The sequence below is a fragment of the Rhodanobacter sp. C01 genome (genome assembly GCF_002001045.1).
GTDB lineage: Bacteria > Pseudomonadota > Gammaproteobacteria > Xanthomonadales > Rhodanobacteraceae > Rhodanobacter.
Genome location: NZ_MUNR01000009.1, coordinates 1 through 228,293 on the forward strand (window position 1 = coordinate 1; position 228,293 = coordinate 228,293).

The 228,293-nt window shown below is 62.0% G+C and carries 216 protein-coding genes and 12 tRNA genes (1 of these 228 running past the window's edge); 82 read left to right on the top strand and 146 right to left on the bottom strand.

All coding sequences use genetic code 11. The annotated features are described in order from the left end of the window. From B0E50_RS05990 to B0E50_RS06035, 10 genes are all read right to left on the bottom strand, one after another. Positions 1-202: hypothetical protein (locus B0E50_RS05990; RefSeq protein ID WP_217343241.1), on the bottom strand; the 202-nt coding region annotated here is incomplete at its 3' end. A gap of 288 nt (positions 203-490) precedes the next feature. Beyond that, a complete protein-coding gene (locus B0E50_RS18455) occupies positions 491-904 on the bottom strand; it encodes a response regulator transcription factor (protein WP_077440296.1) in 414 nt (137 codons plus the stop codon). 232 nt (positions 905-1,136) lie between these two features. Then, a complete protein-coding gene (locus B0E50_RS06000; RefSeq protein WP_077440297.1) occupies positions 1,137-2,273 on the bottom strand; it encodes a S41 family peptidase in 1,137 nt (378 codons plus the stop codon). A 186-nt stretch (positions 2,274-2,459) separates the two neighbouring features. Then, positions 2,460-3,317, bottom strand: coding sequence for a sigma-70 family RNA polymerase sigma factor (locus B0E50_RS06005; RefSeq protein ID WP_077440298.1), 858 nt, complete (start codon positions 3,315-3,317; stop codon positions 2,460-2,462). After that, entirely contained in the window at positions 3,314-4,207 is an 894-nt protein-coding gene (locus B0E50_RS06010) for an alpha/beta fold hydrolase (RefSeq protein WP_077440299.1), read from the bottom strand. Before B0E50_RS06010 ends, B0E50_RS06005 begins: the two co-directional genes overlap by 4 nt. Before the next feature lie 113 nt (positions 4,208-4,320). After that, entirely contained in the window at positions 4,321-4,635 is a 315-nt protein-coding gene (locus tag B0E50_RS06015; RefSeq protein WP_077440300.1) for an EthD family reductase, read from the bottom strand. 50 nt (positions 4,636-4,685) lie between these two features. Continuing rightward, on the bottom strand, positions 4,686-4,991 hold the full coding sequence (locus B0E50_RS06020) for an antibiotic biosynthesis monooxygenase family protein (protein WP_168170819.1): 306 nt from the start codon (positions 4,989-4,991) through the stop codon (positions 4,686-4,688). Positions 4,992-5,127: 136 nt separating this feature from the next. Further along, positions 5,128-5,760 (bottom strand): class I SAM-dependent methyltransferase, encoded by a 633-nt coding sequence (locus B0E50_RS06025; RefSeq protein WP_077440302.1) that lies wholly within the window; start codon positions 5,758-5,760, stop codon positions 5,128-5,130. 40 nt (positions 5,761-5,800) lie between these two features. Then, positions 5,801-6,568, bottom strand: coding sequence for a glucose 1-dehydrogenase (locus B0E50_RS06030; protein WP_077440303.1), 768 nt, complete (start codon positions 6,566-6,568; stop codon positions 5,801-5,803). Between the two features lie 84 nt (positions 6,569-6,652). Further along, entirely contained in the window at positions 6,653-7,387 is a 735-nt protein-coding gene (locus B0E50_RS06035; RefSeq protein ID WP_077440304.1) for an SDR family oxidoreductase, read from the bottom strand. A gap of 108 nt (positions 7,388-7,495) precedes the next feature. Between B0E50_RS06035 and B0E50_RS06040 the strand changes: the two genes are divergently transcribed. Together B0E50_RS06040 and B0E50_RS06045 are read left to right on the top strand one after the other, a co-directional pair. Then, positions 7,496-8,443 (top strand): LysR family transcriptional regulator, encoded by a 948-nt coding sequence (locus B0E50_RS06040; RefSeq protein ID WP_077440305.1) that lies wholly within the window; start codon positions 7,496-7,498, stop codon positions 8,441-8,443. A gap of 384 nt (positions 8,444-8,827) precedes the next feature. After that, positions 8,828-10,036, top strand: coding sequence for a DUF418 domain-containing protein (locus tag B0E50_RS06045; protein ID WP_217343242.1), 1,209 nt, complete (start codon positions 8,828-8,830; stop codon positions 10,034-10,036). A 436-nt stretch (positions 10,037-10,472) separates the two neighbouring features. Here the strand turns inward: B0E50_RS06045 and B0E50_RS06055 are convergent, their stop codons facing one another. The 6 genes from B0E50_RS06055 to B0E50_RS06080 all read right to left on the bottom strand — a co-directional run bounded on the left by B0E50_RS06055 (position 10,473) and on the right by B0E50_RS06080 (position 15,001). Next, the gene (locus B0E50_RS06055) at positions 10,473-10,781 is read right to left on the bottom strand and encodes a type II toxin-antitoxin system RelE/ParE family toxin (protein ID WP_077440308.1); all 309 of its coding nucleotides are present in this window, start codon (positions 10,779-10,781) and stop codon (positions 10,473-10,475) included. After that, the gene (locus B0E50_RS06060; RefSeq protein WP_077440309.1) at positions 10,778-11,047 is read right to left on the bottom strand and encodes a YlcI/YnfO family protein; all 270 of its coding nucleotides are present in this window, start codon (positions 11,045-11,047) and stop codon (positions 10,778-10,780) included. Before B0E50_RS06060 ends, B0E50_RS06055 begins: the two co-directional genes overlap by 4 nt. A 176-nt stretch (positions 11,048-11,223) precedes the next feature. Next, positions 11,224-11,739: a DUF2127 domain-containing protein gene (locus tag B0E50_RS06065; RefSeq protein ID WP_077440310.1), complete on the bottom strand. Its 516-nt coding sequence runs from the start codon at positions 11,737-11,739 to the stop codon at positions 11,224-11,226. A gap of 189 nt (positions 11,740-11,928) precedes the next feature. Further along, positions 11,929-12,969 (bottom strand): hypothetical protein, encoded by a 1,041-nt coding sequence (locus tag B0E50_RS06070; protein WP_077440311.1) that lies wholly within the window; start codon positions 12,967-12,969, stop codon positions 11,929-11,931. A 238-nt stretch (positions 12,970-13,207) separates the two neighbouring features. Continuing rightward, complete coding sequence (locus B0E50_RS06075; protein WP_077440312.1) at positions 13,208-14,074, bottom strand: AAC(3) family N-acetyltransferase; 867 nt, start codon at positions 14,072-14,074, stop codon at positions 13,208-13,210. Between the two features lie 231 nt (positions 14,075-14,305). Beyond that, positions 14,306-15,001: an alpha/beta hydrolase gene (locus tag B0E50_RS06080; RefSeq protein ID WP_077440313.1), complete on the bottom strand. Its 696-nt coding sequence runs from the start codon at positions 14,999-15,001 to the stop codon at positions 14,306-14,308. Positions 15,002-15,157: 156 nt separating this feature from the next. Here B0E50_RS06080 and B0E50_RS06085 point away from each other — a divergent pair, with 156 nt between their 5' ends. Beyond that, on the top strand, positions 15,158-16,075 hold the full coding sequence (locus B0E50_RS06085) for a LysR family transcriptional regulator (protein WP_077440314.1): 918 nt from the start codon (positions 15,158-15,160) through the stop codon (positions 16,073-16,075). A gap of 75 nt (positions 16,076-16,150) precedes the next feature. On the opposite strand, the gene B0E50_RS06090 is transcribed toward B0E50_RS06085, so the two are convergent. Together B0E50_RS06090 and B0E50_RS06095 are read right to left on the bottom strand one after the other, a co-directional pair. Then, positions 16,151-16,426, bottom strand: a complete 276-nt coding sequence (locus B0E50_RS06090; RefSeq protein WP_077440315.1) for a hypothetical protein — start codon at positions 16,424-16,426, stop codon at positions 16,151-16,153. Positions 16,427-16,570: 144 nt separating this feature from the next. Then, positions 16,571-17,278 carry a hypothetical protein gene (locus tag B0E50_RS06095; RefSeq protein ID WP_077440316.1) on the bottom strand — a complete coding sequence of 236 codons (708 nt, stop codon included), beginning with the start codon at positions 17,276-17,278 and terminating at the stop codon, positions 16,571-16,573. Between the two features lie 463 nt (positions 17,279-17,741). Between B0E50_RS06095 and B0E50_RS06100 the strand changes: the two genes are divergently transcribed. After that, positions 17,742-19,976, top strand: coding sequence for an AAA family ATPase (locus B0E50_RS06100; protein WP_077440317.1), 2,235 nt, complete (start codon positions 17,742-17,744; stop codon positions 19,974-19,976). A 94-nt stretch (positions 19,977-20,070) separates the two neighbouring features. Here the strand turns inward: B0E50_RS06100 and B0E50_RS06105 are convergent, their stop codons facing one another. The 13 genes from B0E50_RS06105 to B0E50_RS06165 form a co-directional block, all read right to left on the bottom strand. Continuing rightward, positions 20,071-23,118 carry an N-6 DNA methylase gene (locus B0E50_RS06105; RefSeq protein WP_077440318.1) on the bottom strand — a complete coding sequence of 1,016 codons (3,048 nt, stop codon included), beginning with the start codon at positions 23,116-23,118 and terminating at the stop codon, positions 20,071-20,073. 102 nt (positions 23,119-23,220) lie between these two features. After that, positions 23,221-24,423, bottom strand: a complete 1,203-nt coding sequence (gene fabV, locus B0E50_RS06110) for an enoyl-ACP reductase FabV (protein WP_077440319.1) — start codon at positions 24,421-24,423, stop codon at positions 23,221-23,223. 333 nt (positions 24,424-24,756) lie between these two features. Next, positions 24,757-26,274 carry an FAD-dependent oxidoreductase gene (locus B0E50_RS06115; protein WP_077440320.1) on the bottom strand — a complete coding sequence of 506 codons (1,518 nt, stop codon included), beginning with the start codon at positions 26,272-26,274 and terminating at the stop codon, positions 24,757-24,759. 67 nt (positions 26,275-26,341) lie between these two features. Then, positions 26,342-27,073 (bottom strand): copper homeostasis protein CutC, encoded by a 732-nt coding sequence (locus B0E50_RS06120; RefSeq protein WP_077440321.1) that lies wholly within the window; start codon positions 27,071-27,073, stop codon positions 26,342-26,344. A gap of 12 nt (positions 27,074-27,085) precedes the next feature. Beyond that, positions 27,086-28,144: a N(4)-(beta-N-acetylglucosaminyl)-L-asparaginase gene (locus B0E50_RS06125; RefSeq protein WP_077440566.1), complete on the bottom strand. Its 1,059-nt coding sequence runs from the start codon at positions 28,142-28,144 to the stop codon at positions 27,086-27,088. Between the two features lie 81 nt (positions 28,145-28,225). Further along, positions 28,226-28,429 carry a cold-shock protein gene (locus B0E50_RS06130; protein WP_077440322.1) on the bottom strand — a complete coding sequence of 68 codons (204 nt, stop codon included), beginning with the start codon at positions 28,427-28,429 and terminating at the stop codon, positions 28,226-28,228. 159 nt (positions 28,430-28,588) lie between these two features. Then, entirely contained in the window at positions 28,589-29,347 is a 759-nt protein-coding gene (locus tag B0E50_RS06135; protein WP_077440323.1) for an S-methyl-5'-thioinosine phosphorylase, read from the bottom strand. Between the two features lie 136 nt (positions 29,348-29,483). Then, positions 29,484-30,053 (bottom strand): hypoxanthine-guanine phosphoribosyltransferase, encoded by a 570-nt coding sequence (locus B0E50_RS06140; RefSeq protein WP_077440324.1) that lies wholly within the window; start codon positions 30,051-30,053, stop codon positions 29,484-29,486. Then, the gene (nagZ, locus tag B0E50_RS06145; RefSeq protein WP_077440325.1) at positions 30,050-31,072 is read right to left on the bottom strand and encodes a beta-N-acetylhexosaminidase; all 1,023 of its coding nucleotides are present in this window, start codon (positions 31,070-31,072) and stop codon (positions 30,050-30,052) included. The genes B0E50_RS06140 and nagZ overlap by 4 nt, the downstream gene beginning before the upstream one ends. Further along, on the bottom strand, positions 31,066-31,587 hold the full coding sequence (locus tag B0E50_RS06150) for a CYTH domain-containing protein (RefSeq protein ID WP_077440326.1): 522 nt from the start codon (positions 31,585-31,587) through the stop codon (positions 31,066-31,068). Before B0E50_RS06150 ends, nagZ begins: the two co-directional genes overlap by 7 nt. A gap of 69 nt (positions 31,588-31,656) precedes the next feature. Next, the gene (gene rlmD, locus B0E50_RS06155) at positions 31,657-32,994 is read right to left on the bottom strand and encodes a 23S rRNA (uracil(1939)-C(5))-methyltransferase RlmD (RefSeq protein WP_077440327.1); all 1,338 of its coding nucleotides are present in this window, start codon (positions 32,992-32,994) and stop codon (positions 31,657-31,659) included. 171 nt (positions 32,995-33,165) lie between these two features. Next, entirely contained in the window at positions 33,166-33,768 is a 603-nt protein-coding gene (locus B0E50_RS06160) for a YdbL family protein (RefSeq protein WP_077440328.1), read from the bottom strand. 49 nt (positions 33,769-33,817) lie between these two features. Next, a complete protein-coding gene (locus B0E50_RS06165) occupies positions 33,818-35,839 on the bottom strand; it encodes a hypothetical protein (protein ID WP_077440567.1) in 2,022 nt (673 codons plus the stop codon). A 45-nt stretch (positions 35,840-35,884) separates the two neighbouring features. Between B0E50_RS06165 and B0E50_RS06170 the strand changes: the two genes are divergently transcribed. Next, positions 35,885-36,622 (top strand): response regulator, encoded by a 738-nt coding sequence (locus B0E50_RS06170; protein ID WP_077440329.1) that lies wholly within the window; start codon positions 35,885-35,887, stop codon positions 36,620-36,622. 24 nt (positions 36,623-36,646) lie between these two features. Here the strand turns inward: B0E50_RS06170 and recO are convergent, their stop codons facing one another. The 11 genes from recO to B0E50_RS06225 all read right to left on the bottom strand — a co-directional run bounded on the left by recO (position 36,647) and on the right by B0E50_RS06225 (position 48,819). Next, entirely contained in the window at positions 36,647-37,357 is a 711-nt protein-coding gene (recO, locus tag B0E50_RS06175) for a DNA repair protein RecO (protein ID WP_077440330.1), read from the bottom strand. Between the two features lie 25 nt (positions 37,358-37,382). Then, positions 37,383-38,324 (bottom strand): GTPase Era, encoded by a 942-nt coding sequence (era, locus tag B0E50_RS06180; RefSeq protein ID WP_077440331.1) that lies wholly within the window; start codon positions 38,322-38,324, stop codon positions 37,383-37,385. Between the two features lie 132 nt (positions 38,325-38,456). Beyond that, positions 38,457-39,116 carry a ribonuclease III gene (gene rnc, locus B0E50_RS06185; RefSeq protein WP_077440332.1) on the bottom strand — a complete coding sequence of 220 codons (660 nt, stop codon included), beginning with the start codon at positions 39,114-39,116 and terminating at the stop codon, positions 38,457-38,459. Positions 39,117-39,119: 3 nt separating this feature from the next. Continuing rightward, positions 39,120-39,503 carry a DUF4845 domain-containing protein gene (locus tag B0E50_RS06190; RefSeq protein WP_077440333.1) on the bottom strand — a complete coding sequence of 128 codons (384 nt, stop codon included), beginning with the start codon at positions 39,501-39,503 and terminating at the stop codon, positions 39,120-39,122. 170 nt (positions 39,504-39,673) lie between these two features. Then, on the bottom strand, positions 39,674-40,585 hold the full coding sequence (gene lepB, locus B0E50_RS06195) for a signal peptidase I (RefSeq protein WP_077440334.1): 912 nt from the start codon (positions 40,583-40,585) through the stop codon (positions 39,674-39,676). Positions 40,586-40,630: 45 nt separating this feature from the next. Beyond that, a complete protein-coding gene (gene lepA / locus B0E50_RS06200) occupies positions 40,631-42,424 on the bottom strand; it encodes a translation elongation factor 4 (protein WP_077440335.1) in 1,794 nt (597 codons plus the stop codon). A 161-nt stretch (positions 42,425-42,585) separates the two neighbouring features. Beyond that, a complete protein-coding gene (locus B0E50_RS06205; RefSeq protein ID WP_077440336.1) occupies positions 42,586-44,058 on the bottom strand; it encodes a Do family serine endopeptidase in 1,473 nt (490 codons plus the stop codon). Between the two features lie 183 nt (positions 44,059-44,241). After that, positions 44,242-44,928: an RseA family anti-sigma factor gene (locus B0E50_RS06210; protein WP_077440337.1), complete on the bottom strand. Its 687-nt coding sequence runs from the start codon at positions 44,926-44,928 to the stop codon at positions 44,242-44,244. An 11-nt stretch (positions 44,929-44,939) separates the two neighbouring features. Beyond that, the gene (gene rpoE / locus B0E50_RS06215; protein WP_174575028.1) at positions 44,940-45,533 is read right to left on the bottom strand and encodes an RNA polymerase sigma factor RpoE; all 594 of its coding nucleotides are present in this window, start codon (positions 45,531-45,533) and stop codon (positions 44,940-44,942) included. 217 nt (positions 45,534-45,750) lie between these two features. Beyond that, entirely contained in the window at positions 45,751-48,312 is a 2,562-nt protein-coding gene (locus tag B0E50_RS06220) for a bifunctional diguanylate cyclase/phosphodiesterase (protein ID WP_077440339.1), read from the bottom strand. 12 nt (positions 48,313-48,324) lie between these two features. After that, positions 48,325-48,819 carry a hypothetical protein gene (locus tag B0E50_RS06225; protein WP_077440340.1) on the bottom strand — a complete coding sequence of 165 codons (495 nt, stop codon included), beginning with the start codon at positions 48,817-48,819 and terminating at the stop codon, positions 48,325-48,327. 311 nt (positions 48,820-49,130) lie between these two features. On the opposite strand from B0E50_RS06225, the gene B0E50_RS06230 reads away from it, so the two are divergent. Further along, the gene (locus B0E50_RS06230; protein WP_077440341.1) at positions 49,131-51,212 is read left to right on the top strand and encodes a 3-hydroxyacyl-CoA dehydrogenase NAD-binding domain-containing protein; all 2,082 of its coding nucleotides are present in this window, start codon (positions 49,131-49,133) and stop codon (positions 51,210-51,212) included. Positions 51,213-51,308: 96 nt separating this feature from the next. Here the strand turns inward: B0E50_RS06230 and B0E50_RS06235 are convergent, their stop codons facing one another. The 5 genes from B0E50_RS06235 to B0E50_RS06255 form a co-directional block, all read right to left on the bottom strand. Then, positions 51,309-51,905, bottom strand: a complete 597-nt coding sequence (locus tag B0E50_RS06235) for a DUF2058 family protein (RefSeq protein ID WP_077440342.1) — start codon at positions 51,903-51,905, stop codon at positions 51,309-51,311. A gap of 31 nt (positions 51,906-51,936) precedes the next feature. Further along, on the bottom strand, positions 51,937-52,155 hold the full coding sequence (locus B0E50_RS06240) for a SlyX family protein (protein ID WP_077440343.1): 219 nt from the start codon (positions 52,153-52,155) through the stop codon (positions 51,937-51,939). Beyond that, positions 52,152-53,495 (bottom strand): UDP-glucose/GDP-mannose dehydrogenase family protein, encoded by a 1,344-nt coding sequence (locus B0E50_RS06245; protein WP_077440568.1) that lies wholly within the window; start codon positions 53,493-53,495, stop codon positions 52,152-52,154. The genes B0E50_RS06240 and B0E50_RS06245 overlap by 4 nt, the downstream gene beginning before the upstream one ends. A gap of 141 nt (positions 53,496-53,636) precedes the next feature. Continuing rightward, positions 53,637-54,413: an FKBP-type peptidyl-prolyl cis-trans isomerase gene (locus B0E50_RS06250; protein WP_077440344.1), complete on the bottom strand. Its 777-nt coding sequence runs from the start codon at positions 54,411-54,413 to the stop codon at positions 53,637-53,639. A 162-nt stretch (positions 54,414-54,575) separates the two neighbouring features. Further along, positions 54,576-56,342, bottom strand: a complete 1,767-nt coding sequence (locus B0E50_RS06255) for a cation:proton antiporter (protein WP_077440345.1) — start codon at positions 56,340-56,342, stop codon at positions 54,576-54,578. A 168-nt stretch (positions 56,343-56,510) separates the two neighbouring features. Here B0E50_RS06255 and B0E50_RS06260 point away from each other — a divergent pair. The 3 genes from B0E50_RS06260 to B0E50_RS06270 all read left to right on the top strand — a co-directional run bounded on the left by B0E50_RS06260 (position 56,511) and on the right by B0E50_RS06270 (position 56,813). Beyond that, positions 56,511-56,586, top strand: a tRNA-Ala gene (locus B0E50_RS06260). Between the two features lie 9 nt (positions 56,587-56,595). Then, positions 56,596-56,671 (top strand) — tRNA-Glu (locus B0E50_RS06265). Between the two features lie 65 nt (positions 56,672-56,736). After that, positions 56,737-56,813 (top strand) — tRNA-Asp (locus tag B0E50_RS06270). 71 nt (positions 56,814-56,884) lie between these two features. Here B0E50_RS06270 and B0E50_RS06275 read toward each other — a convergent pair. Then, a complete protein-coding gene (locus tag B0E50_RS06275; RefSeq protein WP_077440346.1) occupies positions 56,885-57,346 on the bottom strand; it encodes a DUF1249 domain-containing protein in 462 nt (153 codons plus the stop codon). Between the two features lie 26 nt (positions 57,347-57,372). Continuing rightward, positions 57,373-58,188 carry a pyruvate, water dikinase regulatory protein gene (locus B0E50_RS06280; protein ID WP_077440347.1) on the bottom strand — a complete coding sequence of 272 codons (816 nt, stop codon included), beginning with the start codon at positions 58,186-58,188 and terminating at the stop codon, positions 57,373-57,375. A gap of 231 nt (positions 58,189-58,419) precedes the next feature. Between B0E50_RS06280 and ppsA the strand changes: the two genes are divergently transcribed. The 3 genes from ppsA (at position 58,420) to B0E50_RS06295 (ending at position 63,408) form a co-directional block, all read left to right on the top strand. After that, complete coding sequence (gene ppsA, locus B0E50_RS06285) at positions 58,420-60,792, top strand: phosphoenolpyruvate synthase (RefSeq protein ID WP_077440348.1); 2,373 nt, start codon at positions 58,420-58,422, stop codon at positions 60,790-60,792. Between the two features lie 352 nt (positions 60,793-61,144). After that, a complete protein-coding gene (locus tag B0E50_RS06290) occupies positions 61,145-61,900 on the top strand; it encodes a TetR/AcrR family transcriptional regulator (RefSeq protein ID WP_254427196.1) in 756 nt (251 codons plus the stop codon). 119 nt (positions 61,901-62,019) lie between these two features. Beyond that, positions 62,020-63,408 (top strand): outer membrane protein transport protein, encoded by a 1,389-nt coding sequence (locus B0E50_RS06295; protein ID WP_077440350.1) that lies wholly within the window; start codon positions 62,020-62,022, stop codon positions 63,406-63,408. A 100-nt stretch (positions 63,409-63,508) separates the two neighbouring features. On the opposite strand, the gene B0E50_RS06300 is transcribed toward B0E50_RS06295, so the two are convergent. Next, positions 63,509-64,210 (bottom strand): protein phosphatase 2C domain-containing protein, encoded by a 702-nt coding sequence (locus B0E50_RS06300; RefSeq protein WP_077440351.1) that lies wholly within the window; start codon positions 64,208-64,210, stop codon positions 63,509-63,511. 111 nt (positions 64,211-64,321) lie between these two features. Here B0E50_RS06300 and B0E50_RS06305 point away from each other — a divergent pair. Further along, a tRNA-Ser gene (locus B0E50_RS06305) sits at positions 64,322-64,411 on the top strand. A gap of 226 nt (positions 64,412-64,637) precedes the next feature. Here B0E50_RS06305 and dnaQ read toward each other — a convergent pair. Genes dnaQ through B0E50_RS06320 form a run of 3 tightly spaced genes read right to left on the bottom strand, consistent with a single transcriptional unit; the run spans position 64,638 to position 66,491 of the window. Then, positions 64,638-65,342 carry a DNA polymerase III subunit epsilon gene (dnaQ, locus tag B0E50_RS06310; RefSeq protein ID WP_077440352.1) on the bottom strand — a complete coding sequence of 235 codons (705 nt, stop codon included), beginning with the start codon at positions 65,340-65,342 and terminating at the stop codon, positions 64,638-64,640. After that, positions 65,339-65,782, bottom strand: a complete 444-nt coding sequence (gene rnhA, locus B0E50_RS06315; protein WP_077440353.1) for a ribonuclease HI — start codon at positions 65,780-65,782, stop codon at positions 65,339-65,341. The genes dnaQ and rnhA overlap by 4 nt, the downstream gene beginning before the upstream one ends. 25 nt (positions 65,783-65,807) lie before the next feature. Continuing rightward, positions 65,808-66,491 carry a class I SAM-dependent methyltransferase gene (locus B0E50_RS06320; RefSeq protein ID WP_077440354.1) on the bottom strand — a complete coding sequence of 228 codons (684 nt, stop codon included), beginning with the start codon at positions 66,489-66,491 and terminating at the stop codon, positions 65,808-65,810. 249 nt (positions 66,492-66,740) lie between these two features. On the opposite strand from B0E50_RS06320, the gene gloB reads away from it, so the two are divergent. Together gloB and B0E50_RS06330 are read left to right on the top strand one after the other, a co-directional pair. Then, positions 66,741-67,502, top strand: a complete 762-nt coding sequence (gloB, locus tag B0E50_RS06325; RefSeq protein ID WP_077440355.1) for a hydroxyacylglutathione hydrolase — start codon at positions 66,741-66,743, stop codon at positions 67,500-67,502. Then, entirely contained in the window at positions 67,502-68,728 is a 1,227-nt protein-coding gene (locus tag B0E50_RS06330; protein WP_343124515.1) for a transglycosylase SLT domain-containing protein, read from the top strand. The genes gloB and B0E50_RS06330 overlap by 1 nt, the downstream gene beginning before the upstream one ends. A 268-nt stretch (positions 68,729-68,996) precedes the next feature. Here the strand turns inward: B0E50_RS06330 and B0E50_RS06335 are convergent, their stop codons facing one another. The 16 genes from B0E50_RS06335 to rlmE form a co-directional block, all read right to left on the bottom strand. Next, a complete protein-coding gene (locus B0E50_RS06335; RefSeq protein ID WP_077440356.1) occupies positions 68,997-70,901 on the bottom strand; it encodes a SurA N-terminal domain-containing protein in 1,905 nt (634 codons plus the stop codon). Between the two features lie 138 nt (positions 70,902-71,039). Continuing rightward, positions 71,040-71,116: transfer RNA gene (locus tag B0E50_RS06340), tRNA-Asp, on the bottom strand. A 9-nt stretch (positions 71,117-71,125) separates the two neighbouring features. Then, positions 71,126-71,200: transfer RNA gene (locus B0E50_RS06345), tRNA-Val, on the bottom strand. 19 nt (positions 71,201-71,219) lie between these two features. Continuing rightward, complete coding sequence (locus tag B0E50_RS06350) at positions 71,220-71,492, bottom strand: HU family DNA-binding protein (protein WP_007511239.1); 273 nt, start codon at positions 71,490-71,492, stop codon at positions 71,220-71,222. A 340-nt stretch (positions 71,493-71,832) separates the two neighbouring features. After that, entirely contained in the window at positions 71,833-74,307 is a 2,475-nt protein-coding gene (lon, locus tag B0E50_RS06355) for an endopeptidase La (protein ID WP_077440357.1), read from the bottom strand. A gap of 174 nt (positions 74,308-74,481) precedes the next feature. Beyond that, positions 74,482-75,774 carry an ATP-dependent Clp protease ATP-binding subunit ClpX gene (gene clpX / locus B0E50_RS06360; RefSeq protein WP_077440358.1) on the bottom strand — a complete coding sequence of 431 codons (1,293 nt, stop codon included), beginning with the start codon at positions 75,772-75,774 and terminating at the stop codon, positions 74,482-74,484. Positions 75,775-75,883: 109 nt separating this feature from the next. After that, a complete protein-coding gene (gene clpP, locus B0E50_RS06365) occupies positions 75,884-76,513 on the bottom strand; it encodes an ATP-dependent Clp endopeptidase proteolytic subunit ClpP (RefSeq protein ID WP_077440359.1) in 630 nt (209 codons plus the stop codon). Positions 76,514-76,596: 83 nt separating this feature from the next. Continuing rightward, complete coding sequence (tig, locus tag B0E50_RS06370) at positions 76,597-77,889, bottom strand: trigger factor (RefSeq protein WP_077440360.1); 1,293 nt, start codon at positions 77,887-77,889, stop codon at positions 76,597-76,599. 92 nt (positions 77,890-77,981) lie between these two features. Continuing rightward, positions 77,982-78,066, bottom strand: a tRNA-Leu gene (locus tag B0E50_RS06375). A 306-nt stretch (positions 78,067-78,372) separates the two neighbouring features. Further along, positions 78,373-78,448, bottom strand: a tRNA-Lys gene (locus B0E50_RS06380). A 35-nt stretch (positions 78,449-78,483) separates the two neighbouring features. Beyond that, positions 78,484-78,560, bottom strand: a tRNA-His gene (locus tag B0E50_RS06385). A 15-nt stretch (positions 78,561-78,575) separates the two neighbouring features. After that, a tRNA-Arg gene (locus tag B0E50_RS06390) sits at positions 78,576-78,652 on the bottom strand. A 26-nt stretch (positions 78,653-78,678) separates the two neighbouring features. After that, positions 78,679-78,755, bottom strand: a tRNA-Pro gene (locus B0E50_RS06395). 177 nt (positions 78,756-78,932) lie between these two features. Further along, positions 78,933-79,009: transfer RNA gene (locus B0E50_RS06400), tRNA-Arg, on the bottom strand. Positions 79,010-79,295: 286 nt separating this feature from the next. Next, entirely contained in the window at positions 79,296-81,248 is a 1,953-nt protein-coding gene (ftsH, locus tag B0E50_RS06405) for an ATP-dependent zinc metalloprotease FtsH (RefSeq protein ID WP_168170820.1), read from the bottom strand. Next, positions 81,245-81,895, bottom strand: coding sequence for a 23S rRNA (uridine(2552)-2'-O)-methyltransferase RlmE (gene rlmE / locus B0E50_RS06410; RefSeq protein ID WP_077440361.1), 651 nt, complete (start codon positions 81,893-81,895; stop codon positions 81,245-81,247). The genes ftsH and rlmE overlap by 4 nt, the downstream gene beginning before the upstream one ends. An 81-nt stretch (positions 81,896-81,976) precedes the next feature. Here rlmE and yhbY point away from each other — a divergent pair, with 81 nt between their 5' ends. Further along, positions 81,977-82,273, top strand: a complete 297-nt coding sequence (yhbY, locus tag B0E50_RS06415) for a ribosome assembly RNA-binding protein YhbY (protein WP_077440362.1) — start codon at positions 81,977-81,979, stop codon at positions 82,271-82,273. A 10-nt stretch (positions 82,274-82,283) separates the two neighbouring features. Continuing rightward, the gene (locus tag B0E50_RS06420; RefSeq protein ID WP_077440363.1) at positions 82,284-82,661 is read left to right on the top strand and encodes an Mth938-like domain-containing protein; all 378 of its coding nucleotides are present in this window, start codon (positions 82,284-82,286) and stop codon (positions 82,659-82,661) included. Between the two features lie 42 nt (positions 82,662-82,703). On the opposite strand, the gene B0E50_RS06425 is transcribed toward B0E50_RS06420, so the two are convergent. The 4 genes from B0E50_RS06425 to surE form a co-directional block, all read right to left on the bottom strand. Beyond that, positions 82,704-83,705 (bottom strand): peptidoglycan DD-metalloendopeptidase family protein, encoded by a 1,002-nt coding sequence (locus tag B0E50_RS06425; RefSeq protein WP_077440364.1) that lies wholly within the window; start codon positions 83,703-83,705, stop codon positions 82,704-82,706. Positions 83,706-83,776: 71 nt separating this feature from the next. After that, positions 83,777-84,382, bottom strand: coding sequence for a VTT domain-containing protein (locus B0E50_RS06430; protein WP_077440365.1), 606 nt, complete (start codon positions 84,380-84,382; stop codon positions 83,777-83,779). Further along, positions 84,382-85,062, bottom strand: a complete 681-nt coding sequence (locus B0E50_RS06435; protein WP_077440366.1) for a protein-L-isoaspartate(D-aspartate) O-methyltransferase — start codon at positions 85,060-85,062, stop codon at positions 84,382-84,384. Before B0E50_RS06435 ends, B0E50_RS06430 begins: the two co-directional genes overlap by 1 nt. Before the next feature lie 3 nt (positions 85,063-85,065). Beyond that, entirely contained in the window at positions 85,066-85,863 is a 798-nt protein-coding gene (gene surE, locus B0E50_RS06440) for a 5'/3'-nucleotidase SurE (RefSeq protein WP_077440367.1), read from the bottom strand. A 183-nt stretch (positions 85,864-86,046) separates the two neighbouring features. Between surE and B0E50_RS06450 the strand changes: the two genes are divergently transcribed. Continuing rightward, positions 86,047-86,592, top strand: coding sequence for a Smr/MutS family protein (locus tag B0E50_RS06450; protein ID WP_077440369.1), 546 nt, complete (start codon positions 86,047-86,049; stop codon positions 86,590-86,592). Between the two features lie 31 nt (positions 86,593-86,623). On the opposite strand, the gene truD is transcribed toward B0E50_RS06450, so the two are convergent. The 7 genes from truD to B0E50_RS06485 all read right to left on the bottom strand — a co-directional run bounded on the left by truD (position 86,624) and on the right by B0E50_RS06485 (position 93,088). Further along, a complete protein-coding gene (gene truD / locus B0E50_RS06455; protein ID WP_077440370.1) occupies positions 86,624-87,649 on the bottom strand; it encodes a tRNA pseudouridine(13) synthase TruD in 1,026 nt (341 codons plus the stop codon). 46 nt (positions 87,650-87,695) lie between these two features. After that, the gene (gene ispF / locus B0E50_RS06460; protein ID WP_077440371.1) at positions 87,696-88,169 is read right to left on the bottom strand and encodes a 2-C-methyl-D-erythritol 2,4-cyclodiphosphate synthase; all 474 of its coding nucleotides are present in this window, start codon (positions 88,167-88,169) and stop codon (positions 87,696-87,698) included. 10 nt (positions 88,170-88,179) lie between these two features. Further along, complete coding sequence (gene ispD, locus B0E50_RS06465; RefSeq protein WP_077440372.1) at positions 88,180-88,878, bottom strand: 2-C-methyl-D-erythritol 4-phosphate cytidylyltransferase; 699 nt, start codon at positions 88,876-88,878, stop codon at positions 88,180-88,182. Continuing rightward, positions 88,875-89,204, bottom strand: coding sequence for a cell division protein FtsB (gene ftsB, locus B0E50_RS06470; protein WP_077440373.1), 330 nt, complete (start codon positions 89,202-89,204; stop codon positions 88,875-88,877). The genes ispD and ftsB overlap by 4 nt, the downstream gene beginning before the upstream one ends. A 19-nt stretch (positions 89,205-89,223) precedes the next feature. After that, the gene (gene eno / locus B0E50_RS06475; RefSeq protein ID WP_077440374.1) at positions 89,224-90,522 is read right to left on the bottom strand and encodes a phosphopyruvate hydratase; all 1,299 of its coding nucleotides are present in this window, start codon (positions 90,520-90,522) and stop codon (positions 89,224-89,226) included. 62 nt (positions 90,523-90,584) lie between these two features. After that, positions 90,585-91,421 (bottom strand): 3-deoxy-8-phosphooctulonate synthase, encoded by an 837-nt coding sequence (kdsA, locus tag B0E50_RS06480; protein WP_077440375.1) that lies wholly within the window; start codon positions 91,419-91,421, stop codon positions 90,585-90,587. Beyond that, positions 91,418-93,088: a CTP synthase gene (locus tag B0E50_RS06485; RefSeq protein WP_077440376.1), complete on the bottom strand. Its 1,671-nt coding sequence runs from the start codon at positions 93,086-93,088 to the stop codon at positions 91,418-91,420. The genes kdsA and B0E50_RS06485 overlap by 4 nt, the downstream gene beginning before the upstream one ends. A 145-nt stretch (positions 93,089-93,233) precedes the next feature. Between B0E50_RS06485 and B0E50_RS06490 the strand changes: the two genes are divergently transcribed. Further along, positions 93,234-95,033 (top strand): aminopeptidase P family protein, encoded by a 1,800-nt coding sequence (locus tag B0E50_RS06490; protein ID WP_077440377.1) that lies wholly within the window; start codon positions 93,234-93,236, stop codon positions 95,031-95,033. A gap of 21 nt (positions 95,034-95,054) precedes the next feature. Here the strand turns inward: B0E50_RS06490 and B0E50_RS06495 are convergent, their stop codons facing one another. From B0E50_RS06495 to B0E50_RS06510, 4 genes are all read right to left on the bottom strand, one after another. Continuing rightward, entirely contained in the window at positions 95,055-97,814 is a 2,760-nt protein-coding gene (locus B0E50_RS06495; protein ID WP_077440378.1) for an EAL domain-containing protein, read from the bottom strand. A 66-nt stretch (positions 97,815-97,880) separates the two neighbouring features. Beyond that, positions 97,881-98,657 (bottom strand): iron-containing redox enzyme family protein, encoded by a 777-nt coding sequence (locus B0E50_RS06500; protein WP_077440379.1) that lies wholly within the window; start codon positions 98,655-98,657, stop codon positions 97,881-97,883. Positions 98,658-99,136: 479 nt separating this feature from the next. After that, on the bottom strand, positions 99,137-99,805 hold the full coding sequence (locus B0E50_RS06505) for an NAD(P)H-binding protein (RefSeq protein WP_077440380.1): 669 nt from the start codon (positions 99,803-99,805) through the stop codon (positions 99,137-99,139). 82 nt (positions 99,806-99,887) lie between these two features. Beyond that, complete coding sequence (locus tag B0E50_RS06510) at positions 99,888-101,720, bottom strand: FAD-dependent oxidoreductase (RefSeq protein WP_077440381.1); 1,833 nt, start codon at positions 101,718-101,720, stop codon at positions 99,888-99,890. Between the two features lie 288 nt (positions 101,721-102,008). Here B0E50_RS06510 and B0E50_RS06515 point away from each other — a divergent pair, with 288 nt between their 5' ends. Next, positions 102,009-102,845, top strand: coding sequence for a DUF4097 family beta strand repeat-containing protein (locus tag B0E50_RS06515; protein ID WP_168170821.1), 837 nt, complete (start codon positions 102,009-102,011; stop codon positions 102,843-102,845). 159 nt (positions 102,846-103,004) lie between these two features. Here B0E50_RS06515 and bla read toward each other — a convergent pair whose 3' ends face one another. Continuing rightward, on the bottom strand, positions 103,005-103,877 hold the full coding sequence (bla, locus tag B0E50_RS06520; RefSeq protein WP_077440383.1) for a class A beta-lactamase: 873 nt from the start codon (positions 103,875-103,877) through the stop codon (positions 103,005-103,007). 145 nt (positions 103,878-104,022) lie between these two features. After that, positions 104,023-104,727: a glutathione S-transferase N-terminal domain-containing protein gene (locus tag B0E50_RS06525; protein WP_139350772.1), complete on the bottom strand. Its 705-nt coding sequence runs from the start codon at positions 104,725-104,727 to the stop codon at positions 104,023-104,025. A 138-nt stretch (positions 104,728-104,865) separates the two neighbouring features. On the opposite strand from B0E50_RS06525, the gene B0E50_RS06530 reads away from it, so the two are divergent. Beyond that, complete coding sequence (locus B0E50_RS06530) at positions 104,866-105,390, top strand: DUF1697 domain-containing protein (protein ID WP_077440384.1); 525 nt, start codon at positions 104,866-104,868, stop codon at positions 105,388-105,390. A 107-nt stretch (positions 105,391-105,497) separates the two neighbouring features. Next, entirely contained in the window at positions 105,498-107,696 is a 2,199-nt protein-coding gene (locus B0E50_RS06535; RefSeq protein WP_077440385.1) for a penicillin acylase family protein, read from the top strand. A gap of 61 nt (positions 107,697-107,757) precedes the next feature. Here the strand turns inward: B0E50_RS06535 and B0E50_RS06540 are convergent, their stop codons facing one another. Continuing rightward, positions 107,758-108,633 carry a class I SAM-dependent methyltransferase gene (locus tag B0E50_RS06540; protein ID WP_077440386.1) on the bottom strand — a complete coding sequence of 292 codons (876 nt, stop codon included), beginning with the start codon at positions 108,631-108,633 and terminating at the stop codon, positions 107,758-107,760. Positions 108,634-108,779: 146 nt separating this feature from the next. Then, positions 108,780-108,950 carry a hypothetical protein gene (locus B0E50_RS18150; protein ID WP_168170822.1) on the bottom strand — a complete coding sequence of 57 codons (171 nt, stop codon included), beginning with the start codon at positions 108,948-108,950 and terminating at the stop codon, positions 108,780-108,782. A 310-nt stretch (positions 108,951-109,260) separates the two neighbouring features. Here B0E50_RS18150 and msrB point away from each other — a divergent pair, with 310 nt between their 5' ends. After that, entirely contained in the window at positions 109,261-109,719 is a 459-nt protein-coding gene (gene msrB, locus B0E50_RS06545) for a peptide-methionine (R)-S-oxide reductase MsrB (protein ID WP_077440387.1), read from the top strand. Further along, positions 109,716-110,231, top strand: coding sequence for a peptide-methionine (S)-S-oxide reductase MsrA (gene msrA / locus B0E50_RS06550; RefSeq protein WP_077440388.1), 516 nt, complete (start codon positions 109,716-109,718; stop codon positions 110,229-110,231). Before msrB ends, msrA begins: the two co-directional genes overlap by 4 nt. Before the next feature lie 56 nt (positions 110,232-110,287). On the opposite strand, the gene B0E50_RS06555 is transcribed toward msrA, so the two are convergent. Next, positions 110,288-111,994, bottom strand: coding sequence for an FAD-dependent oxidoreductase (locus B0E50_RS06555; RefSeq protein ID WP_077440389.1), 1,707 nt, complete (start codon positions 111,992-111,994; stop codon positions 110,288-110,290). Between the two features lie 85 nt (positions 111,995-112,079). Continuing rightward, on the bottom strand, positions 112,080-112,226 hold the full coding sequence (locus B0E50_RS18155; RefSeq protein WP_168170823.1) for a hypothetical protein: 147 nt from the start codon (positions 112,224-112,226) through the stop codon (positions 112,080-112,082). A 390-nt stretch (positions 112,227-112,616) separates the two neighbouring features. Between B0E50_RS18155 and B0E50_RS06560 the strand changes: the two genes are divergently transcribed. Next, positions 112,617-114,146 (top strand): DHA2 family efflux MFS transporter permease subunit, encoded by a 1,530-nt coding sequence (locus tag B0E50_RS06560; protein ID WP_077440390.1) that lies wholly within the window; start codon positions 112,617-112,619, stop codon positions 114,144-114,146. Positions 114,147-114,338: 192 nt separating this feature from the next. Here the strand turns inward: B0E50_RS06560 and B0E50_RS06565 are convergent, their stop codons facing one another. The 3 genes from B0E50_RS06565 to B0E50_RS06575 form a co-directional block, all read right to left on the bottom strand. Further along, entirely contained in the window at positions 114,339-115,121 is a 783-nt protein-coding gene (locus B0E50_RS06565) for a hypothetical protein (protein ID WP_077440391.1), read from the bottom strand. Between the two features lie 159 nt (positions 115,122-115,280). After that, entirely contained in the window at positions 115,281-116,231 is a 951-nt protein-coding gene (locus B0E50_RS06570) for a hypothetical protein (RefSeq protein ID WP_077440392.1), read from the bottom strand. Positions 116,232-116,596: 365 nt separating this feature from the next. Continuing rightward, a complete protein-coding gene (locus tag B0E50_RS06575) occupies positions 116,597-117,376 on the bottom strand; it encodes a hypothetical protein (protein WP_077440393.1) in 780 nt (259 codons plus the stop codon). A 356-nt stretch (positions 117,377-117,732) separates the two neighbouring features. On the opposite strand from B0E50_RS06575, the gene B0E50_RS06580 reads away from it, so the two are divergent. The 4 genes from B0E50_RS06580 (at position 117,733) to B0E50_RS06595 (ending at position 124,700) form a co-directional block, all read left to right on the top strand. Beyond that, positions 117,733-118,659, top strand: a complete 927-nt coding sequence (locus B0E50_RS06580) for an aminotransferase class IV (protein ID WP_077440394.1) — start codon at positions 117,733-117,735, stop codon at positions 118,657-118,659. After that, positions 118,656-119,420 carry a sulfotransferase family protein gene (locus B0E50_RS06585; RefSeq protein ID WP_077440395.1) on the top strand — a complete coding sequence of 255 codons (765 nt, stop codon included), beginning with the start codon at positions 118,656-118,658 and terminating at the stop codon, positions 119,418-119,420. The genes B0E50_RS06580 and B0E50_RS06585 overlap by 4 nt, the downstream gene beginning before the upstream one ends. 186 nt (positions 119,421-119,606) lie before the next feature. Beyond that, positions 119,607-121,562, top strand: a complete 1,956-nt coding sequence (locus B0E50_RS06590; RefSeq protein ID WP_077440396.1) for an alpha/beta fold hydrolase — start codon at positions 119,607-119,609, stop codon at positions 121,560-121,562. Positions 121,563-121,937: 375 nt separating this feature from the next. After that, positions 121,938-124,700 carry a M14 family zinc carboxypeptidase gene (locus tag B0E50_RS06595; protein ID WP_077440397.1) on the top strand — a complete coding sequence of 921 codons (2,763 nt, stop codon included), beginning with the start codon at positions 121,938-121,940 and terminating at the stop codon, positions 124,698-124,700. An 82-nt stretch (positions 124,701-124,782) separates the two neighbouring features. Here the strand turns inward: B0E50_RS06595 and B0E50_RS06600 are convergent, their stop codons facing one another. After that, positions 124,783-125,925, bottom strand: coding sequence for an MBL fold metallo-hydrolase (locus tag B0E50_RS06600; RefSeq protein WP_254427197.1), 1,143 nt, complete (start codon positions 125,923-125,925; stop codon positions 124,783-124,785). A gap of 93 nt (positions 125,926-126,018) precedes the next feature. Here B0E50_RS06600 and B0E50_RS06605 point away from each other — a divergent pair, with 93 nt between their 5' ends. Further along, positions 126,019-126,627, top strand: a complete 609-nt coding sequence (locus tag B0E50_RS06605) for a TetR/AcrR family transcriptional regulator (protein ID WP_168170824.1) — start codon at positions 126,019-126,021, stop codon at positions 126,625-126,627. A 64-nt stretch (positions 126,628-126,691) separates the two neighbouring features. Here the strand turns inward: B0E50_RS06605 and B0E50_RS06610 are convergent, their stop codons facing one another. After that, the gene (locus tag B0E50_RS06610) at positions 126,692-128,395 is read right to left on the bottom strand and encodes a M28 family metallopeptidase (protein WP_077440399.1); all 1,704 of its coding nucleotides are present in this window, start codon (positions 128,393-128,395) and stop codon (positions 126,692-126,694) included. Between the two features lie 220 nt (positions 128,396-128,615). On the opposite strand from B0E50_RS06610, the gene B0E50_RS06615 reads away from it, so the two are divergent. Then, complete coding sequence (locus B0E50_RS06615; protein WP_077440400.1) at positions 128,616-129,086, top strand: cupin domain-containing protein; 471 nt, start codon at positions 128,616-128,618, stop codon at positions 129,084-129,086. 36 nt (positions 129,087-129,122) lie between these two features. On the opposite strand, the gene B0E50_RS06620 is transcribed toward B0E50_RS06615, so the two are convergent. The 7 genes from B0E50_RS06620 to B0E50_RS06650 form a co-directional block, all read right to left on the bottom strand. After that, entirely contained in the window at positions 129,123-130,910 is a 1,788-nt protein-coding gene (locus B0E50_RS06620) for a GGDEF domain-containing protein (RefSeq protein WP_077440401.1), read from the bottom strand. A 24-nt stretch (positions 130,911-130,934) separates the two neighbouring features. Then, on the bottom strand, positions 130,935-131,216 hold the full coding sequence (locus B0E50_RS06625) for a hypothetical protein (RefSeq protein WP_077440402.1): 282 nt from the start codon (positions 131,214-131,216) through the stop codon (positions 130,935-130,937). A gap of 288 nt (positions 131,217-131,504) precedes the next feature. Next, entirely contained in the window at positions 131,505-133,292 is a 1,788-nt protein-coding gene (locus tag B0E50_RS06630) for a GGDEF domain-containing protein (protein WP_077440403.1), read from the bottom strand. Between the two features lie 44 nt (positions 133,293-133,336). Beyond that, on the bottom strand, positions 133,337-133,642 hold the full coding sequence (locus B0E50_RS06635) for a hypothetical protein (protein WP_077440404.1): 306 nt from the start codon (positions 133,640-133,642) through the stop codon (positions 133,337-133,339). A gap of 104 nt (positions 133,643-133,746) precedes the next feature. Further along, positions 133,747-134,577, bottom strand: a complete 831-nt coding sequence (locus tag B0E50_RS06640) for an SAM-dependent methyltransferase (RefSeq protein WP_077440405.1) — start codon at positions 134,575-134,577, stop codon at positions 133,747-133,749. A gap of 201 nt (positions 134,578-134,778) precedes the next feature. Then, positions 134,779-135,369: an RNA 2',3'-cyclic phosphodiesterase gene (gene thpR, locus B0E50_RS06645; protein ID WP_139350773.1), complete on the bottom strand. Its 591-nt coding sequence runs from the start codon at positions 135,367-135,369 to the stop codon at positions 134,779-134,781. Between the two features lie 201 nt (positions 135,370-135,570). Further along, on the bottom strand, positions 135,571-136,401 hold the full coding sequence (locus B0E50_RS06650) for a DUF3014 domain-containing protein (protein WP_077440573.1): 831 nt from the start codon (positions 136,399-136,401) through the stop codon (positions 135,571-135,573). A 152-nt stretch (positions 136,402-136,553) separates the two neighbouring features. On the opposite strand from B0E50_RS06650, the gene B0E50_RS06655 reads away from it, so the two are divergent. Next, on the top strand, positions 136,554-136,859 hold the full coding sequence (locus B0E50_RS06655; protein WP_077440574.1) for a hypothetical protein: 306 nt from the start codon (positions 136,554-136,556) through the stop codon (positions 136,857-136,859). Between the two features lie 138 nt (positions 136,860-136,997). On the opposite strand, the gene B0E50_RS06660 is transcribed toward B0E50_RS06655, so the two are convergent. The 3 genes from B0E50_RS06660 to B0E50_RS06670 form a co-directional block, all read right to left on the bottom strand. Further along, entirely contained in the window at positions 136,998-137,759 is a 762-nt protein-coding gene (locus B0E50_RS06660; RefSeq protein ID WP_077440407.1) for an ABC transporter permease, read from the bottom strand. After that, a complete protein-coding gene (locus B0E50_RS06665; RefSeq protein WP_077440408.1) occupies positions 137,756-138,682 on the bottom strand; it encodes an ABC transporter ATP-binding protein in 927 nt (308 codons plus the stop codon). The genes B0E50_RS06660 and B0E50_RS06665 overlap by 4 nt, the downstream gene beginning before the upstream one ends. A 177-nt stretch (positions 138,683-138,859) precedes the next feature. Beyond that, the gene (locus tag B0E50_RS06670; RefSeq protein WP_077440409.1) at positions 138,860-139,048 is read right to left on the bottom strand and encodes a CsbD family protein; all 189 of its coding nucleotides are present in this window, start codon (positions 139,046-139,048) and stop codon (positions 138,860-138,862) included. Between the two features lie 341 nt (positions 139,049-139,389). On the opposite strand from B0E50_RS06670, the gene B0E50_RS06675 reads away from it, so the two are divergent. The 5 genes from B0E50_RS06675 to B0E50_RS06695 all read left to right on the top strand — a co-directional run bounded on the left by B0E50_RS06675 (position 139,390) and on the right by B0E50_RS06695 (position 144,256). Next, the gene (locus tag B0E50_RS06675; RefSeq protein WP_077440410.1) at positions 139,390-140,979 is read left to right on the top strand and encodes a phospholipase D family protein; all 1,590 of its coding nucleotides are present in this window, start codon (positions 139,390-139,392) and stop codon (positions 140,977-140,979) included. Between the two features lie 253 nt (positions 140,980-141,232). Beyond that, a complete protein-coding gene (locus B0E50_RS06680; protein WP_077440411.1) occupies positions 141,233-142,003 on the top strand; it encodes a TIGR00266 family protein in 771 nt (256 codons plus the stop codon). 205 nt (positions 142,004-142,208) lie between these two features. Next, complete coding sequence (locus tag B0E50_RS06685) at positions 142,209-142,865, top strand: PadR family transcriptional regulator (RefSeq protein WP_254427198.1); 657 nt, start codon at positions 142,209-142,211, stop codon at positions 142,863-142,865. Beyond that, on the top strand, positions 142,858-143,346 hold the full coding sequence (locus tag B0E50_RS06690) for a transcriptional repressor (RefSeq protein WP_077440412.1): 489 nt from the start codon (positions 142,858-142,860) through the stop codon (positions 143,344-143,346). Before B0E50_RS06685 ends, B0E50_RS06690 begins: the two co-directional genes overlap by 8 nt. 115 nt (positions 143,347-143,461) lie before the next feature. Further along, positions 143,462-144,256 (top strand): siderophore-interacting protein, encoded by a 795-nt coding sequence (locus B0E50_RS06695; protein ID WP_077440413.1) that lies wholly within the window; start codon positions 143,462-143,464, stop codon positions 144,254-144,256. A gap of 67 nt (positions 144,257-144,323) precedes the next feature. On the opposite strand, the gene B0E50_RS06700 is transcribed toward B0E50_RS06695, so the two are convergent. After that, positions 144,324-145,451 carry an FAD-dependent monooxygenase gene (locus tag B0E50_RS06700; RefSeq protein ID WP_168170825.1) on the bottom strand — a complete coding sequence of 376 codons (1,128 nt, stop codon included), beginning with the start codon at positions 145,449-145,451 and terminating at the stop codon, positions 144,324-144,326. A 141-nt stretch (positions 145,452-145,592) separates the two neighbouring features. On the opposite strand from B0E50_RS06700, the gene B0E50_RS06705 reads away from it, so the two are divergent. Both B0E50_RS06705 and B0E50_RS06710 read left to right on the top strand, forming a co-directional pair. Next, entirely contained in the window at positions 145,593-146,060 is a 468-nt protein-coding gene (locus B0E50_RS06705) for a MarR family transcriptional regulator (protein ID WP_077440415.1), read from the top strand. An 85-nt stretch (positions 146,061-146,145) separates the two neighbouring features. Further along, positions 146,146-146,571, top strand: coding sequence for an organic hydroperoxide resistance protein (locus B0E50_RS06710; RefSeq protein ID WP_077440416.1), 426 nt, complete (start codon positions 146,146-146,148; stop codon positions 146,569-146,571). A 73-nt stretch (positions 146,572-146,644) separates the two neighbouring features. Here the strand turns inward: B0E50_RS06710 and B0E50_RS06715 are convergent, their stop codons facing one another. After that, on the bottom strand, positions 146,645-147,175 hold the full coding sequence (locus B0E50_RS06715; RefSeq protein ID WP_077440417.1) for a PepSY domain-containing protein: 531 nt from the start codon (positions 147,173-147,175) through the stop codon (positions 146,645-146,647). Between the two features lie 272 nt (positions 147,176-147,447). Between B0E50_RS06715 and B0E50_RS06720 the strand changes: the two genes are divergently transcribed. From B0E50_RS06720 to B0E50_RS06730, 3 genes are all read left to right on the top strand, one after another. Beyond that, entirely contained in the window at positions 147,448-148,806 is a 1,359-nt protein-coding gene (locus B0E50_RS06720) for a GGDEF domain-containing protein (protein ID WP_254427199.1), read from the top strand. A gap of 213 nt (positions 148,807-149,019) precedes the next feature. Then, on the top strand, positions 149,020-149,976 hold the full coding sequence (locus B0E50_RS06725; protein ID WP_077440419.1) for a YXWGXW repeat-containing protein: 957 nt from the start codon (positions 149,020-149,022) through the stop codon (positions 149,974-149,976). A 266-nt stretch (positions 149,977-150,242) separates the two neighbouring features. Beyond that, positions 150,243-152,315 (top strand): EAL domain-containing protein, encoded by a 2,073-nt coding sequence (locus B0E50_RS06730; RefSeq protein WP_168170826.1) that lies wholly within the window; start codon positions 150,243-150,245, stop codon positions 152,313-152,315. Between the two features lie 65 nt (positions 152,316-152,380). On the opposite strand, the gene B0E50_RS06735 is transcribed toward B0E50_RS06730, so the two are convergent. Next, positions 152,381-153,019, bottom strand: coding sequence for a 2'-5' RNA ligase (locus B0E50_RS06735; protein WP_254427200.1), 639 nt, complete (start codon positions 153,017-153,019; stop codon positions 152,381-152,383). Between the two features lie 374 nt (positions 153,020-153,393). Here B0E50_RS06735 and B0E50_RS06740 point away from each other — a divergent pair, with 374 nt between their 5' ends. From B0E50_RS06740 to B0E50_RS06800, 14 genes are all read left to right on the top strand, one after another. Continuing rightward, a complete protein-coding gene (locus tag B0E50_RS06740; RefSeq protein ID WP_077440422.1) occupies positions 153,394-153,813 on the top strand; it encodes an OsmC family protein in 420 nt (139 codons plus the stop codon). Continuing rightward, complete coding sequence (locus tag B0E50_RS06745) at positions 153,810-154,367, top strand: NADPH-dependent FMN reductase (protein WP_077440423.1); 558 nt, start codon at positions 153,810-153,812, stop codon at positions 154,365-154,367. The genes B0E50_RS06740 and B0E50_RS06745 overlap by 4 nt, the downstream gene beginning before the upstream one ends. Positions 154,368-154,470: 103 nt before the next feature. Continuing rightward, entirely contained in the window at positions 154,471-154,932 is a 462-nt protein-coding gene (locus B0E50_RS06750; protein WP_077440424.1) for an SRPBCC family protein, read from the top strand. Then, positions 154,916-155,275, top strand: coding sequence for a metalloregulator ArsR/SmtB family transcription factor (locus tag B0E50_RS06755; protein WP_077440425.1), 360 nt, complete (start codon positions 154,916-154,918; stop codon positions 155,273-155,275). The genes B0E50_RS06750 and B0E50_RS06755 overlap by 17 nt, the downstream gene beginning before the upstream one ends. A gap of 267 nt (positions 155,276-155,542) precedes the next feature. Then, positions 155,543-155,902 carry a hypothetical protein gene (locus B0E50_RS06760; protein ID WP_077440576.1) on the top strand — a complete coding sequence of 120 codons (360 nt, stop codon included), beginning with the start codon at positions 155,543-155,545 and terminating at the stop codon, positions 155,900-155,902. Positions 155,903-155,966: 64 nt separating this feature from the next. Further along, entirely contained in the window at positions 155,967-156,491 is a 525-nt protein-coding gene (locus B0E50_RS06765) for a Spy/CpxP family protein refolding chaperone (RefSeq protein WP_077440426.1), read from the top strand. Positions 156,492-156,755: 264 nt separating this feature from the next. Next, complete coding sequence (locus tag B0E50_RS06770; RefSeq protein ID WP_077440427.1) at positions 156,756-157,964, top strand: MFS transporter; 1,209 nt, start codon at positions 156,756-156,758, stop codon at positions 157,962-157,964. Between the two features lie 211 nt (positions 157,965-158,175). Further along, entirely contained in the window at positions 158,176-158,682 is a 507-nt protein-coding gene (locus B0E50_RS06775) for an energy transducer TonB (RefSeq protein ID WP_168170827.1), read from the top strand. A gap of 172 nt (positions 158,683-158,854) precedes the next feature. Beyond that, positions 158,855-160,273 carry an FUSC family protein gene (locus B0E50_RS06780; protein ID WP_077440429.1) on the top strand — a complete coding sequence of 473 codons (1,419 nt, stop codon included), beginning with the start codon at positions 158,855-158,857 and terminating at the stop codon, positions 160,271-160,273. Positions 160,274-160,604: 331 nt separating this feature from the next. After that, the gene (locus B0E50_RS06785) at positions 160,605-162,086 is read left to right on the top strand and encodes a glycosyltransferase family 39 protein (RefSeq protein ID WP_077440430.1); all 1,482 of its coding nucleotides are present in this window, start codon (positions 160,605-160,607) and stop codon (positions 162,084-162,086) included. Positions 162,087-162,319: 233 nt separating this feature from the next. Then, entirely contained in the window at positions 162,320-162,979 is a 660-nt protein-coding gene (locus B0E50_RS06790; RefSeq protein ID WP_077440431.1) for a glutathione S-transferase family protein, read from the top strand. A gap of 28 nt (positions 162,980-163,007) precedes the next feature. Further along, on the top strand, positions 163,008-163,718 hold the full coding sequence (locus tag B0E50_RS06795; protein WP_077440432.1) for a DUF899 family protein: 711 nt from the start codon (positions 163,008-163,010) through the stop codon (positions 163,716-163,718). Between the two features lie 209 nt (positions 163,719-163,927). Continuing rightward, positions 163,928-164,083, top strand: coding sequence for a hypothetical protein (locus B0E50_RS18160; RefSeq protein WP_168170828.1), 156 nt, complete (start codon positions 163,928-163,930; stop codon positions 164,081-164,083). A gap of 136 nt (positions 164,084-164,219) precedes the next feature. Beyond that, positions 164,220-164,663, top strand: a complete 444-nt coding sequence (locus B0E50_RS06800) for an SRPBCC family protein (RefSeq protein ID WP_077440433.1) — start codon at positions 164,220-164,222, stop codon at positions 164,661-164,663. 21 nt (positions 164,664-164,684) lie between these two features. On the opposite strand, the gene B0E50_RS06805 is transcribed toward B0E50_RS06800, so the two are convergent. The 6 genes from B0E50_RS06805 to B0E50_RS06830 form a co-directional block, all read right to left on the bottom strand. Beyond that, the gene (locus tag B0E50_RS06805; RefSeq protein WP_139350776.1) at positions 164,685-165,401 is read right to left on the bottom strand and encodes a hypothetical protein; all 717 of its coding nucleotides are present in this window, start codon (positions 165,399-165,401) and stop codon (positions 164,685-164,687) included. A 159-nt stretch (positions 165,402-165,560) separates the two neighbouring features. Continuing rightward, the gene (locus B0E50_RS06810) at positions 165,561-166,487 is read right to left on the bottom strand and encodes a Dyp-type peroxidase (protein ID WP_077440577.1); all 927 of its coding nucleotides are present in this window, start codon (positions 166,485-166,487) and stop codon (positions 165,561-165,563) included. Positions 166,488-166,577: 90 nt separating this feature from the next. Continuing rightward, positions 166,578-167,897 (bottom strand): amidohydrolase family protein, encoded by a 1,320-nt coding sequence (locus B0E50_RS06815; protein WP_077440435.1) that lies wholly within the window; start codon positions 167,895-167,897, stop codon positions 166,578-166,580. A 133-nt stretch (positions 167,898-168,030) separates the two neighbouring features. Further along, on the bottom strand, positions 168,031-169,008 hold the full coding sequence (locus B0E50_RS06820) for a retroviral-like aspartic protease family protein (RefSeq protein WP_139350777.1): 978 nt from the start codon (positions 169,006-169,008) through the stop codon (positions 168,031-168,033). Beyond that, a complete protein-coding gene (locus B0E50_RS06825; protein ID WP_077440437.1) occupies positions 169,005-169,226 on the bottom strand; it encodes a helix-turn-helix transcriptional regulator in 222 nt (73 codons plus the stop codon). The genes B0E50_RS06820 and B0E50_RS06825 overlap by 4 nt, the downstream gene beginning before the upstream one ends. Further along, on the bottom strand, positions 169,226-169,816 hold the full coding sequence (locus B0E50_RS06830) for a DUF2975 domain-containing protein (protein ID WP_168170829.1): 591 nt from the start codon (positions 169,814-169,816) through the stop codon (positions 169,226-169,228). Before B0E50_RS06830 ends, B0E50_RS06825 begins: the two co-directional genes overlap by 1 nt. Before the next feature lie 248 nt (positions 169,817-170,064). Between B0E50_RS06830 and B0E50_RS06835 the strand changes: the two genes are divergently transcribed. After that, a complete protein-coding gene (locus tag B0E50_RS06835) occupies positions 170,065-171,510 on the top strand; it encodes an MFS transporter (RefSeq protein WP_077440578.1) in 1,446 nt (481 codons plus the stop codon). Between the two features lie 62 nt (positions 171,511-171,572). Further along, a complete protein-coding gene (locus B0E50_RS06840; protein ID WP_077440579.1) occupies positions 171,573-171,959 on the top strand; it encodes a MarR family transcriptional regulator in 387 nt (128 codons plus the stop codon). A 51-nt stretch (positions 171,960-172,010) separates the two neighbouring features. Here the strand turns inward: B0E50_RS06840 and B0E50_RS06845 are convergent, their stop codons facing one another. Both B0E50_RS06845 and B0E50_RS06850 read right to left on the bottom strand, forming a co-directional pair. After that, positions 172,011-172,268, bottom strand: coding sequence for a hypothetical protein (locus B0E50_RS06845; protein WP_139350778.1), 258 nt, complete (start codon positions 172,266-172,268; stop codon positions 172,011-172,013). A 39-nt stretch (positions 172,269-172,307) separates the two neighbouring features. Continuing rightward, the gene (locus tag B0E50_RS06850) at positions 172,308-173,303 is read right to left on the bottom strand and encodes an SDR family oxidoreductase (RefSeq protein ID WP_077440440.1); all 996 of its coding nucleotides are present in this window, start codon (positions 173,301-173,303) and stop codon (positions 172,308-172,310) included. Between the two features lie 94 nt (positions 173,304-173,397). On the opposite strand from B0E50_RS06850, the gene B0E50_RS06855 reads away from it, so the two are divergent. Beyond that, a complete protein-coding gene (locus tag B0E50_RS06855) occupies positions 173,398-174,291 on the top strand; it encodes a LysR family transcriptional regulator (RefSeq protein ID WP_077440441.1) in 894 nt (297 codons plus the stop codon). Positions 174,292-174,355: 64 nt separating this feature from the next. On the opposite strand, the gene B0E50_RS06860 is transcribed toward B0E50_RS06855, so the two are convergent. After that, positions 174,356-175,243: a LysR family transcriptional regulator gene (locus B0E50_RS06860; RefSeq protein WP_077440442.1), complete on the bottom strand. Its 888-nt coding sequence runs from the start codon at positions 175,241-175,243 to the stop codon at positions 174,356-174,358. 229 nt (positions 175,244-175,472) lie between these two features. On the opposite strand from B0E50_RS06860, the gene B0E50_RS06865 reads away from it, so the two are divergent. Then, the gene (locus B0E50_RS06865; protein ID WP_077440443.1) at positions 175,473-176,147 is read left to right on the top strand and encodes a peroxiredoxin-like family protein; all 675 of its coding nucleotides are present in this window, start codon (positions 175,473-175,475) and stop codon (positions 176,145-176,147) included. A gap of 67 nt (positions 176,148-176,214) precedes the next feature. On the opposite strand, the gene B0E50_RS06870 is transcribed toward B0E50_RS06865, so the two are convergent. Continuing rightward, complete coding sequence (locus B0E50_RS06870; protein WP_077440444.1) at positions 176,215-177,648, bottom strand: aldehyde dehydrogenase family protein; 1,434 nt, start codon at positions 177,646-177,648, stop codon at positions 176,215-176,217. A gap of 130 nt (positions 177,649-177,778) precedes the next feature. Between B0E50_RS06870 and B0E50_RS06875 the strand changes: the two genes are divergently transcribed. The 5 genes from B0E50_RS06875 to B0E50_RS17925 all read left to right on the top strand — a co-directional run bounded on the left by B0E50_RS06875 (position 177,779) and on the right by B0E50_RS17925 (position 181,318). After that, positions 177,779-178,690, top strand: coding sequence for a LysR family transcriptional regulator (locus B0E50_RS06875; protein ID WP_077440580.1), 912 nt, complete (start codon positions 177,779-177,781; stop codon positions 178,688-178,690). A 79-nt stretch (positions 178,691-178,769) separates the two neighbouring features. Next, complete coding sequence (locus B0E50_RS06880; RefSeq protein ID WP_077440445.1) at positions 178,770-179,249, top strand: VOC family protein; 480 nt, start codon at positions 178,770-178,772, stop codon at positions 179,247-179,249. A 10-nt stretch (positions 179,250-179,259) separates the two neighbouring features. After that, the gene (locus tag B0E50_RS06885) at positions 179,260-179,913 is read left to right on the top strand and encodes a glutathione S-transferase family protein (RefSeq protein ID WP_077440446.1); all 654 of its coding nucleotides are present in this window, start codon (positions 179,260-179,262) and stop codon (positions 179,911-179,913) included. Positions 179,914-180,036: 123 nt separating this feature from the next. After that, complete coding sequence (locus B0E50_RS06890) at positions 180,037-180,558, top strand: isoprenylcysteine carboxylmethyltransferase family protein (RefSeq protein WP_168170830.1); 522 nt, start codon at positions 180,037-180,039, stop codon at positions 180,556-180,558. 223 nt (positions 180,559-180,781) lie between these two features. After that, positions 180,782-181,318 (top strand): GNAT family N-acetyltransferase, encoded by a 537-nt coding sequence (locus B0E50_RS17925; RefSeq protein ID WP_139350780.1) that lies wholly within the window; start codon positions 180,782-180,784, stop codon positions 181,316-181,318. A gap of 141 nt (positions 181,319-181,459) precedes the next feature. On the opposite strand, the gene B0E50_RS06900 is transcribed toward B0E50_RS17925, so the two are convergent. Further along, positions 181,460-181,846 (bottom strand): hypothetical protein, encoded by a 387-nt coding sequence (locus B0E50_RS06900; protein WP_217343245.1) that lies wholly within the window; start codon positions 181,844-181,846, stop codon positions 181,460-181,462. A 48-nt stretch (positions 181,847-181,894) separates the two neighbouring features. Between B0E50_RS06900 and B0E50_RS06905 the strand changes: the two genes are divergently transcribed. Further along, entirely contained in the window at positions 181,895-182,506 is a 612-nt protein-coding gene (locus B0E50_RS06905) for a PadR family transcriptional regulator (protein WP_077440449.1), read from the top strand. 43 nt (positions 182,507-182,549) lie between these two features. Here B0E50_RS06905 and B0E50_RS06910 read toward each other — a convergent pair whose 3' ends face one another. The 3 genes from B0E50_RS06910 to B0E50_RS06920 form a co-directional block, all read right to left on the bottom strand. Further along, positions 182,550-182,936, bottom strand: a complete 387-nt coding sequence (locus B0E50_RS06910) for a DoxX family protein (RefSeq protein WP_077440450.1) — start codon at positions 182,934-182,936, stop codon at positions 182,550-182,552. Positions 182,937-183,026: 90 nt separating this feature from the next. After that, positions 183,027-183,899: an NmrA family NAD(P)-binding protein gene (locus B0E50_RS06915; RefSeq protein ID WP_077440451.1), complete on the bottom strand. Its 873-nt coding sequence runs from the start codon at positions 183,897-183,899 to the stop codon at positions 183,027-183,029. Positions 183,900-184,067: 168 nt separating this feature from the next. Beyond that, complete coding sequence (locus B0E50_RS06920) at positions 184,068-184,985, bottom strand: SDR family oxidoreductase (RefSeq protein WP_077440452.1); 918 nt, start codon at positions 184,983-184,985, stop codon at positions 184,068-184,070. Positions 184,986-185,297: 312 nt separating this feature from the next. Here B0E50_RS06920 and B0E50_RS06925 point away from each other — a divergent pair, with 312 nt between their 5' ends. After that, positions 185,298-185,765, top strand: a complete 468-nt coding sequence (locus tag B0E50_RS06925; protein ID WP_077440453.1) for a helix-turn-helix domain-containing protein — start codon at positions 185,298-185,300, stop codon at positions 185,763-185,765. 114 nt (positions 185,766-185,879) lie between these two features. Here the strand turns inward: B0E50_RS06925 and B0E50_RS06930 are convergent, their stop codons facing one another. The 3 genes from B0E50_RS06930 to B0E50_RS06940 form a co-directional block, all read right to left on the bottom strand. Beyond that, positions 185,880-186,590 carry a YceI family protein gene (locus B0E50_RS06930; protein ID WP_139350781.1) on the bottom strand — a complete coding sequence of 237 codons (711 nt, stop codon included), beginning with the start codon at positions 186,588-186,590 and terminating at the stop codon, positions 185,880-185,882. Between the two features lie 183 nt (positions 186,591-186,773). After that, complete coding sequence (locus tag B0E50_RS17930) at positions 186,774-187,091, bottom strand: hypothetical protein (RefSeq protein ID WP_254427201.1); 318 nt, start codon at positions 187,089-187,091, stop codon at positions 186,774-186,776. Between the two features lie 216 nt (positions 187,092-187,307). Further along, the gene (locus B0E50_RS06940) at positions 187,308-188,240 is read right to left on the bottom strand and encodes a LysR family transcriptional regulator (RefSeq protein ID WP_077440582.1); all 933 of its coding nucleotides are present in this window, start codon (positions 188,238-188,240) and stop codon (positions 187,308-187,310) included. 72 nt (positions 188,241-188,312) lie between these two features. Between B0E50_RS06940 and B0E50_RS06945 the strand changes: the two genes are divergently transcribed. Both B0E50_RS06945 and B0E50_RS06950 read left to right on the top strand, forming a co-directional pair. Beyond that, positions 188,313-188,540, top strand: coding sequence for a 4-oxalocrotonate tautomerase (locus B0E50_RS06945; protein WP_256364087.1), 228 nt, complete (start codon positions 188,313-188,315; stop codon positions 188,538-188,540). Between the two features lie 183 nt (positions 188,541-188,723). Further along, positions 188,724-189,119 (top strand): DOPA 4,5-dioxygenase family protein, encoded by a 396-nt coding sequence (locus B0E50_RS06950; RefSeq protein WP_077440456.1) that lies wholly within the window; start codon positions 188,724-188,726, stop codon positions 189,117-189,119. A gap of 382 nt (positions 189,120-189,501) precedes the next feature. Here the strand turns inward: B0E50_RS06950 and B0E50_RS06955 are convergent, their stop codons facing one another. The 4 genes from B0E50_RS06955 to B0E50_RS06970 form a co-directional block, all read right to left on the bottom strand. Continuing rightward, entirely contained in the window at positions 189,502-190,182 is a 681-nt protein-coding gene (locus B0E50_RS06955; RefSeq protein WP_077440457.1) for a hypothetical protein, read from the bottom strand. A gap of 301 nt (positions 190,183-190,483) precedes the next feature. After that, complete coding sequence (locus B0E50_RS06960) at positions 190,484-191,323, bottom strand: helix-turn-helix transcriptional regulator (RefSeq protein ID WP_077440458.1); 840 nt, start codon at positions 191,321-191,323, stop codon at positions 190,484-190,486. 119 nt (positions 191,324-191,442) lie between these two features. Further along, entirely contained in the window at positions 191,443-191,832 is a 390-nt protein-coding gene (locus tag B0E50_RS06965; RefSeq protein WP_077440459.1) for a nuclear transport factor 2 family protein, read from the bottom strand. A gap of 852 nt (positions 191,833-192,684) precedes the next feature. Then, positions 192,685-197,190 carry an RHS repeat-associated core domain-containing protein gene (locus tag B0E50_RS06970; RefSeq protein WP_077440460.1) on the bottom strand — a complete coding sequence of 1,502 codons (4,506 nt, stop codon included), beginning with the start codon at positions 197,188-197,190 and terminating at the stop codon, positions 192,685-192,687. Positions 197,191-197,903: 713 nt separating this feature from the next. On the opposite strand from B0E50_RS06970, the gene B0E50_RS06975 reads away from it, so the two are divergent. Continuing rightward, on the top strand, positions 197,904-200,183 hold the full coding sequence (locus B0E50_RS06975; RefSeq protein ID WP_168170831.1) for a choice-of-anchor tandem repeat GloVer-containing protein: 2,280 nt from the start codon (positions 197,904-197,906) through the stop codon (positions 200,181-200,183). A gap of 297 nt (positions 200,184-200,480) precedes the next feature. Here the strand turns inward: B0E50_RS06975 and B0E50_RS18445 are convergent, their stop codons facing one another. From B0E50_RS18445 to hutU, 11 genes are all read right to left on the bottom strand, one after another. Then, positions 200,481-200,609 carry a hypothetical protein gene (locus tag B0E50_RS18445; RefSeq protein ID WP_256364088.1) on the bottom strand — a complete coding sequence of 43 codons (129 nt, stop codon included), beginning with the start codon at positions 200,607-200,609 and terminating at the stop codon, positions 200,481-200,483. A 261-nt stretch (positions 200,610-200,870) separates the two neighbouring features. Then, the gene (locus tag B0E50_RS06980) at positions 200,871-201,080 is read right to left on the bottom strand and encodes a hypothetical protein (RefSeq protein ID WP_139350784.1); all 210 of its coding nucleotides are present in this window, start codon (positions 201,078-201,080) and stop codon (positions 200,871-200,873) included. A gap of 1 nt (position 201,081) precedes the next feature. Further along, complete coding sequence (locus tag B0E50_RS06985) at positions 201,082-201,996, bottom strand: RHS repeat-associated core domain-containing protein (protein ID WP_168170832.1); 915 nt, start codon at positions 201,994-201,996, stop codon at positions 201,082-201,084. A gap of 156 nt (positions 201,997-202,152) precedes the next feature. Continuing rightward, positions 202,153-202,335: a helix-turn-helix domain-containing protein gene (locus B0E50_RS06990; protein ID WP_077440464.1), complete on the bottom strand. Its 183-nt coding sequence runs from the start codon at positions 202,333-202,335 to the stop codon at positions 202,153-202,155. 161 nt (positions 202,336-202,496) lie between these two features. Continuing rightward, the gene (locus B0E50_RS06995) at positions 202,497-203,261 is read right to left on the bottom strand and encodes a hypothetical protein (protein ID WP_077440465.1); all 765 of its coding nucleotides are present in this window, start codon (positions 203,259-203,261) and stop codon (positions 202,497-202,499) included. Positions 203,262-203,817: 556 nt separating this feature from the next. Next, a complete protein-coding gene (locus tag B0E50_RS07000) occupies positions 203,818-204,861 on the bottom strand; it encodes a DUF3800 domain-containing protein (protein WP_077440466.1) in 1,044 nt (347 codons plus the stop codon). A gap of 160 nt (positions 204,862-205,021) precedes the next feature. Then, on the bottom strand, positions 205,022-205,639 hold the full coding sequence (locus B0E50_RS07005) for a hypothetical protein (RefSeq protein ID WP_217343247.1): 618 nt from the start codon (positions 205,637-205,639) through the stop codon (positions 205,022-205,024). Between the two features lie 96 nt (positions 205,640-205,735). After that, positions 205,736-206,374 (bottom strand): DarT ssDNA thymidine ADP-ribosyltransferase family protein, encoded by a 639-nt coding sequence (locus B0E50_RS07010; protein ID WP_077440468.1) that lies wholly within the window; start codon positions 206,372-206,374, stop codon positions 205,736-205,738. A gap of 106 nt (positions 206,375-206,480) precedes the next feature. Continuing rightward, positions 206,481-207,356 (bottom strand): Kiwa anti-phage protein KwaB-like domain-containing protein, encoded by an 876-nt coding sequence (locus B0E50_RS07015; protein WP_077440469.1) that lies wholly within the window; start codon positions 207,354-207,356, stop codon positions 206,481-206,483. A gap of 19 nt (positions 207,357-207,375) precedes the next feature. Then, a complete protein-coding gene (locus B0E50_RS17945) occupies positions 207,376-207,894 on the bottom strand; it encodes a hypothetical protein (protein WP_139350785.1) in 519 nt (172 codons plus the stop codon). 99 nt (positions 207,895-207,993) lie between these two features. Continuing rightward, positions 207,994-209,664 carry a urocanate hydratase gene (gene hutU, locus B0E50_RS07020; protein ID WP_077440470.1) on the bottom strand — a complete coding sequence of 557 codons (1,671 nt, stop codon included), beginning with the start codon at positions 209,662-209,664 and terminating at the stop codon, positions 207,994-207,996. A gap of 195 nt (positions 209,665-209,859) precedes the next feature. On the opposite strand from hutU, the gene B0E50_RS07025 reads away from it, so the two are divergent. Beyond that, on the top strand, positions 209,860-210,426 hold the full coding sequence (locus B0E50_RS07025) for a hypothetical protein (RefSeq protein ID WP_139350786.1): 567 nt from the start codon (positions 209,860-209,862) through the stop codon (positions 210,424-210,426). Positions 210,427-210,458: 32 nt separating this feature from the next. Here the strand turns inward: B0E50_RS07025 and B0E50_RS07030 are convergent, their stop codons facing one another. Then, entirely contained in the window at positions 210,459-211,766 is a 1,308-nt protein-coding gene (locus B0E50_RS07030; RefSeq protein WP_168170833.1) for a PAS domain-containing sensor histidine kinase, read from the bottom strand. Positions 211,767-211,880: 114 nt separating this feature from the next. On the opposite strand from B0E50_RS07030, the gene B0E50_RS07035 reads away from it, so the two are divergent. The 3 genes from B0E50_RS07035 to B0E50_RS07045 all read left to right on the top strand — a co-directional run bounded on the left by B0E50_RS07035 (position 211,881) and on the right by B0E50_RS07045 (position 214,143). Beyond that, on the top strand, positions 211,881-212,258 hold the full coding sequence (locus B0E50_RS07035; RefSeq protein ID WP_077440473.1) for a response regulator: 378 nt from the start codon (positions 211,881-211,883) through the stop codon (positions 212,256-212,258). Positions 212,259-212,452: 194 nt separating this feature from the next. Further along, positions 212,453-213,541: a catalase family peroxidase gene (locus tag B0E50_RS07040; protein ID WP_077440474.1), complete on the top strand. Its 1,089-nt coding sequence runs from the start codon at positions 212,453-212,455 to the stop codon at positions 213,539-213,541. Next, positions 213,541-214,143: a cytochrome b gene (locus B0E50_RS07045; RefSeq protein ID WP_077440475.1), complete on the top strand. Its 603-nt coding sequence runs from the start codon at positions 213,541-213,543 to the stop codon at positions 214,141-214,143. The genes B0E50_RS07040 and B0E50_RS07045 overlap by 1 nt, the downstream gene beginning before the upstream one ends. 47 nt (positions 214,144-214,190) lie before the next feature. Here the strand turns inward: B0E50_RS07045 and B0E50_RS07050 are convergent, their stop codons facing one another. Then, positions 214,191-215,750, bottom strand: coding sequence for a tetratricopeptide repeat protein (locus B0E50_RS07050; RefSeq protein WP_217343251.1), 1,560 nt, complete (start codon positions 215,748-215,750; stop codon positions 214,191-214,193). 424 nt (positions 215,751-216,174) lie between these two features. On the opposite strand from B0E50_RS07050, the gene B0E50_RS07055 reads away from it, so the two are divergent. Beyond that, positions 216,175-216,537 carry a response regulator gene (locus B0E50_RS07055; protein WP_168170834.1) on the top strand — a complete coding sequence of 121 codons (363 nt, stop codon included), beginning with the start codon at positions 216,175-216,177 and terminating at the stop codon, positions 216,535-216,537. 30 nt (positions 216,538-216,567) lie between these two features. Here the strand turns inward: B0E50_RS07055 and B0E50_RS07060 are convergent, their stop codons facing one another. Next, complete coding sequence (locus tag B0E50_RS07060; protein ID WP_077440478.1) at positions 216,568-217,761, bottom strand: GAF domain-containing sensor histidine kinase; 1,194 nt, start codon at positions 217,759-217,761, stop codon at positions 216,568-216,570. Positions 217,762-217,899: 138 nt separating this feature from the next. Here B0E50_RS07060 and B0E50_RS07065 point away from each other — a divergent pair, with 138 nt between their 5' ends. The 6 genes from B0E50_RS07065 (at position 217,900) to B0E50_RS07090 (ending at position 224,914) form a co-directional block, all read left to right on the top strand. After that, complete coding sequence (locus B0E50_RS07065) at positions 217,900-220,125, top strand: S41 family peptidase (protein WP_168170835.1); 2,226 nt, start codon at positions 217,900-217,902, stop codon at positions 220,123-220,125. An 80-nt stretch (positions 220,126-220,205) separates the two neighbouring features. After that, entirely contained in the window at positions 220,206-220,745 is a 540-nt protein-coding gene (locus B0E50_RS07070; RefSeq protein ID WP_077440480.1) for a nuclear transport factor 2 family protein, read from the top strand. Between the two features lie 67 nt (positions 220,746-220,812). After that, a complete protein-coding gene (locus B0E50_RS07075) occupies positions 220,813-222,309 on the top strand; it encodes a DNA-3-methyladenine glycosylase 2 (protein ID WP_077440481.1) in 1,497 nt (498 codons plus the stop codon). Beyond that, complete coding sequence (locus B0E50_RS07080; RefSeq protein ID WP_077440482.1) at positions 222,306-222,821, top strand: methylated-DNA--[protein]-cysteine S-methyltransferase; 516 nt, start codon at positions 222,306-222,308, stop codon at positions 222,819-222,821. Before B0E50_RS07075 ends, B0E50_RS07080 begins: the two co-directional genes overlap by 4 nt. Before the next feature lie 106 nt (positions 222,822-222,927). Continuing rightward, positions 222,928-223,509: a TetR/AcrR family transcriptional regulator gene (locus tag B0E50_RS07085; protein WP_077440483.1), complete on the top strand. Its 582-nt coding sequence runs from the start codon at positions 222,928-222,930 to the stop codon at positions 223,507-223,509. Beyond that, complete coding sequence (locus B0E50_RS07090; protein ID WP_077440484.1) at positions 223,493-224,914, top strand: nitrilase-related carbon-nitrogen hydrolase; 1,422 nt, start codon at positions 223,493-223,495, stop codon at positions 224,912-224,914. The genes B0E50_RS07085 and B0E50_RS07090 overlap by 17 nt, the downstream gene beginning before the upstream one ends. 24 nt (positions 224,915-224,938) lie before the next feature. Here B0E50_RS07090 and B0E50_RS07095 read toward each other — a convergent pair whose 3' ends face one another. Next, positions 224,939-225,331, bottom strand: a complete 393-nt coding sequence (locus B0E50_RS07095; RefSeq protein ID WP_077440485.1) for a hypothetical protein — start codon at positions 225,329-225,331, stop codon at positions 224,939-224,941. A 50-nt stretch (positions 225,332-225,381) separates the two neighbouring features. On the opposite strand from B0E50_RS07095, the gene B0E50_RS07100 reads away from it, so the two are divergent. Then, the gene (locus tag B0E50_RS07100) at positions 225,382-226,665 is read left to right on the top strand and encodes an ectonucleotide pyrophosphatase/phosphodiesterase (RefSeq protein WP_077440486.1); all 1,284 of its coding nucleotides are present in this window, start codon (positions 225,382-225,384) and stop codon (positions 226,663-226,665) included. Between the two features lies 1 nt (position 226,666). Here B0E50_RS07100 and B0E50_RS07105 read toward each other — a convergent pair whose 3' ends face one another. After that, the gene (locus tag B0E50_RS07105) at positions 226,667-227,056 is read right to left on the bottom strand and encodes a VOC family protein (protein WP_077440487.1); all 390 of its coding nucleotides are present in this window, start codon (positions 227,054-227,056) and stop codon (positions 226,667-226,669) included. After that, positions 227,053-228,293, bottom strand: the 3' portion of a protein-coding gene (locus tag B0E50_RS07110) for an MFS transporter (RefSeq protein WP_077440488.1). The gene runs 10 nt beyond the window's last position; 1,241 of the gene's 1,251 nt are visible here — the last part of the coding sequence; its start codon lies off the right edge, out of view; the stop codon is at positions 227,053-227,055. The genes B0E50_RS07105 and B0E50_RS07110 overlap by 4 nt, the downstream gene beginning before the upstream one ends.

Genomic DNA, 228,293 nt, shown 5'->3' on the forward strand with positions numbered 1-228,293 from the left:
CGATCACCCCGCCCCGGTCGACGTCCCGGTGCCGCTTGATCCCCGCGAACACCGCGCTCAGTGCGATCAGCATCGTCGTGTAGCCGATCACCATGCCGTACTTCAGCGGCGGCATCCCCGAGAACACGACGAAGGTGACGAGCTCGAAGCCGCCGACAACCAGGCCGGCGATCACGCCGTATTTAAGGATGGTGCGCAACATGGTGTACCCCTTAGTAGTGGATTGAGCCGCCATTGACCGCGATACGGCGCCGCCCGGCAATCGCCCGAACGGGTGATTTCGATGTTTTCACCCCGAAAGGAGCCTCGAATAACTGCTTTTTTGTTCGTCATTCCCGCGAAAGCAGGGATCCATCTTCGCTTTACAGCCCAAGGTCAAAATGGATGACCAGCTTCGCTGCTGTAAAAGCGCTTCCCGCTCTTGCCCCCCTGTTTTCGGGGTTCGCGGGAATGACGGCCTTGGGGGCAAGGTTCCCCGAATAGGGCCTCATCAGGGCACGATCCCCAGCTCGCGCGCCCGGCGGATCGCCTCGGTGCGCCGCTTCGCGCCCAGCTTCTCGAACAGCCGCGCCACGTGCGTCTTGACCGTGTTCGGCGAAATATGGAGGCGCGCGGCGATCTCCTTGTTGGAGTGGCCGGCGGCCAGTTCGTGCAACACCTCCAGCTCCCGCTCGCTCAGGCCCAGCGCCGCCTGCGCCTTCGGGTTGCCGTCGAAGGCGACCGGCGCCGGCGTGGCGAACACCCGCATGCCCAGCACGATGCCCAGCACCAGGAAAGCGGCCGCGACCAGAAACAGGTAGACGTCGCCCGAATGCATCCGCACCAGGCGCTGGTAGTCGAGCCACTGCAGGGCGAGCGTCCCCGCCGCCAGCAACGCGCCGTAGCCGACCACCCGCTTCCACATCCCCGCCTCCGCTCGCTCCCGTATAAGGTCATCTTAGCGCCGGTCCGCAAGCGGCAAGTAGAGGCCGCCCGGTTCGACACCGTGCGGCCTCGGTCCAGCTCGGAACGTCTCAGAGAGCTGCTGGATCAGGGCGTACTCGAAGAATCCGGCTTGTTAAAAAGCACACTCTGACCCCGGTTCTGGCTGTAAGGTCTAGAAAGTCTAGCGATCGATTGTCAGCATCGCGTCAGTGTCACGGGTAGTACGCGGGTAACTGGAACTTGCCCGATTGAACACTAGCCAGGATGTCATTCAACCCCGCTTGTTCGCTCGGGTCCTTCGACTTTTTCAGGAGGTCGTTGAGAATGGTGACGTAAGCAGTTTTCATGGCCGAACTCGCCGGTACTGCCACATCCGGCTTCACGCCCACATGTTCCCAGTTGGTTTTGGTGATCGGGTTGATGGCACGTGCCACGGGGATGAAGGCCATGAAGCCATGCCCGAGCGGCATCCAGCCGCCTGGATTGGCGGCACCCGCTGTGGTTTCACCGACCAGCGTGGCGCGCTTCTGGGTTTGCAGGTCGTAGGCGCATTCCTCGGCGCCGGAGCCCGTATGCTGCGAGGTGAGCACGTAAATCGGACCGGCGAAGCGGGGCATCGCAGATGGAACCGTCCAGAACTGGCGTGTGTCGTTGTCAGCACGGACATAAATATCATTGAGGTGTCGATCATCGCCCACAGCGAAAAAGTGACTGATCAGATAGGCCACGCCGTCCGGTTCGCCGCCGTGATTCTGCCGCAGGTCGAGTACCAGCGCCTTGGTTCCAGCGACTAGCGACATGGCCGCGTCGTAAGCGGCACCGACGATTTCCGTATGACCGAAGTTTCGAAGGTCGATGTAGCTGACATCGCCGGGCAACAATTGCACGCGGTTGATGCCATAGCTCTCGCGAGCCGAAACGGACCGCATCTGCGCGATCATTTCCGCCATCTCTTTGGCGGTCGCGTCTTTGTCATCCCCGCCTTTGTCATCCCGGCCTTTGTCATCGTCTTGCGGCGGCGGTGACAAGTCCGGCGCGAATTTGACGGCAAGATGCTTGTCGTTGCCGATGGACCTCAAGTCCTTGGACAACGCTTTGGCAAATGCCGTCGTAGTGTTGGCATCGCGGTAGTCACCATGCACCGCCTTGGCCGAGAGCGCGGCGGCTGTCTCGGCAGCAACGTCGGGGAAAACGTACTGAGACTTCAACTGCTGACCCAGGGTCGCGATGACCGCGGACTGCTCGGCAGCATTGATCGGTGTGTTTGATGGTGATGATGTCTGGGCGAACGCGGCGGAACTGAAAATCACAGTCAGCAGCGACAGAGGCAATGCATAGCGTAAGTACATGAGTATCTCGTCGGGCGGCCACGAAAGATGGCCGTTCGAACATAGAGATACGCGCAAGCTGGTCGCAGTTGCACCAGCGCACTTACCACCGGTGGGCTGCTGAAAGATCGGGGTCAGGTTCACTTTCTCACGGCAGCAAGTGAACCTGACCCCGATAGTCGTGGACCACCCAGACACCTTTTTCCTTCAGCCCAACCGCGCCCAATCCATGCCTTCGAGCACATAGGGCGCGAACAGGAAATCCCGGATGCCGATGATCCGGTTTTCCGACCAGTCGATCAGGACAAAATGCGCAGGTCTTTCCATCGGGCCCTCGCTGTCGAAGACCAGCATGGCCGGCTGCCCTTCAACCGCGCCGAAGGCAAACCGCCATTTCGCCACTTCCGCATAGCGCGTGAAATAGAGGCCGATCCTGTCGCGCCCTTCCAGCTGCAGCCGGTTCACCAGATCGAGCTTCACCTCGTCGGCGAGCATGGCACGGATGGTGTCGAAATCGCCGCTCTGAAACAGCTGCACATAAGCGGCGATCTTCCGCCGGTCGGTGTCGGACATCAGCGGCAGCCGGATGTCTTCGGGCGCCTGTGCGAGTTGCCGCAGCGCAACGCGCCCGCGTTGAAGCGCCGATTTGGCGGCTGCCGCAGAGCACCCGGCGATGCCTGCGATCTCGTCGACCGAATGACCCAGAACATCCTTGAGGATCACCGCGCAGCGTTGCAGTTCGGGCAACCGCAGAAACGTCTGAAAGCTGATCTCGACGATGTCCGCCTCAGGCATGGCCGCCGCTTCGATGTCGTCGGTAAGCGGCACGACCGTGTTCCGCGACCGGTTGCGCAAGAAATCCAGGCTCGTGTTGTGGGCGATGCGAAACAGCCAGCCCTCGAGATTATCCACCTCGGCGCCCTCGGCTCGCGCGTGAAGCGCCTTGACCAGGGCATCCTGCAATACATCCTCGCCATTGACCGCCGATCCGGTCATGCGCGCGCAGTAGCGATGAAGGCGAGGCCGCAGCGCTTTCAGACCCTCCTCGAATTTGTCCATGTTCATGGATGGAGGGCTTCCGCGCTCTGTTGCGCCAGGGACTGGACGCCGATGTCGATGAGGATCCTCGACAGGTTGGCCGGCTGTGACAGGAAGGGCGAGTGGCTGCTTTTCAGGGTATGGGTCGTGGTTTTGCCACCAAGGGCAGCATCAACCGTCGCAATCATGTGATCCTGACCGGTCAAGGGAATCGCGCGATCCTGGGTACAGCGGATGTAATGGCGTGGCACCGTGCCAAATCTTCCCGGCGTGATGTCCGACAGGGCCAGCGCGCCGGCGTTCGACTCGTCGCAATGAAGTTGCGAGGCCATAGGCGCGAAGTCGGCCTCCGGCACGTCGGCATAAAAAGAAGCTTTGAGCAGTGACCGATAGGCTTCGTCGGTCGATCCGGGATGGATTCTTGTCGCGCCGATGGCGACGGGGTCACCCACGAACAGCCCGGGCGCCAGCGCCGAAGCCAGGGTTTCATGCTGCAGCATCGCGAGCAGCGGCATGCCGCTCGGCACCATGAACCCGGCCAGATAGACGACCGCGAGCAGCAGGTCCGGCACCTGCTCGGCGACCGCCGAAATCGTCATCCCGCCAGCCGAGTGCCCGACCAGGATGACCTTGCCGTCGCTGCGCGACGCAGCCTCTTTGACCAGCGCGACGACCGCTTGCGTCCGCTGCTCCTGCGTCACGCCGGCGACGGGTGAGCGCTCGGCCGCAAACGCAGCCGGGTCGAACGGGTGAAGACCGAGCGACGTGGGTGCTATCGCATTCACCCCCGCGCCGGGAAGGTCGAGCGTCAACGCCGCGAAGCCGTTGGCCTCAAGTAGGGGCGTCACCCTGTCCCACGTCGAATGGTTGTGCCAACCGCCGTGGACCAGGACAAAAACCGCTTTGGTTGCCGACATGGCTGAGTCCTTTTCGTGTGAGTTTACGATCTTCGCGAGTTGAACAAGCGGCCGCCCGCCATGTCGCCTCGATTGGCCCCCTCGTCCACCGAGGCGAACCAGGAGCGGCGGGTTCAAACTTCCCTGCTGTCGAAAAGGAACATCTGGACGCCCGAGTCGTCCGGCGCAAAAAGTCGGCGATCCGCCCCGGCCGCCTGTCCCTCATCGCTAGCAAACGCCTTTTCGATCGCCGCAAGGTCGTCGAAATGCAGCGTTCCGATCCGATGAACATCGGGGGTTCCCACCGGCGCTGCGATGGGGCCTTCGCTGACCTCGTATTTCCTCAGGCCCGGAATCTTTTTGGCGAGAGGCACGTGGATGTCGAAGTAATGCCGGTCGAATGCCTCGGCGTTCTTCGGTGTCCGGTAAATCACTACCATCCGAGCCATGGCGGTTCTCCTTGGTTGGTTGTGTGACGCCGACTTGCCTGTTTTCACCCTCACCGGCTTTCGCTCAACACCGCCGAGCCCACGATCGACTCCAGGCTCGCCAGCTCGATGACCTTGGGGAAACAGGCTTGCATGCGCGGATCGCTGCGCATCGCCTCGACGGCTGCGGCGCTCTCCCACTCGGAGTAGATGACGACACCGGCGCCGTCCCCTGCCGCGATCAGCCGGGTCGTCTTCCAGCCAGGGAGCGTGCGGATCACCGTTTCGGTGTTCTGCTTCAGGAGCGCGATCAGCGCATCCTGCTTTTCGGGTTTGACCTTCAGCAGATTGATCAAGATGACGGACTGGTCGGACATGGCATGGCTCCTTGTGTTTGGGACACACCAAGGACGATCCGCAGGATGCAAACGGATCGCGACGCAGAAGATTTTTTGAAATTCGTCTCGAAGAGGCATGCGTTGCCGAGTTTGCAGCGCCTAGAGCCGGGACCTGTCAGGGCTTCACGAACCGATAGACGAAGCGATCGGTCTCGCCCTTGATCGAGGGATCGAACACCTTGATCGAGTGCGGATCGTCCTTGTTCGCGAGCATGGTGCTTTCCGCATCCAGTACGAAGCCGGCCGCCTCCACCTCCTCGCGAACGGTGGCAGGCTCAATCCGATGCAGCGACTGGGCGTCGCTCGTGCCCGTCCCGACGGCGGCGGCGTGGTCTACGATGATGTAGGACCCACCGGACTTCAGCCGCTCGTAGACAGCTCGATTGAACTCCGCCGCCGTCGCGCCTTTGGCCTGCATAAGCGCGGTGTGGAGATCGTGGTAGAACAGGTGCAGCCACAGGACATCCGCTGGTTGCGTGACCTCCGGCATCGCCACGAGGTCCGCCGAGACGGCTTCGACGTTCTCTCGGCCCGGCTCCTTCGCAAGCATCCGCATGCCGCCGACCGGATCGTTCTTGAAGTGGGCGACTTCGGCCGGCACGAAGCTGTAGACCCGTCCTTCGGGTCCCACGATGTCGGAGAAGAGACGGGTCCAGTCGCCATCGCCTGGGTAAACGTCGATGACGGTGGAGCCCGCCTCGACTCGTGCGAACCGGATCAACTCGGATTGCTTGGTTTGTTTGTACATGGGGATCTCCTTTACGGTTGGGTACGGGACCGCGCCAGGGTTAGCCCTGCGCCATGCCCCCATCGACGGGAAGATCTATACCGGTGATGTAAGAACTTTCATCGGAGGCGAGGAACACGACGGCTGCGGCGATTTCCTCGGGCATGCCTCTGCGGCCCATGGGGATCTGCGTGGTGAACTGTGCGATTGCTTGCTCGACCTGTTCAGGGGTAAGACCCGCCGTCGTCGCTAGGGCCGGGGTGTCAATGGCTCCGGGGCTCATGCAATTCACGCGGATCTTGCGATCTATCAATTCCTTGGCCCAGCCGCGCGCGAGGTTGCGCACAGCCGCCTTACTCGCGGCGTAAGCAGTAAATCCTGGAAGCCCGAGCACGTTTGAGACCGAAGAGGTCAAAATAATCGAACCGCCATCTTTTAAGAGGGGAAGGGCCTTCTGCACCGTAAAGAACATGCCCTTCACGTTCACGTCGAAGGTCTGATCAAAATGGGCCTCAGTAGCTACCGCAAGAGGTGCGAGTGTCCCCGCGCCCGCGTTCGCGAAGAGAATGTCGATGTGACCATGCTTCTCTTTCACGACGGCATAGAGCCGGTCCAGATCTTCCAATCGCGACACATCGCCCACGACCGTCGTAACGTTTCTCTCGATGGAGGCGGCGGCCTCCTTCAGCTCTTTCTCTCTTCGCCCGGTGATCACGACGTGCGCACCTTCGTCCACGAAGCGCTTGGCTGTGGCCAAGCCAATCCCGCTGCTTCCGCCTGTAATGACCGCAATTTTCCCCGCCAGTTTTTGTCCACTATGGTTGTTCATGTGTTTTTCCTTTTTGCTTTTCGTTGTTCGCCACGCCCTGCGGACTCCGAATATCGAATGGAGTGAACCGCCTGGCGCAACGCGTCAGAGTTGCGCCAGGCCGCCGTCGACGGCCAGCTCGCTGGCGGTCATGAAGCTGCTGTCCGGCGACGCGAGAAAGGCTGCCGCCGCCGCGATCTCCGACGGATCGGCCATGCGCTGGAGCGGAGTCATCGCGCCATAGGCCTTCTGGCCCTCTTCGCCCAACGCCGCCTTCGCCAGTTCGGTCGCCGTCGCTCCGGGCGACAGCACGTTCACCCGGATGCCGGTGCCCTTCAGATCCTCCGCCCAGGTCTTCGCCAAGTTGCGCACCGCCGCCTTGCTCGCGCTGTAGGCAGTGAATCCCGGCGCGCCCGTGGTGCCTGCACTCGATCCGGTCAGGATGATCGAACCGCCCTCGCCCATCAGCGGCAGCGCCTTCTGGACCGTGAAGATCGTGCCCTTCACATTGGTGTCGAAGGTTTCGTCGATGTGCCTGGCGGTGATCTCGCCGAGTGCAAGCGGGCTGCCTGCCCCGGCATTGGCGAAGACGATGTCCAAGGTTTTGCGCTCAGCCTTCACCGCCGCGTAGAGTCGGTCGAGGTCGGCCTCATCCGAGACCGAGCCCTTCACCGCGCGGGCATGGGGCCCGAGGTCAGCCACCGCGGCGTCGAGCATGTCCTGCCGGCGGCCGAAGATGAAGACGAAAGCGCCCTCCTCGATGAAGCGCCTGGCTGCGGCGAGTCCGATGCCGGTAGCGCCGCCCGTGATCACCGCCGTCTTTCCAGTCAGTCTGTTCATGTCATGCATCCTTCGTTTCTTGCTTAAGGTCCTGACGAAGATGGTTCTGTTGACACATCAATACAATTGACGAAATATGTCTTAATAAGATCTGTTTTTTGGATATGCATGCTCGACAACGTCACCATCAACCAACTGCGTTCGTTCGTTGCGGTATGCGATCAGGGAAGCTTCTCGGGTGCAGCACGGCAACTCGGTCGCGCGCAGTCGGCCATCAGCCACGCGATCAAGGCGCTGGAAAGCGCCTTCGATGTCGAATTGTTCGATCGCAATACACGCAAGGCGCAGCTCACCGCGGCGGGACGCAGCCTGCTGCCGGACGCACGGGCGGTCATCTCGCGCACGGAAGAAATGAAGAGCCGCGCCGGCTCGATCGCCCGAGTCGGCGCACCCCAGCTTTCGGTGGCGGTCGATGTCTACTTCCCGCGCGCACACCTCATTGACGGTTTGCGGACGCTGCAAGCGGAGTTCCCAACCGCAGCGATCAACCTGCGCATCACGACCATGCAGGGCGGCGAGAGACTGGTGCTGGAAAAGGTGTGCGCGCTGGCCATCACGGTCGAGAACGTACCGGAAGTAAACCCGGATGCCATCGAACGCCACTGGCTGTGCGAGGCGCAGATGGTGACGCTATGTGCGCCATCCCATCCCCTCGCTTCACTACCGAAACCCGTCCCGCAGGACGAGTTGAGTCGACATGTTCAAATCGTCGTGACGGACAACCAACCGGAAGCGGAAAAAACCCAACAGGGCGTTGCCGGCAAGCGGCTGTGGCTGGTCAATGATCTCGGCGCCAAGCGTGACCTTCTCAAGGCCGGCCTCGGCTGGGGACACCTGCCGCGACACCTCGTCGGCGAGGATCTGGCAAAGGGAGAGCTCGTCGAGCTTGAACGCCGCGCCTGGCATCTTGGTCCGCTCACGTTCGTGATCTCGCAACGACGGGGTCATGACCTCTCCCCATGCGAGTCGCGGCTGGTCGAGCTTCTTGGCAAACCTCAGTGCATCCCAAAGGAAGCCAGACCGCACCCCGTTTCGGGCAAGGGCGCAAAAACATGAAGGCCCCGCGCAAGTAACAGCGCGCCCCGCTTACAAGCCCAAAACGGCACAAGAATGGTGTCAAGGAAAATTCGGCCGCACCAAAAGTCATGCGGCAGGACATCAATACAAGCGGAAATTGTCCGTGACACGAATGGCACTTACTTAACCGAAAAGCTCCAGTTTTCGTCATTCCTGCGAAAGCGGGAATCCAGTGACTTCGGGCTGTCAGAGGCGCTGGATCCCCGCTTTCGCGGGGATGACGAGCTTAAGTAAGTGCCATTCGTCCGTGACACCTATTCCCGTTTTCCGTAAGTGAACCTGCCCCCGATAGTTGCCACAAAGCAGTCGTTCGTTGATTCTTTTCGCGGAGAAGCGTTGATCTCAATTCACAAGGCTGCAGAAATGCCATCCACGACCGATGAAATGGCTCAACCCATCACTGTGGCGGATCGCATTCACGCCATCGACATACTTAGAGGCATCGCCTTGTTCGGCGTACTCGCGGTAAATCTGGTGGGCGAGTTCCGGGTATCGTTGTTTCAGCAGTTTCTTCCTGCAACGCCCTTCGTCTCACCACTTGACGGCGCAGTCGAACACTTCATCTCGTTTTTTTTGGAGATGAAGGCGTTCGCGCTGTTCTCGATTTTGTTCGGCGTGGGACTGGCTATCCAGTCGGAGCGACTCGCGCACAGCGGTTGCCGACTGCGTTTGCTGGTGCGGCGTCTGGTGGCATTGCTCGCGATCGGTTTAGTTCATCTGCTGCTGATCTGGAACGGTGACATCCTGACCGAGTACGCCCTAGCCGGATTGGTGGTGCTGCCGTTGCTATGGCTGCCCATTTGGTGCACGGCACTAGCCGCATTCGGGCTACTCGCGTTCTACATCGCCATGCCGGCCCTGTCTCTCCCGATCTCGTGGCCTTCCATGCTCTGGTTGCAGCAGCATGTGTTGGAGGCCAATCACGTTTATGCAGCCGGTTCGTATGGGCAAATCCTGCGTTTCAGCTGGAGCGAACTGGCTCAGATCCTGCCACTGCACGAGTTCGTGTTCCCGCGCACGTTGGGACTGTTTCTGGTTGGCATGTTGGCGTGGCGTTCCGGCGTGCTGCGGAACCCGTACCGGCACCAGGGCCTGTTGCTTATCGTGATCGGTCTCGGCTTGATGCTGGGGATACTTTTAAACTCGCCGACCCTGACCCAGGCGATGGCATCTTGGCGCATGCCACCTGCAATGAGGTCCTGTCTTGAAAACGCCGCAGGCACCTTCATGGGACTTGGCTATGGCGCATCGGTTATTGCGCTAGTCGAGTTCACGCGTGCCCGCAGCGTCCTTCAGGTATTCGCGCCGCTTGGCCGCATGGCATTCACTAACTATCTGATGCAGTCATTGATCTTCAGCTGGGTATTTTATGGCTATGGGCTTGGCTATTTTGGTCGGTTAGGCGCGGCCGAGACCCTGCTCTTCGGCATCATCTTCTATACATGCCAGATGGCCCTGAGCGCCTGGTGGCTTCGCCGATACCGCTTTGGGCCGATCGAGTGGTTGTGGCGAACGCTGATGTATGGGGTCCGCCAGCCGATGAGGGTTTTAGCTTCAGCGAAGAGGTGGTAGTTGCGCTCTACCCTATCGCGCAACTCGGCCAACATCTGAAGACTGGCAATGGCTGCTTTGGATGGCGAAGTCGGCTGATCGACTCCCGCTGCTGGCGAGCCTGGCGAGTTCCACTGGACGTGGTGGTCAGGCTCGACGTCAGGAATGGGCAACGCGATGGCGAAGGTGGGCAGGTAGCTGGCGTTTTGCAGCCGCGCGATAAATCAAGCAGCGACTGCATGCGAACCCGACCCCGGTTTCAGCCAGAGTTGGAGCTGAGTATTTGGCCAGAGCCGTGCCAAGGACAACTTCAAGCGCCACGCTGGCGCCTGCAAATTGTCCCTGACACCGTTTCCGAGTATTTTCCCCGACACTTTGCCCGACATGATCCCCGACACATTGCCTGGCCCAGTGGTCAGCACCGCCTCGCGCATGGCCGCATGCAAGGCGGCCATGCTCAGTGGTAATCGTCTTCGCGCTGGTGCCGCACCGCCAATACGGTGACGGTTTTGGCGTCATCGATTTCAAACAGCGCCACATAGCCGGATGCGCCGAAGGCGATGATCAACTCACGCAGAAACGTGTCGTCAGGTGCGGCCTTTCTGCAACTGAATGGTGAACTCGCCAGCAAGCCCAAGCCATTGCGGATGGCGTCCAGCGCGCGCTCGGCCGTAGTCCAGTCGCCATCCTCACGTGCCAAGGCAAAGTCATACAGCCGTTCAAGATCGGCCAACGCTTCCTCCGTGAAGCGGATCTTGAATGTCATGCCGAGGCTTTCTTCGCCTTGGCCAATCGCGCTTCAAGCTTTTTCAGCACCGCGCCAGATGAAAAGTACACGCCGGTAGCTTTGGCCTGATCACGCGAAGCCAATCCACGGGCGATGAAGGCAGCTTGCTCCTGGCGTTGCTGAATCTGCGCCCGCACCGCGTACTCGACAAAGCCGGACAGACTTTCCCCGTCGCGCAAGACTTCCTCTGCGGCGCGGCGCAGCACCGGTTCAACACGCAGCGAAGGGATGGTTGCGGTTTTCATGGAAACTCCGAATGCGATGCAATTGCGATTCATTTTGGCGCAATTCAACGACCGGGGCAAATCGCCCGGAAAGAAGGTAAGGACGATCCCTGGAAGCAACGCTTAGTCGCCCTTGGGCAGCTTGAGCAAGCGGACCCACCGAGTTGTCCCCTACCCCATCCCCGGCAGGGGTCCGATCACTCGACTGAGCGAGATTGCCGTGACTGCAGGGCGACGCGTACCAGATACGCGACGATCGCGATGTTGGCGATCAGCGCAACCAATTTGAACCCGCTGAAACGGTGCACCGCTTCGTAGATTTCCAGCGGCACCAGCGAGCCGGTGGCGACTACCGTGAACCATTCCGCCCAGTACTTCTGCAACCACAGCCCGATGCCCTCGGTCGCAAAGATCGCGGCATAGGCCAGCGCGACCAGTCCGATCGCCACGAACTTGCTCGGGCCCATCGACTGCAGCTTCTCCACCAGCCTCCAGCGCAGGCCGTTGCTGTCGCTCAGCGACAACTGCTCCAGCCAGTGCACCAGATGTTCGAAGTTCTGCGAACGATCCAGATGGAAGGCCGCGATCGCCACCAGGATCAAGCCGATGGTCTTGGCGGCCTTGTATACCGCGATGACACGCAGCCACCCATGGTTGCGGGGCTTGCGCGTATCGGTCGGCCCAGCTCGGGAGTCGCGGCGGATATCGGACATGGCAAGACATTCCGGGAATCAGAATCCGAGTGTGCTTTTGCTGGCGTGAACAATCGATGCAGCATCGGCGGCCACCGTTCGTCCGGCTCAGCGCGATTTCAACCTGAATTCTTTTTGGATCGTTGCCCGCTCACGCCGTGCTGCCGGGTCCTTGGACGTGCGATCAGGTGAACGCGCAACCCATTCGGCTTAACTTCCTGCGTCCCGGTTTCCGGCACGTTGCCGTTCCCTGCGCAATCTCCATCCCAGCACACCCAATCCGACCACGGCCAGCACGTTCGCGACAGCCTTGAAGTAGAGATCGGCGGTTGGCGGTCCCTGAAAGCCCACAAAGCTCACCGCCATCAAGCCGCACACGCTGGCGACGACAAGGCAAAAGGCGTGGCGCGGCGTCCAGCCGGTCGAGGTGATCCAGCTCGGCAGCAGGTAAAGCATCGCGGCAGCGATCAGCAATCCCGCCGACATCGGAATCGCCGGTGGCAGCGATGGTGCAATGCCGAAGGCGATCACGACCAACCCGTACCAGAGCACCGACCAGAAGGTGCCGAGTACGGCAAGCAACCGTGCCGCCGGCGGTGCAACGTGGCGAGCCCGGATTGGCTTGCCCCGCAGCGTGGTGAAGGCGAGTGTGATCAACGCAGCGATGATCGCCAGTGCAACCACCTCGGTCGCGGCGGGCGGCACGAACGCCGGCTGGTGGAATACTTTCACCCGTGCGACGTGCGTCCACGCGAACCACGCGAGCAAGCTGCCGATCGCGAAGAAAAACATCGTCACGCCGACGCCGAGCTTGCCCATCCAGACCCGATCGCGCCGACCCGGGAAGATCAGTTCGACCAGGCAGATCGGCACGAACACCACGTAGACGCTCTCGTACACCAATGCCCACAGCAGGTAGAGATAATTCACGCCGAACGCGCGCGCATACACCTCACCCTTGAGCATGATCACCAGCGGCGCCAGCGATGACTGCTGAATCACGGTTTCCTCCGCCATCGCCAGCGCGAGAGCCAGCACCAGCATCGCGGCCACGCCGAGGTTGAAACGCCGCACGGCGTGACGAATCAAGAGTGCACCCCCGCCCCATACGCACAACTCAATCGGAAACACGAACAGCGCGCGCAGCCGGGTCGAGCCAGACAGCACTTCCGCAATCAGCGGAGACAGAAACAATAAACTCAATGTGGGTGCGATGCGCCGTCGCAGCGGCAGCAAGGGCAAGCCGTCCATCGCGGGCTCCGGTTCCGGCAATCAGGCCTCACTGTCGTGCAAACCTCGCCGATGGGCAAAGGCAGATCGTCATCATCCGCGAGTGATAGCTGTCATGCCGCTATGGCGCACTTCGTCTGGGAGCCATCATGAGGTACGACTTCACGCGCTCCGATGCCGATCAGTTTTCGAACAGGGGTCAGGGTCGACTTTCCAAGGCAGCCGTCTTAAAGAAAGTGCACACTGATCCGGGTTTCTCCTACTTCGCCTCGGCAAGCAACTCATCGAGCCGCGCCTTCGCGAAATCGACAAATGGAACGCTCTCCATGAGCTGACAGCGTGCCGAGCCAATCGTCTTGCTGCGAATCAGACCAACAGCATCGGCTTCGGCACCCAGTTGTGGAAAGTAGACGCCGTTGTCATCGCCCACATCGGGTGCCTCCATCCAGAGGCGATCCTTTCCGACCAGGGCGGGAAACCGACGAAGCTTCGTACGATGGCGGGGCGTCAGCGATTCCGCGTAATGCAAAAACGAGTTGCGATTGTGCCCTACCCCCAGCAGGAGAATGTAGGCGCCCAACCCGTACATCCTGTCGAACGGCGAGTTCTTTCCAAGTGCGTACACAAGGGGATGGTCGACCGTGATCTCACGGGCACGAACGCCAAGGGCGGCAACGGATGCCTGAGGATGATCGCTGCGCAAACGCCCGGGACGAGACAGGATCGCGCTGGAAACCGCACCCATCGGGGTCGGCAGGTCATCACGAAAGAGGGATACGTTTCGGCGCGCTTCATCGGCCAACGGGTCGTCGAATGCGCGCGACTGCGGATGTGGGTCGGAGACCTGGGGCGTGAACGTCGGCACAACCAGCGTTCCCGCATCACCGATGCAACACAGCAGCGCATCGATCACCGCTTGCGCTCCGCCATCTACTGCACCGAACGCCGACAGCGACGAGTGAACCACGACAACAGCCCCCCGAGGTACGCCGAGGATCCGAAGTTCCTGCTCAAGGAACCTCGCGTCGATGGATTTGGCTGATATGTCTGACACCGACGTTCCCCTTGTCTCGCCCGATGAATTCAACTCCGAGCCGTTGCAATGTGCACTATGAGGAGTGGACATTGCTAGTTCGATTTAACTTCCTCCGTCCCTGAGGTTCGGTTACCGTCGACGCGATCTTGATATCGCCGTCGCGCTGCACGCACGGAAATTGTCCCTGACACCTTTTCCGCTCAAAGTGGCCATCGGGGCCGTCAAAAGATCAGGGCCAGGTTCACTTTCTCACGGCAGTAAGTGAACCTGACCCTGATAGTCGGCATAGTCAGGCCGTGTTGCAGAGGGTATCGGCAAGCGTCACCTGTTTTGAACAGCGGCTGCCGCCTTGCGGATTACGTCGATGACGACGTCCGGCTGGGAAAGCATCGGCACGTGGCTGCTTGCCACCTCGGTGATGGTCGCTCCCATGCGCTTCGATACCCACCGTTGCAGGTCGGGATGCACAGTGTGGTCTTGGGTGGTCAAAATGTACCAGCTCGGCTTCGACTTCCACGGAGTGCTCTTGATCTTCTGTTGCTGAAACAGATCGGCGACGGGCGCATAATGGGTTGCCCAGACGAGCTTCTGCTCTTCCTTGGAAAGGTCTCCGCAGAAGAACTCCGTACCATTCGGAAGCATCCAGGCGCGTCCGTCCGCGACCTCCACGCGTGAGAAGATATCCGATGGATACTTGTCGAGTTGCTCCTGTACGGTCTCGCCGACATCCGGGGCAACCGCTCCGATGTAGACGAGGCCGGCCACGCGATCATCGACGCCTGCGGCCGTGATGGTAGCGCCACCATAGGAGTGGCCCACGAGGATGACGGGGCTGCCGACGCGGTTGAGCGTGCGCTTTACCGTAGCCACGTCCTCCTCGAACGAGTCCAGACCATATTGAACCGAGATCACCTCATGGCCGTCCGCCTGCAAAGCGGGGATTACCTTGCTGAAGCACGATCCATCGGCCCAGATACCGTGGCAGAACACGATGGCAGGTTTGGATATTGCAGGCATATTGAATTCTCCTTCGCTTCTCAGCTTTGACTGGATTGATTGGGATACTTCCGTCGGTGCAAAGACGGCAGCGACTGCGACGATACGTCGCCCCTCTATCGATGAAAAATGCTTTGTGTGATCGGACCTATGCCTTGAAGGCATACAGGAGGTCGTATGGAACTTCGACATTTACGCTATTTCATCGCCGTCGCAGAGGAAGGCAGTCTGCTGACCGCCGCTCAGCGGCGACTCCATACGTCGCAGCCGTCGTTGAGCCGACAGATTCGCGACCTGGAATCCGAAGTCGGTGTGAAACTGCTGGAGCGCGGAGCACGTGGCGTGGCGCTCACAGCGGCCGGGAAAATTTTCCTCGATCACGCGCGCTTGGCGCTCATGCAAGTTGAAGCGGCCACCGACGGTGCGCGGCGGGCGGCACAGCCGGAAAAGCTTGTGCTAGCCGTTGGTTTCCTTGCCGGGCAGGAAGTTGGGTGGTTACCCCACGCGCTCCGCATTATCCGGGAGGAGGCGCCGGAGGCCGAAATCACGCTGTGCAGTCAGTCCTCGCCGGAACTTGCCATCGGGCTGATGCGAGGCACGCTGGACGTTGCGTTTCTTCGCGCGGAGATTCAAACCGTTGGTCTGTCCTTCAAATTCCTGGCAAAGGAGCCGCTGATCGCCGTGCTGCCGGCGGATCATCGCCTGACGTCACGCAAAAAGATCCGGCCGCAGGACCTCGCCAGCGAAATTTACGTCAGTTCGGCTAGAACATCTCCGGTATTGAAGTCAGTGATTCAGGATTACGCATCGAAGGTCGGGATCACGCTCAAGGCCGAGTACGAAGGAGAGAACCTGCCGTCGGCAATGTCGCTCGTCACGTCCACGGGTGGCGTTACGCTTATTCCGCTGTATGCGCAAAACATGCTTACACCGAATGTTGTTGCCCGGGCGCTTGACGGCGTGCCTCCGACGATTGATCTCACCTTGGGATACAACAATACGAATTCATCTCCCCTGCTCCTTCGGTTTTTATCTCGTGCCGACGAGTTGGTGGCAAACGTTCAAAACCAAAGCATCATCCGATATGCCGTCTAGGTCATGGCTGCGCAAGATCGCGGCCAGGTTCGCTTTCCCACGGCAGCAAGCGACCTGGCCCCGATAGTTGCCCGGTTATTGATAGGTAGGCAACTGCCACGCAACATGCGACGCGTGGCCCGCGGGCAAACACGCTCGCCCCGCACGGTATGTGGCCCGCTCTTCGCCCACGCCAGTTTGCGAACGGCGCGTCGAATTGAGCCTCTGCGATTCCACCTGGCGCATGATCGCGCGCACCGCCCTCGCGTCGTTGAAGATGGCATCCCCCAGCAACGACAGCGCGTGGTCGGCGAACTCGGCGTCATCACTGGCGATCACCACATCGCCATGGGCCACAATCATGTCGATCATCCTGCCGCGCCTCTTCGGGCAAGCCAGGATTGAGCCGGGCAACGGCCGCTTCGAGGCTGTCCCTGGGGTGCCGTTCCAGAAATCCGAAACGACGGGATACGCACCAGCGAGCGCAACTGGCCCACTGGCGCGCGCGGGTGCCGGTTAATGGTAGGCGGGCAGTTGCCGCACGATGGGCAACGCATTGCTCATCGGCACGCGCATGGGCAGCGCGAGGTAGCTGGCCTGCTCCTCGCACACGCCCGGTTTCGTGCCGTGCCGCTCATCGATCCGCTGCACGCAGTCGACCTCACGGATGATGTCTTGCAACCTCTCCGCATGCTCGAGGATGGCATCGCCCATGATCGAGAGCGTGACGTCGGCGAAATCCGCCTGATCGGTGGCGACCACCACGTCGCCATGGGCGCGGAGAATGTCGCCCAGCCGGGCCAGCTCGTCGATCTGATCCAGGGTGACGCCAGCCACGTAGCATTTGGGCGCCTCGTTCATCGCCGACCCGGCAAGTTCCGGCTCGGCGCCGTCCGTGTCCGCCGCTGCCGTGACGGCTGCCACTTTCGGCTCGGCGTCACGTTCGGCCTTGGCCTCGGGCGCAGGCGCTCTTTCGCCACGCTCGGCCGGCCAGGAGAGTTCGTCCAGCACTTGCCCGATCTGCTCCTCCAGCAACTCCATGCAGATCGCCACCTCGCCCGGGCGAATCTCCGCATACCACTCCTGATCCTCGTCCGGCCTGCGCGGTCGCGCGAGGTTGGTCAGGAACCCCACGTATTCGCGTAGCTGCTTCAGCCGCAGCTGGCTGTCCTCCGGCAGAAAATAGCCCTTCGTTTCCAGATCTTCCGAATCGAACGTCGACATGGTCGCCTCCTAGTTCCATAGAAGTACCCGTCCACGGCATGACGACGGACGGGGTGTCGGGAGGTTCGAAACCGCACACAGCCGGCGGGCTTATTCCCCTTGCGGGTGTTGTATTCACCGCCCTCCCGACGCAGGCTTCGCGTCGGTTGTACCTACAAGGCGCGTAGGCACAAAAAACCCACCGGTTTGACGGAGGTGGGTACCGCTGTGTGGGGAGTTTCGACGCTCCTTGCAAATGAGTCTGCTACGGCAATGGAGGGGTGTCAAGATAGGCGTGGATAAATGAACCTGACCCCGATAATTGTGGAATCTGGAGTAAGTTCGGTCGTCAGTAGACGAGCCGTTTCTGCCCTACGAGACAATCAGTTGGTCGAAGGTGGAACGGTCTAATCTGGTGCCTACGGAACTAACAGCAGCGTAGAGTTCCTCGTCAAGGATCGGGGCACATTAAGGAAGGTGGAAAATGATTGAATCAATAACCATTGCGAACACCGCAACTTTCGATCTCGTTCCCGAGGTGCTGAGCGGGCTATCTCAGTTCAATTTCTTGTTCGGCTCGAACGGCACCGGTAAAACCACGGTCAGCCGCATCATCGCAGATGAGAACAGCTTTCCAACCTGCAACGTGACATGGAAGGCAGGAACAAAACTGCAGACTATGGTCTATAACCACGATTTCGTAGAACGTAACTTCACGCAATCATCAGAGTTGAAAGGCGTCTTCACCTTGGGCGAAAAGCAGGTCGACACGCTCACCATGATTACTGGAGCGAAGGTCGAGCTCGACACTCTCACTAAGAAAATAGAAACGCTGACATTGGGGCTACAAGGAGCAGATGGCACAGGAGGAAAAGAGGGAGATTTGGCGACGCTTGAGGCTGGATTGAAAGACAAGTGCTGGGTTCAGAAGCAGAAGCACGATGCAAAGCTCCAAGGTGCGTTTGAAGGCTATCGAGGAAGTTCGGAAAAATTCAAGGCGAAGGTCGTTCAAGAGTTGGCCGGGAACACCGCCGCACTTCTGACATTGACGGAGTTGGAGAAGAAAGCGGAATCGGTGTTCGGTGCAGCGCCCACAGTTGAGCAAATAGTCCCGACGATTGAAGCAACAGAGCTTGTTGGATACGAAATAAGCCAAATCTTGAAAAAGCGAGTCATCGGCAAGGGGGACGTCGATATCGCGGCGATGATCAAGAAACTGGGCAACAGCGATTGGGTCCTTGAGGGCCGTACCTTCTACGACGAGAATGGCAACGTATGTCCGTTTTGCCAACAGAGTACAACCGATGCCTTCACGAATAGTTTGAACGAGTATTTCGATGAGGCGTTTGTGACAGACAGCAAGGCTATCGACGATCTCGCCACCAACTATTCAACCGACGCAGCCCGACTTCAGCAGCAAATCGCGTCCATAATCGCAGCTCCGTCTCGGTTCCTTGATGTTGAAACGCTGAAAGCAGAAAAAGAGCTTCTCGACTCCAAAATTACAATTAACGTCCAACGGCTTGCGGGGAAGAAGAAAGAGGCGAGTCAGGTTATTGAACTTGAGTCACTGAGCAATGTCGTCACAGCGATCAAGGTGTTGATTGATTCCGCCAATACACTCGTTGCAGAACACAACAAGATGGTCGCGAATCTCGTTCAAGAGCGTGGCACGCTGACGGCACAGGTATGGAAGTATGTGCTAGAGGAACTCAAAGTCGACCTCAGCGCATACAAGACCACGCGAGATGGTTTGGACAAAGCGATCACTGCGATGAATCTCCAGGTCGCGGCAGCGATGACAGACAAAGCCGAAAAGACCAGTGAGATTCGCGAACTCGAAAAACAGACGACGAGCGTTCAGCCAACGATCGACGCGATCAATGTCCTCCTCTTGGCCTTCGGCTTTCGAGGTTTCTCGCTCGCGAAAACTGTAAGCGGAACGTCCTACAAATTAATTCGACCCGATGGTTCAGATGCAAAGACGACACTGAGCGAAGGGGAAAAAACGTTCGTCACGTTCCTCTACTTCTACCATCTCCTGAAAGGTAGCGTCTCGGATAGTGGCATGACCGCTAACCGCATTGTTGTGTTTGACGATCCTGTTTCGAGCCTCGACAGCGACATCTTGTTCATAGTCGGCAGCCTCATCAAAGGATTGTTGGACGAAGTGCGCTTGGGGACCGGACACATCAAGCAAATCTTCGTGCTCACACACAACGTGTATTTCCACAAGGAGGTCACATACAGTCGCAAGCGACCCAGCAACGGCGTGTTGAGTGAAGAGACCTTCTGGATCGTAAAAAGACCGGGGATGGTATCTAAATTAGTCCCGCAAACGACCAACCCCATCAAAACTTCATACGAACTGCTGTGGGCAGAAGTTCGGAAGCCAGAGCGCTCGAATCTAGCCATTCAAAATACGCTTCGGCGCATTTTGGAGAACTATTTCAAGATTCTAGGTGGCATTGAACTGGATCAGCTCTGCGCGATGTTTGACGGAAAGGAGAAGATTATCTGCAAGTCCCTCTGTTCGTGGGTACATGATGGATCGCACTATGCCCACGACGATCTCTACGTTTCGATCGACGACTCGATGGTGGAGAGCTACCTCAAAGTCTTCAAAGATATCTTCGTCAAAGCGCGCCACATCGAACACTACAAGATGATGATGGGGGATGCATTTGTCGAGGAGCCTATGCAGGCCGCTATCACGTGAGACGTGGCGAAACAGAATCGACTCACATCATGCAGCGGTGCTGCAAAGATCGGGGTCAGGTTGAGCTGGCCCGGATAGTCTCACAAGGAAAAATCTAAATATTGTCTTCCATCAGCGTGATCTCGTCGCTGTTCAGACCGTATAGTTCATGGACCAATGCGTCGATCTGGCGGTCCAAAGCGGCGCATTTGCGAATGGCAACGTCGCGGGCGTGACCACTGGCGGCAGCTTCCTGCTGTTTGGCATCGCACATCTTCTCCACGAGAGAAACCATGTGATCGTGCAACGTCCTGTCCCTGAGGTTAGACATGTCGATCCGTCGGATATTCAGACGCGAAATACTGTTCCAAAAATACTCGTAGATGCCGCCACTCTTGAGCTTGCCGATGCTGCGAAAGCGGAAAGTTAGTAGTCGCGAGTTAAGCAATCCAAGCAGGTACAAGAGATTTTCCTGCTGACCATTGTCGAAAAGGACAGTTGTATCCGTCAGGCCTAGAAATGTGTCATCCGCGTCGAGCGCGAAACGGTTTCCGGTAGCCAGATACGGACACAGGATACGTTTGCGCTGCCCGTAATGCTCCGCATGCAATGGCCATGTGTATTGCCACCATTCGCAGTTGCCGCGCTGATAGGCGGCGCGCTTCTTCAATTCAGCATCGTGCACGGTCAGGTGCGCACGCACCCCGGCAGAAAGCTGTGCGAAGTCGTCTACGCGATGCGGGTATAACAAGTATTCGTCGCGATCTTCGATGCGGTAGCGCTGAATGTCGGTATTGGTGGCTCGTTTGAACCAATGTCCGGCGGGTACCTTCCAGTCGCGAATATCGGCAGCGCTGCGCTCACCGAACACATCGTTGCGGCCTGTTTGCATACCTTGCCCTATCAGCAGCACTTCGCCCAGTGGCACGCCGGCGGCGTCGATCTTGTCGTTCAGTGCGGCGACCTGCGGCGACGTCAGCGCCCATGGCTCGGCGCCTAAACGGGCTTGTGGCACATGCATCGCTGCAAACTGTTGCGGATCGTGCAGTGCTATGTCCAACGGCGGCTCCGGCGGGTTGTCCAGCAGATGTTTGCGCACATCGATGTCTGATGGGGCACCGCCGATATTCAGCGTGACAATGCAGGTGGTAATGCCGACTTTTTTGAAGATTAGCGTGTTACGAAAATCGACGATTTGCCCTATCGCGGTTTTGTCCAGCAAATAGATTCGTAGCTTGTTGGCCTTGAATGCTTCTAAAAACGCCCGCGACACAATGAACGACACTCCATCACGCGAAAGCTGTACGGCACGCGCGAGGAAATAAAACAGAAGATCGGTCTTGTCGTTGTGGATCAGCGGATAGGCGGTCTTGATCGCGACCAGCTTATGATCACCCTTGCCCCAAGTGTCATCAATGTTGAGATACGGAGGATTGCCAACGATGGCGTCGAATCCCCCGGCGCGCATCACGGCTGGGAAGACGGTTTCGAAGTCGAGTGGATTCAGCGCATGTTCTTCCTGTGGCGAGAGTGCTAGTAGGCCAGCCACGTCCCACCCAATCAGGCTGTTCCCGCAGACAATATTGTTACCGAGATCGGGCAGAAGCTTCTTCAGATTACTGTCGCGCGCATAGTCGAGTTGATATTGGCGTGCGCTGGTGGCGCGCTCATCTTCAAGCAATTTTAAGAACAACGACAGTTGCGCCACTTCCACAGCCTGCTGATCGATATCCACGCCATAGATGTTGTTCTGCAAAATCGCGCGACGCTGGGCCAGCGACAGCCGCCAGCGACTGTCCTCGGTACGTATACATCCGTCTTTCTTAGCCTGCTTGTCGTGTTCGGGTCGGTTGTACCAGTCGGCGTGGTAGCGCAACAGCGCGTCGAACACTCCTAGCAGGAAGCTGCCGGAGCCGCAGGCGATGTCAGCAAACCGAAGTTTGGCGATATGCACCGGTGACTTACCTGAGATCTGCCTGCCCACGGTGTGTTCGACGATGTAGCGCACAATGTATTCGGGTGTGTAATAGACGCCACCTGCCTTGCGCACCTCCGGCTTTTCCTCGACGAAAACCCGCTGTGCAGTGGCGCGAATCACGCTGCCTAGGAATCGCTCATAAATCGAGCCGAGAATATGGATGGGGATGGCATCAAAGTTGTACGGTGAGTTCTCAGAAGAAAGCCGCTCGCAAATGTCAGCGAATACCTCGTTGTCTACTGCGAAGCCAGCGTCATCAAGTATCGGCAATTGCTTGAACACGATGCCGTTGTAGATGTTGTCTAGCCGCCGGCTGGCGGTGGCAAAATCCGCCCATGCGCCCTTGCCCTTGCCGAAGTCAGAGAGTCGTATCTCCGTCTCGATTTCTTTGTCTTCCAGAAAACGCAGGAATACGAGTCGATCCAGTGTGCGCTGCACGATTCTGGTAAGGGTTTCGGAGTCGAGACCGTGGTCGGCTTTCTTGAACGCCTTGGCTAACGCGGTGCGATGTTCCTCCAGTTCGGCGAGAAAGCTAACGTCTACCGCTTGGTAGCCGCCCTTGAAGAGGCCGCGCTGCTTGGCTCCACCTCTGGGCTTTGGCAATTCATCGATGCGCCGCTGGTACGAACCATCCTCATGCGCTTCGCGCGAGAACAGCCAGTAGAACTCGGCGAACTTGGCCGGGTCACGCCAGTCGGTGTAGTGCCAGTGCTTGTAGACCTGATCCAGCGCGCCGTCCGGGTGCGGGCGGCGGCGGCAGTCGAGCACATGGATCTTCTCGAAATCGGTGAGTACGGACAGGGGCGTGTTGGCGCTATAGCCATAACGCCAAGTCTGGAAGTGCGCATCTTCGTTGCGATCCAGGTTAACGCTTGGTTTCTTCGCCTCGACGAAAAAGCGCACATCGTGGAAGTTGGGCTTCAGGTAGAACGCATAATCGGCGCGTTTTTGCGACTGCGACCGCGCCACGGTCACACTGCGTTCGACCTTGACTTCCTGTTCATACGGATTGTGTTCGCGTTCGTGGTCGACGTCCCAACCGAGCGCCTTCAGCATCGGATCGATGAAATCCTTGCGCGCTTCGGCTTCTTGGTAGCCGGGTTGCAAGTAGGTGGATGCGTGTTTGCCAAATCGTTCGACCAATTCCAGCACGCGTGTGTGAGCTTGATCAAACAGAGTGGTCATGTTGGTACCAAAAGAAAGGAGGTAGGTTTATTTATCTGTTTCGCACTGGACCGACTTGCGTAGAGGGTAAACATTTTCCCGTGTGCCAAACCCGGTGTCCCCTCACCCCTCCAAACAATCAAACCGCCGATCCGCCTCCACCTCCGCCTCATAGTCCACATCCGCCCGATCAAACCCGAACAGCTGCAAAAACTCGTGCTTGTAGCCGGCGTAGTCGGTGATCTGCTTGAGGTTTTCGGTGGTGACTGTAGGCCAGAGGGTTTTGCAGGGGATCTGCACGTCGTCGCGCAGTTCCCAGTCGTCCAGCCGCAGGCGGCCTTCGTCGTCGGTGGGTGCAGCTTTGCCATCAGCACGATAGAGGCGGTCATGGAACAGGCGGTTGGCCTGCTCGATCGGATTTTCGTGGATGCCCTTCTCCTTCATGATCTTGAAGGCGATGGACACGTACAGCGGGATCACCGGGATGGCGGCGCTGGCCTGGGTGACGACGGACTTCATCACGCCGACGTAGGCTTCGAGGCCGGGGTGGCGGCTGCGCAGTTGTTTGGCGGTGTTGTCGAGGTGCTGCTTGGCCTGGCCCAGGGTGCCGTGCCAGTACATCGGCCAGGTGATCTCGGTGCCGATGTAGCTGTAGGCGACGGTCTTGGCGTGCTCGGCCAGCACGCCGGCGGCGCTCAGCGCGTCGATCCACAGCGCCCAGTCCTCGCCGCCCATCACGGTGACAGTGTCCTTGATTTCCTGCTCGGTGGCCGGCTCGATGGTGGCCTCGATCACGGTGTCCTTGTTGGTGTCGACCGAGGTGTTGGTGAACGGCTGGCCGATGGTCTTGAGCGCCGAGCGCACCACTTCGCCGGTGTCCGGCAGCTTGCGCACGGGCGAGGCCAGCGAATAGACCACCAGGTCGATCGGGCCGCCCATTTCGTTCTTGATGATCTCGATCGCGCGCGCGCGGGTTTCGTTGGCGAATGCGTCGCCGTTGATCGACTTGGCAATCAGGCCGGCCTGCTTGGCGGCCTTGTCGAACGCGGCGGAGTTGTACCAGCCGGCGGTGCCGGTCTTCTCCGTGCTGCTGGGCTTCTCGAAGAACACGCCGAGCGTGGCCGCGCCGTAGCCGAACGCGGCGGTGATGCGCGATGCCAGGCCGTAGCCGGTGGAGGCGCCGATCACCAGCACGCGCTTTGGGCCCTTGCCTGCTGCGTGGCCGGCAGCCTGGGTGACCTTGATCTGGTCGAGCACGTTGTGCTCGCAACCGACCGGATGGGCGGTGATGCAGATGAATCCGCGGACTTTGGGCTTGATGATCACTCGGGTGGCTCCTGCTGCTGTTCGGCAATTGGCCATATTAACCAAGGTGGGTGGCCATGCGCTGCCGTAGGGGGCATCGAGTGGCCCGCTCCTTGGTCGTCATCCCGGCGGACCCCGCAAAGGGGGCAACGGCCGGGATCGCAGTTGCTGTTGCGAAAGGCCGAATGGGTGGGCCGCTTCGTTGTTGAAGAGCGATGACCAGCTTCGCTGTTGAAAAACTTCTCCGGCCCTTGCCCCCTTTGCGGGGTTCGCCGGAATGACGATATGGGGAAACGAGGCAATCAGAGGTACCGTCTCCGTTGCAGAATCGCCACTAGGTCTTTCGCTACCGGATCAGGAAGCCGGTACCGTGATGTGTCGGAGATAATCCATCACCAGCGCGGGATCAGCGTCCGCCACCACCAGGCCGACGTAATTGTCCGGTCGGATCACGAAAAGGGTGTCGTCGCCGTAGACAGCGCGGGCATGTCCCTGCTCATCCACAAGGTTCGTCGCAGCGTGCGGTGACGCGGTGATGACATAGCTACGCACGTCGTTACCGAACGTTGCGGCACATGCATCGACCACCGATCGCCAGCGTGTGCCGAAGCCGAGCAAGGTGATGTGCGGTCCGCGCAATAGATCAAAGATGCGCGTCGACTCGCCTGCGCCGGACAGGCCGGGCGCATCCGGCGCGCGGTCGCCCGCACGCAGGCCATCGCCGTCGGGCCGCTGGTCCTGCGACAGGCTGCAGCCGCGGTAGCCCAGGCCCAGTTGCAGGGTTTTTTCGTCGCGGCTGAGCACGAAGCCACGCGCGGCCACAGCGGCGTTCATCAGCTCGTTGGAGACGCCCAGTACCCATGAGGCGATCGGCAGGCGCTCCTCGCCGTAGGTGTCGATCAGGCTCACGTCGGCGCCGCCCAGCACGGCGGCGAGTTTCCAGCCCAGGTTGTAGGCATCCTGGATGCCGGTATTCATGCCCTGCCCGCCGGCGGGCGAATGGACGTGGGCGGCATCGCCGGCCAGCAGCACGCGGCCGGCGCGATAGCGGTCGACCATGCGCACGTTGGCCCGCCACATGGATTCCCAGCCGGTCTCCTCCACGCGGATGTCCTGTCGTCCCGTGCGTCGATCGATCAGGCGCTGAAAGGCTTCCCGCGATGGCTGATCGTCCTGGCCCGGCGCGATCGACGCCTGCAACTGGAACGTGTCGGTGGAGGGCAGCGGGCAAAGCGCCAGGAAGCCTTCGGCGCTGCGCCACACGTGCCAGTGGTCGCGATCGAGCCCCGTCAGGCGGACATCGCCCAGCATCATCCGGACGGTCTCGAGGGTCTCGCCCAGGAAAGAAATACCTTCTTGCTGTCGGATCGAACTCTTGCCGCCATCGCAACCGATCAGCCAGCTCACTCGCAGGGTCTCTTCGCCTGCGGATCCGGCCAGTTGCACGGTCACGCCGTCGTCGTCCTGGACATAGCTGGAGAGCGTCACGCCGAATTCGACCTCGCCGCCGAGTTCGCCCAGCCTGGCACGCAACGCTTCCTCGACACGCCATTGCGGCGTCAGCAACGCCGACAGGTAGGGCGCATCTGGCCTGGGCGGAAGGTAACGGCGCGGCACCTCGGTGGAGGCACCTGTCTCGTCGTACTGCAGCATGTTCATGTCGGAGCTGCCGTTGCCGATCACCCGATCGACGATGCCCAGGTCATCGAACAATTCCAGCGTGCGCGGCTGCAGGCCTTTTCCGCGCGAACCCGCCTGCGGCGAAGGCGAGGCCTCGATGATGCGGAAGCGCACCTTCCGCTGCGCCAGCGTGCAAGCCAGGGTCAGGCCGGTCGGGCCCGCGCCTACGATCAGGACATCAGTATTCGGCATGGGTGATCCTGATGGTTGGTGGCAGTGGATGGTGGCCGTCAAATCCAGCTTTTGTCTGGAGCCAAGCTTAGCCTCGTCCGGCATCGTTCAACGCAACAACGATGCCTCGTATCTGTTCCACATCACTGCGCCATTCTCCGCCCTGCATATCCGTCAACAACGACGGTTGCCAGCGCATGCCGGACGAATGCTGTCGTTTTGCCGACGCGTGAAATTCATTTGCCCCGGTCATATCCCGCAGCTTGCCGATGTTCCCGGCATCCACGCCCGCCCCGGGCATCACGGCGATACGCCCGGCCGAGCGCTTGACCAGCTGACGAATCAGCTCCGCCCCCTCGAGCGCAGTGGGCCGGCCGCCCGACGTCAGCACGCGCTCGCAGCGGAGTTCGATCAGGTCTGCCAATGACGACAACGGATCGCGCGTGAGATCGAAAGCGCGGTGGAAGGTGACGCCCAGGTTGCTTGCGGCGGAGACCAGCGCGCGGCAGCGCGGCCTGTCGACCTCGCCATCGGCATCGAGCGCACCGAATACCACGCCATCACAGCCGAGTGCCACGCAGGCTTCGATGTCCTGCAGCATCACCTCGCACTCGATATCGCTGTAGAGAAAGTCGCCGGCGCGCGGGCGGATCAGCACGTACAGCGGAATGTGCAGGTGTTCGCGGGCCAGCGCGATCTGCGCATGCGACGGTGTCAATCCACCCAGTTCCAGCGCGGTGCAGAGTTCGACCCGCCCTGCTCCGCCTTCCTGGGCGGCCAGCGCGGAGGCAACCGAGTTCGCGGCAATTTCAAGCAGCATGGGTGCACGGGATCATGAATAGCTCGTGGTGTAGAGGCTTTGCGACGGGATCAGGCCATCCTGCTTCCTCGCATCGCACACCGCGTAGGAAAAACCGTGCTGGATCGCGTACGCGCCGACCTCGCCCGCGCGGTTCATCGCCAGGAAACCGACCTGTATGGTTTTGGATGCCTCCGGGCGACGCTTGACGATGCGCATCACCGCCTCCTTGCAGGCTTCCTGCGGCGAGCGGCCCTGGCGCATCAGCTCGACCACCAGGAAGCTGCCGGCGTTGCGGATCACTTCCTCGCCCACGCCGGTGGAGGTGGCGCCGCCGATCTCGCCATCGACGTACAGGCCGGCGCCGATGATCGGGCTGTCGCCGACACGGCCACGCATCTTCCACGCCATGCCGCTGGTGGTGCACGCGCCGGCCATGCGTCCCTGCGCGTCGATCGCCAGCATGCCGATGGTGTCGTGGTTGTTGGCGCCGCCGGGCATGCCCATGCTTTTGCCGGCGGTGCGGCCGTAGTCGCGCGTCTCGCTGTTGATCGACGGGTGGTACTTCGCCGTCTTCAGCCATTCATGCCAGGCCTGCTCAGATTCCGGCGTCAGCAGATTTTCTTTTTTGAAGCCCTGCTCCAGCGCGAATTGCAGGGCGCCATCGCCGACCAGCAGCACATGCGGCGTGCGCTCCATCACGCGCCGCGCCACCGAGATCGGATGGGCGATGTGCTCGATCGCGGCGACCGCGCCGCAGTTGTAGTTGTGATCCATGATGCTGGCGTCGAGGGTGACATGGCCGTCGCGATCCGGATAGCCGGCCCTGCCGACGCTGTGGTTTTTCAGGTCGGCCTCGGGTACCCGCGCGCCGGCCTCGACCGCATCCAGCGCATGGCCGCCCTTGTCGAGGATGGCCCACGCCGCCTGGTTCGCCGCCACGCCGAAATCCCAGGTCGAGATCACCCGCGCGCCAGTGGCCACCGGAACCTGCGGCGACGCCGGCGCGGCAGACACCTTGCCGCCCCACGCCAGGGCCGATGCCGCGGTTCCCAGCAGGGAAGCCTTGAGAAAACGCCTGCGATCAGTCATCGCATCCTCCATTGCCAAAAGCAAAAAACCCCGCACAGGATGCGGGGTTTTCTGTTTGCTGTACAACGCTCGCCTGGATGATCAGGCGGCTTCGACCGCCGAAGCCTGAGCGCCCTTCGGCCCCTGGGTAATTTCAAACTTCACGCGCTGACCTTCCTGCAGGCTGCGAAAGCCCTTGCTGGTGATCGCCGAAAAATGGACGAATACGTCCGCACTGCCGTCCTCGGGTGCGATGAAACCGAAACCCTTGGCATCGTTAAACCATTTGACCGTACCGAAACTCATTGCGCGAACCTCTGGATCCATGGAATGGGTGCGCCGGGATCCCCATGCAGGACCACTACCCCCTTTGGTCCGCTACCCCGGCCGGAGGAAAGTACCAACATGTTCAGGTTCAACGCAATATGCGGGGCTGCGCCGGTCACGCGAAGCCGGACACCGGGCTCAGCTTTCCGGCATCGCCGCAAGAATGCGCGGCACCTCGGCCGTGGCGGCGGCCAAGTGCGCAAAGATCTCCTCGATGCTGATTTCCGCCTCGTCGCCGCAACCGGCGGCGAAGTTCGCCACCAGGGCGAGACAGGCGTATTCCAGCTCCAGCTCGCGCGCCAGCGATGCCTCGGGCATGCCGGTCATGCCGACCAGATCGCAGCCGTCGCGCTTCATCCGCGCGATCTCGGCTCGGGTTTCCAGCCGTGGCCCCTGCGTTGCGCCATAGCAGCCGCCAGCGATCACCGCGACGCCCGCTGCACTTGCCGCCGCCAGCAACCGCTGGCGCAGCGATTCGGTATACGGCTCGCTGAAGTCGATGTGCTTTACCTCGGCGCCGTCGACATCGCAGAAACTGGTGTAGCGGCCGTGGGTGTAGTCGATCAGCTGATCCGGCACCACGATGACCCGCGGCCCCATGTCGCTGCGGATACCGCCGACCGCATTGACGCCGATCACCCGGCGCGTGCCCAGGCTGTGCAGCGCCCACAGGTTGGCGCGGTAGTTGACCCGATGCGGCGGCAGCGTATGGCTCTCGCCATGGCGTGCCAGGAAGGCCACGCGCTTGCCGGCGAAGTCGCCGATCACCACGTCGCCCGACGCGGGGCCGTACGGCGTGTCCACGCGGTGCCGCGTGGTGTTTTCCAGGCCCGGGAACTTGTACAGGCCGCTGCCGCCGATCACGGCAAGGTCGATGGGGAGCGGGGTTGAAGTCATGGCGCGACCTTGCTGGATGGGGAAGATGTTGTGGGAAACGGGAGACAAGTCCCTGCTGGAAGCCTTGTAGGAGCGCACCCTGTGCACGATGCTCTTGGTTGGTATCGTTGAAAAGCATCGCGCACAGGGTGCGCTCCTACGGTTTCTCGGTTGCAGGGGTCTTCAGCGCGTAGATGCCCGGCAGGTTGCGGCCCTGCTCGTGGTAGTCCATGCCGTAGCCGAACACATAGCGGTCAGGCAATTCGACACCGTTGAAATCCGATGCGATGCCCTCGACCAGACGATCGTGCCGCTTGGTGCACAGGCTGACGATCAGCACGCGTTTCGCGCCCCGCCGGTAGCAATCGTCGCGCACGGCCTTGAGCGTATGGCCTTCGTCGAGGATGTCGTCGACCAGCAACACCACGCGACCGGCCAGCGGCACCAGCGGCTCGCGCAGCCAGTGCAGGTCGCTGCCCGAGGTGGCACCGCGATAGCGCGTGGCATGCACGTAGTCGAATTCCAGATCGGTGCGGATCGCCAGCGCCAGCTGGCCGGCAAAGATCAGCGCGCCGTTCATCACGGTGAGGAATACCGCGCGCTCGCCATCCAGCGCGGCATCGATGCGCCGGCCCATGTCGGCGATCACGGTTTCCAGGGCGCTGCGTTCGTGCAGCAGCTCGGCGTTTGCCAGGGCATCGGCCAGTGATGGAGTCGGAGTAGTCATGCGTTTCCTTGATCGGCGTGCAAGGCCGAAATGCGCGCGACGAAGCGGTCGCGCTGGGGATTGTCGGTAAGGCTGGCCCAGCTGGCGCCGAGGGCGCCGCGCATGGCCGCCAGCCGTGGCGGTATCGCCCTGGCCGCAGGAACGTCAGGCATGGCGGCAATCGCCTCGTCCACCACTTCAGGGAAGCAGGCCAGCACCAGATCGCAGCCGGCGTCGAGGTGCGCACGCACCCGCTCGCCCACACTGCCGGCAGCACCCGCCGCGGCCATGCTGATGTCGTCGCTGATCACCGCGCCGGCAAAACCCAGCTCGCCGCGCAGGACCTGCTCGATCCACACTTTCGAATAGCCCGCCGGTTGCGAGTCCACCGCCGGGTAGGTCACGTGCGCCATCATCACCGCCTCGACCCGCGCCTCGATGCATTCGGCGAACGGCAGCAGGTCGTCGCGGCGGATCTGCTCAAGGCTGCGCGGGTCGATCGCCTGCGCCTTGTGCGTATCGGCCGCGACCGAACCATGTCCCGGAAAATGCTTGAGCACGGCTGCCATGCCGCCCAGGTGCATTCCGCGCACATAGGCCTGTGCGAGCTCGGCGGTCACCGCCGGATCGGCGTGGAACGCGCGCAGGCCGATCGCCGCATTGCCGCGCGCCAGATCGACCACCGGCGCAAAGCTGAAATCCACGCCGCTGGCGCGCAGCTCGCTGGCCATCACCCAGGCGTGCTCCTCGGCCAGCCGTACCGCCTCGCCGGGATCGCGGTCGTGGGCCGCGCCGATCGCCACCAGTGGCGGCAGACGGGTGAAGCCATCGCGGAAGCGCTGCACGGGTCCGCCTTCCTGGTCGACCGCGACCAGCAGCTCGTCGCCGCCGGCATCACGGATCGCTTCGCACAGCGCGATCAGTTGCTCGCGCGACTGGTAATTGCGTGAAAACAGCAGCACGCCGGCGACGCCTGGCGCGGTGAGCCAATGCTTCTCGTGTTCGGCCAGTTGCAGCCCGGCCACCCCGATCATCAGCATGCGGCATCCTCGGCAGCGCGCTCGGCCGGCGACCATTGCCGGTACGGATGCGCGATCAGGTTGACGTTGTAGTAGCGCACCAGGTTGCTCACTTCGCGCCCCAGCCATGCGGGACGCGGGAAGGAGGCATCGACGGTCGGCAGCTCGACCTCGGCCACGACCAGGCCGCTGTTGTCGCCGAGGAATTCGTCGATCTCGAACAGCACGCCATCGACCCGCACATGGTGGCGGATCTTTTCCAGTACGCCATCGCACAGCGTGGCCAGCAAGGTCCTGGCATCAGCGACCGGTATCGCGTATTCGAACTCGGCCCGTTCGATGCCCAACTTGGCCGCCTTGATGTTCAGCCATGCCTGTTCACCGGCAAGACGGGCGCGCACCGAGGCACGCGCACTGCTGTCGCGCAATGCCTGCGCGCCGATCAGATAGCCCTGCGCGATCGGTTCGCTGCGCTCGACAGCCTCGCGCCAGTCGTCGCCGGCAAGGAGGAATTTGCGTTCGATCTCGATGGCCATGGTTTACATGAAGAGCGCGACCATGCATGGCCGCTTTTTGATTTTCGCACTCAGGGACGAATGCATGAATTAACGTTCGAACAGCGCAATGGATTCGACATGCGCGGTATGCGGAAACATGTCCATGACGCCGGCCGACTTCAATTTGAAACCGTGCTGGTTCACCAGGATGCCGGCATCGCGCGCCAGCGAGGCTGGATGGCACGACACGTACACGATGCGGCTGGTGTGCCTGTGCGGCAGGTATTCCAGCACCTTGTCGGCACCGGCACGCGGCGGATCGAGCAGCAGCTTGTCCCATGGCTGGCGCGCCCAGTCGGTATGGCGCTGGTCCTCGAACAGGTTGGCCACGTGGAATCGCGCGTTGGCGATGCCGTTGCGCGCGGCGTTCTGCGCAGCGCGCTCGACCAGCCCGTGCTCGCCTTCGACACCTACGACTTCAGCGACGCGGCGCGCGATCGGCAAGGTGAAGTTGCCCAGGCCACAGAACAGGTCGAGTACGCGATCGGTCGGTTGCGGATCGAGCAGCTCCAGCGTGCGCGCCATCATGCGCTGGTTCATGTCGGCATTGACCTGTACGAAATCGAGCGGCTGGAATTCCAGTTCGACATCGTCGACGTGCGCGTCGCCGCTGGCGATGCGGAAGGCCAGCCGTGGCTGTTCCGGCCACAACGGATGCACGCTGCTGTTGCCGCCAGGCTGCAGGTAGATCGCCAACTCGTGCTGCTGGCCGAACGCGACCAAGGCAGCAAGATCGCGCTCGCTCAGCGGCTGCATGTGACGGAACACGAGCGCCATGATGTCGTCGCCAGCGGCGAACTCGATCTGCGGGATGTCGTTGGCCGCGTCCATGCCGTTGAGCAGCTCGGCGAGCAGGTCGACCTTCGGGCCCAGCGCCGGATGCATCACTTCGCATTGCTGGATATCGGCGACGAAGCGAGGATTTTCCTCCTCGCGGAAACCGACCAGCACGCGGCCCTTCTTCACCACGTTGCGCACCGACAGGCGACCCTTGCGCCGATAGCCCCAGGGCTCGCCGGTGAGCGGCGGCAACCACGACAGTGGCGTCACCTTGCCGATGCGTTCGAAGTTCTCGGCCAGCACGCGCTGCTTGGTGGCGATCTGCGATTGGGCATCCAGATGCTGCAGCGAGCAGCCGCTGCACTCGCCGAAATGGCGGCAGCGCGGCTCCACCCGATGCGGCGAACGGGTGATCAGTTCGACGACTTCCGCCTCGTCGAAATGGCGATGGCGCTTGCGCAGGCGGGCCAGCACCTGTTCGCCCAGCAGCGCACCGCTGACAAACACCGTCTTGCCGTCGATGCGGGCCACACCGCGACCGTCATGGCCGAGGTCGGTGATGTGGGCTTCAAACGGCGTCGACGGAACGGAGTTGGATCGAGACATGAGGCTTGGACGGTTGAGGCCGCGAGGGCTGGCCGCCGATTATCACAGATCGGCTCGGATGGCGCCCGCAGGTGCTAGCTGCAGGAGCGCACCCTGTGCGCGATGGCTCCTCTCGAGAGACGGTGCAAGAGCATTCGCGCACAGGGTGCGCTCGTACACAGGCACCCTGCTTTATTTCTTCTGCCAGGCGCCGGCGGCGTCCTGGTAATACCAGCCCGCACGCGCCTTCTCGATCCAGCCCTTGGCGAAGGTGGCGCGGATCTGCGCTTCCCACTCCGGATGGTTGTTGGCACGGGCGATTTCACGGTACAGCGCGGCGCGGTCGCGGTTCTCGTCCGCCACGGTGGCATTGGCCTGCGCGCGCTGGTCCAGCGGTATCTTCGTGGCATCGCGCACGGCCACCATGCCGTCATTGGTGAAGCCGACCGCACCACTGTCCAGCAACGCACCCAGCGCTCCCTGGAAGCGTGCATGCGTGCGCCCACTGATCGCCTCGGTGGTGCTGTTCTGGATGCGGATGTCTGGCGTATCGGCGGCATAGGCTGCCGGGACAAGCAGATCGAGCAGCATCGCCGACGGCGGCTGGCCATGTTCGTCGGCAGCGGGTTTCTGCGGCTGCGGCGACACGGTCTGCCCGGCATCATCCAGCACATTGCCGATGAACTGGTCGGCCGCCTTCTGCGCCGCCGCTTCCGGGAAATACACGTTGATGGTGACGCAACCGGCCAGCGCCACGGCCAGCGAGGTCAGGACGACGTAGACGAGCTTGCGCATGGCGTATTCCGGCAATGTAAGGAGATGAAGGGAACAGACGCGACCACGGTCAGCGGACTTCCGGGGGCGTGCCATTGATGGCTTCGCGCAGCCGTCTCACCAGGGTCGGCCAGTCGACCTGCGTCTGGTGGCCGATCACCTGCAGACGCGGCAGGCCACTTCCCTCGACGATAGTGTAGCCGTCGCCTGCAGCTTGCAGGCCACCCATCTGGCAGACGCTGCCCTGCAAGCTGCAGCTGAGGCCGATCCGGCTGTAGCCGAAGGTCTTGAACAATTTCAGCATGGCACCCTGCAGACCGCCGGCCACGCCACCACCGCCGACGGTGGTGAGGTTGTTCACGGCACGCTGGCTGATCCGCCCTCCGCCATCCGCAAGCAGGCTCGCCTTGAAAGCCACCGGATTCCAGTCGACCAGTCGCAGGCCGTTGATCGAGCCGTTCATGCGGCCGCTGATGTTGCCGAAATCGAACACGCTGGTGATCGCACCCAGGTCGAGCTGGCTCAGCGCGATGTCGCCGCTCAGCACCGGGTTCGCCCCGAACGGTTGTTGCAGCGAGAGCTGCGTGATGTCGACGAAACCGCCAAACAAGGTGGCTGACAGGCCACCCTGCAGCTCGAAGCGATCATCGACCCAGCGCAGCGAGGGAATCGCGCCACCGAGCGTGCCTGGGAAAGCCGGCCAGCCCATCGCGCGGCTGAAAGCGGCCATGTCGACGCCGGTCAGCACCAGCGAGGTTTCCAGCCGTTGCCCTTTCGCCGCTGCCGGGCGCCAATCCAGTTCGCCCACCCGCAGCTGGCCCTTCAGCACCGGCACCTCCAGCGGCTGGCGCAGGCCGAGCACGCCGTTGCGGCTTTGCCATTGCGACTGCGCTGCACCGTTGACTATCCGGTAGAACTGCAGGCTGCGCCAGCCCAGCGTGGTCGCCGGTCTTTCGGCATCGGCCGCCCAATCCAGTCCGCCATGCAGGCCGTCGATCGCGAAGTTGCCATTCGCATCGGCCAGATCCAGGTTGTCCGTGTCGAAAGCAAAACCGTGCAAACCGTCGGCGCGCAGATCCAGGCTGGCGCTCAGCTGGCCGGCGATGCCCATGCCGTGCAGGCCCATTGTGTCCAGCCAGGCCCTGCCGTAACGCTGGTAGGCCGCCGGGAAGCTGGCGTGCAGATGGTCGAATTTCAGCGTCTTCAGTTCGCCCTTTGCATCGAAGGCCAGCGCACCGTCGAGCTGCAATGCATCGGGATCGCTCATCCGCAAGCGGGGCACATCGAATGCGCCGCCCTGCACGTTGGCGTGCAAGCCGAGCTGGATCGCGTGTTCCGGCAACTTCGCGTAGAGCGGCCCCATCAGCAACTCGCCGCCGTGCAGGTTGCTGTCCACATCGATCGATGCCGGGCCATCGGCGGTATCGAGGCTGAAGCGGCCATTGCCGTTCACGCCGCGCCCGGCCAGCGTGCCGGTCGGGGTATCGAAACCGATGCCGTTGAGGGTGAACTGCCCCGACGATTGCAGGCCCACATCGCGCAGATCCAGCGCCAGCTCCGCATCGAGCTTGCCACCTGTAGGGCGACCCTTCCAAACGGTGCCGAGCAGGCCCTGCAGCCAGCAGGCCGGAAGATTCTTCAGGCTGATCTGCGCGTGGCTGAGCTGATCCAGCGGCAAGGCGGTGTTCGCCTGCGTCTTGCCTTGCAGGATGTCGACCAGCAAGGTGTTCGCCGACTCGCTCAGCTGGATGTTCACATGGGCATCGCTGAGCGCCCCGCCCGGCGCGCCCGTCAGGCGCAGCTTGCCGTCGAAGATCCAGCGCATCTGCTCGTCGCGCTGCAGGCTGCCGTCGAGCCCCAGACCCAGTCGTTGCCAGCCCATTGCCGGCACGTCCGCCATGGCAGCACTCAATTGCAGGTGCATGCCCCCCATGACATCCTCGCCGATCCTTGCGGTCACCTGCTGCAAGCGGACGCCGGGCACGCTGACCACCTTGGCGGTCAACAGCACATCCGCCCGTGCAGGCGCGAGCCAGCCGACTCCCAGCAGCAGGCAGCAGTACAGCAACAGATGGCTTGATGTGGAACGCATGTCACGCCATTCTGCCAAATAACGCTGAACGACACGGATTTCGTCATGCCCAGCCATTCAGATATGTCGGCCACCGCCCCTGTCAGTGCCACGCCTCCACGCGTGCTGGTGGCGGATGACGACCCCGCCAGCCGCCGCTTCCTGTGTGACGGGCTGCGCTCGCTGGGCGCACATGCACAAGCCTGCAGCGATGGCATGACGGCGCTGGCGCATGCCCGTGCCGAGGCTTTCGACCTGCTGCTGCTGGACTGCCGCATGCCGGGAGCGGGTGCGCTGGAGGTTTTTACAAGGCTATGCAAGGACCCCCAGGCCGGTTCGAGCGGATGCATCGCCGTGGCCACCACGGCCGAACTGGCACCACCTGACCGCCAGGCGCTGCTCGCTGCCGGCTTCAGCGAGATCCTGCTCAAGCCCTGCGGGTTGGTCGATCTGCAGCGAATGCTGGCCTTGACCCAGCCGGAGGGCGCCGACGCGGCGGTACTCGATGATCAGGCTGCCCTGAGCAGTTCCGGTGATGCCAGCACGATGCATGCGCTGCGCTCGCTGCTGCACGAGGAACTCGTCTTGCTCGACCGGGAATTGGAACCGCTGAGCCGGGACCCGGTGGCCTTCGGCGAGCGGTTGCATCGGTTGCGCTCGTCCTGCGGTTTCTGCGGCGCCGCCGCGTTGTCGACCCGGACCATCTGGCTGCAACAGCAACTGGCACAGCATGAAGTGCAGCCGGCGGCACTGACCCGTTTCCGCAAGACGCTGCTGGCGACCCTGCAGGCACTGCGTCGCTGATTGCGCGAATTGCGCCCGACCTGCTCAGCGGCGCGATACCGCCATCGCCAGCACCCGCCAGGCGCGCAGTTCGCCGCCGCCCAGATGAAAGCGGATCACCTCGCGCATCAGGTCGCGCAGGCTTTTCAGGCCAGGAGCCTCGGGTGGCTGGTCCTGCGCCAGCGCCAGTAGATCGCTGCCGCGCACGGCACGCACATGATTCGCGGCGCAGCGTATGGCCCCCTGCTCGACCTCGTAGCGATAGTGCGCGGCCGGCTCCAGCGGCTCGCCGGTATCCGATTCGTACTGCAACTGCAGGCCATAACCGAGCGCGTCCAGCAGGTCACGCTCGAAACGGCGCAGGCTCCACGCCAGCGGCTCGTTTGCAGCCAGCCGCGCAAGTGTCTGCGCGTAGGCGTCGAACAGTGGCATGAGCGGGTCCTGCCGCTCGGTCAGGCGCACGACCAGTTCGTTGAGATACAGCCCGGCCAGGCCGGCGTCACCGGGCAGGCGCAACGAGGTACCGACCGTCTCGACCGCCGTCAGCGTGGCCATCTCGCCACGCAACAGCAGATCCATCGCCAACGGCTGAAACGGTTCGAGCTGGGCGCGCCTCAATCGTGCCCGTTCGCCGCGTACGCCGCGAGCGACCACACCCAGGCGGCCATGTTCGCGGGTCAGGCATTCCAGCAGCAGCGAGGTCTCGCGGTACGGGCGCGCGTGCAGGACATAGGCGGGTTGCTGTTCGAGGCGCATGGCGCTTGGCCAGGAATCCCGACCATCAATCCGTGTAGCCGAACTTCTTCAGCATGTTCTCGTCGTCGACCCAGCCCTCACGCACCTTGACCCACAGCTTGAGGAACACCTTGCGCTCGAACATGCGCTCCATGTGGCGCCGCGCGCTCGTGCCGATCGCCTTGAGCTGGGCGCCGCCATTGCCGATCACGATCGCCTTCTGGCCATCGCGTTCGACCCAGATGATGGCGTGGATCTCGGCGATGCCGTCCGGGCGGTCGCTGAACTGCTCGATCTCCACCGTGGTGGCATACGGCAGTTCCTGATCGAGCCGCAGCATCAACTGCTCGCGCACCATCTCGGCCGCCAGGAAGCGTTCGCTGCGGTCGGTGATCTCGTCATCACCGTACACCGGCGGCTGCACCGGCAGACGCTTCAGGATCGCCTGCTCCAGTTCCTTCAGGCCTTGTGCCTTGAGCGCGCTGACGTAGTGGATTTCATCGTAGCTGTGCTTCGCGACCAGATCGGCCACGAACGGCAGCATCACGGTCTTGTCCTTGTTCAGATCGACCTTGTTGATCACCAGGAATCGCGGCGACGACTGCTCGACCAGCGCGGCGTACAACGCCTCGTCCTCGTCGGTGAAACGACCGGCCTCGATCACTTGCACCACCAGGTCGACATCGCTGATCGCCGAACGCGCGGCACGGTTCAGGCTGCGATTCATTGCACGCTTGGCGCCGCGATGCAGTCCCGGTGTATCGACGTACATGATCTGCCCGGCATCGCTGTTGGCAATGCCGAGGATGCGATGGCGGGTGGTCTGCGGGCGTGGACTGACGATCGACAGGCGAAAGCCGATCAAGGCATTCAGCAGGGTGGATTTGCCCACGTTGGGGCGACCAGCCAGCGCCACCAGACCGCAGCGGAAATCCTCATGCGGCAGGCTGCCGGCCGTGTCTTCGGCGGAATCCGGTTCGTGGTTCATGGCAGGACGTACTCGGCAAGTCGGAGGGTAAGTGTAGTGCTTCGCCGGGAACCGCATGGCACCGGCAAACGGTTTACGCGCATGGCGCGGCAGGATGGATCGCCCTGCCCATGTACTGGCAAGGCATGGGCATCAGGGTTTGTGCTGTTGTTCCAGCAGCTGGTTCAACACGATCTCGGCGGCATCCTGTTCGGCAGCACGCCGGCTGCCTCCACGAGCCTCGGCGCTGACTGGCAGCGGCTCGACGATGGCGCAGCTGACATCGAACGTCTTGGCGTGGTCGTCGCCGTGACTGGCGATCAACTGGTAGTCAGGCAACGGCCAGCCACCGGCCTGCAGCCATTCCTGCAGGCGGGTCTTGGCGTCCTTGGAGGATCGTCGCAAGGCGGCGATGCGCTCGCCGAACAATCCCCGGATGACATCGCGGCAGGCGTCGAAACCACCATCGAGATACACCGCTGCCACCAGTGCCTCGAAGGCATCGGCGAGGATCGAATCGCGCCGGAAGCCGCCGCTCTTCAATTCGCCGGGGCCAAGCTTCAGCTCATCGCCCAGCTCCAGCTCCCGCGCCAGCACTGCCAGCGCCTGGCCATTGACCAGTTGGGCACGCAGCCGCGACAGCTCGCCTTCGCTGGCCTTGGGGTGCACTTCGTACAACATCTCGGCGATGACTGCACCGAGCAGTGCATCGCCGAGAAATTCGAGCCGTTCGTTGTTCGGCTTGCCGACGCTGCGGTGGGTAAGTGCGAGCTGCGCCAGCGCCGGATCGCGAAAACGGTAAGGCAGATTCAAGGATTACTGACCCACATTGCCCTGCAGCGCCACGCTTTTTTCGAAGTGCAGCAGGAAGGAAATGTTGTACATGAACGGAATCTGCTTGTCGTACTCCACATGCAGCTGATTGGCATCGCCATTGTCGTGCAGGATGGTGATGTCCGCCGGCTTGATGGTGGCGTCGTCGACGTACTGGAAGTTCATCTTGAACGCCAGCTCGCGACGGATGTCATCCAGCGTCTTGCCACTGGTGCCCTCGGTGGCGATCTGGTTCATGGCTTTGACCACGCCCATGTACTCGGAATACGACGGCAACAGCTTCATCGCCATGAAGGCGAAAAAGCCCACTACGGCCATGACGATCAGAAACCCGATCAGGGTGATGCCCGACTGCCTCGATTTCATAGTCCCCTCGCTATGCCGACTGTGCGGCGTGCCCATCTGTCTGGATTTGATCTGACGAATCCCGGCCGGATCGTTCCTGCGTGTCGATTATGCCAGCGGATTCTCGCACTGTTGCATGGCCGGCGTACGGTGTTCTCGACGCCGTCACAGCTTGACTCATCCGGGTCAGGTCAGTGGATCACGGCACCGATACGGGAGAAATCCACGCCGCCGGTGCCCCAACCCTTCCAGCTCATCCAGATCAGGAAGGCCTTGCCGGCCAGGTTCTGCTCCGGCATGCAGCCCCACCAGCGGCTGTCGAGGCTGTCGTTTCGGTTGTCGCCCATCACCAGATAGCAGCCCGGCGGCACCTTCGACGGCACCTGGTCGCCCGGGATCGAATTGGGCGTGTTGTAGGCCGGCATCCGCGCGATGGTGTGGTTGATCATGCGGCCATCCTCACGCGGCAGGTGCTCGTTCCAGACCGTGGCGCCCATGTTCAGCATGAGCTGATCCACCGTACGCTGCGGGTTGCCCAGATACGGACCGATCTCGTCGGCAGTCACCGGCCGGCCGTTGACGACCAGCTCGTCGCCATGCACCTCGACGGTGTCACCGGGCAGGCCGATCACGCGCTTGATCCAGTTCTGCTGCGGCACCGGTGCATGCGGATCGGCGCAGCTCATGTCACCGCTGCGCACCTGGACACCATTGTCCTCGCACAGATAGCCCGGGAAACGGAACACCACCACGTCGCCACGTTTCGGCTCGCCCAGACTCAGGAACTTGTTGTTGAACGCCGGCATGCGCAGGCCGTAAGCGAACTTGTTGACCAGGATGAAATCGCCCACGTCCAGCGTCGGCATCATCGAGCCCGACGGAATCCGGAAGGGCTCGGCAACGAATGAGCGCAACAGCAGCACCACCAGCACGACGGGGAACAGTGAGCGAGCCCAATCCACCGGCATCGGGTCGCTGTATTCCGTACCGGCTGCATCGAGACGTGCCTTGCGCTTCTTGTACAGGAACAGGCGATCCAGGCCCCACACCACGCCGAACAGCACGGTGAGGCCAAGCAGAATCGCCGAAAAATCGAATTCCATGCCTTAACTCCAGATTACCTGTCGGATCATCACTGATCGCGTGCGTTATTTGTCGACCTTCAGTACGGCCAGGAAGGCTTCCTGCGGAATCTCAACCCGACCAACCTGCTTCATCCGCTTCTTGCCTTCCTTCTGCTTTTCCAGAAGCTTCTTCTTGCGGCTGACGTCGCCACCATAGCATTTGGCCAAGACGTTCTTGCGCAAGGCTTTCACGGTGGAACGCGCGATGATCTGCGCGCCGATGGCCGCCTGGATCGCCACGTCGAACTGTTGACGCGGGATCAAGTCCTTCATCCGCTCGACCAGCTCGCGGCCTTTGCGGTCGGCGTGGCTGCGATGCAGGATCAGGCTCAGCGCGTCGACTCGCTCGCCGTTGATCAGCACGTCGGTTCGCACGAACGGGCCGGCTTCGAAGCGCTCGAAGTGGTAGTCCATCGAGGCATAGCCACGCGAGACGGATTTCAGCCGGTCGAAGAAGTCCATCACCACTTCGGCCAGCGGCATCTCGTAGCTGATCTGCACCTGGGTGGCCAGGTACTGGATCGAACGCTGCACGCCGCGCTTCTCTTCGCACAGGGTGATCACGTTGCCGATGTATTCCGGCGGCGTGAGGATGTTGGCGACGATGATCGGCTCGCGGATTTCCTGCACCAAGCTGGAGTTGGTCGGCAGCTTGGCCGGGTTGTCCAGCATCAGGATCGAACCGTCGGTCTTGAGCACCTCGTACACCACGGTCGGCGCGGTGGTGATCAGGTTCAGATCGTATTCGCGCTCCAGCCGCTCCTGCACGATTTCCATGTGCAGCATGCCGAGGAAGCCGCAGCGGAAGCCGAAGCCCATCGCCTCGGAGGATTCCGGCTCGAAGAACAGCGCGGCATCATTGAGGCGCAGCTTGTCCAGCGCCTCGCGCATCGCCGGATAGTCATCCGAGGAGACCGGGAACAGCCCTGCGAACACGCGCGGCTGCATGGTCTGGAAGCCGGGCAACGGCTTGTCGGCCGGCTTGCCCGCATGGGTCAACGTATCGCCCACCGGCGCCCCGTGCACGTCCTTGATCGAGGCGTTGATCCAGCCCACTTCGCCGGCGCCGAGCTTGTCCAGCTTCTTGCGCTTGGGCGTGAACACGCCGACATCGCCCACTTCGTGAGTGCGGCCGGTCGACATCACCAGCAGCTTGTCGCCGGACTTGATCTCGCCCTGCATGACCCGCACCAGCGACACCACGCCGAGGTAGTTGTCGAACCATGAATCGATGATAAGCGCCTGCAGCCGGTCGGTATCACGCGGCTTCGGAGGCGGGATGCGCGCAATGATCGCCTCCAGCACCTCGACCACGTTCAGGCCGGTCTTGGCGCTGATCGCCACCGCGTCGGTGGCATCGACACCGATTACCGCTTCGATCTCGAGCTTGACCTTTTCCACATCGGCGGTGGGCAGGTCGATCTTGTTGATCACCGGCACCACTTCCAGGCCCTGCTCCACCGCCGTGTAGCAGTTCGCCACCGACTGCGCCTCGACGCCCTGCGCCGCGTCGACCACCAGCAGCGCGCCTTCGCAGGCAGCCAGCGAACGGCTGACCTCGTAGGAGAAATCGACGTGGCCCGGAGTGTCGATGAAATTCAGCTGATAGGTCTTGCCGTCGCGCGCCTTGTACGGCAGCGACACCGACTGCGCCTTGATCGTGATGCCACGCTCGCGCTCGATCGGATTGTTGTCCAGCACCTGCGCCTCCATCTCGCGCTCGGCCAAGCCGCCGCAGATCTGGATGATGCGGTCGGCGAGGGTCGACTTGCCGTGGTCGATATGGGCAATGATGGAGAAGTTGCGGATCAATTCCATGGAACGTGGATGGCCTGTCGGGCTTGTTTTCTGCCACCACGCACCATGCATGACAGCGCGTCACCCTCGGGTGACGCTAACCCGGCATTATCGCATGGAACCCGCCATTGCCACCGGATTCCGTGGTGCGGGTGCCCACGGCGGACACCCGCACGTTCGGATCATTTGCCGTCCGGCACGGTCAGGCCGATGAACTGGCTCTGCTCGCCACGACGCACCAGCAACAGCACCGTGCTGCCGCCCTTCACATCCCTGGTCGCTGCCTGGAACTCGGCCACATTGCCGATCTTCTGCTGGTTGACCATCAGGATCACATCCCCAGCCTGCAAACCCGCCTGCGCCGCGACTGGGCCGCTGATGTCGCTGATCACCACGCCCTGCCCCGGATTCAGCCCCAGTTGCTTGCGGGTGTCATTGTCCAGCGGCTGCACAGTAAGTCCCAATGCAGCGGCGCCACCACGCGCCGAGGGTGCCGCTCCGGACCTGGTCGCAGCAGCCTGATCGCGCGAAGTTTCGGCAATGGTGACCTCCAGTGTCTGCTTGCTGCCATTGCGCAGGATCTCGACCGGTACCTTGCTGCCCGGTTTGGTCATCCCCACCAGCGGAGGCAGGTCCGCGGACTGCTGCAGCACCTGGCCGTTGTAGTCGAGAATGACGTCGCCGACCTGGATGCCGGCCTTGGCCGCACCGCTGTCCGGAGTGACGTCGACCACCGCGGCGCCGGCGCCGCTGTCGAGCTTGAACGCCTTGACCATGTCGTCGCTCACCGGCTGCACGGTGACGCCGAGCATGCCGCGCGATACGTAGCCCTTGGTCTTGAGCTGCTGCACCGCGTTCATGGCCACATCGATCGGGATCGAGAACGCCACGCCAAGATAGTCGCCAGTATTGGAATAGATCTGTGAATTGATGCCGACCACCTGGCCCTGCAGGTTGAACAGCGGACCGCCGGAGTTTCCGCGGTTGATTGGCACGTCGGTCTGGATGAACGAGGTGTATGGCTGATCCTGCTGACCCAGGTTGCGTCCCACCGCGCTGACAATGCCCTGGGTCACGGTGTAGTCGAAACCGAATGGCGAGCCGATCGCCAGCACCCATTGGCCCGGCTTCAGGCTACGCGAATCGCCCATGCTCACGGCGGGCAGGCTGCCGCCAGCATCGACCTTGAGCAAGGCGATGTCGTAAGTGGGGTCGGTACCCACCACCTTCGCGGTCAACGTGCGGTGGTCCTGCAGGCGCACGATGACCTTGTCCGCGTGATCGATGACGTGGTTGTTGGTGAGGATGTAGCCGTCACTGGAAATGATGAAACCCGAGCCGAGCGAGGTGTGCTTCTGCTCCTGCGGCGACGGCATCATCGGCATGCCGAAGAAGCGCCGGAACAATTCGGCCTGCGGATCGTCGGGCGTGTCCTGACCAGGCGCCGCCTGGTCGCCGGCAGTCTGGCTCTTCCGGGAAGTCTCCCCGGTATACCGGGCTTCGACATGCACCACCGCAGCCGCATTCTTTTCCACGATACCGGTGAAATCCGGCAACGCCGCAGCACTGGGTGTTGTCTGCGCCTCCACGTTGCCGATGGCGGCAATGCCGATCAGCGCAGAACACGCAAGGGTGCGCAAGATGGAACGATTCATGACTCCTCCTTGGTTGACTCGACCCGAAGACTTCAGGGTTGCATGGCTTTCGGGTTCAATTGAATTCGGACCGCGTGGTATTGGATCACACGCGCACTGCTGCGCCCGACCGATGGACTGGCTGGGCGAAGCAGGCGATGGACGGGAGCAACTCGCGGACAGACACACGCGGCCACTCTTGACTTACTGCGCGCCAGTGACAGCCTGGCGCGCGATATTTGTCGACGTGGCCTGCTGCTGTGCAGGGTCCAGCAGCAACAGGTAACTCCCATCCTTGTTGTCGAGCGTCCGGAACTTGGGCAGCGACGGATATGTCGACAGACGGCGGGTATAGACCGGCTGGTTCACATCGAACGGCGCACCCAGCGTGGCAGACGCCTGCTGGCTGAGCAGGCCGGCTGAATTACCACTCAGCCACGGTGGTACCACGGCCGGGGTAGCCGGTCGGCTGGCCACGGCGGTCTGAGCAACTGCCCGGGACTGCGGCTGGGCAGTCAAGGCGGTGGTGGCGTTGCGTTCGGTGTCGCCAGTCGGCTGGGTGACCATCAGGGCAGCCACGGCCACGCTTGCGGCAATCGCGCCACCGGCGGACCAGCGCAGCCAGTGATGATGGCGTCGGGAAGCAGCCACCGGCATCGACTCTTGTTCGATGGCCAGCATGACCCGGGCGGCAAAACCGGAACTGGCCAGCGGCGGCAATTGCCTGCGCAAGCCGTCACGGGCGACGTTGTACCTCGCCCATGCCTGTTGCAGTGACGAATCGTGATCGATCCGGCGCAGCAGGAAACGCAGCTGCTCTTTCGACAATTCGCCGTCGATGCCGGCCGAAAGGTCTTCCCGGACATTCTTGTTCATATCTGCCTGGTTCATGCCTGTCTGCTTCATCTCTGATCCTCGCGGTCCGACAACAGGGGCCGCAGTTTCTCGTCAATCGCCTCACGCGCCCGGAAGATGCGCGAACGCACCGTACCGATCGGACAGCCCATCGCTTCGGCGATTTCATCGTAGCTGAGACCATCCACCTCGCGCAGCGTGATGGCTGTCCGCAGCTCCTCGGGCAGGGCTTGGACAGTGGAAAACACGGATTGTTCAATTTCCTGGCGCATCATCTCGCGTTCGGGCGTGGCGCTGTCGTGCATGCGCTCGGCGCCGGCCATGAACACGGCATCCTCGGCATCGACATCATCGGCTGGCGGACGCCGCCCCATCGCCACCAGGTGATTCTTGGCGGTGTTCACCGCGATCTTGTACAACCAGGTATAGAACGCGCTGTCGCCACGGAAGGAGCCGATCGCCCGCCATGCACGGATGAACGATTCCTGCGCGATGTCCTCACACTCGGCATGGCTCCTCACATAGCGTGACACCAGCCCAATCACCTTGTGCTGGTATTTGAGCACCAGCAGGTCGAAGGCCCGTTTGTCTCCATTCTGGACACGCTCGACCAGCGCGCGATCCAGTTCGTTTTCGCCCATCCGGGCCGTATCCGTCGTCAATGCCGTTATCCGCTGCGGGAGCTTGTTGGGAACTGAATGCGCCGTTCAGACCGCCGTCGACCATGCAAGTTCAGTAGTGCGTGACCGGTTCAACCATAACGCTTAAACCGTTCACGGGTTGTCATGCCGGAACCCGGGCGCATCCACGCACCCCAGCGTCAGGCCCATGTCTGTTATGGGGACATCCACCACCGGCTCAAGCCGTTTCGGTCACCTGCACATCCAGCAGGCGTTGCCGTTCGGCCAGCAGCTTGTCGAAGCTGACCGGCTGCAACGGACGGCAGAACAGATAACCCTGCAACTCGTCGCAACCATGGCTGCGCAGGAACTGCAGGTGCTGTTCGATTTCCACACCTTCCGCCACGACAGCACGCTTCAGCCGATGCGCCATCTCGATGGTGGCACGCACGATGGCCTCGTCGTCGGGATCGACGCCGATATTGCGCACGAAACTCTGGTCGATCTTGATGCGGTCGGCCGGCAGCCGGCGCAGATAATCCAGCGACGCCGCGCCGGTGCCGAAGTCGTCGATCGCGATATGGCAACCCAGATGATGCAGCCCATGCAGGTTCTCGACCAGATTCGGTGCCTGCTTGATGCTGATGCTCTCGGTGATTTCCAGTTCCAGCAGGGTCGGATCCAGGCCGGTTTCACGCAATACCGTGGTTACCGTATCCAGCAACCTCGGCTCCATCAGCTGCACCGCCGACAGGTTCACGCCCAGACGCAGACGCAAGCCGTAGCGCTGCTCCCACTCCTTGGCCTGGTGACACGCGGTACGCATCACCCATTCACCGATCGAGACGATCAGGCCGCTCTCTTCGGCCAGCGGGATGAACACGGCCGGACTGATCATGCCCTGTTCCGGATGCTCCCAGCGCACCAGCGCCTCCATGCCGACAATGTCCTCGCTTGCGGCGTCGACCTGCGGCTGGTACACCACCCGCAACTCGCCATTGCCCTCGGCGTGGCGCAACCGGGTCTTCAGCGCCATGCCATGTTCCTGGGCGTACTCCGGGCTCACCTCATAGATCTGGAAATTGTTGCGGCCAAGATGCTTGGCGGCATACATCGCCTCGTCGGCGTGTTCAAGCAGGGTCTGTGCATCGCCCGCGTCGTCCGGGAAGAAGCTCAGGCCCATCGATGCAGTGACCTGCAGCTCGGTGCCATCGTCGAGGTACAGCGGCGTCTCCATCCCCTGCACGATCTTCTCTGCCACGCGCAGTACGTCATCGTTCTTGACGATATGCCGCAACACGACGATGAACTCGTCGCCAGCGTAGCGCGCGACCGTATCGGAAGCACGGACGCTGCCGCACAGGCGTTGCGCCACCGTCCGCAGCACCTGATCACCGGCCGCATGCCCGTGACTGTCGTTGATCATCTTGAAGTGATCGAGGTCGACGAACAGCACCGCGAAACACTCGCCGTTGCGGACTGCCTCGCGGATGATCGTGTCCAGCCGGTCATTGAACAGCAACCGGTTCGGCAACCCGGTCAAGGCATCGACCAGACCTTCCGCGCGTCCCTGCTCGCGCGTGCGCCCCAGCTCCAGCACCTGGGCAAAACGGGCCGCGGAGCAACGCAGCACCGGTTCGGTGATGCCCATCTCGCCGAATCCCCGGCGACTGCCAGCCAGCATGGCACCGAGTACCGTGTGCCGCTCGTCGTACAACGGCAAGCCAGCGAAGCCGGCCAGGTCGAGCTGCTGCACCAGAGGATCGATCGGCAACAGCCGCTTCGCGTCGGTCCGGTAGAGAATGGACTTGCCACCCAGCACCAGCTGCAGCGAACTCTGCGCGTGCGCGGAAGGCCATGCTGGCTCATCACCGTTCCACAACTGCAGCAGCTGGGCAGGCCCTTCGGCGCCGTCCTGGCGTGTCGACCAGACAGCCAGGTAATCCAGCCCCAATTCGTCGAACAGCAGACGACCGGCTGCTCCCTGCGCATCGACGCCACTGCTCGAGGCGAAAATGCGCGACAGCAGGGACAACGCCGCCTCGGCACGCAGATCGGCACGGTCGCTGCGGAACATCAGCGCCACGGCATCATGCCCGTGATGGCGAATGCGCCGCGCACTGGCCTGACCGGTATCGGCGCCCTGTGCCGATTTGCGCTGGCACGGATACCAGCTGCGATTGGCTTCAGTCAGCACTTGTTCGAGCGCGATACCCTCGAATCGCAGCACGTCGGACAGTGGCAGTCCTTCCCATTGGCTGGCATGCATCCGACTGTGTCTGGCGACGGTCGGGCTGACTTCCAGCAGGCGACTGCTTCCTGCGTCGACAATCAGCCATTCGCTGTTGCCTTCCTCGAACACATAGCGATAGTCCTCATGCACATCGCTGACGAGTACAGGCACCCTGTGCCGGGCCTGCCGCGCCGTCTGTGAACGTCGCCAGCGAGCCACCAGTTCGGTACCGATCTGCGCAGCCGACAACCAGTCGGTGATACCGGCCGGAAGGTCAGTCGGATTGATCGTCGCCTCATCGGCCAGCACCACGATCAGCGGCGTATCGGATCCACCCGGCAGCCGGCGCAACTGCTCGCAGACGCTGGTCGCCTGCGGCTGATCGCCAGCCAGTACTGCCACCATCAGTTGCAGCGGCGGCAGCGGCGGGCGCCCCTCCAGCAGGATGGCCGCATGCGATACGTCACGCGCGCTGTGGATCTGCGGATAACCTGCCTGATCCAGCGCATCGAACAGGCTGCGGCGCAATTCGCGCTCGGCAGCGACCACCAGAATGCCAGAGTTCATGCGTGCTCCATCTCAGACCAGCCAACGGCCGTCGCGCAGGCGCAGACGCCGCGGCTGGCTGTCACCACTGCTCACGCGTGCCGCCATGTTGCCCAGATGCTCGATCAGCGTCGCTGGCGCATCGATCAGCACGACACGCCGCAGATGCTCCTTCGGTGCACGGGCCAATTGGCGCAGCAAGGTCGCATCCATCGCCGACAACGGCAGTTCCAGCCCGATCAGGAAATAGACACCGAAATGCATGCTCTGCTGCATGTAGCGCAGCGCATTGCCCAGCCGCTGGCAATCGGGCACCCGCACATGGGCGTCACGCAGGCTGCCCAGGCCGGTATCGGGCTGCCACAGATAGACTGCCTGGCCAGTGTGCCTGGCCAGCGTGCGGAACTGGTCGATCAGCGCTTGCACATCCTTGCTGTCCATCACGACCAGGCCGCTGGGTGCAGCCAGGATGCGCTCGAAAATCTCGGCTCCGGCTTGCGTTGGGGCGGAGGCCATCACGGAAGTCATTGCGTCCCCGTCCTGCGGTACTTGTGGCATTGATGAAACCGGATCCATCCCGGGCTTGCGACCGGTCCGGGCGGATCGGTCCCGGCCACGGCATGGCTCATTGAACCATGCCGGACCGCTCGATTATCAGCCAAGCGGCTCGCCCTCTGTCCTGCCGGACCGACCCATCACGCTCAGCGCGGACCGAGGTTTCCGGCCATGGCGCGATTTCATACCCGCCTCCCTGCCCGGTCAAGCACCGCCGTCACATCTCGCAATCACGGCAGCAGGACGGTATGGTTCGGACCTCCCCCCTCATGCCCATACCCGCCATGTTCGAAGGACTGCGCTTCAACCACTGGAAGACCAGCGAAAGTGACGACGGCATCGTCACGCTGACTCTCGACCGTGCCGACAGCAGCGTCAACGCGATCTCCCGCGCTGTACTGGACGAACTCGAACAGATCGTCGAACGGCTGGCGATCGAAAAGCCGGCCGGCGTCATCATCCATTCGGCCAAGCCGTCGGGTTTTGCGGTTGGTGCCGACATCAAGGCCTTCGTCGACTATGCGAAGCACGACACCGTGCTGGAAAACATCGAGCATGGCCAACGCGTCTATGAATCGCTGGCACGGCTGCCCTGTCCCACGGTGGCGGCCGTGCACGGCGCCTGCATGGGTGGCGGCACCGAACTGATCCTGGCCTGCCGCCAGCGCATCGCGGCCGACGACGACAAGACCCGGATCGCGCTGCCCGAAGTGATGCTGGGCATCCACCCCGGCTGGGGTGGCACGGCACGCCTGCCGCGCCTGATCGGCGCCACCGAGGCGCTACCGTTGATGCTCACCGGCAAATCGCTGTCGGCGAAACGCGCGTTGACCTTGGGCGTGGTCGATCGCGTGGCACGCCGCGAGGAATTGCTGGTCGAGGCGCGCCTGCTGTTGCGTCGCCCGCAGGCACACCCGTTTGTGCGCCGCGCCAAGGCATGGGGGACCAACACCTGGCTGGCACGGCAAGTCCTGGCCCCGATGGTGGTCAAGCAAACCGCCGCCAAGGTGCGCAAGGAGCACTACCCGGCCCCATTCGCCATGATCGATGTCTGGAAGCGTGGCGGCTCCGATATCCGGCAGCGGCTGAAACTGGAAGCGCGATCGGTGGCGAGGCTGGCCAAGACTCCCACTGCGCAGAACCTGATCCGGATCTTTTTCCTGCAGGAGCGTCTGAAGGCGCAAGGCAGCGGCACGGAGGCAGGGATCAAGCATGTGCACGTGGTCGGCGCTGGCGTGATGGGTGGCGACATCGCCGCTTGGGCCGCGTTCAAGGGTTTCGACGTGACCCTGCAGGACCGCGAGATGAAATTCATCCAGCCTGCGCTGGATCGCGCACGCCAGCTGTACGAGAAAAAACTGAAGACGCCCGAGCAAGTCGAGGATACCGTCCGTCGGCTGCGTGCCGATGTCGAGGGCAAGGGCGCAGCCACGGCCGACCTCGCCATCGAAGCGATTTTCGAGAGTGCCGAGGCGAAGGAGGCGCTGTACGCCAATCTCGAACCGCAGTTCCAGGCCGACGAGATTCTCGCCAGCAATACCTCGAGCATTCCACTGGACGAGCTGCGCAGGAATCTCAAGGCACCACAACGCTTCCTCGGCCTGCACTTCTTCAATCCGGTAGCGCAGATGCCCTTGGTCGAGGTGGTACGGCACGACCGGCTGGACCCGGCCATCGAGAAACGGGCACTCGCCTTCTGCAAGGCGATCGGCAAGCTGCCGGTGGCAGTCAAGGGCACGCCCGGCTTCCTGGTCAACCGCATCCTGATGCCGTACCTGCTCGAAGCCATGCGGCTTTACAGCGAGGGCGTGCCTGGCCCGCTGCTGGACCGCGAGGCGAAGAAATTCGGCATGCCGATGGGACCGATCGAACTGGCCGACACTGTGGGCCTGGATGTCTGTGCTTCGGTCGGCAAGGAACTGGCACCCTTCCTCGGTCTGGAAGTGCCACCCGGCCTGGACGGCAAGCTCGAAGCCGGCAAACGCGGCAAGAAAGACGGCCAGGGCCTGTACATGTGGCAGGACGGCAAACCGATCAAGCCGGAGGTCGACAAGGATTATGTGATGCCGCCGGACCTGCAGGAGCGCATGATCCTCCCGATGGTCAACGAGGCGATCGCCTGCCTCGCCGATGGCGTGGTCGACGACGCCGATCTGCTCGACGCCGGGGTGATCTTCGGAACCGGCTTTGCACCTTTCCGCGGCGGCCCGATCCAGTACGCGCGCAGCGAAGGCACTGACAAGCTCAAGGCGAAACTGGAGCAACTTGCCCAACGCTATGGCGATCGCTTCAAGCCGAAGAATGGCTGGGATCATCCGGCGCTGGCACAAAGCGGCTTCGAGCTGGCCGCCGCAACAGCGAGCTGATCACCGTGCCATCGTCCAATGAAAACGCCCGGCCATGCCGGGCGTTTTCATTGAAACTGCTTCATGGGGATTGCCCGACCTGAGTCACGGCCGTGATCACCACATCAAATCGTCGGGAACACCATCGTCACCCGCGCCAGTTGCGCCGGGATCGACCAGCAATGCCAGTTGCCGCGCATCGATATCGCGCACCTGTTCGGCGATCTCGCGGCTGACCAGCAGGTAGCGGCCACCCTGCTGTACCACGCCCAGCTCGCCAGCATTGAGCGCGCCCAGCTGCACTGCATCGACATGTATCCGGCGGATCTTGCCGCCGTATTCGAAATTGCGCGGCTGATCGGCGTCAGCCTTGTTCAGCGCCTTGCCATCAAGCAGCTGCTGGATCTTCAACTTGCGCTCGCGGCGCAACCTGGCCTGCTCTGCCGCTTCCTGTTCGGCACGCTTGCGCTCGCTCGCCTCGGTCTGCGCGCGTATCGCATAGGCCTTGGCCAGGTCCATGTCCTCCTGACTCTGCCGCGGCGGCCGCGAGGCCGCTGGCGAAGCGTGTGACTTGCCGCCCTTGGGCGCGGATTTGCCGGGTGGCGTCGATGCCGGACGCCGACCTTCGCGGGCGCGGTCCGCCTGGACCCGCTCTGTTTGAACCTGTTTGACGATGCCACTCTTGAGCAGCTGATCGCGCAAGGAATCGGCCATGAGAATAATCCGTGGTCGGTAATCGGTTGAATCAGTAATGCGGCGGCGGCTCGTCATGCGGGTCATCCGCCTGTGCGACGCGCATCGTCGCGAGTTCGCCACGCAGTTCGCGCAAGGCACGCTCCAATGCGGCCATGCGCAGTGACAGTTTCGCATCCGCGGTCGCCAGCGCGTGTACCGTGTCATCGATGAAGGTGAGTTTCACCTCCATCTCGTCAAGCCGCTGCACGACATCGTCGCTTGTGTTCATTGCGGCGTCCGCAGGCTGCGGCCACGGCCGATGCCGTAATAGGCGAGCCCCGCCTCCTCCACCGCTGCAGGATCGTACAAGTTGCGGCCATCGAAGACCGCCGGTTCCGCCAGCGCGGCGCGAATACGCGCAAAATCCGGGCTGCGGAACGCCTTCCATTCGGTGACTACAGCCAGCACATCGGCGCCCTGCAGGGCATCGTAGGCCTGTTCGCACAGCACCAGGTCATCGCGCTGGCCATAGAGCCGACGTGTTTCCTGCCGTGCCTCCGGATCGAATGCACGCACTTTCGCACCTGCGTCCCACAACGCTTCCATCAACTGCCGGCTGGAAGCCTCACGCATGTCGTCGGTATTCGGCTTGAATGCCAGACCCCATAGCGCGACCGTGCGGCCCTTCAGTTGACCATCGAAGTGGCGCGAGATCAGTTCGAACAACTTGGTCTTCTGCTGCAGGTTCACCGCCTCGACGGCATTGAGCAGACGTGCGTCATAGCCATAGCCACGCGCGGTGCGCTCGAGCGCCTGCACATCCTTGGGAAAGCATGAGCCGCCATAGCCAGCCCCCGGATAGATGAAGTGATAGCCGATGCGCGGGTCCGAACCGATCCCCTGGCGTACCAGTTCCACGTCGGCACCGACGCGCTCGGCGATATTCGCGATCTCGTTCATGAAACTGATCTTGGTCGCCAGCATCGCATTGGCGGCGTACTTGGTCAGCTCAGCCGAACGCTCGTCCATCACCACCATGCGTTCGTGATTGCGGTTGAATGGCGCATACAGCTTGCGCAACACCGCCACGGCACGCTCGCTGGAAGCACCGACGATGATGCGATCCGGCCGCAGGCAATCTTCGACGGCCGCGCCTTCCTTCAGGAATTCCGGATTGGACACCACATCGAACCCGATCGAGGCATTCCGCGTGACCAGTTCCGCTGTCACGGCCTCGCGCACCCGGTCCGCCGTGCCCACCGGCACGGTCGACTTGTTCACCACCACCGTATAGCGATCCAGATGCCGGCCGATCGTTCCGGCTACTGCCAGCACGTATTTCAGGTCCGCACTGCCGTCCTCGTCCGGTGGCGTGCCGACGGCAATGAAAATGACTTCGCCATGTGCAATCGCGGGAGCCGCATTGATGGTGAAATCAAGTTGTCCACTGGCATGGTTGCGCCTGACAATCGATTCCAGACCCGGTTCGTAGATCGGAATCTCGCCGCGCTTCAGGCGCTCGATCTTGGCTGCATCGACATCGACGCAGATCACGTGATTACCCATTTCCGCCAAGCAGGCGCCGGTGACCAGCCCCACATAGCCGGTACCGAATATAGCGACCTTCATCATCGTTGCGATGATCCTTTGAAACGCAAGCCGTCTATTCTAACCGCGTAGCGGACAGCACACGGCACTCGCGATGAGCAAAAAGCAGAAGGGCGCGGATCACTCCGCGCCCTTCTGTCATGCCATGACCGCGAGACGGTATTACTGGCCGCCACCCGGAGCAGCGCCCTGACCAGCCGGCGTCGGGCCGGTGCTGACCAAGGTCACATCGAAGATCAGCGTCTGGTTCGGCTGCATCGGCGGCTGAGGCTCGGCACCGTAGGCGAGGGCCGACGGGATGAACAGCTTGTAATGGCCACCCACCTGCATCAGCTGCAGACCTTCGCGGAAGCCCGGAATCACGCCAGCCAGCGGAATCTTGGCAGCGCCCGGCGGGTTGTGCTTGGCCGAAGCATCGAACACCGTACCGTCAATGAAGGTGCCGGTGTAGTTGATCTCGACCGTGTCGTTCGGACCGGGGCGGGCACCGGTGCCCTGGCTGAGCACCTGGTACTGCAGGCCCGAGGCGGTGGTCTTCACACCAGGAGCGGTCTTGTTCTTGGCCAGGAAGGCATCGCCATCAGCCTTGTTCTTGGTGCCGAGCCGGGTCATTTCGGCCTGGTACTTGGCCTGGATCTTGGCCATGAACGCGTCATGCACCTGCTTGGCTTCGGCTTCGCTCATGCTCGGCTTCTGGCCGGACAGCGCAGCCTGCACAGCACGGCCGACTGCGGCAGCGTCCAGCTCATCGCGCATGATCGGCGGAACCTGGGAAGCGATTTCCCAGCCCACCACATAGCTCGCCTTGGCCTTGTCGACCGTGCCCGTGGCCGGGGCAGCGGCGCCGGTCTTGGCGGCCTGAGCGTACACGCCCGCAGTCATGCCCAGCGCAACGGCCATCGTGGCAGCTGTCAGCGTGGGGCGCAGAAAATGCTTCATTCGAAACTCCCTCATGTTTGGATATGCCGGCATCGCCGACCGGGCCCCCCCGATGGAGGCAGGCCTCGCATTGTGCGGTGCTTGTCCGGTCTTGGCAACGTTGCAGGGCTCCGACCGTCAGTCGCCATAAAGGTTCCTCGCACCGTTGCCGTGACCGGCCGATCAGTCGTGACCACCAGCAGGCGGCCCCGGTTTGTTAAGGGTTTCCTTCAGCGCCGCCTGCAGGCGTGCATGCATATGGACCAGGCTGCGCCACAGGACCAATGCCAGCAGTACGCCAATCACCGCCAGCGACAGCGCAATGCCGCGCGGCGGCAGGATGGTCGAACCCAGCACGCTGACCAGTACGGCCAGCCCGAGCAGGGTCACCAGCGGGATGACACGGGCCAGCACATTGCGCATGGCCCGTGTGTATGACCCGGCGAACCGTTCACGTATGCCGATCTCGGCCAGCAGCATGCCCAAAGCCTCGGCCTTGCGGAACACCGCGATCAGCATCGGCAGGGACAGAAACAGGGCACTGGCCCAGATCAGGGTATGCCGCTGGTCGCGATCGATACCGAACATCGTGAACCAGCTCCAGTTGTGCGCATTGACATAGGCACCCGCCATGAACAGCGCCACCACCAGCAGCACATTGACCGCGACATGCCAAAGCAACCGGCGGAAGATCGCCGCGACAGCCGCGTTCTCGTTGACCGGCTTGAGGTTTTCCAGCCAGCCGCTGTAACTGGTCGCGAGCAGCCGGGCCGATCGTGGCGCCACCCTGCGCAGGCCATCCGCCAGGCTGTCCGCCGAACGGGTCAGATAGGGGGATACCGCCATGCAAAGTACCGACACCGACACTGCGACCGGATAGATGAAATCACTGATCACGCCAAGCGAGAGCCCGAGCGTGGCGATGACAAAGGAGAATTCGCCGATCTGCGCCATGCCCAGACCCGAGCGCAACGCCGTGCGCGCATCGTGGCCGACCACAAAGATGCCGAGGCTGCATGTCAGGGTCTTGCCGATGACCACGGCTAGCGCGATCAACAACGCCGGCAACGCGTACTGCAGCAGCATCGAAGGATCGATCTTCAGACCGATCGCCACGAAAAACAGCGCTGCAAACATGTCGCGCAGCGGCTCCACCAGATGCAGCACGCGCCCTACACTGCGCGATTCAGCCACCACCGCACCAGCCAGGAACGCGCCCAGAGCCACGCTAAAACCCATCCAGACCGCCAGCAGGCTGGCGCCAAAGCAGATGCCCAGCACGCTGACCAGCAGCGTTTCATCGCGACCGAAACCGGCCACGTAATCGACCAGCCGCGGCAGCAACAGCAAGCCGATGATCATCCCCACCACCACGAACAAGCCGAGGTGACCAATCAACGTGAACGCCGCATCTGCCTGCACCGAACCACCGATCGCCACCGCCGTCAGCAGGGTCAGCATGACGATCGCCAGCATGTCCTCGGCGACCAGCAAACCCACCACAAGCTGTGCAAAACGCTGATGCCGCTGGCCGCTCTCCGCCAGCGTGCGGGTTGCCACCATGGTCGACGACAGCGAGATGATCGCGCCGAGAAACAGCGCATCCATGCCCTTCCAGCCGAACAGGCCACCGATGCCGGCACCGATCCACAACATCAGTCCGACCTCCCCCACCGCCACAGCCAGCACGCCAATGCCGACTTCGCGCAACTTGCGCACGCTGAACTCCAGTCCCAGCGTGAACATCAGCAGCACCACACCCAGATTGGAGATGTCATCGATCGCACGCGGGTCAGCCACCAGCATGCCCGGCGTATGCGGACCGATCAGCACGCCGGCCAGGATGTAGCCCAGCAGCACGGGCTGGCGCAGGCGCTGGAACAGGATCGTGGTGGCGCCGGCCACCAGCATCACCATGGCAAGATCGCGAATGAAACCGATTTCGTGCATGCAGCAACTCGTCAAGCGCAGGATCGTTGCAGCTTAAACGAACCACCGCCGGCATCTGCCCGGCTGGCTGTAGAAGTCATCAACGACATTGATCCTGTCGTTCGCCATTTGTGAAAAAAAGCTTGACGGATATCCGACCCGGACCTATTCTTTCGGGCTTCCAGCGGCGGGGCCATAGCTCAGCTGGGAGAGCGCCTGCATGGCATGCAGGAGGTCGGCGGTTCGATCCCGCCTGGCTCCACCAACTTGAATTGTCCCCATCGTCTAGAGGCCTAGGACATCACCCTTTCACGGTGGCGACCGGGGTTCGAATCCCCGTGGGGACGCCAAGTTGGCCCGCAATCGCAGCGATGCGAAACAGGTTGAAGCTGGAAGTTGTAGCTGCAGGGAATGTGGAGCGGTAGTTCAGTTGGTTAGAATGCTGGCCTGTCACGCCGGAGGTCGCGGGTTCGAGTCCCGTCCGCTCCGCCACTCAACGGAAAGCCCGCCTCGTGCGGGTTTTTTGTTGCCCCCCGTTTGGTCATACCGCATCAATGCGTTGATCACTCTTCTTGTCGCAGAGTGCCGGTCGAATGTCCCTGCTCCACCAGATATTCCAACCAACGCGAAAGAAACCCGTTCATGCGCAGGCGATGCTGGAACACCGTGTGCGCCGGTGTGAACGGCCCCAGCACCTGCCACAGATGTCGTCCCGGATGGCAGTGCAACGCCTCAGCCACATGCGCATCGGTATACATCCGCAACTGCGCGGAAGGCGCGCGCTGGCCTGTATGAGCATCGACGAAGCCATAGGTAAGTTCGAGTTCCAGCGTGTAGGGATGGCATTCCTGCACATGCAGGTGGACATCGAGCCCGTCGTCCACGTCGGAGATATAGCGGCCGGGAGCGAGTTGCTGTGGCGCGAACAAGCGTGCCAGGCGATGGTAATTTTCCGCATAGAGCCCCATCAGGAACTCGAACCGTCCCGGTAGCAGGCTGTTGCGATTGTCCAGTACGGCGCTCATGGCAAGTGCGGCAACTCCATCGGAAATCAGAACATGGTCCGCTCGATGCCGAAACGATCGAAGATCTTGCTGGCGATCTCCTCAATCGACACGTGCGTAGTGTTGAGGCTGGGAATGCCGGCCTGACGCATCAGACGGTCAGCCTGCTCAAGCTCCCAGCGACATTGCTTCAAGGTGGCATAACGGCTGCCGGCACGGCGTTGCTCGCGGATCTGCGCCAGCCGCTGCGGCTCGATGGTCAGCCCGTACAACCGGTCGCGATACGGACGCAGGCGAGCCGGCAGCTCGAGCTTTTCCAGATCCTCATCGGTCAGCGGATAGTTGGCGGCGCTGACGCCGTAATGCAAGGCCATGTACAGGCAGGTCGGTGTCTTGCCCGAACGCGACACGCCGACCAGGATGAGGTCGGCCTGGGAATAATCCACGTCAATGCCATCATCGTGGGACAGCGCATAGTTGGTCGCGTTGATGCGCGCCTCGTATTTGTCGAAATCGACCAGGCCGTGTGAGCGATTGACCGCACCCGAGCGCTTGGTGCCGAGCTCATCCTCCAGCGGCCCGATGAACGGCGCGAACACGTCCAGCATCAGCGCGCCGCTGGTGGCAACGATGTCGCACAGCGCGCGTTCGGCCATGGTATTGACCACGATCGGGCGCTGCCCGCTTTGCGCGTAATTGGTCTTGATGCGCAGTGCCGCCGCTTCCGCCTTCTGCGTGTCATCGGTGAACGGCAGTCGATGCTTGTCGAACTGCACGCCCTCGAACTGCGCCAGGATGCTGTTGCCGATCGTCTCCGCGGTAATACCAGTGGAGTCGGAGATGAAGAAAACCGTTCGCTGCATACAGGGGCCTGGTTACTGGAATGCGCTCATCTGCACCATAACCCAAGCGCAAAACGCTGTCGCCGATTGACTGCCGGCTGACTGGTATGCCGTTGGAATCACATCCCGAGGCAATGGTCTTCTTGTGCTGCGCATCATCGGCAGCGGACAATACCAGTCCTTTGCGGCCCGCTTCGGGTCTGCCTGACGCATCCATACCGTTATCCATTGAAAGCCCTTGAGGAGACACCCTTGAACGATCTGGTGCTTTGGCTCGACTCGCTGCGCATGACTGACCTGGGCAAGGTCGGCGGCAAGAACGCCTCACTCGGCGAAATGATCGGCAACCTGGCCAAGCTTGGTGTCTCCGTGCCAGGCGGTTTTGCCACTACCGCCGACGCGTTCCAGCAGTATCTGGAAAAGAGCGGCCTGGCCAAGCGCATCCAGGATCGTCTGGCCTCGCTCGACGTCGACGATGTCGACACCCTGGTAGCAGCCGGCAAGGAGATCCGCGGCTGGATCGTCGACACCGCCCTGCCCGCCGAACTCGAGCAGGCGATCCGCACGGCCTACATCAAGCTGTGCAAGGACGCCGGTGCCGACGATATCGCCGTCGCCGTGCGCTCCTCCGCCACCGCCGAGGATCTGCCGGACGCGTCGTTCGCCGGTCAGCAGGAAACCTTCCTCAACGTGGTCGGCATCGACGACGTGCTGCACAAGGTGAAGGAAGTCTTCGCTTCGCTGTACAACGATCGCGCGATTGCCTACCGCGTGCACCAGGGCTTCAAGCACGAGGACGTGTTCCTCTCCGCCGGCGTGCAGCTGATGGTGCGCTCGGACGTGGGCGCCTCCGGCGTGTTGTTCACGCTGGACACCGAGTCGGGTTTCCGCGACGTGGTGTTCGTCACCGGCTCGTACGGCCTCGGCGAGATGGTCGTGCAGGGCGCGGTCAATCCTGACGAGTTCTACGTGTTCAAGCCCACCTTGAATGCCGGCAAGCCGGCCGTGCTGCGCCGCAATCTCGGCGCCAAGCAGTTGCGCATGGTCTATTCCAGCGCCCCCGGCGAGCGCGTGAAGACCGAGGACACCCCGGCCGGATTGCGCAACAAGTTCTGCATCAATGACGAGGACGTGCAGGAGCTGGCGCGTCAGTCGCTGATCATCGAAAAGCATTACGGCCGCCCGATGGATATCGAGTGGGCGAAGGACGGCAATACCGGCAAGCTGTACATCGTGCAGGCGCGCCCGGAAACCGTGAAGTCGCGTGCGCACGCCACCCAGCTCGAACGCTTCCATCTCAGTGAAAAGGGCAAGGTGCTGGCCGAGGGTCGCTCGATCGGCCAGAAGATCGGCGCCGGCAAGGCGCGCGTGATCCGCTCGCTGGCCGACATGAACAAGGTACAGCCCGGCGACGTGCTGATCGCCGACATGACCGACCCCGACTGGGAGCCGGTGATGAAGCGCGCCTCGGCCATCGTCACCAATCGCGGCGGCCGCACCTGCCATGCGGCGATCATCGCGCGCGAACTGGGCGTGCCGGCGGTGGTCGGCACTGGCAACGCACTGGACAAGATTCCGGATGGCACTGACGTCACCGTCTCGTGCGCCGAAGGCGATACCGGCACGATCTACGAAGGCATCCTGAAGTTCGAACGCGTCACCGCGGATCTCGGCGCGATGCCCGAGGCGCCGCTGAAGATCATGATGAACGTGGCCAACCCGGAGCGCGCGTTCGATTTCGGCATGCTGCCGAACGCCGGCATCGGCCTGGCCCGTCTCGAGATGATCATTGCCAGCCATATCGGCGTGCATCCGAAGGCCCTGCTCGAATACGCCAAGCAGGACGCCGCGACCAAGGCGAAGATCGATGAGCGCATCGCCGGCTATGCCGATCCGGTGAGCTTCTATGTCGATCGCCTCGCCGAAGGCATCGCCACTATCGCCGCCTCGGTGTATCCGAAGCCGGTGATCGTGCGCCTGTCCGACTTCAAGTCGAACGAATACGCCGGCCTGCTCGGCGGCTCACGCTACGAACCGCACGAAGAAAACCCGATGATCGGCTTCCGCGGCGCCAGCCGCTACGTCGACCCCAGCTTCGCCGAAGCCTTCGGGCTGGAGTGCAAGGCGGTCAAGCGCGTGCGCGAGGTGATGGGCCTCGACAATGTCTGGGTAATGATCCCGTTCGTACGCACATTGGGCGAGGGTCGCAAGGTCATCGAAGTGCTGGCGAAGAACGGCCTCAAGCAGGGCGAGCACGACCTCAAGGTCATCATGATGTGCGAAGTACCCTCGAACGCCCTGCTCGCCGATGAGTTCCTCGACATCTTCGACGGCTTCTCGATCGGCTCCAACGACCTCACCCAGCTCACCCTGGGCCTGGACCGCGACTCCAGCATCGTGGCCAACCTGTTCGACGAACGCGACCCGGCCGTGAAGAAGCTGCTGTCGATGGCGATCCAGACAGCCAAGGCCAAAGGCAAGTACGTCGGCATTTGCGGGCAGGGCCCGAGCGACCACCCCGACCTTGCCGAATGGCTGATGGATCAGGGCATCGAGTCGGTCTCGCTGAACCCTGATACGGTGGTCGATACCTGGCTGCGGCTGGCGAAAAAGAAGGCAGGCTGAGCCGTTTGATCGCCGCAGCAGAGCGGCTTTGTCACCGCAGTGCAACAAAATGGCCGGGTGATCCCGGCCATTTTGTTGCCTAGCCCTCACCAGGATCACGGCCAGTTCGCCGCCCTTTCCTTGCCGGGCAACGGATGCGAACCCGATCGACACGTTATTTCCTGCGCAATCGTACGCACCCCATGTCGATCGTGCGCTGCAGCTTGCCCCGTAGTGACCCCATCGGTAGCGTTCATACGCGTGTTTCAATTCATGATTTGAAGCAGGTGTCCGCGCAAATTCCCATGCATGTCACGAGACCAGTTCATTGAGCACAAGCCAGCGCCACGGCCATAGCGATACTCGTAAACGGTTGCTTGAAGCCACCGAATGGCTGTTCATCGAAGGCGGTTACGAGGCGATGTCACTGCGCCATATCACGGCGCGAGCCGGCGCCAATCTCGCTGCGGTGAACTATCACTTCGGCAGCAAGGAGGCGCTGATGCAGGAAGTACTGACACAGCGTCTTGATCGGCTCAACCGCGAACGCCTGCAGTTGCTCAGTGTCTGCGAGCAGGAAAATCCTGGAGGCCTGGATGCCACCACCGTGCTCGGCATGCTGTTCGTACCGGCCTTTCGGCTGAGTCATGGCAGCACCTCCGGGCCTGCCTTCATGCGCTTGCTCGGCCGGGTCTACAGTGACCCTTCGCCATTCATCCGCAGCTACCTACAAGAGCATTACCGGCCGATTTCCGGACGTTTCTTCGAGGCGTTCTCGCGTGCCCTGCCCGCACTACCGCGCCACGAACTCGGGCTGCGCCTGCACTTTGCGCTCAAGGCACTGTCCGGCATGCTTGCGGGTGAGGATATGCAGGAATTGATCGCCAGCATCAGCAAGGGCGAAGCGATCAACGACGCTGAACTGCTGGCGCGCCTGATCTCGCTGATATCACCCATACTCACGGCCCCATTCGGCAACCCGGAACAGACCCAGTTGATCGACCGAGTTCTGCAACTGGATCACCACACTGCGGTTACCAGCGAAGAACCTGCCGCAACTCCACCGCATGAAGCCCGCGACTTGCTCGGCGATCAGCAATGGATCAAGGAAGGAAGACTGGCCTCCTGAACAAAGAAGACAATTACCAGTCGTCATTACCAAACGCCCCACCACATCAATCAGCAGATAACCAAGAAGTCAACATTCTGTGGGCACCCACCCCAGACTGCCATCACAGGAGAACCATCGTGAACCGTCATACCCTGCAACGCTTTACCCGTTTCGGCACCCAGGCCAGTCTCGCCCTGGCCGTAGCTGCCGCACTGACAATCCCGCTTCGTGCCGAAGCCGGCTCGTTCCAGCTGCCTACGGACAACGCCGCTGGCTGGGCACGCGCCAATGCGGGCGGCTCGCTGTTCCCCAACGATCCCACCGCGGTCTACAACAATCCGGCAGCGATGGCGTTCTTTACCGCGCCCGTGCTGCAGGTGACCGGTACCGGCATCCGTCCGAGCGCGGAATTCCAGGGGCAATTCACCGACGAACAAGGTCATCCAACCACCGGCAACAATCCAAACGGGTTTGGCAAGTTCATTCCGTTCCCGAACATGGCGTTCGCCGCACCGATCAATGATCGCCTTACCCTCGGCGGCAGCGTCACCGTGCCATACGGCCTGGCCAGCGAATACAACCCGACATGGCAGGGTCGCTACTTCGGCACCAAGACCAGCTTGCAGTCGATCGCCGTGAGCTTCTCGGCAGGCCTGAAGGTCAACGATGAATTCTCTATCGGCGTGGGCATCCTCGGCCAGCGCACCAAGGCCCAGCTCAATACCATGCTCGACCCGTACGGTTCGGCCGCCGCGCTGTTCGGCGCCCCGATTCTCGGCGCACCGCAGAGCGGCGACGTCCAGCTGAATGTGACCGTGAAGAAGAGGTTTGCGTTCGGCTACTTCGGCGGCTTCGAATGGAAGCCGACGCAGCAGGACAGCATCGGTCTGAGCTACCACTCGCAGGTGAACCAGACGCTGAGCGGCAACTACGCCATGTACGGCAGTGAAGCCGGCAAGCAACTCATCGCCCTAGCCCCGGTTGTCTTCCCTAATGCGGGCCTGCCGACACTCAACCCCGATGGCGCCAGCGCCAGTGCCGTGCTCAATACACCCGCATTCGCCAGCCTCGACTGGCTGCACGTGTTCAACGACCGCTTCTCGCTCGCTGCCACCGCAAAGTGGACTGGCTGGTCCAGCTTCCAGAACCTGGCACTCATGTCGAATGGCCAGACACTGGTCGCGCTACCCCAGAAGTACAAGGACAGCATGCTGTACTCGATCGGCGGCGACTACAAGCTGAATGACAAGTGGACCCTGCGCGCAGGCGTCGGTTACGACGAGACTCCGACCAACATCCTCAGCCGCGATCCGCGTATCCCTGATGGAGCACGCCGTCTGCTCGGTCTTGGCGTGGGTTATCAGGCCAGCGAGCACTTCGGCTTCGATCTCGGCTACCAGCACCAGTTCGTTGGCAAGACGCGCGTCGACCTGACCAATCCGGTCTCTCTGGGCGCCGGCAGCATGAACGGCACCTTCGACGATCACGGCGACGTGGTCAGCCTGACTGGCACCTATCGCTTCTGAGCGATGCGATACCCATGAAAGACAAGGGCCGCGCAAGCGGCCCTTGTCTTTTCTGTTGTCCGAATTAAGTCAAAGCACGCCATATGTAGCCAGGAAAGCTTCAACTTGAACGAACAATGATCACAGTGATGTTGTCGTCGCCACCACCATCAAGCGCACTGAGCAGCAGTTGGTCGACGCATTCCTGCGATGCCAGGTCGGTACGTGCGACCGTACGTGCAATCGACGCGTCACTAACACCTTCGGTCAGGCCATCACTGCACAACAGAAAGCCCATGCCCGGCTCCAGCTGCCCGCGTGCCATGCCAATGTGAAGCTGCTCCGCGCTCGTCACGCCCAGTGCCTGGGTAAGCACATTGCGCTGCGGATGCTGCGATGCCTGTACCGGATCGAGCTGACCTGCCTCGACCAGTGCCTGCACCAGCGAGTGATCGTGGCTTATCTGCCGCAACTCATGCTTCCACATGTAAATCCGGCTGTCGCCAACCCAGGCGACTTCATAGCCATCGGCGGTCAGCCGCAGTGCCGCAATCGTGGTGCCCATCGGCAGCACGTCGAAGCTGGGGCGGGCGCGCGATTGCAGCCGTTCGGCCGCTCCGTGCACGGCCTCAATCAGACTGTGCCCGCGACTGACCAGGTCAACCACTGCATCACGCACCAAGGCAGAGGCAACCTCGCCATGCTGGTGACCGCCCATGCCATCGGCCACCAGAAACAGGCCGAGTGAGGCATCGGCGTAATAGGTATCCTCATTGCGCGTGCGGCGCAGGCCAACATGCGTTCCGTGTCCGAATTCGATCATGGGCTTTCAGGTAAGGCGAGCTGTTGCAGCATGCCGGAACTGCCGCAGGTTGTCACGGCAAGTTGCCTCGCGTATCATTCCCGGCTCGCATGAGCCACCATGCAACCCACTGGAGAGGTGGCAGAGTGGTCGAATGTACCTGACTCGAAATCAGGCGTACGTGTAAGCGTACCGTGGGTTCGAATCCCACCCTCTCCGCCAGAAAAGCAAAACGCCCCCTCGTGGGGCGTTTTGCTTTTCTGGCGGTGACGGCCGGGTGAGAACCCACCCGGGTTCGACGAATTCGTCCGGAACGAATTTGGACAGCCGCAGGCTGGCCCCGCAGCGCGAAAGCGCGGAGGGGTTCGGCCCAAGGATGGGCCGAACAATCCCTTCACACATCGCGCCACATCGAAACACGCGACGCTTCAAGTTTCTCCAGTACGAATCACCCCGCCCGCCACACACTCACTCCCCCTGCGTTCTTGTCCAGCGCATCCAGCCGCTGCTCATGCAAAGCCAGCTCTTCCGGGGACGCGCGCAGAACACTCGGACGTGCGCGCAAGGCCACTGGCGCGACAACTGCCACATCACGCTGCTCGGTCGTACCTGCAAAACCCAGATCGAAAGCCTCCTGCCCCGAGGTCATCGCCAGATAGACGTCCGCGAGCAGCTGCGCGTCGATCAGGCCGCCGTGCAGGTCACGCCGCGAGTTGTCCACGCCCAATCGCTTGCACAGCGCATCGAGACTGTTGCGCTGACCCGGATAGCGTTCGCGCGCCATCACCAGCGTGTCGAGCACGCTGCAGCTATCGCCGATCCGACCACTGCCGTTGTCCAGTCGCCCCAGCTCGGCATCGAGAAACCCGATATCGAAACTGGCGTTGTGGATGATCAGTTCAGCGCCATCGATGAAGGCGAGGAACTCATCCACCACGTCGGCGAAGCGTGGCTTGTCGAGCAGGAAGTCATCGGCGATGCCGGTGACCTGGCGTGCGCCCTCGTCGATCGCGCGATCCGGGTTGAGATAGGTCTGGTAGTGCCGGCCGGTAAGCCTGCGTTCGATCATCTCGACGCAGGCAATCTCGATCAATCGATGCCCCTGGCGAACCTCCAAACCAGTTGTTTCCGTATCGAGAACGATCTGTCTCATGCCGCACCCTTCATCAGTTCAGCCTGCTCACGCGCGGCCTGATCGACCCGCTCGTTCTCGGCGTGACCGTTATGGCCCTTCACCCACTTCCAGCGCACTTGATGCGTGCTGACCGCCGCGGACAGGCGCTGCCACAGATCCTGGTTCTTCACCGGCTTCTTGTCGGCGGTACGCCAGCCGTTCGCACGCCACTTCGGCACCCACTCCTCGATGCCCTGCATGACATAGCGCGAATCGGTGGTGAGGGTTACCTGGCAGGGGCGCTTCAGCGCCTCCAGGGCACCGATTGCCGCCATCAGCTCCATCCGGTTGTTGGTGGTAGCTGGATCACCGCCAGCGACCATGCGTTCGCTGCCCTTGGCACGCAGCAAGGCAGCCCAACCACCCGGTCCCGGATTGCCCAGACAGGCACCGTCGGTAAATGCATCCACTTCGCTCATCGTTGTCCACGTAGTCCATTGAAAGTCACAGCGCCGAACTGCGCCGCGTACCCGGCGACAATCGGCTGTTGGCCGGTACCCGTACCGGCCCCGTCTTGATTCGCAGCGGCGTAGCCATGCGACGCTGCTTGCGTGCTATCAGCACATACCCACCACCCCATGCGTTCACACCGTTCACGGCAGGTGAATCGGCAGGCCACAGGCATCCCACCCGTTCGGCTCGTTCCATCTGCAGCCCGGCCTGCTGAAGTCTGTGGCTGAGTCGCAGCGGCACCTGCAGCACCTGTTGCCTGCCACGCGCATGCCACCAGAACCATGGCGCCCAACCGCTGAGCGGATGCACTCCGGTCACCACCAGAACGCCACCCGGCGCCAGCACACGAATCGCCTCGGCCAGCAGCGTCGATGGCGACGCTACGACTTCCAGCGCATGGCGCAAAAGCACCAAGTCGAACGCATCGTCGATGAACGGCAGCGGCTCGTCGGTCGCTGCGTGCAGATCGCCCCGGTAACGGTTGTTGCGTGCCCACAAGCATGTCCAGCAACCGAGCAATGGCAATGCAGGCGGGGCATCGCTGGCGGTCGCACCCAACAGCAGCCCATGCGTCCCGAAACAGCGCTGCAGATCCGTGGCCATCACCCGCGTCTGATCATCCAGCAATCGGCGCAATGGCGCACTGGCATAGATGTCGTGATCGCGTTGAAGCATGCGGCCGGCCTGATCCCAATCTGTTTTCGAAGTGTAGCGGTTGGCGACCAACGTAGCAGGCGGACCGGAACTGCCGCACGCAACTGAACAGCCAAACATCGGGTTAACGATCTTCTAACGAACCTTTGGTCACGCCTCTCTATAGTCGGCCGCTCGATGCGCGCCCCGGATGGCTGCGTCTGTCGTTGGCCAAAGGGTCAACATCCGATTTGCCGGATGTTCCTTAGATAAACGCAGCGGAGTCCGATCTTGCATCTCGTCCCGTTACCGGCTCTCGCCGACAACTACATCTGGTTGCTGCACGACGATGATGGCAACGCCATCGTCGTCGACCCCGGTGATGCCTCGGTAGTGGAACAAGCCCTGGCTACACGCCAACTGCAACTGCGCGCCATCCTGCTGACCCATCACCATCAGGACCACATCGGGGGTGCCGCCGAGCTGCGCAGGCATCATGCAGTCCCGGTGTACGCACCAGACGACGAACGCATCGTCGAGGCCACCATGCGGGTACACGATGGCGATGAAGTCGATCTGGCATCCCCGCGTGTCCATTTCGACGTGATCGCCATTCCAGGCCACACACTCAGCCACGTCGCCTACATCGGCGCCGGTCTGTTGCTGTGTGGCGACACCTTGTTCAGTCTGGGCTGTGGGCGGCTGTTTGAGGGCAGTCCAGCCCAGATGCTCGCCTCGCTCGATCGCCTGTCGACACTGCCGGGATCAACCCTGGTTTGCGGGGGCCATGAATACACCGAGGCGAACGGACGTTTTGCACATACCGTCGAACCGGAAAATCCCGAGCTTGCCCGGCGACTGCAGGAAGTCACCGTGCTGCGCGCGCAGCTTCGTCCCACTCTGCCGGTCGCACTGGCTGACGAGCTGGCGACCAATCCTTTTCTGCGCGTCGATACCGATGAAGTTGCTGCATGGTGTCAACAGCGTGGCATCAACAACGATCGCGTTGCATGCTTTGCCGCTGTACGCGAAGCCAAGGATGGGTTTCGTTGATGAAGACGCGCCATCTCCAGGCGTTGCCGCTGGCGCTGTCGATCCTGCTGGCCGCCTGCGCCGGAGTATCTCCGCAGGTACCTCCTCGGCAACTCGCCGAGCCGCAGCCATCGGTAACCGTGGCTCCCCCCGTCGTCGCTCCCCTCGATACCGGCGCCGTGACACTGCCGGCCGCCGACGCCTGGGATCAGCTGCGCAGCAGTTTTGCCATGGCTGATTGTGATGCCGACCCCGAAATACTGACCTGGGCTCATCGCTACACCCGTAATCCACAGCAGTTCGAGAGCCAGTTGCAGGCGGTATTGCCTCAGCTGGTCTACGTGCAGCAGGTGGCCGCGCAATACGACGTGGCTGGTGAGTTCGTGCTGCTGCCCTGGGTCGAAAGCCATTTCCGCCCGGTGCTCGCACGTCGGAACCTGCCAGCCGGCATGTGGCAGATCATGCCAGTCACGGCCGGTTCGATGGGATTGCGCGTCGACGGGCATTACGACGGCCGCCTTGATGTTCCTGCCGCCGCCAACGCCGTGATGAAACTGCTCAAGCAGTACCACGACGAGTTCCAGGACTGGCGGGTCACCGATTACGCTTACAACGCCGGCGAGTTCACGGTGAAGAAACTCATCCAGCAGCACGGCATGCCTGGGGATGAACCGATAATCCCGAAATGGCCAGTACGCAAGGTGACCCGCGAGCACCTGACAAAATTGCTGGCGATGGCTTGTGTGGTGCGTGAACCGGCTCGCTTCAATGTCAGTCTGCCGACACTGCCAAGCGAACAACATCTGGTGAAAGTGGCAATGCCCCGCTCCATGCCGATCGCGCAAGCTGCCGATCACGCAGGCATGTCGGTGGATGCGCTGAAGGATCTCAACGCAGCGTTCCGCAGCGACACGATCGATACTTCCGCGTCGTCGTATCTGCTGTTGCCTGTCAGCCATGCGCGCCAATTCCGCGATGCCTTGCTGGGCCAGGCGAGTAGCAGCACCTTCAGCGCCTCACTTGCCGGTGGCCATGACGGCAATCAGACATCACCAGCTTCCGTCGCGGCCGATACCCAGGCCGTTGCGCAGGAACGTCAGAAAACACACATCGTGCAGAATGGCGAAAGCCTGTGGCAGATAGCCCATCGCTATTCGGTAAGCACGACACAACTGCAGCGCTGGAACCATCTGCACGGAAACACGTTGAAGCCGGGCCAGGTTCTGCAGATCAGCAGCAGCCACTGACCATAACCAGCCAGCAGTCGCATGCATGGCGGAAAGATCCAGCACGGAGCAGATTCGTACGCGACTGATGTCCGACTTGTGCCTGCATCCGGTCGCAGACTGTTCCCCCCTTGATTCAACAAGGCTTCCGGAATGTTCGCGAAATCATCCATGCGGATATCAGCTGCGGCAGCCTCGGCGTGACTGGCATCGATCCCTGCTCCCGGCAAGAATAAAGAAGGGCGGTCACTGACCGCCCTTCTTTCATTCAAGATCCAATCTGGAAGTGCTACATCAGGTTCTTGTTGATCTTGATCTTGGCATTTGCCCTGAGCATCTCAAGCAGTTCGCGGGTCGCCTCCGATCCATAGGCCTGGGCCATCTGCTGACGCAGCGAATCACGCTGCTCAGGCGGAACCTTGGACAGGTCGCCGTCCTGCACCTTGTCCACGGCCAGCAACGCATAGCTGCCGTCCTTCATGTCCACAGCGGCAAACTGCGGCTTGTCCGCAGCAGGATGCGGCAACAGAAACGCCTGCGTCAGCAGCGGTGTCGGCACATCGGCGCTTTGACGGGTCGCTTCCTTCACGCTCTTGAGCTCGGCACCCATCGCGGTCGCCACGGCTGGCATGGCCTCGCCCTTGTCTAGGCGTGCCAAGGTTTCGCCGGAAAGCTTCTTTTCGGCATCGGCAACGCGCTCGTCGAGGATCTTCTTCTGTACGTCGGGACGCACCTCGGCCAGCGGGCGGGCAGCGGCAGCTACGTGCTTGTCGACGTGAATCACCACCGAGTGATCGTTGCCGAGATCGATCAGGCCGGAATTGTTGCCCTGTACCAGCACGTCATCGCTGAATGCTGCCGCGATCACCTTCGGATTCGCCGCCATGCCTTCACCGCCCTTGCGGGAGAACAGCTCCGTGCTCTTGATCGGCAGGTTCAGGGCCTGCGCGGCTGGCTCCAGCGAGCTAGGATTCTGGTAGGTGTTGTCGGACATCTTGCCGGCGACATCGTTGTACATGCGATCACGTTCGGCCGCCGAGGCTTCCTTGACCAGCTGGTCGCGCACTTCGGTAAACGGCTTGGATTCTCCACTGCGGACGTCACGCAGCCAGATGATGTGATAGCCATCCGGCGACAGGACCGGCTTGGATATCTGGCCTTTCTGCAATGCGAAAAGCGCTGAATCGAAGGCCGCGTTGGTCACGCCCTTTTCCAGCCAGCCCAGATCGCCACCCTGACGCTTGGAGCCCAGATCCTCCGAATCCTGCTGGGCCAGCTTGGCGAAATCGCCAGGGTTGACCTCGCCCGCAATCTTCTCGGCCTTGGCCAGCGCGGCCTTCTGCTGATCCGGCGTGGCGTTGGCCGGCACATTGATCAGGATATGCGAGACAAGGCGCTGCTCCGGCTGGACGAAGCGCTGCTTCTCTTCCTCGTAACGCTTCTTCAGCTCGTCGTCGCTTGGCGTGGTATCCAGTTTGAGGCTGCTGCCATCGACTTCGATGTATTTCACCGAGACCTGCTCGGGATTCATGTAGTCAGCCAGGTGCGCCTTGTACCAGGTCTCGATCTGCGCATCGGTGACCTGGTTGTCGCTGAGAGTCGGGCGCGGCAATACGAAGTACCGCACGTCACGGCGTTGGGTAAGCAAACCGAGGAAACGGTCAACCTGCTCATTGCTGACAATGGTGCTGTCGTTGATCGCACCAGGCAGCAACTGGGTCGCCAAGGTAGCGCGAATATCGTTCTCGAACGTGTCCGGCGTTTTGCGCTGGCTGAGCAGCCATGCACGATAGCTGTTCGGATCGAACTGATTGTTGACCTGGAAGGCGGGAATCTGGGCAATGTAATCGCGCACCGACTGGTCAGCGACACGCAGCCCCCAGTCGTCGTTGGCCTGCAACAGCAGCTGCTGGTCGATCAAGCCGTCAACGATGCGCTGCTTTGTCTCAGGCTTCTCGAAGATGCTTGCATCGAAATGATCGCCCTGTTCGGCGCTCATCTGCTGCCGCAGCTGGTTCGTACGGTTCTGATAGTCCTGCTGGCTGATCTCATGCTTGCCGACCTTCGCCACGAACGTATCCGAACGCGACATGAAGTAGCTCTCCATGCCGAACAGCGACATTGCCAGAACAGCGAGACCCAACACGATGGTGGCCGGCCATCCGTGCATCTTGTTACGCATTGCCTGCAGCATCGAAATCTTCCCGCAACGTGGTTGAAAGCACGTGAGGCAGCCATCGCCCCACAGACACCCGCGTTCGATCATTCAGGACACGGGCGAATACGCATGACTCAAATGACAAGGGCGCCACACGGGCGCCCTTGCGAACTGTGGCGGAGTGGACGGGACTCGAACCCGCGACCTCCGGCGTGACAGGCCAGCATTCTAACCGACTGAACTACCACTCCGCATTTTTCTGGTGGGTGCTGTAGGGATCGAACCTACGACCAACGCCTTGTAAGGGCGATGCTCTACCGCTGAGCTAAGCACCCGAAACCAAGCGTCAGCCGCTTAGTTTAGGGCATCCTTGAGGGTCTTGCCAGCCTTGAAGGCCGGGACTTTCGAAGCCTTGATCTTGATCGCTTCATTCGTGCGCGGATTGCGACCGGTACGAGCAGCGCGCTTGCGCACCGTGAACGTGCCGAAGCCCACCACCGAGACGTCCTCACCCTTCTTCAACGACTTCTGCACGGTTTCGAAGAAAGCTTCGAGAGCACGGCCGGCATCAGCCTTGGTCAACTCGGCCTTTTCGGCGATGGCATTGATCAGATCGGTTTTATTCATTAGAAGAAACTCCCTTGTTCGGTTTTCGCCAAGCGCACTCCGTCCTGGGACAGGACAACGCCGGCATGGATGGTTGGCTCTTGCAAGGCGCCGTTACGCAACCCCGCATCGCTGCGCTGACTGAAGCAACGCCGGGACTGCGGTAACGCCTTTATACCAGTGCCTTGTCGGAATCCGCAACACAAGCAATAGCAACGTTTCCGGCTGATTCACCGTGAAAGAAATCGCTTGCAAAACGAAGGCCAGCGGGCTACGCCACAACTTCAATCGATCAGTGATGACACGCAGACAGGAAAGCCCTGCCGAAGCAGGGCTTTCCTGAATACCCTATCGGTCGGAATCAATGCGTGCGTGAGTGTACTTCCGCAGCCTCGGCGGCTACCACCGCGGGGGCATCCTCCTGTGCCGGATTCGGCTGCAGGGGGTGCTCCAGCGCGATATCCAGCACTTCATCGATCCAGCGTACCGGATGAATCTCCAGCGAGGACGTGATGTTGGCCGGCATGTCGGCCAGATCCTTCTTGTTGTCCTCGGGAATGATCACGGTGGTGATTCCGCCACGGTGTGCAGCCAGCAGCTTTTCCTTCAGACCGCCGATCGGCAGCACGCGACCACGCAAGGTGATCTCACCCGTCATCGCCACCTCGGATCGTACCGGCACCCTCGTCAGTGCGGACACCAGTGCGGTGCACATCCCGATGCCGGCACTCGGACCGTCCTTCGGCGTGGCACCTTCCGGAACATGCACGTGAATATCCAGCTTCTGATGGAACTCCGGGTCGATGCCAAGACGATCGACCCGTGCGCGTACCACCGACAGTGCCGCCTGGATCGATTCCTTCATCACGTCACCGAGCTGACCGGTATGCACCAGCCTGCCCTTGCCGGCCACCACCGAGGCTTCGATGCTGAGCAACTCGCCGCCGACCTGGGTCCAGGCGAGCCCGGTGACCAGACCGACTTCGTTCTGCAGTTCCTTGCGTCCGAAATCAAAACGGCGCACGCCGAGGTAGTGATCCAGATTGGCTGAATCCACCCTCACCCGCCCCGTTTGCGGCTTGGCCTTGGCTTTAGCCGTCTTGGCGGGCGAGATTTTTGCCTTGGCCTTCTTCACTTCGCCCAAGGTGAGCTCCTTGACCACCTTGCGGCAGATCTTGGAAATCTCGCGCTCAAGACTGCGCACGCCCGACTCACGCGTGTAGTAGCGCACGATGTCGCGCAGCGCCTCTTCGTCCACGCTGAGTTCTTCAGGCTTCAGGCCATTCGCCTTGAGCTGTTTCGAGAGCAGGTATTTCTGCGCAATGCCTAGCTTCTCGTCCTCGGTGTAACCGGGGATGCGGATGACTTCCATGCGATCGAGCAGCGGGCCGGGGATGTTCAGCGAGTTCGCGGTAGCGATCCACATCACCTCGGACAGGTCGAGGTCGACCTCGAGGTAATGGTCGTTGAACGCATGGTTCTGTTCCGGATCGAGTACCTCCAGCAGCGCCGACGACGGATCGCCACGGAAGTCCATCGACATCTTGTCGATCTCGTCCAGCACGAACAGCGGGTTCTTGGCACCTACCTTGTTGATGTTCTGCACGATGCGGCCCGGCATCGAACCGATATAGGTGCGCCGATGGCCACGGATCTCGGCTTCGTCGCGCACGCCACCCAGGCTCATGCGCACGAATTTGCGGTTGGTCGCCTTGGCGATCGACTGCCCGAGCGAGGTCTTGCCCACGCCGGGCGGACCGACCAGACACAGGATCGGCCCCTTCATCGCCGACACGCGTTGCTGCACGGCGAGGTATTCAAGGATGCGTTCCTTGACCTTTTCCAGACCGAAGTGGTCGGCGTCGAGCACTTCCTGCGCCAGTTGCAGATCCTTGCGTACCTTGCTGCGCTTCTTCCAGGGCACACCAACCAGCCAGTCGAGGTAATTGCGCACCACGGTGGCTTCGGCCGACATCGGTGACATCTGCTTGAGCTTGCTGAATTCCTGGCGTGCCTTGGTCAGCACGGCCTTCGGCATGCCGGAAGTCTCGATCTTCTTCTGCAGCTCCTCGATCTCGTTGGGGCCTTCCTCGTTGTCGCCCAGCTCCTTCTGGATCGCCTTCATCTGTTCGTTGAGGTAGTACTCACGCTGGCTCTTCTCCATCTGCGACTTGACCCGGCCGCGGATACGCTTCTCGACCTGTTGCAAGTCCATCTCACCGTCGACCAGACCGATCAGCAGCTCGAGCCGTTGACCCACGTCGGCGGTTTCCAGCACTTTCTGCTTGTCAGCCATGCGCACGGACAGATGCGCGGCGATGGAATCGGCAACACGCGAGGGGTCGTCGATACCCGACAAACTGGCCAACACTTCGGGGGGCAGCTTGCGGCTCTGCTTGACCAGTTGCTCGAACAGCGAGATCAGCGTACGCGACACCACATCGAGCTCGCGCTCCTTGGCGTTGTAAACCGGCTCGATCACACGCGAACGCGCGGTGAGCATGCCATCCTCTTCCTTGAAATCCTCGACAGACACGCGCGACTGGCCCTCGACCAGCACCTTGACCGTGCCATCGGGCAGTTTCAGCAGCTGCAGCACGCCGGCCAGCGTGCCGATCTGGTGCAGGTCGGCAATCTCCGGATCGTCGATATCCGGGCTCTTCTGCGCCACCAGCAGGATCTGCCGCTCGCCTTCCATGGCGCGCTCGAGTGCGCGCATGGACTTGTCGCGGCCGACAAACAAGGGAATGACCATGTGCGGGTAGACCACCACGTCGCGCAACGGCAATACCGGCAAAGCGTCCAGCGCAACGGGAAGGGAGGCGTTCTTGGCCATGGAAAACGGGTTCCTCTGGAAATCGAATCAGGATTCAACCCGACACTGCGCCGGGTACATCATCAGGTCAAGTGGAGGCGGTCCGGCATCCACTCAAGGTGTATCCGGGACTGAAAACAGAACGGCCCCGGCGAAATCGCCGGAGCCGTTGTCATGACGAACCTGCGGAGGCGTTCAGGCAGCGCCGCTACCCTCGCCTGCCACACGCTGCTGCAGATTGCCGCGATAGATCAGATAAGGCTCGGCCTGACCATCGATCACTGCATCATCCACCACCACCTTGCTGACGTGCTCAAGCGAAGGCAGCTCGTACATGGTGTCGAGCAGTACCTGCTCGAGGATGGTGCGCAGGCCACGGGCGCCGGTCTTGCGCTTGAGCGCCTTCTTGGCGATCGCCTGCAGTGCCTCGGGGCGGAACTCCAGCTCCACCTCTTCCATCTCGAACAGCTTCTTGAACTGCTTGGTGACCGCGTTCTTCGGCTCGGTGAGGATCTTCACCAGCGCCGGCTCATCCAACTCATCGAGCGTGGCCACTACCGGCAAGCGACCGACGAACTCGGGGATCAGGCCAAACCGCACCAGATCAGCCGGCTCCACATCAGCCAGTACCTTGCCAAGATTCTCGGTACGCTCCTTGCTGCGGATCTCGGCAGAGAAGCCGATACCGGTGGTCTCGGAACGCTGCTGGATGACCTTTTCCAGGCCTGCAAACGCGCCACCACAGATGAACAGGATGTTCTTGGTGTCGACCTGCAGGAATTCCTGCTGCGGATGCTTGCGGCCACCCTGCGGCGGCACCGAAGCAAGCGTGCCCTCGATCAGCTTCAACAGCGCCTGCTGCACGCCTTCGCCCGACACGTCACGGGTGATCGACGGGTTTTCGCTCTTGCGCGAAATCTTGTCGATCTCGTCGATGTAGACGATGCCAGACTGCGCCTTCTCGACGTCGTAATCACACTTCTGCAGCAACTTCTGGATGATGTTCTCGACATCCTCACCCACGTAACCGGCTTCGGTCAGGGTGGTGGCGTCGGCGATCGTGAACGGCACATTGAGCAGGCGCGCCAGCGTCTCGGCCAGCAGCGTCTTGCCTGAACCGGTCGGCCCGATCAGCAGGATGTTGGACTTGCCCAGCTCGATATCGTCGCTCTTCTGGCGCGACTCGATCCGCTTGTAATGGTTGTACACCGCCACTGCCAGCGCTTTCTTGGCACGGGTCTGGCCGACCACGTACTGATCCAGCGACTCGCGGATCTCACGCGGCTTGGGCAGCTGGGTCCGGCCGGAGGCAGCCTTTTCCTCCAGCTCCTCGCGAATGATGTCGTTGCACAGTTCCACGCACTCGTCGCAGATGAACACGGACGGGCCCGCGATCAGTTTGCGCACTTCATGCTGACTCTTGCCACAGAATGAGCAATAGAGAATCTTGCCGCTGTCGCTGGAACGCCCCTGCCGGTCGTCGCTCATACTTTCGATCCCGCTGGTAAATCTGGATGCGTCACGAGAATAACACAGGGTTCCGCGTCTGCCTGCAGACGCGGAACCCGTTTCTCAACCCTGGGATAACGTCCTGAAATCAGGCCGATTTCACCGTTTCACCGGCTCGCTTGTCGAGCACTTCGTCGATCAGGCCATATGCCTTGGCATCGGCCGGGCTCATGAAGCGGTCACGCTCCATGTCCAGCTCGATCTTCTCCAGCGGCTGGCCGGTGTGCTCGACGTACAACTTGTTAAGCCGCTCGCGGATGTAGAGGATCTCGCGCGCCTGGATCTCGATGTCGGTCGCCTGCCCCTGCGCACCGCCCGAAGGCTGGTGAATCATGATGCGCGAGTTCGGCAGCGCAAAACGCTTGCCCTTGGCGCCGGCCATCAGCAGGAACGAGCCCATACTGCAGGCCTGGCCGATGCACATCGTGCTGACGTTCGGCTTGATGAACTGCATGGTGTCGTAGATCGCCAGACCCGCGGTAACCGCACCGCCCGGGCTGTTGATGTAGAACTGGATGTCCTTGTCCGGATTCTCCGACTCAAGGAACAGCATCTGCGCGACCAGCAGGTTGGCAACCTGATCGTTGACCTCGCCCACCAGGAAGATCACGCGCTCCTTCAGCAGGCGCGAGTAGATGTCGTAGGAGCGCTCGCCGCGAGCGGTCTGCTCGACGACCATCGGTATCAAGTTGAGGTTCTGGATCTGATCCATGGCCATTGCAGCTCTCCGGTTGATGTGCCTGACAGTATGACATCGGGCCTGAGTCAGATCAGGCCCGATTGTCACGGTGCCTGAATCAATCAGGCACCGGCGGGGCGCATCACGTCATCGAAGCTCAGGTCCAGCTGGGTGGTCTTGGCATGCTCTGCCACCCACTCGGCCACCTGGTCCTCGATCACGCGGTTCTGCAGCCCAGACATCAACTGGGGGTCGCCGTTGTAGAGTTCAATGACCTTTTCCGGCTCTTCGTAGGTCGAGGCGATTGCGGCGAGCTGTTCGGCAACGCGCTTGCGATCGATCTTGATCTCCTGCTTGCGGGCGATCTCGCCCATCAACAGGCCGGCGATCACGCGCTTGCGGGCGATCGGCATGGCAGCCTCGATCAGCTGCGGCGGTGGCTGCTGGCCTTGCGGCACGCTGCCGGTGGCCATGTTGCGCGCCTCGGACTGCACCATCAGCTTCGGGACATCCAGCCCGGCGTGGGCATCGGCCAGCTTTTCAGCCACTTCGGACTTCAGTCGCCCCATCAGTGCCGCCTTCAGCTCGCGCTCCAGGTTCGCCCGGACTTCCTTGCGAAAGGTATCCAGGTCGCCATCCTCGATGCCGAACAGCTTGGCGAATTCGCCGTCGAGCTCGGGCAGCTTAGGCTCCTGCACCTTGATGATCTTGAAGCTGACCTTGGCGGTCTTGCCAGCCAGCTGGTCGTTGCGGAAATCTTCCGGAAACGCGATTTCGGTGTCGAAACTGTCACTGGCCTGGCGACCTTTCAGCGCCTCGTCCAGCGCCTTGAACAAGGTGCCCGAACCCAGCACGCTGCCGGCACGCTCCAGACCTTCGGTCGGGAAGCGATAGTCACCAACTTCGGCGGCGTATTCAAACATCACGAAGTCGCCTTCGACCGAGGCACGTTCGACTTCCTCGAAACTGCGGCGCTGCTGGCGCAACGTCTCCAGCATTTTGTCGATGTCGGCATCGGCCACCACGGCCACCGGACGGCTGATCTCCAGCGTAGCGACATCGACCAGCGGGAATTCCGGCATGATCTCGAAGGTTGCGGTATACGCGATCTCGCCGTTTTCCGGCTGACCGGTGGTATTGATCGCCGGGTTCGCAATCGGCTGCAGCTTTTCCTGCTCCACCGCTTCGCGCAACGTGCTGCCGATCAAGTCGGACAGCACCTCGCCACGCACCTGGTCGCCAAAACGCTGCTTGATTACCGTCGTCGGCACCTTGCCCGGGCGGAAGCCCTTCAGACGAACCGTGCGGCCCATTTCCGCAATGCGTGCGCTCACCTGCGTTTCGAACCGCTCTGCGGGGAATTTCACCGTGAGCTTGCGCTCGAGCGTGCCGATGTTCTCAACCGAAACCTGCATGACGTCTCCTGGTACTACCTGATGTTGTGGGCCTGCCACAGGCGCCATGGCGGCTGTGCCGCCTGCAAAAACTAAGGAAATCTGACGGGACATGGTGCGAAAGGGGGGACTCGAACCCCCACGGGGTTACCCGCTGGAACCTAAATCCAGTGCGTCTACCAATTCCGCCACTCTCGCTTGTCGCCCCGCATGACCTGTATACAACCGCATGATTCTGAAACTGATTTGCGTCAACTCCACAAATCCGGCCGCTGTACCGGGCATGCAATCGCCACGCCCATCCAAGTCTCTGATTACCTTGTACGAAAGCGGACCATTTTACGGTTGCAAAGCCTCGCAGCACAAGCCGGCCGGCCGCCATCGCGCAACCTTCCGGGCACCAATCGCCAAGCACAGACGCAACATGCCCCAGTCAGGCAATCAGCGTGAATCAGGTGCAGCAAAGCAAAACGCCGACCGCATGCGGTCGGCGTTTTGCTTGATTGGTGGGCCGTGAAGGATTCGAACCTTCGACCAATTGATTAAGAGTCAACTGCTCTACCAACTGAGCTAACGGCCCCTGAACTTGCTTGTACCTGAAACCAAGCTTGAAATTGGGGTGGATGATGGGATTCGAACCCACGACAACCGGAATCACAATCCGGGACTCTAACCAGCTGAGCTACACCCACCATAAATCTTGAAACTGGTGCGCCCGACAGGACTCGAACCTGCAACCGTCGGCTTAGAAGGCCGATGCTCTATCCGGTTGAGCTACAGGCGCAGTCACTGCGCAGTAGAACGTTTCGCTGGTCGGGGCAGAGGGATTCGAACCCCCGACTTTTGCGTCCCAAACGCAACGCTCTACCAGACTGAGCTATACCCCGTTTTCGAATCCCCGATCGTGTCGCCACCGGAGCCTTGAAATGTTACGGGTGCCGCTCCGCTCAGTCAATCCGTATCGAAGCACACCTTTGTCGCTTGATCATCGTCTTCACGAAGAAAAACCACTTGCTCCGTGAAAACAAAACGGGGTGCAAGCACCCCGCCTCGCCGTATAAAAATGGTGCGCCCGGAGAGATTCGAACTCCCGACCACCTAGTTCGTAGCCAGGTACTCTATCCAACTGAGCTACGGGCGCACTGAGAAAATCGTTCGTACTTCGCTGCCTTGATATCGAAACATCGAAGCGGTGAAGCAAGGAGCGGAATTATTCAGGCTCCAGACCTACGCGTCAACACTTTTCGTGAATTTTTTTCCTCACCTGTCGTCAGAGTGGCAATGACGCAGCCTCACGCATGGCTTCGCGAGTCTGCTCGCAAGCTTGGCAAGCTGCGTCGTGGCGACGAAAACAAAGAAGGTGGCCAGTGGCCACCTTCTTTCGATTTCACACTCAGGCGAAACGCCTATGGCCGTCCAAACCTGGATCAGCCATCCAGCCCGAAACGATTCTGCGTGGCCGGCTCGACCTTGCCCACGGCCGATCCGGCATCACCCTTCGGAGGCGGAGGCGGAGGCGTGCTGGACGACGTGTTCTTGGTCCAGTCGGCCGGCGGTCCGGGCTCCCGGCCAGCCATGATGTCGTCAATCTGGTGCGCATCGATGGTTTCGTACTGCAGCAACAGTTCGGCCATCGTATGCAGCTTGTCGAGATTCGCAGTCAGCAGCTCCTTGCTGCGCGCATAGGCACGATCGAGAATGCCGCGCACCACTTCGTCAATCTTGCTGGCAGTCTCGTTGGAGATGCTCTTGTGTTGCGTCACCGAGCGGCCGAGGAACACTTCATCCTCGTCCTCGCCGTAGGTGATCGGACCAAGCTCGTCGGACAGGCCCCACTTGGTCGCCATGTTGCGTGCCATCTTGGTGGCGCGCTCGATGTCATTGGAAGCGCCTGTCGTGACCTTGTCGGCACCGAAAATCAGCTCTTCCGCCACTCGACCACCGTACAGAGAGCACAGCTGCGACTGGATCGCCACGCGGTTGATGCTGTACTTGTCGCCTTCGGGCAGATACATGGTGACGCCGAGCGCACGCCCACGCGGAATGATCGTGACCTTGTAGACCGGGTCATGCTCGGGCACCAACCGGCCAATGATGGCGTGGCCAGCTTCGTGATAGGCAGTGAGCTTCTTTTCATCCTCGCTCATCGCCATCGAGCGACGCTCGGCACCCATCAGGATCTTGTCACGCGCCTTGTCCAGATGACTCATGCGCACTTCACGGGCGTTCTCACGAGCCGCGAACAGCGCCCCCTCGTTGACGAGGTTGGCCAGGTCAGCACCGGAAAAGCCCGGCGTGCCACGCGCGATCGTCATTGCGTTGACATCGCTGGCCACCGGCACCTTGCGCATGTGCACCTTGAGGATCTGCTCACGGCCACGCACGTCAGGCAGACCAACCACAACCTGGCGATCGAAACGACCCGGGCGCAGCAGCGCGGGATCAAGCACGTCAGGGCGGTTGGTCGCGGCGATCACGATGATGCCTTCGGTACCCTCAAAACCATCCATCTCGACCAGCAACTGGTTGAGGGTCTGCTCGCGCTCGTCATGACCACCGCCAAGACCGGCACCACGATGGCGACCGACCGCGTCGATCTCGTCGATGAAGATGATGCACGGCGCGTGCTTCTTGGCCTGCTCGAACATGTCGCGCACGCGGCTGGCACCGACACCGACGAACATCTCGACGAAGTCGGAACCGGAGATCGCGAAGAACGGCACCTTCGCCTCGCCGGCGATTGCCTTGGCCAGCAGGGTCTTGCCGGTACCTGGAGGCCCGACCATCAGCACGCCGCGCGGAATCTTGCCACCAAGCTTCTGGAACCGGCCCGGATCACGCAGGAATTCAACCAGCTCGCCGACCTCTTCCTTCGCCTCGTCGCAACCAGCGACATCGCTGAAATTGACCTTGATCTGGTCCTCACCCTGCAGCTTGGCGCGTGAACGACCAAAGCTCATCGCACCGCGACCGCCGCCACCGGACTGCATCTGGCGCATGAACCAGATGAATACACCAACGATCAGCAGCACCGGCAGCCAGCTGATCAGCAGACCGATCAGCGAGAAGCCCTCGGACGGATCCTGGCGAACCTCCACGCCCTTGTCCTGCATCTGCTTCACCACCGCATTGGTGGAGAAGCCGAGCATCGGCGCCACCGTGCGGAATGTGCTGCCGTCCTTGAGCTTGCCGCTGATCGTGGCCGGCTGGTCGGCACTGATCGTGGCCGTGGCCACGCTGCCGTTGTCGATGCTTTGCACGAAGCTGCTGTACGCCAGGTCCGAGGACGACGTGCCGCGAGGATTGAAGTTCTGGAACACGGCGAACAACACCACCGCGATGATTACCCAGAGCAACACATTTTTAGCTGTTTCATTCATGCACGTTTCTCGCCCGGTGACGCGACGGCAGGCTTACGCCCCACCGCCAGCGCGTACACCTCACGCGAACGTGCGCGGGAGGCCTTTGGTTTACGCATGGTTACGCGGGTGAAGTCCGCGCGCAAGCTGCGCAAGTAATCGTCGAAGCCAACACCCTGGAACAACTTGATAAGGAACGAACCACCCGGCTTGAGCCATTGGCGACTGAAATCCAGCGCCAGATCAGCCAGCGCCATTGCACGGATCTGGTCGGCCAGGGCCACTCCACTCATATTGGGGGCCATATCCGACAGTACAAGATCCACTTTCAGTCCTTCCAGGCGGGATTCCAGCTCGCGCAGCACGGTTTCCTCGCGAAAATCGCCCTGCAGGAAATCCACCCCGGCAATACTCTGCATCGGCAGGATATCCAATGCGAATACCTTGCCGGTATCGCCCAGGCGGTTGCGCACGAGTTGTGACCAGCTTCCCGGTGCCGCGCCCAGGTCGACCACGTTGATGCCCGGCTTGAGCAGATGATCGCGTTCGATCAGCTCCTCCAGCTTGTAGACGGCACGCGAACGCAAGCCCTCGGCCTGGGCTTTCTTTACATATTCATCCTTGAAATGTTCGCGCAACCAGACTGCGCTGCTTTTGCTGCGTGCCATGTCGTAGGGGTCACAGATTGGGGAACGGGATGCCGCATGATACCCTTTGCCGTTCATTGACCGCGAATCGAGCACCACCGCATGGCCCTTTCCTCCTCGCAGATCCGCTACCTGCGCAGCCTCGCCCACGATCTGAGCCCGGTCATCCTGCTTGGCAACAAGGGGGCGTCCGAGGCCGTGGTCAAGGAGCTGAATCTGGCGCTGGATATCCACGAACTGGTCAAGGTGAAGCTGTCCGGCGGCGACAAAGACGAGCGGCAGGCCCAGATCGACGTGCTCGTCAATGGCACCGGGGCCCAGAAAATCCACCAGATCGGCCATGTCGTCGTGCTGTTCCGCCGCAACGACAAAGAGCCGAAAATCGCCCTCCCGCGCTGAAGGGACTGCGATGGATCTGTTGCTCGATCGTCCCGAAGGCTATTTGTTCGTACGCCGGGTCAGCGCGCGCAGCGTCACCCTGATCGACCGCGAACTGCAGGACAGTTTCCTGCTAGCACCGGACCGGGCCATCGAGCACTGGCCGGTTGCTGCGGCAAACAGTCTGGATGCCAGCCATGTCGATGCCGTACTGGCCTTGCAGCCCGAGCTGGTAGTGCTGGGAACCGGTGAGCGCCAGGTATTTCCGCCAGCGGCATTCATGGCCGGTTTCCTGCGCAAGGGTGTCGGCATCGAGGTCATGGACAATGCTGCCGCCGCGCGCACCTACAACCTGCTGGCAGGCGAAGGTCGCCGCGTGGTGGCCGGATTCATCCTGCCAGAGAGCTGAGCGGGCTGGCATCCGCCTGCCGACCCGTCGGCTTCAGTCGCTTCAACGCGACGGCAGATAGCCCAGCGGATCGACCGGATTGCCATCCTTGCGGATCTGGAATTCCAGTTCGATGCGCGAGGCGCCAGTGGAGCCCATCTCGGCAATCTGCTGACCGGCGCTGACCCGCTGGCCTTCCTTTACCAGCCGCTTGCTGTTGTGGCCATAAGCCGACAGAAAGCTGTCGTTGTGCTTGATGATCACCAGTTCGCCATAGCCAACCAGTCCATTGCCGCTGTAGACCACCACGCCATCGGCGGCGGCCCGCACCGGGTCGCCTTGCTTGCCGGCAATCTCGATGCCGGGAATCGCGTCCCCACTCTGGAACCGACTGATCAGGCTGCCCTCGGCCGGCCAGCGCCAATTCACGCCGCTGACAGCGCGGGCGGGCCCACTGACCGATACCGGAAGAGGTGGCGACGCCACGACTGGTGCTGGTGGACTGGGCACGCCGGCCACCGGCACCACCGCCGTGGTGGCTGTCACGGCAGGCTGCACGGGCCGCGGTATCGGCGGAGCTTGTGGCGGCGTCGGCAATGACGGCGCGACATGCGTGTTCGCGCCCGCAGATCCCTGCGCTGACGGCGTGGTGGCCACCGTCTCGAATCCTTGCGTCGATGCCGGTGCCGGCAACGTGGCGGAATGGGCAGGCATGGCAGGGGTTCCGGCCACATGTGCGGCGGCGGACCTGCCCGGTGGCGACAGCATCAACCGCTGTCCCGGCCAGATCGTGTACGGCGCGGCAATGCCATTCCATTGCGCCAGATCACGAAAATCGACGCCCTTGCGGAAAGCGATCGAATACAGCGTGTCGCCCTTGGTCACCTCGTAACTGCCACCGGGAATCGGCGTACGTGCCGGCATCGTCCTGCCGCCCTGACCGAACGGGTTGCCCGCTGCCGGCTCAACCACCACCGAGCTGCGCATCGTGGTGCAGCCGGCGAACAGCAGGCAGGCAGTCGTTGCCATCAGCAATCGGAGGTGTCGGTTCATGCGCACCAGCATAACGAGACGGGGCATCATTTTCATGCAGGCCTGCTCGAGTTCATGCATGCCTGCTCCAGCGAGCCGGGTATTCAGTGGGACCAGAGCCACCACCCCAGCAAAAGACCAAGCAACAGCAATACAGCCCAGCCGATCCATTCGATATGCTTGTGCAACATGTGTTCTGCACGCTCACCGAACAACCGGACAAGAAGCGCCAGCAGCCACACCCGCTTGCCACGGCCAATCGCGACGCAGGCAAGAAAAGGCACCACCGGCACACCGACGATACCGGCAGCCCACGTGACGAATTTCATCGGGATCACCGGCTGCAGCGCGGCCAGCATCAGTGCTCCCAGCATGCCCAGCCAATGCTGGTTCATGTCGGCACGCAGGTTTTCCACCCAGATCGTGATGGTTTCCTGCATGTGCGGACTGAGCAGTGGCCGTACCGCCTCATACGCCCAGTGCCCCAATGCATAACCGACCAGCGCCCCGATCAGGGAAAACAGCAGCGAGATGTTGGCGTAGAAAAACGCCTTGTGCCGCTTGCCCAGCATCATCGGCGCCAGCATCACCTCGGGCATGACCGGGAAGATGAAAGCCTCGACGAAACTCAGCCCGCACAGGTAATACACCGCCCTCGGCTCGCGCGCCCATACCAGTGCACGCGCATAAAGATTCCCGAACAGGCGCATCAACCGATCCCGCCAAGCAGGGGCACGAAACTGACTGCACCAAGTTCTTCCTGGATGAAATCGCCCTGCCCGTCGCCACGCATGCGGATCAGCGTCTGCCGGCTGGGTGAACCGACCGGCGCCACCAGCACCCCGGTGGGACTCAACTGATCGAGGATCCGGGTGGGAATGGTGTCGCCGGCGGCAGTGAGGATGATGGCGTCGAACGGCGCCTCGTCCGGCCAGCCGAGCTTGCCGTCGTCATAGCGCGAGCGCACGTTGGTCAGGCCGAGCTGGCGGAACCGTCGACGCGCCTGGCGCAACAGCTCCTCGATCCGTTCCACCGTGAACACCTGCGGCACCAGCGCGGCCAGCACCGCGGCCTGGTAACCCGAGCCGGTACCGATCTCCAGCACCTTCTGCGGCACCCCGAACTCGAGCAAGGCTTCGGTCATGCGCGCCACCACCCACGGTTGCGAAATGGTCTGGCCATGTCCGATCGGCAGCGCGGTGTTCTCATAGGCACGCGAATGCAGGGCCTGGTCGATGAAGTGATGGCGCGGCAGGTTGCGGATCACGTCGACCACCCGCAGGTCGCGGATGCCCTCGTCTTTCAGGCTGGTCGCGAGGCGGTCGCGTGCGCGCTGCGAAGTCATGCCCTCGCCCTTGAGTTCCGCCGCCGGCAGTGGATAGAGGTTCATCGTTCAGGCCGCCTCATCGTGCGCGGTCTGGCCGCTCGCCATGTCGTCGCTCAGCACCTGCATCCAGCTGCTGACCTTTTCCAGCGCCTGGAATCGCGTCAGGTCGACATGGATCGGTGTCACCGAAACAAACCCGCGACGCACGGCATCGAAGTCGGTACCGGGGCCGGCATCGTCCACTTCACCAGCCGGCCCGATCCACCAGATCGGCCGGCCGCGCGGATCGGTTTGCGCGATGCACGGTGCGGCACGATGGCGGCGCCCCAGCCGGGTCACTTCAAAGCCCTTGATCTCTGCCCACGGTCGATCCGGCACGTTGACGTTGAGGATCGTGTCGGCCGGCAGCGGATCGACCAGCAGGCGCTGCATCAGCAGCAGCACGGCGCTGGCAGCCGAATCGTAGTGCTCACCCTTGTGATCCTGGCTGACCAGCGACACCGCGATAGCCGGCAAGCCAAGAAAACGCCCTTCCATCGCCGCCGACACCGTGCCTGAATAGATCACGTCGTCACCGAGGTTCGCCGAGTTGTTGATGCCGGACACCACGATGTCGGGCTCCTCGTCCAGCAACCCCGCCAGTGCCAGATGCACGCAATCGGTCGGCGTGCCAGCCACGCGGTAATAGCGGTTGCCCATCGGCAGCACGCGCAGCGGCGCGTCGAGGGTAAGCGAATTGCTGGCGCCGGAACGATCGCGGTCAGGCGCCACCACGGTTACCTGCCCGACTGCACCGAGACGCTCGGCAAGCACGCGAATGCCCGGTGCATCCACGCCATCATCGTTACTGACCAGAACTCGCATGATGCTCCATCGAAAACAGGCTGCGGATACGCTTGCCCATGACCTGAGGTTCATGGACCCCGTGGTTCATGGCGCCAGGATGCGTACCGTATCTCCCGAGTTTACCGGAGCATGCCGCCGGTTTCACATCGTTCCGCTCATCCATGTTGACCGCGACGCATGTGCTTTGGTTAGCATGCAGGCATGAAGCGCCGAGCGGCCACACCCATCGACGAAGACGACAGCCGACTGTTCCGTGAGGCGATCGGTGAAGTGCGTCGCCTCGACCCCGTGCTGCCACCACCTGCTGCCACGAAACCCGCGCCACATCCGCACATGCTGGAGGCCGACGAGGCTGCGGTTCCGGGCGAGCTGCTCGACACCGCATTCGATCCCGCCCTGCTCGAAGTCGGCGAGGAGCTGAGCTACCTGCGTGACGGCTACCCGCCGAAGCTGCTGCGCCAGCTCAAACGGGGCCAGTTCAGCGTGCAGGACGACATCGATCTGCACCAGATGAATGCCGCCGCCGCGCAGGCCAGCATCGTCGCGTTTCTGGCCGAAGCCAGGCAAAACGGCTGGCGCTGCGTGCGCATCGTGCACGGCAAGGGGTTGCGTTCCAAGGCGTCCGGGCCGGTGTTGAAAGGCCTCACCGACCGCATGCTGCGCCGACGCGGTGACGTGATCGCGTTTGCCTCGGCGCGGCCGGCACTGGGCGGCACCGGCGCGGTGATCGTGTTGCTGAAAGGCTGAACCCGTTTTTCAGGAGCGCCCCTGTGCGCCCCTACCTCGCCAGCTCACGCACCACGACCGTGGCATAGGCCCCGGCGGGCAGCTCGAACGCCAGCTCCAGCGCATCTTCACCCAGCCAGCGCCACTTCAGATCCTTCGGCACCAGTCGCAAGGGTCGGCGCTCCTGATCCATGCGCGCTGCAGCCAGGCCCTCGGCCAGATCACCGCTGGCTGCGCCGATCTCACGTTCGAGCGCGCCGGCTTCGCCCTGCGTCGGCGGTTCACCCCGGCCCCACAGCGGACCGGAGGGGTGAATGTCGGCGCGGGCCAGTCGCTCGGCCAGCACGTCAGTGAACGGCTCCGGTCCGAACCATGAGCGCGAGCCAGCCAGCGACCAGATCTCGCCATCCAGCGGTTTGTCCCAGGTGCCGCGATCGACGCGCGCTGCCAGGACGTTGTTGAAGATCTGCGAACGTGCGGCCGACAAAAGCAGTGAACGCTTGTCGCGATCGACCCGACGACCAGCGAACATCGCCCGTGCCTGCGCCACATTGCCGCCCTCGCGGCCGAAGCGTTGTTCGCCGTAGTAGTTCGGCACACCACGCGCTGCCATCTGCCGCAGGACCTGTTCGGCGGCGTCGCGATCGCCCTGCGTCTCGCGCAGTACCAGCACGAAACGATTACCGCGCAGTGCACCACGCTTGAGCTTGCGCGAGTGCCGGGTCGCCGCCAGCACCTTCACGTCCGCATGCGGAAACGCCGACCAGTCCGGATCGGGTTTGCCGGCCAGCTGCACCGAAAATGTCTGCCGGGTGACGGCATGACGATCCTTCAGTCCGGCATAACCCACCGCCACCTGCGACACACCGGCAAATTTCGCCAATTCGCGCGCGACCCAGTCCGTATTCGCACCGCGTTTTTCCACCCAAAGCAGCGCATGCTCGCCGCTGCCGTCGGCGTCATAGCCGAGGATTTCCTCGACCAAGAAATCCTCGGGGGTGCTGCGCAACTTCGCCTGCAATGGCGGCACACCGCAAGCCCATGGCAACGAGGCATCGGCAAGTTCGGATTCGGACATGACACTCCGCCGGTCATGCCGGCTGTCAGATGGAAACAGACAGCGCTCAACGCCGTTCGAGCAGGACGCTGGCCTGCGCTGCTATACCTTCGCCGCGCCCGGTGAAACCGAGCTGCTCGGTGGTGGTGGCCTTGATGCTGATACGACCGATTTCGCTGTCCAGATCGGCGGCGAGGTTTTCGCGCATCGAGTGCGCGTGCGGGCCGACCTTAGGCGACTCGCATATCACCGTGACATCGGCATTGCCCAGCGCGTAGCCCTGCTGTGCCATCAACATGGCCGCGTGGCGCAGGAACTGGCGACTGTCCGCACTGCGCCAGCGCTCGTCGCTGGGCGGGAAGTGCGAGCCGATGTCACCAAGCGCCAGCGCACCGAAGATCGCATCGCACAATGCATGGATCACCACGTCGCCGTCCGAATGGGCGACCACACCACGTCGATGCGGCACACGCACACCACCGAGCGTGACGTGGTCGCCTTCGCCGAAAGCATGCACATCGAAGCCGCTACCGATTCTCATGCGCCCGTCCTCATGTGCCCGTCCTCGCAAGCAGGAACTCGGCCAGCGCGAAATCCGCCGCCGTGGTCACCTTGATATTGTCCTCGGCTCCCTCGACCAGCAAGGGCGCGAAACCGGCCTGCTCCATCGCCATTGCCTCGTCGCTGGGGTTGACCCCACGCCGAGCCGCCTCGCGCAGCGCCGAGGACAGCGGTCCACGCCGGAACATCTGCGGTGTGAAGGCACGCCAGCGCTGGTCGCGCGGCTCGGTCAACCCGCTGCGACCGTCAGCATCCGCACGTTTCAGCGTGTCGCGCAACGGTGCACCCAGCAGGCCGCCATCGGCTGCGCCGGCCAGTTCGATCAACTTGCCGATATCGGCCAGGCGTACGCAAGGTCTCGCGGCATCGTGCACCAGCACGAAATCGTCGGCAGTTACCGCCTCCGGCAACGCCTCCAACCCCGCCAGCACCGAATCACTGCGCTCGGCACCGCCGATGGCCGTATGCACCGGCTTGCCGTTGAGTTTTGTGAGACCAGGCCAATGCGTATCCGCCGCTCCAAGCGTTACCAGCAGCCCGACGATCTGCGGGTGGGCGGCCAGCCGTTCCAGGGTGTGCTCGATCAGCGGGCGCCCGGCCAGCGGAAGGTATTGCTTGGGACAGGTCCCGCCGACGCGCATGCCGCGCCCGGCCGCCGGCACCACGCACCACACGGACGGTGCCTTCATGGCGAACCGGCAGACGTAGTCGGTGCAGGTTGTGCGCTGCCAGCGTTCGCCGGCGGCTCGACCACCTGGTAGAACGTTTCGCCCGGCTTGATCAACCCAAGCTCGGTGCGCGCTCGCGCCTCGACTGCCTGGTCACCATGCTTGAGGTCGAATACATCGGCGCCGACCGACTGGTTGCGCTGCTGCAGCCTTGCATTCTCGTCGGTCTGCTTCTTGACTGCGACGCGCAGGCTGTCCACCTCATGCATGCTGCCGCTGCCGGACCACAGCTTCAGCTGCAGTCCGATCAGGACCATGATCAGAATCAGGGCGATCCAGCGCAGCATGGGCAGCCGACGACTCCGCTCAGTCCGGCAGGCGGGTCAGGTTGGGGAACGCATTACGGCCGGCGTAACGCGCAGCGGCGCCGAGCTGCTCCTCGATGCGCAGCAGCTGGTTGTACTTTGCCACGCGGTCGCTGCGGCACAGCGAGCCGGTCTTGATCTGGGTCGCCGTGGTGGCCACCGCGATATCGGCGATGGTGGTGTCCTCGGTTTCGCCGGAGCGATGCGAGATCACCGCCGAATACTTCGCCGCATCCGCCATCGCGATCGCTTCCAGCGTCTCGGACAGCGTGCCGATCTGGTTGACCTTGATCAGGATCGAGTTGGCGATGTGCTTCTCGATACCCTCGCGGAAGATCGCCGGATTGGTCACGAACAGATCGTCGCCGACGATCTGAATGCGATCGCCGATCTTGTCGGTCAACAGTTTCCAGCCAGCCCAGTCACCTTCGGCCATGCCGTCCTCGATGGTGATGATCGGGTACTGCTTCGCCCAGTCGGTCAGCAGGTCAACGAACTGTTCGGACGTATAGAGCTTGCCTTCACCAGCCAGATCGTACTTGCCGTTCTTGTAGAACTCCGAGCTGGCTGCATCGAGACCGAGCAGGATTTCGCCGCCGATCTTGTAACCGGTCCTGTTGATCGCTTCGAGGATGGTGTCCAGCGCTTCGATGTTGGAGCGCAGGTTCGGTGCAAAACCACCTTCATCGCCCACCGAGGTGCTCAGGCCCCGCCCCTTCAGCACGCTCTTCAGCGCATGGAAGATTTCCGCGCCCGCGCGCAACGCTTCGGCAAACGTCGGCATGCCAACCGGCAACACCATGAATTCCTGCACGTCGATATTGTTGTCGGCATGCTCGCCGCCGTTGATGATGTTCATCATCGGCACCGGCAGCGCGCCCGGCTTGCCATGGGAGAGGTAGCTCCACAGCGGCTCGTCGCGCGAAGCAGCCACCGCATGTGCCGCCGCCATCGAGACACCGAGCAGTGCGTTCGCACCCAGCTTGCTCTTGTTCGGCGTGCCGTCCAGCGCAATGAGCTTGGCGTCGAGACCTTTCTGGTCGGCTGCGTCGAAACCCTTCAGTGTCTCGGCGATCACGCCGTTGACGTTCGCCACCGCATGCTTCACACCCTTGCCGCCATAACGCGACTTGTCGCCGTCGCGCAGTTCGACCGCTTCGCGCGAACCGGTGGAGGCGCCGCTCGGTACTGCAGCGCGACCGAAGCCACCGCCAGCCAAAGTGACTTCGGCTTCCAGCGTGGGATTGCCGCGCGAGTCGAGGATTTCACGGGCGTGGATGCGGGTGATCAGAGTGCTCATGCAGTGTCCGTTGTATTCATGATGTGATGATAGTGAAAGAGCGCATCGCTGCGCTCGCTATTTCAGGAAACAGTCTGCTCCAGAAAACCGTGCCGCTTGGTCACGGCATCCAGCTCCATCAGCGTTTCCAGCAACGCTTCCATCTTGCCCAGCGGCCACGCGTTCGGGCCATCGCTGAGCGCCTTGCTCGGATCCGGGTGCGTCTCCGCGAACAGGCCGGCCACGCCCGCCGCAATCGCCGCGCGTGCCAGCACCGGCACGAACTCGCGCTGGCCACCGGAAGTGGCGCCCTGGCCACCCGGCAGCTGCACCGAATGGGTGGCGTCGAACACCACCGGGCAGTTCGTATCACGCATCACGCTGAGCGAGCGCATGTCCGAGACGAGGTTGTTGTAGCCGAAGCTGGCGCCACGCTCGCACACCATGATGTCGTCGTTGCCGACCGCCTTGGCCTTGGCCACGACGTGCTTCATGTCCCACGGCGCCAGGAACTGGCCCTTCTTGATGTTCACCGGCTTGCCGGCACGCGCGACCTTCTGGATGAAGTCGGTCTGCCGACACAGGAAGGCTGGCGTCTGCAGCACGTCGACCACCGAGGCGACCTCGTCCATCGGCGTGTATTCATGCACGTCGGTCAGTACCGGCACGCCAATCTGCCGCCTCACTTCGGCGAGGATGCGCAGCCCCTCTTCCAGCCCCGGCCCGCGAAAGCTCTCGCTGGAGGAGCGATTCGCCTTGTCGAAGCTGGATTTGAAGATGAAGTTCACGCCGAGCCTGCTGGTGATTTCCTTCAGCGTGCCGGCGGTATCCAGCTGCAGCTGCTCGGACTCGACCACGCACGGGCCGGCGATCAGGAACAGCGGTCGGTTCAGTCCGATCTCGAAACCACACAGCTTCATGCAATCGACTCCTGGGCCAGGCGCTCACCTTCGTGCACGGCCTTGAACTCGCGGGCGGCACGGACGAAACCGATGAACAGCGGATGCCCGTCACGCGGCGTCGAGGTGAATTCCGGATGCGCCTGGCAGGCGAGGAACCATGGGTGCTCTTGCTGCGGCAGCTCGATCATCTCCACCAGCAGGTCGTCCATCGACTTGCCGGAGATCACCAGGCCCTTGTCCTCGAACGGCTGGCGATAGCGGTTGTTGAACTCGTAGCGATGCCGATGGCGCTCGCGCACCACGTCCTGGCCATACAGTTCGCGCGCCAGCGTACCGGCCTTCAGGCGGCATTCCTGCGAACCCAGGCGCATGGTGCCGCCGAGGTCGGAACGGTCGCTGCGCTGCTCGACGTCGCCACTGGCGGTGGTCCACTCGGTGATCAGCGCGATCACCGGATCAGGCGTGTTGCGGTCGTTTTCGCTGGAATCGGCCTCGGTGAGACCGGCCACGTGGCGGGCAAAATCGATCACCGCCGCATGCATGCCGTAGCAGATCCCGAAGTACGGCACGCCATGTTCACGCGCATATTTCGCGGCGAGGATCTTGCCCTCGAAGCCGCGCTTGCCGAAACCACCCGGCACCAGGATCGCGTTGGCCTTGCCAAGTACCTTGGCGGCACCCTCGGCCTCGACCTGCTCGGAATCGATCCAGTCCAGGGTCACCCGTGTCTGCTGCTTGATGCCACCATGACGCAGTGCCTCGCCCAGCGACTTGTAGGCATCCTTGTGCTCGACATACTTGCCGACGATGGCGACGATGATCTCGTCCTTTGGATGTTCCACCGCGTCAACCGTGCGCTGCCAGGCGGACAGGTCCGCCGGCTTCGCATCGAGGCCGAGCTTCTTCACCACGATGTCGTCCAGCCCCTGCTGGTGCAGCCACAGCGGCTGCTTGTAGATGATGTCCACGTCGGCGGCGCTGATCACCGCGTTCTCGGGCACGTTGGTGAACAGTGCGATCTTGCGGCGCTCGCCTTCGGGCAGCGGCTGCTCGCAGCGGCACAGCAGGATGTCCGGCTGGATACCGATCGAGCGCAGCTCCTTCACCGAATGCTGGGTCGGCTTGGTCTTGATCTCGCCGGCGGCCTTGATATACGGCACCAGGGTAAGGTGCATGAACACCACCTTCTCCGGGCCGTGCTCGATGCGCAGCTGGCGGATCGCCTCCAGGAACGGCAACGATTCGATGTCACCGACCGTGCCGCCGATCTCCACCAGCGCCACGTCGAAACCGCGTGTGGCCTCGTGGATGCAGTGCTTGATCTCGTCGGTGATGTGCGGGATCACCTGCACGGTGGCACCCAGGTAATCGCCACGACGCTCCTTGCGGATCACGGCGTCGTAGATCTTGCCGGTGGTGATCGAATTCTTGCCGGTCAGGCGGGTGTGCACGAAACGCTCGTAGTGACCAAGGTCGAGGTCGGTTTCCGCGCCGTCGTCGGTCACGTAGACCTCGCCGTGCTGGAAGGGACTCATCGTGCCCGGATCCACATTGATGTAGGGATCGAGCTTCATCATGGTGACCGAGAGTCCGCGCGCTTCGAGGATGGAAGCGAGCGACGCCGCAGCAATGCCCTTGCCAAGCGAGGACACCACACCGCCGGTGACGAAAATCAGGGGGGTCATGGAAAGCAGCCGTGCTGGAAATTAGGCATTTTAGCTGCAGAAGCGTCCCGCTGCGAGATGGCAGTGGATATTTCATCGTTTTGGTTCATCTCCACGGCCGCCACGATGGGTGAAACAGCGCTTGACCGCCTGCTAGCATGACTGGATGAACTCCCCCATCCCCGCCCGTCTAGCCGCCCTGCGCGCGGCCATGCAGCAGCATGCCGTCGCCGCCGTCCTCGTTCCCAGCGCCGATCCGCACTTGTCCGAATACCTGCCCGGGCACTGGCAGGCGCGCGAATGGCTATCCGGCTTCACCGGCTCGGCCGGCACCCTGATCGTCACCGCTGATCATGCCGGGCTGTGGACCGATTCGCGCTACTTCGCGCAGGCCGAACAGCAACTGGCCGGCAGCGGCATCGCCCTGATGAAGTTGCGCGTGCCGCACGCAGCCGAGCATCTGGGATGGTTGCAGCAGCATCTGCGTGAGAGCGATGTGCTGGCGGTGGCCGGCGACAGCGTGGCACTGACCACCCAGCGGCAGATCGAGCGGCGGCTGGCCGAAGCCGGTGCCAGCCTGCGTGTCGATCTGGATTTGCCCGGGGCCATCTGGCTAGACCGTCCTGCGTTGCCGCAGGCACCGGTGGTCGAGCACGACCCGAGCTATGCCAGTATCTCGCGCACCGACAAACTCGGCCGTCTGCGCACCGCGATGCGCAAGCTCGGTGCCACCCATCACCTCGTCTCCAGCCTCGATGACATCGCCTGGCTGACCAACCTGCGTGGCAGCGATGTGGAATGCAACCCGGTCTTCCTCGCCCATCTGCTGGTGCAGGTGGACAGCCGCGCCACCTTGTTCGTCAACCGCGCCAAGCTCAGTGATGTGCTGGTCGCGGCGCTGGCTACCGACGGCATCGGCATCGCCGACTACGCCTCGATCACCTCGACCCTGCAGGAACTCGGCGCCGCCGACCACCTGCTGCTGGACAGTGGCCGGGTGGTCAGCTCGATTGCCGCGGCGATTGCGCCGACCGTAAGCCGGATCGAGGCAGCCAACCCGAGTACCGCGTTCAAGGCGATCAAGAGCGCTGCCGAACTCGAGCATATCCGCGACGTGATGCGCCGCGACGGTGCCGCCTTGGTACGCGGCTTCCGCCGGCTGGAACAGCGCCTTGCCGCCGGTATGACGGTGACCGAACTGGATGTCGACACCCTGTTGCACGAAGAGCGTTCGGCCCAACCGGGCTGGGTCGGCGAGAGCTTCGCCACCATCGCCGGCTACCAGGCCAACGGCGCGCTGCCGCATTACCGCGCCACCCCGGAATCACACAGCACGCTGCAGGCCGAAGGCCTGCTGCTGATCGATTCGGGTGGCCAGTATCTCGGCGGTACTACCGACATCACCCGCGTGCTGGCGCTTGGCGAGACCACGCCGGAACAACGGCGCGATGCCACCCTGGTGATGAAAGGCATGATCGCCCTGTCCCGTGCGCGCTTTCCGAAAGGAGCCAGCGGCCCTCAGCTCGACGCGCTGGCTCGTGCCCCCTTGTGGGCCTGCGGCATGGACTACGGCCATGGCACCGGTCATGGCGTGGGCTATTTCCTCAACGTGCACGAAGGCCCGCACGGCATCCGCCCACCCGTCGCCGGGGGCGCTTTGGTGGCGCTGGAGCCGGGCATGATCAGTTCGATCGAGCCGGGCCTGTACAAGCCCGGCCGCCACGGCATCCGTCACGAGAATCTGGCCGTGGTGGTCGAGGCCGACCGCACCGAATTCGGTGAGTTCAACGCGTTCGAGACGTTGACACTGTGCCCATTCGACCGCCGCGCCCTCGAGCCGAGCCTGCTCAACCCGGAAGAGCGCGCGTGGCTCGATGACTACCATGCCAGCGTACGGGCGGCACTCAGTCCCTTGCTGGACGACGCCGACCTGGAATGGTTGAACCGGCACTGCTCGCCGTTGTAGCAGCTGCTCCCGACCGGGCCTTCAGTTGCGCCTGGGTGGCACCAGGCGGAGTCGTGACGATGGAACCTGCGGCTGGTTCGGGCACAGCAGGTGCAGGACCTCGTCGGCCTTCAGCGGGTACGAATACAGATAACCCTGCCCTTCGGTGCAACCGGCGCGCAGCAGGAAATCATGTTGTGCCTCGGTCTCGATGCCTTCCGCGATCGTGCCCAGGCCAAGACTTCTGGACATCGCCAGCATGGCCTCGGCAATCGCGCCATCGTTCGTGTTGCCGGGCAGGCCGGTGACGAAGGAACGATCGATCTTCAGGAAGGCCACGGCCGGCAGCTTGAGGTAGGCCATCGAGGAATAGCCTGTGCCGAAATCGTCGACCGCCACGTCGATGCCAAGCGCATGCAGGGTGCGCATCGTGCGCTCGGTCTCGTCGCCCAGTCGCAACATCGCACTCTCGGTGATCTCCAGCAGCAGGCGCTTAGGCGACAGCTGCCGCGACTGCAGGGTGCGGCTGACGCCGTCGACGAACGCCGGGTGGCCGAACCAGCGTGCCGAGACATTCACCGCCACGCGGATCGGCGGCATGCCGGCCAGATCCCAGACCTGGATCTGCGCGCATACGGCCTGCATCACCCATTCGTCGATTCGGCGGATCATGCCCAGGCTTTCCGCCACCGGAATGAACTCTCCCGGCAGCACCTCGCCACGATCCGGATGCTGCCAGCGCAGCAGCGCCTCCACCGCCACGATGCGCCCGGTGCGCAGCTCGACGCTCGGCTGGTAGAGCATATGGAACTCGTTGCGCGCCAGCGCCTGCCGCAATTCGCTGGCCAGTTGTAGGCGTCGGCGGGTATCTGCATGCATCATCGGCGTGTAGAAGCGGAACGTGTTGCGCTCTTCGGTTTTCGCCGTGTACATCGCGGCATCGGCGTTGGCGATCAGCGCCGCCGCATCGACGCCATCCAGCGGATAGCCGGCCACGCCGATGCTGGCACTGAGCACGACCTCGTAATCGTCGATCACCAGCGGCTCGGACAGGCTGACCAGCAGCCTGTTGACGATCGCACGCGCGTCCTCGCGCAAGCCCAGCCGGTTGATCAGTACGGTGAACTCGTCACCACCGATGCGCCCTGCCACGTCGCTCTCCGACAACTGCCGGCATATGCGCTCCGCGACCTTGATCAGCAGGCGGTCACCGATCGCATGGCTGTAGCTGTCGTTGACGATCTTGAATGCGTCCAGGTCGATGAACAGCACGACCACCGCCAGCCGTTCGCGCTCGGCCACCGCAATGGCCTCGCTGCAACGCCGTTCGAATTCCGCCCGGTTGACCAGCCCGGTCAGTGGGTCATGCCGCGCCAGGTGTTCCAGCCGATGCTGATGCAGCTTCGCCTCATGGATGTCGGTGAACACCGCGACGAAGTACAACACCTGATTGTCCGCGTCGCGGATCGCGCTGATGCTGATGTGTTCGGGGTAAGTGCTGCCGTCGCTGCGGGTGCTCTGCACCTCGCCGATCCAGTTGTGACCGCCAGCGATATCGACCCAGATCGATTTCGGCAGGGGCTTGCCGTCGGCCAGACGCCGGCTGTCGTCGAAACGCTTGCCACGCAACGCCTGGAAGGTGAACCCTGTGATGTCGGTGTGCGCGGCATTGGTCGAGATCACGCGGCGATCGGCGTCGGCGATGATCACGCCCTCGACGATGCTGGCCAGCGCCTCGGCCGCGACCTTGCGCTCCTGCTCGATCGCCACGCGCTCGGAGATGTCCCGGATGATCGCCTGACGCACCGGCATGTTTCCCCAGGTGACCACACTGCTCTGAGTCTCCACCGATCGCTTTGTGCCCGCTTCGCCGAGCAGCACATTGCTGGCTGCGCGACCGGCCTGCTGCCCCGCCAGCGACTGCTTGAACAGATGCACGAAACGGTCGCCGATCAGTTCGCCTGCATCACGCCCGGTCCATGCCGCAGCCGTTCGGTTGACGTCGAGAATGCGCCCGCTGTTCTCGTCGACCATCACGATCGCATCGGCAGCGCTGTCGAACAGCAGGCGATAACGCTCCTCGCTGCCGCGGATGCTTTCAAGAATGCGCCGGCCCATGCGCAGCCACAGCAGCGCAGCGATGAAAAACGCGCCAAGCACACCCCAGAACAGCAGCTGGCCAAGCCATACCGCCCCCTTCACCATCTCGATCGAGAACACGTTCGTACGCGGTGCCACGTAGGCATTGAGCGCATGGATCCGGGCGCGCTGTCGCGTGATCTCCGCACTGGATGGGCCGCCGTTGCGATAGGCCTGCTGCAGTTCATCGGCAATCGTGCCCAGCTCGTCCAGCGACGCATCGGTGGAATGCCAGGCCGCCAGGGCTTCTCGTACATGCGGCGCGCCGGAAAAATGCTGCAGCATGAAAGTCATGCCCGATTGTGCGGCCGGCATGATGTTGCCGCGGGTGAACACCCGCGTGATGTCTTCCTGGCGAAAATGCCCGGAAGCAATGGCATCACGCCCCCAGCGGTCGGACTGGAGCAGCCCGTTGTTGTTCCTGAAGCTGGCAAGATCTGCAGCGGAGCCATCGATGGCATAGTTGTCCAGGTCGATCACCGCCTGCTTCTGCGCCTTCGACCAGACACTCTCGCTGTTGAGGAAACCAGCGAGAGTGACCTGGACCTGCAGTACACCCCAGGTCAACGCCATGATCAACGCAATGGCAACCGCAAGTGCATAGACCAGCGGCATCAGACGCCGAGACAATGGCCGTTGCAGACTGTTACCGACGAAACGCATCTAATGTCCATCTCGGATTGATGACACGGCAGCGTTCCGTTGCTTCAGCATGCTTCCAGCTGCTGCTCAGGCCACTGCCTCTCTTGCCACCCACAAGTCGCGGCACGTCCGGATGCAGCGGTCACCAAGCAGGATCATGCTCATGTAGCTCCGCTTGATGCACTCGACCAGGTGCGCCACCTCGTCGACCGAAGGTGCCTTGCCCATCAGCGTGCACACTATATCCAATGCCTCCCAAGGATGGACATCGTCATACGCAGCGTGCAGGTGCAGCCAGCGCAGGCTCGACGCCCTGATCGATGGATCGAAGCTCTCGCGGTACTTTGTACTCTCGTAGATCATCCGTGACCACTCGCCGGTGACTCCCTCGATGGCGTAATTGGTCGATACCATGCCGGCCGCGAGGGTACCGCGGGCGCTGATTTCCTCGCACCAGCGGGTGAGTCCGTCGGTGCCGTGGGGGATGACGCCGTGCAACAGCTCAGTGCGTGGAACCCCTGCGCCCTCGGACCAGTTGAGCCAGTATTCGGCATGGTTCTGCTCGACCCGGATGTTCCGGACCAGCCAACGCCGTGCCATGTCGTCGCCCGGGCTGCGGCCATAACGGGTCTTCAGCAGGTTCAGCGCCATGAAGCTCGGGAACCGCTCGATGAAGGGCCACAGTCCCATCATGAAGTTGCGGGTGGACTCATGATCGAGCTGCAGGTCGACCATCATGGCCCAGATATCGTGATCCAGGACGCGCTGCTTGGTGCTCTCACATTCGACCACCATGTCCTGCGCCCATTGCGGGTAGCTGGTCAATTCGGTCAATGCACCGGTACGTTCGAAATGAATGTTCATCTGATTCTCCTCGCGATTGGACTTTCGGGTGGGTTGCTGGGTTGACCGACCGGCACGAGAGGTTCGTGTGCCGGCCCTACCCCGGCATCGAACAGTGATGCCGGAAATCCTTGATGCGTGCCTCGCTCTCGAACTCACATATACATATGTATGACGCATGATGCGGGCGCCGGCACGACCCCGTGACATCTGCTTCTGTCCCGGACGTCGGAGGGTCGATGTTGGCCAGCGTAACGCGCTGTCCGTGCCTGTCGCGAGCATGAGGCGCCTGTGGCGCCGGGCCTGTCTGGCTACCGCACTGCAATCCTGCAATGTCGGGGGAGTGGCGCGCCCTTCCAGCCTGGTCTTCCCGGCGTCTCAAGGCACGGGAACGTGCCGACCAGGTCGCTCGCAGCTGCGGATGAAACTGTCCGCGTGTGTGGGTGAATCACGAGGTTGCTGCAACCGTCCATAGCTGGTTGCCTTGCGATAACACGCCCTCAGGCACGCCCGAGCGCACTGATGTCAGCAGCCTCCAGCACTGCCCCGGGTGCGCCACGGCGAGCCACTACCAGCATCGCGCGACCGACGATCTCGGTGCTCAGCACAATATTCGGCAGCAATCGGCGCAGCAGCGGCAGCAAGGGCCGTGTCAGCGCATAGAACCAGCGATACGCACCCGTCTTCGAGCGGATGCCATGCAGCGGTTGGATGATCCCGGGCCGGAACACATACACCGCCCTGAACGGCAGGCGCTGCAGTGCGTTCTCAAGCCGCCCGCGCACTCGCGCCCACATCACCGTCCCAGCCTCGCTGCTGTCGGCGCCGGCACCGGAAACATAGACGAAGGTCATCTGCGGGTTGAGCCGTGCCAGCGTCCGTGCCGCAGCCAGCGTGAGGTCATGGGTCAGGCGCGTGTACTGCGTCTCCGTCATGCCGGACGAGGTCACGCCGATGCAGAAGAAGCAGGCATCGAAATTCGTCAGCTCGGATTCGATCGCGCTGCAATCGGACAAATCCCGATGCACCAGCTCGCGCAGCTTCGGGTGCTGCTGGCCGGTCGGGCTGCGGCCGAGCGTCGTCACCTGCGTCACGTCATCGGCAAGCAGGCATTCGCGCAATGCCCCCTGGCCAACCATGCCAGTGGCACCGAAAAGCAGGATATTCATGATCCGGTTCCCTCGGCTGCGCCTGGACGCTTCACAGGATAGACCGGATCAGGCCTCACTTTGCGAGGAAAGTGCTCCTTTCCTATCGACTCGCCACCTGCGTGAATCCGTCCGCACTCCACCTTTCGCTGCCCACGCCGTGGTGGACGAAGAACAGGCCATCCGGATCGTACTTGCGCTTCACCGCTGCCAGTTTCGGGTAGTTGGTGCCCCAGAACGCAGCCTGCCAGTCACGTTCGAAATAGTCGCTTTCCGAGACATAGGAACCTGCATCGGGAGCGACTTTCAGCAACTCATCCATCGCCTTGCCCATGCTGGCAGCAGCATGCCTCGCCCCGGTCAGATCGGGACCGGGCCCTGGCATGCCGGGAAAGGCCGGCGGACCTTCGCCGGCGATGATGGCCAGTGCGAAGGCATCCAGTACTGCCGGGTTCGTCGCCGTGTCCTTCGCCGCGGCGATTTCGTCTGCAGGCGCACCAGCCAGACCCTTGTTGAAATGGAAGGCCGTCTCCCACTGGCGGGTACTGGCAAATACCGCGTCGGCCAAGGCAGCCTGCCGATCCTCGCGCAGCAGCGACGCCGGCATCCACGCCGACTTGTAGCCATGCAGAAACTGCCCGACCTGGCCCTGATCGCCTGCCCACAGCACATGATTTCGCGGCGCCCCTGACCGGTCGTCCGCCACCATCGCACCCGGCGCATATTTCTGGAGGAATCCCGGGTCCCAGATATGTCGGGCAGGCATGCCGAGAATCTTTATCTCGCTGGCGAAAGCGTACTGCTTGCGCGCACGTATCCAGTCGAGGAAAGGCGCCCAGATTTGTTCGGCCTGCTTCTGCTCCAGCCCCTGGAACAGCATGGAGATGCGCAGGGTGTTGTTGCTGCGGAAAACCATCTGCTCGCCCCAGTGGGGATTGAACAGGTCGCTCCGGTAGAACGCGATGGCCCGCGCGATCAGCTCTCGATAAGCGGTATCCGAAGATGCCTTGATCGCGCCGGACACCACGCCAAAGGTTTCAGGTAGCTCGCGCATGCGCAGAGTCAGCCGGGTGACCACTCCAAGGCTGCCCCCGCCGCCGCCCTTGATCCCCCAGAACAGGTCCGGGTTGGTGCAGGCATTGGCAATGCGCACTACTCCGTCAGCCGTGACGATCTCCGCTTCCAGCAACCCGGCCGCCGCGGTGCCGTAGTTCTTCGAAAAGCTGCCAAACCCGCCGCTCTGAACCAGGCCTGCGACGCCCACGGTGGTGCAGCCACCACCTTGCACATACCGACCGCCGCGCGTGGTCACCGCATCGTAGGCATCGATCCACATCGCGCCGGCGCCAACCGTTACCGCGGGTTGCGGTGCCTGCCGGCCCGAGCAACCCTGCGCGACGAAGGCGTCGTGCAAGGTGACGTCGTTCATGTGCCGCGTCCATACAAGCAGCGAATCAGGTGCATCGGATGTGCCCTGATAGCTGTGGCCGCCACCCTTCACAACCAGGCGCAAATGATGCTCACGCGCGAAGTTGACCGCGGCCACGACATCCGCCGCATTCTCTGCCGCCACCGCATAGGCACTGGGCTGCGAGGTCCACGCGTCGACCCAGCCACTGGTCTGGGTCAGTGCAGGCTGATCGCCGATGTAGTACGGGTTCTTCAGGTGCCTGAGAGCCTCGCTGCAGGCAGCGCTGGTCGGCGTCACGACGCAGTTGGCAAACGGCGATTCCAGTTTGAGCAGCCGGCCTCCCACATCCCGCCTCAGCGCCTCCCAGCGGGCCGCCGACGGCCACGCCGCATCACCGGGACGCACACGTGAACGAAAGGGAGAAGTCGGTACGACCCCGGCAAGGGCCGGTGAAAGCATGCGCGGCAATACGGCCGGCAGGAACGGGATCGCCAGCGCGGCCTTCAGCAAATCTCTCCGGTTCATCGCATTAACCTCTGCCACGGTTGTCGTGAATATACGCACTGTTCGCTGCGCAGACGACGCAGACAAGCTCCAAGGGGCGGATTGTGCCGGTCTGGTGACCAATTGGTATGTTCAGGGGATGAACTGCGGCAGGAAAGAAGCCGGATGTGTCGGACCGCGACAGCACCAGGCACCCGTGCCGATCGGCATGCTGTCGAAGGTCATGTATCGCGCACAGGTGGACATCACCTATAAATGGGCAGCGATATCGGCATGCCTGACCGACATGACCAACCTGGAGCAGACCTCATGCGCAAAGCCACCCTCGCCCTGTTGCTTACCATCGTGCCGCTCGCAGCCAGCGCAGCCGACTGCCGCTACAGCGCGCCGCGCAACGCCGATCTCGATGCCACCGGCTTGAACAGCCTGCTCCTGACACTCGGCTCCACCGACCTGGACATACAGAGCGTGCCGGGCCTGAACAAGGTGGAGGTGCGCGGCACCGCCTGCGCCTCGGATGCGTCGTGGCTGAAGGATCTGCAGATGGACGCCAGCCGCAATGGCGCGCAAGCCACGGTGGACACCCGGCACGACCGGGGCATGATCACCTTCAGTCTGTTCGGTTCCAGCTATGCGTATCTGAAATTGCAGGTGCGCGTGCCTGCCACGCTCGCGGTCCAGGTCGACAGCGGCTCCGGCGACGTCAACGCAAGCAACCTCGCGTCGCTGGATTTCAACTCGGGCTCGGGCGATCTGACGGCAGACCACATTCATGGCGCGCTGGCCTTGAAACTCGGCTCGGCCGATGTGAAGGCGCAACATGTCGGCAGCGTCGAGCTGCACCGAACCGGCTCGGGCGATGTGCACATCGATGGCGTGAGCGGTGACGTGCAGGCCGATCACTCCGGTTCGGGCGACCTCGACTTCAGCAACGTGGATGGCAGTGTCGACATCGGCTCAACCGGGTCAGGTGACGTCACGCTCAGCAGCATTGGCCACGACGCCAGGGTCGGCAGCACCGGCTCGGGCGATGTCACCGCCAATGGCGTCAATGGCGATTTCACCGTGGGCGCCAGCGGCAGCGGTGACATCCGCCATGCAGACGTCAAGGGCAAGGTCAGCGTACCGAAGAACGACGACGACTGAGTCGCGGTATCCCGGCTGTCGAGGGCACGCCCAGCGGCTGCTTCCACATCCGTGCTGGTAATCGCCGGTCGTTTTCCTGCACAAAAAGAAGCCTTCGGATTGGCGGATCCATTGAACCTTGGCGAGTGCCGCGGCTCCTTTGCGATCATCGCCGCACCTTTAGATCGACGCAGCGATGCGCCCCACCTCCGCCAGCACGGCATCGTGCCCGGCACTGTCTGCTGGCCATGCCGCGTAATAGGCGGTCACTAGCAGCGGCTTGCGCTGCGGTGGCCAGATGATCGCGATGTCGTTGCTCTCGCCGTGCGCGCCGCTGCCGGTCTTGTCTCCCACCTGCCAATCGCCAGGTACGCCCGCGCGCAGCTTGTCGACACCAGTGCGAGTGGCGCGCAACCACTCGACCAGCTGCCGGCGCGAGGCCATGGAAAGCGCATCGCCCAGCAACAGCGTGCGCAGGTCGGCAAGCATCGCGTTCGGTGTGGTGGTATCACGCACATCGCCCGGGCCGCCTGTGTTGAGTTCGGGCTCGATGCGGTCCAGCCGCGTCAGCGGGTCGCCCAGTCCACGCGCATAGGCCGTTACCGTGGCCGGTCCGCCCAGACTGGCCAGCAGCAGATTCGCCGCCGTGTTGTCGCTCACCGTGATGGCTGCTTCGCATAGCTCGGCCACGCTCATGCCTTGCCCGCCCGTGCGGTGACTGGTCACCGGCGCCCAGGCCAGCACGGACTCCTTGCCGAAGACGATGCGCCGGTCCAGCTGTTCCGCGCCGCGGTCGACCCGTGCCAGCACCGAAGCCACGGCCAGCAGCTTGAACGTGCTGCACATCAGGAAGCGTTCGTCCGCACGGTGTACAGCGCGGCGCCCGCTGCCGGTATCCAGAATCGACACGCCCAGCCGGCCACCGTACTTGCGCTCCAGCGCAGCGAGGCGCGTCACCGCAGTCTCCGCAGAAGCGTCGAACGAAAGCGCGGGGCGAAGCACGAGCGCGGCAGCCACTGCGGTAGCTCCCTTGAAAAAATTCCGACGATTCATGCCATCACCTCATGCGTAGGAAACCCGGCGCCTGTCATGTGCGCCATCCCACCCTACTCACCCATGCAGGCATTTCTCGGCGCAGTCCGTGGCGATGGCAAGGCAACCGCAACGCGCGGCAGTACCCGGCTCACTGGCAAGCTGATCAGCCCCGGCCAGGAATTCCCAAGCCGCGCTTCACCGCCGGCCGGGCCAACGCACGATCGAGCCATGCGCCAACGTTGCCGAAACTGTCGTACGCCACGAGTTCACGCGCCTCGTAGAACGTGATGAGGTTGTTGACCCAGCCGAGCGTGGCGATGTCGGCAATCGTGTAGTCATCGCCCATGATCCACTGGCGTCCTTCGAGACGATTATCGAGCACGGCCAGCAGACGTTTCGATTCCGCGACATAACGTTCGAGCGGTCGCTTGTCGGCAATCTCCCGGCCGGCAAACTTGTTGAAGAAGCCCACCTGACCGAACATCGGGCCGATCGACGCCATCTGGAAGAACACCCACTGGATGGTTTCCCAGCGTTGCGCCGGATCGGCCGGGATGAACCGGCCCGTCTTGTCCGCCAGATAAAGCAGGATCGCGCCCGACTCGAACAGGCCAAGCGGCTGACCGCCGGGGCCATCCGGATCGATGATCACGGGAATCTTGCCGTTGGGATTGAGCGACAGGAACTCCGGTACATGGCTCTCGCCTTTCATGATGTCGACGAGGTGCGGCTCGTAGGGAAGCCCGGTCTCCTCCAGCAGGATCGACACCTTCACGCCGTTCGGCGTGTTGAGCGAATAGAGCTGGATGCGGTCGGGATGTTGCGCCGGCCAACGCGTGGCGATCGGGAAGTCGGACAGTTGGGGCACCGCTTGCTCCTGCATCGTAGGGATGTGATGCAAGGTAGGTTGTTGCGCCGGCAGGTTCAATACCGGATGGCTGGCGCTTGAATCCATCCCGGACGAACAGGAAACTGATCGCCCTCGACCGGATGGGGCAACTCGGGCATGACCAGCTATGTAGCACTGCTTCGCGCGGTCAACGTCGGCGGCACCGGCAAGCTGCCGATGAGCGAACTGAAGGCGATGTGTGAAACGGCCGGCTTCACCGACGTCCGCACGTATATCGCCAGCGGCAACGTGGTGTTCGGCAGCAGGCTTGCCGAAGCTGCCGTGAAGAAGAAGCTGGAACAGGCATTGCACGACCATGCGGGCAAGCCGGTCGGCGTCATCGTGCGCACGTCGGCCGAGATGGCCCAGGTCCTCGCCGACAATCCGTTCCCGGACAAGCCGGGCAATCGCGTCGTTGCGATCTTTCTCGACAACGCTCCTCCCGCAGGCGCGCTGGACGCAGTGACACATCAGAAGGATGAGCGGCTGGCCTGCGGCACGCGCGAAATCTACGTGCACTACGGTGATGGCATGGCTGATTCGCGCCTGACGATACCCGCCGCGAAAAGCGGTACCGCGCGCAACATGAATACGATTGCCAAGCTGGCCAAGATGGGCGCCGAGCTACAGGCAACACCCTGACGGCGCCACGCGGCGTGATGACCCGATGACCTTTGAGCCATGGCGGGACCACCAAGGAAAGTGCATCCTGACCCCGTTTTCCAACAACACCCGGGACGGGACAGCTGATGTCCGCACGCAGTACGAAGTACCTGCCATCGCTCACGATCGCTGCCCTGCTTGCGCTCTCGTTCGCCACGGTCGTCCGGGCCGGCACACCTGACGAAGCGCGCTGGCACCACGAAGCACAGGCGGTCACGATCACCCGCGACGACTGGGGTATCGCGCACGTGCATGGCAGTACCGATGCCGATGCGGTGTTCGGCATGGCTTATGCGCAGGCCGAGGACGATTTCAACCGCGTCGAGACGAATTACCTCAACGCGATGGGACGCTTGGCCGAGGCCGAGGGCCAGTCCGCGATCTGGCAGGACCTGCGGATGAAGCTGTTCATCGATCCGGTCGTGCTGAAGTCGCTTTATGCGAAGAGCCCCACGTGGCTGCAGGCGTTGATGAACAGCTGGGCCGACGGGCTCAACTACTATCTCGCCACCCATCCGGACGTGCATCCGCATGTCATCAAGCACTTTGAACCATGGATGGCGCTCAGTTTCAGCGAAGGCAGCATCGGCGGCGATATCGAACGCGTATCACTCAATCGGCTGGAAGCCTTCTACGGTCGCAACCCTGCGGCGCTCGCCCGCGTGGATCCGCCTTCGAGCTGGCAGGAACCGACCGGATCGAACGGCATCGCGATAGCGCCGAAGCTCACGGCCGACGGCCACGCACTGCTGCTGATCAACCCGCACACTTCGTTCTTCTTCCGTTCCGAACTGCAGATGACCAGCGACGCCGGACTCGACGTCTATGGCGCGGTCACCTGGGGGCAGCTCTTCGTCTACCAGGGCTTCAACCAGCACATCGGCTGGATGCACACATCGACCGGCCTCGATGCGGTCGACGAGTTCGCCGAGACGATCGTGCACAAGGACGGCAAGCTGTTCTATCGCTACGGCAGGGAACTGCGGCCAGTAACCACGCGGACCATCGACGTGCCCTACCGCGCGGAGGATGGCTCGATGGCCGAGCGCCGTTTCACCGTGTATGCCACGCACCACGGCCCGATCGTGCGCGAGGCAAGCGGCAAGTGGATCGCCATCGCGCTGATGAACGAGCCACTCGAAGCGCTCGAACAAAGCTGGCTGCGCACCAGGGCCAGCGACTACGCCAGCTACATGAAGGGGGCCGAGCTGAAGGCCAACTCATCCAACAACACCATCTTCGCCGACGACAAGGGCGAGATCGCCTATCTGCATCCGCAGTTCATCCCCAAACGCGACGATCGCTTCGACTACACCAAGCCGGTCGACGGCAGCGACCCGGCCACCGACTGGCAGGGCCTGCTGCCGCTCGACGCGGCACCGCATCTGCTCAACCCGCCGAACGGCTGGATCTTCAACACCAATGACTGGCCCTACTCCGCTGCCGGCCCGTACAGCCCGAAGCGCGCCGACTACCCACGCTACATGGATACCTTTGGCGAGAACCCGCGCGGCCTGCATGCGCTACGCGTGCTCAGCGACCAGAAGGATTTCACGCTGGCCTCGCTGATCACCGCCGCCTTCGATTCCTATCTGCCTGCCTTTGCACGGCAGATCCCGATACTCGTCGCCGACTACGATGCACTGCCCGCCGACAATCCGTTGCGCCAGAAACTGGCCGGCCAGATCGCCATGCTGCGCCATTGGGACTATCGCTGGGGCATCGCCTCGATGCCGACCTCGCTCGCGGTGTTCTGGGGCGACACCCTGTGGGACGAAGTGAGCAAGGCCGACACTGCCGAAGGCTTGTCGATCTACGACTACATGGCCGAAAAGGCCGGCCCGAAGGCCCGCCTGCAGGCGCTGCTCGAGGCATCCGACCGGCTGGAGAAGGATTTCGGCAGCTGGGGCGTGCCGTGGGGCGAGATCAACCGCTACCAGCGCATCAACGGCGACATCGTGCAGCCATTTGACGATACGAAGCCGAGCATCCCGGTACCGTTCACCTCCTCACGCTGGGGCTCGCTGGCCTCGTTCGGCGCACACCGCTGGCCAGGCACGAAGCGCTACTACGGCACCAGTGGCAACAGCTTTGTCGCGGTGGTCGAGTTCGGCCCCAGGGTCCAGGCCCGCGCCATCACCGCCGGCGGCGAGAGTGGCCATCCGGATTCACCGCATTTCAACGACGAGGCCGAACGCTATACCACCGGCAACCTGCGCACCGTCTACTTCTGGGCCGACCAGCTGAAGGGGCATACCGAACGGATTTACCATCCGGGAGATTAAGGTCAGTCTGAGCGGGAATTCGGATCAGCGGTTTTTTTACGCAGTTGCCGAAAGGTTCTGACTACACCGAGCGGAATATCGCTGCGCGATGTGCTTCTTGCGGTTCAATGGCCTGCAACCACGGCTCCGTGGCGACGGCCTGCACGCATGGACCAAACGCACATACACGGATCGCGCGACTGGATGCTTCATGCCGCAGCGAATCCAGTACGGCGCGCAGGATCGTGCCCGTGAAAGGCGTGTACAGGTAAAACACGGTACCGCTGGACAGGTCTGCTGCACGTGCATCCTGCTGGATGAAAGTCACTCGGGTCAGGTTCAACGCGTGGGCACTGCTCTGCGCGCAGTCGACATAAACCGCCTCCAGTTCGATCCCGATGCAGCTTGCGCTCGTGCAGATTGCAGCCAGCAGCGGCAGGTGGCCCAATCCCGAACCCAGATCGATCAGCACGTCCTGGCCGGTCAACTCCAGGCGCTCGATCAGATCGAAGATGACACGTGCCGGCGTGGGTTGATAGAACACCATCTCCGGCGCCACTTCGATCGCCTCGTCGTCGGGCTGGTCAAGCTGCAGGATCCCGCTGACGAGTTCGTCGAGATAATCGTAACGGTCGCTGCCGTCTCGACCTGCGACACCCTCTTCATGACCGGATGCACGCGACCATGCGAGCACACGATCCTGTCCGGCGCCTTGTTGAATCCCGCTGCGGATACCTTCGTACAGCTCGCGATTCACTGCATCCAGTCGCGCCTGGATCGCCCGGGCCCGGCACTCTAGTGCTGCTTCGGTCCCACTCCCGGCGTCCGAGTCCTGCGGAAAATGAACGTCCAGGCGATCCTGCGCCTCGATGCGCTGAAGCAGCCGATCCGGTTCGTCCAGCAAGCAGTCCTGCTCAAGCTCCGCGAGCAGGCTGGAACGCACGCTCAGCATCCGCATGGAATATCCACGGTCAAACTTGGACCAGGCATGTCGGAACTATGGATCGCAAACTCCCTGTCCACCAATTCCCGAAAATCCATCGGCAGGCAATCAGGACTCCGAACCAGAGACTTCATTTGACCCGGCCACCCTCATCACGGCGCTCAGAAGAAGGAAAAAACAAAATGCATCGTGACGTAGACGATCACTTCCGCAAGAACCAATACACAAAAGCCGACACAGAACTTCACGACCGGACCTTCATTCCAGAACGGGCGCGACAGCTTTTGGGGTGCAGCTGCTGCAGCGCGGCCTTCAGCTTTTGCCATGCCCATGCGAATATCCTTTTTGCAATGAATGCGCGCCTGAACTGCGGTCTTCCCGATTGATTTCCGCCATGGGCATCTTCACTCAGTGCCAGCAGCACAATCAACCTGAGGAAACCTTCAGCCTGCAGTAAAGCGCAAGTCTGCCTGGAACAAATCCTCGCAGTCCGTGAAAGGCATGCAATCGACTTCCGCGCGGCACGCGGCATCGCGGCAAGACATCCTCTTCCGTCCCTTGGGCCAGCAGTGGCGACCCCCATGTATGCGAAACGTCTGCCACAGCAGCGTATTCTCCCGATCATCCGGACGGAGGCAGCCCATGTCGAACTATCGCAAGACTCCGGAAGCCGTTTCACGGCTTACCCCCGAGCAGTACCGCGTCACCCAGGAAGCTGGCACCGAGCGGCCGTTCAGCAATATCTACAACGCCCACAAGGAGCCAGGGCTCTATGTGGATGTGGTCTCGGGCGAGCCCTTGTTCACGTCGCTGGACAAGTTCGACAGCCATTGCGGGTGGCCCAGCTTCACGCGACCGGTGCAAACCGAACACGTTGTCGAACACCAGGACCACAGCCACGGCATGAGCCGCGTCGAAGTGCGCTCGCGCCACGGCGACAGCCATCTCGGTCACGTCTTTCCCGACGGTCCGCGTGAAACAGGTGGTCTGCGCTATTGCATCAACTCCGCTTCGCTGCGCTTCATCCCGCTCGACCAGTTGGACAGCGAAGGCTACGGCGACTACCGCAAACTGTTCGACACCCGGGAGCCAACTGCATGAACGGAACCACCGAACGCGCCATCCTCGCCGGCGGCTGTTTCTGGGGCATGCAGGATCTGCTGCGCCGTCAGCCGGGCGTGCTCTCCACGCGCGTGGGTTATGCCGGTGGCGATGTACCCCACGCCACTTACCGCAATCATGGCACGCACGCCGAGGCTGTCGAGATCGTGTTCGATCCACAGGTCATCAGCTACCGCGACCTGCTGGAATTCTTCTTCCAGATCCACGACCCCAGCACACCCAACCGCCAGGGCAACGATCGCGGCAGCAGCTACCGCTCGGCCATCCTCTACGCCAGCGAGGAACAGAAAGCGGTAGCCGAAGACACCATCGCCGATGTCAACGCCTCGGGCCTCTGGCCGGACACGGTGGTCACGGAACTGGCCCCTGCTGGCGATTTCTGGGAGGCCGAACCCGAGCACCAGGATTATCTGGAGCACTACCCCACGGGCTATACCTGCCACTTCATCAGGCCGGGATGGAGATTGCCACGGCGCGCCAAGGCGGGCTGAGGCCAGCTCCCCATCACACGAGCGGACCGGACCGGCTCCGATTCTGGCATCGCTGCTCAGGCATTCCGCTCGGTGCGCTGCCGGTCCAGCGCAAGGACCTGATGCAGTGCGGCGACCACCTGGGCGCCTTCGCCCACAGCGGCGGCCACGCGCTTGGTGGAGCCGGCGCGCACATCGCCGATCGCGAACACGCCGGGCACGCTGGTTTCCAGGGGCATCGGTTCGCGCCCGGCCAGCGACCACTGCGGGCCACGACCGGGCTGGCCGGTGCAGATGAAACCGTGTGCATCGACCTCGATCTCGCAACCCTGCAACCATTGCGCGTTCGGCTCGGCACCGACGAACAGAAACAGGTGACGCAGCGGTCCGCTCCATTCCGAACCGCTGTCGCGATGGCGAAACGTGGCGCCAGCCAGTCCGCTGATGGCATCGCCGCGCAACGCCGTCACTTCGGTGCGCGCATGCAAGGTGACATTGGGCAACGCGGCGATCCGTTCGATCAGGTAGCGCGACATCGATGCCTCCAGCCCGTCGCCACGCACCACGAGATGCAGATGCTTCACCCGCGGCGACAGGAATACCACTGCCTGTCCCGCCGAATTGCCGGCGCCGATCAGTGCGATCTCCTCGCCTTCGCAGAGTTTCGCCTCTACCGGTGACGCCCAGTAGGACACGCCGGCGCCCTCGAACATGGCGAGGTTCGCGATATCGATCCCGCGGTAGCGTGCGCCCGAAGCCACCACCACGCTGCGCGCGCGCATGGCCATGCCGTTGTCCAGACGCAACGAGAACAGCTCACCGGGCTGGCGCAAGTCGCCTCCGCATTCGAGCGCCTTCACGCTGACCGGGATGGCGATCTCCGCACCGAATTTCTGAGCCTGGGTAAACGCGCGGGCGGCCAGCGCATGACCGGAGATGCCGGTCGGGAAGCCCAGGTAGTTCTCGATACGTGCCGAAGCGCCGGCCTGTCCGCCGAACGCGCGGGCATCGAGCACCAGCACCGACAATCCCTCCGACGCCGCATACACCGCCGTGGCCAGCCCAGCCGGACCGGCCCCAACCACGGCCACGTCGAACACACGTTCCGGATCCAGCTCCGGCGTGATGCCGACACAGGCCGCCACTTCGATGTCCGACGGATGCCTGAGCAGGTTGCCGTTGGGGCACAGCACGATCGGGAGGTCCTCGTCCTGCAGGCCGAAGCGTTCGACCAGCGCATGGCCTTCGCCATCGTCGGCCACATCCATCACCGAATAGGGATAACCGTTGCGCGAGAGGAACCCCTCCAGTCGCACCAGCGCCGGTTCGCCCGGTCGCCCAGCCAGGATCGAACCGGCCCCCTCGCTGATCAGCGCCGTGCGGCGCAGGATGAAGGCACGCATCACGATCTCGCCCAGCTCGGCCGAACCGATGATCAGTGCGCGCAGATGAGCGCCATCGAACGCCAACACCTCGCAGCCGTTGGCGCCTGCGCGGCCTTCGGCCAGCGCCGAACGTCCTGCAAGCTGGCTGATTTCGCCGGTGATCCCGCCCGCCGGAAGTATCGCGATGAGCTCTTCCCTGCCGGTCGCCTGCCGTCGCCGGATCAGCACGTCGCCGGAGATCACGATAAACACCGGCGCCTGGCGCTCGCCGACGGTGTAAAGCACTTCGTTCGGCTCGAAGCGTTTCGGTGCCGACGCTGCAAACCGTCGCGCCACGTCCAGCTGGGCGGCATTGAGCACCGGGAACAACTGCTCACGTCGTGTATGGGTCAGGCTCATGCACTTGCTTGCGGGAAGTGGCCTTGCAGTCTTGCGCCACGCTGACCGCCTGACAAGCACTGCGGACTGCCATCGGTCCCGCTCTTCAATTCGTCGTGGCAGCCACCGGCGCATCGCTGTCAGCCACCTTCGCCACATTGACGTGGGTGGTGAGCATGGCGCCCATCGCCAGCAGGCAAATCAGCAAGCAGGCGCTGAACAGGGTCTGCAGCATCAGGGTCTCGAATTTCATGGCGGTTCTCCTTGGCTGGGTCATGAAGCTTTCGAGAGTTGGATGGCAAAGCTCATGCCAACCGACTGCAACCGCGACAAGCCGCATTGCCAAGCCATTTTCCGCGCCACCACCAGAAATGACCGACTGTCCGCGGACGATGGGCATGCTGTCCGGACAGCCCGCGGAATCGCATCTCTGCCACGCAGTCATCACCTGCAGGTCCACCATGGCGTATATTCAAGCGTAAGCAATTATTGCACTGACAACAATATACATAACATGTAATATTCCGCTCCCGTAGATGCTGCGCAGCTGCGGCTTCGCGGGATCAACAAAACCACCCGGCAATTTTCATGCGGTTACGCAGGACTGCCCGGTCGGTACCTCTCTCGTACCAGAGTCACCCCATTGAGCACCGAATTTCGTCCACCCAACCTCGGCCTGTCCACCATCGGGCTGTCGCTGGCGATCTTCATGCAGGTACTGGATTCGACCATCGCCAATGTGTCGTTGCCGACCATCGCCGGCAACCTCGGCGTGAGCAACGACCAGAGCACCTGGATCATCACCTCGTTTGCCGTGAGCATGGCGATCTCGCTGCCGCTCACCGGCTTTCTGACTCGCCGCCTCGGCGAGGTGAAGCTGTTCATCGGGTGCACTCTGCTGTTCGTGATGTCCTCCTTCCTCTGCGGCATCTCGCAGAGCATGGGCATGCTGATCCTGTTCCGTGCAGTGCAGGGTGCAGTGGCCGGCCCGATGTACCCGGTCACCCAGAGCCTGATGATCGGCATCTACCCGACCCACAAGCGCGGCATGGCGCTGGCGCTGCTGTCGATGGTGGCCGTGGTTGCACCGATCGCGGGGCCGATCCTAGGCGGCTGGATCACCGACAACTATTCCTGGCCCTGGATCTTCTTCATCAACGTGCCGATCGGCATCTTCGCCAGTGTGGTGGTAAGCCGGCAGATGAAGGGTCGTGTCGAGAAAATCGTCCGCTCGAAAATGGATTACGTGGGCCTGATCACCCTGGTCATCGGCGTGGGCGCACTGCAGATCATGCTGGACAAGGGCAACGACGAGGACTGGTTCAACTCCAGCTTCATCGTGATCACCTGCATCATCGCGGCGATCAGTCTGGCCGTGTTCCTGATCTGGGAGCTGACCGACAAGGACCCGATCATCGACCTGCGCCTGTTCCGTCACCACAACTTCAAGTTCGGCACACTGGCGCTGGTACTTTCCTTCGCTGCCTATTTCGCGATCAACCTGCTGCTGCCGCAGTGGTTGCAACGAAGCCTGAACTACACCGCGACATGGGCCGGTTTCGCGGCGTCGCCGCTGGGCATTGCGCCCTTGCTGCTGACCTTCATCGTCGGCCGCTACGCCATGCGCTTCAACCTGCGCCTGCTCGCCTCGGTGGCCTTCGTGATCATGGGTGTCACCTGTTTCCTGCGTTCCGATTTCTATCTCGACATCGACTTCTACCACGTCGCCATGATGCAGCTGATGATGGGGCTCGGCGTCGCGCTGTTCTTCATGCCGGTGACCGTCATGCTGCTGTCGGACCTTGAGCAGAACGAGATCGCCGCAGGCTCCGGTCTGGCAACCTTCCTGCGCACGCTGGCCGGCAGCTTCGCCGCCTCGCTCACCACCTTTCTGTGGGACCGCCGCGCCACCGTGCACCATGCCCAGCTCGCCGAAAGCATCACGGCCTACAACCCGATCGCGCAAAACGCGATCACCCAACTGGGCGGCGGCGACCCGCAGACCGGCGCCAGCCTGATCAACAACATGATTACCCAGCAGTCCCTCCAGATAGGCTTCAACGAACTGTTCCACGCGCTGGGCTGGATCTTCATCCTGCTGATCCCGGTGATCTGGCTGACCAGGCCGCCGTTCACCGCCAAATCCAGTGCGGCAGCAGCGAGCGGCCATTGAGTGCGCAGCCGCCGCACGCGATGCGCTTCCAGGCGACACGAGCCTCATCGATGTGCCCTGCCTTTTCCCTCGAAGCGATATCTCGCGGGCGGAGATAAGGCAGTCCAGGCGATGAAGATCGTGGTCGGGACTATTTCCTCAAGCATTTCAACCCGGCCAAAGCGGGAGGCAACACCTCCTCTCGCTGCGAAGCTATGGCGAATGCGCGAGTTTGGGCGTCATCCCCTGCAACGTCTCGATGAGCAGCTTATCGGCGGCGTTCACCTTGATCAGGCCGAGACGTGGATATTCGAGATCGCGGATGACGAATACCGTCACCGTCAGTGCCACCGCAAACACCGTTACCTGCAGCCAGGGCACCTGTTCGCCATCAGCCATGCCATAGCCAGCGAGCAACGCGGACATCAGTGCAAGCACAAAAAGCATCAGGTCGATCACCATCGGCGGGTGATTGCGCGTAGCCGCCAGTCGCGTCGTGGTGATGTCGAACATCTCGTTGAGCGAAGACGCCATCAAGCTCAGGGCGGCATTGCTGCCCGAAGCCTGCGCCGCTGCGGTGGCCTGGGTCCAGATCTGCTGTTGCATGGCCACGCTGTCAGTCCACGCCTTCGACGCTGCCGCGGAACCCGGCACGGCCTGGTAAATATCCAGCCGAAGCTGCACATACCGTTGCATTGCCTGGCGCAGCGGCGCCTGCTGCGCCGCAGGCAACAAGTCGATGCGCAAGTAGGCCGTGCCGATGGCATTGGCCTCCTGCGTGATCAGCTCGCGCCGATGCTCGAACCGACTGGCCGCTCCGGAAAACGAAAACGCCAGCAGCAGGCCGAGCAAACCGAACACTGCCCCGCTCAACGTGCTGGAGTCGCCCTTGATGCGGTAGCGTCTGCCCAGCACAAAGCCAAGTTGCACACAGATCAACAGACCCAGCAGCAAGGCAATGGAATACAGCCAGGGGGCGACAAGGGGCTCGGACATGATGGCCTGCGCAGACGTGGCAACGCGAAATAGCGTTGCATGATCAGATCACATGTCCAGGCAACAGGCGATAGCGGCCCTTAACGCCCGTGATGGCGGTGTTCCCTTGATTCCGTTGCGATGCCACGCAGGAACGAATACGAAGCTCCGGCATGACGTTCAATCGGAGATTGCCAATACACACTCGTCCGCACCACAACTGCGGCAACAGACGGCGAATATCGACAGGCTCTTCGACGCGATGGCCCGACCAAGCAGGCCATCCAGATAACCGCTGAAAAACTGGCAACGGGAATGGCCGCCATCCAAGCACAGCGGGCTGTTGCGAATATGCAGCTGCTCGCCTTGGTTCTCGACTTCGACAAGCGCACGCAACGCAGGCACACCAACGCGCTCGATCGCCTCATCCAGGGCAAGTCCGGCATCAAGCGCAAAGTCACGTTCGAACACCCAGACACCCGTGCGCTGTCCGGCCAGGAAAAGTGACGAATCGCGTGCGGCTTCGGCGACGGAACCCTCCAGAGCCAACAGCCTCGACAAAATATGCGGGTAGTCGTTCGTCAGCTTCGGCAGCACCTTCTCGACGGCCTCCATGTCAGGCCCCAGCGGTATCAGATCGACAAAGGGTGTGGCTTCCGCAGGCACAGGTGCAGGCGGTTGTGCACGCGGCACCATGAAGACGAACTCCGGCTCCTGTTGTGGTTCCGGCTCGGCTGAAATCACCTGTGTGGCGGCAGGTTCGGCTGCTTCGCCTTCATCAGCCACAGCCGTGGGGACCGGCGGTCGCTCGGTTTTGATGGCAGCTGCCGACACGGCAACCACAGCTGGTCCAGCCATCGGACGCGACGCGGCGAAATGCGGTTTCGGCGCACCCTCTTCGAACTTTGCCGTCCTGAAACTGATGATGCGCTCGTTGGCATCCAGCGACGCCTCCAGCGCCCGCCTCTTCAGCCAGGGTCCACGTACGACCATCGTCATCAGCACACCATGGTGATCCTGCACCAGACGTTGCCGTTGCAAGGTGAATCCGCTCGACATGACGAGTCGGCCCACCTCGATCAAGAGACCCTCCCGTGTTTCCGAAAGGGTCTGGATTTCCAGCTCGATCATTAGGCCCCCCTGTAGTCGATGCTGGTGAATTGAATTGTGGGCACACCTTATCGCTTTTCCCGCGAACAGAAAATGCGATGTCGCCCAAAGCGGTCACTTGGTCACGGCGTCGCCATCTTTGCCGTCATCTCTCCGATTCCGGCTGGCGTACACCGAAGACCATCGAGGCAGGCAAGTTCAGGACATTCTCGTCAGCGCCAGCATGGATGGCGACGCATAACCATGCCCACCTCGATGGGCACAATGCCCGTGGATGTCCGGCCTTCCCAGACATCCACGACCCGGATAACAGGATTGGCTTGTCGTCCCCTCATGCTATCCGGGCGGCCCGCGATTCGGGTCACCCGGACAGAGCCCACTTTCGCTCACTTGCCTGGGACGTAACTCAAGTCCGCGCTGTAACGATCGACATGCGAAGACGAATGCTGGACCGCATCGTTGAGTGACTTGCGCATCGCAGCGGTATCTTCCTTGCCATAGACACCTTCGACCATCTTCCATAGCGACGGGCTGGCCTCGGTGCCGTAGTCCGCCCAGCTCTTCTGCGGCAGCACCACGAGGTAATCCGGGGAACCTTCGTCGCCACCCTGCACCTGCAGTGTACGGAAGTAATAAGGCCACTGCGATTTTTCTGCGGCAGCCGCGATCTTCTTGACCGTCGCGGTGAATGCCTCGTTGGCGTCATGTCCCGGTTTCAGCGTTTCATAGATGACGTCCAGAAACGCCGGCTGTGCCTGCTTTTCCCAGCCACCAGGCATGTGACTCAACTCTGGCTGGTCTACCAGGAAAACACTGGTCTCGCTCAGCAGATGCGGGTTGCCCTGCGCGCGCCAGGTGGCGTCGCAGGGTTTGGTCACCACGTCCATCGTGTCGAAATCGGCCCAGGTGTAGGGCCCGGTGACGTAGGAGTACTTGTAGGTGTCGCCCGTTTCATGCGTGACCGCAACCAGGTTGAACTTGACGCCGTGGTCGCGCAGACACTGGTTGAAAGCCTTCTGGCCAGCCTCGTAGGCCTGTTGCTGCGCGGGTGCCACGCTGTCGGTCCAGTCCCGGTTGACGACCGCCTTGTTTGCCTCCGCGGCGAGTGCGCTGGAAGCAGCTGTCAGTGCAAGCGCCGACATCACACAAATAGTCAGGATCTTCATGGAGTTCCCCTCATTTGAATGTTCAGGTGGGCTTACTGGTGTCTTCGCCAAATACAAAAGACAAAGACGTTCGACTCTACGCTCATGTCGCGCCGGAAAACCAATAGGCCATCGCAAAATTCAAAACCTGCAGGGATTAAAAGTAGGCCCCGACCATCGGTTTGGCTCACCCTGGCCTGGTTATTCATTTGTATTTATTCGGATATTGGCCGGACCCACCTGCCTGGGGCCGGTGAGCCCGGCTGCCCGCCCTACACCCGACCAGGCCAGGATGTGCTGCCACCGCTGAACGGCGGGCGCGACGGAATCCGGGAGGAAAAGGTAACCTGAGACCTGTCCCGGCAAGGCCACCATCCATGAGCAAAGGCACGCACGACTATCAGAGTGATCCGCGCAACGAGACGATCAGGATCAGCGTCAACGGCGAACTGCAGCCGCGCAACGAGGCGCGTGTGTCGGTGTTCGACAGCGGCTTCGTGCTGGGCGATGGCATCTGGGAAGGCTTGCGCCTGCACGACGGCGGGCTGCCGTTCCTGGACCAACACCTGGATCGCCTCTACGAAGGTGCCCGCGCGATCGACCTCGACATCGGCCTGAGCCGCGAGCAGCTGACCCGCCGGATCGTTGACATGCTGCGTGCCAACGGCATGCAGTCGGACGTGCACATCCGGCTGATGGTGACGCGCGGCGTCAAGGCGACCCCGCACCAGGATCCGCGCTTCGTGATCGGCCCTGCGACCATCGTCATCATCCCGGAATACAAGCAGCCGCTGCCGGCCACGATTGAACGCGGCATCCGCCTGTTCACCGTACACGTGCGGCGCGGCGCACCCGATGTACAGGATCCCAAGCTCAACAGCCACTCCAAGCTCAATTGCATCCTCGCCTGCATCCAAGCGCAGAAAGCCGGTTACGACGAGGCACTGATGCTCGACCCGCATGGCTTCGTGGCCACCTGCAACTCCACTCATTTCTTCATCGTGCGGCGCGGCGAGGTATGGACGTCGACCGGCAATTACTGCCTGGGCGGCATCACCCGCGCCAACGTGATCCGATTATGTCGCACGCACGGCATACCCGTATTCGAGAAAGACTTCAGCCTCACCGAGGTCTACGGTGCGGAGGAGGCCTTCGTCACCGGCACCTTCGCCGGCGTGGTGCCGGTCTGCGAAATCGATGGCCGCACGATGGGCGACGGCAAGCGTGGTCCGATGGTCGAGCGCCTGCAGCAGATCTACATGGACCTGGTGAAGACGGAAAGCCGGTCGGAACCCTGCGTATGAATACGCCTCGCGATGGCCTGCGCATCGCGATGTGGTCGGGGCCGCGCAATATCTCCACCGCGATGATGCGCGCCTGGGAGAACCGCGATGACACCGCCGTCATCGATGAACCGTTCTATGCGCACTACCTGATAGAGACCGCCGTGCGCCACCCGGGACGCGACGAGGTGATCGCCGCGCAGAGCACGAACGCGACGGAAGTCGCCGCGATGCTGACCGGCCCGATTCCGGGCGGCAAGCCACTCTGGTACCAGAAGCACATGACCCAGCACATGCTGCCGGAGATGCCGCTGGATTGGCTCGACGAGGTCTGCAACTGCTTCCTGATCCGCGAACCGGAGGCGGTGGTGGCGTCCTTCACCATCCAGCGTCCCGATGCCGCCGCGTGGGAACTCGGCTTCGCGCAACAGGCTCGCTTGTTCGATCACGTATGCGACCGACTCGGCTCCGCACCGCCGGTGATCGATGCCACCGATGTGCTGAAGAATCCCGCAGGCATCTTGAATGCGCTGTGCACGCGCCTGTGCATTCCTTTCAGCGCAGGCATGCTGCAGTGGCCATGCGGTCCGCGTGCCAGCGACGGCGTGTGGGCGCCGTACTGGTACGCCGCGGTCGAGCGCTCCACCGGTTTCGAGCCATGGCGCAGGCAAGAGGCCACGCTGAGCGCTTTCCAGCACGGCCTCGTCGAACAGTGCCAGCCGCATTACGACAAGCTTTCGACGCACCGGCTGGCGGCCATCCCGCCACCGGGGCCACGTTGAGTCAACAAGTCGGAAAGTCCCTGGGGTAGCCTGCCACCTTCGGCACCCATTCGTTGTCGCAACAAACCATGGAATATGCCAAAGCCACTCCCGTGGCTTACGTGAACTTTCAACTGCGGTAAAGTGCGCAGCAATGCGGTCGAGCCGGGGTGGCCGATCGCACGTTTACTACAGGGGAATATCACGATGGTTTTGCGACGCTGGATCGTTGCGTTGTTGTTGCTGCTTTTTGTCTCCGTGCTGCACGCCGAACCGGTGTCATTCGCCGACTTGGCGCGGCATCCCGCAAGCGAGGACGTAATAATTTCCCCCAATGGGAAATACCTCGCCGCAACCGCCGTGGTCGATGGGCATACCGCGCTGGTGCTGCTTCCTATCGCAGACATGAAAGCCGGGCGTGTTATCCGGCCAAACAAAAATGACGACGTCACCAATTTCGAGTGGGTTTCATCCACGCGCGTGGTGTTCACTACAGGCAAACCGAGGGGTGGCTATGACGCGCCTCAAGCCACCGGATTGCTGCTCGCAATCGACGCCGATGGCAGCAACACTAAGGTACTCGGATCCGCCCTGTTTATTGCCAAGATTCCAAACGACCCGGACGAAATACTGGTCGCAAGTTTGAAGGATGGAATAGTGCGCGACGATGCAGTCGACAAACTGGCCTATTTCAGACCTTGGATCATTTCCAAGATGGACGTCCATAGCGGGCATATGGTGAGTGTCACAACCGCGCCCGGAAACATCTCGGAATTCATCGCCGACCACCAAGGTCGTGTTCGCTATGCCATCGGGGAGGATGTCAATGGCAGGAAAAGGGTGTTTCAGCACCCCCCCGGCAGCACCGGCTGGAACGAGATGCAGAGGGCCGAGCATGACCACTCCTACCCGCTTGCATTCAGCAATGATGACAGCGTGGTGTACTTCAGCTGCCCCGCCAACGGCGGAGCCTTTGCCGTATGCAGCAATGATCCGGCGAATTCCACCTCGAAAACCGTCTGGAGCAACACGGCAGTTCCGGTAACGGGACTCTTGCGCGGCATGGCTGGCGACATCATCGGCGTGGACTTCACGGATGGCCGTCCCGCTGCTGCATTGTTCGACAGCGATTCGGCTGACGCGAAGACCCTAGTCATGCTGATGCGGCAATTCCCCGGGGAGAGTGTTCGCTTCATCTCCGGGACTCAAGATGGTCAACACAGCATTGTGTACGTCTATGCCGATGCCGACCCTGGTACGTTCTATCTGTACAGCCGCCAGGCCAACAAGCTCACTCCACTGCTGCCGCGCACTCCATGGATCGACCCCACCCGGATGGCAGGCAAGCAGCCGTTCGAATTCGCTGCACGCGATGGACTGAAACTGCGCGGCTATGCAAGTTTTCCACCCGGGAAGGAAAATGCAAAACACCTGCCAATGGTGGTTTACGTGCATGGTGGGCCATTCGGAATCTACGATACTTGGGATTTCGATCCCATCGTGCAGGCCATGGCAACCCGCGGCTACGTCGTGTTGCAAGTGAACTTCCGCGGCTCGGGTGGCCGAGATGAAAAGTTCATGACCGCTGGATATCGCGAATGGGGCGGCAAGATGCAGGACGACGTCACTGACGCCACGCGCTGGGCGATTGCGCAGGGGATCGCCGACCCGCGACGCATATGCATCTTCGGCGCCAGCTATGGCGGCTATGCGGCGCTCGAAGGCGCCGTCAAGGAACCGGATCTCTACCAGTGCGCCATCGGCTACGTCGGCGTCTACGACCTGGCACTGATGAGCTATCGCGGTGACATCCCGCAGTCGGTCAATGGTGAAAAGTTCCTAGAGAAGACCCTCGGCACCGATACCAATGTATTGGCGAAACGCTCTCCCATCAACCAGCTCGGCCAGCTGAAGGCCAAGGTGATGCTGGTTGTCGGCGGCAAGGACGAGCGCGTGCCACCGGTTCAAGGCGAAAACCTTCATTCGGCACTGCTGAAACGCAATATCCAGCACGAATGGCTGTACAAGCCCAATGAGATGCATGGTTTCTACGACGAAACCAACAACACCGAGCTTTACACGAAGATGCTGGAGTTCATCGGTTCGAGCATTGGCCCTGGCGTGACCGGCACCATCGCCACATCGGCCGCATCCGCGCCCTGAAGCCCCCGGAATGTCACGCCGGTGCGCAGGCGCATAAAACACGCAGTTGAGGCACAGCAGGGATCCATGGATGGATCTACTCGGTCGGTTGCGACCTGCGATCTGCAACAGCCCGTGTTCGTTGATCTGCATCGGCAGTTGACGGCCTTTTCGACCACCAAGATGGCACGGGTGCCGATCGCTCCGTGAGGATGGCGCCCTGCATCGGGACTCGTCGAATCGCCAATAACTGCATGTCGAGGATACGCGACTTCCGCTTCGATCCACATTCTCCCGCGGTTGGAAACCCCCACCCAACTCATGGCCTACACACCTGTGTCCCGGTTCTGGCAGAGTGCATAAATTGCTTGCCATTGCAGACTCTGGGGAATCCACATGCGCACATCCATCCGGCTCTACCTTGCGATGGCCCTTGCCTTTGGCGCTCTGCACGTGTTCGCCGAGGCAGCGCCCGGGGAAATGGCGGCATCCGGCTACGCCCGCGATCCGAACCAGCCGATCGATCAGGGCTATACCGACCAGATCCTGAAGTTCACCACCGATCCCTCGTTCAACTCGCCACTGACCGACTACCTGCCCGCCTCGGCCAGCGTGCCGACGCCGGAGAAGGTGCTCGGCCATATTTCCGGCGCACCGAACTACCTGCCCTACTCGGCCGATGTCTACCGCTACTTCCGTGTGCTGGCCGCTGCCAGTCCGCGGGTGAAGGTATTCACCATCGGCAAGACCGAGGAAGGCCGCGAGATGATTGCGGTGGCGATTGCAGACGAAAGCCTGCTGACCGATCTGGATGCGAACAAGGCGCGACTGGCCAAGCTCGGCGACCCGCGCAGCATCAACATGGACGATGCCACTGCCGACCAGCTGATCGCGCAATCCACGCCGGTCTACTACATCACCGGCACCATCCACTCCACCGAGACTGGTGCACCCACTGCGCTGATGGAACTGGCCTACCGCCTTGCGGTCGATGATGCGCCGTACGTCAAGCACATCCGCTCGCACGTGATCACGCTGATCACCCCCGTGGTCGAAGTCGATGGCCGTGATCGCATGGTCGACCTGTACAACTGGCACCTGGCGCACCCGGGCGAGAACTATTCGCCGCTGATGTACTGGGGCCATTACGTCGCGCACGACAACAACCGCGATGCGATGGCGATGACGCTCAACCTCACCCGCAACGTCGCCGATACCTATATCGGCTGGCACGCGCAGGTGCTGCATGACCTGCACGAGTCGGTGCCGTTCCTGTACGACAACACCGTGGGTGACGGCCCGTACAACGCGTGGATCGATCCGATCCTCACCGGCGAGTGGCAGCAGCTAGGTTGGAACAACGTGCAGGAGTTGACCAAGTTCGGCATGCCGGGCGTGTTCACGCATGGCGACTTCGATACCTGGAGTCCGGGCTACCTGATGTTCATCGCCGCCATGCACAACGGCGTCAGCCGGTTGTATGAAACCTTCGGCAACGATGGCGCCGATACGGTCAAGCGCACGCTCGATCCAGCCGACTACCAGCGCACCTGGTACAAGCCGAATCCGCCGTGGCCGGTGGTCACCTGGTCGCAGCGCGACAACAACAACTACGAGCAGACCGGCCTGCTCACGGCACTGAATTATTTTTCCGACAACAGCCAGCTGTTCCTGAAGAACTTCTACCTGAAGAGCAAGCGCTCGATCGAGAAGCCGCAGGAAGCCGGCCCGGCTGCCTATGTGTTCCCGGCCGACGACAGGCGCACCGGCTCACAGGCACAGCTACTGCACATCATGCAGCTGCAACATGCCGAGGTCAGCCGCCTCACCGCACCGGTCACGGTGACCCTGCCCGCTCCGAAGGACGACGACGGCAAGGCCGGCAAGCCGACATCGCGGACCTTCGCCGCCGGCAGCTACGTGGTGCGCATGGACCAGCCGTATTCGCGCATCGCCGATACCCTGCTGGACCGCCAGTACTGGTCGCCGAAGGATCCGCAGCAGCATCCCTACGATGACACTGCCTGGTCGATGGGCGACCTGTTCGACGTGCAGGCGGTACGCGTCACCGACAATGCCATCCTCAAGGCACCGATGGATCTGGTCAGCCAGCCCATCGATGTGCCACAGGGGCTCGCCGCGATCGACATGTCCGGCGGCAAGCTGCCGCGCATCGCGCTGATGCACACCTGGCTGGATACCCAGACCGAAGGCTGGTGGCGCATGGCGCTGGACAAGCTGCACGTCCCATACAGCTACATCAGCACCCAGGACGTGGCGAAGACCAGCGACCTGCACGCGAAGTACGACGTGATCCTGTTCGGCCCGATCGGCGGTGTCACGGCGCAGCAGATCGTCGACGGCCTGCCGATGTGGGGCAACCCTATGCCATGGAAGACCACCAGGCTCACGCCCAACATCGGCCACATCGACAGCACCGACGACATCCGCCCCGGCCTGGGTGCCAATGGCCTCGCAAACCTCAAACAGTTCGTGCGTGCCGGCGGCCTGCTGATCACCTCCGAAGACACCGCGAAGTTCGCGATCGACACCGGCATGGCGCCGGGCGTGTTCGTCACGCCCACGCACAACCTGAAAATCGTCGGCAGCGTGCTGCAGGCCAACTTCGTCGATCGCAAGAACCCGATCGCGGAGGGTTACACCAGCGACGATCTCGCGCTATACAGTGCGCAGGGTCAGTCGTTCACGGTGTCCAACCTCGTCATCGGCGACAACGGGATTCCCACTGCGAAGGACTTCCAGCGCCCCACCGGCCGTGGCGGCCCGCACGACACCGACACGCCCGAGGGTCGCAGCTCAGTCGAGCCGCCTGCGCTGCCCGATGCGAAGCCGTGGCAGGCACTGCCGCTCAACGCCGAGCAGATGCGCAACAACCCGTGGGTGATTCCGACTGACCAGCGCCCGCAAGTGGTCCTGCGCTACGCCGACGCGGGCCATCTGCTGATCGCCGGCCTGCTCGACGGCGGCGACGAGATGGCCGAACACGCCGCGGTGGTGAATGCACATTACGGCAAGGGACACGTACTGCTGTTCGCCAGCAATCCGATCTGGCGCGGTGAGACCATCGGCAGCTACCCGCTGGTTTTCAACGCCATCGTCAACTACGACCGGCTGGACTCGCCCACTGTCAAGCCTTAGAACAGCAGGTCGCCATGAACAGGTTCATGGCGACCTGCTCGAGCGTATCAGGCAGGTGTACCGAGCTCCCGGAACCACCCGCTCATGCAGGATGCCCCTGCGTGACATGGGCAGAACGGTGGATGGCAGCATCGGTTTCGAACGCACGCCACCACGGCGCCTGCAAAACGGAATCGGGCCGCACGGTTTCGCCCGGGCGTGGCTGCACCAGATGCACGCCCTGCTCCGCGGCCAGTGCGCGGGCGCGTTCGGCGGGCTCGTCCCAGCGATGCATGGCGAGATCGAACGTGCCCCAGTGCACCGGCATCATCGTGCGACCGCGCACCAGCTGATGTGCGGCGATCGACTGCTCCGGCTGCATGTGCACGTCCGGCCATAGTTCGTTGTACGCACCGCATTCGATCAGGGTGAGGTCGAACGGCCCGTAGCGCTCGCCGATCTCGGCAAAGCCTGCGTGCATGCCGGTGTCGCCGCTGAAGAACAGCCGCTCGCGCGTGCCCAGCACAGTCCACGAAGCCCACAGCGTCGAGTTGCCATCGCGCAGGCCACGGCCGGAGAAATGCTGCGCCGGCGTAGCCGCGAAGGTGAGCGGGCCGAACGTCGCCTCCTGCCACCAGTCCAGCTCCACCACGCGCGCGGCTTCAATACCCCAGGCGATCAGGCGCCGCCCCACGCCGAGCGGCGTGTAGAAACGCCCGACCTTGCGGGCCAGCGCGTGGATGGTGTCGCGATCCAGGTGATCGAAATGATCGTGCGACAACAGCACCGCGTCGATCTGCGGCAGCTGCGCCACCGTCAATGCCGGCGGCGTGAAACGCTTGGGCCCGGCGAACGGCAGCGGCGAGGCGCGCTCGCTCAGCACCGGGTCGGTGAGCAGGCGCAGCCCATCGATCTCGATCAAGGTGGTGGAGTGGCCAAGCCACGTTACCTGGAGCGATTGCGATGCCGCGCCGTTCAATACGTCCGCGCGCACCGGCGTCACCGGCAGCAAATGGCGTGGCTTGCGCCGTATGCCGCGATTCGCCCAGAACTCGCGCATCACCACAGGCAGGCTGCCGGCGCGGGTGTCGGCCACGTTGCGAAAACGGCCGGCGCGCCAGGCGATGGAGCTGGCGTAGCCGACGTCTGCAGGTGTTCGGCGCGTCATCGTTCGCCACACCGCAAGCACGAGGCCAAGCACGGCAACGACGAGAAGACCGGCTGTCACAAGACCAGTTGCCATCATGGGAAACTCCGTCAGCAAGTAAACGACACCGTATACTTTATGCCGCCCCGCAAAGAAAGTAAACTACTCCGTATACTTTTCAGGAAACCGCCTTTGAACCGCAGCCTGAGCAAGCGCAACGCCATGCTCGATGCCGGCATCGCCGAACTCGCCGAGCATGGGCTGGCCGGTGCCAGCATGGAATCCATCGCCGGTCGCGCCGAGGTGTCCAAGCGCACGCTGTACAAACACTTCCCGTCCAAGGAAGCGGTGTTCGAAGCGGTACTGGCGCTGTTGATCGAACGGGTCGACCCGCTCGTCAAGCTGCATTACGACAAGAAGCGCGACTTCGTCGAGCAACTGCGCGAGATCGCCGCGCAGGAAATGCAGCTGATCTGCGATCCCGACTTCGTGCGGCTGAGCCGCGTGCTGATGGTCGAATGCATGCGCTCGGAAGAGCGCAGCCTGAGTCTGATCGCGCAGTTCGGCGAAAAGGAGAATGGCCTGTTTGGCTGGTTCAGCGAAGCCGGCAACGCCGGCAAGCTGGGCAAGCTCGACCCGCGCGCGATCGCCGACCTGTTCGTGGCGATGCTCAAGTCAAGCATCTACTGGCATTCGGTGATCGGGTGGCAACCGGCCCCGAACAAGGCCACGCAGAAGCGCGTCATCGACGAGGCCTGCCTCACCCTGATGAGTCGACTGGAACAAGCCCGCTCGCGCTGAGCGGGCATGCTCATTCCCCTTGTTGTGGAAAAGCAGGCGCCGGCACGGCAGCCGACGCCATCCATCATTTCGTTGCGTTGGCCTTGTCGTGCGGCATCATCGCCTCGCGCTTGGCGCGGAACGGGCTGTCGGGATACCACGCCGGCCACACACCGACCTGGCTCAGGTGCTGGCCCAGTTCATACAGCGCCTGGGTATCCTCGAGGATGCCGGAGTAATCCCAGTCCGGATTGAAGACATCATTCGGCGTGTGATAGTGATGCGCCGTATAGTCATCCGCTGCCTTTTGTCCCGCCGCCTTGCCGCCATCGAGCAGATCAAGACCCGAGCTGGCCAGCATCGCCGGCACACCGGCCTTGGCGAAGCTGAAATGATCGGAGCGGAAGTAGAAGCCGTTCTCCGGCGTGGTTTCCGGTGAAGTCACCCGGCCCTGCGTCTTCAGCACCTCGGCGAGCATGTCCTCCAGTTGCGACTGGCCCATTCCGATCACCGTCATGTCACGGGCGCGACCGATGATCGGCAGTGCGTCGACCGCGATATCGGCCACTGTCTTGTCCAGCGGGAACACCGGCTTGGCCGCGTAATACTGCGAACCGAGCAGGCCCGACTCCTCCATCGTCGGCATGAAGAACAGCACGCTGCGCGGTGGCGGCGTCTGTTGGTGGGCGAACGCATCGGCCAGTTCCAGCAGCATGGTCAGACCAGTGCCATTGTCGATCGCGCCGCTGAAGACCTGATGTCCCTTGCGTGTGGGATCGGTGCCGAGGTGATCCCAGTGCGCGGTGAAGATCACCGCCTCGTCGGGCTTGGTGCTGCCCTTGACCATCGCCACCACATTCTTCGATTCGAGATGGCCGATCTTGTTGCTCAGGCTGATCGAGGCGGTGGCATCCAGCGGCACCGGCTTGAAGCCCGGCTTCGCCGCTGCCTTTTCCAGCTGACCGAAGTCGAGGCCGGCATCGGCGAACAATCGCGTGGCGGCAGCGCGGGTCAGCCAGCCGGCCACCGGCAGCCGCGGCGACGGATCGACGCTGGCAGGCAGGCTCAACTGCGGCCCGCTGCCACTGTTCTGCAGCACGCTGAACGGATAGCCGGCAGCCGCATCGCTGGTATGCACGATGAAGCATGCAGCCGCGCCTTTCAGTGCCGCCTCCGCATACTTGTAGGTCCAGCGGCCGTAGTAGGTCATCGCGCGGCCGTTGAACAGTTTCGGATCGCCGGTGGCAAAGCCTGGATCGTTGACCAGCACGATCACCGTCTTGCCCTTCACGTCGACGCCCTGGTAATCGTTCCAGTGCCAGTTCGGCGCATCGACTCCATAGCCCAGGAACACCACGGGTGAGTTCTTCAGGTCGACCTGGGGCTTTGCCTGCAGCGTCTCGGCCATCATGTCGGTGTGGTAGGCGAACTTCGCCGACTTGCCGTGCGCGGTGATATCCAGCGTCACATCCGTATTCAGCAGCTGGGTTGAGTCCGCCGGCACCGCCTGATACCAGGAGCCGTGGTTGCCCGGTTGCAGGCCCATTCGCTTGAACTGCTCGACCAGCCAGTCGGTGGTGCGCTGGCCGCCGATCGTGCCGGGCTTGCGCCCGCCGAACGCATCCGAGCTGAGCGTCTTGTCGAACTGCGCGAAGTCCGCGGCGTTGATTTGCGGTGCCAGCGCGACCTCGCGCGTCGATGGGCCGGCGGAAGCTGGCGGAGTCGCTGCCATCAGCGAGCTGACGCCCGTGCCCAAGGCAATCAGAAGAGCAATGGTCGTGGCGCGCATCGGGAGACTCCAGTGCCGGGGACAAGCCACTGTTTTAACGCGACCATCCATCGCTGTCCATGCTGCTGGCACTCATGCACCGTGCGAACCGACCTGCGCCCATGCCGACAACCATGGGCAAACCGTCCCATGCAGGCAAAATTGTCGCTGGCAGCAACTGTCGTACGATGGCTCTGCACCGACGACGGCATCGTATCCACCACCCGCAGCGAGGAGTCCCATGCCAAGAATTGATATCGACTCTGTCCCCGAGCGCACGGGCTCGGGATATCCGGCACCGTTTGCGCAGTTGGCCGGTGCACGCATCAAGCAGGCGCTGGGCAATGCCGGCGGCCTTGCCGATTTCGGCGTCAACCTCACCCGGTTGCCGTCAGGCGCGTGGTCGAGCCAGCGGCACTGGCATACCCACGAGGACGAATTCGTCTACGTGCTGTCGGGCGAACTCACGCTGATCACCGATGCCGGCGAACAGACGCTGCGCGCGAATGACTGCGCGGCGTTTCCCAAGGCCGTGGCCGATGGCCACCACCTGATCAACCGCGGCACGGAAACCGCCGTCTATCTGGAAATAGGCTCGCGCTGCGAGAACGACAGCTGCAACTATCCCGACATCGACCTGCATTGGGATCCGCAGGCAGGCTATACGCACAGGGATGGCACGCCCTATCCCAAGCCACCCGGCAAGACATGAAACCATCAGGCCACAGACGCTGACTGCCTGCGCAAATCAGCCTGCCTGTGCGTAGGCTTCCCGCGTTTCGCTGCAGCTGGCACTCACCCGATTGCGTCCTTCGCGTTTGGCCCGGTAGAGCGCCTCGTCGGCATGGATCAGCAACTGGCGTAACTCATAACCGGAGTGCACCACGCTGGAAACGCCGAAGCTGGCGGAAACCGGAATGCCGGGAGCATCTTCGCCTGCGGCAGCAGTGGCGATCGCCAAGCGGATCTGCTCGGCACGGCCGAGAACCTGTTCCAGCGTGTACTCCGGCAACAGGATGCCAAACTCCTCACCGCCGAGACGACCGAAGATATCGGTCGAACGCAGATGGGCCTTGCATGCCTCGACGGCACGCTGCAGCACGCGATCGCCTACGGCATGGCCATGGGTGTCGTTGACGGTCTTGAAATGGTCCAGATCGATCAGCACCAGGCAGGCGCCCCGTGACGATTTCCGGCAGTACTGCAGTTGCAGTCCAGCCTCGTTGAGGAAGTGCTGCCGGTTGAAGATGCCGGTAAGGCCGTCGCGCCGGGCCAGCTTCATGAAGCGCAACTGCGAACGCTTGATCTTGTAGGTCCACAGAGCGATCGAGGCCAGCACCAGCACCAACAGGGCGATATACAGCCGACTGGCAACCGCCGCCTTTTTGGCCAGCTTCTGCTGCAGCTGGAGTATCTCGTTCTGCTTGTTCAGCGTGTCGATCTGAAGCTTCTTCGCCTGTACCTGCTGCTCGACGGCCTGATACGCCAACGCCTTCGCGCTCACCTCGTTCAAGTAGCCCTTGTCGGCGGCCATGTATTTTTCGTGATAGCTCAGCGCAGCGTCCAGGTCACCCTGCTTCTTCGCGATCAGGTACAGCAATTCATAGGCGCTGGTCTGCGACTTGGTGAACTCGTGCTTGACCCCGCCATCAACAGCGGCATGGGCATACTGTTGCGCCAGCGCAATCTCGCCCTCATTCCAATATGCCTGCGCCAGCGAGGCATCAAACTGCGAGGTCAGCTCCGGGTAGCCGATGTGTTGAACGTCGGCGTAGTTCTTCTGCAAAAGCTTGATCGCCGCGGCTGATTGGCCATGCTGAATGTCGGAACCCGCCACATAGGCACGTATCAAATTGCCGAAGAGGAAGTCCGATGCCTTGTTGCAAGCATCAATACCTTCACTGGACTCCTTCTCGAATGTCGAGAACTTCCCGCTTTCATAGATCGATTGAACCCGGAGAAACCTGCCTTTGCAGTCACCTCTACCATCAGGGTTTTCTCGAAGCATCTTATTCGCGTAGTTCAAGCCAAGATCATATTGGCCCGCTTCGTTGTACAGCGTCCCCGCCACACCCAAAGCCTGTATCCGGGCATCCTTGTCGACAATCTGTGGCAACTGATCCAGCAGCTGGCGCATCCGCGCAAAGGCATCCTCGTAGTGGGATCCGATCACAAGAGTGTTCACCAAGGTCAACCCCGCGCGAAATCGCAAGATGGCATCCGTGGGCTCCGCAATGATCGCGTTCAGCAGTGGAGTAGCGGCTTCGTAATCGCCTTGATAACAGACTTCCCATGCCTGAAGAAAGTGCAGGTACATTCGTTGAGATGGAGAAAGTTTTGCCGCCGTGCCGGCGAGCCGACTTATAAGTTGCAAGAACTCAGCATGATTCGACGTCTTGACGCTATCCGCCTGCTTGAGCAGTTGCGCGGAATCATCTGATGCGGGCACGGCCGCAACGGCCGTGCCCGTCAGCATTGCCATGAGCAATAGGCCGCCGGCAAAGCCTGCCCAGCACTGTCTGCTCGATAAGAACATCAACTAGTCCATCCGGATCACGACTTAAAACCCGCTGTGCTCGGAGGCCTCACCTGGCTCCTTTGAGGGAGTCTCCTCGTCCTCGTCGCCTTCCTCTTCATCCTCATTGCCCGGGAAAAGAGCACTGCAGACAGTAACCTGTCCCAGCAATGTTTCCAGCCGTGCTTGATCTTTTGCGAGAATCGTCGCCTGCAACTCCGGAGCAATCTCTGCGCTGCTCAACGCCAGTTCCACTTCGTCCTGCGACGCATGACGCAACTGCGCGTCCTGCCCCACCCGTTCCAGAAAATCGATGACATCGATCATTGCCTGCCCCCTGACAGTTGGTTGTTTTGAAACGCACTGCGATGGTCAATGATTTGACCATATACGTTCGACCAAGGCCCCTGGCCCCCTCGGATATGTCGAATTGTGGCATATCATGGGTGCCTGCCGGTGGCAGCGTCATATTTCCAGCATTGCCGCCAACGATCGCCGGGCCGGTCATCCCGCCATGCTCTTTCCGAAGCCCTAGGCCGTTTGTTTCACCAGGGCAGCGCCTGGAAATCGAATGGCGGCGGCGAACGCCAACAGCCCGACCGGAAATTCAGCCCGTCAGGCACATGCCGGATCGCCGACCACGCTGACCCGGTTGCGCCCTTCGCGCTTGGCCCGGTACAGCGCCTCGTCGGCATCGATCAGCAGCTGACGCAGTTCGTAACCGGAATGCGCCACGCTGGAAACGCCGAAGCTGGCGGAAATCGGGATGCCGGGAGCGTCTTCGCCGGCAGCCGTGGTCGCAATCGCCAGCCGGATCTGCTCGGCGCGAACGAGTACCTGCTCCAACGTGCACTCGGCCAGCAGGATGCCGAACTCCTCGCCGCCGAGGCGGCCGAAGATGTCGGTCGAACGCAGGTAGGTCTTGCAGGCCTCGACGGCACGCTGCAGCACGCGATCGCCCACCGCATGGCCATGGGTGTCGTTGACGGCCTTGAAATGGTCCAGATCGATCAGCACCAGAGAAGCATCGCGTGACGATTTGCGGCAGTACTGCAACAGCAACTCGGCCTCGTTGACAAAATGCTGCCGGTTGAAGATGCCGGTGAGGCCATCGCGTCGGGCCAGTTTCATGAAGCGCAATTGCGAGCGCTTGATCCTGTAGGTCCACAGCGCGATCGTCGCCAGCACCATCAGCAGCAGGACGATATACAAACGACTGGCTTCCACGGCTTTTTTGTTGAGTTTCTGCTGCAGCGTGAGGATCTGGTTCTGCTTGTTCAGCGTGTCGATCTGCAGTTTTTTCGCCAGCACCTGCTGATTGACGGTCTGATAGGCGAGCGCCTTGGTGCTGACATCAGTCAGATAGCCCTTGTCGGCCGCCATGTATTTTTCAAGATAAGCGAGCGCCGCATCCAAGTCCCCTTGCTTTTTCTCAGCCTGATACAAAACCTGATAAGCACCCGCTGTCGTCGCGAGATATACACCACCGAAACCCTTGTTGGTTTCTATGACGCGAAGTGCATACGACATCGCTGACTTGGTATCGCCAGTTTTCCAATAAGCCTGCGCCAGCAATTCGTCCACATCGGAAACGAGTGGCGGAAAGTGCTTGCGCTGAACTTCGGCATAGCTGTTTTGAAGCAGACTGATGGCTTCAGCAGGACTCCCGCGTTGCATGTCGAACTTCGCGACAACCGTTTTGAACATGTCCGCAATCAGGACATTGCCAGCGCGGCCACAGGCAGCCTTGCCGTCATTGACTTGCTCACCCACGGCCTGCAGCTGCCCTGTTTGAAGAAGCGGGCCAAGCTTGTCAAACCAACCGATGCAAGCCGCCTTCGGGCTATCGCTTTCCTTGATCAACAACTCCGCATAACTGACGGCCAAATCGTATTGCCCTGCCTCGAAGTACAATTGCGACGCCGCACCAAGAATCTGTATGCGAACTGCCGTTTCCGTTATCTGCGGAAGTTTTTCAAGAAGCGCGCTCAATAGTCCGAACGCCTCCCCATATCGAGATTGCGTTAGCAACAAATCTACTTCCGTTGCACCAGCCCGAATCGAGAGAACGGGATCCACTGACTGATTCACGATCGTCTGCATCAATGGAATGGCCGCCTTGAAATCCCCGCGGAAGGCGACCTCACGTGCATCAAGATAGCGCCGATGCAGCTCCTGCTGCTGCGAAAACTTCAACTTGCTGTCATCAAGCCGCCGCATGAGTGCCGAGAACGCACTGGGATCAGACGACTCCAGGCCATCAGCCTGCTTGAGGAGTTTCGCAGGTTCTTCGGGCACAGGCGCGGGTCGCAGTTCGTCCGCGACAGCCACCCCCGCCACTGGAAGCAACGCGACTGCCAACACGGTGCAATGCAGCCAGGGCTTTTTACCCGGCCAAGACATTTACACAGCCACCAACATCCGTGTGACAACCTCGACTATCAAGGTCATTTTTTCGGCCTCTTAGACGGGCTTTCCTTGACGTTGCCTTTGTCGTCCTTGTCGCCTTTGCCTTTGTCGTCCTTTTTCTTTTTTTCCTCGCCCTCATCTTCCTTGCCAGGATCGATATAGCAGCAGTAAGGCCCCTTCCCCAGCATCACTCCAAGCGCTTGTGCATCCTTTGCAAGAATGATATCGCGCAGCTTCACATCCATAGGCTGCCCCGCCAGAGCGGCGGCGACATTCTCCGAAGAAGCGTAACGCAGCTGCGCGTCCTGCCCCACGCTTTCAAGAAAATCGATGACGTCGAACATTTGATGATCCCCTTGTGCCGATTGTTGACACCCACTCACTTGCTTCGTGCAACGATCCAGAACTTCCTCAAAACGTCGATACCCTCGCGGCGTGACACGCTGCGTCAAGCTTTACAACTGGCATCACGAACGGTATCAGACAATCCTCGGTCCAGCACATCCAGCCGCTTCCTCATCTCATGATTCACCTGCAAGGCCCGTGCGGGCGGGACCACCACCGTATCGGCCATGTCAATTTCCGCCTGTGGCAGATCTCCCAGGTCCACTCGACCGATGCGGGCCTGCTGGATTGGCAGCGTCGCCGTGCGATAGATGATCAGCTCATGTTCCAGCGGGTAGTCACGCGCCAACACTTCGACCAGCAACTGGCGATAGGCCGCGCCGGTGCTGAAGCGCGCCAGCGACTGGTCACCGACGATGCCCACCTGCCACAGCACCAGATAGGCGGTCGGGTCGATCCGGCGCTGGTAGAACAGCAGCTGGCTGGCCTCGTAGTGCTGGCAGCCGAAGCGGCCCGGGTCGATGCCGAGATCCGCGTACAGGCAATCCTCGGCGGAAATGCCCGGCTCCATGTGCGCGGGGTAGCCCTCGCTGCGGGCCACCTCGATCGACTTGTGCGGCGCCCAAGCGAACACACCGGGATGGCCGTAGAACACCCCGCAGACCTTCTTGCCCGCACGCACCTCGGTAAGGATGGCATCGACCATCTGCCGGTAGGTCTGCATGCGCGACTTGCCCTCGCGGTAGTACGGCTGCAGGCTGCGCACGTCCGGATGCATCTTCTGCAACCACAATTCCACGATGCCGTCGGAGAGCCCGGCGAACACTACGTCGGACTGTTCGATATGGCTGCGCGCGAGCGGGCCGAGATGGGAGCCTAGTGTCATGCCCAGGCCGACACAGACCAGGCTGCCGGTGGAACTTGCTGCATTCATTCGTTTGCTTGCTCTTGAACTTACGAGAAGGTTGCGTTGCTGCATATGCACATCACCACCCGGCTATCGTCCCGAGTGATCGAGTCATTGCGATGAATCCCCTGCTACATGACTGACGCCCATGCTCCCTACGCAGTCGGCGTGATGACGTTATCCGCTAAGGCAAGACCAGGGCAAGCATTGCCAGTTCCACCCATCTGGCTAGCTGTCAGCCAAAGGCCAACGACCAAGGATCTGATACGCGCCCTGCCCGACCACGTGGTGGATCAGCGCAAACTCCGTCACCGGCCACGTCACGGGCTCGACGGCCAGCTCCTGCAACATCGCGCCGTGGCTGTAGGCCAGCGTGACATGCGGAGTGAAACTGCGTTCGAACCGCACGCCTTGCACCGCCAGTGCCAGCGATTTCCCCAGTGCCTGCCACAGTTGCTGCAGCGGCTCGCAAGTCTCTACGCCCTGCAGCACGCAGGGCGGTTCGCGACCACGGAAGCTGGTGGCGGTATCCAGTGTCCAGGTGAACAACATCGCACGCACTTTGTCGGCTGCAGCCACCGAGCCATCGACTAGACTTGGTCGCAGCGCGACATGATCGCCCAGGAAATGCAGGGTGGCGTGATAGCGGTCCGGGTGGATCCAGCGAGCGCGCAGATCGGGGCGTGCGGCCTTGAGCCCGACAGCGACAGCAGCCAGCCGCTCGCGGGTGGGTGCGTCGGGCATCAGCGCAAAGAACAGCCGATGTACTTCGGTCGAGGCGATGCCGCCAAGCAGATCGGACTGGTGGGTTTCGGGCATGGTTTGTCGAATGGGCATCCGCTTCTTTTAGCACGCAGGCCACATGGTCGTGCAAGCTCCCATTGCCATGCCCGAAGGCAAGCGGCCGCGGCTGCCACGCCGTCCTGCTCTCCCCGCAATCCGGCATGGAAGAGCATGGCGGATCGGGCCTTTCCTGCATCCGCGCAAGCCGAAACGTTCAGCCATGTCAGGCCTTCATGTTCACCCGGGCGGCAACTTCTTGCTGGTCAGCTGGCCACGGATCGCGCGCAGTTTCGCCTTGATCTTCGCATCATTGGCGGGCCCCACGCGAAGCAGCAGCCGCTGTCCGGCCGACAGCGATTCCAGCGAGGGATCGGCATAGACGTGGAACGGGCCAGACTGTGTCAATGCTGCCGGCTTAACCAGCGTGGGTGCAGCCAGCAGGTTGTCGATCACCACGATCAGCCGGTCGTTGAAATAACCTTTCGGATAACCCAGCTCGCGATACGCCTGCTGGAACAGCGGATAAACATGCACGTACCAGGCGACCAGCGCCTTTGGATCGACCCGATCCACGATCAGCATGTATGGCGCATAGCGCGCGGCGTTCTGTTCGCTGATCACGGTCTTTCCGTCGATCTCGGTAACGGTGAATGCGCCTTTCGGTGTGTGCAATGGCAACATGAGCGTACCGAGCGCGTGCCTTGGCAGCGTATCGATCGTCGCCACGATGCGCGCGATGACCTGCTGCGGCAGCAGCAGCGAGCGCAAGTCGCCACCGCCGGCCAGCGCAATGAGTGCCGCCGCCATGCTGGCGTCGCTGCCGTCCAGTGCCGGCAGCGCTGCGGTTGACGTGCTGGCGGGTGCGGCAGCCTGTGCGATCGGATGCTGGATCGACGAGGTCGCAGCACTGGTCGGAGCCGACGCCGGAGCGGCTGGCAACACCGGCGCGGTAGTCGGCACCGTGCCCGGATGCAGCGCCTTGTATGCCAGATACGCACCTGCCGCGATCACGGCCAGTACCACGACCACGGCACCGATCCAGCTTCCTGTTGATGTCTGTCTACTCATGCCCTGCTCTGTTTGGCGGTTCAGTGATGCGTTGGACTGGCCTGAGGTCAATTCGTTCATCCGTTGCCGGCAGCAGCATGAACATGGAGCGATCACCGCTATGCTGGCGGCAACCGCACCCGGATGGCCGGCAGGTCATCGAAGGCCTCCACATGAAAGTCCTGCTGGTCATTCTGCTGTTGGCAATGCCGTTCTATATCGCGTGGTACTACGCACGCATGAAATCCATGCTTGCCGCATGGGCGACGGCCAACCGGCTCACCATCCTCGAGACCCGCCGCGGATTCTTTCCACCGCTGCGGATGTTGCTGACCACGAGCCGGGAACAGGCTCTGATGCACGTCAGGGTCTACGACGAATCGACGCATCGCATCCGCAACGGCTGGCTGCGGCTGGGAAGCTACTGGTGGGGCCTGCTCGACGCCGATGCGATCGAGGTCCGATGGGAGGATGCATGAACCGCATCCGCATCGGAGCGGTCATCCCGCCTGGGCGCCCATGGCATGACTTCTTTCCGGACGCCACGCCACTGCTGTTTCATGCGCATGCCGCCCTGACCTGAGCTGGCTCAAGTTCTCGATTTCGCATCCGCAACCTCAGGCCTTCAACCGGTAGCCCGTGCGGAAGATGCACCAGACGATGGCCAGGCAGAGTGCGAGGAACACCAGGGTCATGCCCATGCTGATCTCCACGCCGACATCGGAGGCGCCGTAGAAGCTCCAGCGGAAGCCGCTGATCAGGTACACCACCGGATTGAAAAGCGTCACCTTCTGCCAGAACGGCGGCAGCATGTGGATCGAATAGAAGCTGCCGCCAAGAAAGGTCAGCGGCGTCACCACCAGCAACGGCACCAACTGCAGCTTCTCGAAGTTGTCCGCCCAGATACCGATGATGAAGCCGAACAGGCTGAAGGTCAGCGCGGTGAGCACCAGGAAGGCCAGCATCCACAGTGGATGCTCGATCTGGAACGACACAAACAATCGTGCAGTGGCCAGGATGATCAGGCCGAGGATGATCGACTTGCTCGCGGCCGCCCCGACATAGCCAGCCACGATCTCGATCGACGATACCGGCGCCGACAGGATCTCGTAGATCGTGCCGACGAATTTCGGGAAATAGATGCCGAACGACGCATTGGAGATGCTCTGCGTCAGCAGCGACAGCATGATCAACCCCGGCACGATGAAGGCGCCGTAGCTGACCCCGTTGATCGCGGTCATGCGCGAACCGATCGCGGCACCGAACACCACGAAGTACAGCGACGTTGAAATGACCGGCGACACGACGCTTTGCAGCAGGGTGCGCCGGGTGCGCGACATCTCGAAGCGGTAGATCGCGCGGATGGCGTGGATATTCATGCGCGCTCCCTCACCAGGCTGACGAAGATATCCTCCAGCGAACTCTGGCGGGTCTGCAGATCCTTGAAGTCGATGCCGGCCTCACCGAGCCGGCGAAGCAGCACGTCGATACCGGTATGCTCGCCCTGTGCGTCGAAGGTATAGACCAGCGCCTTGCCGTCGGCCGACAGCTCCAGCGGATAACCGGCGAGCGCCTCGGGAATGCCTGCCAGTGGACTCTGCAGATGCAGCGTGAGCTGCTTGCGGCCGAGTTTGTTCATCAGTTCCGCCTTGTCCTCGACCAGGATCAGCTCGCCCTTGTTGATCACGCCGATGCGGTCGGCCATTTCCTCGGCCTCCTCGATGTAGTGCGTGGTCAGGATGATGGTGACGCCGGTGGCGCGCAGCGACCGCACCATCGCCCACATGTCGCGCCGCAGTTCCACGTCGACGCCGGCGGTGGGCTCGTCGAGGAACAGGATCTGCGGCTCGTGCGACAACGCCTTGGCGATCATCACGCGGCGTTTCATGCCGCCGGACAGCGTGAGGATCTTGCTGTCCTTCTTGTTCCACAACGACAGTTCCTTCAGCACCTTCTCGATGTGCGCCGGGTTGGGCCCCTTGCCGAACAGGCCGCGGCTGAAGCTGACCGTGTTCCACACCGTCTCGAACGCATCGGTGGTCAGCTCTTGCGGCACCAGGCCGATCTTGGCGCGAGCCGCGCGGTAATCGCGCACCACGTCGTGGCCATCGGCCAGCACGTTGCCCTCACTGGGATTGACGATGCCGCAGATGATGCTGATCAGCGTGGTCTTGCCGGCGCCATTCGGGCCCAGCAGGGCGAAGATCTCGCCTTGGCGGATCTCGAGGTCGATCTGTTTCAGCGCGTGAAAACCGGAAGCGTAGGTCTTGCTGAGTTGCCTGACGGAAATGATCGGCTGCACGCAATGTCCTTGGAGGTACCGGCATGGGGAAAGCCGATGGTATGCCGGGCACAGGCGCAGAGCCAGCCCGTTGAAAGTTCCTGGTGTCCGGCAAATTGCCATCCGGGCAAGCAGACGGGCGCGCAACCAGTGTTGCGCGCCCGTCCGATTCTTTAACGACTAACGACTAAAGACCACTCAATGCTGGTGCTTGTTCGCGTCGCGCTGTTCGTCGGCGGCCTTGCCCACTTCCTTCTGGATCTTGCCGACGTTCTTTTCCAGCTTGCCGGCGACTTCCTTCGCCTTGTTGCCGGTAACCTTGCCGAGCACTTCCTTGGCCGTGCCCTTGATCTCGTGTTTGGTACCTTCGACGCGATTGTGATCCATTGTTGATCTCCGGGAAGATTGAGGCCTGCGGTATTGCAGACACGCTCAGGCTAGAAGCCACCCGGTCGACAGCCTGTGACCATGCTGTTGGAAGCATGTTGTGGCGAAGCTTGCCGTTCAGTCACGTGATGCGGTCGTCACACACAAGCTGCGTGGACGTGGCACATGTGGCAGACACGCCTGTATCTCGCACCACGTTCACATCATCGGGCACACATTGTGTTCATGCTCGAGTCCTTATCCAGCCGTCGGATGAGCGTTTGGCACATGCGCGTCCTTTGGAGATGCGCGCGACACACGACGGCAAGTCTGGATCACGGTTCGGGTCAGGGGGAGACGAAATGAGATATGGATTGCGACATACAGGCGTCATGGCTGTGCTGGCGGTCGTCGTGCTGCTACTCGGCGCGTGTTCGTCAATGCGCAGCGACTTCGTCAAGCGACCGTCGAAGGCATTGCCGCCGGCCACCGGCACGCCGAGCGGTCGCTATATCCACGCCGAGGTGGACCAGCATGTCGATCAGTCAGGCTTTCGCCTGCTCACGCTCAGCAACAACGCGTTGATGAGCCGCGTCGCGCTGGCCGACCACGCCCAGCATTCCATCGACCTGCAGTACTACATCTTCGACAACGACGCGACCGGTCGCTTGATCGCGCAACGCCTTCTGACGGCGGCTGATCGCGGCGTGCGCGTGCGCCTGCTGCTCGACGATATCAACGTGCACGATGAGATCGACATGCTGAATGCACTCAACGCACATCCGAACATCAAGGTCCGGTTGTTCAATCCGTTCCATACGCGCAATCCGTCGATGCTGTCCAAGACCACGCAATTCCTCCTTGACGCGCACCGGCTCAACCGGCGCATGCACAACAAGTCGTTCATCGTGGATGGCAACGTGGCGATCGTTGGCGGCCGCAACATCGGCGACGCCTATTTCGATGCCGGCAACGACACCAATTTCCGCGACCTGGACCTGATCGCGATCGGACCGGTGGTGAAAGAGGCATCGCACGCGTTCGACGAATACTGGAATTGCGATGCCGCTATTCCGGTGACCGCCTTCCACGGCAAGCGCGCCAGTCACTATGACCTAGCAAAATTGCGCGTGGACCTGACCCACGACGCACGTGCGTTTGCACAGTCGGACTACGCTCAGGCCACGCTGGACAAGCTTCCTGACGGCCCCTCCGGCGATCGCCCCGGCGCATGGTTCTGGGGAAACGCGACGCTGGTCGCCGACCAGCCGGCAAAAATCGATGCGGCCAGCGCCAAGGACGAGCATTCACTGCGCATCGGCCCGCAGATCAAGTCGATGATCGACCAGGCGCAGCACGATGTATTGCTGATATCGCCCTATTTCATCCCCGGCGACAAGGGCACTCAATATCTCACTGGCCTTGTCGCGCACGGAGTGGCCGTCAAGGTGCTGACCAACTCGCTCGCTTCCAACGACGAGGCGGTCGTGCATGCGGGCTATTCGCGCTATAGGCGCGCGTTGCTCGAAGGCGGCGTCGACCTTTACGAACTGCGGCCCGCTCCCGGTGTCGAACAGCCGGCGACCGCGAAAGGCACCTCCTCCGGTGTCAGCCTGCATGCCAAGGCGATCGTGGTGGACCAGCAGCAGGTATTCATCGGCTCGATGAACATGGATCCGCGCTCGAAACTGTTGAACACCGAAATGGGCATCATCGTCGACTCTCCGCCACTGGCGGTGGCTGTGACGCAGTTCTTCGATACCGCGACCCGGCCCACCAGCGCTTACCACGTGACGCTGACCGCACACGATTCTCCGCATGGTGGCCGGATGCAATGGCAAGACAGCAATGGCGGCAGGTTGGTGATCTACCACCACGACCCCGAAACCAGTGTGACCCGTCGACTGGAAGTGGGCCTGTTCAGGCTCATGCCGATCGAAGACATGCTTTGAGCAGCTGCTTTCCGCTCAATCCCGCTTCCCCAGCGAGCAGCACTGGCAGCCGATCAGGCGCCATGAACCTGATGACGGCTTTGTTGAAGGCGCATGTCGACCCCGCACCATACGGCATTCCGCGGCGGCCGCGGTTCAACGCCACCCCTCGAATCCGGTGCTACCTGCCTGCATCCTGAAGCGTAAGATCCGCAGGTCGCTCGTCGAAGAATCCGCTACCTGCCCTAACGGCCCACCACCAGGAAGACCCGCCATGCAGACTCGTATCCAGGGCACGACCATGCCCGTGCTCGAAGTGCAGCTTGATCCCGGCGAGAGTGTCTTCGCGGAAAGCGGGGAGCTTTCGTGGATGACGGCCTCGGTCCAGATGACCACGCATACCCAGATGGGTGGCGGTGGCGGCCTGCTCGGCGTATTCAAGCGCGCGGTAGGTGGCGGCAGTCTCTTCATGACCGAGTACCGTGCCATGCAGGCGCCCGGTGAAGTGGCTTTCGCCACCAAGGTGCCAGGTCATATCGTGCCGGTGCCGGTGGCTCCGGGCAGCGAATACATGGTGCATCGCCACGGGTTTCTATGCGCCACGCCGCAGGTCACCATCGGCGTGGGTTTTCAGCAATCGCTGGGTGCCGGCATCTTCGGCGGCGACGGTTTCCTGCTGCAGAAGGTCGGTGGCACAGGCACGGCGTGGCTGGAGTTGTCCGGCGAGCTGATCATGAAGAACCTGGCGCCCGGCGAAACCCTGCGGGTTCATCCCGGACATGTCGGGGCGTTCCAGGCTTCGGTTGCCTTCCAGATCACGACAGTTCCCGGCATCAAGAACGCGATCTTCGGCGGCGATGGCATTTTCCTGGCCGCGCTCACCGGCCCCGGCACGGTGTGGTTGCAGACGCTGCCGATCTCGCGCCTCGCCCATCAGATTGCCGAGTACATACCCCGCGGCGGCGCCCAGGCCACGTCTGTCGGCGTGGGTGGCGGACTGCTCGGCGGCATCGTGGGTTCGATATTGAGCGGCGACAATAACTGATCGTGAAAACCTAAGAAATATCAATAGCTAAAGAAGCATTCGGTTAACTTTTAACACAACCGGTACCCGCTGCATTTGATGCCTGCGGCGCGCATCGCGACCTCACTCTGCTCTCAAGGCTGTTGTTTTCGGCGAGGTCACGTATTGCTTTAGATAGCACTACGATATATCTTTAAGTTACTTCAACGATATATCGGAATTTGCCATGCGCATGCGCCAACTGTTTTCCCATGCCTTCCATCATCACCATCACGGCCATGCTTTCGGCCACGGCGATGGCCCTGACTCCCACGGACACCATGAACGCCATGCAGGGCCTTTCGGCGGCCGCCATGGTGGCGGCGACTTCTTCGGCGACTGGAGCGAGATGCGCGGTGGTGGCCGCCGCGGTGGTGGCCGCATGTTCGGCCACGGCGACCTCAAGCTGCTGCTGCTGGCGCTGATCGAGCAGCAGCCGCGCCACGGCTACGAACTGATCCGCATCATCGAGGACATGTTCCACGGCCAGTACACACCCAGCCCCGGCGCGATCTACCCCACCCTCACCATGCTGGAAGAACTCGGCTATGCAGAAGTGACCAACGAGCAAGGTGGCCGCAAGCTTTACGCGATCACCGACGCCGGCCGTGCCTATCTTGACGAGAATCGCGAAGCGGTGGACGCGGTCACCGCCCGTACGGAGCAAAGCGCCAGGATGGCAGCAAAGATGGCCATGCCGATGGCCGTGCACAAGGCGATGCATGCCATCAAGCATGCCATGCTGATGCGTGGCGGCGACTGGAACAAGGACGAGGCGAAACGCATAGCCGACATCCTGGAACGCGCTGCCAGCGCCATCGCCAGCGGCGAACGCCGTGACTGAGACAGGCAGCGATGCCCTGCCCGCATGGGAAGCGCGCTGCAAGTCGCATGGCCTGCTGATGACGGCACCGCGACGCGCCATCCTCACCGCGATGTTGCAGTCCGGCACACCCCGTGACGCCGTGACGTTGCTTCAGGCCGCACGCGAGCATCATTCCGCCACCAGCATTGGAACGGTCTATCGACTGCTGCGCGAGTTCGAGCAACACGGGCTGGTCCATGTGCAGGCGCAGGCACATGGCCGCTGCCGCTGGCGCCTGCGTGACCCATCGCAGCTTGCACCAGCACCGGCTCCCGGCAACGCCCGCATCATGCTGCGGCAGGTACGGCGCTTCCTGCGCGAGCTGGAAAGGCTCGGCTTTGCCGAAGCGCAAGCGCCACGGCAGACCAGCCTCGGCAAACTTGCAACACCCACTACCAACGATCCCGTCATCGGCCTGCTGCACGAGATCGCCGAACATTTCGGCTATCGACTCGCGTAATCACCTCATACCCACGCACAACAACAGCCATCGCCACCGCGTGCCCCTCCGCCATGCACGGAACGCGCAGAGCCTGTAGCCGGCGCCTTGTCCAGATACCCCGGAGAACATGTCGATGACATCCCATTCCCATCAGATGATTCGTCACACCGTCGTGCTGCGCACGCTTGATGTATTGCGCGTACAGCGCCTGACTCCGCACATGCAGCGCGTCGTCTTCGGCGGCACGGAACTGCGTGGCTTTGTCAGTGCCGCGCCAGACGACCATGTGAAGTTGTTCTTCCCGAACAGCACCGGCGGCATCGTGCCACCGGTGCTGGGCCCGAACGGCCCGACGTATCCGCCCGGCCGCGAGTACTCGCCGATGCGCGACTACACCCCGCGCTCTTACGACAGCGAACTCGGCGAATTGACGATCGACTTCGTGCTGCATGGCGATGGCCCCGCCGCCACCTGGGCAGCGCAAGCCACGCCGGGGCAGCAGATCGGTGCGGGCGGCCCACGTGGTTCCAATATCATCGCCGACGACTTCGACACCTATGTGCTGGTCGGCGACGAAACCGCCCTGCCCGCGATCGGCCGTCGGCTGGAGGAAATACCCGAGGGCACCCGCGTGGAAGTGCTGGTGGAAATCCCCCAGGCGGATGATCGCCAGCCGCTGCACTCACGCGCGCATGTCAACGTGCGCTGGCTGGAGCGCAGCGGAATCAGTGCCGATCAAAGCGAACTGCTGGAACAGGCATTGCGTGAATTGCCCACGCCTGCCGGCGACACTTTCTACTGGATCGCCACCGAATCGCGCCGCACCCGCAACATGCGCCTGTGGCTCAGTGAGGAACGTGGCGTGCCGAAGGACTGGATGAAGGCCAAGGGCTACTGGAAAGCCGGCGCAGACGGCGACGACGACTGAGTGAGCCGGGATATGCGCCTGATCGCACCGATCGACCGGCACCACCATGCACGAGTGACCACCAAGCTCAGAGTCGTGCCTGCAGCGGATGATCGAGGCCGGCCACGGTTTGCAGTATCTGTCGACGCACCACCGGCAACTTGATGGCTGCGGGGATCACGCTATCGCGCAGCCAGCGCAGCGCCGTGGGGCGGCCGCGCATCAGCCGGGTGAGCGCGGCTACACGATGCACCACCTGGCGATCGACCGAAAGGCGCAGTTCGGCATACTCCTGCATGCGCTCCAGTTTGCCGGCGATCGCATCGGCCGCACAGTCGGCAAACACCCAGGCATCCTCGATGCCGAGATTCATCCCGCGCGCGCCCAGCGGTGAATGGATGTGCGCTGCATCGCCACCCAGCGCCACCCGCCCCACGCTGAACTTGTCGGCCAGTCGGTGGGCAATGTGGAACTGCGATTGCCAGATGATCTCGCCCGGCACACCGCCACCCGGCAACTGCGCCAGCGGATCAGCGCCATTGCCGATCACGCGCCACACTCCGCCCTGCAGATGCATCTGGAACAGGAAGCCATCGGGCTGAAATCCGATGTGCGCGCGCTGCCGGTCCAGTGCGGTGCGCAATCGCAGATCCCACAATTGCCAAGGCTCAGGCAAGGCACTCCCTGCGAAATCGACGCCGAGCGCCTGCCGTACCGTGCTGCGTGCACCATCTGCACCGAACACCAGTGGGGCCTGCACCGTCTGCGTACTGCCGTCGACCTGCTGCAGGGTCAGCGTCACCTGCTGCTCGTCCTGCTGCAGTGCCTGCAGGCTCACACCGCGCTCCACCTGCACGCCTTTCGCCTGCAGTGCCTCCGTGAGCAGAGCCTCGGTGCGTGCCTGTGCCAGACCAATGGGCAGTTGTGATTTCAGTTCCCGCTGCAGGTCGACCGATGCCACTTCGCGGCCAGCACGATGCATCGTCACGCCCAACACCTCGTAACCCTCGGCGATGATGCGCGCTGCCACGCCGTATGCCCCGAGGATCTCCAGCGAACGTGGATTGACCAGCAGTGCCTTCGAGGTGCTGGTTGGCTGCGTCGCTGCATCGATGATGCGCACCGGCACACCGCGGCGGCTGAGAAACAGTGCAGCAGCCAACCCGGTAGGGCCAGCGCCGACGATCATCAAGGGCGTGCGGATGGCAGCAGACACGTGACAGGCCTCCCCCATGGCAGTGGATTAGCACGCTAACTCATGTTGTGTGTATGGGATGCATGGGTGGGCGGCCCCATAAGCCTGCTGCCCAATAAATATATCTTGCTATTTAATAGCGCGCTATGTACCATGCGTCGCATGAAGCCCGCAAACATCTCTCGGCCCGCTGTCCCGTTCGGCACACCCAGACTCGATGTGCAGCTGTGTTTCGCGCTGTATTCGGCCGGCCTGGCCATGAACAAGGTATATCGCAAACTGCTCAAGCCGCTGAAGATCACCTATCCGCAGTACCTGGTGATGATGGTGTTGTGGGAGGAGGAGAGCCTGAGTGTGTCGGAGATTGGTGCCCGACTTTTTCTGGATTCAGCCACCCTTACGCCACTACTCAAGCGGTTGGAAGCTGCCGGGTTCGTGGCTCGTCTCCGCTCCCGCGAAGACGAACGACACGTGGTCATCACGCTGACCGCCGCCGGCAAGGCCTTGCAGGCGAAAGCCGGCAAGGTGCAGGAGTCGGTGTTCTGCGCAACGCAATGCACACCGAGCGAACTGGGTCATCTGAAGAGCGAGCTGGAGGATCTGCGCCGAAGATTGTCAGACGGAACCTGACCCGCTTCATCTTCATTTGCCCATGAACATAGCGCACTACTGAATAGCCAACTATTTTTCACCCGACCCAGCCAAGGAGACACCCATGTCCATCGAAAAAGTTCTTTACCGCGCCAAGGCCACCGCCACCGGTGGTCGCGACGGTCGCGCCAGCTCATCCGACGGAATCCTCGATATCAAGCTGACCACGCCGAAGGAGCTTGGTGGTGCGGGCGGCGACGGCACCAATCCGGAGCAGCTGTTCGCAGCCGGCTACTCGGCCTGCTTCCTGGGTGCGATGAAATACGTCGCTGGCCAGCAGAAACTGCAGTTGCCGGCGGATACCCAGGTGACGGGCCAGGTAAGCATCGGCCCGATCCCGACCGGATTCGGCATCGAAGTCGAACTGAGCATCTCGATTCCCGGCCTGGCACGCGCGGACGCCGAGGCCCTGGTGCAGAAAGCACACATCGTGTGCCCCTACTCCAACGCGACCCGCAACAACATTGATGTCACCCTGACCGTGGTCTGACGCACGGCAACAGCCGATCGGTAACGGCGATCACGAACGGTCGCCGTCACCTTTCAGCGTACCCGGCACCCGCTCAAAACAGCAGGAGCAGCAACGGCACGAGAATACCGGCCGCCAGGACCGAGCTGACCAGCAGAGGTTTGCGGCTGAAGCGATAGGACATGTAGAGCCCGGTCAAAACGGAAATCAGCAGACCCAGCGACACCAGCGCGAAGAAAATCTTCATCGGCAGCAGGTTCTTCTTCGGTGGTTCGCCCGTGTTTCCGGCTGGCTGGCTCGGGATTGCAGTTACCCGCACGTCCGGTGCCGTATTCGGAGCGGACGACATCCTCGCCTGAGTCGCATCGGCGCTGGCCGCCGGCACAGCCGTTTCGGCCGGACGCGGGCGTCGCACCGGCATCACCGTGGTCTGCTTCTTGTGCAGCTGCGCCATGCTCGCCAGCCAGGCCGGTGGCTTGTAGCTGCTGCCACGTGTCGTCTCGTGCAGACTGAAGGTCTGCAGGCCGCCAGTGATCGCAAAGAACAACAGCATGGGGGCGGTGAACACGCCCAGGTAGAGATGAATGCTGCGGGCAGCCTTGAGGAACCGGTGTGCCGAGGACATAAAACCTGCGCGTCGAGGGAATCCCGCCAACTTTACCGAAGTTTCCTCGATATACCAATGATAATCAGTCGCATCTGAGGATGCGACCATCCGATGCCGGCGCCGCACGACTGGATCGCAACAACGAGAATTTCCCGGATTTCATCCATGATGATTCGCGCTAGGCTTCGAAGCGTCGTTGCCGCATCGGTCGCGTCACCTTTTCATGGCAGTCAATGAACCAACCGCTTTCTCCGACGGAACCGAACGCCACCCCTCCGCTGGCGAACGTCATGGACCTCCTGCTTGATGCGATCTGCGTGGTTGACGTCGAAGGCCGCTATGTTTTTGTCAGTGCCGCCTTCGAGCGCATCTTCGGTTATGCGCCGGAGGAGATCATCGGCAAGCCGATGATCGAGCTGGTGCATCCTGACGATCGCGAGCGGACCCTGCAGACCGCGAACGAGATCATGGCCGGCCAGCCCAAGCCGCACTTCCAGAACCGTTACGTGCGCAAGGATGGGCGGGTCATCCATGTCATGTGGTCGGCCCGCTGGTCGGAAACGGACCGGGTGCGGATTGCCGTGGCGCGCGACGTCACCGAACTCAAGCGGGCCGAGTCGATGCAGGTTGCGCTGCACGCCATTTCCGAGGCTGCGCACTCGGCCGAGGACCTGCTGACACTGTTCCGGCACATCCATCAGATCATCGGCAAGCTGCTGCCGGCACGCAATTTCTTCGTGGCACTTTACGACGAGAAGAAGGACGAGCTGAGTTTTCCCTATTTCGTCGACGAATACGACAGTGCGCCGGCACCGCGAAAGCTGGACTCGGGCACACTGAGTGCAGAAGTGATCCGCACCGGGCAGGCACTCCTGCTAACCCCGGATACGCAGACCGCCCTGCCCGGACACATCGGTCCGATTGATGGCATGGACTCGCTGGACTGGCTCGGTGTGCCGCTGGGTACCCACCGGGGCGTCATCGGTGCACTCGTGGTGCAGAGCTATTCGGGCGATGTGCGCTACACCGAAAGGGACAAGACACTCTTGCAGTTCGTCTCGACCCAGGTGGCATCTGCCATCGAGCGCAAGCAGACGGAAACCTGGCTGCAGTACGTCGCGCTGCATGACCAGCTGACTGCCCTGCCCAACCGTATCCTTTTCCACGATCGCCTGCGCACTGCGCTGGTCAGGGCCAGGCGCGACAACAGCCTGCTGTCGCTGCTCTACATCGACCTGGACAAGTTCAAGCTGGTCAACGACAGCTTCGGCCATGACATTGGCGACCTGCTGTTGCGCGAGGTTGCCGATCGTCTCCGGCATTGCGTGCGCGAATCGGATACCGTCGGCCGCGTCGGCGGTGACGAGTTCGTGGTGTTGCTCGACCACATCGGCCAGCCGGAACACGCGCTGATCGTTGCCGAAAAAATCCGCTCGGCACTGAACCAGCCATTCGAATTGCCCGGCAACCGTCTGCATATCTCGACCAGCATCGGCATCGCCATGCACCCTGAGCATGGCGACGACAACCGGCAGCTGATGCGACTGGCCGACGATGCCATGTACAGCGCGAAGAAACACGGCGGCAATCGCCTGATGATGGGCAAGATGCCCGGTCATTCCGCCGAAAATACCGAACCGGACGTGTAGCGAAGCGGTACCGTGTGAGGCACGCATGGAATCGGCACTCTGAGCCTGGTCACGCGCTGCGGAGCGTCTGACAAGTTACTCACAAGTTACTCGGCATACACCTTGTCGACTGCCGCATGAACGATTTCGGACAAACCTTGCAAGGTTTGTCTTCCGGATCGATGCCATGCCGTTATCGTACCCGGGCACACTCAATCCCGAGGGGGCACTTCCATGAAAATGCACACGACGAACCATCGCTCGCCGATACGATCACTTCTGCGTCATCGCCTGACCATCTGGCTGGTGGCTGTCTGCTTCATGGCGATATCCCTCCCGTCATTCGCCGGGGTGTTCATTTCGGTCGGCATCGCGCCGCCGCCGCTGCCAATCTATGCACAATCCGTCATGCCTGGCCCCGGCTATATCTGGACGCCCGGCTACTGGGCCTACGGCGATGGTGGCTATTTCTGGGTTCCGGGCACCTGGGTGCTGGCGCCCTATGTGGGGGCGCTGTGGACGCCCGGATACTGGGGTTGGAGCAACGGTTTCTATGTCTTCAATGCCGGCTATTGGGGGCCGCACGTAGGGTTCTATGGCGGCATCAACTACGGCTACGGCTATGACGGCGTGGGTTATCGCGGCGGCTACTGGAACCATGGCCGGTTCAATTACAACCGCAATGTCACCTACAACACGAACATCAGCCGCGTCAGCTACAACGGCGGCAGGGGTGGCCTGATGGCGCGCCCCACGCCGCAGGATCAACTCGCCGCGCGCGATCGCCACATGCAGCCGCTGGCAGCGCAGCAGCAACAGGTGCGCATGGCCAGCCAGAACCGTGCACTGCGAGTCTCGGCCAACCATGGATCGCCTGCCATTGCCGCCACACCACGGGCAGGTGCCTTCGGCGCGAACGGCGTAGTCCGGGCTCGCGGGACGACAACAAATCCCGCTATGAGCAGGGCGACCCGCTCAACGGCCTCGCGCGCCGGTTACAGCACGCAGCGATCGATGCCCTACAACCGTGCAAATTCGGCCTCATATGCGCGCCCCATGAGCAGCCAGGCCAGGTATCAGGGGCCGATGCGTCCGGCCGCATCGTCCTACCACCCTGCTGCGCGTCCCCAGGCACATGCCCAGGCGCCACGTGGCGGTGGCAACCATGGGGATCATGGTGAGAGACATTGATCCACTCGTACACGTAATGGAGTGATTCGAGGAACATCCATCGGGCCGGGGCAACCTGGCCCGTTTCTTGGCACCTGGCTTGATGGCCTGGGCTCTTTGGACATCTCGTGGCTCACGCCGTGATGCATTCACCGGCGAACGTATCCGAGCCTCATCGGCGGAACCTGCCACGGGGCCGGCACGTGGCCGTAACCACGGCTGGGGGCGTACCATGGACCGGCACGATCGCAGGACAGCGACTGCACGGGGGATGCGCCGGTGACCGCTTGACACTGTACATATCGAGCCTGCTGATTGCCTGCGGCATCTGCTTTTTCGCCGGCATCCACGCCGCGTTTGCAGGATCTGCACGCGGAGAGGGTCGTGTGTACCTGGCATTCGGCTTTCTCAGCCTGCTGCTCTCGGTCTACCTGGCGCTGACCGCAGCGCTCAATCAAACCACCGCCCTTTCGACAGCAACTGCGCTGATGCGCGCGCAGGTCGGCTTCGGCTGCCTGATCTACCCGACCGGCATCTGGTTCTTCAGTCTTTATGCGGGACTTGTCCACTGGCGGCGCTGGGTGACGATCGCAGCACTGATCTTCGGCGTCCTGCTGGTGATCAACCTGGGGTCGCCATACAGCTTGCTGTACACCAACATCCTTGCGCGTCCGCCCCAGGTACTGCCCTGGGGCGAAATCGTGCACCACTTTACCGGCACCGAATCGCCAGTGCTGACCGCCCTCTACTACACGGCAGTGGACGCCTCGTACCTGTGGGCCGTGTGCTGCTGCATCGTGCTGTGGCGTCGTGGCAGCGGCGCCCGTGTCTGGTCGCTCACGCTCTACCTGATCGTGCAGGCAGCTGCATCCGTGCATGCCGAAACGGTCAACCTCGCCGGCGGCCAAGGGCTGACCTTCGATTCGCTGGCATTCCTGGTGCTCGTGCTGCTGATGAGCGGCGTATTGCGGCGCGAGCTGCAATACCGGAGCCGGGAGCTGGCGATCAGCCTCGATGAGCTGCGCAGCGAGACCCTGCGGCGGGAAGGCGTCGAGGCGGACTTGAGCCACCTTGCCTACCATGACCAGCTGACCGGCCTGCCGAACCGCCATTACATGCACGAATACCTGCAGTCGGCACTCGACTCCACCGAACCGGTGGCTGGCGCATTCATCCTGTTCGATCTCGATCACTTCAAGACCATCAACGATGCACTCGGCCATGATGTGGGCGACGAGCTGCTGAAAGGCGTCGCCGCACGCATCAGCGAAGCCGCGCCACCCGGCGCCTGCATCGCCCGTTTCGGCGGCGACGAGTTCGCACTGCACATTCCGTCACTGGGCGCCACCGACGAAGCGTCCCCGCAAACAGCCCTGCGCATCGCCCGCGAAATCGGCGCCCGACTCTCCGCCCCGCTCCACATCGGCAACCATGATCTGGTCGTCGGCGTGAGTGCCGGCATCGCACTGCTCCCCGGCGCTGCCCGGGATGTCGACAGCGTGCTGCGCCAGGTCGACATGGCGCTGTACCGCGCAAAAGCCACCGGGCGTCATACCGCCGCATTGTTCGAGGGCAGCATGCAGGCCCACGCCGATCGCCGCCTGTTGCTGGAAAAGGGGCTGCGGCTGGCCCTCGAACGCGGCGAATTCGAGCTGTACTACCAGCCCCAGCTCGACATGCAGGGACGCTTCATCGGTGCCGAGACGTTGCTGCGCTGGCGGCATCCCGAACATGGACTGATCGACCCGACCGAATTCATTCCGATCGCCGAGGAAACCGGCCTGATCCACCGCATCGGCCGCTACGTCCTGCAGCAGGCCTGCCTGGAACTGGATGCGTGGCCAGCCGCGCAGACGCAGGCGCGCCTCTCGATCAATGTCAGTCCGTGGCAGTTGTTCGCCCAGGATTTCGTGCGTACGCTGCAGGAAACCGTTGCTTCGACGCGTGCCGACCCCAGGCGCCTCACGCTGGAGATCACCGAAAATGCCTTCCTGCACGACCTGGACGACGCCGCCGGCAAGATCCGCTCGCTCGAAGCTGTCGGCTTCCAGTTCTCGCTGGACGATTTCGGCTCCGGCTATACCTCGCTGGCCAGCCTGAAAAAACTTCCCGTGCGCGAACTCAAGATCGATCGCACGTTCATCGAGGGACTGCACACTGGTACGCATGACCGTTTCATCGAGGTCATGATCACCATCGCCCATCACCTCAAGCTGTTCGTGGTCGCCGAAGGTGTCGAAACCGAGGAGCAACGTGTCGCGCTGATCGACCTGGGCTGCGACGCCATCCAGGGCTATCTGATAAGCCATCCGCTGCCGGCAACGGCGTTCCGCCGGTGGCTCACCGAATACACCGGTTGACCCACGTCCACGATCAGCGCCCTCGCGGAGACTCCGGCTGACCTGCCAGGTGCCCGCCGAACGAATCACTCATCCTCAGGCAGATCGCCCAGATCCGGCAGATCGGAGAGGTCCAGTATGTCGGGAAGCCGCGCTGCAGGCGCGGGTCCCAGCGACCAGCGTTCGACCACCTCCTGGCGGCCCTGCCCGAAGAAACACCGTACCAGCACGAATTCCCGCACGGTCCAGCGAATCGGCACGATGGATTCCCGGATGGCATCGATCGCATGACCATGCAACAGAATGACATGCGGCAGGTAGCTGGAAACTCCAGTCACTGCCAGTCCGCATCGACGCTGTGCCTCGGCGAGCGCCAGGCGAAGCTTCAATGCCGATTCGGTACTGGCGCTGTCCGCGCACAGCACGAACGGAAAACGGCCGTCATTGACACTGAACCGCATGGCTGCATCCAGTGTGATGTCAAAGGCGTGGGCGTGCACCTCACCGGCGGCAGCCAGCAAGGCAGCCTCCACTGAAGGCAATGGGCGGATCGGGTTGCCCATCGGGCAGATCGCCAGATGAAGGCTGTCGATCCCGACTGCCGAACCACTCACCCGATGTGATTTGCGAAAACGCTCACTGGCGCCGGCAATCGCCGCACGGGCCTGCTCATCCGGCAGCACGGCAAAGAAGAAGCTGACGCCGTCAGCAAGTTCGCGATGCATCGTCGGGACGGGAATGAGCCGAGCCTCCATGGTTGTGGGCGGTAACGACACCTGATGCATTCCACGAGGACATGACCACGTCGTGGTGGCTGTCAGCCTGCCGTGAGTCGAGCGACGCTACAAGTGTCGATACCGGTACAGCCATCACATCGACACCATGGTCACGGCCAATCGCAAATAAATGCGCCACGACCTCCCACTGACTGTATCGGGGAGCCTGCCGGGCCATTCGTTGTCGACCTGCTGATTGGAGTTCACCGAACTCGTTGAAGGCGTCATGCAATGACGCAAGGCCGCCATTGCATATGCCTGCTCTTTGGCATCCGGCAACGAATGGACGAAGATGGTGCCGACCTGACAGCAGAGAACCGTGCATGAGCATTCCTACCGTCCGCGCGAACGCCAACTCCGCCACGCCATTCATGGTCACACTGAGCGACGACCAGGGACATCTCTGGATGGCGGATGAGCCCATCGACGGAGGCGGCTCCAACACCGGTCCAGCGCCGCACCGTCTGTTGCTGTCGGCGCTGGGCGCCTGCACCGCCATCACCCTGGAGATGTATGCCGCACGCAAGCAGTGGCCGTTGACCGGGGTCGACGTGGAACTGCGCTTCAATCCCGAAGGCGCGCCGGCTTCCGGCAACGACATCACGCGTGCGGTCACGCTGCAGGGACCGTTGACCGACGAACAACGCGCGCGTCTGTTGCAGATCGCGAACGCCTGCCCGATCCACAAGGTGCTCACCGGCGAGGTTCGCATCGCCACGCGACTGGAAGGCGAGCACGCATGACCCGCATCCTCGGCATCTCCGGCAGCCTGCGTGCGCAATCCTGGAACACTGCCCTGCTGCGCTCGGCGCAGGCCCTGGTCGACACCGGCGTGACGCTGGATATCGCCACCCTGCATGGCATACCGCTGTACGACGGTGACCTCGAAGCACGCGAAGGACTGCCTGCGGCGGTCAGCACGCTGAAGGAACGCATCGTCGCCAGCGATGGCGTGCTGCTGGTCACGCCGGAATACAACAACGGCATACCCGGCGTGTTCAAGAACGCGATCGACTGGCTGTCACGACCGGCAACCGATATCCCGCGTGTCTTCGGCAATCGTCCATTCGCCGTGATCGGCGCGTCACCCGGCGGCTTCGGCACGATCCTCGCCCAGAACGGGTGGCTGCCGGTATTGAAGACACTTGGCACGCGGCAGTGGGCAGGTGGGCGCCTGCTGGTGTCGCGTGCGCACAAGGTGTTCGACGAACACGGCGAGTTGCAGGACGCCACGATACGTCAGCAACTGGGTGATTTCGTGCGCCACTTCGTGGATTACCTCGAAGGCCGGTCATAACCGACGGCATCGGGCGAGTCACTCGCGCTCCCGCAATATCGACGTCAGTCGCCAAGTTGCTCTTTTCGCGTGACCGGACCAATATGCAACAAGGAGGTTGCATATGAACACTTCATCCGATCGAATCGAAAGACAGATCCTGCTCAAGGCTCCTCGTTCGCGCGTCTGGCATGCGCTGGCCGATGCCGAGACCTTCGGCGACTGGTTCGGGGTGGCGCTCAAGGGCAAACGTTTCGTCGCCGGCCAGCGCACACAGGGGTACATCACTTATCCAGGCTACGAACACCTCTTGTGGGATGTGCTGGTCGAGCGTGTCGAGCCGGAGCGTGCCCTGTCCTTCCGCTGGCATCCCTACGCGGTGGATCCCGCAGTCGACTATTCGCGGGAAATCGCCACCCTGGTGCTGTTCGAGCTGGAAGATGTCGAGGGTGGCACGCTGCTGCGACTGGTCGAATCCGGCTTCGACAACATTCCTGCGTCACGTCGCCTGGAGGCGTTCCGCATGAACAGTGGTGGCTGGGACCAGCAGATGAAGAACATCGAAAAACATGTCGCTTCGCCGTGAGCCGCCCCTGCGAAGGCTGAAGGGCCCCGCACTGCGCGAATACGCACCGACCTTCGCCGCGCTGGGTGATGAAACCCGCCTGCATCTCGTCGCGGCCATGTGCGTCGGCGGCACCATGTCGATCACCCAGCTGACTGCCGGTACCGCCATCACACGGCAGGCTGTCACCAGGCACCTGCAGATTCTCGCGGATGCCGGGCTGGTGCGCGACGTCAAGCTCGGACGCGAGCGCCTGTGGGCGCTGGAGCCGACACGACTGGAACAGGCACGGCACTCGCTCGACATGATCGCGCAGCAGTGGGACCACGCGCTGATGAGGCTGAAGGCGACCCTGGAGCAGTGAGTGCCCGATGCCATGCACGTCTGGCGCTGCCGTCGGATATCCAGGCGAGACCGGCGACGTGGCCATGAGATGAATCGATCCCGACTCCCCGCGCTGATTGATCAAAACTACACATGATTTGGCATAGACTCGCTCGTCGGCGATCAGAATGACATGCCAGCCGTTACCGTCATTGCTCCATGTCGCCGTGGTGATTCACTTCTTCGCATGCATTCGATGCTGGCCCCATGCATGCGACAACAGCGACACAGTGAGGAGCATACGTTCATGACTCACGCCGTTCGAACTCCCTTGTACCGACAGATCGCCGTAGCCGTCTTCGCCGTGGTGGTGACTGCGTCCGCACTGCCCGCCCATGCACAATACCGACGCGATGGATATCGCGGGCGTCCTGCCCCCGTCTATCGCGGGCATGATTATCGCCGTGGCGGCGGTGGCAACGGTGGCGCACTTATCGCCGGCGCCCTGCTTGGCGTGATTGCCGGTACAGCGATAGCCAATTCAAACGTGACACAGCCGCCACCGACCGTGGTCTACACGTCGGCGCCGCCTGCACCGCCACCGGGCGAGGTCTACTACGACAACAACATGCCACCGCCTCCGGCAGGCCAGCCATACCAGAACTGAGGATCACGACGGCTTTCCCGTCGGACCATCGTCGATCGGATCACGTGAATCGGAGCATCCAACCATGAAAAGCGTAATTCGCAATGTTGCTGTGCCCGCATTGTTGTCGTTTGCCATGCTTGCCAGTGCTGCCTGGGCACAGCAGACAACCTCGGCGTCGGAGACTCCCTCTTCGACTGCACCAGCTGCAAAAACGCACTCGCAAAAGCGCGCAGATGCGGTGGAACAGCGCATCAGCGATCTGCATGCGCAACTGAAGATCACCGACGCCCAGTCGAAGCCATGGGACGCGTTCGCGCAGACCATGCGCGACAACGCCACGCATACCGCCCAGGCTTTCCGCGATCGCTCACAGAAGCTTTCGTCGATGAACGCCGATGAAGCCATGAAGTCCTACGCGCAACTCGCCCAGAATCATGCGGACAACATGCAGAAACTGTCCACCGCCTGGAGCGCCCTGTACGCCGTGTTGTCGGACGATCAGAAGCAGACCGCCGATGCCATGTACCGGAACCAGAGTGCAAAGCGGCACAACGCACCACGCAAGCACAAGACCAGTGCACCAGCGAGCGCTGCTTCTTCCGGCTAGATACTGGGCTGGACGGTGCCTGATCAAAAACAGTGACGGCAGGTCGGCAACATACGAAGGTCAGAGAATTTCTCTGACCTTTTTTGTGTGCCCGGCACGAGGTTCGATCAGCCCGGAGTGAAAGCATTCATCAGTCAACTGACGCAGTTCACTGGATGAAGAAAATTTCATGTGGCGCGCTGATGCTGCAACGCATCATTCGCGCCTACAATACGGGTATCCGTCGCTCCACCCGGCAACCCGTCCCACTCCCCCGATTGACTCATGACCGATGCTTCCTGCATTTCCACGGCAGCGGAAAGCCGCCGCCCCGGCGTGCTGCTGCCGATTCTCAGCACTGTCGCCTTCACCTTTGCCACCTATCTGACCATCGGCTTGTCGCTGTCGGTGCTGCCGGGATTCGTCCATGGCCAACTCGGCTTCGGCGCGATGCTGGCCGGGCTGGCGATCAGCATGCAGTACGTGGCGACCCTGATCAGTCGCCCACATGCCGGGCGCATGGCCGACACGCTGGGACCCAAACGCACGGTACAAACCGGACTGACGATGTGTGCGGTCAGTGGCGCACTCCTGCTGGTGGGCGCACTTGCGGTTGACCACCCCCTGCCAAGCCTCGGCCTGATCCTGCTGGCGCGCCTGGCACTGGGCTGCGCCGAAAGCTGTGTCGGCACCGGTTCCATCGCCTGGGGCATGGGTCAGGTCGGTCATGAACATACGGCACGGGTGATTTCGTGGAATGGCGTGGCCACTTATGGCGCACTCGCCGCCGGCGCGCCACTTGGCGTCCTGCTGCAGCGCCAGTTCGGTTTCGCCGCCATCGGCGTGCTGACCCTGGCACTCATGCTTGGCGCCTTGCCGCTGGCCAGACTCAAGCGCGCCACGCTCGTGGCCAGCGATGAACGTTCGCCATTCCGCACTGTGGCCGCCCGCGTGGTGCCCTATGGCGTGGGCCTTGCGCTTGGCTCGATCGGTTTTGGCTGCATCGCAACCTTCATCACGCTGTTCTATGCAGCGCGTGGCTGGAGCGGTGCCGCGCTGACACTGAGCGTGTTCGGCGTGATGTTCGTCGGCGTGCGTTTCGTGTTCGGCCGAACCATCAACTGGCTGGGCGGCTATCGCGTTGCCATGGCATCGCTTGCCATCGAGGCGATCGGGTTGCTTACGCTGTGGCTGGCGAGCGATGTGCGCATGGCGGCCATGGGCGCGGCAATCGCGGGGCTGGGATTTTCGCTGGTATTCCCGGCACTCGGCGTGGAAGCTGTCCAGCGCGTGCCCGAACACAGTCGTGGTTCGGCCCTCGGTGTGTTCTCCGTCTTCCTCGACGTGGCAATGGCCATTGCCGGCCCGATCGGGGGCTGGATCGCCAGCGGCATGAGTTACAGCGCGATCTATGGCTTCGCGGCCGTGGCTGCGATGCTGGCCATCGTGTTGACGCTGGTGCTGCAGGCGCGCGCTACGGTCAGCACAACCTGATCCCTTCCCTGCCGTTTATCCTGCGGAAACACGAACGTCACTCAAGTTTTGTTTCGTCCAGCCACGCCATATCCCTGCATCAAGCTGTGCGCGTTGCTTGCACAGCCGTCCAGACATCCAATTGCATCACGCGAAGTGCGTGAGATATGGTTGGGGGTGGTCGCATGCAACAACCTGCATCGACCAAATGATCACTACAGGGGGTGCAACGATGCGGTATCTGAAAATCCTGGCTCTGCTTGCCATTTCCACAACATGTTTCGGCCAGACGCCTCCGGCGGCCAACACGACGGCCAGCAATGTCGCCAGGATGACGCCGGAGCAGCAGCGACAGCAGTTCCGCTGCGAGCAGACCCGAGAGCAGATCAAGGAGCTGCTCAACCGCAAGGTCACGGGGCCATCCGACAGCGATAACCTGGCATCCCTGCGGAAGAACGAAAGGATCGCATGCGTGCCGCCGCTGGTGTCGCTGCCACCTTCGGCAGCCACGTCACCGGCCAAGTATCCGCTTCAGGCAGTGCGCCAGAATCATCAGGGTGTGGTGATTGTCCGTGTCGAACTTGCAGCGGACGGATCGGTAACCGACGCCAGTGTCTACCAGTCGAGCAGCTTCCAGGAGCTGGATCGCTCGGCCCTTGCTGCCGTGCGCAACTGGCATTTCGACACGAGCCTGGGCACCTCCCTGAGAGTGCCGGTGCGCTTCAGTCTTGCCAATTGACCGGACTGGCAGTCGTTTGCTGATCGCCGGGGAACCGTTTCGGCTTCCCTCGCGCCACAAACCACATCCGCAGGAAGTACTTGCCAGTGGTCCGATGGATTGGCCCTGGCAGTCCTTGCAAAGGATCCGGGTGTGTACGCCATGCCGGCACTGCATCCATGATGCTTGATCCATGATGCTTGCAGATCAGACGGGGGCACCGACCGACATGGCCATACGCGCCAACGCGCTTCTGCACGCACTGCGCGAAGCTGTCGTGACCATGCTGGCCACGATCATCACGCTTGCGTGTGCCGTGATGATCGCGCCAGGACCAGGCCCAGCGGTACTGGCGGTGGTGCTTTGCCTCTCACTGTCGCGCAGTCAGCTCGATCGCGATCTGCGCGGTCGAGTCGAGGCGGCCATGACACTGCCTCTCATCGGCCTGGCTGCGGTCGGCGTCGGCCGGCTGCTGTTGCACGCGCCCTGGCTCGGCGCATCAGTCTTCGTCGCCGGCATGTTCCTGTCGATCTGGTTGCGCCGGTTCGGCCCCATGGCGCGGCGCGCAGGCTCGCTGATCGCATTGCCCTTTGTCGTCCTGCTTACCACGCCGCACATTCGGGTGGCATCGGACAACGCCATTCCGGCGCCGCTGATACCGGTTCTCATCGCGTTGCTGGCCCTGCTGTGGGTGGGCCTGCTGCATGCGCTCGCGCGTCGCATGCGCTTGCTGCCACCTGCGCCGATACGGGAGCGACCGGCGTTGGCACCGGCGCCGATTCACACGAGCTCACTGCATCCGGTGGCGAGTACCCGGATGGCCATCCAGATGGCCGTCGCACTCACCGCATCCTTCGTGGTCGGCTACATCTTCTTTGCCGAGCGATGGGCCTGGATCGTGCTCACCGCCTTCATCGTCAACAGCGGCAATCGTGGCCGGCTGGATGTTGCGTACAAGAGTGTGCTGCGTGTGCTGGGAGCAGCGGCAGGAACCCTCCTTGCCTTGACACTCACCCTCCATGTCGGATCGCACGACATGACGACCGTGGTGCTGATTCTCGCCGCCGTCTTCCTCGGTGTGTGGCTGCGCCCCCTGGGCTACGCATGGTGGGCGCTCTTCGCCACCCTTGCGCTTGCCTTGCTGCAAGGCTTTGCCGATTCGTCGGCGCCAGGCATCCTGTGGCTACGGCTGGAGGAAATAGTGATCGGTGCGATCATCGGCGTTGCTTCGGCGTGGCTTGTGCTACCCGTGCGCTCCACGGCTGTGCTGCGGCGGCGCATTGCCGATGCGCTGGCGACGATCTCCGACGCCCTTGATCCTGCGACACCGGCACGCATGTCCGATGAGATCGCCGCCGCGGTTGCCAGCGTGGAACAGATGGCACCAGCCTACCGGGCAAGCCGTCTGCTGACGCGAAATTTCCGCCATCCGCAGCCTGCTGACTGGGTGGATACGCTGGTGGCATGCCGTGACTCCGCGATCGCACTGATCGAGAAAGGCGAAGCCCCGGGTCCCGTGCGACGGGCCCTCGGGGCAGCGCGCAAGTCGATGCGCGAGCCCGATGAAATCCTGCCTGCCTTGCAGGATCTGCGTCGCTCACTGACCGGCTAGCAGACACGGTGCATAATCTGCACTGGCCGCTGACAACATCGCGTCAGCCGTGGCTGACCACCGGCACGATCCATGCTCTCTTACCCGGCGCCGGACTGAACGCGAACCAACGCGCAATGATTTGCTGACAACCGATCGGGACCGTTCGCGTTAGTTTTCCCTCCACCATCGGAACGGGTCGCGGCGCTGTCATGTCGGTGAAATATTCTTGCTTCCGTTCACGTCGCGCCCGAATTGCTGGCGTCGAACACGCCATTGCCTCGGCAACCTTGCGGTGAACACCTCCGTGCCATACAGCAACGACGCCACTCGGAAACGGTTGAGGGGCGACATGGCATGGATGCTTGCCGTGCTTTGCATCGGCTTGCTGGCAAGATTGCTGCACATCGAACGCCAACCGTTCTGGCTTGACGAGGCGCTGACCTTCCAGCGGATTCATCTCGGTACCAGCAGCCTGATCGCCGACAGTTACACCAACCGGCACATGCCAAGTTATTTCCTGCTGCTGCAGCTGATCTCGCAGTTCGACCCTGCCAGTGCCATTCTGCGAATCCCTTCGGCGCTGTTCGGCGCCTTGTCCGTCGGCATGGTATTCGCCATCGCGCGACGCATCAGTGGTCGCAGTGCAGCGATCGTCGCCGGGCTGCTGATGGCGTTATCGCCGCTGCAGGTAGAGTACGGCCAGGAAGCACGCTCCTACACGCTGGTGACCTTGCTGATCACCATCGCGCTGTGGGGCCTGGTGCGCCTGGCGCAGAATCCGACGCGAGCGTCGCTGGATATTCGCCATGCCGATTTCGACTGGTTCGGATGGGTGTCTTATGTATTCGGCACGGTCGGCGCGCTTGATGTACTCAGCGACGCGTTGCCCTGGCTGATTGCGGCCAATGCTTCGCTGTTCATGATCTGGCGCAACTTGCGCATGGAACCCTCGGCCAGCCCGCGCACCGGTTTCCGACGCAACTGGCTGCTCGGTACCGTGGTGATCCTCGCATGCTGCGTGCCTTTCTACGGCGCAATTCTGGCAGCGAGTGACGGTCAGATGTTGCACAAGTTCGACTGGATTCCACCCTTGAGCTGGCAAACTCTCAAGGTCGCCGCCAAGAGTGCATACCTGATGCGCATGGCCGCCGTGGTGCGGTTCAGCGTGCTGCCCACGGCCGTGCCGTTGCTCGGCCTGATGGTGGCGATATTGGGAGCCATCGGCCTGTGGCGCATGCGTGGCAGGCCGGAAGGAGTCGTCCTGTTGCTGGGCTTTGCCGTGTTGCCGCTGTTGCTGCTCGCTCTTTCGCCGATCAAGTCCATGATGCTGCCACGCTACATGCTGTGGAGCGCGGTGCCATTTTTCGTGCTGGGAGGCATCGGCTCCGCCGCACTGCCACGCCCCATCCGGCCTGCTGCAGCCATGGTGCTGCTGTTTGTATGTGCGATAAACCTTGCACCGGTTTACCGGGTCGAGACCAAGCCACGCTGGGACATGGCGGCCGCCACGCTGGCCGCCGATGTCCAGCCCGGCGATACCGTATTCACCGGCGACCCGAATGCACCCACCATGCTGGCAGTGCTGCAACCGAAAGGCGCGGCGCCGATCGGGACCACCGCGCTGGTGACGCCGCAACTCGACGTGGCCCTCGCGCGCTGGAAACAGGGCAGCCGCGTCTGGGCAGTGAACGGTCGTTCGGCGCTGGGGCAACGCGAGGATCTCGATGCCTTCAAGGATCGCATCGCCGCGCTGGGCGCGCCGACCCTGCAGATCCCCGAAGGCAAGGAAATCACCATCCTGATGTTCCCTGCACCCACTGACGCAGACTGAACAACCCGGCTGGATTGTTGCCTGCAGCGCCCTTCGGCAATACGCCGCTGTCACTCCACAGGTCGGCTAGCCACGGCTGCCGCATGCTCGGGTCCTGCTCCTGAAGCCCGTCCCATTCTTGCGGGATGTCGATTTTCCGATATCCCGTTCGTCGCATGAGGGCCATATCCCCCATATCACCATTCCCTGGCTCCGCCCGCCTGGGCAAGCCCGTACACGCAAGGTGACCCGCCATGACTCTCAGGCTCTACGCCCACCCGTTTTCCTCGTATTCGCAGAAAGTGCTGGTCGCGCTGTACGAGAACGACACGCCATTCGAGTGGTGCTCGCTCACGCCGGACAACCCCGAAGCGTATGCACAGTTCGCGCAATGCTGGCCGCTGAAACGTTTTCCGCTGCTGGTGGACGGCACGCACACCGTGCCCGAAGCCAGCATCATCATCGAGTACCTGGGCCTGCACTATCCCGGATCGATGCAGCTGATCCCCGCGGACAACCGGGCTGCGCTCGAAACAAGGATGATGGATCGCTTCTTCGACAACTACATCTCCACACCGCAGCAGAAAATCGTCGCCGACAGCCTGCGACCGGAAGCCAAGCGCGATGCCCACGGTGTAGCCGAGGCTCGCGCGATGCTCGACACCGCCTACAGCTGGCTCGACAAGGCGATGGCCGACCGCGAATGGGCTGCCGGCGATCGTTTCAGCCTCGCCGACTGCGGTGCCGCGCCGTTCCTGTTCTATGCCGACTGGACGCATCGCATCGACGCGTCGTTTGCGAACGTCATTGCCTACCGGCAGAGATTGCTGGCCCGGCCATCCTTCGCTCGCGCCGTCGACGAAGCACGCCCGTACCGTCCGCTGTTCCCGCTCGGCGCACCCGATCGCGATTGATGCACCCTTTCCCAGACGGAGACTGATCATGACCCACGCCACCCAGCTGGTTCCCGCCATCGAACTGGTCAAGCGCAGCAGCATGCGTTTTCCCAACGAAAGCGACGACTATCGCCACGCGCGCAATGCCCTGCTCGCCGAGGAGATCGAGCTTCGCCGGCACATCGAGCGCGTCGCCGAGCAGCGTCGCGCGCTGCCGCCCGGTGGGGAAGTCACCAGTCGTTACCATTTCCAGGGCGAACACGGCCCGGTCGATTTCGCTGGCTTGTTCGGCGACAAGCAGACGCTGGTCGTCTACAGCTACATGTTCGGCCCGCAACGCGAGCGGCCGTGCCCGATGTGCACCTCGCTGTTGAGTGCATGGGACGGCGAAGCGCGTGATGTCGGACAGCGAGTCGCACTGGCCGTGGTCGCGCGCTCGCCGATCGATCGCCTCGTCGCGTTCAAGAAGGAGCGTGGCTGGCGCCACCTCAGGCTGTACTCGGACATCGACGGCAGCTTCAGCCGCGATTACCACGGCATCGACAAGAACGGCGGCGACGACGCAGCCTTCAACGTGTTTACCCGTCGCGATGGAGTCATCCGCCATTTCTGGGCCGGCGAAATGGGCATGGAGAGCGCCGATCCGGGCCAGGACCCGCGCGGCGCACCCGATCTGATGCCGCTCTGGACGATTCTCGACGTGACGCCCGAGGGGCGCGGCACCGACTGGTATCCGAAACTCGACTACGACGACTGATGCCGGAAGGCACGGCGATCTGAACAGGCCGTATCATGTTGTCCGCACCATGTCCGGACAACATCGACATCGTCCGCGGACAGTCAACCTCTGCGGCATGCGACGCTCGAAATGGCTTGAAATGGGGCTTTCTGGAAATCAATGACGTTGGCACGAGCCTTGCCATAGATATCTCGAAAGCTTCATTTCCACACTCACGGAGAGCCGCCATGAAATTCGAGACCCTGATGCTGCAGAGCCTGTTCGCCATCTGCCTGTTGATCTGCGTGTCCACCCTGGGCGCCATGCTGACGTCGCAACCAACCGTATCGAAGGTTGCAGCAAACCATGCCCCTGTTGCAGCGGCGACGAACTCGGCCAGCTGAGTCGCTTGAACGATTCGGTGGCGCTGGAAAATTCCTGAGCAACCAGTGCCACATCCCTGACCGTGCCGTTGTCGATTCCCGTTCCGCTCGATCGTCAGATTGAGTGAGGGCTTCTCCTCCATCCACGGAAACCGTCATGTCGAATGTCACCCGCCTGCATCGTGTCTTGCGCGCACCACCCGAACGCATCTACCGCGCTTTCCTCGATGCCGACGCCAAGGTCAAATGGCTGCCGCCCAACGGCTTCACCGGCAAGGTGCATCACCTCGATGCCAGGGTCGGCGGCAGCTACAAGATGTCCTTCACCCATTTCTCGACCGGCGAGTGCCACAGCTTCGGCGGCACGTACGTGGAGCTCACGCCACACGAGCGCATCCGCTACATCGACCGGTTCGACGACCCCAACCTGCCCGGCGAAATGCCGGTAACCATCACCCTGAAGGCGGTGTCCTGCGGCACCGAGCTGCACGTGCTGCAGGAAGGCGTGCCCGATGTCATCCCGGTCGAGCAGTGCTACCTCGGCTGGCAGCAATCGCTGGTGCTGCTCGGCAAGCTGGTGGAGGCTGAGGTTTCGGGTTGACGATCCGGGTGACGAAGGTGGTCATTTCGACTCGACTGCGTCCGACTTTTCTGTTTCCCGGCTCTCGTTTGCCGCATGCATGCGGCGGATGCGCACCGTGCTGCCGCCTTCGTAGGTCACCACGTAGGTGGAACCTTCGTGCGCCTGTCGTGCCACTTGCACCGGATCGGCCTGAATGGCCTTCTGTACGGCGTCCTGGTGGAACGCAGCCAGATCGCCGTTCGGAATCAGCATCAGGGGCGGGGTGATCTGCTGGAAGCTGGTGAAGTGGCCGCCGCATTTGGTGGTCGTGGCGTCGAACTTGAACCAGCCCTGGCCGCAGCTCACGCCGGACACTTCGGGCAGGCGCTTGAGCCAGATGAAGTACTTGTTCTCGTGGGTGATCCAGACCCGATTGCGCCGGGTATTGTCCCCTCCGATATCGTCCGACTTCCAGATGCGGACCAGCGAAGCCTGGTGGCAGTCAGCCGATGCGCATTCCTGCAGCACCAGATATTCGTCGTCCTGCAGATGGATCGGCTCGATGCTGAGGATGTCGTCCTTCACCAGCGCCTGTGCCGGGAACACCACCGAAGGCATGCGCGGGTCGACCTTGAAGTCCCCCGAGATCAGGTAGCCGCCGTGTTGCGACGAGTATGCAGGCGCGGTGACCTTCACCGCAGGCAGCGTGGTTTGCGCCGAGGCGACGAGACTCGCCAGGGTCACGCTACCCATCCATAAGGTGTGTGCGAGTTTCATCAGGCCTCCTGACCATGGACGAAACAGTCACCGCGGTGACACGTGGCGGCAAATGCCGTTGCAATCCTAATCCTGGCAGATGCCCATTGCCACACGCATGGCTACTGCCGTGGATCGTGTTCGGGATTGCCCTGGTACCTTTGCGACGTGCTCCGAACGTTATTGAACAGTGTCCAGAAACGTCGCGGACGGGACAAAGAACAGCGCACCGGTGACGGCCCTGCTGAAATCCAGCAGCCGATCGTAGTTCCCCGGCGGATTGCCGACGAACATGTTGACGAGCATCTGCTCGATCCGGTCCGGGGATCGCGCATAACCGATGAAGTAGGTGCCGAACTCGCCCTTGCTGGCATCGCCGAACGGCATGTTGTCGCGCACGATCTGCAGCTGCTCGCCATCCTTCTCGATATTGGTCAGGACGTTGTGTGCGTAGGGAGCCTTCGCCGCATCGGCCTGCTCGATATCCGAGAGTTTCGCCCTGCCGATGATGTTTTCCTGTTGCTCGACGGGCACCGCGTTCCACGCCTTCAGGTCGTGCAGGTACTTCTGCACGATGACGTAGCTTCCACCAGCGAAGGTGGGGTCTTCGTCGCCGATGACCGCCGCGTCGATGGCGTCCTGGTCCACGGGATTCTCGGTGCCGTCGACAAAGCCGAGCAGATCGCGCTCGTCGAAGTACTTGAAGCCATGCACTTCGTCTGCCATCGAAACCGCGTCGCCGAGGCGGGACAGGATCTGCGTCGCCAGCTCGAAGCACAGGTCCATGCGCATGGCACGGATGTGGAACAGGATATCTCCCGGCGTGGCGACGGCGTGGTGCTGCCCCTTGATCTCGCGGAACGGGTGCAAGGCGCCGGGCCTCGGCTGCCCGAAAAGCCGGTCCCACGCGTCGGACCCGAAGCCCATGATGCAGGACAGGCGACCATCCGGTTCGTGGAAACCTACAGCGCGCAAAAGCGACGACATGTCGCCACAAAGCGCTCGTACCGGCTCTTCATGGTGAGGTTCGGGATGCAACGTCACCACGAGAAAAATGGCAGCGCTCGTAAGCTTGCCGACAACAGGCTGCGGAACGACAGAAGACACGATCAACCCCTTGCGAACTGTTCTTCTCAGTATGCCCCGGCTCGATGAAGTTCCAAAGTGGGATGACACCCGAACTGGCCCGGATTTGCTTCAGGGCTTGTCGATCCGGCCGTTCTTGACTACGAACGCGATCTTGCGGGTGTTGTGGATGTCGCGCGTCGGATCAGCCGTCAGCACCACCAGGTCGGCGCGCTTGCCGGGCGCGATCGTGCCGCGCTGGGCCGATTGCCCCATGGCGGCCGCACTGACCTCGGTGGCGGACTGGATCGCCTCGACCGGCGTGAAGCCGCAGTGCTCGACCAGCAGGGTCATTTCATCGTGCACTGCCGGCAACGCGTTCAACCGGGGCCCCTGCGCATCGGCGGGCAGCCCCGAACCATCGGTGCCCACATCCACCCGTACACCGTACTGGTGCGCCAGCCGGGTGACCGCATAGCTCCACGGCACGATGCCGGCCCCCATGTCATGTGGATGGCGCTGTGCTTCCTCCACGAAGGCCAGCAGCGTGGCGTCGAGTATGGTGCCGTGCTGCTTCATCGCCTTGAACAGCGCGAGGATTGCCGGCGCATCCGGCGGAACATGCGTGAAATCGCCGAGCGCACGCACGCCGTAGTCGTCCGGCACCTTCGGCGCTGCCTCCCAGACCAGGTACGGACTATGCGAGATGGTATCGACGCCGGCGTCCACCGCATCGCTGGGCTTGGCCGGGAAGATCGTCGCATGCGTCCACACCTTCAGCCCCTGCCGATGCGCTTCGGCGGTGATCTTCGCCACCAGGTCGGTTGGCAGGTTCGCGTAAAGCTTGAGCGCAGTCGCTCCGGTACCCTTGGCTTCGGCCACGGCAAGCGGAAGATTGGTGGTCTGGTCGATCGCCTGCATCCATGGTGCATGCCCCAGCGGTTCGCCCGCGGAAGCCTCCTGCGCGCGTACGTCCTCGGCGAAAAAGCTCGGCCCGGCCAGCAAGGCCACGTAGAAAATGTCTGGCGACGCCAGCGCATCCGAATTCGCCTCGCCGGCGAGATAGCCGAGCAGCCGGTCGTCGCCCGCCATGTCGCGCACGGCGGTGACACCGCCGCGCAAGAGCGCCGCCAGATGCGGCTGGTAGTGCGCGAAATCCGGCTCGGCGCCGGTGAGATGCACGTGCGCATCGATCAGGCCCGGGATCACGTAGCGTCCGCTCAGATCCTTCACCTGCGCACCCTTCGGCGCCGCACGGCTGCCATCCGGATAAACCGCTGCGATGCGGCCGCCCTCGATCGCGACAGTCATGTTCGCCTGCTCCGGCGCACCGGTGCCGTCGATCACCGTGGCATGCGTCAGCAGCATGGACGGCTCGGCGGCAAAAGCCGGCAGCGCCAGCGCGAACGGCATCGACAACACCAGGCGCTTCAGGACGCTACTCGTGGACATTCCCCTCTCCCTTTGCGGTATCAACGGAACAGCCGCACCAGGCCTCAACTCAGCGGCAACGCAAAACAGCCGCAGGTGAAACTCGGATCAGGATACTGTTTCAGGAAAAATCGATTCTGACACCTGTTTTTTCTTACCGAACCGGACAACGCGACCGCTGAAACCAGACGGTCCGGGCCTCGTGGTCATACACCAGCCGGTAGCGGCCCATCAGATCGGCACCGAGCAACATGGCCGGCTTGCCGCCGAAATCCTGCGCCAGCACAGGGAGATCGACCACCTGCCCCTTAGCGCCGGCGAATACGGCCGTAGCCACACGCACCTCGCCAATCGGGCCGGTGCGTGGCACGAGCTTGTTCATGCTGGTGCCATAGATAGGCTCGTCGTCGTGGAACGACGGGGCTGTCGTGTCGATACCGGCGCCCCTGGCGAAGCTTGGCGTCAGGCGCGTGCGCCTCGATCCCGTGTCCAGCACAGCCACGCCGGCAAACCCGTTGACGGTGACCGGCAGCGTGAGCAAGGTCGTGCCAGGATCTATCCCGGCCTTGACGGACTCGGCGTCTCGCCCCACCACCGCGCCAAGATCAACCGGCTTGGGATAAACCTCTACGGTGCGGCAAGGAAAATCAAAAGCGATCACCGCCTTGTCCATGAAGTCGTTGCCCAGCACGCCAGCCTGACGTCCGGCGTCATGCCGGTTTGGAAGGCCAAACGCCTTGACGTCGTGGATGGGCAAGCCTGCCAGGGACAGGCTGTCGACGCGATACATGGCCACCTTGGCCGAGCCGGTCTGGCCGGATAGATCCTCGCCCTTGCCTTTCTCCTTCGGCAACCGGATCTGATCGGCGAACCATTGGTACACCGCCGATCCGTCCGCACCGCTGTCGAGGATGAAGGGATACGAGCCGTGCCCGTTCACGTAGACGGGCACCGTATCGTGGCCGTCCCTGGCAAGACTCAGGGGCGCCTGTGCCCCGGCGGTGACATCGGCGGCCATCGAAGCAGGCGTGCGGGCCATCACAACGATCAAGGCGCAGGTGAGCTCAGCTATCCAGTGACGACGCATGACGATCTTCCTGTAAAAGTCTGCAGAGGGATCAATGAGTTTCACGACTGGCTTTCGCCATCGGGGACGTATTCGAGGAGATCGCCGGGCTGGCAATCCAGATGGCGGCAGATGGCTTCCAGCGTTTCGAAGCGCACGCCCTTCACCTTGCCGGATTTCAGCAGCGACAAATTGGCTTCGGTGATGCCAATGGCGCGCGCCAGTTCGGTGGAGCGGATTTTCCGACGTGCCAGCATCACGTCGAGTCGAACGACGATGGCCATCAGATGAAACCCTGCCGGTCTTCATCGATGGCGCAGCCGAACGATACGACTCGTGCCAGCGCCAGCACGATCAGTCCGGCCACCAGGGCATCCAGCTGCCGCACTTCCAGCTTGACGGCCACCGCGCTCAGACCGGCGGCGAACAAGCTGGCGTGTGTGATGAGTGGAACGGCCGCATAGGCCACCAATGCCCACGCAATGATGCGGATATGGTGCGTGTTGCGCGCCGTGAACACCTCGCCGCGGCCATACATGCCGAACAGGCGCATCAGGTTCCACAGGATCACCAGGCCGGGCAGCAGCCGCAATGCCAATAGCGCCGTGCACAGCAGTGACTGCGCCACGGTGAAATGGCCGATCGGTACGAAGGCCGCCTCCACCGTATCGGCCATGTGCAACCACGACAGATCCACGTTGAAGGCAAAGCCGCCATGCATGAGGCCGGCACGCTCGGACCGGAAGGCCAATGCGCCGACTTCCAGCAGGTCGACCGCCAGGGTGGCCAGCAGGCACAGGGCTGCCAGCCAGGAGAACCATTTGCCATCGCGGATCAGTCGTGGGCTTGGTGACAGTTGGGCTTCGGACGGCATCTTCAGGTTCTCCCTTGGACGGCGGAAGCCTAACATGAAATTATCGTAAAACAATAATTTATTAAGTCATTTCAATAAATCCATCCAGCCGTCCCACAGCTCACCGCGACGCGCATGTCTGCGTCCATCGCGTCAGGGCGGCGAGGCAGGCGGCCCGTGTCCGGTCGGTCGTTGGCCCTCTGCCGCCCGGCTGTCGCGCCGCATTAATAGTTGTTTACTTACAATGATTGTTCTCATACAATCATTTCATGAAAACAACCCAGAGCCCCGCCGTGCCCGCCACGCCGAACCCAAACCTGATCCTTGCGATCTGCTGCCTCAGCCTGCTAATGGTCGGGATGGATGTCACGATCGTCAACGTTGCGCTGCCCTCGATTCACCGCGATCTGGGCGCGTCGATCTCCGGCCTGCAATGGGTGATCGATGCCTACACGATGGTGGTGGCCAGCCTGCTGATGCTGGCCGGCTCGATGGCGGATCGTTTCGGGCGCCGCCGCGTGTTCCACACCGGCCTGGCCGTCTTCATGCTCGGATCGCTGCTGTGCAGCCTGGCTCCCAACATCCATGCCCTGATCGCCGCCCGTGTCCTGCAGGCTCTTGGAGCCACCATGCTGAATCCGGTGGCGATGTCGATCATCGTCAATACCTTCCATGAGCCCAGGGCACGCGCCCGCGCGATCGGCATATGGGGCGGCGTGGCCGGCGTCTCGATGGCGCTGGGGCCGTTGATCGGCGGTGCCCTCACACAAAGCATCGGCTGGCGTTCGATCTTCTGGATCAATCTGCCGATCGGCGCGGCGGCCATGGTGCTGGCAGCCCTTTACATATCCGAGTCGAAAGCCGCACAAGCGCGACGGGTGGACCCGGTCGGGCAGACGCTGGTCTTTCTCGCGCTCGCCTCGCTGACCTATGCCGTCATCGAGGGGCCGCACATCGGCTGGCAGACGCCGATCATCGAGGGCGCGTTCACCCTGGCTGCGCTTGCCATCGTGGGCTTGCTGGCCTGGGAGCCACGGCGGAAGGAGCCGCTGATCGACTTGCGATTCTTTCGCAGCGCCCCGTTCAGCAGCGCCACCGTGATCGCCATCTGCAGCTTCTCCGCTTTCTCCGGCTTCCTGTTCCTCAACGCCATCTACCTGCAGGAAGTGCGTGGCTACTCGGCCTTTCAGACCGGGTTGTGCACGCTGCCGATGGCGCTCGCCACCATCGTTTGCTCGCCCTTCTCCGGACGGCTGATCGGCACGCACGGCACGCGGCCTTCACTGCTGATCTCGGGTGCGGCAACCCTTGTCAGCGCATTGATGCTTACGCAGGTGACCGCGACGACCCCGCTGGGTTTTCTGCTGTTGAGCTACGTGATCTTCGGCATCGGCTTCGGCATGGTGAATGCGCCCATCACCAACACCGCCGTTTCAGGCATGCCGAAGGCACAGGCCGGGCTGGCTGTCGCGGTGGCGTCCACCAGCCGGCAGATCGGCGCGTCCCTGGGCGTGGCGATTGCCGGTACCATTGCCGGAGCCCGGGGAGTCCTGCGCGACTTCCCGCAAGCAACGCATCCGTTCTGGTGGCTGGTCGTCGGTGGCGGTGCGGTCGTCGTTTTTCTTGGCTGGCTTTCCAGCACATCGTGGGCCCACAACAGCCGGCGCCACGCTGCGCATTTGCTGGAGGAGGCGCCCTCGGGAGCAGCGGTGTGAGCAAGGCAGTACCGAAACAGGGTGACCCCGACATCGTCTGGCAAACGCTGGTCGCATGGGTGATGGACAGCCGCGGCGACTGGCGCCGCAAGGTCACCGACGCCACCGGATTGCCGTTCAGCCGCATACGCGCACTCAAGCGCCTCGGCGCCGGCCCGATGACGCTGAAGGATCTCGCGGACGCGATGTCGACCGATGCCCCGGCAGCAACCGTCGCCATCAACGACCTGGAAAGCCGCGGCCTCGTCGAACGCTATCCGCATCCTGAAAACCGGCGCGCCAAGCTGGTGTCGATCACGGCAGCAGGCCGCAGGGTCATGACCGCCACGCATCGGGTTGTCGAGACAACACCTCCTGCCCTGCGGAGTTTGTCCGCCGCCGACATCAAGACCCTTCGGCGCATTCTGGACAAGGTAGCGGCACATCAGGAATCACCAGCCGAAGACTGACCGAAGAACCGGGTAAGGGATCATGGCGCATGGCCCACGTAGTCGTCTGGATCAGTACTGACCGTAACGCCCGCGCACGGACGCGAGCAGCTTGGCCGGGTCGTAACCGACACCGTCCTTGAACACGGTGACCACGTCCTCGATCGCCTCGATGTGGGTGGAAGGGTCGCCTGCACCAGCAGCAGTAGTGAATACCGTTTGCAGCAAGCCACCTTCGCTGGAAATGAAAATCAGAATGGCCTGGTCCACTGCGGCGCGCACTTCTGAGCCGAGCTCAAAGCGGAGACTGCCCATCGACGAAGCGTTCATGCTGAATCCCTTCGTTGGATTTCTGACGAAGGACTGCCGTTAGGCAGCCACCGGCAAAGAGCTGGTGTACGGGAGACTGCCCATGCCGACCAGCGTGGCTTCGACTGCTTCATCCAACGGCGTATGCGGCTCGTGCCCCAACACGGCAGTCAACTTCGTGTTGTCCATCCGCACAGGGGTGCGCCACAGATAGCGCATCTCGCGCATCTCCCGGAATGTCGTGACAAAGGGTGAGACCAACGTCAGCAGCCACCAGGGGAAAGCGACGACGCGCGGCTCGCTGCCTGCGTGACGGGCCACCACGCGCCGGATCGCCGCGCACATCTGTGTTCCGTCCGCATCCCAGTGACCAGCCATGTGGAAACTGGCAAAGGCGTCCAGCTTCTCGCGGCGTGCCAGCAGCTCGACCATCGTGCGTGCGACGTCCGGCAGATACGACCATTCGTGGCCGATGCCGCGCCCGCCTGGGTAACTCACCGTCTTGACCGGTTTCGCAGGCTTCAGCAGCCCTTGCGAGAACCAGCTGTTGCCGGTTTTCGGGCCAAAGAAGTCGCCGGCCCGTACGATCAGCACGCGTGCACCATCGCGGCTCGCATCGAGCAAATGCTGTTCCATCTCCACCCGAATGGCGCCCTTGCGGGTGACCGGGTGTTGCGGCGAGTTTTCGGCCAATACCGGCAAGGCATCCGGGCCGTAGTTGTAGACCGTGCCGGGAAACACGATCATCGCGCCCTGGGCGATGGCGGCGGCGATGGTGTTGTCCAGCATCGGCAGCACGAGCTCCGACCATCGGCGATAGCCGGGCGGATTGACCGCGTGAACGATGACCGAGCAGTCCTTCGCGGCCTCCAGCACGTCCTGCCGGTTCAGCGCATCGCCGGAGAGCCAGGTCATGCCGTCCTTGCGCTCGCCCGACTTGGCCACGCCGCGCTTCAATGCCCGTACCTGCCAGCCTGCATCGCGCAGCTGCCGCGCGACTTCGCCACCGATGCCACCGGTGGCACCCAGAACCAGAACGTTGTTGTTGGTAGCCATGACCTTGTCCTCACCGTGGTTGGTGGGGAAATTCTGGGCCGTGAGCCACTACCATGGAATTACCTAGCATGATCTATCTGCTATACATTTATGTATGAATACGACAATCGGCTGGGAGTTCTATCGTTCCTTCCTTGGCGTGCTCAAGGAGGGTTCGCTGTCCGGCGCGGCACGCGCACTGGGCATCACACAGCCCACGGCAGGACGGCACATCGCCGCACTGGAACAAGCCCTGGGTGTAGCCTTGTTCACGCGCTCGCAAGTGGGCCTGATGCCCACCGAGATCGCGTTGGCACTGCGCCCGTATGCCGAGGCGATGGAAAGCACCGCTGCCTCGCTGGAACGCACTGCCAGCAGTCACGGCGAAGGCGTGCGCGGTGTGGTCCGCGTGTCAGCCAGTGACGTGATCGGCGTGGAGGTATTGCCGCCTGTCATCGCGCGACTGCGTGAGCAGCATCCCGAGCTGAAGGTCGAGCTCGTCTTGACCGATCGGATACATGACCTGCTGCGACGCGAAGCGGACATTGCCGTGCGCATGATGCGCCCGGATCAGGGGCAGCTGGTCGCGCGACGTATCGGACAGATTGAACTCGGCTTGCATGCACACAAGGACTACCTGCGTCGCCATGGCGAGCCGCGAACGGTCGACGAGCTGGCGAGCCATTCGGTCATCGGCTATGACCAGCCATCGGCCTTTGTCCGCAAAGCCGAAAAATCGGTGCATGGCTTCAGCCGCGACATGTTCTCTTTGCGCACTGACAACAATCTCGCACAGCTGGCCTTGATCCGCGGCGGTGCCGGCATCGGCTTCTGCCAGGTCCCGATCGCCAGGCGGGATGACTCCCTGACGCGCGTGCTGACCAGGAAGTTTTCGATGCAACTCGAGACCTGGGTCACCATGCATGAAGACCTGCGCAACAGTCCCCGTTGTCACGCCACCTTTGACGCCTTGGTCGAGGGACTGCAGCGATATGTTGCCCAGAGGTAGTGCATGGCGTTGGTGACGCTGGCTTCAACCAAAGCAGCGTAAGCGTGATGCTGAAGTGGAATGCTTACTCCGGCATCTCCCGCATAGCCGTCTCGACGAAGTCGGCAAACATGCGCGCCTTGGCACTGGCCATGCGACCGGTGGGGAAGACCGCCCACAGATCGATATCCGGCAATGACCAGCCTTCCAGCAGACGACACACGCGTCCATCCGCCAGTTCGGGAGCAAACATCCAGTCCGAGGCGATGGTCAGCCCCATGTGGGCCAGCACGGCAGCGCGGATGCCCTCGGCGGCACTGAAGCGTGCGCGTCCGCGCACCGCAATCGATACCTCGGCGCCGTCGCGGCTGAAGTTCCATACGTTGCTTAGCTGGCTGTACACGACGGTTTCGTGGGCTGCCAGATCGGCCGGCATCCGGGGAATTCCAGCGCGGGCCAGATAGTCGGAGGTAGCGAGCACGGAACGACGTGAAGAGGCCAGTTTGCGCGCGACCGCATTGGAATCGGCAAGCGTCCCCATCCTCAGCGAGACATCGATGCCTTCGGCAATCAGGTCGATCGCGCGATCGTCGAGGATCACGTCCACATCCAGCCCGGGATGGGCGTCCAGAAACCGCGGCAACCGCGGGATGACATGCAGCCGCGCGAACGTGGGCGCGGCGGAAATGCGCAGACGCCCCGACAACCCGGCGCCGGCACCGCGCGCGGCCTGCTCGGCCTCGTCGGCCTCCTGTATCGCCAGGCGGGCGCGTTCGAAGAACCGCACGCCCGCTTCCGTCGGCGTCAGTCCGTGGGTCGAGCGCAACAGCAGCCTTACCTGCAGATGCTGTTCCAGCTGCGCCACGGTTTTCGACACAGCGGGCTGCCCGATGTTCAACACCCGCGCGGCGCCCGAGAACGAGCCGGCCTCCACCACCCGCACAAAGGTGGTCATTGCCTGTAAGCGGTCCATGTCATTCCAAACAGGAATAAGGATTATCCGTAGATCCTATCTGCCATTCCTTTTCATGGCTATCCAGAATGTCTCCAACGGGCCGCACTGCAGCGAACCATCGAACGCATCCGCGCAGCCGAGGTAGCCCGCTCGATGAACCAGACCGCTTGACCGTACCCGGCAAGCCGACCGCGACATGGCCGGCCTGCTTTTCTCCCGCTCCCTTCCATCACCGAGGACTTTACTCATGTCACTCCAAGACAAGCTCGATGCCTTCAAGGCCGATTTCGAAGCCGGCAAACCGCCGTACAACGTACCCCCTTCAGTCATCGAGACCATGCATCGCGCCACCGCCGAACTGATCGCGTCCGGTGCCGCCCAGCGGGCCTTGAAGGCCGGTGACCACGCGCCTGCCTTCACGCTCAACGACCCGGACGGCCATCCGGTATCTTCACTCGACCTGCTCCGCCACGGACCACTCGTGCTGACGTTCTATCGCGGCGTCTGGTGCCCGTACTGCAACATGGATTTGCAGGCGCTGCAGGCAGCCCTGCCGAACCTCCGCGCGGCGGGTGCCAGCCTGGTGGCCATCTCGCCGCAGGTCGCCGCCAACAGCCGCAAGTCGGCGCGCAACAATGCGCTGACGTTTCCGATCCTGTCGGATGCGCACAACGACGTGGCGGCCGCGTTCGGTCTGCGCTTCGAGCTGCAGGATTATCTGGTCGACCTTTACAAGTCGCTGAAGAACGACCTGCCCGCCTTCAACGGCGACCCAAGCTGGACACTGCCGATGCCGGCCCGTTATGTCATCGCACCGGACGGCACCATCGTCTACGCCGAAGTGAATCCGGACTACACCCGGCGCCCCGACCCCGAAGGTCTGCTGCCCGCCATCCGGCAAGCAACCAGCCTGGCCGCCTGAACTGACCGAAGCCCGCCCGCCATAGCGCGGGCGGGACGATGGAATACGCCCGGATCAGCTGCGTGAACTATTGAACCTGCCCCGCCTCCATCAACAGCGTCTTGGGTTCCAGGTAGGCGCCGATGCCCCACTTACCCATTTCGCGCCCCAACCCGGAATACTTGAAACCACCGAAGGGGGCGCGCGGCTCATGCGCGAGCGTGTTGATAAGCACCCGCCCTGCATCGATCTGGCGTGCCACGCGCTCGCAGCGCTGCAGGTCCTTGCCGAACACGACGGCGCTCAAGCCGTAGTGCGTGTCGTTGGCGATCGCGATGGCATCGGCTTCGTCCTCATAGGGAATGATGGTGAGCACCGGCCCGAAGATTTCCTCGCGCGCGATGCGCATCTGGTTGTTGGCCCTGGTGAAGATGGTGGGCTTGACGAACCAGCCCGCATGCAAGCCATCGGGGCGACCCTCGCCGCCGGCGAGCAGCGTTGCGCCTTCTTCCAGGCCGATGCGTATGTAGTCCTGCACGCGCTCCCATTGCTTCGCGCTGACCATCGGGCCGATGTCGGTATCGGCTTCGCGCGGATCGCCCGCCTTGATGTGCGAGACGGCTTCCTTCGCAGCCTGCTCGAACTCCGCGAGCCGCTGGCGCGGCACCAGGATGCGCGTGCCCGCGATGCAGGCCTGGCCGCTGTTGGCAAAGCCTGCCATCAGCACCAGCGGCAGGATGCTGGCGAAGTCCGCATCGTCGAGCACCACGGTGGGCGACTTGCCGCCAAGCTCCAGCGTCACGCGCTTCATCGTGGCCGCACCCGCACTTACCAGATGCTGCCCCACCGCGGATGAGCCGGTGAATGAAATCTTGGCGATATCCGGGTTGCGCGAGATCTCCTCGCCGACCACATCGCCGCGCCCGTTGACGATATTGAACACTCCCTTGGGCAGGCCGGCTTCGTGCAGGGCTTCGGCCACGATCCGGGTCTGCATTGCACTCATCTCGCTGGGCTTGATCACGGCCGTGCAGCCCGCGGCCAGCGCCGTGGCGAGCTTGTTGCAGATAAAGCCGGCATTGCTGTTCCATGGCGTGATCAGGCCCGCGACACCCACCGGCGTCATGATCACGCGGGCCGTGCCGGCCTGCTCTTCGAACGCGAAGGATTCGAGCGCGGCCATGGCCTGGGCGATGACCTCCGCGGGATAGGTGGCCATCCAGCGCGAGCGCTGGGACGGCGCGCCGTATTCGAGCACGATGGCCTGCATCAGATCGTCTTCCCGCGCGGCGATGGCCTTGTGCATGCGCGCGAGCGCGGCGAGGCGTTCTTCGCGCGTGGTGCGCGACCACCCGGGCAACGCGGCCTTGGCCGCGGCAATCGCGCGGCGCGCATCGTGCTCGTCGCCCAGGCGCACCTGGCCAATGACTTCCTCGGTACTCGGATTGTGCAGGTCAAACCATTCCTGGCCGTGCGGCGTCACGAATGCGCCGTCGATGTAGATGTGTTCGATGCGTTGCATGTCGGCTTCCTCTTTGTGCCCGTGATGGGCCACTGTGCGACGCAGTCTAGGAGTACATTACTGTGCTTATAAGCCGTCTTATTGCGGATGAGTAATACCGAAAATCAGGATAGTTATGCACCGCACAGGCATGACCGAACTCGAAGTGGTGCTTGCCGTTACACGCTGCAGCAGCTTTCGCGGCGCGGCGCGGGAGCTGAACATGTCCACCACCGCCGTGAGCAGCGCGGTGGCCGGGCTGGAGGCGCGATTGCAGGTGCGCCTGTTCAACCGTTCGACGCGCAGCGTGGCCCTGACCGACGCGGGCCGGCGCTACGTGGAGCGCATCACGCCGGCGCTTGCAGAGATCCAGCGCGCCAACGAAGAAGCTGCCACCGAGCCCGATGCCCCCAGCGGTACCTTGCGCATCAACGCACCGCAGGGAGTGGCCACCTTGCTGCTGGAGCCGCTGTTCAGCCAGTACGCACAGCGCTATCCCCAGATGCGCATCGACATCGTGAGCGAATCACGCTCGATCGACATCGTTGCCGAGGGCTTCGATGCAGGCATCCGGCTGGCCGAATTCGTACCGCAGGACATGATTGCCGTACCGCTCTCCCGCGACACCCGCATGCTCGTCGTGGCAACGCCCGATTACCTGGAGCGCAACGGCACGCCCAGGCATCCGCGTGATCTGCTCAAGCACCAGAGCATCGGCATGCGCATGTCGCACGGCGGTCTCTATCACTGGGAACTGGAGCGCAAGGGCCAGAAACTGCAGATGGATCTGCCTGTGCGCATGGCTCTCAACGAGACGCCAGCCATCAAGCAAGCGGTGCTGCAAGGGCTCGGCATCGGTTTCATCTCGGAATGGTTCATCGAGCAGGAACTGACATCCGGTGCGCTGGTGCCCGTGCTCGTTCCCTGGTGCCAGCCGTTCGCCGGCCTCCGGCTTTACTACCCGGGCCGCAGGTTCGTGCCCGCGCGATTGCGCGCGCTGATCGAGCTGATTCATGGGCTGCGTCTGGCTACGGGTCGATCGCCGGTGATACAAGCGGGCTGAGTCACGTGTCGATCCGCACACCGGTCGTTCGTCGAAGAGAGTGAAGAACACCTCCCCGCCCCGAACCAGGAGAACCCACATGGTCAGCAAGAACACGATTTGCCTTTGGTATGACGGCACTGCCCTAGATGCCGCGACGTTCTACGCCAAGACGTTCCCGGATAGCGCCGTGGGCGCCGTCCATCGTGCGCCGGGTGACTATCCCGCCGGCAAGCAGGCTGATGTGCTGACGGTCGAATTCACGGTAATGGGCATCCCGTGCCTGGGTTTGAACGGTGGTCCCGGGGTTCCGCACACCGATGCGTTCTCGTTCCAGGTGTCCACCGACGATCAGGCCGAAACCGACCGCCTGTGGGACGCGATCATCGGCAACGGCGGCCAGGCCAGCGCCTGCGGCTGGTGCAAGGATCGCTGGGGCCTGTCCTGGCAGATCACCCCGCGCGTCCTGATGGCAGCAATCACCGACTCGGATCCCGCAGCAGCCAAGCGCGCGTTCGACGCCATGATGGGCATGGCGAAAATCGACATCGCCGCGATCGAAGCTGCCCGGCGTGGATGACAGCCTTCCCATGATCCCCACCATCACCGCCTTTGAACGATCGCCCGACCACGGCAGAGGACTCGCACGCGACATGCGCGTTCGCTGGGCACTCGAAGAAGTGTGCCAGCCTTATGAAGTTCGTCTTGTTTCGTTCAGTGCGATGAAGGAACCCGCGCATCGAGCGCTTCATCCCTTCGGGCAGATTCCTACCTATGAAGAAGGCGACCTCGCCCTGTTCGAGTCGGGAGCCATCGTGCTGCATATCGCGGAGCGCCATGCGGGCTTGCTGCCGGATGATGCGAATGCCCGGGCACGGGCGATCACATGGATGTTTGCCGCGGTCAACACGGTGGAGCCGCCGATCCTTGAACTCGTAACTGCCAAATTCCTGGAGGGCGACAGGCCCTGGAGCAAGGAGCGCCTGCCTCTGATTGCAGATCGCATCCGCGACCGGTTGAAGCAACTTTCCGCGCGCCTTGGCGATACCGACTGGCTCGACGGTGCGTTCAGTGCGGGCGACCTCATGATGGTCGGCGTGCTGCTCCGATTGAAAGCCTCGGGCATGCTGGACGAATACCCCAACCTCTCCGCCTATGTCTCCCGCGGTGAAGCGCGACCTGCCTTCAAGCGTGCTTTCGCCGATCAACTGGCGGTGTTTACTGGCGAACCTCAGACCGGCTGACAAAAGGACGTATGGTGAAATGACGATCGGCACTAGCCACCTCTCGATCCGGGCGCAACGCTGCATGCTTGGCACAGGAGTCGTGACATGAATCCTTTCGCATGGTGCTGGACGGTATGGCTGTTGATCTGGCTGGCCGCAGCGTTCCGCAACAAACGCACCGCGCGCCGCGAGAACCTGGCGTCGTGGGTCTTGCACATGCTGCCACTGGCGATCGCGGCTGCATTGCTTGCGGCCGACTGGACGCCTTGGCCGCTCCTGCAGCGGGAAGTTTTGCCTTATCAGGCGGCTTTCTACTGGATCGGTCTGGCGCTGACCTTCGGAGGGTTGGCATTTACGGTGTGGGCGCGCTTCCGCCTCGGCACGAACTGGAGCGGTTCGGTGCAGGTCAAGGCTGAACATGCGCTGGTGCGCAGCGGGCCATACCGATGGGTGCGTCATCCCATCTATACCGGCCTGCTGGCAGCCTTCCTCGGCACCGCGATTGCCATGGATCAGTGGCTCGGCCTGCTGGCGTTCGTGATCGTGCTGTCTGGCCTCTTTTACAAACTGCGCCTGGAGGAACGCTGGATGACCGAGACGTTCGGCGACGCTTACCGCGACTATCGCAAGCACTCCAAGGCGCTGATCCCAGGCATTCTCTGACGAGCAAACAATGGTGTCAGGCACAATTTCCTTGCTCAGATAGCCATCCAAAATTGTCCCTGACACCTTTTCGGTCGTCAGAGAGTGCCCTCCATCCGAGCACTACATCCGATCAGCCATGACCAGCTCCCACATCGTTCCAACCCTCGTTTTCGCCTGGCAAACAGCGCATTCCATCGCACGGGGATCCCCGCTCCCTGTTCACGATCGCGGAGGCTTCCGCGTGGATACCCACTCGGAAAAGGAACTGAAGCGCTGGGTATTTCCACGGCCATGCGATGGGTTGCGCGCAGTCGCACAAGACATTGCGGCTCCACGACATTTCCTGAAGCTGTGCGGCTCCAACGAAGAGCTGCGAAGTGCACTACCCGCTCGTTGGGAAGTCCAGCCAGAAAACTATTTCATGATGTCGGCAGCGACCATCCTCGATACAAGGCCCTTGCCGCATGGATACAGGATGGAGCTCGATCATGCCGGACCTGTCGCTCGGGCTCGCGTCATCGCACCGGACGGCGATCTGGCTGCAAGCGGATGCGCGGCAGAAGCCGCAGACGTCTTCATCTATGATCGAATCGAAACTGCGCCGGATCACAGGCGGAAGGGATTGGGCATCGCGGTGATGATCGCTCTTGGGACTGCGAGGAAATCTCTCGCAAGCCCGCAGCTTCTGGTCGCGACGGAAGATGGCCGCAACCTCTATGCAAGCCTTGGCTGGACGGTACTCGCGCCATTCGCCACTGCAACCATTCCGGAAAGTTGAGCCTGTACACGGATTGATCCAGCGCTCCGGTCACGCTCACTGCCAGCAAGGGCGTTGGACTTGCCGCGTATCGCAAACCAGCCGACCTCCCGACTGAAGGTCGCTGGTCGGCCCCGCACCAAACGACAAGTTGGCACGCCTCTATCCCGGATTGACTTTGGCACCCGGCACCAGCCGCGCGCCCAGCGCTACCAGCGGTGCAAGCGTGACAAGGAATGTCAGGTGGTACCAAACCGGAAATTTGTTCCAGATGTGGATGTGGTCCGGCACAAACAGCGCAAGCATCACCAATCCGACGATCCATGGGGCCACGCTTGATCGCGTGATGGTACGTACCAGCGCACCGGCGGCGAGGCTCGAGAGCGCACCGATCGAAAGACGCGCGATTTTCATGCCGAGCGTGAACAGCATCGCCGGCTCGGCCTGCGCATAGCCCGGTAGCCACCATCGCAAGCCAAAGTTCAGGACTGTTACCACGACAACCCAGGCTACCAGCCCGCCGATGCCCCCCGCGATCGCACGCCACATGTGCCTTCTCCCGTTGCATTAGTTTAATTAGACTAATATGATTTCACCATGAAGGCAAAACTCCTCATCCTCGGCGTGCTGCATCGCGGGAACTTCCATCCTTACGAGATCAAACGCCGCCTGGAGAACGCGATGGTGGAGTGCTACACCGACGTGGAGGTGGGGACGCTCTACTACGCGATCCGGCAAATGGATAAAGAGGGTCTGATTTCGACCGTGTCCCACCAGCGCGTGGCCCGCGGCGGCATGCGCACGGTCTACAAGATCACCGCGAAGGGAAAGACCGAGTTTATGGACCTGCTGCATCGACAATTCGAGCAAGACGGTCCGGTATCACAGACGCTCTATGGCGCGCTCCTGTTCCTGCACCTGAGCGACCTCGCCCTCGTCCAGGATCTCATCCGTGACCGGATTGCGCGCCTCGACGAACAGATCGCCAAGCTCGGTCCGATCCGCAAGGAACTTCGTCCCGTGCTATCAACAGGCGGCGAACACCTGCTGCGTCATCTCGATCAGCAGCGGCGCCTCGATCGCGACTGGCTCAAAGGTCTGCTCACGGACGTCAAGGCACGTCGCGTGCGCGACGTCGCGGACCCAAAACGCCTCGCGATTGACAAGGATGGCCGGGGCATCGATGGCACCGCCAAACTGCCGCGCTAGCTGTATTGCGGATTCCGGTCGAGTTGGACACCGATTACGGCAATCACTGAACGTGCCGCTGGTGTTGATCCATGGCTGGTAACGCCATCCGCTTGCGCAAGCTTGTCCATCCGACCACAAGTGACAATGTCGCCGCGACGAGTGGCGGCACAGCGTGCCCGTGTTCGCCGTGGATGATGACCGTCGCGAGGGCGGCAAGCATGACCGTGCAGCCGAGCGCCGCGCCGAGCAGGCGACTCGGCGCCCTGAACAGCAGAATGGCTGCAGTGAGCTCCAGCGATCCGCTCACGAAGTGGAACCAGCGCGGGTACCCCCATTTCAGGTATTCCTCGTAGATGGATCCCGGGGCGAAGATGTTGGTGAGTGAACCCACGACGAAGAAAGCGGCAAGAGCTAGAGGCAAGACCTGGCGCCAGGAAATTTTAGACATTTGTCCGACCTCAGATGATGAGTTTGCTGCCGAAGGGATGCGACCTTCGAGGTAGATCCCGAAAGTCGCATCCGTGGCTGATCCGCGGACCTACGCCGTAGCGGCCTTCCGGGCCGCCGCGAAGACATCGCGGGCGAATGTCTTGCCAGGGACGTGCTCCGCACCCTCGACTCCGAGAGCCATCCAGCCTGAGTTGACAGCGTCGAACATCGCCTCGGCCGGTCCCGTCTGGCCCTTCGGAATGCCGAGCTGCTCGAACGCCGCCGGCCACCCGGCCCGCGGGATCGCAAAAGCTTGGACGTCGACCTTCAGGACTTCACCCAACTGCGTAGCCACTTCATCCGCGCTGACCATCGAGCCGAGCTCGATGAACCGATGCCCCGACCATGCCGGCCCGGTCAGAAGCGCTGCGACTTCGGCGCCGATATCATCGGTCGCGACCATGGTCGATTTCCGATCTGTCGGGCTGTAGTAGACAGGGAGCGTGCCACCCTGGGCCACATGCAAGCCGTAGAGGAAGTTTTCGAAAAACCCGCCAGCGCGCACATAAGCAATCGGCAATGTCAGGCCGCGAAATCCTTGCTCCAGAAGCGACAGGGCCGTGATCATCCCCACTCCACTGGTTCTGTTTGCGCCCATGGACGAGAGTGCCACCACCCGCGGCGGTGCTGCCCGGGCAAGCGCATCGACGTAGTTTGCAATCACCGCTTTCGCTTCCCTGTAATCAGGTGAAGGTGCCCATACCGCTGGCAACATGACAAACGCGCCTTCGACATCCCTGAGCGCCATCTCGATGGCTGCCGAATCATTCCAGTCGCCGTCCACCAGCTGCACGCCTTCGTCGGCCCACTTCGCCGCCTTTCCGCGATTCCGGACCAGCGCACGTACCTCCTTGCCTTGCGCCAACAGATGTCTTGCCGTGGCGCCGCCAACTTGTCCCGTAATTCCCATGACTAAAAACATGAACGTTCTCCTGATCTTTAGGATCCTTGTATGTAAAAGCCAACTGACAGGCAGGAATTCCTGCCGATACGCTTCAGTTGGTGTAAGTGATTCCGGACCATCGCCCCGCCCAATCCTCAGGCGGTGAAGCCGCGCCAGGCGCGACCCACCTGCTGCACGAAGGCCGGCTTATGCGTGGCTCGAAGCATCGCCGGTGGCCTGCTGGTTGCGCACAAAAACCGTGATCGTGGTTTGGAAAGGAGTGGTCGGCCGCCCGATCAATCGGGCAAGCTCGCCGCCGTCATCGAACAGCGCTCCCTTGGCCACACCCGAATCGGTGTCGGACAAGATCCTCGCGACCATCTCCGGCGCGCCAGCTTGCAACGCTGCCGATCGAAACTCTTCAGGCGTCATATTCTGGTAGGCGAACGGCTTGCCCGATGCTTCGGCCACCAGAGCGACGAGCTCGGCCAGCGTGAAGGATGCATCGCCCGCCAGCTCATAGATGCGACCAGCATGGTCACCGCCGGCCAGTACGGTCGCCGCAGCCCTGGCATAGTCGGCACGCGCTGTGGAGGAGATGCGTCCATCTCCCGACGCGCCCATGAGGACGCCATGCTTCAAGGCGAGCGGCAGCCGCCACGTATAGACCTCTGTGTACCAGCCGTTGCGCAGAAGCACGAACGGCACGCCGGCTTCCGCCAAGGCCGCTTCCGTGTCGCGATGCTCTTCAGCGAGGAACAGCGGTGACGTGTCCGCGTGGAGGATGCTGGTGTAGGCGATCAGACCGACGCCGGCATCCTTCGCGGCGTTGATGACGTTACGGTGCTGTGCCTTGCGCTTGCCATTCTCGCTACTGGAGACAAGGAGAAGCCGATCCACGCCCGCAAGCGCGCTTGCCAGCGTTTCCGGTCGGGAATAGTCGGCGGCGCGAACCTCTACACCTTTTTCGCGAAGCGCATTTGCGGTCCCCTCATCCCTGGCCGGATCACGCATACCCGCGACGATGGTGCTGGCGGGCACCATCTCGAGCAGCGTGTCGATGACGAGCCCGCCAAGCTGGCCGGTAGCGCCAGTGACGAAGAGCTTCGGCGTGATGGGCATCATGGTGCTCCCTTGATCTTCAGGATTTGTGTACGTAAAGGCCAACTGACAGGCAGGAATTCCTGCCGATACGCCTCAGTTGGAGCAAGTGATTGCAGACCATCGCCATGCTCAATCGTCAGGCGGCGAAGCCGCGCCAGGCGCGATCCGTCTGCATGTCGGAGCCAGTGACAGCAAAGCGGCCGGGAACAGATGGGGACATCGAGACTTCGTGAGCGGGAGACTTGTTACTTGAGGCAGGTCTACTATAGAGACCGCCTCCGAGTGGCGTAAGGAGGCACTTTTTTGTAACCAGCAGATCCCGAGGCATTCCGCATGAGCAACGCATCGAGCGCCATCGAAAGATTCAGCCGATATCCGTTGGGCGAGTCCCAGTCCGTGCACTGCCCGGTGCGCGACGTGCTCGACCGTATCGGCGACAAATGGAGCATGCTCATGATCATGGCTCTCGCGATGCGACCGCACCGCTTCAGCGAACTTCACCGCGCTGTGCATGACATTTCCAAGCGCATGCTCACCCAGACCTTGCGCGATCTGGAGCGCGACGGATTGATCACCCGCCACCTCTTTCCGACCAAGCCGCCGAGCGTTGAATATCGTCTGGCCCCGCTAGGCCAATCGCTGCTGGACCCGATGGCGGGTCTCATCGAGTGGGCGGACCGTTGCCATGGCGACATCCATGCCGCACGTGCCCGCTTTGACGGCACGCCCCGTGACGTTCCACACCAGGTTTTCCCCGCTCGATCGAAGGTGCCGACTCACAGCACCAACCGGCAGCGGTAACCAGCTCAACCCGGCACGCGGTCACTCCCTGCCCGCACCAGCAGATTCGTCCGGCTTCAAAGTGGCGCTAGTGCACGCACTGAGCGCCAACACCGTCAACGCGACACTTACAGTCTATGAGTGCGACTTGCCGCCAGCCGTCGCCAACGGCGGCCCACTGAACTCGACCTCGATGGACACGTCGATCGAGTCGCCCACACCCATGGTGGTGCCCGGGGCGGGTACGCCGTATCCCATGCCGAAATCCGAGCGTTTGAAGGTTCCATGCGCGGAGAACCCGATGCGAGCGTGAGGGTCCATGTTGGCGATGCCTGCATACCCTCCATTGTATGTGCCGGTCAGTACCAGGGGGCGCGTGATGCCGTGCAGATCCAGGGTGCCCGAGATCTCAAACGATTTGGCGCCGGTCATGCGGATTTTTTCCGAGCGGAAGACGATCGTGGGAAACTTTTTGGTATCGAGGAACTGAGGCCCTTGCACGATATCCACACACATCTTCGGTGCCGCATCCATTTCCAGCGACGCGGCGTCGACGGTGGCCACAAGCCTGGATGCAGGTATGTTGCTTGGGTCGAACGTCAATGTCGCATCGAAGCGGCTGAACCGCGTGGTGTAAGTCGAGAATCCCATATGGCTTACACGAAGTTGCAGACTCGCGTGGGCCTTGTCGATCTGGTACATGCCCGCGGGTGCTGCCATCGCAGGCGGCATGGCAGGTTGCGCAGACGCGTCGGCAGCGCGGGACATGGCGCAATACACGCCAAGCAAGGCAACAACCGAGCTGGCGGCAAGCCGCCGCGAAACGGTTCGGATCGTGTTGTTCATGACAAGTCATTCCGTATGAGTTGATGTGTCCCGATCAGGGTTGCCAGCGGGTGGTTGCCGCTCCTGTTCGCATGTCGGTCTGCGGTGTCGTACGTCTCATCTGCGTACTCTTCCAACCATGCGACGAACGACTCGCGGCCAAATCGACACAAATCGATGGCTGCGGTTTTAGTGCCGGTCCACTCAAACACCATGCATCAGCCCATTTTTGCTTGCCACCATGGCGGCTTTCCCCAACGTCTGCTCGCCCACCTGATCGAGGATGTAGCGCGACGCGCAGGCTGCGTCATGGATCGTCTTGCCAAGTACGGGCAGACTCCGCTCATCCAGGTGGTCAGCACCGCCGGTCGAAATCACATCGCCATGTGCAGCCGAATCAAAAGGGACGGAGGTAGTTATCCGCGTTCGATTACCTCCGTCCCTTAATTCGGCAACAACGCCAGGGTGCATCGCTTTTGCATTACTGCTGACCAAGCTAACGGGTGCTTTCGCCCTTGTCATGGATGGCTCTTGGCATGGCCATCTGAATAAGCGGCTCAAACTGACCCCGTTTTTATCTCGACCGCGCAAAACGATGGGTCGAGCGCGGATATGAAAGAAAGATTGAGGGCTGCCGTGGACCGCTAGGCGACGCCTTTCTTGCGCCAACGCAAGATGATCTTGGACTTCTGATTGAGTTTCACGTCCTGCCCCAAGGCACTGTCGCGAATGCACATGCTACCGCCCAAAATCCGTAGCTGTTGTCATCGAAGGGATCGAAGGATCGGCACCGAAACGAGCCATCAGAAAATCGACCACGCTTCGTAGCTTTGCCGTGGGACGGCGATCCTGCGGGTAGACCAGATACATCGGCGATGGTGAGAGCGACCAGTCGGGTAGCACAGGTATCAAACGGCCTGCAGCCAGATCGTCGGCCAGTACGACATCCGGCTGCAACACGATGCCCACACCGCTCAAGGCGGCGATGCGCAGCGCGTTGCCCTGATTTGCGACGAAGCGACCTTGCACAGCGACGCTGCAAGTGGCGCCATCGGGCCCCACCAAACGCCAACGATCATGGTGCCGCCAGTACGACAGACCGAGGCAAGCGTGCGTGCTGAGCTCTTCGGGGTGCTGGGGCTGACCATGGCGCGCAAGGTAACTCGGTGCTGCGGCTAGCCGTCTGCGGTAAGGCTGCAGTGGCCGCGCCACCAAGCCGGTGTCGTCGATATCACCGATATGGATGCCCAGTTCATAGCCTTCGTCGACGAGGTCGAGCTTGCGGTTATCCAGTGTCAGCTCCACGCTGACCTCGGGATGGCTTTCCATAAAGTCGGCCAACGCCGGCACCAAGCTATGGCTACCGAAACTCACTGGCGCAACCAGTCTCAGTTGACCGCGTGGGCTCGCCTGCAGCTCCAAGGCACTCGCTTCAGCCAACTCCACCTCAGCCAGCACCTGTTTGCATCGTTCGTAATAAAGCCGCCCAATGTCGGAGAGCTGCTGCCGCCTGGTGGTGCGATAAAGCAGGCGTGCACCAAGGCGCTGCTCGATGGTCCGAATGTGCTTGGCAACCATGGTCGCCGAGACCTGGCTGGCCTCGGCGGCGGCGCTGAAACTGCCGCTTTCCACGACCCGTACGAACATTTCCATACTGGCTAGCTTGTTCACCATTACAAACCTTTAGGTTTTGTATGAGTCAAATCATGGCATGTTTATCCAACTATTGGTCATGGGCACCATGTGCGCACTGCCTCCCTGCGGAGGTGTTCACGGAGAAACCCCATGCCTACCCTGCACCTGGAAATGCACCCCGGTCGCACGCTGGAACAAAAGCGCGCCTTTGTGCGTGAAGTAACCCGCGTCACCGTCGAAACCCTGACCTGTCCGCCAGAAAGCGTCGATGTCGTGATCACTGAAGTGCCGCGCGAACATTGGTCGAAGGGTGGCAAGCTGGTGGCGGATACCTGAGCCAGCGACGGCGTGCCCATGATTTGTCCTAGCGGACGCAAGCATCGGCAAGTTCGACAGCAACCAGGTCGAGCTTGCCAGAGTCAAGCGGGTACGATGCCATCGGAAATGCCGCGAGCAGACAGGTACAACGGACCATCATGGTCCGTTCCACGCACTGTCGAACCACATAAGGTAGAAGGAATGAGTGATAAAAACGCGCCCTATCACGCGCATATCTATTACGGCGCCGAAACGCGAGCCCAGGCGGAAACCTTGCGTCACCGCCTGAGCCAGCTGATGGTGTCCGGCGAGATGCCACAGCTTCTCTTTATCGGCCAGCTCAAGGACTACAAGGCCGGCCCGCATCCCATTCCGCAATTTGAATTTCATTACCTGAAAGAAGCGCTGCCCGCCGTGCTCCGTCTCATTGAGGATTCGGGACTAACGGCCCTGGTGCATCCACTTACCGATGACGACTTGGCTGACCACACCAGCTTGGCCCACTGGATTGGCAGCCCCATCGAACTCGACCTGACCACGCTCGATCCACCGGGCAAGAATCAAGGCGTCGCGCGTTTCGGGAAAGCGGATTTCTAGGCCTGTTAGGCCGACGCGGCACATCCAAGTGCACTCTATCTACCGATCGCCGCGTCGGACGCAGAGGCCATGAAGAGCCGCTGACAGCATGGCCATGAGTCGCATCTGAAAAACGGGGTAAGGTTCACTTGCATCCTGCCTAAGAGTGAACCTGAACCCGTTTCAGGCCAGACGACATCCACTTCCGACTGTGGATTCAACCGGTCACTGCAACGGCTTGGTGAAATCGTTCGGCCGGAGTTTCGAGCCTAGCGCTCGCTGCTGCTGATGCGCTCCAGAATGCGGCGAAGGTGTGCGGAAAAAATGGTGTCAGGGACGATTTAAGAGCTGCCGATAATTGTCCCTGACAGCTTTCCGACACCTTTTCCACTCTGGTTTCCATTCACACCACCTGCCGGCGACGCAAGATATCCGCGTGATAGCGCTCCTCGGGAGCATTGAGGTACGGCAACACGTGGCTGGCCGTCAGCCAGGAAACGCCAAAGGCCGTCAGCGCCGCCGCTTCGGCATAAAAGAACAGCCAAGGGAAATGCGTATCCAGCCAATCGTTGTGCAGGAGCATATCCAGGACGATATCTATCAGCAGGATCGCGATGGCGCCCATGATTGCCACCGCGCACAGCAGGTACACGCCCATGCGCCGCTTCGCCTCGCGCGCGGATTTCATGCGGGCTTTCCGAAAGAACGCTATGCAAAAATACGTCAGGATCACGAACAGTACCCCGCCGGCAACGTAGTGCAGCGTGGCGTGGCAGCGCGGCCAAACGATCTTGGTCGGATCGGATGGGAAAAGTGAAGTGCCGGCGGCAGCAACGGCAGCGACCTTAGCCATAACCAGATCCAGTGGCCTGTCACCGTTGTAGGCCGAAATCAGCGCGGCGATCGCGATCAATGCGCCGACAAAAAAGTTCCGAGGCCAGTCCCCGGCCCAGTAGGACCCGCTAACTGAAGGCAGTACGTGGCCGGCGGCGAACCTAACCAGCCACGGCAAGAGAACCGCGATCGTGCCGACCCACAGCTTGATCGTAAGGTGGTCGATTTCATGGAAGCTTCGGTTGTTCACGGATGCGGGTCCTTCTCAAGGTATTGATTTCCACCCAGAACTGAGCCGGTTTTCATCGAAACGTGAGCCGCCGGTTGCGGGGCAGCTTAGCTCAGAGGTTGAGTGCACGGGTGTCCTTGACCTTCTTTCATGCGTCGCGGGCATCGTGCTGGAAGCGCTATTTAGGGACGGGGTCGCGTCTAATTCCACGTCTTTATTTAAGTGAACCCGACCACTTTTTCCCATGCGCTCTCAAATTGTCCCTGACACCTTTTCCTCTGCCTAAAAGAAGTGCACTCTGACCCGGGTTCTCGGATTGGCGTCAAGGCTTCTTCGCGCCCGCCATCAGCTCGCGATGCTGCGCATCGGTCCGATCGTCCGCCGGATACAAGCACTCGATGCGCAACTCCTGCGTCGCGATAGTCTGTGGCGTGCCGACCGTGGTCACCATCGAAAAATAGTTGAGCGTGCGGCCGCCCCTGACGAAGCTCAGCGGAATCATCGGCAGCGTCGGTTCCGGTATCGCCGCGTCGGCCGGCTTCAGGGCATCCTCCACTTCGGGGTAGGCCATCAGCGTGGTGAGCAGATCCCAGGTGCGTTCGTCGATCACCTGCCCCACCGACTCGCGATGCACGCGCTGGATCAGGCTCTTCGCGGTGCGATCCCAGTGCGCGATGAACGGGCGCAAGCCGGCGGGATCGAACATCAGGTGCAGCAGGTTGCGTGGCTTCGGTCGCGCCTCGAGATCGATGAACATGTTGAAGAAACGCGGTGCCGATGCGTTCGTCATGAACACGTTCCAGTAGCGGTCCATCACCACCGCGGGAAACGGCTCGTGCTGGCGCAGCACACGCTCCAGCGCGGCGTTCACGCTCTTCATCTCATCGGCGTTCCAGGCATCCTCGCCGTAGATCGGCGCGAAACCCGCGGCCAGCAGCAGGCGATTGCGATCGCGAAACGGCACTTCCAGTCCCTGCGCGATATTCATCAGGGTCTGCCGGCTCGGCGCGCTGCGGCCGCTCTCGATGAAACTGAGGTGGCGCTGGGACACGCCGGTATCCAGCGACAATTCGATCTGGCTCTTGCCGCGTGTGCCGCGCCAGTAACGAAGCAGTTCGCCCAGTTCGCCGCCGACGGCAGCTTCAGTTGGTCGGGTGGTCATGCGATATCACCTGGGTAGCCCGTTCAAAGGAATCAACGCTGGATGCATCATGCGATGCCAGGATGCGTGCCGGGAACCGAATACACGCATCCTGGCATCGCATGATCCTCCGCGTTGCATCAGAACTCGATCGGACCGACCGAACCGAGCCAGCGACGGACCTTGGCGGGATCCTTCTCGTCCATGTAGAAAAAGTGCGCCATCGTAGGCCGTACGACCGGTAGCGCAGGATCGTCGAAGGCCATCCGCACGTTGCCATGGAACACCTTGAGCGAGCCGCCGTCCCAGTACTCCACGACATCGTGGTGTGCGGTGAAGCCGCGATCGATGAACTGGCGAAGGTTCTCGCGGATGGCGTCGCGGCCGTGCCAATCGGCCACACCGAGGTTGCAGACGGCATCGTGCGCGAAGCAGTCGAAGCCCTTGCCGAAGGTCTTGTCGTCGATCTCCTTCCAGAAATCGAGCAGCCACTGAGGCGGGTCTTTGCGGGTGAAAGTCATCGTGGTCATCGCATCTCTCCTGAGCATCTGGATGGGCACCTGACAAGGTGCCTGGAATTACCCGAATGTCAGTCGATGCGCATCGTTTCGTCGGGCGTGGCGCCACTATCGGCGACATGCCGCCCGCCAGCAATGACGTGCGAGGTAATAGAGACGCGTCAAAATCCTTGCTGGCCCGTCAAAACAAGAAATGGTGTCAGGGACGATTCAAGAGCTGCCGATAATTGTCCCTGACACCTTTTTCTGCGTGGTCGTTGCATCTGAAGCATCCGCATGAGTGCGCCCCTCAGATGATTGCATACAGCAATCGATCACGATGACCAAACGCTACAAAGAAGAACGCCCGCGCAAGGCGGCCGTTCTTTTCGGATATCGGATGATCAGTTTGAGGTGACGAGCGTCTTTTGAGCGCCGTCGCCATTCAAAAATTAGAAACCGCCCGGCTTGTAGTTTTTTAGATGTTCAATGGCAGGTTGGTACCCTTGACTCGCTGCCCTACGAAGCCAATACATCGCCCTTCGTTGATCTTCCGGAGATTCTCGTCGAGACAATAAACCGTACGCGGTGTATTCGCAATTCGGATCACCGTTTTCAGCGCCAATGATTGCCCACTGAAGTGCGAGTTCGAGGTTCAAAGTCACATTTGAATAGAACCTAGAAAGTTTGAGTGCAGCGTCACCGGAGCCATCGAGGGCCTGCGCGCTTAGGCTGGATACTTGTTGAGTACTCAGCACGAACTCTTGTTCCGCAAAGGGTGGCGATGATGGAGCGGCCGCTTGATAGCTGTACGACAATGGTGCTGTCGAAAAACATATCAGCCCGATCAAGAAACTTAGTGTTGATTTCATACAGCTACTCACCTCAGTTCTTTTGGGGGCTGAAAGTATTCATGGTGCCTGGAGCACTCAGATCTATGGAGATATTCGTGGGATTTATTCCAGTCTGATCCCACTGAACCGGCCCATTAGCGCCGAGCGCCCCTGCCACTGTGAACGTTCCGTTTGATTGAAACCAACCAAACGTATTCGGCGCTTGAACAGGGGCTCCTAGATCATTCGCCAAGAACTGAGCATACGGAGTCGGCGCATAGGGCTTGCCGGGATTGCGACCGGTATTGCAAGAAAGCAGTCGCACGGGTTCGCCCAGCTTGTACGATTTGTCGCGCTTAATCAGTTGAGCAAGCTCACTTGGATAAAGCGGGTTTCCGTTCGCATCAACCATATCGAGAGGGTTTCCGTGCGCTCCGACCGTATAAACATCAGCCGGGCTTTGGTAGTTATTCGCACCCGTCCAATCGTCCGTATTTTTCGGGAACATATTTAAGTTCACCTGCAAGCCAAGCGGGTCGAAGTAGCTCAGCGGATCATTGCCGACATAGGCATACATACTGACTCCACCATTGAGCCCGATCGGATCACTCTGCAGATACCGCCCCGTCGCCGGCTCGTAGTACCGCGCCCCGTTGTACATCAACCCGGTTTCCACATCGTAGTACTGCCCCGGAAACCGCGTGTAGAAGTTACCGGCACCACGGGTCGGCTGTTCACCAAACGCATTGTTGAGCCACGGCCACTGATAGGTGCCCACGGCCTGCGTATTGGCGATCGCGCGGATGGTGCCCAGCTGGTCCGCGTAGTCGTAGTTGATACCAGGCGCCGCCTTTCCTGCGTCGGTCGCCGAGGCCACCGGGATGCCATCCAGGTACACGTATTCGCGATAGTCGGTCGCGAAGTATTCGCCGTAGAGGTTGCCTGTGCCTGTCGGGTCATAGATCGTCGCCGCCTGCCCGATGGACGGAGAAGTGATCGTGCGCCACACGCGCACGCCCTGACCGTTGTACTGATACGAACCGATCGTGCTGCCGCCGCTGGTGACCGTGGTCAGCAGGTTGCGGTCGTCGTAGCCCAGCCCCACCAGCGCGCCATTGGGGTCGGTCATGGCGGTGGTATTGCCATTGGCATCGGGTAACCGCGAGGCACTGCCCACGGCCGTGAGTCGATGGCTGCCGGTTTGATAGCCGTAGGTGAGGGTGCCCTGCCCGGCCACGGTCTTGGTCAGCCGATCCCCGGTGGGGCCGTAAGTGAAGCTTTGTTCGGCCACGCCGTTGGGATCATCCAGCTCGCTCAACCGGTTCAGCGGGTCGTAGCGGTAGCTCTCGCTGAGCGGGTTGGCCCCCGGCGCCGTGCCCTCCGCGCCGATCCGGCCCATCGTGTCGCGCTGGAAATGCAGGGTCAGCGCGTTGCTGGTGATATCGGTCAGCGCGTAGTTCTGGTCGTAGGTGCGTTGCACGGCCTGGCTGCCTTGTGCCCACGAGTAACCGGTCACCGGACCGAACGGGGCATAGGACACCGCCGTGATCAGCGGCGTCAGGGTGCTGTTGGTGTAGCTGCCATACGGCCCCGGCTGCTGCAGGTAGCCGATCGTGGCCATCCGGCCATCGCTGTCGAACCCGTACTTCAGCTCGAAGCCCGACGGGTATTGCAGGTACTGCAGGCGCCGTCCGGCGGTGTAGGCATACCCATGCAGGTAGCTGACATTGGTCGTGGTGGTGCCCACCACCTGCTTGATGGTCTGGTTCACCTCGCGGATATCGCCCTGGTTGGTGTAGCACCAGGCGGTGGTACCCGAAGCATCCGTCATGCCGGTGAGGTGGCCGATGTTGAAGTTGGTCGGGCAGCCGGTGATCGGGGTCGCCTGGTCGTAGACATAGGTGACATTGAGGCCGGGATGGGCCGGGTAGATCTTGCCGGTCAGCCGGTTCAGCCTGTCATAGGTGTACTGGGTGACGACGCCGCGTGCATCGGTGTGCTGGGTGCGATTGCCCGCTGCGTCGTACAGGTCGCCGGACGATCCCCCCGACGTGCCGCTATCGGGACTTTGCAACGCCGTGAGATTGCCGAGGCCGTCGTAGGTGTAGTTGGTGGCCAGTCCACTGGGGTCCAGCACGGCGGTCACGCGGTCCAGCGCATCGTGGGTCACGCTGGTGGCGGTGTTCTGGGTCGCCGGGTCGGTGCCCTGGTAGTTCTCGATCGTGCTGTTCAACCGATTCAGCGCGTCGTAGCCCTGCTGGCGCTGGATGCCCAGCGCATCCTTGCTCAGCACGAGATTGCCGTTGGCGTCGTAGTTGCCGCTGCCGCTGGCGTCGAACACGGTGTGGTTGAGCCCATCGAGCACCGTGGTGAGCTGGCCCAGGGTATTGAAGGTACGGCTGAGGCTTTTATGCAACGTGCCGGTGCTGTCATAGACCTGCTCGCCGGTTTTATCGCCGGCGGCATCCAGGGTGTACTGGACGTAGTTGCCCTGGGCATCGGTGATGCGGGTCAGGCGATGGGCCGTGTCGTAGCCGTAGCTGGTGGTGACGTTGTCGGGATCAGTGATCGAGGCGACCGCACCGTACGGTGTGTAACCGATCGTGGTGACGGCGCCGCCCACGCTGCGTGAATGGAGCCAGCCACGCGGCGTGTAGGTCAGGTCGGTATTGACGCCATTGGCGTCGGTGACGCGGGTAGGACGTCCGGCGCCATCGTAGGAAACGACCGTGGTGATGTGACCCAAGGCATCGGTCACCTGATACAGATCACCCGGCTGATGGCAGGCACTTCCCGGTGTGCCGCAACCCGAAGCGCTGCTGCCCAGGTAGTAGCTGTAGGTCGTGGTCTGGGTCAGGTCGGTGCGTGGCCCGGTGACGGAGAGCAACAATCCGACGAGCGGGCACTGAGTCGTATCGACAGCGGTGCAGTAGGTGTAGGTCCAGCGACGCACACCTGTCGGCGGTGTGCCACTGGCGGCGCAGGTATAGGACACCGCCGGATCGATCTCGCAGCGGGCCAGCGGCTGGCCGGCGGTGTTGTAGACCCAGGCGGTCGAGGCGACGGCGGTACCGCTCGCATTGAGCACGGCGCGGGTCAGGGGAACGCGAAGCGTCGTGTTCCAGGTGAGGTTGGTGGTGCGCTGGCTGGGCGTGCCGGAGGCATCGATCTGCTGATCAAGCAGGCCGTTGGCATCGTAAGTCGTTTTTGTAATGTTGCCGTTCCAATCTGTCGCAGAAGCCGGATAGCCGTTGGTGTCGAACGTGGCCGCGGTGTTAGGTTGGCCACAGGCTGGACCGCAGGGAGCACTGACCGAGTTCGCGTGAACGGAACCATTAGGCGTCACGAAGCCAAGGGTCGTTTGGGCACCCAGCGGGTATGTTACCGACGAAGTCCCGTTACTGTTGTAAACCACCTGCGTGTCATCGACACCCCCAGCCAGTTGCGACGAGCTCGCCCGTCCCTCACTGTCGTAGCCGATGCTGGTAAAACGGTTGCCCACCTCATCGATGTCGCCGGTCAGAGCATTGGGAAGATTCGTCCCACCCGTCAGCGTGCTTTCGTTGTAGACGTACTGACGAAAGGTGCTATCCGGATAAGTTACTTTGGTCAAGTTGCCATTTGAATCGTAGGCATAGCTCAGCACGCCGCCATCGGGCAATGTCACCTTCGAAATGTCGCTGCTACTGTTATAAACAAAAGACAGCTGCCTACCTTTCGGATCGGCCACCGTCAATAAAAGCCCGGTGACCGGAGCAACTGTCGCGGGGGTTGTCGTCGTGCTGTAAGTTAACGTTGTAGTTTGTTGATTGGTATCCTGGATGGTAATCAACTGCCCACTGGCGTTGAAATTTTCGTAGTGACGCGTGGCCGCCTCAAAATACGTCCATCCAGTGATGGTGCCGGAACTCACTGTCGAGGTGAGCGTATCAGCGACATCGGGGTCAGCAACCCAACTCGTACCACTTATTGTGAAGGTGACTTGGCGGCCATCAGGGCGAAAGACGACTGCGGTGGGTGACGCATAAGCCAAACTGCGATCAAAATTATGTCGCCAGTGCGCCCCCACGTTGGCGGTGACAACCTCCGTCTGACTGTTGTAGTAGCGGCTGAAGCGGAGTCCGCCAAGTCCAGCGTCTACATCCACGTCCTCTCTATATTCATTGCCCGTGCCCATGTTGATGGGATCCGCGGCGCCCGAAAGAATGGGATTACCTTGGCAGTTGCAAGGTGAGCCAGCGTTCTTATGGGCATTTCCTGGAGACGTTGGGTCCGTGTAGTAATACTCCGCCCCACCCACTCCCGTATCCAGCCAGTAAAAGCCAGCCCAAACCGTTGGATACGATTGATAAACGCAAGCTTTGTAGATCGGATACCCGTTAGTAGGGTCCGGTGCGTAATACAACGACCTGACCCACGCCAGCTCAACCTGACAGGCCGCATAGGCGGCAGATTGTTCTTGGTATTCGGCCATCGAGTCAGCTTTCGCTGTCGACGAAGTAGCATGCAGCACTATGGCAACAATGAACAGAATGAGATATTTGGCCGAGCGCGTCATTTGGTCCCCTTGGCTTGCCCCTTACCGCTGCTGATATCGAACCGCATAGCTGACGCACGACATCAGAAACAGTCCCCCCGAACAAAAATCCATTGAGTTTCCCGGATGACTCGCTTCCAAGCGATGGCTCGGTTCACGGGAAACTCATGAGCCATCACACCAACGCGTTTTATAATAGGCCAATGAATCGTTGAGGTGGCCTTAGGCGCTGTCAGAACCTACAGGTTCGCCCGAAAGCGCATCTCTCTATCGTTGCCAAGAAGTCGCCCAAGCTGACCGAGTATCTGCCGCATGACCGATGCTCGGACAAAGGGCGACTTCGTGGATTGTTGAATGGATACATCTTGGCGCCCGGCCCCCTCAGGCGCCATTTTTTTGGGCTGTGCAAAACCCTGCGCGCACGGGACTTAACTGCGCACACCGATGCGGCGAATGCTCCATCAAGGAAGAGCTCAGAGACATTTCCAACGCTGAAAAAAAGTTTCTGACACCTTTCCCCCATTGATAATACTTGTGGCGTAAGCTTCTTGCGTGACAGGATGGCGCAGGGGAATCTTGGTCATACCACCAAGGGGTCGCAATTCATTGCGATCCACGCTCCGCGTGTGACTTGAGGGAAAGTTAGGCGAGGCCATGGATGACAGACGACAGAGCCCAGGCTTGCAGCTCACGGATGCGTGTATCCGTGGATGCGCAGTGCGCGGCTATCGGCCATGTCCTTTCGTTGTCCCAGGTTTCGCTCACGCGCATTCACCAGCGTGGCGTTGCCGCGCGCTCGCTTCAACACCAACACCGGGAACAACATGGAACAGATGAACAGGGACAACATGGAACAGATGAATAAGAGCAAGGTGGTCCGGCCGCGCACCCTGCGCATGACGCGCATCGCGGCGACGTTGCTGGGGGCACTTGGGTATGCTGTGGTCTCATCGACGGCCGGCGCAACGACGACGACATCGCCGACCTTGCTCGCGGCCCTGCCGGGCGGCACGGGCCTGAGTACGCCTGTCGGGCACCTGCTGCAAGGCAGCGACGGCAACCTGTACGGCGCCGCCATGCATGACAACAGCACCAATTCCGGTGGTGTCTTCCGCGTCTCGATGACGGGCGCTTATACCGATTTCTACGATATCAACCCCGCGGCGCAGCAGCAGCCTTTCGGCGGCTTGTTCCAGGCCGGCAACGGCGAGCTCTATGGCACGCTGGTCACCACGGACAGCGGCCCCGCACCTGGCGGCGCCGTCTACAGCCTCACCACGGGCGGCTTGTACGACAACGTGCACACCTTCGCCAGCGCGACCTCGTCTGGCCTGAACTGGTACAACAGCGATGGCGCTTTGCCCGAAACGAGCCTGGTGCAAGGCCCGGATGGCACGCTCTATGGCGTGACCTACAGTGGCGGTGAGTCGGGCGCAGGCACGCTCTACTCGATCAGTTCCGCCAACAACTTTTCGCTGCTCTATACCTTCGATCCAACCGGCACCATGACCGGCACCCATCCCAATGGATCACTCGTGCTCGGCAGCGATGGCAACCTGTATGGCACCACGATGAGTGGTGGTGACAATGGTACGGGCACGATCTACCGCGTCACGCCGGGCGGCAGCATCGCGCAGATCTTCTCGTTTCCCTCGGGCGGCACTGGTAGCTGCAGCGCCGCCGAATTTGCCGGCGCCGATGGTACGTTGACGGCTGGCGCCAACGGCAAGCTCTATGGCGTGCTCTGCTCGGCGGGTACCAACGCTGCCGGGCTGATCTACAGCTTCGATCCCGCCACGACTACATTCACTGCCTTGCACGATTTTGGTGCTGGTTCGCAAGGCAACGTCACTGGCTGGGGTCCCAATGGTCCGCTGGTGCTGGGCGCGGACGGCAACCTTTATGGTTCGACCGGCGCGGGTGGCACCTATGACGACGGCGCGATCTTCGAATTGGCGCCGGATGGTTCGTCGTACAAGGTGCTTTACAGCTTCAATGGCACCGATCCACTGGGCTACTATCCCCGATCGCTGGTGTTGGGCGCGGACAACAACCTCTATGGCACGACCACGCTCACAGGCAGCGGCAACAATGGCGCAGTCTTCCGCTTTCCGTACATGGCGCCCAACGATCTGGTGATGACCAATGCAAGCGCCAGCTCGCTCGACGTTCGCCTGATCAACCAGGCAGGTGCGCAGCAAGTGTTGCAGACGGTCGCGAAAGGTTACTACCCAGTCGCCGTGGCGGATTTCAACGGTGACGGCTTCCAGGACATCCTGTGGACCAGCGCCAACAACGATCTCTACATGTGGCTGGGCGGCAGCAGCGGGGGCACCGGCTTCACATCAGTTTACATGGGCAAGTATCCGGCGGGCTGGAGCGTCACCGGTGCAGGCGACATCGACGGGGACGGCAAGACCGATCTCTACTGGATCAACACCAGCACACATCAATTTGGCTACTGGCTGATGGATGGCACGACCACCAAGAGCACGTACAGCACCTCATACACGCCGGGTTATTACCCGATCGCGGAAGGCGATTTCAACGGCGACGGCAAACTGGACGTGCTCTGGAGCAGCGCCAATAACGACCTTTACATGTGGACCAGCAACGGCACCAGCGGCAGCAGCCGTTTCACCGGGGTCTATGCCGGCTCGTATCCGGTCGGCTGGAAGCTCGTTGGCATCGGCGACCTCGACGGTGACGGCAAGAGCGACCTGGTATGGATGAAGACCGATGGATCCCAGTGGGGCTATTGGCTGATGAACGGTGTCCAGCGCAAGTCCATCGTAACGGTGTCGAACGCGGGCGCGGAATCCACCACCATTGTCGCCGTCGATGACTACAACCACGACGGCCTTGCCGATCTGGTGTGGAGCAACGGCAGCAACCTGATCCTGTCGACCAACGCGGGCACGTGCGCATCGCAGTGCACCTTCACGCCGACCACGCTCGCGGCACCTGCCGCAGGCATGACGGTCTTCAAGAAGAACGTGCCCAACACGCCCTAAGCGAAACGGCAACGATGAAGCGGGACGTACCCGCTTCATCGTTGCCGCATCTTTCAATCTGCATCGATGCTGCCGCAAGAATGGTGTCAGGGACAATTTTAAGGCCGCCTAGCCCTTGGAAAATTGTCCCTGACACCTTTTTTTACCAAAGCCGATGTCGCAAAGATGTCTGGCAAATACGGCCTTTATTTACTTGTCGCGATACTCGGGCTTGTCTTTGTCGGGCAAGTCAGTCGAAAGAAACCAGCCATCAAGCCTCCGCCTTTGCCAAAATAAGCAACAGAAAAGAAGTCAGGTTCATTTACCCATTCGTAATAAATGAACCTGACCCCTTTGTTCCTTGCCGAAGGTCTTGTCGTCGATCTCCTTCCAGAAATCGAGCAGCCACTGAGGCGGGTCTTTGCGGGTGAAAGTCATCGTGGTCATCGCATCTCTCCTGAGCATCTGGATGGGCACCTGACAAGGTGCCTGGAGTTACCCGAATGTCAGTCGATGCGCATCGTTTCGTCGGGCGTGGCGCCACTATCGGCGACATGCCGCCCGCCAGCAATGACGTGCGAGGTAATAGCGAGGCGTCAAAATCCTTGCTGGCCCGTCAAAACAAAAAATGGTATCAGGGACGATTCAAGAGCTGCCGATAATTGTCCGTGACACCTTTTTCTCTTATTTTCACCAGCAAGTGACGCCTTACAACGACCACGGCGTCAAGTCGGCTTCATGGATCTCTGTTGATGACCCATCTTCAAATTCAACGGTGTAGACGGGTCCCGGGGGAAATTGGTCGAAATAGGGCCCAGGCCTGCTCTCGAAAATGCCAACGATCCAGGCTTTACGCCGCGGTACTTGTGGGTTCGATGCTTCCGATGCCCACACAATATCGTCATAGGTGAATTTCATATCAGCCCCCTCCATTGATCGGGAGGTGGGGGTTTCCATCTTCAGTTGTCACGTCGGGCCGGTGGGCGTGCGGTTGTTGAGCATTCGGGTCTGCCTGTCCACTGTGGCCTCCACGATCCAAACGATCTCCGGTTGGCTTGCCGTTAGAGCCGATGACTTGTTGGTAGTCCCCGTTCGGCGAGGTGTTTACTTTTTGCCCTGTGTCGACGGGTATCGCGTTGCCGTGTTTATCCACGACCACGACCGGCGAATCAACTTTTCCCGTATAAGGATTTGTGTTGCCATCACTCGCTGGCACGGGTTTGGCCGCAGGGGCTGGTGCATCCGCAGGTTTTGCGGTCGGAGCAGGTGCATCGTCGTTGTGATGAGCTGTGGGAGCGGTGTTTTGGACAGCTCTAACAGTGAGTGTGGCAACCAACGCTGCTCCAGCCGCGACAACCGCGGTGCCGCAGGGGGTTGCCGCGCAAGCGGCAATGGCTTCACCGATACAGAGGTCTTCAAGACACTTTCCGTTGGGGTCGATGTGATTGATTGGGTTGTTATTGACGTAGGTATAGCGGTTAAAGTTGAACGCATTTCCTGCCGTAGGGACTATGGGGTCAACACTGATAAATCGGCCGATCGCGGGATCGTAATAGCGCGCTTGCATGTAGCTAAGCCCAGTATCGGGGTCATTCACATGGCCCGCATAGCCAGGCCCGTTAGGCGCAGTTCCAAGTGCTATTCCGCCATAGGGCGCATAGTCGAATGTCGCTGTGATGTTCCCCTGCGCATCGGCCTCGGCGAGTGGAGTGCCCTGAGAGTCCGTGTAAACGTAGGTCACGGTACCTGCGTGAAGCTGCGTGTTGAGAAAAACACTCAGCAGAAAAATCACTAAGCATCGGCTCCATGCCCTCAATCCGCTGCCGTCTTTCATGTACATCCCCTGTTTATCCCCTAGGAGAAGACTACAAGAAGTTCTATTTGGTGAGAACGCCGAGTGCTAGTGACGTCGGCCCGCGAGGGTGTCAATGCCCTGATCCCATTTTCTGATGACCATTTTCTTCATGACTTCGTTTCCTTGAGTACAGCCTCAAGCCGCCGCCAGCACTTTGCGCACCGTCTTCGGCGCCGCCACAGCAACCTTCAGTAACGCCTTGGCAGCCCCGCTCGGCTCGCGCCTACCCTTCTCCCAGTCCTGCAGTGTGCGAACGGAAACACCGATCATCACAGCGAAATCAAGCTGCGACAAACCATGCTTGAGTCGGGCTTCCATGGCTTGCGTCACGCCCACATTCGCAATAAAGGGGACGGAGTAAATTATCTCGGCTTAATTACCTCCGCCCCCTTATTTGGTCTGTTTTCGGTTATTTCTGCCTGGACCCGACCGACCGGGCGCGCCGCCTACTCGGCGCGTCCAGTCGAGCCGAAATGGCCTCAGATGGCAGGCTGGACGTATGCCAGCGCAGCTGCCCTTTCACCACCGCCGAGCGGTCCGACGACAGTGAGCCGAGCCGAAGGGCGCGATATGCCGCGCAGGGATGCGCATGCCGGTACGGCGAGATAGGAGGCTGCCTCCTCCCTCACGTCTGCATGCGAACGACGACGCCCATCGAGGCGCTGCACACTGTCGACGTCATGGATGATGTCGCGCAGTCTCTCTGCATCGCGAATGATGGCATCGCCCATGATCGACAGCGTGACGTCAGCGAAGTCCGCCTGATCGGTAGCGACCACTACATCGCCATGGGCGCGGAGGATGTCGCCCAGCCGGGCCAGTTCGTCGATCTGGTCCAGGGTGACGCCCGACACATAGCATTTGCCCGCCTCGTTCGTCGCCGACCAGCCCAATTCCGGTTCAGTGTCGTCCGTGTCCGCCGCTACCTCAGTGAAGGTGGACACTTTCGGCTCAACTTCAACCTCCGCCTTGGCCTCGGGCGCAGCCACCTTGTCGCCACGCTCGGCGGGATACGAGAGTTCGTCCAGCACCTGAGCGATCTGCTCCTCCAGCAGTTCCAGGCAGATCGCGACTTCGCCTGGGCGAATCTCCGCGAACCACTCCCGATCCACGTCCGACCTGCGCGGTCGCGCCAAATTGGTCAGGAACCCCACGTATTCGCGTAGCTGCTTCAGCCGCAGCTGGCTGTCCTCCGGCAGAAAATAGCCCGTCGTTTCCAGATCATCCGAATCGTACGTCGACATGGTCGCCTCCTAGTTCCATAGAAGTGCCCGTCCACGACGTGACGACGGACGGGAAGTCGGGAGGCTAGAAACCGCGTACAGACGGCGGGCGTATTCCCCTTGCGGGTGTTGTATTAGCCGCCCTCCCGACGCAGGGTTCGCGTCGGCTTGCACCTGCGAACAGGTACAAAAAACCCACCGGTTTGTCGGAGGTGGGTACCGCTGTACGACGGAGTTTCTAGGCTCCTTGAAATCGAGTCTGCTACGGCAGTGAAGGGGTGTCAAGACAGGTCCATGGCTATCGGTTGACGTCCATGACACTTCTGCGTTGTAGCGCGGGTGAGTGAACCTGACTCCATTTTTTGTCGTCTCGAAGACTGCGCCTGGTGCGCGCACTTCTATCCATATGAAACCGTCGTAGATGTTGATTCGACGTCGGGAAATGTGGGGATACCTCAGACTCTGAGTCTGCTTTTCGAGCGGAGGATCTTGAGCATCGCTTGGAGGGCAATCGAAAAGAGGATACTTCCGATCCTCGTCTAACGAGACTAGCCGTCAAATCTTCGGCCAGGCGTGGCTATCGCCGCCCGTAAGGCCGAGTCAAAACTGGACGGGTTCGCGGAACCATGGCTCGTGCCGAGGCCCGCATGCGATTCACCAGTCGAGCGGTATCCCTGCTCAGCAACTCTTCACCGCCTCTACCAAGAGCGATGAAATCCATCACCGGGCGCCCGCGCTCGGGCGAAACCATCAAGCTACCGAGCAGCGTCGCGGCTCGTTCGTTGTCGTTGAATCGGCGCCGAAGAAGCCCGTAGATACCGTTAGAAATCAAATCGGCGACCTGAACTCCGTCGCTATCTTTCGAGTCAACAAACTTAAGGTGTTCAAGCCATATTTTGTTCGCATCAATCAAACCGTCATCCGGCCGTGAATCCTTCGGTGGGGGTAGCCAGTCGGGATATGGACCGTCGGAGTAGAAGCGTGAAAAGCGACTGTAGTCAGCACCTTTCACCTGAATCAGAGGTTCGTCTCGCGCAATCGCTTGGGTGAAGGGAAGGGTAATTGAAGCGAACGTTTCGTCGAAATGGTTGCGCGTTACATCTTTTTGATCGAAGCGCCAACGGAACGCGCTCAGCGTGGCCGGGATGCGGACGGCGTAATACAGACTTGCGCTCCGGACGATCGTCCAGACCAACCGGGTCCGGCAGTTGATTTCGATGTATTGCTGGACTGAGAGCGCTTCAATCGAACCCGCCATCTCCCTGACCATTCGCTTTCCCTCTGGAAAGTTCATCTTTGGCTCGTTCGCCAAAATGATCTGGACCTGTGCCGCTTGGTGTTGATCGGCAGTTTCGTTTGTTGCGCCATCAGTCGCCACAGCGAAAGCGACCGCGTTGATCGCCGACAAGTCCTCCAGAAGTTTGAAGTAAGCCACCTCGTTGACGTCCCTACGCTTCACTTCGGTGTCGAAGCGAAATCCGTTAGCAACCTTGAAATGGCGCAGCGCCTTGGTTACCTGCGGACGACTGATCTCGGGGACTATGTAACCCGCCACTAGGGAAAAAGAGCCCTGCGCGTCCGTGGCGGCAAAGGTCCCAGCCTCATCGAGATAGATATACATTTGTTCAGTATGCCTCGCTCAAACATCGAGAAGGGCCTGGGGTTTCTTCAGCGCGATCCAAGTCCCCGGTCGGGTTGTCGATCTGAGAGAAGGGAAGAATAGTGTCAGAGGTAGTTATTCGGATTTAATTACCTCTGAGCTGGCCCCGTTTCCTTGTTCATCACAGCCGAAAATCTTGTTGAACTGTCTCGTCCTGCCGAGCATTGCTGATAGCAGCGGCGCCCACTGTTCGTAGAAACGCTTCTTTGGACGAAGTCGCCTCATTGAGCAGGCAACGCTTGTATAGGGATATATACAAGGCAACTGAATAGGCTTGGCAGTTGATCGAGCGCGCGGGGTTAAATTCGATATCGGTGAAAGCTGAATAATCTAAAAGCTGCTCTGTGATGCTGGACTGCTTCTTCAATGTGTTGATGTAGAGCCAGTCATAGAACGCCGTCTGCGGCTCAAGACCCCACTCGATACCGAAGAAACGGAACCCAGTAAGACGGCCAGACGAGTGCAGCCTGTCGTCTTTCTTTGCTTCACGCGAGGTCATGTCGAGAATGTCGATATATGGACCGCCGCGCTCGAACACCTTACTGCCCTGATACGCGCACTCAACGCTGAATGTGCGATTGTGTTTGACTGTGGTGAACGATAAGTTGAAGGCGCTTAATGCAACTCCAAGGTTCTCGCGGGACTTACTGGATACCTCTAGCATCCGGTCAATGCCAGGCAGCTTTATGGCAGCAGCATGCAATGAGTCCACAGACTTCTGCTTCTGCGAAGCAGCCATGCCAGGGAACCACTGGAACTCAACGTACTTCGTACGGACTAGTGCTGGTCCTTCGGCAGTCGGTATAAAGATGGGTCTTTCGGCCATTAGCTTGTCCTATCGATACTTCCGCGCGTATCCACGGGACGCAAACATACCTTTGTTGTTCGCGTGCAGGTATGTCTTACGCTCTCCGAGATAACCCGCGTAAGCGTCACGCGCGATAGCAGTCTCGAAGATGGCGCCGACGATGTACCGAGGCTCAATCACATCAAAAACCAAAACTTCCGCTTGTACATCAGTCGGATCACAAACTTGGAGTTTTTGCTCTTCACGAGATGTAAGGCCCACGATTTCATCGAACATACCCGCGAACGCTTGCGGAGTCTTCAACACAGCGAGAGGCTGACGACTTATGCGTGCATCGGCAGCATTATGGCAACAAAACGCACAATCTTTCGTCCACAACACTTCAGGGAGTAGGACAAGGACAGTCCAATCAACACCTTGGCACTCGCTCCGGTACTTGTAAAACATCTGACTGTTCGGAAAGGCTATTGATATGGACGTTCCGTCCTTGTGGCCGTCAAGTCGAAGCTGATCATTGATAGACGGAGCGGCACCTATCTCATTGACTCGCTCGATGGGATACAGGCCACGAGCCATGATCGACGGCAGATTTACCGCGCGCGTAAAGTGTAGAAGGTAGGGAACTTGAAACGCTGTCGCATGTACTTGAATAGCCTGCCTTGGCATACTGCCCCCTTTAATGTGAATTTCGCACCTATGCTCGCCTTCTGCATACCATCACTTTTCTGATCGATCGCCAATGAACCGCATCCTTTATTTCACTCTTCTTTAATCAGGAACGAGCCCTTTTTGAATTTGCCTCGAACGAGCCACCCGTAAGTGGACCAACATACAACTCTTCTTCCAAAAATTTTAGAAGCTCACGAAGTTGCTTTGAATCCGCAGGGATAACAAGACATTCGTCACCTTTGTCATCGGCCTGAATATTCAAAGTAAGATCAAATTGCTTTGCCGTTTCAGCAATTTTTGCAACCGGCATATTCGTTAAAATTCCGGAGTCCAAGATGTATGCAACCCGACTCCTAACCCATTGACCAGCACGCTTTTTGAGAGCATCAGAGTCCTCAACAATTACGTTTTTCAATGCAACGAAAGCCTCTATATCTACATCCGTAGCCTCACGGTAATAGGATGAAATATCGAAAATCTGTTTCATCCAATAGATGCTTTGAAAAAGCAACACCCCCTGCCGATACACAGCATGGCATGTTGATCCAATTGTCAAACCTGCCGCATGAAGACGATCAAAGACTTCGCCCGAAACAATCAAGCGCAGGGTAGATTGGCAAAGCCTTTGCTCTCTCTTAACCACTTGAATATAGGCAATATCATCATCAGCATCGTAGGCACACAAACCATATACGGTTGAGATGGCTGCGTCATTCATCGGAAACGCGGGACAATCAATCGGCGACGTGAAAGCTTCAAAAATATGAGCCGGAAGGTCGAAACCTTCGATCTGAAGAACCTCAGTCTCGTCGGGCTTGAAATTGTCCCGTTCAAATTTTACAGGCACAAGTTGAGAAGAAGTCAGCGCTCCACCCATTTGTAGAAATTTGGCAGACAAGTCACCCTGGATGCTGCTTTCTATCTGGAGTCGGTAGCAACCAGTTGATGTTCCATCGTTCGTAAACGCAAAAAAATCCATTTAATCTAATCCCCCTGAATTATCGTTTAGAGTCAATCAATATATATGGTGAAATACGGCCCACACTCTTAACATCCCCTTTCGCGATTAGATTACGCCTAGATATCAGGAGGAATGTCGTCCCGCCCTCTGTGCCGATTTCGTAGAAATGATATCCGAAAGCAGCCATTATTGGATTAAATGTAAAAGCATTAGACGTTGACAGCGCAATCAACAACAATATCCCTATAAGCGCAAGAGCCCATATCGACAGATCCTGTGATGGGCCAGCCAGCGGTAGAAGATAAGTAACAATGAAAGCAACCACTTCAGTATCGGTAGCTTTTATTGTCGTCACTTTTAGAGAAATTTTTGGCAATTGCCTAGCGAGACCCAACATAACAAGAAGGCATACCAACGCAAGCAATGTTCCCACAATAAGTACATAGGCATGTCTTTCCGACCAACCATGCCTTGATATGTCAGCGATGCACCAAACTACAAGCACTGGAGCAATCGAAGTTAACGTGAGCAGCAGCCTCGCAATTATGCTGGCCATTTGGTAATGCCTCGCCGTTTCTGGCTTTGAAAGGTACGACTGCGGCGTCTCACCTAGTCAGACTGTCGCGCGACCGAGCATTCACAATATCGACCAGCTCTACACCATCGGCAACTTCAACCCCTGCTCCTTTGCACACGCCACCGCCTCCTCATACCCCGCATCCGCATGCCGCATCACGCCAGTACCCGGATCGTTCCACAGCACGCGCGCAATGCGCTTGTCCGCTTCCGGCGTACCGTCGCAGACAATCACCACGCCGGAGTGCTGCGAGTAGCCCATGCCTACGCCGCCGCCGTGATGCAGCGACACCCAGGTCGCGCCGCCGGCGGTGTTGAGCATGGCGTTGAGCAGCGGCCAGTCGGAGACGGCGTCGCTGCCGTCCTTCATCGCTTCGGTTTCGCGGTTGGGTGAAGCGACGGAGCCGGAGTCGAGATGATCGCGCCCGATCACCACCGGCGCCTTCAGCTCCCCATTGCGCACCATCTCGTTGAACGCTAGGCCGAGCTTGTGGCGCTGGCCGAGGCCGACCCAGCAGATGCGCGCGGGCAGCCCCTGGAAGCTGATGCGCTCCTTCGCCATGTCGAGCCAGTTGTGCAGGTGCTCGTCGTCGGGGATCAGCTCCTTCACTTTCTGGTCGGTCTTGTAGATGTCTTCCGGATCGCCGGACAGCGCCACCCAGCGGAACGGGCCGATGCCGCGGCAGAACAGCGGGCGCACGTAGGCGGGCACGAAGCCGGGGAACGCGAACGCGTTGGCGAGGCCTTCGTCCTGCGCCATCTGGCGGATGTTGTTGCCGTAGTCGAAGGTGGGGATGCCCTGCGCATGGAATGCGAGCATGGCTTCCACATGCGTCTTCATGGATTGCTTCGCGGCCTTGGCGGTGCCGACCGGATCGCTCTTGCGGCGCTCAAACCACTGCTCCACCGTCCAGCCCTGCGGCAGGTAGCCGTTGACCGGGTCGTGCGCGCTGGTCTGGTCGGTGACGGCATCGGGACGCACGCCGCGCTTGACCAGTTCGGGCAGGATGTCGGCGGCGTTGCCGAGCAGCGCGATGGATTTCGCTTCGCCTGCCTTGGTGTATTTCTCGATGCGCGCCAGCGCGTCGTCGAGGTCGGTGGCCTGTTCGTCGACGTAGCGGGTCTTCAGGCGGAAGTCGATGCTCCTCTGCTGGCATTCGATATTGAGCGAGCACGCGCCGGCCAGCGTGGCGGCCAGCGGCTGCGCGCCGCCCATGCCGCCGAGGCCGGCGGTGAGGATCCACTTGCCCTTGAGGCTGCCGTTGTAATGCTGGCGGCCCATCTCGACGAAGGTTTCGTAGGTGCCCTGCACGATGCCCTGCGAGCCGATGTAGATCCACGAGCCGGCGGTCATCTGGCCGTACATCATCAAGCCTTTCTTATCGAGCTCGTTGAAGTGCTCCCAGGTGGCCCAGTGCGGCACCAGGTTGGAGTTGGCGATCAGCACGCGCGGCGCGTCGGCATGCGTGCGGAACACGCCGACCGGCTTGCCGGACTGCACCAGCAGGGTCTCGTCGTCTTCCAGCGTGCGCAGCGATTTCAAAATCGCGTCGAAGCACTCCCAGTTGCGCGCCGCCCGCCCGATGCCGCCATACACCACCAGCTCGGCCGGGTTCTCCGCCACCTCCGGATCGAGGTTGTTCTGCAACATGCGGAAAGGCGCCTCGCTGAGCCAGCTCTTGCAGGAAAGCTCGGTGCCGCGCGGCGCGCGGATGGTACGGGTAGTGTCGATGCGGGTGGGGGCATTCATGGGCAGGTCCTTCGAAGACGGCTAGACAAGGCACAAGCACCGATTATGCGGCGCGCGCGCGGCCACCGCCAATCGGCCTAGGTCGCCCCCGCTTGCGGTCGGGCTTATGGCCGATTGCCGGGGCCGGGACAACGGCAGAGACTGGCAAAGGGGATCCGGGGGGAAACCGTCACAGCAAACTCCGAGGAGGCTGTCATGCACGCCACAGGCTTGATGACCCGGTTCAGCGTTGTCGCCGCGATGCTTGTTCTCATGGGCTCCACGCAGGCGGCGGACACGAAGGCGCCGACCGATGCGCAGATGATCGCCAGCGCGATGCGCGCCGCACCAGCGCGGGTGGCGAGAGACGCGACGATCATGGCGATGGGAGCGGACGGAAGCATGCGCACGCTGCGCAAGGGCAGCAATGATTTCACCTGCATGCCGGACAACCCGGGGGTGCCGGGACCAGATGCGATGTGCATGGACAGGAACGCGATGGCATGGGTGCAGGCGTATGTCGGGCACCAGCCGCCGCCGACCGGCAAGATCGGCTTGATGTACATGCTGGAAGGCGGCACGGATGCGAGCAACACGGACCCGTACGCGAAGAAACCGGAAAACGGCAAGCACTGGATCAGGACCGGACCGCATTTCATGATCGTGGGTGCGGACCCGGCTTTTTACGACAATTACCCGAAGCACGCGGCCCCCGACACGGCGGCGCCGTATGTGATGTGGGCCGGCACGCCGTATCAGCACTTGATGGCACCGGTCAGGTAATCCGTGCGGGCCGAGCCCGCCGGCATCACGCGCTAGGCGCCTGCAGGCAACTGCAGGCGCGGGAACGCCATGGTCATCGTGGTGCCCTTGCCTGGCGCGGATTCCACATCGACGAAGCCGCCGGCCTGGCGCATCACGCCGTACACCTGGGCCAGGCCCAGGCCGGTGCCGGCGCCTTCGGGCTTGGTGGTGAAATACGGTTCGAACAGGCGCTCGCGGACTTCCTCGGCCATGCCGCAGCCATTGTCGGTGACTGCCAGCGTGACGTAGTCGCCCGCGGGGCGCAGCGTGCTGGCCTGCGCCTCGTTGACCGCCAGCTCGCCCAGACGGACGCGGATCGCGCCCTGCCGGTTGCAGGCATCGCGCGCGTTGATGCACAGGTTGATGAAAGCCTGTTCGATGGAATGGCTGTCGCCCATCGTCGGCAGTTCGGCCACGGCCGGCTCGACCTGGAAATCGATGGTGGCGCCCAGGCTGTGGCGCGCGAAGCCCTCGATGTCGCGGATGATGGCGCCCAGTTCGACCGGCTCGGCGGTATAGCGATGCACGCGCGCGAAAGCCAGCAGGCGTTTGGACAGCAGCGCGGCGTGGTGCACGCCGTCCATGCTGTAGCCGAGCAGGCGGCGCTGGGTCTCGCTGAGGTTGGCCGAATCGTCCTGGATGCTGCTCAGCGCCACGATGGCGATCTGCAGCATGTTGGAGAAGTCGTGCGAGAGGCCCGCCACCAGCTGACCGATCGCCTCGTTCTTCTGCGCCTGTTGCGCGGCGTGCTCGGCAACCGCCTGCGCAGCACTGGCCAGGCCCAGCTGCAGCCTCAGCGATTCCTCGCGGCCGGCCCCCCGCTGCTGGAATATGCGTGCCTGTGCAAGCTGGAGACCCAGCGCTTCGTTGCGCGCGGCGCCGGTTTCGCCGGCGGACTCGCTGAGGCTGAGGCGGTTGTTCAGGCCGAGGATCACGGTGTCCAGCGCCTGCTTGGCCTGCACGCGCTCGGTGATGTCGTGGCTGATGACGGCGATGCCATCGACCTGGTCGGCGCGCCCCAGATACGGATGCACGCTGACCAGCCACCAGCACGGCTCGCCGTTGCTCGACGGCAGCGTTTGAGTGAACTGTGCAGGCTGCCCCAGGCGCGCGGTGAGCAGCGCCGCTTCGATCGCGGCACGCGCTGCCTCGGGCCAGAACGCGGCCAGCGGCTGACCGATGGCGCCGACCGGGTCGACGATGCATAGCGCGGCACAACCGCTGTCGTTCATGCGGATGATGCGGCCCTGCACATCGAGTTCGTGCACGCTATCCGGAGAAAATCCGATCAGCTGCCGATAGCGTTCAAGATTATTCATGCGCTTCGCCATGCCATGAAGACGCAGCATAGGGGGAATCGGGCCTCACCGCTCATTAACATCGGACAGACCATGGTCAGGACTGGATACCTTTGCCCAGAACGCCGAACGCCCATGATCCACGCGCAGAACAACACCATCCTGCTGGCCGAGGATGACCGCAGCGCCCGCGAGGTCACCGCCCTGGTGCTGGAGGCCGAGGGCTACCATGTCATCACGGCCAGCAACGGCACCAGCGCGCTGAGCATCCTGCTGCAGGACGCCTGCATAGGCTTGCTGGTGAGCGACATCCACATGCCCGGTGGCATCGACGGCATCGAACTGGCCCAACGCGTGCAGATGAACCGGCAGATCCGGATCATGCTGATCTCGGCCGACCCGCGCAGCAGCTTCGCCTACTTCCCCGAAAACGTGACGTTCCTGCCCAAGCCTTACGATCGCCGCGCCCTGCTCGGGGCGGTGGACGGGTTGCTGCGCCACACGGGTACGTGACGCCGAGCGGACAGGCGGCTTGAAGGGGCTCAAACCTGACGCGATGAGTGCTCGATCACCTGTCGATGCCGGCCGCCAGGGAAACGCGTAACCGGGTGCCGCTTCGGAACGAATGTTGCGGAGGGCAAGTGCAATGATGTCCGCAGTCGTCGTTCACCACATGACATCAGGGCCCTCGCGGCCAGGAGTTGACCATGCATGATCCTTCCGCAACCGACACGCCGCCAAAGCGCCATCTCGGATCATGGGCACTGATTGCCGCCGTGGTGGCGGTCACCGTGGGCACGTTCGGTTATGTCGGTGGCTGGCTGGCGCCGCACCGGCTCACTCCCAAGCGCATCGTGGATCAGTTGCAGGACAACGCCGGCACGTTCGCCGGCTATCGCCGCAATCACGCCAAGGGCGTATGCGTGACCGGCTACTTCGACAGCAACGGCCACGCCCAAGCTTATTCAAGTGCCGAAGTGTTCGCCGCGGGTCGAACCCCGCTGGTCGGCCGCTTCGCGATACCCGGCAGCAATCCGTATGCGCCGGACAGCAGCGTGCCGATCCGCAGCATGGCGCTGCGCCTTGCGCAGGCCAACGGGCAGCAGTGGCGTACCGGCATGAACAGCATGCCGGTATTTCCGGTGTCGACGCCGCAAGCGTTCTACGATCAGTTGAAGGCGCAGCAACCCGACCCGGCCACCGGCAAACCGGATCCGGCAAAGGTGGCGGCATTCTTTGCCGCGCATCCGGAGACGGCCGCGTTCCGTGCCTGGGCGAAGACGGCGAAACCGTCCGCCAGCTTCGCGACCGAAAACTACTGGAGCCTCGATGCGTTCGTTTTCGTCGACAGCGCCGGCAAGCGGCAGGCTGTGCGTTGGCGCATGGTGCCCGAAGCCACCGATGCCGGCAGCGACGTGGACAACAGCGGCAACCCGGACTATCTGGCGAGCGACCTCGCGCAACGCCTGTCGCAGGGGCCGCTGCGCTGGCATCTGCTGGTGACGCTCGCGCAAGCGGGTGACCCGACCAACGACGCCACCAGGGAATGGCCGGCCGACCGCCCCACGATCGACGCCGGCACGCTGGTGCTCGAGCACACCGAGCCGCAGGAAAGCGGCCCCTGCCGCGACATCAACTATGACCCGCTGGTGCTGCCCGACGGCATCGAGGCGTCCGACGACCCGCTGCTGCCCGCACGTTCGGCCGCCTACGCCGACTCCTACCTGCGCCGCACCAGCGAGGAAGCCCACCTGCCTGGCACTGCCGTTGCGCAGCCGAAGCCGGAGGCCAAGTGATGACATCTGACGTGAAGACTTTCTCCCTGCCCGCGCGCGTACTGCACTGGCTGATGGCCATCATGATTCTGGCGATGCTGTTCATCGGCGTCGGCATGGTGGCCTCCGTGTCGGAACGGCATGACTGGCTGCTGCGCATCCACAAGCCGCTGGGCATCGCGATCCTGATCCTGGCCGTGGTGCGACTGGCCGTGCGCCTGCGTCATCCGCCGCCCGCGTTGCCGGCCGATCTCCCCGCTGTCCAGAAACTGGCGGCGCATGCCTCGCACTGGCTGCTCTACATCCTGATGCTGGCGATGCCGCTGATCGGCTGGGCGATGCTTTCGGCCGGCGGTTATCCGGTGATGCTGAGCGATTCGCTGCGGCTGCCGCCGATCTTCCCGACCAGCCCCGTTGCCTTCGCCGTGCTGCGTCACATGCACGGCTGGTTCGCGATGCTGCTGTTCCTGACGTTTCTCGCGCATATGGGGGCCGCGCTGTATCACGGACTGATCCGCCGCGACGGGGTGCTGTCGAGCATGGTTCGTGGCGAAAAGAAGGCTGAGATGATCGAGCCCGTGGAAGTGAGCGAGTCCGTCACCGAGCCCGATACTCGACCCTGATAACAACAAATGGCCACCGCATCCTGACCAGCCCCGAATGGTCACTTTCAGTCGTGCGTCGTGCTTTTCATCTCACTCCGCTGGCTGACCGACCTCGACTGCAGCGCCAGCGCCGCACGCATCTGGAGAAGCATCTTGTGGGCCTGCGGGTTGGTGTCGAAGTGCGCGGCAAAGTAATCGATGGTCTCCTGCAGTCCGGCGCGCGGCTGGTTCTTCTGGATTTCGCCACGCAAGTACCAGCCATACGACTCGTTGGGGTACGCCTTGATGATGCGGTTGTCGGTGTCCCACGCCTTGTCCCATTCATGGCTCCAATGGGCATACATGCTGCCCAGTTCCATCAGCACACTCTCGTCGTCGGGATTGAGCGAGAGCGCCTTCTCGAAATCCTGCCCGGCATGCTTGTAGTCGCCCAGCGCCTCGTAGGAATACCCACGCAGCTTGACCGGAGCCTCGTCCTGCGGCGCCGCCTGCATCATGCTGCTGGCCTCGTCCACGGCCCACTGTGACTCGTCGAAATTGTTCAGCTCATAGATACGATGAAGCCGTTCGTCAGCAAGGTCTGGATCGAAACGCAACGCCTCGGAGAAATAGACCACCGCCAGTTCCGGGTGATGGCTCGACTCGGCGGCATGACCGGCACTCAGCAGCAGCTGCGCGGTGGAGACCTGGTCGAATACCACCGTATACATCGCGAGCTGCGCTGCGGTATGGCAGTCGCAGTCATCGAGGTTGATCTCTTCGGCCGGCTCCTTCGTCGACAACAACGTCAGGATGGGATTCTCTTTCGCATGTGCCTGGGCGTTGCTGGCGAGTTGCGTCATGGCCTCCAGCGAGCCGCCCCAGCGTGGCAGCGCCCGCCACAGCAGCGAATCGTAGATCCCGAAATTCGCAGGGTCGGCAGCCAGTCCGCGTCTGCTGGCCTCGTCGGCATAGGCATCGCCAAGACTCATGGTGCCGGCATCGATCATGGCGACATAGGCCGGCGTGATCCTCGGGTTGAGCTCGATGGCATGACGCAGATCGGTGTCCGCCTGTTGCAGCAGGCGATCCATGGATTCGACATTGCTTGCCGGCGTGTCCGCCATGTACGCGCCGCCACGCGCTTGGGCAGCCATCTCCCGGTATGCATACCCGCTGGCAGCATAGGCAAACGCGCTCTTGGGCGAGTCGCGCTTCCAGGCATCCAGCGTCGGGCGGATATCGAACGAACCGTCGAAATCCAGCTCGAAGGTGCGGTCCAGCAAACCGCGGGCATTGAGCTGCGTCGATTGCGCATCGAGCATCTGCGCAAAGCGGCGATCGACCTCGGCGGCCTGTCCGTTCTGGATCAGCGACCGCAGCTCGGCAAACGGCATCAGGTGCTGCATGCGGTACTGGCAATACGCGTTCGCTGCGGCATGCGACCAGTGGCTGCCTGGCGGATCGGGATAGGCAAGACAGCGCTGTAGCGGATCCTTGATCTTTTCGGCCTGCTTGGCCGCGGCAAGAAACGCATAGACCTCGGCATTGGAAAACAGATGGCCATGCTTGCCAGCCAGAGCGCGGAGTGGTGCCTCCTGCTGTGCTGATATGGTCTTTGGCACCAGATCGGCGATATGCGACATCGCCGAATGGACGATCCATAACCATTCGCAAAGACCCAGCAGAATGATTGCCACAATCAGCAGCCCGCGTGGACCTGAACCCATATCGTGCCTCCCCCAGGCAGATCGAGCGGTGACAGTAGCACCGGCTTGGGAACCATGTCTGTCGGTTTGACGGCTTGCTCGATGAGCCTGTCGATGGCCTTCTATCGCATACGCCCCATCTCAGGGAGCAGACATCGAAGGCGATGTGCATCAAGAGCTGAGACAGTTCCTTCGCACTACCTTCGCGCGAGGTAGTTCGTAGTGAGCTCAGACGCTGTCGATTTGCAAGGTTGATCGGCGAGGATGACCAAGAGGTCATATTTCGCGCCTTGAACCCGGCGTGGCAACCCACCGTTCCATCCCCTGCATGAGCTCCATGCAGAACCAAGAGGATGCCCCCATGAGTACCGCATCGCCGAACGGCCCATTTGTCATGGTGGTGGAAGACGACATGCTGATCGCAGCGACACTGGAGATCGCGCTGGAGTCGAGGGAATACCGGATGCTTGGGCCGGCATCCACCCTGGAGGAGGCCCAGCGGCTGCTTGAGACGTCCGAGCCGGACATCGCGCTTATCGACTACCGACTGGCCACGACGACGACCGAGAAACTGCTGCCATCGCTCAACTCCCGACACATACCGATCTGTGTCCTGACCGGAGCGGATGAGTTGCCGCCTGCCTATGCAGGCTGCACCGTGCTGAAAAAACCGTTCCGGCTGAATGCACTGATCGACGCACTGAAAGAGGCCCGGCCGAACTGATGGGCGGCAAAGCCGACATGCGCAGGAGCGTCAGGCCTCGTTGATCGGTATCTGGCTGATCGGCATCCTGAATACGAAGCAGGTGCCGTCTTCGGCGGTCGATGAAACACCCAGCGTGCCGTGGTGCGCCTTCGCCACTTCCGCGGCGATATACAGGCCGAGCCCAAGCCCTGGTTGCGGGGTTTCTTCGGCGCCACGGTTGAATGGCTGGAAAAGCTGGCCGATCTTCCCGGGCGGAATAGGCGAGCCGCCGTTCGCCACGGACAGTTCGAAATGCTTGCCGTCGCTCATCACCTTGACGACTACCGGCTTGTCCATGGCGCCATGCACGACCGCATTGTTGAGCAGGTTCGCCAGCAACTGGGCAATGCGGCCCGCATCGGCCGTGACGGGATGATCGATGGCCATCGCCACGCGGATATCCCGGCGAGGATGGCTTTCCTGCACTTCGGCGACGACATGGCCCAGTTCGACGGCGAGGTTGGCCGCTGGCTGCAATGCGATCGGGATACCGCCGCCCAGCCTGCCCCGCGCAAAGTCGAGGATGTTCTCGATCATCTCCGCCATGCGATCGCAACTGCGCTGGATGTGCCGGGCAACCCGCTGGCGACGACTATCCGGATCCACCTGCAGAATGTCGGCGCCAACCCGGATCGCGCTCAGCGGACTGCGCAGGTCATGCCCGAGTACCGCGATGAACTGCTCGCGCAGCTTCGCGGCCTGCTGGGCATCCAGCAGCGCGCTGGTGCTTCGCTCGTGACGTTCCTCGGACTCGAGCTCGGCAGCGATCAGCTTCGCAAACAGCTCCAGCGTCTTGACGACATTCGGATCATCGAGCTTGGCCGGCAACGGGTCTAGCGCACACAACGTGCCGAAGAATTCGCCGTCGACCCGGAAGATCGGGATCGAGACGTAGCTTTCGAACCCGTACATCTTCGGCACCGGGTGCCGGGAAAATCGCGGGTCGCTGCTGGCCTCGCCGAAGATCACCGGCTCATGGTGCTGCCGGATTTCGTTACAGATCGTGGATTCCAGCGCCAGCTCGCCACCGGCTTTCAGGCCGAAGTCGATCTGGTCATGGACCGCGCAGGCTGTCCATTTCGTATCGGTGACACGGGCGATCGCCGCAAAGCGCATGCCGGTCGTATGTGCGACCACCTGCAGGATCGTGGGCACCGATCCGATGCGGGCAATCGCTTCCACATCATTGGCAATCGGTCGCATGGTCGATATCCCGGCGCGCTCGTCTGTGTGCATGCAGTGAGCATACCTTTTGTCACTGGAGCACCGGGAACCTGGCCGGCTATCCTGCCGCCCGGTTCCATGGAGTGAAGCCCAATGCGAGCAGTCAGACGAATGGTCGTGGGTACGTTGCTTGGGCTGCTCGCCACGACCTGGGTCAGCGCGTCGCCCGACACGGCCGACCCCGGACACGAACAGGTCGTGGCGTTTGCCCGGCTTTACGGCGTGGTCCGTTATTTCTATCCGGGCGACGCGGCACAGGGCATCGACTGGAACCGTTTCGCCGTGGCGGGCATCACCGATGCACGACAGGCGCATGGCCGCGCCGAGCTGCGAGACAAGCTGAATGCGCTGTTCGGGCCGCTGGGACCGGGCATCGACATCGTTGCAGATGAAGCGACCTTTCCCGCGTTGCCAGCCGAGGCCGCGCAGCCGCCGCTGGTGGCCTGGCGCTACCTTGGCTTTCCAGCGAAGGGCACTCTCTATGCTGGCGAAAGAACGTCCCGTGGTGGCGACCGGTTCGTTGGCATCGCCAGCGAACTGGATGCACAACCATTACAGGGCAAGACCATTCGGCTGCGCGGCAGCATCAAAGCGTTGGGCCAGTCCACCGTCTCGGGGTTGGGACTCTGGCTGCGTGCCGACCGGAAGGGAAAGCCGCCAGGCTTTTTCAAGAATACCGATGGCAGCCAGGTGCATGATTTGGCATGGCACGACTACGTCATTACCGCCCCCGTCGGCACCGACGTATCGATATTGGCGTTCGGATTCACCATGATTCCGGGTGACGACGCCAAGGAGCCAACGGCCGCCTTTCGAAATCTGACATTGGATGTCAGCGACGGACATGGCGGATGGAAGCCTGTTGCGATTCCTGCTCTGCGTCTGGCGCCGAAGCCATCGCGGGAATGGTCTCTGGTCGGCAGCATCGCCACGGACAACACGAGCCTCTCATGGCAGCAGACTGGCGCAGACCCAGGTTATCTGGTTCTGCAGCAGCATGGCCAAGCAGTTGATCGCACGCTCTTCGATGCACCGCCCGTGGCCGGCAAGACCGCAGAGTTCGCGCTCGGCGCCGGCTTGAAGGCACGCGTCGCGTTGACACTGACGGACATGCAGGCGCGGTCATCATCGGATCGCGCCGCGGCGCTGCAAGCACTCAAGGCACGCCTCGCGCACATGCCTGATCCAGCAGCCTCCATCGCGTCCAGTGCCGCGCGTGAAGCCGACATCGTGGTGGCCTGGAACGTGTTCCGGCACTTCTATCCGTACTGGGATGTGATCCACGTGGACTGGGACAGCGAACTGCCGCGCGCGCTAGCCGATGCGGAAAGGGCAGATTCCAGGGCTGCCCAGAAACGCGCACTGCAACACCTGCTCGCTCCGCTTGAGGATGCCCATGGCACCGTGGCTGATACTACGGAAAAGAAGTGGGGCAGCCTGCCGATCACGCTGGAGCCGGTCGAGCATCAATGGGTAATCGTTGCCACGGGTGTACCCGATCAGGCCAAGGTTGGCGACGTCATCGCTTCGATCGATGGAGTGGCCATGCCGCAGGCGCAAGAACAGGCCGAAGCGCTCGCCTCCGGCCAAACGTCATCGCTTGCCTGGAAAGCGCTGCAAGGCCTCCAGTGGGGGCCGGCATCCGAGTCACATACCTTTGGCCTGAAGCACGCCGATGGATCGGCCAGCACCGTATCGCTTGCGTATTCCGAACAGGTTCCTCCGGCTACGGCTCGACCTGCAGCGATCACCGAACTAAAGCCGGGCATCTGGTACGTGGATCTGGCGCGCACCGACATCGCGCTGTTCACGGCAAACCTCACGCAACTGGCCGCTGCACGCACGGTGATCTACGACGTCCGCGGGTATCCGAGGGATTTCAAGGTCAGCACGACCCTTCCCGCACATCTGCTCGACCACGCCGAGCAAGCGAAGTGGATGCACATTCCGCGTTACGTTGGTCCGTTTGGCGAGCTCGCCGGCTATACGGACGTCGGCTGGAATATTCAGCCAGCAGCGCCCCATTTTTCGTCGCACGCGATCTTCCTTGCCGATGGCCGCACGATCAGCCAGGCCGAGGCAATCATGGGCTATGTGCAGGATGAAAAGCTTGGCACGATCGTCGGGGCGACAACGCGCGGCGTGGATGGAAACATCACTTCGTTCGAAGTCCCGCTAGGGTTCCGGGTGATCTTTACCGGCATGAAGGTGACGCATCACGATGGCGTCAGCCGCTATCACGCGCTCGGCACGATCCCGGATGTGACCGTGCAGCCGACGCTCGCCGGCGTGCGTGCCGGTCACGATGAAGTGCTGGAAGCGGCGCTGAAACTTGCGCAGTGACGGAGCGCCTGCCTTTCAGCACTGGCAGGCGATCGCGAAGACGTGGATGCTGGCCCTTCCGCACACGGGAGGTATGGCTCATGTCACGCATGATCTGGCTGGTGATGGGCTTGGCCTGCTCGTCCAGTGCGTTCGCCGCGACAGCATCGTCCGGCTCGGACAAGGCCGCGTGCGAGGTATGGCAACGCGAACTTTCGTTTGCACAAAGCGTCGATCGCCATGATGCGACCGCTTTTGCGAACCACCTCCAGGCGGACGCGATCTTCGATGCGAACACGGGCAAGCCGGTACGCGGACGTGATGCGATCCAGAAAAACTGGGCGGCAATCATCGCCGGCGAAACCGTGCACCTGAGCTGGTATCCGCAGCACGTGGTGGTCACGGACGACGGTCGCGTTGCCAATTCCAGCGGCACGTATCTGTTCGAGGATCCGGCGCCGAATGCGAAGCCGCGTTACACGATCGGCAGGTTTTCCACGGTATGGCGGCGTGGCGGCGACGACCAGTGGCGTGTCGCGTTTGATGGCGGCGACGAGGGCAAACCGGCAAGCGATGCGGAAGCCGCTGCGTTCCGTGCAGGGCGACAAATGCGCTGCCCGGCGAGTGCCGGCGCAGGCTGATTTCCGGCTCCGCATTGATGTCCGAAAACGGCGAGTCCGATCTCGCGCCCGGTGCTAACCTGCAGGCATGTCCGAACCTTCCCTCGCCGCCCTGCCCAACATCAAGGTCTGTGAACGGGCCCGTCTGAGTCGCGACGCGCGCTTCGACGGACTGTTCTTCACGGCGGTGACCAGCACGCGTATCTACTGCCGTCCGGTGTGCCCGGCACCGTCGCCGAAACCGGCGAACATCCGCTATTACGCGAGCGCTGCTGCCGCGGAAGCCGCCGGCTTCCGGCCATGCCTGCGCTGCCGGCCGGAACTCGCACCCGGCAATGCGGTGTGGCAGCGCGGCGAGCATGTGGTGGCGCGTGCCTTGAAGCTGATCGATGCCGGCATGCTGGCGGAGCATTCGCTGGAACAGCTGGCGGCGCGCGTCGACATCGGCGCGCGGCAGCTACGGCGGCTCTTCGTCGAGCATCTCGGCGCGCCGCCGATCGACGTGCACACGACGCGCCGGCTGCTGTTCGCGAAACAGCTGCTGACCGAGACCGCGCTGCCGGTGACCGAAGTGGCGCTCGCTTCGGGTTTCGGCAGCCTGCGTCGCTTCAATGCGGCGTTCCTGCAGGCGAACCGCATCCCGCCACGCGAGCTGCGCCGCCATCCTCGTGCCGTGGTTGGCGAAGCGCTGGTACTGCGGCTCGGCTATCGGCCGCCCTACGATTTCGAGGCGTTGCTGGGTTTCCTGCGCACGCGTTCGCTGCCGGGCGTGGAACTGGTCGACGAACACAGTTACATGCGTGTGTTTGGCGCTGCCGATGCACCGGGCTGGCTGCGATTGAGTGCGTGGTCGAACGGGGAGCATGCCCTGAAGCTGGAACTGCACTGTCCGCAACCGGCGCAGCTGTTGCCGGTGGTGACGCGGTTGCGGCGCATGTTCGACCTGGATGCGGAGCCGCAGGCAATCGCCGCCACCCTCGGTGCCAGCGGCGTGTTGAAGCCGCTGCTGCGCAAGCGGCCCGGTCTGCGCTTGCCGGGCGGATGGGATGGTTTCGAGATCGCGGTGCGCGCCGTGCTCGGCCAGCAGGTCAGCGTGGCAGCTGCACGCACGCTGGCGACACGCATCGTGCATCGTTACGGTGAACCGTTGGCGGTGCCGCTGCTGCCCGGGCTGGAACGCCTGTTCCCCACGCCGGAGCGCGTGGCCGAAGCGGACCTGCGCGAAATCGGCGTGACCACCGCGCGTGCCGCCACGATCCGTGGCATCGCCCAGGCATTGCTGGACGGCCGCATCGATTTCCGCGCGGAGCAGCCGCTGGACGAATTCGTGGCGCGTTGGGTCGCGCTGCCCGGCATCGGCGAATGGACTGCGCATTACATGGCGATGCGCGCGATGAGTCATCCGGATGCATTTCCCGCCGCCGACCTGATCCTGCGCCGTGTCGCCGCCGGCGATGCGCCCGAACTGAGCACCAAGGCGCTCACCGCACTGGCCGAGGCGTGGCGCCCATGGCGCGCCTACGCGGTAATGCACCTGTGGCGCAGCGCAAGCGATGCGGCGTCGGCTGGACGGAGCAAACCATGAACACCGAAACGATCCACTATGACGAGATGCGTTCACCGATCGGCACACTGCGCCTGGTTGCCGACGTGCAGGGACTGCGCGAAGTGTGGTTTGAAACCGGGCGTCATCAGAAAGTGCCGTCGCCAACCTGGGTGCATTCATCCAGGGCGCTGAATTTCGCACGGGTGCAGCTGGAGGAATATTTCGCCGGCGAGCGCCAGGCATTCGACTTGCCGCTGCATCCACTCGGCACGCCGTTCCAGTTGGCGGTATGGAAGGAACTCGAACGGATCCCCTATGGCATCACGATCAGTTACGGCGAAGTGGCCCGACGCATCGACCAACCCGCCGCCGTGCGTGCGGTGGGCGCTGCGAACGGGCGCAATCCGCTGCCGATCATCGTGCCCTGCCATCGCGTGATCGGCAGCAACGGCAGCCTCACCGGCTTCGGTGGTGGCTTGCCGACGAAACGTTTCCTGCTGGCGATGGAAGAGCGCGTCGCATGCGGGGATCTGTTTGCTGGCCTGCGGTAGGTCGCTGAAACGTTTCTCCGCTCCTTTTCACCGGAATGACGGGTTGGGATGGCGCGAGTAATCCCACGATTTGACGCACCCAAAATTTCATGTATACACTGTATACATGAAGAAACTCACTACGCCGGAGAAGATCCTCCGTGCCGCCCACAAGCTGTTCGATCGCGAAGGTGCGGATGCGGTAAGCATGCGCCGCGTGGCGGAAGCGGTCGGCATTACCCCGATGGCGATCTACCGGCACTTTCCGAATCGCGAGGCGTTGCTGAAGCGGCTGTCCGACGACAGCTTCAACACCGCCGCGCATGCATGGGAAGCGCACGCGACGCAACCGGACACCCTCAAGCGGCTGCTCGCGCTGCTGGAACCGTATCTGGATTACGCGCTGGAGCATCCGCACCTGTTCGACCACGCATTCTCGGTGCGCCGTGACGATGCGCGGCGCTTTCCCGAGGATTTTCGCGCACGCCAGTCACCCACCCTCAACGTCGTTGCCGATGCGATCGCCGAAGGTATGCGTCTGGGTGTGTTGAAACAGGACGATCCGTGGGACGTGGCGATGTCGCTGTGGGCGCACGCGCACGGTCTGGTCGTGCTGTACCGCGCCGGCCGCTTCGGTGACGACGAAACGCGGTTTCGCAAGTTCTATTTCGAATCGCTGGGGAGACTGATCGATGGCATCAAGGCTTGATCGTTTCGTGCTGCCGGCATGGCTGGCGGCGACCGCACTGACCGCGCTGGGCTGGTGGTTCGGCAGCGGCGTGCACCCGCTATGGTGGTTGACCTGGTTGGCACCGTTGCCGGTGTTGTGGCTGGCGCCGCGAGTGCGCGCCCGCTGGGCGGCGCTGGCAGCCTTTGCCGCGTATGCGCTTGGGGGGCTCAACCAGTGGACTTATCTGCACGGCTACATCGGCCTGCCCATGGCAACGATCGTGTATGCGATCGGCATGCCAGCCCTTGTGCTAGCTCTGTGCGTGCTGCTGTTCCGGCGGCTGCTGTTGCGCGGCCACGCGCTCGCCGCGACGCTGGCACTCCCGGCCGCGTGGGTCGTCGTCGAATACATCAACAGCCTGACCTCGCCGCACGGCACGTTCGGCAGCATCGGCTACACGCAGATGGAGGCGCTACCGGTCATCCAGGTCGCCGCCATCGCCGGCATCTGGGGGATCGGCTTCCTCGTGCTGCTGTTGCCGGCCGCGATCGCCGTGCAGGCCGCCACCGATACGCCGCGACGCAGTCGCATGACGGCCGCGGCGATGACCGTGCTGCTGATGTCAGCTGCCCTCGGCTACGGCAGCTGGCGGCTGCAGGTGCCGGCGACGACGACGCTGCGCATCGGCCTGGTGTCGCTGGAGAAGCCGATTCGCCCCGCCCTGCACGGTGCCGACGGGAAGGCGCTGGAAGCGCGTTACGTCGATGCGATCGGTCGCCTCGCAAGTGAGGGTGCAAAGATCGTGCTGATCCCGGAAACCTCCTTCGCCACCGGCGATGCCACCGTGCCCGCGTTCGCGCAGGTGGCGCAGCAACACGACGTGATCGTGGATGCCGGCATCGACTTCAAGGGCGATCCAAGCGCCGAGCGCAACATGGTGATGGTGTTCCAGCCGGGCGCCACCTCTCCGGCCACCTATAACAAGCATCACCTGATTCCCGGCTTCGAGAGGCAGTACATGCCGGGCGACAGCTACACCCTGCTCGACGGCACGCCACGCACCGGGCTGGCGATCTGCAAGGACATGGACTTCCACGACATCGGCCAGGCCTATGCCGCGCGCCATGCGCAACTGCTGCTGGTGCCGGCGTGGGATTTCAGCATAGACGGCTGGCTGCACAGCCGCATGGCGATCATGCGCGGCGTGGAAAGCGGCTTCGCGATCGCGCGCGCCGCGCGTTCCGGCCGGCTCACGCTGAGCGACGACCGTGGCCGCGTGCTGGCGGAGGCTTCCAGCGAACAGCACGATGCCGAACTGGTGGGCGACTTGCCGCTGCGCGAGACACGGACGCTGTACGCACGCTGGGGCAACTGGTTTGCGTGGCTGGATCTTGCAGGCCTGATCGTGCTGCTGGGACTGGCCCTGCGCCCTACTCACCATTGAAGCAGGCGCCGCTGAGGCAGCCGATCAACCGCCGCCAGTCGGTGCCGGCTGGGGCTGCGGCACGACGCGCGGCAGGTCGGCCGCGTTCTGCTGGCGATTCAGCAGATCCTGCTGGGTGGCACGATCGCGATCCTGCTGCGCACGATCGGCCTGCTGGATCTGCTGCTGCGCCTGCGCGTTGTTGGCCAGCGGCACCTTGGCATTGTCCGACACGTTCTGACGCAGCTGCTGTTGCTGCTGGCTCTTCTGCAACTGGTCACGCGTCTGCTGCTGTTGCACGGTCTGCTGGTACTGCGCAGCCTGTGCCTGGGCGGACTGCGCGGCACAGGCCGTACCGAGGGGCAGCAGTGCGGCGATGCCGACGAACAGCAATGCATGCATAACGGAAAAATGCGTGGCAATACGTGTAATGGTCATGACAGTGCGCGATCATGTGTGGATGGTTTTCACATCGTAGGACTCCCCGCATGAAATTCCCGTTTCGCCTGATGCTGTGCCTGCTGGCGGCATTCAGCGCCGGTTGCGCCACGCAGCCGCCAGTTACGCCAGCGACCGCCGTGTCGGCTGCCAGCCAGCCCGCGCCGCTGCTGCTGATCTCGATCGACGCCTATCGCTACGACTATATCGACCGCGGCCTCAGCCCCACGCTGGCGATGCTGGCGAAGGACGGCGTGCAGGCGGCATCGATGCAGCCCTCGTTTCCGTCGCTGACGTTTCCGAATCACTACACCATCGTCACCGGCCTGTACCCGGATCACCATGGCATCGTGAACAACACGATGTTCGATGCACAACTGGGCAAGTTCTCGCTGGGCAATCGCGAAGCGGTCAGCGATGGCCGCTGGTGGGCCGAAGGCACGCCGATCTGGGAGACTGCCGATGCGCATGGCCTGCGCACCGCCACGATGTTCTGGCCCGGCGCCGAGGCGAACATCCACGGCCGCCATCCGGATGAGTGGATGCCCTACGACGGCAACGTGACGCCGGATCAGCGGGTGGACCAGGTGCTGGCGTGGCTGGACGAGCCCGTCGGTCATCGACCGACTTTCCTTACCCTGTATTTCGATGCGGTCGATCATGCCGGCCACAAATACGGGCCGGATACGCCGCAGGTCGACGATGCGCTGCGCGAAACCGACGAAGCGATGACGCGGCTGGTACAGGGACTCAAGCAACGCGGCCTGTTCGACAAGATCAACCTGATCGTGCTGGCCGATCACGGCATGGCCAGCACCCCGCTGCCGAACAGCGTGCTGCTCGACAAGCTGATCCCGCTCGACCAGGTACAGACCGTGGCCATGGGTATCCTCGCCGGCTTCAATCCGAAGGACGGCAGCGCGAAGGCCATCCGCGATTTCGCGGCGATCGAACATCAGCTCGAACAGCCGCAGCCGCACATGCAGTGCTGGGACAAGACCCGGGTACCGGCGCGCCTGCACTACGGCAGCAACCCGCGCGTGCCGCAGCTGCTGTGCCTGGCCAATGTCGGCTGGCGCGTCACCACCACCGATTACGTGGAAAGCCACAAGGGTGGTATCAGCATCGGCGAGCACGGCTACGACAATGCCGACCCGCTGATGCAGGCGCTGTTCGTGGCGCACGGCCCGGCGTTCCGCGTGGACGCGAAGGTTCCGGCATTCCCGAATGTGGACGTCTATCCGTTGATGACCCACCTGCTCGGCCTGCCGCCAGCGGCGAACGATGGCGACTACGACGCGGTGAAGGACATGCTGAAACCGGCGGACCGCTGAGTCACGCCTCGTCGGGATAGTTGCTGACCTCGATCAGGTTCCGGTCGGGGTCGCGGAAATACACCGACATGATCGGCCCGCGCGCACCAGTGCGCGGCACCGGTCCTTCGAGCACCGGCACGTCGCAGGCGTGCAGGTGCTCGATCACTTGATCCAGTGGCACCGAGGTGATCAGGCACAGGTCGCCCGACCCGGGTGTCGGTCGTTCGGCCTTCGGCTCCAGCTCGTGCCGGTATTCGTGCAGGTTGATCTTCTGCGTGCCGAACACCAGCGCCTTGCGGCCGGTGCCGAAGCTGATCTCCTGCATGCCGAGCACGCGCGTGTAGAACGCGCAGGTGGCAGCGACATCGGCGACGGTGAGCACCAGATGATCCAGCGCATCGATCTTCACGGCATGGCTCCCTTGCTCATCGGCGTAGGCGGTGTCGCCACGTTTACCAGTGGCGGCAGCGTGAACAGGCGCAAGGCGATCAGCAGGCCGGCCAGCACCAGCGCGCCGACGAACAGTGCCACGCCATTCCAGCCGTGCGCGGCATAGAACAGTCCACCGCTGGCACCCGCCACGCTCGATCCCATGTAGTACGAAAACAGATACATCGAGGAAGCCTGCGCCTTCGCCGCGCCGGCGCGGCGCCCGACCCAGCTGCTGACGATGGAATGGCCACCGAAGAAACCGAAGGTGACCGCGACGATGCCGAGCATGATCAGCAGCAGCGACTTCATCATTGTCAACACCACGCCGGCCAGCATCAGCGCGAACGCGGTCCACAACACCTTGCGCCGCCCGAGCCGGCCAGCCAGATGACCCATCCACGCCGAGCTGAAGGTGCCGACCAGATAGATGCCGAAGATCAGCCCGACCACCGCCTGGCTGAGGTTGTACGGCGGGTCCAGCAGGCGATAACCGAGGTAGTTGTAGACCGTGACGAACGCGCCGAGCAGCAGGAAGCCTTCGGCGAACAGCCACGGCAGGCCACGGTCACGGAACATGCCGGTGAAACGCCCCAACAGGATGCGCCAGCGCAGTGGCTGTGCCACGAAATGCCGCGACGAGGGCAGCACGCGCCAGAAGACCAGGGCCGCCAGCACGCCGATCGCGCCGACCACGCCCACGCCGATCCGCCATCCGAAAAAATCGGCCAGCACGCCGCTGATCAATCGGCCGCCCATGCCGCCGACCGCACTGCCGCTGATGTACAGCCCCATGCCCAGGCCGATCGAGTTGACATGCATTTCCTCGCCGAGGTAAGTCATCGCCACCGCCGGCAGGCCGCTCAGGGTCAGTCCGAGCAAGGTGCGCACCAGCAGCAGCGACGGCCAGTTCGGCATCAGCGCGGTCACCAGCACCAGCAGCGCGGATGACAGCAGCGAGATCACCATCACCGACTTGCGCCCCCACGCATCCGACAGCGCACCGGCGAACAGCATCGCGAACGCCAGCACGCCGGTGGTCAGCGACAACGACAAGGCGCTGACCGCCGCGCTCACGCCGTAGTCGTGGCTGAACTCCGGCATCAGCGGCTGCACGCAATACAGCAGGCCGAAGGTGGCGAAGCCGGCGGCGAACAACGCGAGGTTGGTACGCCGGAACGCCGGGGTGCCGTGGTGGATCGTCGAGGTCGTCTCGA

Excerpts from the sequence above, each read along its gene's own strand:
- B0E50_RS06045 (WP_217343242.1), top strand. The coding sequence starts at position 8,828 with ATGCCATCCACGACCGATGAAATGGCTCAACCCATCACTGTGGCGGAT.
- B0E50_RS06850 (WP_077440440.1), bottom strand. The coding sequence starts at position 173,303 with ATGGCTACCAACAACAACGTTCTGGTTCTGGGTGCCACCGGTGGCATC.
- ispD (WP_077440372.1), bottom strand. The coding sequence starts at position 88,878 with ATGAAGGCACCGTCCGTGTGGTGCGTGGTGCCGGCGGCCGGGCGCGGC.
- B0E50_RS06960 (WP_077440458.1), bottom strand. The coding sequence starts at position 191,323 with ATGACCACCCGACCAACTGAAGCTGCCGTCGGCGGCGAACTGGGCGAA.
- clpP (WP_077440359.1), bottom strand. The coding sequence starts at position 76,513 with ATGGCCATGGATCAGATCCAGAACCTCAACTTGATACCGATGGTCGTC.
- B0E50_RS06800 (WP_077440433.1), top strand. The coding sequence starts at position 164,220 with ATGTCGAATGTCACCCGCCTGCATCGTGTCTTGCGCGCACCACCCGAA.
- B0E50_RS07010 (WP_077440468.1), bottom strand. The coding sequence starts at position 206,374 with ATGCCAAGGCAGGCTATTCAAGTACATGCGACAGCGTTTCAAGTTCCC.
- B0E50_RS06750 (WP_077440424.1), top strand. The coding sequence starts at position 154,471 with ATGAACACTTCATCCGATCGAATCGAAAGACAGATCCTGCTCAAGGCT.
- B0E50_RS06250 (WP_077440344.1), bottom strand. The coding sequence starts at position 54,413 with ATGAAGCATTTTCTGCGCCCCACGCTGACAGCTGCCACGATGGCCGTT.
- B0E50_RS06005 (WP_077440298.1), bottom strand. The coding sequence starts at position 3,317 with ATGAACATGGACAAATTCGAGGAGGGTCTGAAAGCGCTGCGGCCTCGC.
- B0E50_RS06860 (WP_077440442.1), bottom strand. The coding sequence starts at position 175,243 with ATGGACCGCTTACAGGCAATGACCACCTTTGTGCGGGTGGTGGAGGCC.
- B0E50_RS06975 (WP_168170831.1), top strand. The coding sequence starts at position 197,904 with ATGTCCTTTCGTTGTCCCAGGTTTCGCTCACGCGCATTCACCAGCGTG.
- B0E50_RS07035 (WP_077440473.1), top strand. The coding sequence starts at position 211,881 with ATGATCCACGCGCAGAACAACACCATCCTGCTGGCCGAGGATGACCGC.
- B0E50_RS06765 (WP_077440426.1), top strand. The coding sequence starts at position 155,967 with ATGAAAAGCGTAATTCGCAATGTTGCTGTGCCCGCATTGTTGTCGTTT.
- B0E50_RS06035 (WP_077440304.1), bottom strand. The coding sequence starts at position 7,387 with ATGAACAGACTGACTGGAAAGACGGCGGTGATCACGGGCGGCGCTACC.
- thpR (WP_139350773.1), bottom strand. The coding sequence starts at position 135,369 with ATGCCCGAAACCCACCAGTCCGATCTGCTTGGCGGCATCGCCTCGACC.
- hutU (WP_077440470.1), bottom strand. The coding sequence starts at position 209,664 with ATGAATGCCCCCACCCGCATCGACACTACCCGTACCATCCGCGCGCCG.
- B0E50_RS06320 (WP_077440354.1), bottom strand. The coding sequence starts at position 66,491 with ATGCTTCAACGCGATCACGACATCTATGCCAGTGCGCCATTGCGCCGA.
- B0E50_RS06840 (WP_077440579.1), top strand. The coding sequence starts at position 171,573 with ATGGACAGCCGCGGCGACTGGCGCCGCAAGGTCACCGACGCCACCGGA.
- ftsH (WP_168170820.1), bottom strand. The coding sequence starts at position 81,248 with ATGAATGAAACAGCTAAAAATGTGTTGCTCTGGGTAATCATCGCGGTG.
- B0E50_RS06790 (WP_077440431.1), top strand. The coding sequence starts at position 162,320 with ATGACTCTCAGGCTCTACGCCCACCCGTTTTCCTCGTATTCGCAGAAA.
- clpX (WP_077440358.1), bottom strand. The coding sequence starts at position 75,774 with ATGAGCGACGACCGGCAGGGGCGTTCCAGCGACAGCGGCAAGATTCTC.
- B0E50_RS06785 (WP_077440430.1), top strand. The coding sequence starts at position 160,605 with ATGGCATGGATGCTTGCCGTGCTTTGCATCGGCTTGCTGGCAAGATTG.
- B0E50_RS06485 (WP_077440376.1), bottom strand. The coding sequence starts at position 93,088 with ATGACCCCCCTGATTTTCGTCACCGGCGGTGTGGTGTCCTCGCTTGGC.
- B0E50_RS06660 (WP_077440407.1), bottom strand. The coding sequence starts at position 137,759 with ATGAATATCCACGCCATCCGCGCGATCTACCGCTTCGAGATGTCGCGC.
- B0E50_RS06965 (WP_077440459.1), bottom strand. The coding sequence starts at position 191,832 with ATGACCACGATGACTTTCACCCGCAAAGACCCGCCTCAGTGGCTGCTC.
- B0E50_RS06595 (WP_077440397.1), top strand. The coding sequence starts at position 121,938 with ATGCGCACATCCATCCGGCTCTACCTTGCGATGGCCCTTGCCTTTGGC.
- lepB (WP_077440334.1), bottom strand. The coding sequence starts at position 40,585 with ATGGAATTCGATTTTTCGGCGATTCTGCTTGGCCTCACCGTGCTGTTC.
- B0E50_RS06990 (WP_077440464.1), bottom strand. The coding sequence starts at position 202,335 with ATGGAAGCCCGACTCAAGCATGGTTTGTCGCAGCTTGATTTCGCTGTG.
- B0E50_RS07080 (WP_077440482.1), top strand. The coding sequence starts at position 222,306 with ATGAACACCGAAACGATCCACTATGACGAGATGCGTTCACCGATCGGC.
- B0E50_RS06120 (WP_077440321.1), bottom strand. The coding sequence starts at position 27,073 with ATGCTGCTTGAAATTGCCGCGAACTCGGTTGCCTCCGCGCTGGCCGCC.
- B0E50_RS06510 (WP_077440381.1), bottom strand. The coding sequence starts at position 101,720 with ATGAACCGGAGAGATTTGCTGAAGGCCGCGCTGGCGATCCCGTTCCTG.
- B0E50_RS06630 (WP_077440403.1), bottom strand. The coding sequence starts at position 133,292 with ATGTCTTGGCCGGGTAAAAAGCCCTGGCTGCATTGCACCGTGTTGGCA.
- B0E50_RS06540 (WP_077440386.1), bottom strand. The coding sequence starts at position 108,633 with ATGCGGATGCTGAGCGTGCGTTCCAGCCTGCTCGCGGAGCTTGAGCAG.
- B0E50_RS06685 (WP_254427198.1), top strand. The coding sequence starts at position 142,209 with ATGCGCATGCGCCAACTGTTTTCCCATGCCTTCCATCATCACCATCAC.
- B0E50_RS06675 (WP_077440410.1), top strand. The coding sequence starts at position 139,390 with ATGAGATATGGATTGCGACATACAGGCGTCATGGCTGTGCTGGCGGTC.
- B0E50_RS06350 (WP_007511239.1), bottom strand. The coding sequence starts at position 71,492 with ATGAATAAAACCGATCTGATCAATGCCATCGCCGAAAAGGCCGAGTTG.
- B0E50_RS18155 (WP_168170823.1), bottom strand. The coding sequence starts at position 112,226 with ATGAAATTCGAGACCCTGATGCTGCAGACCCTGTTCAGCGCCTGCTTG.
- B0E50_RS06280 (WP_077440347.1), bottom strand. The coding sequence starts at position 58,188 with ATGCAGCGAACGGTTTTCTTCATCTCCGACTCCACTGGTATTACCGCG.
- B0E50_RS06885 (WP_077440446.1), top strand. The coding sequence starts at position 179,260 with ATGATCCCCACCATCACCGCCTTTGAACGATCGCCCGACCACGGCAGA.
- B0E50_RS06220 (WP_077440339.1), bottom strand. The coding sequence starts at position 48,312 with ATGAACTCTGGCATTCTGGTGGTCGCTGCCGAGCGCGAATTGCGCCGC.
- B0E50_RS06515 (WP_168170821.1), top strand. The coding sequence starts at position 102,009 with ATGCGCAAAGCCACCCTCGCCCTGTTGCTTACCATCGTGCCGCTCGCA.
- B0E50_RS06775 (WP_168170827.1), top strand. The coding sequence starts at position 158,176 with ATGCGGTATCTGAAAATCCTGGCTCTGCTTGCCATTTCCACAACATGT.
- B0E50_RS06160 (WP_077440328.1), bottom strand. The coding sequence starts at position 33,768 with ATGCGCAAGCTCGTCTACGTCGTCCTGACCTCGCTGGCCGTGGCGCTG.
- B0E50_RS06755 (WP_077440425.1), top strand. The coding sequence starts at position 154,916 with ATGTCGCTTCGCCGTGAGCCGCCCCTGCGAAGGCTGAAGGGCCCCGCA.
- lepA (WP_077440335.1), bottom strand. The coding sequence starts at position 42,424 with ATGGAATTGATCCGCAACTTCTCCATCATTGCCCATATCGACCACGGC.
- B0E50_RS06165 (WP_077440567.1), bottom strand. The coding sequence starts at position 35,839 with ATGCGTTCCACATCAAGCCATCTGTTGCTGTACTGCTGCCTGCTGCTG.
- B0E50_RS06905 (WP_077440449.1), top strand. The coding sequence starts at position 181,895 with ATGAAGGCAAAACTCCTCATCCTCGGCGTGCTGCATCGCGGGAACTTC.
- B0E50_RS06030 (WP_077440303.1), bottom strand. The coding sequence starts at position 6,568 with ATGAACAACCATAGTGGACAAAAACTGGCGGGGAAAATTGCGGTCATT.
- B0E50_RS06830 (WP_168170829.1), bottom strand. The coding sequence starts at position 169,816 with ATGCCGTCCGAAGCCCAACTGTCACCAAGCCCACGACTGATCCGCGAT.
- B0E50_RS06065 (WP_077440310.1), bottom strand. The coding sequence starts at position 11,739 with ATGTCCGATATCCGCCGCGACTCCCGAGCTGGGCCGACCGATACGCGC.
- B0E50_RS06150 (WP_077440326.1), bottom strand. The coding sequence starts at position 31,587 with ATGGCCATCGAGATCGAACGCAAATTCCTCCTTGCCGGCGACGACTGG.
- ispF (WP_077440371.1), bottom strand. The coding sequence starts at position 88,169 with ATGAGAATCGGTAGCGGCTTCGATGTGCATGCTTTCGGCGAAGGCGAC.
- B0E50_RS06740 (WP_077440422.1), top strand. The coding sequence starts at position 153,394 with ATGAGCATTCCTACCGTCCGCGCGAACGCCAACTCCGCCACGCCATTC.
- era (WP_077440331.1), bottom strand. The coding sequence starts at position 38,324 with ATGAACCACGAACCGGATTCCGCCGAAGACACGGCCGGCAGCCTGCCG.
- B0E50_RS06655 (WP_077440574.1), top strand. The coding sequence starts at position 136,554 with ATGAAAGTCCTGCTGGTCATTCTGCTGTTGGCAATGCCGTTCTATATC.
- B0E50_RS06105 (WP_077440318.1), bottom strand. The coding sequence starts at position 23,118 with ATGACCACTCTGTTTGATCAAGCTCACACACGCGTGCTGGAATTGGTC.
- B0E50_RS07060 (WP_077440478.1), bottom strand. The coding sequence starts at position 217,761 with ATGCGACCGATTGCCAATGATGTGGAAGCGATTGCCCGCATCGGATCG.
- B0E50_RS06855 (WP_077440441.1), top strand. The coding sequence starts at position 173,398 with ATGAATACGACAATCGGCTGGGAGTTCTATCGTTCCTTCCTTGGCGTG.
- B0E50_RS06670 (WP_077440409.1), bottom strand. The coding sequence starts at position 139,048 with ATGGATCACAATCGCGTCGAAGGTACCAAACACGAGATCAAGGGCACG.
- B0E50_RS06695 (WP_077440413.1), top strand. The coding sequence starts at position 143,462 with ATGACATCCCATTCCCATCAGATGATTCGTCACACCGTCGTGCTGCGC.
- B0E50_RS06490 (WP_077440377.1), top strand. The coding sequence starts at position 93,234 with ATGAACTCCCCCATCCCCGCCCGTCTAGCCGCCCTGCGCGCGGCCATG.
- B0E50_RS06535 (WP_077440385.1), top strand. The coding sequence starts at position 105,498 with ATGTCCGCACGCAGTACGAAGTACCTGCCATCGCTCACGATCGCTGCC.
- B0E50_RS06240 (WP_077440343.1), bottom strand. The coding sequence starts at position 52,155 with ATGAACACAAGCGACGATGTCGTGCAGCGGCTTGACGAGATGGAGGTG.
- B0E50_RS06430 (WP_077440365.1), bottom strand. The coding sequence starts at position 84,382 with ATGCGCCTGTTCGGGAATCTTTATGCGCGTGCACTGGTATGGGCGCGC.
- B0E50_RS06330 (WP_343124515.1), top strand. The coding sequence starts at position 67,502 with ATGAAGACGCGCCATCTCCAGGCGTTGCCGCTGGCGCTGTCGATCCTG.
- B0E50_RS06575 (WP_077440393.1), bottom strand. The coding sequence starts at position 117,376 with ATGAAGATCCTGACTATTTGTGTGATGTCGGCGCTTGCACTGACAGCT.
- B0E50_RS06635 (WP_077440404.1), bottom strand. The coding sequence starts at position 133,642 with ATGTTCGACGTCATCGATTTTCTTGAAAGCGTGGGGCAGGACGCGCAG.
- B0E50_RS06970 (WP_077440460.1), bottom strand. The coding sequence starts at position 197,190 with ATGACGCGCTCGGCCAAATATCTCATTCTGTTCATTGTTGCCATAGTG.
- B0E50_RS07050 (WP_217343251.1), bottom strand. The coding sequence starts at position 215,750 with ATGTCGCATATCGCCGATCTGGTGCCAAAGACCATATCAGCACAGCAG.
- B0E50_RS06875 (WP_077440580.1), top strand. The coding sequence starts at position 177,779 with ATGACCGAACTCGAAGTGGTGCTTGCCGTTACACGCTGCAGCAGCTTT.
- B0E50_RS07040 (WP_077440474.1), top strand. The coding sequence starts at position 212,453 with ATGCATGATCCTTCCGCAACCGACACGCCGCCAAAGCGCCATCTCGGA.
- B0E50_RS06000 (WP_077440297.1), bottom strand. The coding sequence starts at position 2,273 with ATGTACTTACGCTATGCATTGCCTCTGTCGCTGCTGACTGTGATTTTC.
- B0E50_RS06020 (WP_168170819.1), bottom strand. The coding sequence starts at position 4,991 with ATGTCCGACCAGTCCGTCATCTTGATCAATCTGCTGAAGGTCAAACCC.
- B0E50_RS07025 (WP_139350786.1), top strand. The coding sequence starts at position 209,860 with ATGCACGCCACAGGCTTGATGACCCGGTTCAGCGTTGTCGCCGCGATG.
- B0E50_RS06835 (WP_077440578.1), top strand. The coding sequence starts at position 170,065 with ATGAAAACAACCCAGAGCCCCGCCGTGCCCGCCACGCCGAACCCAAAC.
- B0E50_RS06565 (WP_077440391.1), bottom strand. The coding sequence starts at position 115,121 with ATGTCCGAGCCCCTTGTCGCCCCCTGGCTGTATTCCATTGCCTTGCTG.
- B0E50_RS06735 (WP_254427200.1), bottom strand. The coding sequence starts at position 153,019 with ATGCATCGCGAACTTGCTGACGGCGTCAGCTTCTTCTTTGCCGTGCTG.
- B0E50_RS06570 (WP_077440392.1), bottom strand. The coding sequence starts at position 116,231 with ATGATCGAGCTGGAAATCCAGACCCTTTCGGAAACACGGGAGGGTCTC.
- B0E50_RS06590 (WP_077440396.1), top strand. The coding sequence starts at position 119,607 with ATGGTTTTGCGACGCTGGATCGTTGCGTTGTTGTTGCTGCTTTTTGTC.
- B0E50_RS18160 (WP_168170828.1), top strand. The coding sequence starts at position 163,928 with ATGAAATTCGAGACCCTGATGCTGCAGAGCCTGTTCGCCATCTGCCTG.
- B0E50_RS18445 (WP_256364088.1), bottom strand. The coding sequence starts at position 200,609 with ATGACCACGATGACTTTCACCCGCAAAGACCCGCCTCAGTGGCTGCTC.
- B0E50_RS06450 (WP_077440369.1), top strand. The coding sequence starts at position 86,047 with ATGAAGCGCCGAGCGGCCACACCCATCGACGAAGACGACAGCCGACTG.
- B0E50_RS06610 (WP_077440399.1), bottom strand. The coding sequence starts at position 128,395 with ATGCGCGCCACGACCATTGCTCTTCTGATTGCCTTGGGCACGGGCGTC.
- B0E50_RS06275 (WP_077440346.1), bottom strand. The coding sequence starts at position 57,346 with ATGAGCGCCGTACTGGACAATCGCAACAGCCTGCTACCGGGACGGTTC.
- B0E50_RS06245 (WP_077440568.1), bottom strand. The coding sequence starts at position 53,495 with ATGAAGGTCGCTATATTCGGTACCGGCTATGTGGGGCTGGTCACCGGC.
- B0E50_RS06190 (WP_077440333.1), bottom strand. The coding sequence starts at position 39,503 with ATGAAATCGAGGCAGTCGGGCATCACCCTGATCGGGTTTCTGATCGTC.
- B0E50_RS06980 (WP_139350784.1), bottom strand. The coding sequence starts at position 201,080 with ATGAAATTCACCTATGACGATATTGTGTGGGCATCGGAAGCATCGAAC.
- B0E50_RS06170 (WP_077440329.1), top strand. The coding sequence starts at position 35,885 with ATGCCCAGCCATTCAGATATGTCGGCCACCGCCCCTGTCAGTGCCACG.
- B0E50_RS07090 (WP_077440484.1), top strand. The coding sequence starts at position 223,493 with ATGGCATCAAGGCTTGATCGTTTCGTGCTGCCGGCATGGCTGGCGGCG.
- B0E50_RS06705 (WP_077440415.1), top strand. The coding sequence starts at position 145,593 with ATGAAGCCCGCAAACATCTCTCGGCCCGCTGTCCCGTTCGGCACACCC.
- B0E50_RS06040 (WP_077440305.1), top strand. The coding sequence starts at position 7,496 with ATGCTCGACAACGTCACCATCAACCAACTGCGTTCGTTCGTTGCGGTA.
- B0E50_RS07005 (WP_217343247.1), bottom strand. The coding sequence starts at position 205,639 with ATGGCTGCTTCGCAGAAGCAGAAGTCTGTGGACTCATTGCATGCTGCT.
- B0E50_RS06100 (WP_077440317.1), top strand. The coding sequence starts at position 17,742 with ATGATTGAATCAATAACCATTGCGAACACCGCAACTTTCGATCTCGTT.
- surE (WP_077440367.1), bottom strand. The coding sequence starts at position 85,863 with ATGCGAGTTCTGGTCAGTAACGATGATGGCGTGGATGCACCGGGCATT.
- B0E50_RS06715 (WP_077440417.1), bottom strand. The coding sequence starts at position 147,175 with ATGTCCTCGGCACACCGGTTCCTCAAGGCTGCCCGCAGCATTCATCTC.
- lon (WP_077440357.1), bottom strand. The coding sequence starts at position 74,307 with ATGGCCAAGAACGCCTCCCTTCCCGTTGCGCTGGACGCTTTGCCGGTA.
- B0E50_RS06950 (WP_077440456.1), top strand. The coding sequence starts at position 188,724 with ATGAGTGATAAAAACGCGCCCTATCACGCGCATATCTATTACGGCGCC.
- B0E50_RS06985 (WP_168170832.1), bottom strand. The coding sequence starts at position 201,996 with ATGAAAGACGGCAGCGGATTGAGGGCATGGAGCCGATGCTTAGTGATT.
- B0E50_RS18150 (WP_168170822.1), bottom strand. The coding sequence starts at position 108,950 with ATGGGCATGGCAAAAGCTGAAGGCCGCGCTGCAGCAGCTGCACCCCAA.
- B0E50_RS06710 (WP_077440416.1), top strand. The coding sequence starts at position 146,146 with ATGTCCATCGAAAAAGTTCTTTACCGCGCCAAGGCCACCGCCACCGGT.
- B0E50_RS06600 (WP_254427197.1), bottom strand. The coding sequence starts at position 125,925 with ATGATGGCAACTGGTCTTGTGACAGCCGGTCTTCTCGTCGTTGCCGTG.
- B0E50_RS06015 (WP_077440300.1), bottom strand. The coding sequence starts at position 4,635 with ATGGCTCGGATGGTAGTGATTTACCGGACACCGAAGAACGCCGAGGCA.
- bla (WP_077440383.1), bottom strand. The coding sequence starts at position 103,877 with ATGAATCGTCGGAATTTTTTCAAGGGAGCTACCGCAGTGGCTGCCGCG.
- tig (WP_077440360.1), bottom strand. The coding sequence starts at position 77,889 with ATGCAGGTTTCGGTTGAGAACATCGGCACGCTCGAGCGCAAGCTCACG.
- B0E50_RS07045 (WP_077440475.1), top strand. The coding sequence starts at position 213,541 with ATGACATCTGACGTGAAGACTTTCTCCCTGCCCGCGCGCGTACTGCAC.
- B0E50_RS06625 (WP_077440402.1), bottom strand. The coding sequence starts at position 131,216 with ATGATCGATGTCATCGATTTTCTGGAACGGGTGGGGCAGGACGCGCAG.
- B0E50_RS06780 (WP_077440429.1), top strand. The coding sequence starts at position 158,855 with ATGATGCTTGCAGATCAGACGGGGGCACCGACCGACATGGCCATACGC.
- B0E50_RS06910 (WP_077440450.1), bottom strand. The coding sequence starts at position 182,936 with ATGTCTAAAATTTCCTGGCGCCAGGTCTTGCCTCTAGCTCTTGCCGCT.
- rnhA (WP_077440353.1), bottom strand. The coding sequence starts at position 65,782 with ATGAGCGAAGTGGATGCATTTACCGACGGTGCCTGTCTGGGCAATCCG.
- B0E50_RS06495 (WP_077440378.1), bottom strand. The coding sequence starts at position 97,814 with ATGCGTTTCGTCGGTAACAGTCTGCAACGGCCATTGTCTCGGCGTCTG.
- B0E50_RS06915 (WP_077440451.1), bottom strand. The coding sequence starts at position 183,899 with ATGTTTTTAGTCATGGGAATTACGGGACAAGTTGGCGGCGCCACGGCA.
- yhbY (WP_077440362.1), top strand. The coding sequence starts at position 81,977 with ATGGCCCTTTCCTCCTCGCAGATCCGCTACCTGCGCAGCCTCGCCCAC.
- B0E50_RS06070 (WP_077440311.1), bottom strand. The coding sequence starts at position 12,969 with ATGGACGGCTTGCCCTTGCTGCCGCTGCGACGGCGCATCGCACCCACA.
- B0E50_RS17945 (WP_139350785.1), bottom strand. The coding sequence starts at position 207,894 with ATGGCCAGCATAATTGCGAGGCTGCTGCTCACGTTAACTTCGATTGCT.
- B0E50_RS06435 (WP_077440366.1), bottom strand. The coding sequence starts at position 85,062 with ATGAACCTCTATCCACTGCCGGCGGCGGAACTCAAGGGCGAGGGCATG.
- B0E50_RS07085 (WP_077440483.1), top strand. The coding sequence starts at position 222,928 with ATGAAGAAACTCACTACGCCGGAGAAGATCCTCCGTGCCGCCCACAAG.
- B0E50_RS06745 (WP_077440423.1), top strand. The coding sequence starts at position 153,810 with ATGACCCGCATCCTCGGCATCTCCGGCAGCCTGCGTGCGCAATCCTGG.
- B0E50_RS06425 (WP_077440364.1), bottom strand. The coding sequence starts at position 83,705 with ATGCTGGTGCGCATGAACCGACACCTCCGATTGCTGATGGCAACGACT.
- B0E50_RS07070 (WP_077440480.1), top strand. The coding sequence starts at position 220,206 with ATGTCACGCATGATCTGGCTGGTGATGGGCTTGGCCTGCTCGTCCAGT.
- B0E50_RS06770 (WP_077440427.1), top strand. The coding sequence starts at position 156,756 with ATGACCGATGCTTCCTGCATTTCCACGGCAGCGGAAAGCCGCCGCCCC.
- B0E50_RS06140 (WP_077440324.1), bottom strand. The coding sequence starts at position 30,053 with ATGACTACTCCGACTCCATCACTGGCCGATGCCCTGGCAAACGCCGAG.
- B0E50_RS06225 (WP_077440340.1), bottom strand. The coding sequence starts at position 48,819 with ATGACTTCCGTGATGGCCTCCGCCCCAACGCAAGCCGGAGCCGAGATT.
- B0E50_RS07015 (WP_077440469.1), bottom strand. The coding sequence starts at position 207,356 with ATGGATTTTTTTGCGTTTACGAACGATGGAACATCAACTGGTTGCTAC.
- B0E50_RS07055 (WP_168170834.1), top strand. The coding sequence starts at position 216,175 with ATGAGTACCGCATCGCCGAACGGCCCATTTGTCATGGTGGTGGAAGAC.
- rlmE (WP_077440361.1), bottom strand. The coding sequence starts at position 81,895 with ATGGCACGCAGCAAAAGCAGCGCAGTCTGGTTGCGCGAACATTTCAAG.
- B0E50_RS06025 (WP_077440302.1), bottom strand. The coding sequence starts at position 5,760 with ATGTACAAACAAACCAAGCAATCCGAGTTGATCCGGTTCGCACGAGTC.
- B0E50_RS06805 (WP_139350776.1), bottom strand. The coding sequence starts at position 165,401 with ATGAAACTCGCACACACCTTATGGATGGGTAGCGTGACCCTGGCGAGT.
- B0E50_RS06075 (WP_077440312.1), bottom strand. The coding sequence starts at position 14,074 with ATGTCCACTCCTCATAGTGCACATTGCAACGGCTCGGAGTTGAATTCA.
- B0E50_RS06650 (WP_077440573.1), bottom strand. The coding sequence starts at position 136,401 with ATGAGTAGACAGACATCAACAGGAAGCTGGATCGGTGCCGTGGTCGTG.
- rpoE (WP_174575028.1), bottom strand. The coding sequence starts at position 45,533 with ATGGGCGAAAACGAACTGGATCGCGCGCTGGTCGAGCGTGTCCAGAAT.
- B0E50_RS06530 (WP_077440384.1), top strand. The coding sequence starts at position 104,866 with ATGACCAGCTATGTAGCACTGCTTCGCGCGGTCAACGTCGGCGGCACC.
- B0E50_RS06055 (WP_077440308.1), bottom strand. The coding sequence starts at position 10,781 with ATGACATTCAAGATCCGCTTCACGGAGGAAGCGTTGGCCGATCTTGAA.
- B0E50_RS06680 (WP_077440411.1), top strand. The coding sequence starts at position 141,233 with ATGCAGACTCGTATCCAGGGCACGACCATGCCCGTGCTCGAAGTGCAG.
- B0E50_RS06125 (WP_077440566.1), bottom strand. The coding sequence starts at position 28,144 with ATGACTGATCGCAGGCGTTTTCTCAAGGCTTCCCTGCTGGGAACCGCG.
- B0E50_RS06080 (WP_077440313.1), bottom strand. The coding sequence starts at position 15,001 with ATGCCTGCAATATCCAAACCTGCCATCGTGTTCTGCCACGGTATCTGG.
- B0E50_RS06085 (WP_077440314.1), top strand. The coding sequence starts at position 15,158 with ATGGAACTTCGACATTTACGCTATTTCATCGCCGTCGCAGAGGAAGGC.
- B0E50_RS06115 (WP_077440320.1), bottom strand. The coding sequence starts at position 26,274 with ATGCCGAATACTGATGTCCTGATCGTAGGCGCGGGCCCGACCGGCCTG.
- msrA (WP_077440388.1), top strand. The coding sequence starts at position 109,716 with ATGAACGGAACCACCGAACGCGCCATCCTCGCCGGCGGCTGTTTCTGG.
- B0E50_RS07095 (WP_077440485.1), bottom strand. The coding sequence starts at position 225,331 with ATGACCATTACACGTATTGCCACGCATTTTTCCGTTATGCATGCATTG.
- B0E50_RS06900 (WP_217343245.1), bottom strand. The coding sequence starts at position 181,846 with ATGTGGCGTGCGATCGCGGGGGGCATCGGCGGGCTGGTAGCCTGGGTT.
- truD (WP_077440370.1), bottom strand. The coding sequence starts at position 87,649 with ATGTCCGAATCCGAACTTGCCGATGCCTCGTTGCCATGGGCTTGCGGT.
- B0E50_RS06920 (WP_077440452.1), bottom strand. The coding sequence starts at position 184,985 with ATGATGCCCATCACGCCGAAGCTCTTCGTCACTGGCGCTACCGGCCAG.
- B0E50_RS17930 (WP_254427201.1), bottom strand. The coding sequence starts at position 187,091 with ATGACAAGGGCGAAAGCACCCGTTAGCTTGGTCAGCAGTAATGCAAAA.
- B0E50_RS06725 (WP_077440419.1), top strand. The coding sequence starts at position 149,020 with ATGAAAATGCACACGACGAACCATCGCTCGCCGATACGATCACTTCTG.
- dnaQ (WP_077440352.1), bottom strand. The coding sequence starts at position 65,342 with ATGAGACAGATCGTTCTCGATACGGAAACAACTGGTTTGGAGGTTCGC.
- B0E50_RS06995 (WP_077440465.1), bottom strand. The coding sequence starts at position 203,261 with ATGTCGACGTACGATTCGGATGATCTGGAAACGACGGGCTATTTTCTG.
- B0E50_RS07100 (WP_077440486.1), top strand. The coding sequence starts at position 225,382 with ATGAAATTCCCGTTTCGCCTGATGCTGTGCCTGCTGGCGGCATTCAGC.
- B0E50_RS06815 (WP_077440435.1), bottom strand. The coding sequence starts at position 167,897 with ATGTCCACGAGTAGCGTCCTGAAGCGCCTGGTGTTGTCGATGCCGTTC.
- B0E50_RS06555 (WP_077440389.1), bottom strand. The coding sequence starts at position 111,994 with ATGAGCCTGACCCATACACGACGTGAGCAGTTGTTCCCGGTGCTCAAT.
- B0E50_RS06420 (WP_077440363.1), top strand. The coding sequence starts at position 82,284 with ATGGATCTGTTGCTCGATCGTCCCGAAGGCTATTTGTTCGTACGCCGG.
- B0E50_RS06930 (WP_139350781.1), bottom strand. The coding sequence starts at position 186,590 with ATGAACAACACGATCCGAACCGTTTCGCGGCGGCTTGCCGCCAGCTCG.
- B0E50_RS06825 (WP_077440437.1), bottom strand. The coding sequence starts at position 169,226 with ATGGCCATCGTCGTTCGACTCGACGTGATGCTGGCACGTCGGAAAATC.
- kdsA (WP_077440375.1), bottom strand. The coding sequence starts at position 91,421 with ATGAAGCTGTGTGGTTTCGAGATCGGACTGAACCGACCGCTGTTCCTG.
- B0E50_RS18455 (WP_077440296.1), bottom strand. The coding sequence starts at position 904 with ATGTGGAAGCGGGTGGTCGGCTACGGCGCGTTGCTGGCGGCGGGGACG.
- B0E50_RS06505 (WP_077440380.1), bottom strand. The coding sequence starts at position 99,805 with ATGAATATCCTGCTTTTCGGTGCCACTGGCATGGTTGGCCAGGGGGCA.
- rlmD (WP_077440327.1), bottom strand. The coding sequence starts at position 32,994 with ATGTCTCGATCCAACTCCGTTCCGTCGACGCCGTTTGAAGCCCACATC.
- B0E50_RS06230 (WP_077440341.1), top strand. The coding sequence starts at position 49,131 with ATGTTCGAAGGACTGCGCTTCAACCACTGGAAGACCAGCGAAAGTGAC.
- B0E50_RS06880 (WP_077440445.1), top strand. The coding sequence starts at position 178,770 with ATGGTCAGCAAGAACACGATTTGCCTTTGGTATGACGGCACTGCCCTA.
- B0E50_RS06760 (WP_077440576.1), top strand. The coding sequence starts at position 155,543 with ATGACTCACGCCGTTCGAACTCCCTTGTACCGACAGATCGCCGTAGCC.
- B0E50_RS06210 (WP_077440337.1), bottom strand. The coding sequence starts at position 44,928 with ATGAACCAGGCAGATATGAACAAGAATGTCCGGGAAGACCTTTCGGCC.
- B0E50_RS06135 (WP_077440323.1), bottom strand. The coding sequence starts at position 29,347 with ATGACTTCAACCCCGCTCCCCATCGACCTTGCCGTGATCGGCGGCAGC.
- B0E50_RS06845 (WP_139350778.1), bottom strand. The coding sequence starts at position 172,268 with ATGAACGCTTCGTCGATGGGCAGTCTCCGCTTTGAGCTCGGCTCAGAA.
- B0E50_RS06235 (WP_077440342.1), bottom strand. The coding sequence starts at position 51,905 with ATGGCCGATTCCTTGCGCGATCAGCTGCTCAAGAGTGGCATCGTCAAA.
- B0E50_RS06640 (WP_077440405.1), bottom strand. The coding sequence starts at position 134,577 with ATGAATGCAGCAAGTTCCACCGGCAGCCTGGTCTGTGTCGGCCTGGGC.
- B0E50_RS06010 (WP_077440299.1), bottom strand. The coding sequence starts at position 4,207 with ATGTCGGCAACCAAAGCGGTTTTTGTCCTGGTCCACGGCGGTTGGCAC.
- B0E50_RS06585 (WP_077440395.1), top strand. The coding sequence starts at position 118,656 with ATGAATACGCCTCGCGATGGCCTGCGCATCGCGATGTGGTCGGGGCCG.
- B0E50_RS06870 (WP_077440444.1), bottom strand. The coding sequence starts at position 177,648 with ATGCAACGCATCGAACACATCTACATCGACGGCGCATTCGTGACGCCG.
- B0E50_RS06580 (WP_077440394.1), top strand. The coding sequence starts at position 117,733 with ATGAGCAAAGGCACGCACGACTATCAGAGTGATCCGCGCAACGAGACG.
- B0E50_RS06925 (WP_077440453.1), top strand. The coding sequence starts at position 185,298 with ATGAGCAACGCATCGAGCGCCATCGAAAGATTCAGCCGATATCCGTTG.
- B0E50_RS06130 (WP_077440322.1), bottom strand. The coding sequence starts at position 28,429 with ATGAGTTTCGGTACGGTCAAATGGTTTAACGATGCCAAGGGTTTCGGT.
- B0E50_RS06720 (WP_254427199.1), top strand. The coding sequence starts at position 147,448 with ATGGACCTCCTGCTTGATGCGATCTGCGTGGTTGACGTCGAAGGCCGC.
- B0E50_RS06620 (WP_077440401.1), bottom strand. The coding sequence starts at position 130,910 with ATGTTCTTATCGAGCAGACAGTGCTGGGCAGGCTTTGCCGGCGGCCTA.
- B0E50_RS06795 (WP_077440432.1), top strand. The coding sequence starts at position 163,008 with ATGACCCACGCCACCCAGCTGGTTCCCGCCATCGAACTGGTCAAGCGC.
- ftsB (WP_077440373.1), bottom strand. The coding sequence starts at position 89,204 with ATGCTGCGCTGGATCGCCCTGATTCTGATCATGGTCCTGATCGGACTG.
- B0E50_RS07000 (WP_077440466.1), bottom strand. The coding sequence starts at position 204,861 with ATGTATATCTATCTCGATGAGGCTGGGACCTTTGCCGCCACGGACGCG.
- B0E50_RS06205 (WP_077440336.1), bottom strand. The coding sequence starts at position 44,058 with ATGAATCGTTCCATCTTGCGCACCCTTGCGTGTTCTGCGCTGATCGGC.
- B0E50_RS06300 (WP_077440351.1), bottom strand. The coding sequence starts at position 64,210 with ATGATCGAATTCGGACACGGAACGCATGTTGGCCTGCGCCGCACGCGC.
- B0E50_RS06090 (WP_077440315.1), bottom strand. The coding sequence starts at position 16,426 with ATGATCGACATGATTGTGGCCCATGGCGATGTGGTGATCGCCAGTGAT.
- B0E50_RS06615 (WP_077440400.1), top strand. The coding sequence starts at position 128,616 with ATGCCAAGAATTGATATCGACTCTGTCCCCGAGCGCACGGGCTCGGGA.
- msrB (WP_077440387.1), top strand. The coding sequence starts at position 109,261 with ATGTCGAACTATCGCAAGACTCCGGAAGCCGTTTCACGGCTTACCCCC.
- B0E50_RS06255 (WP_077440345.1), bottom strand. The coding sequence starts at position 56,342 with ATGCACGAAATCGGTTTCATTCGCGATCTTGCCATGGTGATGCTGGTG.
- B0E50_RS06335 (WP_077440356.1), bottom strand. The coding sequence starts at position 70,901 with ATGCTGCAGGCAATGCGTAACAAGATGCACGGATGGCCGGCCACCATC.
- B0E50_RS07030 (WP_168170833.1), bottom strand. The coding sequence starts at position 211,766 with ATGAATAATCTTGAACGCTATCGGCAGCTGATCGGATTTTCTCCGGAT.
- B0E50_RS06500 (WP_077440379.1), bottom strand. The coding sequence starts at position 98,657 with ATGAACATTCATTTCGAACGTACCGGTGCATTGACCGAATTGACCAGC.
- B0E50_RS06060 (WP_077440309.1), bottom strand. The coding sequence starts at position 11,047 with ATGAAAACCGCAACCATCCCTTCGCTGCGTGTTGAACCGGTGCTGCGC.
- eno (WP_077440374.1), bottom strand. The coding sequence starts at position 90,522 with ATGAGCACTCTGATCACCCGCATCCACGCCCGTGAAATCCTCGACTCG.
- B0E50_RS06865 (WP_077440443.1), top strand. The coding sequence starts at position 175,473 with ATGTCACTCCAAGACAAGCTCGATGCCTTCAAGGCCGATTTCGAAGCC.
- B0E50_RS06095 (WP_077440316.1), bottom strand. The coding sequence starts at position 17,278 with ATGTCGACGTTCGATTCGGAAGATCTGGAAACGAAGGGCTATTTTCTG.
- nagZ (WP_077440325.1), bottom strand. The coding sequence starts at position 31,072 with ATGCTGATGATCGGGGTGGCCGGGCTGCAACTGGCCGAACACGAGAAG.
- B0E50_RS07075 (WP_077440481.1), top strand. The coding sequence starts at position 220,813 with ATGTCCGAACCTTCCCTCGCCGCCCTGCCCAACATCAAGGTCTGTGAA.
- recO (WP_077440330.1), bottom strand. The coding sequence starts at position 37,357 with ATGCGCCTCGAACAGCAACCCGCCTATGTCCTGCACGCGCGCCCGTAC.